190 protein-coding genes, 7 tRNA genes and 1 pseudogene (1 of these 198 running past the window's edge) are annotated in these 195,933 nt (G+C 68.6%); 97 read left to right on the top strand and 101 right to left on the bottom strand.

Going from position 1 to position 195,933, the window contains the following annotated elements; genetic code table 11:
* Window positions 1-115: 115 nt before the first annotated feature.
* Window positions 116-189: transfer RNA gene (locus ACTIEF_RS09610), tRNA-Gly, on the bottom strand.
* Window positions 190-265: 76 nt separating this feature from the next.
* Window positions 266-349: transfer RNA gene (locus ACTIEF_RS09605), tRNA-Tyr, on the bottom strand.
* Between the two features lie 148 nt (window positions 350-497).
* On the opposite strand from ACTIEF_RS09605, the gene rlmB reads away from it, so the two are divergent.
* The 4 genes from rlmB (at window position 498) to ACTIEF_RS09585 (ending at window position 3,936) form a co-directional block, all read left to right on the top strand.
* Window positions 498-1,424 (top strand): 23S rRNA (guanosine(2251)-2'-O)-methyltransferase RlmB, encoded by a 927-nt coding sequence (rlmB, locus tag ACTIEF_RS09600; protein ID WP_439471906.1) that lies wholly within the window; start codon window positions 498-500, stop codon window positions 1,422-1,424.
* A gap of 234 nt (window positions 1,425-1,658) precedes the next feature.
* Window positions 1,659-2,501, top strand: a complete 843-nt coding sequence (locus tag ACTIEF_RS09595) for a TerC family protein (RefSeq protein ID WP_439471905.1) — start codon at window positions 1,659-1,661, stop codon at window positions 2,499-2,501.
* A gap of 2 nt (window positions 2,502-2,503) precedes the next feature.
* Window positions 2,504-2,812, top strand: coding sequence for a hypothetical protein (locus tag ACTIEF_RS09590; protein ID WP_439471904.1), 309 nt, complete (start codon window positions 2,504-2,506; stop codon window positions 2,810-2,812).
* Window positions 2,812-3,936, top strand: coding sequence for a glutathionylspermidine synthase family protein (locus tag ACTIEF_RS09585; protein WP_439471903.1), 1,125 nt, complete (start codon window positions 2,812-2,814; stop codon window positions 3,934-3,936). Before ACTIEF_RS09590 ends, ACTIEF_RS09585 begins: the two co-directional genes overlap by 1 nt.
* Before the next feature lie 6 nt (window positions 3,937-3,942).
* Here the strand turns inward: ACTIEF_RS09585 and ACTIEF_RS09580 are convergent, their stop codons facing one another.
* From ACTIEF_RS09580 to ACTIEF_RS09560, 5 genes are all read right to left on the bottom strand, one after another.
* Entirely contained in the window at window positions 3,943-4,590 is a 648-nt protein-coding gene (locus ACTIEF_RS09580; protein ID WP_439471902.1) for a lysozyme inhibitor LprI family protein, read from the bottom strand.
* Between the two features lie 33 nt (window positions 4,591-4,623).
* The gene (locus ACTIEF_RS09575; protein WP_439471901.1) at window positions 4,624-5,019 is read right to left on the bottom strand and encodes a lysozyme inhibitor LprI family protein; all 396 of its coding nucleotides are present in this window, start codon (window positions 5,017-5,019) and stop codon (window positions 4,624-4,626) included.
* A gap of 39 nt (window positions 5,020-5,058) precedes the next feature.
* Entirely contained in the window at window positions 5,059-6,765 is a 1,707-nt protein-coding gene (gene metG, locus ACTIEF_RS09570; protein ID WP_439471900.1) for a methionine--tRNA ligase, read from the bottom strand.
* Window positions 6,766-6,862: 97 nt separating this feature from the next.
* Window positions 6,863-8,242, bottom strand: a complete 1,380-nt coding sequence (locus tag ACTIEF_RS09565; RefSeq protein ID WP_439471899.1) for an MATE family efflux transporter — start codon at window positions 8,240-8,242, stop codon at window positions 6,863-6,865.
* Window positions 8,243-8,517: 275 nt separating this feature from the next.
* A complete protein-coding gene (locus tag ACTIEF_RS09560; protein WP_439471898.1) occupies window positions 8,518-9,063 on the bottom strand; it encodes an NADPH-dependent FMN reductase in 546 nt (181 codons plus the stop codon).
* 95 nt (window positions 9,064-9,158) lie between these two features.
* Between ACTIEF_RS09560 and ACTIEF_RS09555 the strand changes: the two genes are divergently transcribed.
* From ACTIEF_RS09555 to ACTIEF_RS09525, 7 genes are all read left to right on the top strand, one after another.
* Entirely contained in the window at window positions 9,159-10,751 is a 1,593-nt protein-coding gene (locus tag ACTIEF_RS09555) for a carboxyl transferase domain-containing protein (protein WP_439471897.1), read from the top strand.
* Between the two features lie 25 nt (window positions 10,752-10,776).
* Window positions 10,777-11,283, top strand: coding sequence for a hypothetical protein (locus ACTIEF_RS09550; RefSeq protein ID WP_439471896.1), 507 nt, complete (start codon window positions 10,777-10,779; stop codon window positions 11,281-11,283).
* Complete coding sequence (locus ACTIEF_RS09545; protein ID WP_439471895.1) at window positions 11,283-11,657, top strand: hypothetical protein; 375 nt, start codon at window positions 11,283-11,285, stop codon at window positions 11,655-11,657. The genes ACTIEF_RS09550 and ACTIEF_RS09545 overlap by 1 nt, the downstream gene beginning before the upstream one ends.
* A 140-nt stretch (window positions 11,658-11,797) precedes the next feature.
* Window positions 11,798-12,694, top strand: a complete 897-nt coding sequence (locus ACTIEF_RS09540; protein ID WP_439471894.1) for an enoyl-CoA hydratase-related protein — start codon at window positions 11,798-11,800, stop codon at window positions 12,692-12,694.
* Window positions 12,695-12,699: 5 nt separating this feature from the next.
* Window positions 12,700-13,677, top strand: a complete 978-nt coding sequence (locus ACTIEF_RS09535; protein WP_439471893.1) for a DUF3667 domain-containing protein — start codon at window positions 12,700-12,702, stop codon at window positions 13,675-13,677.
* Between the two features lie 135 nt (window positions 13,678-13,812).
* Window positions 13,813-15,795, top strand: a complete 1,983-nt coding sequence (locus ACTIEF_RS09530; RefSeq protein ID WP_439471892.1) for a biotin carboxylase N-terminal domain-containing protein — start codon at window positions 13,813-13,815, stop codon at window positions 15,793-15,795.
* A gap of 278 nt (window positions 15,796-16,073) precedes the next feature.
* Window positions 16,074-16,427: a hypothetical protein gene (locus ACTIEF_RS09525; RefSeq protein WP_439471891.1), complete on the top strand. Its 354-nt coding sequence runs from the start codon at window positions 16,074-16,076 to the stop codon at window positions 16,425-16,427.
* 5 nt (window positions 16,428-16,432) lie between these two features.
* Here the strand turns inward: ACTIEF_RS09525 and ACTIEF_RS09520 are convergent, their stop codons facing one another.
* Window positions 16,433-16,732 carry a putative quinol monooxygenase gene (locus ACTIEF_RS09520; protein WP_439471890.1) on the bottom strand — a complete coding sequence of 100 codons (300 nt, stop codon included), beginning with the start codon at window positions 16,730-16,732 and terminating at the stop codon, window positions 16,433-16,435.
* Window positions 16,733-17,101: 369 nt separating this feature from the next.
* Here ACTIEF_RS09520 and ACTIEF_RS09515 point away from each other — a divergent pair, with 369 nt between their 5' ends.
* Window positions 17,102-17,500, top strand: a complete 399-nt coding sequence (locus ACTIEF_RS09515; RefSeq protein ID WP_439471889.1) for a DUF1489 family protein — start codon at window positions 17,102-17,104, stop codon at window positions 17,498-17,500.
* Between the two features lie 132 nt (window positions 17,501-17,632).
* Window positions 17,633-19,474, top strand: a complete 1,842-nt coding sequence (locus ACTIEF_RS09510) for a patatin-like phospholipase family protein (protein WP_439471888.1) — start codon at window positions 17,633-17,635, stop codon at window positions 19,472-19,474.
* Between the two features lie 253 nt (window positions 19,475-19,727).
* Here the strand turns inward: ACTIEF_RS09510 and ACTIEF_RS09505 are convergent.
* From ACTIEF_RS09505 to ACTIEF_RS09430, 16 genes and pseudogenes are all read right to left on the bottom strand, one after another.
* Window positions 19,728-20,156: pseudogene (locus tag ACTIEF_RS09505) on the bottom strand (methyltransferase domain-containing protein); the annotation flags it as partial.
* 298 nt (window positions 20,157-20,454) lie between these two features.
* A tRNA-His gene (locus ACTIEF_RS09500) sits at window positions 20,455-20,531 on the bottom strand.
* Window positions 20,532-20,695: 164 nt separating this feature from the next.
* Window positions 20,696-21,436: a M48 family metallopeptidase gene (locus tag ACTIEF_RS09495; RefSeq protein WP_439471887.1), complete on the bottom strand. Its 741-nt coding sequence runs from the start codon at window positions 21,434-21,436 to the stop codon at window positions 20,696-20,698.
* Window positions 21,437-21,865: 429 nt separating this feature from the next.
* Entirely contained in the window at window positions 21,866-22,588 is a 723-nt protein-coding gene (locus ACTIEF_RS09490; protein WP_439471886.1) for a TonB family protein, read from the bottom strand.
* Between the two features lie 13 nt (window positions 22,589-22,601).
* A complete protein-coding gene (locus tag ACTIEF_RS09485) occupies window positions 22,602-23,039 on the bottom strand; it encodes an ExbD/TolR family protein (RefSeq protein WP_439471885.1) in 438 nt (145 codons plus the stop codon).
* 5 nt (window positions 23,040-23,044) lie between these two features.
* Window positions 23,045-23,953 (bottom strand): MotA/TolQ/ExbB proton channel family protein, encoded by a 909-nt coding sequence (locus ACTIEF_RS09480; RefSeq protein WP_439471884.1) that lies wholly within the window; start codon window positions 23,951-23,953, stop codon window positions 23,045-23,047.
* Between the two features lie 688 nt (window positions 23,954-24,641).
* A tRNA-Phe gene (locus ACTIEF_RS09475) sits at window positions 24,642-24,717 on the bottom strand.
* A 64-nt stretch (window positions 24,718-24,781) separates the two neighbouring features.
* Entirely contained in the window at window positions 24,782-24,958 is a 177-nt protein-coding gene (locus ACTIEF_RS09470) for a DNA gyrase inhibitor YacG (RefSeq protein WP_439471913.1), read from the bottom strand.
* A 2-nt stretch (window positions 24,959-24,960) separates the two neighbouring features.
* A complete protein-coding gene (locus ACTIEF_RS09465) occupies window positions 24,961-25,983 on the bottom strand; it encodes a ribonuclease E/G (RefSeq protein ID WP_439471883.1) in 1,023 nt (340 codons plus the stop codon).
* Window positions 25,980-26,555, bottom strand: coding sequence for a Maf family protein (locus ACTIEF_RS09460; RefSeq protein WP_439471882.1), 576 nt, complete (start codon window positions 26,553-26,555; stop codon window positions 25,980-25,982). The genes ACTIEF_RS09465 and ACTIEF_RS09460 overlap by 4 nt, the downstream gene beginning before the upstream one ends.
* Before the next feature lie 12 nt (window positions 26,556-26,567).
* A complete protein-coding gene (gene infA, locus ACTIEF_RS09455; protein ID WP_003164348.1) occupies window positions 26,568-26,786 on the bottom strand; it encodes a translation initiation factor IF-1 in 219 nt (72 codons plus the stop codon).
* A 206-nt stretch (window positions 26,787-26,992) separates the two neighbouring features.
* Window positions 26,993-27,454 carry a UPF0262 family protein gene (locus ACTIEF_RS09450; RefSeq protein ID WP_439471881.1) on the bottom strand — a complete coding sequence of 154 codons (462 nt, stop codon included), beginning with the start codon at window positions 27,452-27,454 and terminating at the stop codon, window positions 26,993-26,995.
* Window positions 27,451-27,951 (bottom strand): DUF2948 family protein, encoded by a 501-nt coding sequence (locus ACTIEF_RS09445; protein ID WP_439471880.1) that lies wholly within the window; start codon window positions 27,949-27,951, stop codon window positions 27,451-27,453. Before ACTIEF_RS09445 ends, ACTIEF_RS09450 begins: the two co-directional genes overlap by 4 nt.
* Entirely contained in the window at window positions 27,941-29,230 is a 1,290-nt protein-coding gene (murA, locus tag ACTIEF_RS09440) for a UDP-N-acetylglucosamine 1-carboxyvinyltransferase (protein WP_439471879.1), read from the bottom strand. Before murA ends, ACTIEF_RS09445 begins: the two co-directional genes overlap by 11 nt.
* Window positions 29,231-29,330: 100 nt before the next feature.
* Complete coding sequence (locus ACTIEF_RS09435) at window positions 29,331-29,561, bottom strand: hypothetical protein (protein ID WP_439471878.1); 231 nt, start codon at window positions 29,559-29,561, stop codon at window positions 29,331-29,333.
* Between the two features lie 214 nt (window positions 29,562-29,775).
* A complete protein-coding gene (locus ACTIEF_RS09430; protein WP_439471877.1) occupies window positions 29,776-30,753 on the bottom strand; it encodes a hypothetical protein in 978 nt (325 codons plus the stop codon).
* 153 nt (window positions 30,754-30,906) lie between these two features.
* Here ACTIEF_RS09430 and ACTIEF_RS09425 point away from each other — a divergent pair.
* The 4 genes from ACTIEF_RS09425 (at window position 30,907) to ACTIEF_RS09410 (ending at window position 36,008) form a co-directional block, all read left to right on the top strand.
* Window positions 30,907-30,981 (top strand) — tRNA-Thr (locus ACTIEF_RS09425).
* A gap of 243 nt (window positions 30,982-31,224) precedes the next feature.
* Complete coding sequence (locus ACTIEF_RS09420) at window positions 31,225-31,590, top strand: hypothetical protein (RefSeq protein ID WP_439471876.1); 366 nt, start codon at window positions 31,225-31,227, stop codon at window positions 31,588-31,590.
* A 108-nt stretch (window positions 31,591-31,698) separates the two neighbouring features.
* Window positions 31,699-32,847 carry an efflux RND transporter periplasmic adaptor subunit gene (locus ACTIEF_RS09415; protein WP_439471875.1) on the top strand — a complete coding sequence of 383 codons (1,149 nt, stop codon included), beginning with the start codon at window positions 31,699-31,701 and terminating at the stop codon, window positions 32,845-32,847.
* Between the two features lie 2 nt (window positions 32,848-32,849).
* The gene (locus ACTIEF_RS09410) at window positions 32,850-36,008 is read left to right on the top strand and encodes an efflux RND transporter permease subunit (protein ID WP_439471874.1); all 3,159 of its coding nucleotides are present in this window, start codon (window positions 32,850-32,852) and stop codon (window positions 36,006-36,008) included.
* Window positions 36,009-36,048: 40 nt separating this feature from the next.
* On the opposite strand, the gene ACTIEF_RS09405 is transcribed toward ACTIEF_RS09410, so the two are convergent.
* From ACTIEF_RS09405 to ACTIEF_RS09390, 4 genes are all read right to left on the bottom strand, one after another.
* Window positions 36,049-36,597: a hypothetical protein gene (locus ACTIEF_RS09405; protein ID WP_439471873.1), complete on the bottom strand. Its 549-nt coding sequence runs from the start codon at window positions 36,595-36,597 to the stop codon at window positions 36,049-36,051.
* A gap of 50 nt (window positions 36,598-36,647) precedes the next feature.
* Window positions 36,648-37,124 (bottom strand): peptide-methionine (R)-S-oxide reductase MsrB, encoded by a 477-nt coding sequence (msrB, locus tag ACTIEF_RS09400; protein WP_439471872.1) that lies wholly within the window; start codon window positions 37,122-37,124, stop codon window positions 36,648-36,650.
* A gap of 88 nt (window positions 37,125-37,212) precedes the next feature.
* Window positions 37,213-38,709: a hypothetical protein gene (locus ACTIEF_RS09395; RefSeq protein ID WP_439471871.1), complete on the bottom strand. Its 1,497-nt coding sequence runs from the start codon at window positions 38,707-38,709 to the stop codon at window positions 37,213-37,215.
* Window positions 38,710-38,913: 204 nt separating this feature from the next.
* The gene (locus ACTIEF_RS09390; protein WP_439471870.1) at window positions 38,914-40,515 is read right to left on the bottom strand and encodes a DNA-packaging protein; all 1,602 of its coding nucleotides are present in this window, start codon (window positions 40,513-40,515) and stop codon (window positions 38,914-38,916) included.
* A 345-nt stretch (window positions 40,516-40,860) separates the two neighbouring features.
* On the opposite strand from ACTIEF_RS09390, the gene ACTIEF_RS09385 reads away from it, so the two are divergent.
* Entirely contained in the window at window positions 40,861-42,522 is a 1,662-nt protein-coding gene (locus ACTIEF_RS09385) for a pectate lyase (RefSeq protein ID WP_439471869.1), read from the top strand.
* A gap of 59 nt (window positions 42,523-42,581) precedes the next feature.
* Complete coding sequence (locus tag ACTIEF_RS09380) at window positions 42,582-43,367, top strand: hypothetical protein (protein WP_439471868.1); 786 nt, start codon at window positions 42,582-42,584, stop codon at window positions 43,365-43,367.
* A 32-nt stretch (window positions 43,368-43,399) separates the two neighbouring features.
* Here ACTIEF_RS09380 and ACTIEF_RS09375 read toward each other — a convergent pair whose 3' ends face one another.
* Window positions 43,400-44,122: a hypothetical protein gene (locus ACTIEF_RS09375; protein ID WP_439471867.1), complete on the bottom strand. Its 723-nt coding sequence runs from the start codon at window positions 44,120-44,122 to the stop codon at window positions 43,400-43,402.
* Window positions 44,119-44,676 carry an RNA polymerase sigma factor gene (locus ACTIEF_RS09370; protein WP_439471866.1) on the bottom strand — a complete coding sequence of 186 codons (558 nt, stop codon included), beginning with the start codon at window positions 44,674-44,676 and terminating at the stop codon, window positions 44,119-44,121. Before ACTIEF_RS09370 ends, ACTIEF_RS09375 begins: the two co-directional genes overlap by 4 nt.
* Window positions 44,677-44,728: 52 nt before the next feature.
* Here ACTIEF_RS09370 and ACTIEF_RS09365 point away from each other — a divergent pair, with 52 nt between their 5' ends.
* From ACTIEF_RS09365 to ACTIEF_RS09350, 4 genes are all read left to right on the top strand, one after another.
* The gene (locus ACTIEF_RS09365; RefSeq protein ID WP_439471865.1) at window positions 44,729-46,024 is read left to right on the top strand and encodes a S8 family serine peptidase; all 1,296 of its coding nucleotides are present in this window, start codon (window positions 44,729-44,731) and stop codon (window positions 46,022-46,024) included.
* 102 nt (window positions 46,025-46,126) lie between these two features.
* A complete protein-coding gene (locus tag ACTIEF_RS09360; RefSeq protein ID WP_439471864.1) occupies window positions 46,127-46,777 on the top strand; it encodes a hypothetical protein in 651 nt (216 codons plus the stop codon).
* Window positions 46,778-46,979: 202 nt separating this feature from the next.
* Window positions 46,980-47,804, top strand: a complete 825-nt coding sequence (locus tag ACTIEF_RS09355) for a DUF3313 family protein (RefSeq protein WP_439471863.1) — start codon at window positions 46,980-46,982, stop codon at window positions 47,802-47,804.
* A gap of 35 nt (window positions 47,805-47,839) precedes the next feature.
* Window positions 47,840-48,769, top strand: coding sequence for a sensor histidine kinase (locus ACTIEF_RS09350; protein ID WP_439471862.1), 930 nt, complete (start codon window positions 47,840-47,842; stop codon window positions 48,767-48,769).
* 4 nt (window positions 48,770-48,773) lie between these two features.
* Here the strand turns inward: ACTIEF_RS09350 and ACTIEF_RS09345 are convergent, their stop codons facing one another.
* Entirely contained in the window at window positions 48,774-49,154 is a 381-nt protein-coding gene (locus ACTIEF_RS09345) for a hypothetical protein (RefSeq protein ID WP_439471861.1), read from the bottom strand.
* A gap of 73 nt (window positions 49,155-49,227) precedes the next feature.
* A complete protein-coding gene (locus ACTIEF_RS09340) occupies window positions 49,228-49,605 on the bottom strand; it encodes a response regulator transcription factor (RefSeq protein WP_439471860.1) in 378 nt (125 codons plus the stop codon).
* A 189-nt stretch (window positions 49,606-49,794) separates the two neighbouring features.
* Between ACTIEF_RS09340 and ACTIEF_RS09335 the strand changes: the two genes are divergently transcribed.
* Window positions 49,795-49,968 (top strand): hypothetical protein, encoded by a 174-nt coding sequence (locus ACTIEF_RS09335; RefSeq protein WP_439471859.1) that lies wholly within the window; start codon window positions 49,795-49,797, stop codon window positions 49,966-49,968.
* A 179-nt stretch (window positions 49,969-50,147) separates the two neighbouring features.
* On the opposite strand, the gene ACTIEF_RS09330 is transcribed toward ACTIEF_RS09335, so the two are convergent.
* Window positions 50,148-53,855, bottom strand: coding sequence for an SIR2 family protein (locus ACTIEF_RS09330; protein ID WP_439471858.1), 3,708 nt, complete (start codon window positions 53,853-53,855; stop codon window positions 50,148-50,150).
* Window positions 53,834-54,199, bottom strand: coding sequence for a hypothetical protein (locus ACTIEF_RS09325; RefSeq protein WP_439471857.1), 366 nt, complete (start codon window positions 54,197-54,199; stop codon window positions 53,834-53,836). Before ACTIEF_RS09325 ends, ACTIEF_RS09330 begins: the two co-directional genes overlap by 22 nt.
* A gap of 48 nt (window positions 54,200-54,247) precedes the next feature.
* On the opposite strand from ACTIEF_RS09325, the gene ACTIEF_RS09320 reads away from it, so the two are divergent.
* The gene (locus ACTIEF_RS09320) at window positions 54,248-55,450 is read left to right on the top strand and encodes a DUF1624 domain-containing protein (RefSeq protein ID WP_439471856.1); all 1,203 of its coding nucleotides are present in this window, start codon (window positions 54,248-54,250) and stop codon (window positions 55,448-55,450) included.
* Between the two features lie 169 nt (window positions 55,451-55,619).
* Here the strand turns inward: ACTIEF_RS09320 and ACTIEF_RS09315 are convergent, their stop codons facing one another.
* From ACTIEF_RS09315 to ACTIEF_RS09270, 10 genes are all read right to left on the bottom strand, one after another.
* On the bottom strand, window positions 55,620-55,913 hold the full coding sequence (locus ACTIEF_RS09315) for a hypothetical protein (RefSeq protein WP_439471855.1): 294 nt from the start codon (window positions 55,911-55,913) through the stop codon (window positions 55,620-55,622).
* A 90-nt stretch (window positions 55,914-56,003) separates the two neighbouring features.
* Entirely contained in the window at window positions 56,004-57,110 is a 1,107-nt protein-coding gene (locus tag ACTIEF_RS09310; protein ID WP_439471854.1) for a PAS domain-containing sensor histidine kinase, read from the bottom strand.
* Window positions 57,103-57,900, bottom strand: a complete 798-nt coding sequence (locus ACTIEF_RS09305; RefSeq protein WP_439471853.1) for an alpha/beta fold hydrolase — start codon at window positions 57,898-57,900, stop codon at window positions 57,103-57,105. The genes ACTIEF_RS09310 and ACTIEF_RS09305 overlap by 8 nt, the downstream gene beginning before the upstream one ends.
* Window positions 57,901-57,955: 55 nt before the next feature.
* Window positions 57,956-58,300, bottom strand: a complete 345-nt coding sequence (locus ACTIEF_RS09300; RefSeq protein ID WP_439471852.1) for a response regulator — start codon at window positions 58,298-58,300, stop codon at window positions 57,956-57,958.
* A gap of 183 nt (window positions 58,301-58,483) precedes the next feature.
* Window positions 58,484-59,257, bottom strand: a complete 774-nt coding sequence (locus ACTIEF_RS09295; RefSeq protein WP_439471851.1) for an NYN domain-containing protein — start codon at window positions 59,255-59,257, stop codon at window positions 58,484-58,486.
* An 11-nt stretch (window positions 59,258-59,268) separates the two neighbouring features.
* Entirely contained in the window at window positions 59,269-59,670 is a 402-nt protein-coding gene (locus ACTIEF_RS09290) for a hypothetical protein (protein WP_439471850.1), read from the bottom strand.
* Window positions 59,671-59,694: 24 nt separating this feature from the next.
* Window positions 59,695-59,919, bottom strand: a complete 225-nt coding sequence (locus tag ACTIEF_RS09285; RefSeq protein WP_439471849.1) for a hypothetical protein — start codon at window positions 59,917-59,919, stop codon at window positions 59,695-59,697.
* A gap of 13 nt (window positions 59,920-59,932) precedes the next feature.
* Window positions 59,933-60,142, bottom strand: a complete 210-nt coding sequence (locus ACTIEF_RS09280; RefSeq protein WP_439471848.1) for a hypothetical protein — start codon at window positions 60,140-60,142, stop codon at window positions 59,933-59,935.
* Between the two features lie 52 nt (window positions 60,143-60,194).
* Entirely contained in the window at window positions 60,195-60,407 is a 213-nt protein-coding gene (locus ACTIEF_RS09275) for a cold-shock protein (RefSeq protein ID WP_439471847.1), read from the bottom strand.
* Between the two features lie 222 nt (window positions 60,408-60,629).
* Entirely contained in the window at window positions 60,630-62,774 is a 2,145-nt protein-coding gene (locus ACTIEF_RS09270) for a catalase (protein ID WP_439471846.1), read from the bottom strand.
* Between the two features lie 283 nt (window positions 62,775-63,057).
* Between ACTIEF_RS09270 and ACTIEF_RS09265 the strand changes: the two genes are divergently transcribed.
* A complete protein-coding gene (locus tag ACTIEF_RS09265; RefSeq protein ID WP_439471845.1) occupies window positions 63,058-63,774 on the top strand; it encodes a transglutaminase-like domain-containing protein in 717 nt (238 codons plus the stop codon).
* 155 nt (window positions 63,775-63,929) lie between these two features.
* Here ACTIEF_RS09265 and lipB read toward each other — a convergent pair whose 3' ends face one another.
* A complete protein-coding gene (gene lipB / locus ACTIEF_RS09260) occupies window positions 63,930-64,664 on the bottom strand; it encodes a lipoyl(octanoyl) transferase LipB (RefSeq protein ID WP_439471844.1) in 735 nt (244 codons plus the stop codon).
* Between the two features lie 30 nt (window positions 64,665-64,694).
* On the opposite strand from lipB, the gene ACTIEF_RS09255 reads away from it, so the two are divergent.
* The 10 genes from ACTIEF_RS09255 (at window position 64,695) to ACTIEF_RS09210 (ending at window position 72,203) form a co-directional block, all read left to right on the top strand.
* On the top strand, window positions 64,695-64,991 hold the full coding sequence (locus ACTIEF_RS09255) for a FliM/FliN family flagellar motor switch protein (RefSeq protein WP_439471843.1): 297 nt from the start codon (window positions 64,695-64,697) through the stop codon (window positions 64,989-64,991).
* Window positions 64,992-65,065: 74 nt separating this feature from the next.
* A tRNA-Leu gene (locus tag ACTIEF_RS09250) sits at window positions 65,066-65,150 on the top strand.
* Window positions 65,151-65,256: 106 nt separating this feature from the next.
* The gene (locus tag ACTIEF_RS09245; RefSeq protein ID WP_439471842.1) at window positions 65,257-65,505 is read left to right on the top strand and encodes a GIY-YIG nuclease family protein; all 249 of its coding nucleotides are present in this window, start codon (window positions 65,257-65,259) and stop codon (window positions 65,503-65,505) included.
* A 117-nt stretch (window positions 65,506-65,622) separates the two neighbouring features.
* Window positions 65,623-67,038, top strand: coding sequence for a magnesium transporter (gene mgtE / locus ACTIEF_RS09240; protein ID WP_439471841.1), 1,416 nt, complete (start codon window positions 65,623-65,625; stop codon window positions 67,036-67,038).
* Window positions 67,039-67,161: 123 nt separating this feature from the next.
* Window positions 67,162-68,682 (top strand): glycoside hydrolase family protein, encoded by a 1,521-nt coding sequence (locus ACTIEF_RS09235; protein ID WP_439471840.1) that lies wholly within the window; start codon window positions 67,162-67,164, stop codon window positions 68,680-68,682.
* A 115-nt stretch (window positions 68,683-68,797) separates the two neighbouring features.
* Window positions 68,798-69,961, top strand: a complete 1,164-nt coding sequence (locus ACTIEF_RS09230; RefSeq protein ID WP_439471839.1) for an isovaleryl-CoA dehydrogenase — start codon at window positions 68,798-68,800, stop codon at window positions 69,959-69,961.
* Window positions 69,962-70,072: 111 nt separating this feature from the next.
* Window positions 70,073-70,429, top strand: coding sequence for a hypothetical protein (locus tag ACTIEF_RS09225; RefSeq protein WP_439471838.1), 357 nt, complete (start codon window positions 70,073-70,075; stop codon window positions 70,427-70,429).
* 77 nt (window positions 70,430-70,506) lie between these two features.
* Window positions 70,507-70,695 (top strand): DUF3008 family protein, encoded by a 189-nt coding sequence (locus ACTIEF_RS09220; protein ID WP_439471837.1) that lies wholly within the window; start codon window positions 70,507-70,509, stop codon window positions 70,693-70,695.
* A 95-nt stretch (window positions 70,696-70,790) separates the two neighbouring features.
* Window positions 70,791-71,426: an exopolysaccharide biosynthesis protein gene (locus ACTIEF_RS09215; protein ID WP_439471836.1), complete on the top strand. Its 636-nt coding sequence runs from the start codon at window positions 70,791-70,793 to the stop codon at window positions 71,424-71,426.
* 96 nt (window positions 71,427-71,522) lie between these two features.
* Window positions 71,523-72,203: an exopolysaccharide biosynthesis protein gene (locus tag ACTIEF_RS09210; protein ID WP_439471835.1), complete on the top strand. Its 681-nt coding sequence runs from the start codon at window positions 71,523-71,525 to the stop codon at window positions 72,201-72,203.
* A 64-nt stretch (window positions 72,204-72,267) separates the two neighbouring features.
* On the opposite strand, the gene ACTIEF_RS09205 is transcribed toward ACTIEF_RS09210, so the two are convergent.
* The 3 genes from ACTIEF_RS09205 to flbT form a co-directional block, all read right to left on the bottom strand.
* Window positions 72,268-73,098 carry a flagellin gene (locus tag ACTIEF_RS09205; protein WP_439471912.1) on the bottom strand — a complete coding sequence of 277 codons (831 nt, stop codon included), beginning with the start codon at window positions 73,096-73,098 and terminating at the stop codon, window positions 72,268-72,270.
* A gap of 371 nt (window positions 73,099-73,469) precedes the next feature.
* The gene (flaF, locus tag ACTIEF_RS09200) at window positions 73,470-73,835 is read right to left on the bottom strand and encodes a flagellar biosynthesis regulator FlaF (protein ID WP_439471834.1); all 366 of its coding nucleotides are present in this window, start codon (window positions 73,833-73,835) and stop codon (window positions 73,470-73,472) included.
* Window positions 73,795-74,217 (bottom strand): flagellar biosynthesis repressor FlbT, encoded by a 423-nt coding sequence (flbT, locus tag ACTIEF_RS09195; RefSeq protein ID WP_439471833.1) that lies wholly within the window; start codon window positions 74,215-74,217, stop codon window positions 73,795-73,797. Before flbT ends, flaF begins: the two co-directional genes overlap by 41 nt.
* A gap of 139 nt (window positions 74,218-74,356) precedes the next feature.
* On the opposite strand from flbT, the gene ACTIEF_RS09190 reads away from it, so the two are divergent.
* Genes ACTIEF_RS09190 through ACTIEF_RS09180 form a run of 3 tightly spaced genes read left to right on the top strand, consistent with a single transcriptional unit; the run spans window position 74,357 to window position 76,872 of the window.
* Window positions 74,357-76,159 (top strand): tetratricopeptide repeat protein, encoded by a 1,803-nt coding sequence (locus ACTIEF_RS09190; RefSeq protein WP_439471832.1) that lies wholly within the window; start codon window positions 74,357-74,359, stop codon window positions 76,157-76,159.
* Window positions 76,160-76,198: 39 nt separating this feature from the next.
* The gene (locus ACTIEF_RS09185) at window positions 76,199-76,645 is read left to right on the top strand and encodes a hypothetical protein (RefSeq protein ID WP_439471831.1); all 447 of its coding nucleotides are present in this window, start codon (window positions 76,199-76,201) and stop codon (window positions 76,643-76,645) included.
* Window positions 76,646-76,659: 14 nt separating this feature from the next.
* Window positions 76,660-76,872, top strand: coding sequence for a hypothetical protein (locus ACTIEF_RS09180; protein ID WP_439471830.1), 213 nt, complete (start codon window positions 76,660-76,662; stop codon window positions 76,870-76,872).
* 198 nt (window positions 76,873-77,070) lie between these two features.
* Here the strand turns inward: ACTIEF_RS09180 and cysS are convergent, their stop codons facing one another.
* Window positions 77,071-78,480 (bottom strand): cysteine--tRNA ligase, encoded by a 1,410-nt coding sequence (gene cysS, locus ACTIEF_RS09175; protein ID WP_439471829.1) that lies wholly within the window; start codon window positions 78,478-78,480, stop codon window positions 77,071-77,073.
* A gap of 161 nt (window positions 78,481-78,641) precedes the next feature.
* On the opposite strand from cysS, the gene folE reads away from it, so the two are divergent.
* The 4 genes from folE to ACTIEF_RS09155 all read left to right on the top strand — a co-directional run bounded on the left by folE (window position 78,642) and on the right by ACTIEF_RS09155 (window position 80,894).
* Window positions 78,642-79,250, top strand: a complete 609-nt coding sequence (folE, locus tag ACTIEF_RS09170; protein ID WP_439471828.1) for a GTP cyclohydrolase I FolE — start codon at window positions 78,642-78,644, stop codon at window positions 79,248-79,250.
* Between the two features lie 162 nt (window positions 79,251-79,412).
* Window positions 79,413-79,847: a biopolymer transporter ExbD gene (locus ACTIEF_RS09165; RefSeq protein WP_439471827.1), complete on the top strand. Its 435-nt coding sequence runs from the start codon at window positions 79,413-79,415 to the stop codon at window positions 79,845-79,847.
* Window positions 79,848-79,957: 110 nt separating this feature from the next.
* Window positions 79,958-80,344, top strand: coding sequence for a GFA family protein (locus ACTIEF_RS09160; protein WP_439471826.1), 387 nt, complete (start codon window positions 79,958-79,960; stop codon window positions 80,342-80,344).
* A 115-nt stretch (window positions 80,345-80,459) separates the two neighbouring features.
* Window positions 80,460-80,894, top strand: coding sequence for a biopolymer transporter ExbD (locus ACTIEF_RS09155; protein WP_439471825.1), 435 nt, complete (start codon window positions 80,460-80,462; stop codon window positions 80,892-80,894).
* Here ACTIEF_RS09155 and ACTIEF_RS09150 read toward each other — a convergent pair.
* Genes ACTIEF_RS09150 through ACTIEF_RS09130 form a run of 5 tightly spaced genes read right to left on the bottom strand, consistent with a single transcriptional unit; the run spans window position 80,891 to window position 84,514 of the window.
* Entirely contained in the window at window positions 80,891-81,259 is a 369-nt protein-coding gene (locus ACTIEF_RS09150; RefSeq protein ID WP_439471824.1) for a hypothetical protein, read from the bottom strand. The genes ACTIEF_RS09155 and ACTIEF_RS09150 overlap by 4 nt on opposite strands.
* Before the next feature lie 52 nt (window positions 81,260-81,311).
* Window positions 81,312-82,217 (bottom strand): MotE family protein, encoded by a 906-nt coding sequence (locus ACTIEF_RS09145; protein WP_439471823.1) that lies wholly within the window; start codon window positions 82,215-82,217, stop codon window positions 81,312-81,314.
* 28 nt (window positions 82,218-82,245) lie between these two features.
* Window positions 82,246-82,797 (bottom strand): DUF6468 domain-containing protein, encoded by a 552-nt coding sequence (locus tag ACTIEF_RS09140; protein ID WP_439471822.1) that lies wholly within the window; start codon window positions 82,795-82,797, stop codon window positions 82,246-82,248.
* Window positions 82,797-83,855: a flagellar motor switch protein FliM gene (fliM, locus tag ACTIEF_RS09135; RefSeq protein WP_439471821.1), complete on the bottom strand. Its 1,059-nt coding sequence runs from the start codon at window positions 83,853-83,855 to the stop codon at window positions 82,797-82,799. The genes ACTIEF_RS09140 and fliM overlap by 1 nt, the downstream gene beginning before the upstream one ends.
* Window positions 83,856-83,860: 5 nt before the next feature.
* Window positions 83,861-84,514 (bottom strand): flagellar basal body-associated FliL family protein, encoded by a 654-nt coding sequence (locus ACTIEF_RS09130; protein ID WP_439471820.1) that lies wholly within the window; start codon window positions 84,512-84,514, stop codon window positions 83,861-83,863.
* Window positions 84,515-84,692: 178 nt separating this feature from the next.
* Here ACTIEF_RS09130 and flgF point away from each other — a divergent pair, with 178 nt between their 5' ends.
* From flgF to ACTIEF_RS09090, 8 genes are all read left to right on the top strand, one after another.
* The gene (gene flgF / locus ACTIEF_RS09125) at window positions 84,693-85,430 is read left to right on the top strand and encodes a flagellar basal-body rod protein FlgF (protein ID WP_439471819.1); all 738 of its coding nucleotides are present in this window, start codon (window positions 84,693-84,695) and stop codon (window positions 85,428-85,430) included.
* A 14-nt stretch (window positions 85,431-85,444) separates the two neighbouring features.
* Complete coding sequence (gene flgG, locus ACTIEF_RS09120; protein WP_439471818.1) at window positions 85,445-86,233, top strand: flagellar basal-body rod protein FlgG; 789 nt, start codon at window positions 85,445-85,447, stop codon at window positions 86,231-86,233.
* Window positions 86,230-86,832, top strand: coding sequence for a flagella basal body P-ring formation protein FlgA (locus tag ACTIEF_RS09115; RefSeq protein ID WP_439471817.1), 603 nt, complete (start codon window positions 86,230-86,232; stop codon window positions 86,830-86,832). The genes flgG and ACTIEF_RS09115 overlap by 4 nt, the downstream gene beginning before the upstream one ends.
* 11 nt (window positions 86,833-86,843) lie before the next feature.
* Window positions 86,844-87,578, top strand: coding sequence for a flagellar basal body L-ring protein FlgH (gene flgH / locus ACTIEF_RS09110; protein WP_439471816.1), 735 nt, complete (start codon window positions 86,844-86,846; stop codon window positions 87,576-87,578).
* A 403-nt stretch (window positions 87,579-87,981) separates the two neighbouring features.
* Window positions 87,982-88,452 (top strand): hypothetical protein, encoded by a 471-nt coding sequence (locus ACTIEF_RS09105; RefSeq protein WP_439471815.1) that lies wholly within the window; start codon window positions 87,982-87,984, stop codon window positions 88,450-88,452.
* 40 nt (window positions 88,453-88,492) lie between these two features.
* Window positions 88,493-88,939: a hypothetical protein gene (locus ACTIEF_RS09100; protein ID WP_439471814.1), complete on the top strand. Its 447-nt coding sequence runs from the start codon at window positions 88,493-88,495 to the stop codon at window positions 88,937-88,939.
* A gap of 14 nt (window positions 88,940-88,953) precedes the next feature.
* Window positions 88,954-89,460: a hypothetical protein gene (locus tag ACTIEF_RS09095; protein WP_439471813.1), complete on the top strand. Its 507-nt coding sequence runs from the start codon at window positions 88,954-88,956 to the stop codon at window positions 89,458-89,460.
* 52 nt (window positions 89,461-89,512) lie between these two features.
* Window positions 89,513-91,312, top strand: a complete 1,800-nt coding sequence (locus tag ACTIEF_RS09090; RefSeq protein WP_439471812.1) for a DUF885 domain-containing protein — start codon at window positions 89,513-89,515, stop codon at window positions 91,310-91,312.
* A 1-nt stretch (window position 91,313) separates the two neighbouring features.
* Here the strand turns inward: ACTIEF_RS09090 and ACTIEF_RS09085 are convergent, their stop codons facing one another.
* The 3 genes from ACTIEF_RS09085 to msrA all read right to left on the bottom strand — a co-directional run bounded on the left by ACTIEF_RS09085 (window position 91,314) and on the right by msrA (window position 92,926).
* Complete coding sequence (locus tag ACTIEF_RS09085; protein ID WP_439471811.1) at window positions 91,314-91,838, bottom strand: cytochrome C; 525 nt, start codon at window positions 91,836-91,838, stop codon at window positions 91,314-91,316.
* Between the two features lie 81 nt (window positions 91,839-91,919).
* Window positions 91,920-92,264 carry an MmcQ/YjbR family DNA-binding protein gene (locus ACTIEF_RS09080; RefSeq protein ID WP_439471810.1) on the bottom strand — a complete coding sequence of 115 codons (345 nt, stop codon included), beginning with the start codon at window positions 92,262-92,264 and terminating at the stop codon, window positions 91,920-91,922.
* 2 nt (window positions 92,265-92,266) lie between these two features.
* Window positions 92,267-92,926, bottom strand: coding sequence for a peptide-methionine (S)-S-oxide reductase MsrA (gene msrA, locus ACTIEF_RS09075; RefSeq protein WP_439471809.1), 660 nt, complete (start codon window positions 92,924-92,926; stop codon window positions 92,267-92,269).
* Between the two features lie 131 nt (window positions 92,927-93,057).
* Here msrA and ACTIEF_RS09070 point away from each other — a divergent pair.
* Window positions 93,058-93,147 (top strand) — tRNA-Ser (locus ACTIEF_RS09070).
* A gap of 150 nt (window positions 93,148-93,297) precedes the next feature.
* On the opposite strand, the gene ACTIEF_RS09065 is transcribed toward ACTIEF_RS09070, so the two are convergent.
* The 5 genes from ACTIEF_RS09065 to ACTIEF_RS09045 form a co-directional block, all read right to left on the bottom strand.
* Entirely contained in the window at window positions 93,298-94,659 is a 1,362-nt protein-coding gene (locus tag ACTIEF_RS09065) for a hypothetical protein (RefSeq protein WP_439471808.1), read from the bottom strand.
* Between the two features lie 34 nt (window positions 94,660-94,693).
* The gene (locus ACTIEF_RS09060) at window positions 94,694-96,412 is read right to left on the bottom strand and encodes a Dyp-type peroxidase (RefSeq protein WP_439471807.1); all 1,719 of its coding nucleotides are present in this window, start codon (window positions 96,410-96,412) and stop codon (window positions 94,694-94,696) included.
* The gene (locus ACTIEF_RS09055; protein WP_439471806.1) at window positions 96,409-97,431 is read right to left on the bottom strand and encodes a hypothetical protein; all 1,023 of its coding nucleotides are present in this window, start codon (window positions 97,429-97,431) and stop codon (window positions 96,409-96,411) included. The genes ACTIEF_RS09060 and ACTIEF_RS09055 overlap by 4 nt, the downstream gene beginning before the upstream one ends.
* The gene (locus tag ACTIEF_RS09050) at window positions 97,424-98,290 is read right to left on the bottom strand and encodes a hypothetical protein (RefSeq protein ID WP_439471805.1); all 867 of its coding nucleotides are present in this window, start codon (window positions 98,288-98,290) and stop codon (window positions 97,424-97,426) included. Before ACTIEF_RS09050 ends, ACTIEF_RS09055 begins: the two co-directional genes overlap by 8 nt.
* 179 nt (window positions 98,291-98,469) lie before the next feature.
* Window positions 98,470-100,263, bottom strand: coding sequence for a phospholipase D-like domain-containing protein (locus tag ACTIEF_RS09045; protein ID WP_439471804.1), 1,794 nt, complete (start codon window positions 100,261-100,263; stop codon window positions 98,470-98,472).
* A gap of 203 nt (window positions 100,264-100,466) precedes the next feature.
* On the opposite strand from ACTIEF_RS09045, the gene ACTIEF_RS09040 reads away from it, so the two are divergent.
* The 4 genes from ACTIEF_RS09040 to ACTIEF_RS09025 all read left to right on the top strand — a co-directional run bounded on the left by ACTIEF_RS09040 (window position 100,467) and on the right by ACTIEF_RS09025 (window position 106,284).
* Window positions 100,467-101,642 carry a VOC family protein gene (locus tag ACTIEF_RS09040; protein ID WP_439471803.1) on the top strand — a complete coding sequence of 392 codons (1,176 nt, stop codon included), beginning with the start codon at window positions 100,467-100,469 and terminating at the stop codon, window positions 101,640-101,642.
* A 3-nt stretch (window positions 101,643-101,645) separates the two neighbouring features.
* Window positions 101,646-104,219 (top strand): pyruvate formate lyase family protein, encoded by a 2,574-nt coding sequence (locus ACTIEF_RS09035; protein WP_439471802.1) that lies wholly within the window; start codon window positions 101,646-101,648, stop codon window positions 104,217-104,219.
* Window positions 104,212-105,408, top strand: a complete 1,197-nt coding sequence (locus tag ACTIEF_RS09030) for a Dyp-type peroxidase (RefSeq protein WP_439471801.1) — start codon at window positions 104,212-104,214, stop codon at window positions 105,406-105,408. Before ACTIEF_RS09035 ends, ACTIEF_RS09030 begins: the two co-directional genes overlap by 8 nt.
* Before the next feature lie 66 nt (window positions 105,409-105,474).
* The gene (locus ACTIEF_RS09025; RefSeq protein ID WP_439471800.1) at window positions 105,475-106,284 is read left to right on the top strand and encodes a polysaccharide deacetylase family protein; all 810 of its coding nucleotides are present in this window, start codon (window positions 105,475-105,477) and stop codon (window positions 106,282-106,284) included.
* A gap of 439 nt (window positions 106,285-106,723) precedes the next feature.
* Here the strand turns inward: ACTIEF_RS09025 and ACTIEF_RS09020 are convergent, their stop codons facing one another.
* A complete protein-coding gene (locus ACTIEF_RS09020) occupies window positions 106,724-107,611 on the bottom strand; it encodes an SDR family NAD(P)-dependent oxidoreductase (protein ID WP_439471799.1) in 888 nt (295 codons plus the stop codon).
* Window positions 107,612-107,800: 189 nt separating this feature from the next.
* Between ACTIEF_RS09020 and ACTIEF_RS09015 the strand changes: the two genes are divergently transcribed.
* The 5 genes from ACTIEF_RS09015 to ACTIEF_RS08995 all read left to right on the top strand — a co-directional run bounded on the left by ACTIEF_RS09015 (window position 107,801) and on the right by ACTIEF_RS08995 (window position 115,423).
* Window positions 107,801-109,972, top strand: a complete 2,172-nt coding sequence (locus tag ACTIEF_RS09015; protein ID WP_439471798.1) for a TonB-dependent receptor — start codon at window positions 107,801-107,803, stop codon at window positions 109,970-109,972.
* 91 nt (window positions 109,973-110,063) lie between these two features.
* Window positions 110,064-111,656: an AMP-binding protein gene (locus tag ACTIEF_RS09010; RefSeq protein WP_439471797.1), complete on the top strand. Its 1,593-nt coding sequence runs from the start codon at window positions 110,064-110,066 to the stop codon at window positions 111,654-111,656.
* Window positions 111,657-111,726: 70 nt separating this feature from the next.
* Complete coding sequence (locus tag ACTIEF_RS09005; RefSeq protein ID WP_439471911.1) at window positions 111,727-112,425, top strand: TetR/AcrR family transcriptional regulator; 699 nt, start codon at window positions 111,727-111,729, stop codon at window positions 112,423-112,425.
* A 65-nt stretch (window positions 112,426-112,490) separates the two neighbouring features.
* Entirely contained in the window at window positions 112,491-113,789 is a 1,299-nt protein-coding gene (locus ACTIEF_RS09000; RefSeq protein WP_439471796.1) for a spinster family MFS transporter, read from the top strand.
* Entirely contained in the window at window positions 113,789-115,423 is a 1,635-nt protein-coding gene (locus ACTIEF_RS08995) for a carboxylesterase/lipase family protein (RefSeq protein WP_439471795.1), read from the top strand. Before ACTIEF_RS09000 ends, ACTIEF_RS08995 begins: the two co-directional genes overlap by 1 nt.
* Here the strand turns inward: ACTIEF_RS08995 and ACTIEF_RS08990 are convergent.
* The 5 genes from ACTIEF_RS08990 to ACTIEF_RS08970 all read right to left on the bottom strand — a co-directional run bounded on the left by ACTIEF_RS08990 (window position 115,420) and on the right by ACTIEF_RS08970 (window position 124,676).
* Window positions 115,420-116,781, bottom strand: a complete 1,362-nt coding sequence (locus ACTIEF_RS08990; protein WP_439471794.1) for a DUF6880 family protein — start codon at window positions 116,779-116,781, stop codon at window positions 115,420-115,422. The genes ACTIEF_RS08995 and ACTIEF_RS08990 overlap by 4 nt on opposite strands.
* A gap of 9 nt (window positions 116,782-116,790) precedes the next feature.
* Window positions 116,791-118,332, bottom strand: a complete 1,542-nt coding sequence (locus ACTIEF_RS08985; RefSeq protein ID WP_439471793.1) for a tryptophan halogenase family protein — start codon at window positions 118,330-118,332, stop codon at window positions 116,791-116,793.
* Entirely contained in the window at window positions 118,332-119,822 is a 1,491-nt protein-coding gene (locus tag ACTIEF_RS08980; protein WP_439471792.1) for a tryptophan 7-halogenase, read from the bottom strand. Before ACTIEF_RS08980 ends, ACTIEF_RS08985 begins: the two co-directional genes overlap by 1 nt.
* On the bottom strand, window positions 119,819-121,348 hold the full coding sequence (locus ACTIEF_RS08975; RefSeq protein WP_439471791.1) for a tryptophan halogenase family protein: 1,530 nt from the start codon (window positions 121,346-121,348) through the stop codon (window positions 119,819-119,821). The genes ACTIEF_RS08980 and ACTIEF_RS08975 overlap by 4 nt, the downstream gene beginning before the upstream one ends.
* Before the next feature lie 76 nt (window positions 121,349-121,424).
* Entirely contained in the window at window positions 121,425-124,676 is a 3,252-nt protein-coding gene (locus ACTIEF_RS08970) for a TonB-dependent receptor (protein ID WP_439471790.1), read from the bottom strand.
* A 496-nt stretch (window positions 124,677-125,172) separates the two neighbouring features.
* Between ACTIEF_RS08970 and ACTIEF_RS08965 the strand changes: the two genes are divergently transcribed.
* Window positions 125,173-126,198 carry a cupin-like domain-containing protein gene (locus ACTIEF_RS08965; RefSeq protein WP_439471789.1) on the top strand — a complete coding sequence of 342 codons (1,026 nt, stop codon included), beginning with the start codon at window positions 125,173-125,175 and terminating at the stop codon, window positions 126,196-126,198.
* Between the two features lie 39 nt (window positions 126,199-126,237).
* Here the strand turns inward: ACTIEF_RS08965 and ACTIEF_RS08960 are convergent, their stop codons facing one another.
* Entirely contained in the window at window positions 126,238-128,271 is a 2,034-nt protein-coding gene (locus tag ACTIEF_RS08960) for a glycoside hydrolase family 97 protein (protein ID WP_439471788.1), read from the bottom strand.
* A 190-nt stretch (window positions 128,272-128,461) separates the two neighbouring features.
* Between ACTIEF_RS08960 and ACTIEF_RS08955 the strand changes: the two genes are divergently transcribed.
* On the top strand, window positions 128,462-129,430 hold the full coding sequence (locus ACTIEF_RS08955; protein WP_439471787.1) for a glycoside hydrolase family 5 protein: 969 nt from the start codon (window positions 128,462-128,464) through the stop codon (window positions 129,428-129,430).
* Window positions 129,431-129,454: 24 nt separating this feature from the next.
* On the opposite strand, the gene ACTIEF_RS08950 is transcribed toward ACTIEF_RS08955, so the two are convergent.
* Window positions 129,455-131,953 (bottom strand): glycoside hydrolase family 3 protein, encoded by a 2,499-nt coding sequence (locus ACTIEF_RS08950; protein ID WP_439471786.1) that lies wholly within the window; start codon window positions 131,951-131,953, stop codon window positions 129,455-129,457.
* 186 nt (window positions 131,954-132,139) lie between these two features.
* Between ACTIEF_RS08950 and ACTIEF_RS08945 the strand changes: the two genes are divergently transcribed.
* Genes ACTIEF_RS08945 through ACTIEF_RS08880 form a run of 14 tightly spaced genes read left to right on the top strand, consistent with a single transcriptional unit; the run spans window position 132,140 to window position 145,046 of the window.
* The gene (locus tag ACTIEF_RS08945) at window positions 132,140-132,424 is read left to right on the top strand and encodes a YerC/YecD family TrpR-related protein (RefSeq protein WP_376862326.1); all 285 of its coding nucleotides are present in this window, start codon (window positions 132,140-132,142) and stop codon (window positions 132,422-132,424) included.
* Window positions 132,425-132,433: 9 nt separating this feature from the next.
* Window positions 132,434-133,315: an ATP phosphoribosyltransferase gene (hisG, locus tag ACTIEF_RS08940; protein ID WP_439471785.1), complete on the top strand. Its 882-nt coding sequence runs from the start codon at window positions 132,434-132,436 to the stop codon at window positions 133,313-133,315.
* Window positions 133,315-134,622 carry a histidinol dehydrogenase gene (gene hisD, locus ACTIEF_RS08935; protein ID WP_439471784.1) on the top strand — a complete coding sequence of 436 codons (1,308 nt, stop codon included), beginning with the start codon at window positions 133,315-133,317 and terminating at the stop codon, window positions 134,620-134,622. Before hisG ends, hisD begins: the two co-directional genes overlap by 1 nt.
* Entirely contained in the window at window positions 134,619-136,049 is a 1,431-nt protein-coding gene (hisB, locus tag ACTIEF_RS08930) for an imidazoleglycerol-phosphate dehydratase HisB (protein ID WP_439471783.1), read from the top strand. The genes hisD and hisB overlap by 4 nt, the downstream gene beginning before the upstream one ends.
* Window positions 136,046-136,648, top strand: coding sequence for an imidazole glycerol phosphate synthase subunit HisH (hisH, locus tag ACTIEF_RS08925; protein ID WP_439471782.1), 603 nt, complete (start codon window positions 136,046-136,048; stop codon window positions 136,646-136,648). The genes hisB and hisH overlap by 4 nt, the downstream gene beginning before the upstream one ends.
* Entirely contained in the window at window positions 136,645-137,379 is a 735-nt protein-coding gene (hisA, locus tag ACTIEF_RS08920) for a 1-(5-phosphoribosyl)-5-[(5-phosphoribosylamino)methylideneamino]imidazole-4-carboxamide isomerase (protein WP_439471781.1), read from the top strand. The genes hisH and hisA overlap by 4 nt, the downstream gene beginning before the upstream one ends.
* Window positions 137,376-138,143, top strand: a complete 768-nt coding sequence (hisF, locus tag ACTIEF_RS08915; RefSeq protein ID WP_439471780.1) for an imidazole glycerol phosphate synthase subunit HisF — start codon at window positions 137,376-137,378, stop codon at window positions 138,141-138,143. The genes hisA and hisF overlap by 4 nt, the downstream gene beginning before the upstream one ends.
* The gene (gene hisIE / locus ACTIEF_RS08910) at window positions 138,140-138,757 is read left to right on the top strand and encodes a bifunctional phosphoribosyl-AMP cyclohydrolase/phosphoribosyl-ATP diphosphatase HisIE (protein WP_439471779.1); all 618 of its coding nucleotides are present in this window, start codon (window positions 138,140-138,142) and stop codon (window positions 138,755-138,757) included. The genes hisF and hisIE overlap by 4 nt, the downstream gene beginning before the upstream one ends.
* Before the next feature lie 44 nt (window positions 138,758-138,801).
* A complete protein-coding gene (locus tag ACTIEF_RS08905) occupies window positions 138,802-139,797 on the top strand; it encodes a 3-oxoacyl-[acyl-carrier-protein] synthase III C-terminal domain-containing protein (protein ID WP_439471778.1) in 996 nt (331 codons plus the stop codon).
* A complete protein-coding gene (locus ACTIEF_RS08900; RefSeq protein WP_439471777.1) occupies window positions 139,794-140,783 on the top strand; it encodes an NAD-dependent epimerase/dehydratase family protein in 990 nt (329 codons plus the stop codon). Before ACTIEF_RS08905 ends, ACTIEF_RS08900 begins: the two co-directional genes overlap by 4 nt.
* Complete coding sequence (locus ACTIEF_RS08895) at window positions 140,780-141,625, top strand: MBL fold metallo-hydrolase (protein WP_439471776.1); 846 nt, start codon at window positions 140,780-140,782, stop codon at window positions 141,623-141,625. The genes ACTIEF_RS08900 and ACTIEF_RS08895 overlap by 4 nt, the downstream gene beginning before the upstream one ends.
* The gene (locus ACTIEF_RS08890; RefSeq protein WP_439471775.1) at window positions 141,612-142,871 is read left to right on the top strand and encodes a cell division protein FtsA; all 1,260 of its coding nucleotides are present in this window, start codon (window positions 141,612-141,614) and stop codon (window positions 142,869-142,871) included. Before ACTIEF_RS08895 ends, ACTIEF_RS08890 begins: the two co-directional genes overlap by 14 nt.
* Window positions 142,864-144,036, top strand: coding sequence for an ATP-grasp domain-containing protein (locus ACTIEF_RS08885; protein WP_439471774.1), 1,173 nt, complete (start codon window positions 142,864-142,866; stop codon window positions 144,034-144,036). Before ACTIEF_RS08890 ends, ACTIEF_RS08885 begins: the two co-directional genes overlap by 8 nt.
* The gene (locus ACTIEF_RS08880; protein ID WP_439471773.1) at window positions 144,033-145,046 is read left to right on the top strand and encodes a Rieske 2Fe-2S domain-containing protein; all 1,014 of its coding nucleotides are present in this window, start codon (window positions 144,033-144,035) and stop codon (window positions 145,044-145,046) included. Before ACTIEF_RS08885 ends, ACTIEF_RS08880 begins: the two co-directional genes overlap by 4 nt.
* 1 nt (window position 145,047) lies before the next feature.
* On the opposite strand, the gene ACTIEF_RS08875 is transcribed toward ACTIEF_RS08880, so the two are convergent.
* From ACTIEF_RS08875 to ACTIEF_RS08865, 3 genes are all read right to left on the bottom strand, one after another.
* Window positions 145,048-145,668, bottom strand: coding sequence for a glutathione S-transferase family protein (locus ACTIEF_RS08875; RefSeq protein ID WP_439471772.1), 621 nt, complete (start codon window positions 145,666-145,668; stop codon window positions 145,048-145,050).
* A 17-nt stretch (window positions 145,669-145,685) separates the two neighbouring features.
* Window positions 145,686-146,951, bottom strand: coding sequence for a NupC/NupG family nucleoside CNT transporter (locus tag ACTIEF_RS08870; RefSeq protein WP_439471771.1), 1,266 nt, complete (start codon window positions 146,949-146,951; stop codon window positions 145,686-145,688).
* Between the two features lie 95 nt (window positions 146,952-147,046).
* Window positions 147,047-147,925 carry a branched-chain amino acid aminotransferase gene (locus ACTIEF_RS08865; RefSeq protein ID WP_439471770.1) on the bottom strand — a complete coding sequence of 293 codons (879 nt, stop codon included), beginning with the start codon at window positions 147,923-147,925 and terminating at the stop codon, window positions 147,047-147,049.
* An 88-nt stretch (window positions 147,926-148,013) separates the two neighbouring features.
* Between ACTIEF_RS08865 and ACTIEF_RS08860 the strand changes: the two genes are divergently transcribed.
* The 3 genes from ACTIEF_RS08860 to ACTIEF_RS08850 all read left to right on the top strand — a co-directional run bounded on the left by ACTIEF_RS08860 (window position 148,014) and on the right by ACTIEF_RS08850 (window position 150,661).
* Window positions 148,014-148,745, top strand: a complete 732-nt coding sequence (locus ACTIEF_RS08860; RefSeq protein WP_439471769.1) for a response regulator — start codon at window positions 148,014-148,016, stop codon at window positions 148,743-148,745.
* A 7-nt stretch (window positions 148,746-148,752) separates the two neighbouring features.
* Window positions 148,753-150,096, top strand: coding sequence for an ATP-binding protein (locus ACTIEF_RS08855; RefSeq protein WP_439471768.1), 1,344 nt, complete (start codon window positions 148,753-148,755; stop codon window positions 150,094-150,096).
* 76 nt (window positions 150,097-150,172) lie between these two features.
* A complete protein-coding gene (locus ACTIEF_RS08850; RefSeq protein ID WP_439471767.1) occupies window positions 150,173-150,661 on the top strand; it encodes a hypothetical protein in 489 nt (162 codons plus the stop codon).
* Here ACTIEF_RS08850 and ACTIEF_RS08845 read toward each other — a convergent pair.
* From ACTIEF_RS08845 to ACTIEF_RS08835, 3 genes are all read right to left on the bottom strand, one after another.
* Window positions 150,658-151,458 carry a pyrroline-5-carboxylate reductase family protein gene (locus ACTIEF_RS08845; RefSeq protein ID WP_439471766.1) on the bottom strand — a complete coding sequence of 267 codons (801 nt, stop codon included), beginning with the start codon at window positions 151,456-151,458 and terminating at the stop codon, window positions 150,658-150,660. The genes ACTIEF_RS08850 and ACTIEF_RS08845 overlap by 4 nt on opposite strands.
* A gap of 4 nt (window positions 151,459-151,462) precedes the next feature.
* Window positions 151,463-151,966 (bottom strand): YbjN domain-containing protein, encoded by a 504-nt coding sequence (locus ACTIEF_RS08840; protein ID WP_439471765.1) that lies wholly within the window; start codon window positions 151,964-151,966, stop codon window positions 151,463-151,465.
* A 64-nt stretch (window positions 151,967-152,030) separates the two neighbouring features.
* On the bottom strand, window positions 152,031-152,306 hold the full coding sequence (locus tag ACTIEF_RS08835; RefSeq protein ID WP_439471764.1) for an accessory factor UbiK family protein: 276 nt from the start codon (window positions 152,304-152,306) through the stop codon (window positions 152,031-152,033).
* A gap of 181 nt (window positions 152,307-152,487) precedes the next feature.
* Here ACTIEF_RS08835 and lgt point away from each other — a divergent pair, with 181 nt between their 5' ends.
* Genes lgt through pgeF form a run of 3 tightly spaced genes read left to right on the top strand, consistent with a single transcriptional unit; the run spans window position 152,488 to window position 155,217 of the window.
* Window positions 152,488-153,366, top strand: coding sequence for a prolipoprotein diacylglyceryl transferase (lgt, locus tag ACTIEF_RS08830; protein WP_439471763.1), 879 nt, complete (start codon window positions 152,488-152,490; stop codon window positions 153,364-153,366).
* 4 nt (window positions 153,367-153,370) lie between these two features.
* Window positions 153,371-154,444 (top strand): class I SAM-dependent methyltransferase, encoded by a 1,074-nt coding sequence (locus ACTIEF_RS08825; RefSeq protein ID WP_439471762.1) that lies wholly within the window; start codon window positions 153,371-153,373, stop codon window positions 154,442-154,444.
* A 2-nt stretch (window positions 154,445-154,446) separates the two neighbouring features.
* Window positions 154,447-155,217, top strand: coding sequence for a peptidoglycan editing factor PgeF (gene pgeF / locus ACTIEF_RS08820; protein WP_439471761.1), 771 nt, complete (start codon window positions 154,447-154,449; stop codon window positions 155,215-155,217).
* 147 nt (window positions 155,218-155,364) lie between these two features.
* On the opposite strand, the gene lpxC is transcribed toward pgeF, so the two are convergent.
* The 15 genes from lpxC to ACTIEF_RS08745 form a co-directional block, all read right to left on the bottom strand.
* The gene (lpxC, locus tag ACTIEF_RS08815) at window positions 155,365-156,264 is read right to left on the bottom strand and encodes a UDP-3-O-acyl-N-acetylglucosamine deacetylase (RefSeq protein ID WP_439471760.1); all 900 of its coding nucleotides are present in this window, start codon (window positions 156,262-156,264) and stop codon (window positions 155,365-155,367) included.
* A 143-nt stretch (window positions 156,265-156,407) separates the two neighbouring features.
* Complete coding sequence (locus tag ACTIEF_RS08810) at window positions 156,408-156,701, bottom strand: hypothetical protein (RefSeq protein WP_439471759.1); 294 nt, start codon at window positions 156,699-156,701, stop codon at window positions 156,408-156,410.
* Window positions 156,702-156,820: 119 nt separating this feature from the next.
* A complete protein-coding gene (gene ftsZ, locus ACTIEF_RS08805; RefSeq protein ID WP_439471758.1) occupies window positions 156,821-158,401 on the bottom strand; it encodes a cell division protein FtsZ in 1,581 nt (526 codons plus the stop codon).
* A gap of 249 nt (window positions 158,402-158,650) precedes the next feature.
* Entirely contained in the window at window positions 158,651-162,121 is a 3,471-nt protein-coding gene (locus ACTIEF_RS08800) for a TonB-dependent receptor domain-containing protein (protein WP_439471757.1), read from the bottom strand.
* Window positions 162,122-162,368: 247 nt separating this feature from the next.
* A complete protein-coding gene (ftsA, locus tag ACTIEF_RS08795; protein WP_439471756.1) occupies window positions 162,369-163,694 on the bottom strand; it encodes a cell division protein FtsA in 1,326 nt (441 codons plus the stop codon).
* 11 nt (window positions 163,695-163,705) lie between these two features.
* Window positions 163,706-164,599, bottom strand: a complete 894-nt coding sequence (locus tag ACTIEF_RS08790) for a cell division protein FtsQ/DivIB (protein ID WP_439471755.1) — start codon at window positions 164,597-164,599, stop codon at window positions 163,706-163,708.
* On the bottom strand, window positions 164,587-165,525 hold the full coding sequence (locus ACTIEF_RS08785; protein WP_439471754.1) for a D-alanine--D-alanine ligase: 939 nt from the start codon (window positions 165,523-165,525) through the stop codon (window positions 164,587-164,589). The genes ACTIEF_RS08790 and ACTIEF_RS08785 overlap by 13 nt, the downstream gene beginning before the upstream one ends.
* Window positions 165,526-165,629: 104 nt before the next feature.
* Window positions 165,630-167,222: an MASE1 domain-containing protein gene (locus tag ACTIEF_RS08780; protein WP_439471753.1), complete on the bottom strand. Its 1,593-nt coding sequence runs from the start codon at window positions 167,220-167,222 to the stop codon at window positions 165,630-165,632.
* A 43-nt stretch (window positions 167,223-167,265) separates the two neighbouring features.
* Window positions 167,266-168,171 carry a UDP-N-acetylmuramate dehydrogenase gene (murB, locus tag ACTIEF_RS08775; RefSeq protein WP_439471752.1) on the bottom strand — a complete coding sequence of 302 codons (906 nt, stop codon included), beginning with the start codon at window positions 168,169-168,171 and terminating at the stop codon, window positions 167,266-167,268.
* Window positions 168,168-169,598 (bottom strand): UDP-N-acetylmuramate--L-alanine ligase, encoded by a 1,431-nt coding sequence (gene murC, locus ACTIEF_RS08770; protein WP_439471751.1) that lies wholly within the window; start codon window positions 169,596-169,598, stop codon window positions 168,168-168,170. The genes murB and murC overlap by 4 nt, the downstream gene beginning before the upstream one ends.
* A 185-nt stretch (window positions 169,599-169,783) precedes the next feature.
* The gene (gene scpB / locus ACTIEF_RS08765; RefSeq protein ID WP_439471750.1) at window positions 169,784-170,446 is read right to left on the bottom strand and encodes an SMC-Scp complex subunit ScpB; all 663 of its coding nucleotides are present in this window, start codon (window positions 170,444-170,446) and stop codon (window positions 169,784-169,786) included.
* A complete protein-coding gene (locus tag ACTIEF_RS08760; RefSeq protein ID WP_439471749.1) occupies window positions 170,443-171,264 on the bottom strand; it encodes a segregation and condensation protein A in 822 nt (273 codons plus the stop codon). The genes scpB and ACTIEF_RS08760 overlap by 4 nt, the downstream gene beginning before the upstream one ends.
* A gap of 4 nt (window positions 171,265-171,268) precedes the next feature.
* Window positions 171,269-172,318, bottom strand: coding sequence for a beta-N-acetylhexosaminidase (gene nagZ / locus ACTIEF_RS08755; RefSeq protein ID WP_439471748.1), 1,050 nt, complete (start codon window positions 172,316-172,318; stop codon window positions 171,269-171,271).
* 6 nt (window positions 172,319-172,324) lie between these two features.
* Window positions 172,325-173,077, bottom strand: a complete 753-nt coding sequence (locus ACTIEF_RS08750) for an SPOR domain-containing protein (protein ID WP_439471747.1) — start codon at window positions 173,075-173,077, stop codon at window positions 172,325-172,327.
* Between the two features lie 80 nt (window positions 173,078-173,157).
* Window positions 173,158-174,333 (bottom strand): deoxyguanosinetriphosphate triphosphohydrolase, encoded by a 1,176-nt coding sequence (locus ACTIEF_RS08745; protein WP_439471746.1) that lies wholly within the window; start codon window positions 174,331-174,333, stop codon window positions 173,158-173,160.
* A 65-nt stretch (window positions 174,334-174,398) separates the two neighbouring features.
* Here ACTIEF_RS08745 and erpA point away from each other — a divergent pair, with 65 nt between their 5' ends.
* Both erpA and ACTIEF_RS08735 read left to right on the top strand, forming a co-directional pair.
* Window positions 174,399-174,776, top strand: coding sequence for an iron-sulfur cluster insertion protein ErpA (erpA, locus tag ACTIEF_RS08740; RefSeq protein WP_439471745.1), 378 nt, complete (start codon window positions 174,399-174,401; stop codon window positions 174,774-174,776).
* Between the two features lie 131 nt (window positions 174,777-174,907).
* The gene (locus ACTIEF_RS08735) at window positions 174,908-176,716 is read left to right on the top strand and encodes a methyl-accepting chemotaxis protein (RefSeq protein WP_439471744.1); all 1,809 of its coding nucleotides are present in this window, start codon (window positions 174,908-174,910) and stop codon (window positions 176,714-176,716) included.
* A 71-nt stretch (window positions 176,717-176,787) separates the two neighbouring features.
* Here the strand turns inward: ACTIEF_RS08735 and ACTIEF_RS08730 are convergent, their stop codons facing one another.
* The 3 genes from ACTIEF_RS08730 to ACTIEF_RS08720 all read right to left on the bottom strand — a co-directional run bounded on the left by ACTIEF_RS08730 (window position 176,788) and on the right by ACTIEF_RS08720 (window position 180,208).
* Window positions 176,788-177,546, bottom strand: a complete 759-nt coding sequence (locus ACTIEF_RS08730) for a 3-oxoacyl-ACP reductase (protein WP_439471743.1) — start codon at window positions 177,544-177,546, stop codon at window positions 176,788-176,790.
* Entirely contained in the window at window positions 177,546-178,871 is a 1,326-nt protein-coding gene (locus tag ACTIEF_RS08725) for a dihydroorotase (protein WP_439471742.1), read from the bottom strand. The genes ACTIEF_RS08730 and ACTIEF_RS08725 overlap by 1 nt, the downstream gene beginning before the upstream one ends.
* Before the next feature lie 386 nt (window positions 178,872-179,257).
* Complete coding sequence (locus ACTIEF_RS08720; protein WP_439471741.1) at window positions 179,258-180,208, bottom strand: glycosyltransferase family 9 protein; 951 nt, start codon at window positions 180,206-180,208, stop codon at window positions 179,258-179,260.
* A gap of 99 nt (window positions 180,209-180,307) precedes the next feature.
* Here ACTIEF_RS08720 and ACTIEF_RS08715 point away from each other — a divergent pair, with 99 nt between their 5' ends.
* The 5 genes from ACTIEF_RS08715 to ACTIEF_RS08695 all read left to right on the top strand — a co-directional run bounded on the left by ACTIEF_RS08715 (window position 180,308) and on the right by ACTIEF_RS08695 (window position 184,872).
* Window positions 180,308-180,751 (top strand): hypothetical protein, encoded by a 444-nt coding sequence (locus ACTIEF_RS08715; protein WP_439471740.1) that lies wholly within the window; start codon window positions 180,308-180,310, stop codon window positions 180,749-180,751.
* Window position 180,752: 1 nt separating this feature from the next.
* Window positions 180,753-181,304, top strand: coding sequence for a hypothetical protein (locus tag ACTIEF_RS08710; RefSeq protein WP_439471739.1), 552 nt, complete (start codon window positions 180,753-180,755; stop codon window positions 181,302-181,304).
* A gap of 341 nt (window positions 181,305-181,645) precedes the next feature.
* The gene (ygfZ, locus tag ACTIEF_RS08705; protein WP_439471738.1) at window positions 181,646-182,452 is read left to right on the top strand and encodes a CAF17-like 4Fe-4S cluster assembly/insertion protein YgfZ; all 807 of its coding nucleotides are present in this window, start codon (window positions 181,646-181,648) and stop codon (window positions 182,450-182,452) included.
* A 62-nt stretch (window positions 182,453-182,514) separates the two neighbouring features.
* Entirely contained in the window at window positions 182,515-183,705 is a 1,191-nt protein-coding gene (locus ACTIEF_RS08700; RefSeq protein WP_439471737.1) for a thiolase family protein, read from the top strand.
* A gap of 204 nt (window positions 183,706-183,909) precedes the next feature.
* On the top strand, window positions 183,910-184,872 hold the full coding sequence (locus tag ACTIEF_RS08695) for an alpha/beta hydrolase (RefSeq protein WP_439471736.1): 963 nt from the start codon (window positions 183,910-183,912) through the stop codon (window positions 184,870-184,872).
* Window positions 184,873-184,918: 46 nt separating this feature from the next.
* On the opposite strand, the gene ACTIEF_RS08690 is transcribed toward ACTIEF_RS08695, so the two are convergent.
* Both ACTIEF_RS08690 and ACTIEF_RS08685 read right to left on the bottom strand, forming a co-directional pair.
* Window positions 184,919-185,155 carry a helix-turn-helix domain-containing protein gene (locus ACTIEF_RS08690; RefSeq protein ID WP_439471735.1) on the bottom strand — a complete coding sequence of 79 codons (237 nt, stop codon included), beginning with the start codon at window positions 185,153-185,155 and terminating at the stop codon, window positions 184,919-184,921.
* Entirely contained in the window at window positions 185,155-185,661 is a 507-nt protein-coding gene (locus ACTIEF_RS08685; RefSeq protein ID WP_439471734.1) for a DUF2975 domain-containing protein, read from the bottom strand. The genes ACTIEF_RS08690 and ACTIEF_RS08685 overlap by 1 nt, the downstream gene beginning before the upstream one ends.
* A 106-nt stretch (window positions 185,662-185,767) precedes the next feature.
* On the opposite strand from ACTIEF_RS08685, the gene ACTIEF_RS08680 reads away from it, so the two are divergent.
* The 4 genes from ACTIEF_RS08680 (at window position 185,768) to ACTIEF_RS08665 (ending at window position 188,416) form a co-directional block, all read left to right on the top strand.
* Window positions 185,768-186,700, top strand: coding sequence for an ABC transporter ATP-binding protein (locus tag ACTIEF_RS08680; RefSeq protein ID WP_439471733.1), 933 nt, complete (start codon window positions 185,768-185,770; stop codon window positions 186,698-186,700).
* Entirely contained in the window at window positions 186,700-187,425 is a 726-nt protein-coding gene (locus ACTIEF_RS08675) for an ABC transporter permease (RefSeq protein ID WP_439471732.1), read from the top strand. The genes ACTIEF_RS08680 and ACTIEF_RS08675 overlap by 1 nt, the downstream gene beginning before the upstream one ends.
* A gap of 236 nt (window positions 187,426-187,661) precedes the next feature.
* The gene (locus ACTIEF_RS08670; RefSeq protein WP_439471731.1) at window positions 187,662-188,003 is read left to right on the top strand and encodes a VOC family protein; all 342 of its coding nucleotides are present in this window, start codon (window positions 187,662-187,664) and stop codon (window positions 188,001-188,003) included.
* Between the two features lie 5 nt (window positions 188,004-188,008).
* Complete coding sequence (locus ACTIEF_RS08665) at window positions 188,009-188,416, top strand: YkgJ family cysteine cluster protein (protein WP_439471730.1); 408 nt, start codon at window positions 188,009-188,011, stop codon at window positions 188,414-188,416.
* Between the two features lie 3 nt (window positions 188,417-188,419).
* Here ACTIEF_RS08665 and ACTIEF_RS08660 read toward each other — a convergent pair whose 3' ends face one another.
* The 4 genes from ACTIEF_RS08660 to ACTIEF_RS08645 form a co-directional block, all read right to left on the bottom strand.
* Complete coding sequence (locus ACTIEF_RS08660; RefSeq protein WP_439471729.1) at window positions 188,420-189,325, bottom strand: hypothetical protein; 906 nt, start codon at window positions 189,323-189,325, stop codon at window positions 188,420-188,422.
* Between the two features lie 42 nt (window positions 189,326-189,367).
* Entirely contained in the window at window positions 189,368-190,984 is a 1,617-nt protein-coding gene (locus ACTIEF_RS08655; protein WP_439471728.1) for an ATP-binding protein, read from the bottom strand.
* Between the two features lie 134 nt (window positions 190,985-191,118).
* Entirely contained in the window at window positions 191,119-191,778 is a 660-nt protein-coding gene (gene thiE / locus ACTIEF_RS08650; protein ID WP_439471727.1) for a thiamine phosphate synthase, read from the bottom strand.
* A gap of 31 nt (window positions 191,779-191,809) precedes the next feature.
* The gene (locus ACTIEF_RS08645) at window positions 191,810-193,768 is read right to left on the bottom strand and encodes a beta-propeller domain-containing protein (RefSeq protein WP_439471726.1); all 1,959 of its coding nucleotides are present in this window, start codon (window positions 193,766-193,768) and stop codon (window positions 191,810-191,812) included.
* A 134-nt stretch (window positions 193,769-193,902) separates the two neighbouring features.
* Between ACTIEF_RS08645 and ACTIEF_RS08640 the strand changes: the two genes are divergently transcribed.
* Together ACTIEF_RS08640 and bfr are read left to right on the top strand one after the other, a co-directional pair.
* Complete coding sequence (locus ACTIEF_RS08640) at window positions 193,903-194,088, top strand: (2Fe-2S)-binding protein (RefSeq protein ID WP_439471725.1); 186 nt, start codon at window positions 193,903-193,905, stop codon at window positions 194,086-194,088.
* A gap of 155 nt (window positions 194,089-194,243) precedes the next feature.
* Window positions 194,244-194,744 carry a bacterioferritin gene (bfr, locus tag ACTIEF_RS08635; protein ID WP_439471724.1) on the top strand — a complete coding sequence of 167 codons (501 nt, stop codon included), beginning with the start codon at window positions 194,244-194,246 and terminating at the stop codon, window positions 194,742-194,744.
* Here bfr and ACTIEF_RS08630 read toward each other — a convergent pair.
* Window positions 194,741-195,631 (bottom strand): lysostaphin resistance A-like protein, encoded by an 891-nt coding sequence (locus tag ACTIEF_RS08630; RefSeq protein ID WP_439471723.1) that lies wholly within the window; start codon window positions 195,629-195,631, stop codon window positions 194,741-194,743. The two genes, bfr and ACTIEF_RS08630, sit on opposite strands and share 4 nt — an antisense overlap.
* 129 nt (window positions 195,632-195,760) lie before the next feature.
* Here ACTIEF_RS08630 and ACTIEF_RS08625 point away from each other — a divergent pair, with 129 nt between their 5' ends.
* Window positions 195,761-195,933, top strand: partial view of a tryptophan-rich sensory protein gene (locus ACTIEF_RS08625; RefSeq protein ID WP_439471722.1) — the beginning only. Its footprint extends 382 nt past the window's final position; 173 of the gene's 555 nt are visible here — the first part of the coding sequence; it begins with the start codon at window positions 195,761-195,763; its stop codon lies beyond the right edge, outside the window.

The following is a 195,933-nucleotide window of genomic DNA, read 5'->3' as shown; positions in this document are numbered from 1 at the left end:
CGATCGTGCCGATGTTGCAGTGCGGCTTGGTGCGTTCGAACTTTTCCTTGGCCATGGCCAAAACTCCTGTGGCCCGGGTCCGTCAGCGGAGGGGCGCGATGCTGATCTAAAAACCTGGAGCGGGTAGACGGAATCGAACCGACATATTCAGCTTGGAAGGCTGCTGTACTACCATTGTACTATACCCGCGCGGAGACTGCGTCGGGCCATGAGGACCTCCGCAGCCGACCCGACGTGGGGTCCGGTCCGTCGTTTTGAAAGCGCGTGGTGGGGGAAGCAGGACTCGAACCTGCGAAGCTTACGCAGGGGATTTACAGTCCCCCCCCTTTGCCGCTCGGGACATTCCCCCAGCGCGCTTTTCAAAACCGTCGGATCCTTGCTTCAACGACCTTTCGGCCCCTGAAGCAACAAAGCCTCTCGTGATCCCGCGACGCCTGCTTTAGGAGGTGCGCCAGACCCGAAAGCCCTCAGGGCTCCAAATCGGAGGGCGTCTTATAGTGTCGAGAATTTCAGAACGCAATGACCGGAAATCGGGCAAGAAAACGGCCCCCTCCGGCAGGCCTGGCGGGCGTTTCGACGGTCCGAAGGCCGGCGGCAAGCCTTCAGGCGAGCGTGGCGGATGGAGCCCGGAACGCGGTTCGGCGCCGCGGAGTGATTCCGCACCCCAATCCGGCGGGCGTCCGGGTCGCGGCGCAAAGCCCGACGCCGACAACTGGCTGTGGGGTCGTCACCCCGTTCTGGCGGCTCTGGCCAACCCGGCCCGCAAGGGCATGGGCCGACTGATCGTCACCGCTGACCGCGCCGAGGAGATCGAGCGCGACCGCCTCGCCCCCAACGGCCACCGCGCCGAGGTCGTGGACGGCCCGACCCTGACCCGCATGCTGCCCGCCGGCGCCGTGCACCAGGGCATGGCCTTCAAGGTCGTCCCGCTGGAAGGCGTGGCGCTGGAAGACATCGCCGAGGACGCATCCGGCGTCATCGTCATGCTGGACCAGCTGACCGACCCCCAGAACGTCGGCGCCATCTTCCGCTCGGCCCTGGCGTTCGGGGCCAGGGGAATCGTCGTGCAGGACCGTCACTCCCCCGCCCTAGCCGGCGCGCTCGCGAAAGCCTCGGCCGGCGCCACCGAACGCCTGCCCTGCGCCCGCGTGACGAATCTCAGCCGCGCGCTGGAGAAGCTGTCCGACATGGGCTGGCGCGCCGTCGGTCTGGACGGTTCGGCCGATCTGACGCTGGAACAGGCGCTGGACGCCCAGCCGACCGTGCTGGTCATGGGCTCCGAAGGCGACGGCGTCCGCCGTCTGGTGGCCGAACACTGCGAGGCCATGGCCAGGATTCCGATGCCCGGCGGCTTCGAAAGCCTGAACGTCTCCAACGCGGCGGCCATCGCCCTTTATGAGGCGGCGCGAAAACAGGCGGGATGACGGCTCCACCTCCCCGTTCGCGTCGCGAAGGGGGAGGTGTCGCGCTTCGAATACGAAGCGTGACGGAGGGGGCGGCTCCGGCTTCGGACGGTCGTTCGCCACTCCCCTAACGCTCGCGCCGCCCCCTCCGTCTCGTCGGCGGATCGCCGCCGAGCCGCCTCCCCATCGCGGACCGCGACGGGGAGGAGATGCGCCCTCTTGGCGACAGACTGTCGCACGGCTAGAGCAGCGCACATGGAATTCCTCTCCTCCCCCGAACTCGGCTCCCAGCTGACCGCCCTCGGTCAGGTGGTGATGATGGACCTCGTGCTGGCCGGCGATAACGCCGTGGCCGTGGGTCTGGCCGCCGCCGCCCTGCCTCAGGAACAGCGCAAGAAGGCCATCCTGATCGGCCTGATCGCCGCCGTGGTCATGCGCATCGGATTCGCCCTGGTCACCGGCTGGCTGATGGGCCTGATAGGCCTGCTACTGGCCGGCGGCTTCCTGCTGCTGTGGGTGTGCTGGAAGATGTGGCGCGAGTTGCGCGAGCAGGCGACCCACGACCAGGCCGAGGCCGAGAAGGAACTCGAGCTGGCCATGAGCATCGAGCACGGCACCGGCCCGTCGCCCGAGGAACTGGGCCTGAAGCGCAAGACCTTCGGCGCCGCCCTGGTCCAGATCATGATCGCCGACATCACCATGTCGCTGGACAATGTGCTGGCCGTCGCCGGCGCCGCCCACGAGCATCCGTGGATCATGGTCTTCGGCCTGGTCCTGTCGATCGGCCTGATGGGCGTGGCGGCGACCTATATCGCCAAGCTGCTGCACCGCTTCCGCTGGATCGGCTACGTCGGCCTGGTCATCGTCCTGTACGTGGCGCTGCACATGATCTGGGACGGCTACCGCGCCACCGTGGTCCGCACCCAGAACCTGGCCCAGCACAACGCCGCCATCCCCGCCTTCCTGCAGATCAAGCCGGACGAGGTGGCCAAATTCTGCAAGGCCGAGGTCGAGGGTCCCAAGCGCAACGCCTGCCTGACCCAGCCGGGGGCCACGCCCGCCGACCTGCCCCCGCCCGTGACGGTCCCCGCGGCCTGACCATGAAAACCTCGCTCAACACCGTCGTCGGCCAGCTGTCCTTCGCGACCTCGGTCGCGGCGGCGTTGTCGATCACCGCCTGCAGCCCCCGGCCCCAGGCCGACAGCCGCGTCTGCACCGACGGCGCGGGTCGTCGCATCGCCGACCAGAACTGCCAGCGCAGCGGCGGTCGGGCCGGTGGAGCCTACTGGTACTACGGCGGTCGCGAGACCACCCGCGCCCGCACCGGCGAGAAGGTCTCGGGCGGCACCTACACCGCTCCGGCCCGCGGCGGCTTCGGCGCCTCGGCGCGCGGCTCCTCGGGCGGCTGATGTTCCGTCAGGCGCTGACGCCCCGTCCCGACTGGCGCGAGCGGGTCGAGGCCCTCGGCCTCGTCTGGCACACCGCCGCCGACCAGCCCTACTGGAACGAGGCCGCCTGCTACCGCTTCGACCGCCGCCAGATCCGCCAGATCGAGCAGGCGACCGAAGAGCTGTACCAGCTGTGCCTGACCGCCGGTCAGCACATCCTCGACCACAACCTGTTCCACCGGTTCGGCATCCCGGACTTCGCCGTCCCCCTGATCCGCAAGGCGTGGGACGACGAGCCCCCGGCCCTGAACCATGGCCGTTTCGACCTGGGCTATGACGGCGTCTCGCCGCCCAGGATGTTCGAGTTCAACTGCGACACCCCAACCTCCCTGCTGGAGGCGGCGGTCATCCAGTGGGACTGGCTGGAAGCGGTCTTCCCGGGCCGAGACCAGTTCAACGGCATCCATGACGCCCTGATCGCCCGCTGGCGCGAGATCGGCCCCGCCCTGCCCCGGCCCGTGCACTTCACCTGGGCCGAGGAAGGCGCGGCGGAAGACGCCGTCACCGTCGCCTATATGCGGGACCTGGCTCGCGAAGGCGGGGTTCAGAGCCTGCCCCTGCCGATCCACGAGATCGAATGGACCGGCCTGCGCTTCGCCGACGCCTCGGGCGCGCCGATCAAGGCCCTGTACCACCTCTATCCGTGGGAATGGCTGGTCAGCGAGCAGTATGGCTCACGCATCGCCCACGCGCCCAATCTGTGGATCGAGCCGATCTGGAAGATGATCTGGTCGAACAAGGCCCTGCTGCCGATCCTGTGGGACCTCTTCCCCAACCACCCGAACCTGCTGGAAGCCGCCTTCGAGCCCCTGCCCGGCGACCACGCCCGCAAGCCGATCCTCGCCCGCGAGGGCGCCAACATCTCGATCGTCAAGGACGGCAAGGTCGCCGAGGCCACCGGCGGCGACTACGGCGACGAAGGCTATGTGTGGCAGCGCCTCTACGACCTGCCCGACTTCGACGGCCATCGCCCCGTCATCGGCAGCTGGATCGTCGACGGCGCCGCCGTCGGCATGGGCATCCGCGAAGCCGGCCTGATCACCGGCAACACGGCGCGCTTCGTGCCGCATGTGATCGAGGGCTGAGGCGCCTCACCGCGTCAGGAAATAGGCCTCGCCCAGATGGCCGTTGGCGCCGCAGTAGGGGCGGACGCCGCCCCGGCCGCCGGGGGCCAGTTCCTCGACCTTCAGATAGCCCTGATGCAGCGACAGGCGGATGCGCCAGCCGTCCCCGCCGTCGAGGGTGATGACGCGATCCCCAACCTGCCCCCGGCCGGACACCTGACACATCCAGCGGGCGTTGACCGGATTGGCGGCGCTGATGTCGACCGAGACCTGCCCCTTCTCGAGGGTGCGGATTTCAATCTCGCCCGCCGCATTACGCCAGACGCCTTGGATATGGGGCGCCGGGCGGGTCCGCAGCCGATCCAGGAAGGCGATCCGGTCGTCCATCCGCGCGGCCAGATCGGGGAAGTCCCGGAAGCCGCCGCGCGTGCTGTTCTCCTGCCACTCGTCGCGCGCGCCGAGGAACCACCGCTGATCCCGCGTCAGGGCCTCGCGCATCGGCGGGGTCATCGCCCCGCGCACGGCGACGTAGCGATCCGCCAGCCCCCGATCCAGCCGCCCGAGCCGGGGATCGGCGCAGATCGCATGCTCTGCCGGGGTCGAGGCGCGGCGGCAGTCGAACGAGGGCTCGCTGACCTGGGGCGCGGCGAGGGACAGCAGGAGAAAGGCGATCAAGGGCGACACCTCCGAAGGGGCTTGAACGATCCGTCAGGCGCCGCCGTAACGCGCCTCGAAGGCGGCGAGCTGCCGGTTGCGCGCCTGATAGTGGGTGATCTCGCAGTCCAACGAGTCCAGGGCGAAGGCGGCGCCTTCCCCGAACAGGGCCTCGCCGGCCCGGCAATCGGCCGCGACGAAGGCGGCCCAGTGCGACTGGGCCTGCTCCAGCGACTGCTTCGCCTGCTGCGGATTGACGCCGCCCTCCGCCGGAAGCTGGTCCAGCCGCGCATTGATCCGCGACAGGATCACCCGCTGATCGGCCTCGACCTGTTCACGCCGTTCGCCGTAGCAGGCGACCGTCTCCAGATGCCCGTTCGGCCTTGCGCAATCCCGCGGCGGCTCCTGACCGGCGACCGCGAGGACAGACAGCAAAACGGCGGACAGCATGACGCGACTCCTTTGGGAAACTCTCTCGCGGCGTGCGCCTCAGCCTTCCGCGCCGCCGAACCGCGCGCTCCATTCCGCCACCTGCTCGTCCTCGATCTTGGCGAACAGGACGCTGGCGGCGGCGACCGACTGGCCGACCGGCAGGGCCGACAGCAGGTCTTCGTCCGCCGACGGCCAGCTCAGGTCGGTCGAGCCGACGCTGGCGGCGATCTTCTCGGCCGAGCCCGGGATCACCGGAGCGGCCAGACGGGCGAACAGGGCGACCAGGTTCAGGCCGAAACGGGTGGCCGTGGCGGCGCGCTCCTGATCGGTCTTGAACGCCGTCCACGGCGCCGCGACCTGCAGATACTCATTGCCCAGCACCCAGACGGCGCGGATCGACTGCGCCGCCTTGCGGAACTCCATCTCTTCCAGATTGGCCGTCGCCTCGGCCAGGCCGCCCTTGATCTGGGTCAGGAAGGACTGCTCGACCTCGGTCAGGGCGCCGCCCTCGGGCACCACGCCGCCGAACTTGCTTTCGGTGAACTTGACGATCCGGTTGACGAAATTGCCCAGCACATCGGCCAGGTCCTTGTTCGTCGTCGACTGGAACTGCTCCCAGGTGAAGGCCGCGTCTGAATGCTCCGGGCCATAGGCCGTCAGGTGCCAGCGCCAGTAGTCGGCGGGCAGCAGCTCAAGCGCCTGATCCATGAAGACACCGCGCTTCTGGCTGGTCGAGAATTTCCCGCCATACCAGTTCAGCCAGTTGAAGGCCTTCAGGGTGTCGACCGTCTTCCACGGCTCGCCCGAGCCCAGGATGGTCGCCGGGAAGCTGACGGTGTGGAAGGCGACGTTGTCCTTGCCCATGAACTGGACATAGCGGACGTCGTCGGCGCCCTCGTCGGTGCGCCACCAGTCGCGCCACGTCCGGCCATTCGCCTCGGCCCACTCTTCGGTCGCGCCGATGTATTCGATGGGGGCGTCGAACCAGACGTAGAAGACCTTGCCCTCCATGCCCGGGCGCGGCCCGCCGTCGGCGCCGACCACCGGCACGCCCCACTTCAGGTCGCGGGTGATGCCCCGGTCGATCAGGCCCTCATCCAGATGCTTGTAGGCGATGGACCGGGCCAGGGTCTGCCAGTCGGTTTTGGTCCCGATCCAGTCGCGGATCGGCTGCTCGACCTTGGTCTGCAGCAGGTACAGGTGGCGGGTGTCGCGCACTTCCAGGTTCTTCGACCCCGACACCGACGAATACGGATCGATCAGGTCGGTCGGGTCCAGCAGGCGACCGCAGTTGTCGCACTGGTCCCCGCGCGCGCCGACATGGCCGCAGTGCGGGCAGGTGCCCTCGACATAGCGGTCCGGCAGGAAGCGGGCGTCGTCGACGGAATAGATCATCCGGTCGACCCGCTCCTCGATCAGCCCGCGCTCCTCCAGCACCTTGGCGAAATGCTGGGTCAGGCGACGGTTCGGCTCGTTCGAGGAGCGACCGAACCAGTCATAGCTCAGGCCGAAGGCCTCGCCGGCGCTCTTCTGGATCTCGTGCTGCTCGTCGCAATAGGTGCGCACGTCCTGACCGGCCTTGGCGGCGGCCAGTTCAGCCGGGGTGCCGTGTTCGTCGGTGGCGCAGATGTAGAGGACGTCATGCCCCTGCGCCCGCTTGAACCGCGCATAGACATCCGCCGGCAGCATGGAGCCCGCCAGATTCCCCAGATGCTTGATGCCGTTGATGTAGGGCAGCGCCGAGGTGATGAGGATGCGGGACATGAGAGTGGCGAGAACCGAGTGGCGAGTGACGAGGAGGAGCGAGTGTTAGTGGCGATGCTTGGCCGCCACGGCAAGTCCTGACGGTTCGAAAGCCCGGCTACTCGCCACCCGCCACTCGCCACTCACCACTCTTCAGTCGCCGCGCCACCCGCACGAACCGCCCGGTCAGCAGCGTCCCCGACACCAGACTGGCGATGATGACGGCCCAGACCAGACCGTCCACGCCGATCCGGTGCGCCAGCACCCAGCCCAGCGGCATCATGATCGCGCCGTACGAGACAAAGTGCATGATGGTCGGCCACCAGACGTCGCCCGCCGCGCGGTTGGCCTGCGCCGCCACGACCTGAATCCCGTCCGCCACGAAGAACAGGGTCGCCAGCACCAGCGCCGGTCCGGCGATGGCGACGAGCGCCGGATCGGTCGTATAGGCGCCGACCAGCAGCCCCGCCGTCGGCCAGATGGCCAGCGCCACCAGCAGAGCCAGCACCGTCACCACCCCGATCCCGGCGAAGCCCGCACGCAGCACGCCCTCGCGGTCCTGCGCCCCATAGGCACGCCCCACCAGCACCGCCGTCGCTGACGACAGCCCCATCGGCAGCATGAAGACGATGGCCGACATATTGATCACGATGGCCCAGCTGGCCGTCTCATTGGTGCCCAGCATCCCCGCGATCACCGTCATGGCCGCGAAGGCGCCGACCTCGATGAAGTTGGACGCGCCCGCGCCCAGCCCGACCTTGACCTGCTCGCGCTCTGTCTCGCGATCCCGAGCCGGCCGCTTCCACAGGCTCCAGCTCTTCGCCTCGGGCAGACGCAGGATGTAGACGACGAGGAAGATCGCCAGCGCCAGCCGCGCCCCGAACGTCGCCCAGGCCGAGGCGATGGCCCCGTTCACGCCGAGACCCAGCAGGTCCGGCACCAGCAGCAGGTTCAGGCCGATATTGACCCCGTTCGCCAACCACATGGCCCACATGCCGGGCTTGGGCTTGGACAGGCCTTCCAGGAAGAACTGCGCCGCCACGGAGATCAGATAGAAGGGCATCGACAGGGCGAAGACCACCAGCGGGCCGGACGCCCCTGCGCCGAGGCCTTCCTCGAAGCTGACGTTGTGCATGACCCACGGGCCGAACACGGCCAGCGCCAGCATCGAGGCGATGCCGATCTGCAGCGCATAGACCATGCCCCGGCGCAGCACCGCGCCGATCTCGCCGTGCCGTCCCTCGCCGCGCAGGCGGGCGGTGACGATCTGCACCCCCATCATCAGGCCCACGGCGGTCGTCAGCACCACCGACGACGGCGCCCAGGCCAGCGAATGATAGGCCAGCTCGCGCGACGCATAGTGACCGACCACGATGGCGTCGGTCAGCCCCATGGTCATGATGCCGATCCGCGCCAGCACCACCGGCCAGGCGAGATTGAGCAGTTCCTTCAGGGTGGCGCGGGTCTTGTCGTTCAGGGCGATCATGGGACGCGGCACAGGCCACGCGCCGGACCGCGGGTCAACCGGGTTTGGGGACGGGAGGTATAAGGAGAGTTGATCCCAATCACCTCTCCATTCGCCCTCAAGCGAATGGAGAGGACAGATCGGCGCGTCAGCGTCGATCAGGCGAGGGCGGCTCCGTCGGGGCAGGAGACGCCTCGAACACCGGTGTCAGCGGCCAATCCCTCGCCCCCTGCGCCGCCCCCTCCTGATCGCTGGCGCGATCTGTCCTCCCCATCGCCTTGAAGGGGCGATGGGGAGGTGAGCTGGGCTCACCCGTGCTTCGCCACCAGCTTCCCGAACGCCGCCATAATGCTCGTCAGGAACGCCTGCGTCCCCTCCACCTTCACCTCGCCAGCCTCATCGAACAGCTCGCCGGCATTGCCGATATAGGCCTCGGGCTGCTGCAGGGTCGGCATGTCGAGGAAGACCAGCGACTGGCGCAGGTGGTGGTTCGCGCCGAACCCGCCGATCGCGCCGGGCGAGACCGAGACCACCGCGGCGGGCTTGCCCGACCAGATGCTGTGGCCATAGGGGCGCGAACCGACGTCAAGGGCGTTCTTCAGCGCGCCGGGAACCGAGCGATTGTATTCCGGCGTCACGAAGACCACCCCGGCGACGCCGCGCATCTCGTCGCGGAACCGGGTCCAGGCGGCGGGCGGGGCCTCTTCCAGATCGGGATTGTACAGTGGCAGGTCGCCGATCTCGACGATCACGCCCCGCATCCCCTCGGGCGCCGACCGGATCAGCGCCTCGGCGGTCAGCCGGTTCAGGGAGCCCTTGCGCAGGCTGCCGACGATAAAGGCGATTTTGCTCATGGGAGGATCCTTCGGGACGACCGTCGCCCTCCCCCTGATCTGGCGCCCCTCGGTCCGGTGGACAAGGGCGCGATGCAACGCCTAAACCTCACCCCATGCCGAAGCTGACCTCCGCCATCGATACTTCGTCCGCCGCCTTCAAGGCGCTGGACGCCCACAACCGCGCCCTGCGCGACGAACTGTATGCGAAGGTCGAAAAGGCCGCGCGTGGCGGCTCCGACGCCAGCCGCGACCGCCACGTGTCCCGCGGCAAGCTGTTGCCCCGCGACCGCGTCGAGCGCCTGCTGGACCCCGGCTCGCCCTTCCTCGAGGTCGGCCAACTGGCCGCCGGGGGCATGTACAATGACGAGGCGCCGGGCGCGGGCATGATCTGCGGCGTCGGTCGCGTCTCGGGCCGCGAGGTCATGATCGTGGCGAACGACCCGACCGTGAAGGGCGGCGCCTACTTCCCGATGACGGTGAAGAAGCACCTGCGGGCGCAGGAGATCGCCGAGCAGAACAACCTGCCCTGCGTCTATCTGGTCGATTCCGGCGGGGCGAACCTGCCCCACCAGGCCGAGGTCTTCCCCGACCGCGACCATTTCGGCCGCATCTTCTTCAACCAGGCCCGCATGTCGGCCAGGTCGATCCCCCAGATCGCCTGCGTCATGGGCTCCTGCACCGCCGGCGGCGCCTATGTTCCGGCCATGTCGGACGAGACCGTCATCGTCCGCAACCAGGGCACCATCTTCCTGGCCGGTCCGCCGCTGGTGAAGGCCGCCACGGGCGAGGTCATCTCCGCCGAGGAACTGGGCGGCGCCGAGACCCACGGCCGCAAGTCCGGCGTGGTCGACCATGTCGCCGAGAATGACGAACACGCGCTGGAGATCGTCCGCTCCATCGTCGCCAACCTGAACACCATCAAGAAGGTGGACATGGACGTGCGCGAGCCGCGCGCCCCGGCCCTGCCCGCCGAACAGCTGTACGGCATCATCCCCGACGACGTCCGCGCCCCCTATGACGTGCGCGAGGTCATCGCCCGCATCGTGGACGGCTCGGACTTCGACGAGTTCAAGGCCCTGTACGGAACCTCGCTGGTCTGCGGCTTCGCCCGCATCTGGGGCTATCCGGTCGCCATCCTCGCCAACAACGGCGTCCTGTTCTCCGAAAGCGCCCAGAAGGGTGCCCACTTCATCGAACTGGCCTGCAAGCGGAAGATCCCGCTGCTGTTCCTGCAGAACATCTCGGGCTTCATGGTCGGCGGCAAATACGAGGCCGAGGGCATCGCCAAGCACGGCGCCAAGCTGGTCACCGCCGTCGCCTCGGCCGAGGTGCCGAAATTCACCGTCCTGATCGGCGGCAGCTTCGGCGCCGGCAACTACGGCATGTGCGGCCGCGCCTACAGCCCGCGCTTCCTCTTCACCTGGCCCAACAGCCGCATCAGCGTCATGGGCGGCGAACAGGCCGCCAGCGTTCTCGCCACCGTCCACCGTGACGCCGACAGCTGGACGCCCGAACAGGCCGAAGCCTTCAAGGCCCCGGTGCGCCAGAAATACGAGGACGAGGGCAACCCCTACTACGCCACCGCCCGCCTGTGGGACGACGGGGTCATCGACCCCGCCCAGACCCGCGACGTCCTCGGCCTGGCCATCAGCGCCAGCCTGAACGCCCCGATCCCGGAGACGACGTTCGGCGTCTTCCGCATGTAAGCTTACCCCACGGAGTACCGAGTTGATGAAGACGACCGCCGCCCTCCTCGCCATCGCCGCCCTCCTCGCCGCCTGCAGCTCCCAGACTGAGCCCCCGGCCGCCCCCGCCGAAGCCGCCCCGGCTGAAGCCCCGGCGGCGCCCGCTGCTCCCGAAGCGGCCGCGCCCGCCGCCCCCGTCTCGGCCGCCGAGGAAGCCGAGGCCCGCGCCGGCGAATCCGGACGGCCCGCCATCTTCCCCGCCGCCTATCGCGGCAACTGGGACTTCAGCGGCCTCGAGGGCTGCAAGCGCGCCGAGAGCGGCACCCGCTTCGTCGTCACCGCCACCCAGATCCGCGGCTATGAGGACACCTCGACCCTGCGCGCCATTGAAGTGCTCGACGAGAACGCCATCCGCGTCGTGCTGGATAATGAATCCTCCGAGGGCGACCACACCCTGACCCAGACCCTGCGCGTCTCCCCGGTCGCGGGCATCAGCCTGCGCATCGAGAGCGACGGTCGCCGGATGACGGCGACCCGGTGCGATCCGGTTTGATGAACCGGGCCCTGCTCTGCGCCGGTCTGCTGCTTCTGGCCGGACCGGCGTGGGCGACGCCACAGAACGAGCCGCCCGTCATCCCCGAGCGCTTCCACGGCGACTGGAGCGGCGACCTGTCGAAATGCGGGGACCGTGAAAGCGGTGAAAACCTCAGCATCGACGTGGGCTTCATCACCTATTTCGAAGCCGCCGACACCGTCCTCGCCGTCCGCCCGACTGAGCTGGACGGGATCAATATCCACGTCCGGCATGAGGACTACGACGGGATTGAGGAAACATACCGCACCCTCATCCTCTCCGACGACCGCCAGACCCTGACCTTCACCTCCGGCGACGAACCGGAGTGGTTGGTTTACCGGTGTCCGGCGTGATCCCGATAAGGAGTGAAAAGTGCTAGTGAGCGAGAAGTGAGCGGATCGCGCTCGCTGCCGGCCGCAGCGATTCACCCCTTGCTCACGAGCACTTTTCACTAAAACGACCCCACCAGCGTTACGTCTTCGAAGGAACTGCCATGACCGACAAACCCACTGAACCCGAAGACGCCTTCGACATCACCGACGCCGAGGCCGCCGAGATCAACAGCATCGCCCATCCGCTGGTCGCCGATCCGGCGCCGGACGCCAACGATGATCTGGTCCAGATCGACGCCACCGCCGACGGCGTGGTCTTCGTCACCATCAATCGCCCCGAGAAGCGCAACGCCTTCGACGCCGCCGTCATCGGCGCCCTGCGCGAGGCGTTCGAGACCCTGCACGGCGCCGACAAGGTGCGCGTGGTCTTCATCCGCGGCGCGGGCGGTACCTTCAGCGCGGGCGCCGACCTGAACTGGATGAAGGACGCCGCGGGCTGGTCCGAGGGTGACAACCGCGACGACGCCATGGGTCTGGCGAAGATGCTCAAGGCCCTGCACGACGTCCCGGCCCTGACCTGCGCCATCGTCGAGGGCTCCGCCATGGGCGGCGGCGCCGGCATCGTGGCCGCCTGCGATATGGCCGTGGCCGTCGAGGGGACCCGCTTCGCCTTCTCCGAGGTCAAGCTGGGCCTGATTCCGGCGACCATCGCCCCCTATGTCATCGAGGCCGTCGGCGCCCGCCGCGCGCGTCAGCTGTTCCTGACCGCCAACATCTTCGACGCCAGTTACGCCGCCCACGCCGGCCTGATTGACCTGATCCTGCCGGAGGGCTCGGTGGACGAGTTCATCTCCATGCTGACCGACAGCCTCTCGGGCAACGCCCCGGGCGCCATGGGCGACGCCAAGCGCCTGGTTCATGAGGTCGCCGGCAAGAAGATCGACGGCGGCCTGATGGAAGACACCGCCCGCCGCATCGCCCGCGCCCGCGTCTCCGACGAGGGCCAGGAAGGCGTCGCCGCCTTCATCGAGAAGCGCAAACCCAAATGGGCTGAGTAAGGGTCATGACGGCGGAGGCGGTCACGGCGACGGAGAAGCCGAAACGGGTGCGCAAGGCCAAGCCCAAGGGCGCGCCCGAGGGGCCGCCCAAGGGACCGCCCTGCGCCAACTGCGAGACCGAGCTGGTCGGCGCCTTCTGCCACGCCTGCGGGCAGAAGGCGCACCTCCACGACAAGCTCAAGCATCTGGTCGAGGAGTTCGCCGAGGGCATCGCCCATTTCGACGGCCGCCTGTGGCGCACCCTGCCCCTGCTCGCCTTCAACCCGGGCAAGCTCAGCCGGGAATGGATGGAGGGTCGCCGCGTCCGCTACGTCGCGCCCCTGCACCTGTTCCTGTTCGCCGTCTTCCTGCTGTTCCTGCTCCCGAACTTCACCGGGCGGCACATGTTCGCCCCGCCGCACGAGACGACGGCCGAGGCCGGGCACGAGAGCTCGGCCCGCCCGGTGACCGAGCCGGTCAACAACGGCTTCTGGATCAACAACGATGACGGCACCCGCACCGAGATCCCCGCCGACGACGCCGAGGCCCTCAAGGAGGAGCTGAACGTCCACGGACCGGTCGCCGCGGTGATCGACCTGCTGGCCAAGCAGCGGAAGAACCCCGAGTACTACGGCTACAAGATCGAGAGCCTCAGCTACAAACTCTCCTTCATGACCGTGCCGATCTCGGTGGTCCTCCTGTGGCTGATGTTCGCCTGGCGCCGGCGGTTCAGCCTCTATCACCACGCGGTGGTCGCCCTTTACGGCCTGGGCTTCCTCGCCCTGCTCAGCTGCGTGGTCGCCATCGCGCCCAGCTTCCTGTCCAGCCTGGCCACCTTCCTGGCCATGATCGCCGCCTTCACCCACGCGGTGGTGCACCTGAAGGGCGCCTACGGCAGCGGCTGGATCCAGTCGGTGCTTCGCGCTCTGACGCTGGGCCTGCTGACCACAGTCACCTTCGGCCTGTTCCTGTTCGGCGTGATGCTGTTGGGGTTGTCGGGGTAGGAATGGCGAGTGGCTAGTGGCGAGTGGCTGGCGAACAGCCGCTCCGGCGCATTGTCATCCCAGACGGGCTGTCCTCACTCGCCACTCGCCACTCCCCCCTCGCCACCTGCCGCGCCGCCCTCTACAACCGCCCCCATGTTCAAATCCGTCCTTGTCGCCAACCGTGGCGAGATCGCCTGCCGCGTCTTCCGCACCGCCCGCGCGATGGGGATCCGCACCATCGCCGTCTATTCCGAGGCGGACGCCGACGCCCTGCATGTGCGCGAGGCCGATGAGGCCGTGCTGATCGGCCCGGCCGCCGCCCGCGAGTCCTATCTGGTCGCCGAAAAGGTGCTGCAGGCCGCCAGGGACACGGGCGCCGAGGCCATCCACCCCGGCTATGGCTTCCTGTCCGAGAACGCCGACTTCGCCGAGGCCGTGGCCGCCGCGGGCATCATCTGGATCGGGCCCAAGCCGGAGTCGATCCGCGCCATGGGCCTGAAGGACGCCGCCAAGAAACTGATGATCGAGGCGGGCGTGCCCGTCACCCCCGGCTATCAGGGGGACGACCAGTCGGACGAGACCCTGACCGCTGAAGCCAACAAGATCGGCTTCCCCGTCCTGATCAAGGCCGTCGCCGGCGGCGGCGGCAAGGGCATGAAGAAGGTCGACCGGGCCGAAGATTTCGCCGACGGCCTGGCCTCGGCCCGCCGCGAGGGCCAGTCCTCCTTCGGCGATCCGCGCGTCCTGATCGAGAGCTACATCACCCGTCCGCGCCACATCGAGGTGCAGGTCTTCGGCGACAGCCACGGCACGGTCGTCCACCTGAATGAGCGCGACTGCTCGCTGCAACGCCGCCACCAGAAGGTCATCGAGGAAGCCCCGGCCCCCGGCATGGACGCCGCGACGCGGCAAGCCGTCACCGCCGCCGCCGTCCGCGCCGCGAAAGCCGTGAACTATCAGGGCGCCGGCACTATCGAGTTCATCGCCGACGCCTCGAACGGTCTGAAGGCCGACCGCATCTGGTTCATGGAGATGAACACCCGGCTGCAGGTCGAACACCCGGTCACCGAGGCCATCACCGGCGTCGATCTCGTCGAATGGCAGTTCCGCATCGCCGCCGGCGAGCCCATCCCGCTGGCGCAGGACGACATCGGCATCAACGGCTGGGCCATGGAGGCTCGCCTCTACGCCGAGGACCCGGCCAACGGCTTCCTGCCGTCCATCGGCAGGCTCGATCACTTCGTCATGCCCGAGGACGCCCGCGTCGACACCGGCGTCATGCAGGGCGGCGAGGTCAGCCAGTTCTACGATCCGATGATCGCCAAGCTGATCGTCCACGCCGACACGCGCGAGGAGGCCGCCGCCGATCTGGCCGACGCCTGCGCCGAGGTTCAGGTCTGGCCGGTGAAAACCAATGCGGGCTTCCTCGTCCGCTGCCTTGAGCATCCGCGCTTCATCGAAGGCGATGTGGACACGGGGTTCATTGGAGCGGAGGAAGCGGAGCTTGTCCCTGCTGTTCCATCATCACGGACGACGGCCGCGGCGCTGGCCACCATCGGCCTGCGCGCCGACGAAGCCCTGCGGAGCAACGAACTTTCGCCGTGGACCGACGGCCTGTTTGCTTTCCGGATGAACGGACAGCAGCGCACCCCGGTGGCTCTGTATCGCGACGGCAAACCCGTCCACGCCCACCTGTGGGGCGTCTCCGCCGAGGGCGCGCCGCGTCATTCGACTTTCGACGTCGAGTTCGAAGGCGAAGCGTTCGAGGCCATCGGAACGCCCGCCTTCGTCTTCATTGATGGCGAGCAGGTCTCGGGTGTCGAGACGGGCGACGGACGCATCGTGGTCTTCGAGGAGGGCGATGCCTTCGAGTTCCAGCCGCGCTTGACCGGCACAGTTGGTGGCCCCGCCTCCGACGGGTCCCTGCGCGCGCCCATGCCCGGCAAGATCGTCGCCGCCCCCGCGAAGGCTGGCGACACGGTCGCCAAGGGCGCGCCCATCGTGGTGCTGGAAGCCATGAAGATGGAGCACGCCCTCACCGCCCCCTTCGACGGCGTGGTCGAAAGCGTCTCGGTCACCGTTGGTGATCAGGTCGCCGACGGCGTGGTGCTGGCGGTGGTCACCCCCGCCGCTTAACCCAGCCTCTCCCCTTCCCCTCGAGGGGGAAGGGGCCGGGGGATGGGGTGTGCGCTCGTTGTCAGAAGGACTGGCGCTGGAGGCTCAGTCCATGACCTCACCAACAACGGCCAACCCCAATCAGCCTGCCTACACCCCTCCCAACCCTCCCCCTCGAGGGGAGGGCTATTTCGAACTGCGCGCAAAGCTGAAGAGCTTCGCCGCTCATTGCGGAACGGCGATTCCCGGTTAGTGATGGGCATCCTCGACGGGCGCTCACGCCCAATCGGAGCCGCCCCATGTCCCTGTTCGCCGCCCTCGCCGCCGTCGCGGCCCTGTCCGCGCCCGCCGACGACCTCTCGGACCTCAAGCCGCAGGACAAGGCCGACATGCAGTGCATGGCGGTCATCGTCGTCGCCCTCGGCATGACCGAGGATCAGGCCCAGCGGGCGGCCATGGCCACCGGCGCCACCTTCTTCTTCGGACGCCTGCAGGGCCGCACGCCGGGCACGAACTGGCTGGCCCGCTTCTCGACCTACATCCGCACCGAACCGGTCGCCGATCTGGACGCCAACCGCCAGCGTTGCGCCGCCGAGATGCAGGCCATGGCCACTTCGTTCAGCCGCGCCGGCGACGCCCTGCGCCCCTCCTGAACGCTTCAGCCATAAAGGCCCAGCCCGCCCACCGGCGTAGTCACGGTCGCATCCTCGAAGGTGGCGATCAGGGGCAGCCCCTGACGCAGCACGACCTTCACCGCCTCGTCCGTCAGGGCGTCGCGATGGGCGTCCTCGCTGATCCAGGTTTCGGTCACCCAGATGCCTTCGGCGTCGGCGGTGTCGTGGGCGACGATGTAGCTGAGGCAGCCGGGCATCCCCAGCGCGACGCGTTCCATCAGGATCGCCGTCAGCGCTTCCCTCTGGCCCGCCCTGGCCGTCATCCGACCGATCAGTCCGTACATGCTGAAGCCTTCCGTTGAGTCAGCTTCTACGTACGCGGGAACCCTCTGTCTTTACGGGGAAACTACTGAGCCTCACGTTAACACCAGTCACCAGAACGGTGGCCGGAGTTCGCGGAAAAGTGGCCGCCGACGCCTTTCCCCTTCCCCTCGAGGGGGAAGGGGTCGGGGGATGGGGTGGTGGTAGACCGCATCAGGATATGGCGCGTGAGGCACGCCTCCTGGCAGCGCCGATAACGGCCAACCGGAAATAGCCTGCCTCCACCCCTCCCCACCCTCCCCCTCGAGGGGAGGGCTTCAACGCAGATCCACGCCCCTTACTCCCCCACTTCCCCGCTGGCGCTCCTCCCCGCCGCGCGCCATATCCCCGCCATGCCTCTTCACATGATCAAGCTCTGCGTCGGCGTCTCCGAGGTCGAATGGCTGGAGCGTCGCGCCGAGAACGGCCAGCCGCTCATCGTCCACACCCGCATGACGCCCAAGCGAGCGCCCGAGATGGAGGACGGCGGCTCCCTCTACTGGGTGATCAAGGGCTCGGTCCTCTGCCGCCAGCCGATCCTCGACATCTCCACCCTGGGCGAGGGCGCCAACCGCCGCTGCGAAATCACGCTCGAGCCCCGCGTCATCCGCACCGCCCCCCTGGCCCGCCGCCCCTTCCAGGGCTGGCGTTATTTCGAGGCCAAGGAAGCCCCCGCTGACCTGACCACCGCCGACGCCACCGACCTGCCGGACGATCTGGCGCGCGAACTGCGGGAGTTGGGGGCGTGGTGAGGTCGAGGGATTAGGGACTAGGGATTACGGATTAGGCGCGGATGCAGACGCAGCTTCGCTTAACCTTCCTCGTTCATCGTGAAGCTGATCTAACGCCTTCCTTAATCCCCAATCCCTAGTTCCTATCCCTCCATGCCCCCCGTCCGCTCCGACCGGCTCTCGCAAGCCCTGCACCGCATCTTCGAGAGCGGACGCAACACCCCGGCCAGCTGGTTCGCGCTGACGGGCGGCGAGACCCTGTTCGCCGAGGGCGACGCCTCCGACACCCTCTACCTGCTGCGCGCGGGCCGTCTGGGCGTCTTCCGGCGCGAGGCCAATGACCAGCCGCCCCAGTTCGTCGGCGTCATCCGCCCCGGCGAGCCCGCGGGCGAGATGGCCATGCTGGCGGGCAGCGAGCACACCGCCGACGTCGTCGCCCTGCGCGATTCCGAGATCCTGGCCCTGCCCCGCGACGCCTTCTTCGAGGCCGCCCGCACCGAGCCGGACCTGATGGTCGAGCTGTCGCGCCTGATGATCCAGCGCGCCCGTGACCGCCGCTCGGGCGGCGGCGAGCCCAGCGTCTTCGGCTTCATCTCCGCCCGCCCCCGGCCCATCCGCGCCTTCGTCGAGCGCGTCGCCGCCGCTATCGAGGCCAACGGCTTCACCTGTCAGGTCATCGACCACTCGGCCCTGTCGTCCGCCGCCGAATGGTTCAGCCGGGTCGAGGATTCGCACGACTTCGTCCTCTATGTCGCCGAGGCCGACGAGCCCGCCTGGGCCGCCCTGTGCGCCCGTCAGGTGGATCGGCTGTTCGTCGTCGGCCAGTGCCTGCTGGCCCCGCCCAACCGCCCCCTGCCCCACGCCGCCGTACCCGACGCCCAGCAGCGCACCGACCTGATCCTGCTGCGCGATCCGCGCATGGCCCGCCCAGCCAATACCTCGGTCTGGATCGACGCCATCCAGCCGGGCCGCTGGTTCCAGGCCATGGAGGGCGATCAGGCCGACGCCGACCGCATCGCCCGCGTCATCACCGGCACGGCCGTCGGCGTGGTCATGTCCGGCGGCGGTGCCCGCGCCTATTCCCACATCGGCGCCCTGCGCGCCCTGCGCGAGGCGGGCGTGCCCGTCGACTTCGTCGGCGGCGCCTCCATGGGCTCGGTCATCGCCGCCGGCCCCGCCATGGGCTGGTCGCTGGACGAGCTGGAGGACCGTATCCAGCGGTCCTTCGTGGACAGCGATCCGCTCAGCGACATCACCTTCCCCCTGCTGGCCATGACCCGCGCCAAGAAGGTCGATGGCCTGCTCAAGGCCGCCTATGGCGAGGTCGATCTGGCCGACCTGCATCTGCCCTTCTTCGCCGTCTCGACCAATCTGACCTCGGGCCGGATCGAGGTGCACCGCCGGGGCCTAATGCGCCGCGCCATGCGCGCCTCGATCGCCATTCCCGGCCTGCTGCCGCCGGTCGTCATCGACGGCCAGGTGCTGGTCGACGGGGCCGTGCTGAACAACCTACCCGCCGAGGTCATGCGCCACATGAACTCCGGCCCGGTCATCGGCATCGACATGTCGCAGGCGCGCGGCGTCGATCCCGCCCTGATCGAGCATCCGCCCTCGATCTGGCGCCTGCTCGCCACCGGCGCCTGGCGGCGCGGCCCGCCCATCGTCTCCATCATGATGCGCTCGGCCACCCTGACCACGGACGCCGAGATCGAGCGCTCGCGCGGCATCGTCGACATCCTGGTCCAGCCCACGCCCGACGGCGTCGATATCCGCGACTGGAAGGCCTATGGCCCCGCCGTCGAGGCCGGTTACCGCGCCATGCGGGTCGAGCTCGAGGCGCTGGACGGCCCGGTCACCGGCCTGCGCCGCCGTCGCTCCGTCGCCGAGCGATCAGGAACAGACGCGGAAACGGCAGCAGCGTCACCCCGTCCGGACGACGCGGGAACGCCTTCGAAAGCGCGTCGGAAAGCGCCGAAAGGTAAGCGTCCCGCATAGCGGGGTCGTCGGCCAGCGCCGTCAGGTGCGGCCGCAGGGCCGTCCCCTTCATCCACTCCAGCACCGCGTCCGGCCCGGTCAGCGCGTGCAGATAGGTGGTGGACCAGACGTCCACGTCCTCGCAGGCCTCGGCCAGCACGCTGTAATAGGCCTCCGGGCTCAGCAGGGCCTGGATGGTCTCCCGGTCGCTGATCCGCCCCGCCCACGGCCCCTCGGCCATCACCGCGCGCATGGTCCGGTAGTGCAGCGTGTCCCAGGCCAGCGGCATCTGCGCCGCGATCACCCCGCCGGGCGCCAGCAGCCCCGTCAGCCGCCGCAGCAGCGCCTCATGGTCCGGCAGCCACTGCAGCGACGCATTGGCGAAGATCAGGTCCAGCGGCTGCTCCGGGGCCCAGGCGGCCAGATCGGCCCGCACCCAGTCCACATCCGCCCCCAGCGCCTTCGCCTGCTCCAGCATGGCGGCGCTGGAATCCAGCCCGGTCACCGACGCCTCCGGATGCCGCCGCTTCAGCAGGGCCGCATGCTGCCCCGCCCCGCAACCCAGATCGACGATCGTCCGCGGCTCCAGGTCTCCCGGCAGCCGCAACAACAGATCCAGCGCCGCCCGATCCCGCTCGGCCTCGAACCGGCTGTACTGTTGGGGATCCCAGAGGGGCTGCGCGGGCACTGGTGCGTTGCTCATGCGGCCAGCATACCCGGGCGCGCCCGGAGGAAAAGCAAGTGGCGAGTGGCTAGCGAAGCGAAATCAGCCCCCCTCACCGTCACCCTCGGGCTTGACCCGAGGGCCGCACGTCGTGCGCCTGTGCGCATCCGGCGGCACCCGGCTGGCTGATCCTCTGATCCTCGGGTCAAGCCCGAGGATGACGGTATTGAAGACGGGGGGTTGCGGTGGCCCACTCGCCCCTCGCCACGAACCGCCACTCGCCAGCGGCGCCGGCGGTTTCATCTGATTGTCAGGGGGAAACCGCGTGGAAGGGCGATGGTACAGCCTCTCAGGTTTGAACTGAGGACCTCCGGCTCCACAAACCGGCGCTCTAACCAACTGAGCTAAGGCTGCACAAATCCGCGCGAGCGGCGTCTTTAGCCGCGTCGCTTTTGGGGATCAAGGGCGAAGAGAGGGATTAGGGACCAGGGATTAGGGATTAGATGCGATTGCGCGGCCGAAACCGCCTGCGAACGGCCCCCGCCGCCCCCTAATCCCCCGAAGCGGCGCCGCCGCCCCTACCAGCCCCGGCTGGCGATATACTGCTCCAGCGCCGTGATCCGGGTCGTGTCCGACGGGTGGGTCGAGGCGAATTCGGGGGTCGAGCCCTGGCGCTGCTGCTGCATCAGCCGCCACAGGGCGATGGATTCGGCCGGGCGGTATCCGGCGCGCTGCATATAGTCGACGCCCAGACGGTCGGCCTCCAGTTCGTCCCGGCGCGAGAAGGGCAGCAGCACGCCCAGCTGGGCGCCCAGGCCGCCGATGGCCCCCGCGGCCTGTCCATAGTCCCCGGCCGCGCCCTGCACCCCGCTCAGCACCAGTCCGGTCGCCGTGCTGGTCGAATAGCGCTCGGCGGCGTGGCGGGCGACGACGTGGCCGACCTCGTGGCCCAGCACGGCGGCCAGCTGGTCGTCATTGCGCACCAGGGCAAGCAGGCTGGTGGTCACCCCGATCTTGCCCGACGGCAGGACGAAGGCGTTCGGCGCGTCGCTGACGAACAGGGCGTATTCCCAGCGCCGGTCGGTCAGGCCCGCCGCGGTGACGATCTTGCCGCCGACATTACGGATCCGGTTCAGGGCGGCGGCGTCGGTCGACTGGCGCTGCGTCCGCAGGGTCTCGGCCCAGGCCGCGTCCGCCTGCTGGGTCAGGGCGCCGTCATCGACGATCAAAAACTGGTTGCGCCCCAGGGTGTCGTTATAGGCGCAGGCCGACAGGGCGGCGCCCGCGGTCAGCAGGCCGGCGAGGATGACGCGTTTCATCGGGGGCTCTCCTTGGAAGCTTGGCCGGAATGAACGTCATCCCCGGCGAAAGGCTCCGGGGCAAGTGAGGAGTGAGTAGCAGGCGGGGGCGAGTGGATCGCAGTTTGGGCGCCTGTCATCCCGGACGGCGCGACATCGGCGGGTCGGAACGCGTCGGACATTTCCATCCCCGCTCCCGGGAGTCGCGTAGCGGCTATCCGGGAGACAGCCTGCCGCGGAACACATCTCCCGGCTCATCGCTCCGTGATGTCCGGGAGGGACGTGAAGCCTGACCTCGCGTCCTGGGTCGTCGCTATCGCGCCGCCCGGGATGACAGGCGCCAGTCCCCGACTAGCCACTCGCCACACGCCACTCCCCTCCCTCGCCGCCCAAACGAAAACGCCCCGCAGTTTCCTGCGGGGCGTTCCGTTTGGTTCACGACGTCCAGCCTTAGTCGGCGGGCGGGACGAAGCGGGTCGAGAAGGTGACCCGGGCGCCTTGCGCCGCGCCATCGACGGTCCGCGGGGACAGTCGGGCCCGACGGGCGGCCGCCAGAGCGGCTTGGCCGAAGCCGGCGCCGGCGGGGTCTTCGGACACGATATTACAGTCCGAAACGCTCCCGTTGGCGTTGGCCAGGCAGTTCAGCGTCACCCGACCCGACTCGATACCACGCGAAGACGCGCGTTCCGGGAAGTCAGGTTGCGGAGCCCGCGACCACGACGGCTGGGTGATCACCGAGGGCCGCGGCGGGGCCGGCACGGGGGCCGGGCGCGGGGGATCCGGGGTGACAACCGGCGGCGCGGTGTTCTCGATGCGATCTTCCGCCTTGGTCGGAATGATCGGCGTCGGCGGAACCGGCACATTGGTCGGCACCGTCGCCGGGACGCGCACCTGCAGCTTGGGCGGCGGGGGCTCGTTGGTCGGCGGCGGGGGCGGCGGCGGCGGGGGCGGCGGCTCGGGCAACGGCTCGATCAGCTCAACCTCGACGCTTTCGTCCGAGTAGCGGACCTCCTTCAATATGAACTGCATATTGATGAGGTAGACGGTCAGCAGGCCGAAGAGGACCAGGACGAACCCGATGCTGGCCAAAAGGACCGGCAGGGGAACCCCCATGAAGCCCTTCTTCTTCGGGGCGTCGTAGCGACTGCGGTGATATTCAAACGTCTCTGTCATGCTTCACCGCTCCCTACTGCAACGACTGGTCTTCACCGACCAGAGCCACGGAATAGAAGCCGTGATCCTGGAGGGAGTTCATGACCTGCATGAAGTCGCCGTAACGGGTCATCTGGTCGCCACGGATGAAGATACGCTCATCCGAAGGCGGCCGGTCACCGATCAGCCCAGCCAGTTCGGCGCCGACCGAGGCGATATCCACCTCATTGTCGCCGACGTAGGCGCGGCCGTTGTCCTGAATGGACACGTAGAACGGCTTGGGCGGGTTCGGCGCGGGTTTCGCGACCGCGGCTGGCAGTTTCACCTCCACCGACACAGTGGCGAGCGGAGCCGCCACCATGAAGATGATGAGCAGAACCAGCATGATATCAACGAAAGGCGTGACGTTGATGTCAGAGTTCTGCTCGATGGCCCACTTGCCACCGCCGCCGCCGGAAAGTTTGGCGGCCATGCGGGTTACGCTCCCTTGTCGAGCTGACGCGAGATCGCGTTGATCAGTTCAGCGTTGAAGCCGTCCGAACGGGTGCCGTAGGCGGCGATGCGGGTGTTGAAGTAGTTGTAGAAGATAACCGCCGGGATAGCGGCGAACAGACCGATGCCGGTGGCCAGCAGGGCTTCAGCGATACCCGGGGCGACGACGGCCAGGTTGGTCGTGTTGGTGTTCGCGATACCGATGAACGAGTTCATGATGCCGTACACGGTGCCGAACAGACCGACGAACGGACCGGTCGAACCGACCGACGCCATGAACTGTTGGCCGCCCGAGAGGCGCTTGGCCAGACCGGCCTGAACCGCCGAGACGGCTTGTTGGGCGCGAAGCAGAGCCGAGTCCGAGTGCTCGCCGGTCACCGACAGGCCCGCTTGGCGCGACAGTTCGATTTCGTCGGTGGCCGCGGCGGCCATGTCGGCCAGCGGGTTGCCTTCGAACTCGTCCGAGGTCGCGACCTTGCGCATGTCAGCGATGGTGCGGGTTTGGCGGAACGCTTCCAGGAAGCGGTCGGTGGCGCGGTTCAGCGAAGCGAACTCGAACAGTTTGATCAGCAGCAGGGTCCACGAGAAGATCGAGGACAGCACCAGGCCGATCATGACGACCTTAACGATCAGACCGGCGTCCATGAACATGGTCGCGATGGTCAGCTTGTGACCGCCTTCAGCGGCCGGCTCTTCGGTGGTGGCGGCGGCGTCAGCGGCCGGGGTGGCTTCAGCAGCCGGAGCCGGAGTGGCGGCGGCGGCGTCGGCGGGGGTGGCCGTCGCGGCGGCGGGAGCGGCCGGAGCGGCTTCCTGCGCGAGGACCGGCGAACCAGCCATCAGGACGGCAGCGCCGGCCATGGCCAGAAGAATGTTGGTCTTTTTCATATCGAGCATAGTTCGCCAGTTCCTGCTTTGGTGTCTGACTCGTGGAACCCAGGGAGCTGACCGTTTTGGCGGAAAGCTCCCGATTGAAAATCTCGCCCGCGACCCAGGGATTCACAGAACCCCGATCCGCGGAACGCCTCCTGAACGCTTCCGGTTGCCATAGGGCTCCCGGGGCGGTGTCGGCAGGCTTTGGGAAACCGTTTTCCCAACCCCTCCCGGCCGCTCGCAAAGGAAAGCGGTCAAGCTCCTTTGGCGAACGCATACCAGAGCGTCAAGTGCGCAACGCCGCTTTTCCCCTCGGGGGAGAGCACGCGCGTTCGTCACAGAAGTTTCAGGTTGAAAGCGTCAATTTCGTGATGGTTGAGAAGAATCTCCAACCCTTTGTGAGGGTGTGCGGAGCATCTTTTTGGAAGATTGCACCCTGAATGGGCATTTCGTTCCAAACCATCCAAAGCAGTCCAAAATCCAGACCCGTTAATCTGTCTTAACGGGGTCGATCCGACCCTTCATACGGGAAATTCCGCATACGCCATGGTTCACGTGGCGGCATCCGCCGTGCGCGCGAAGCCATTCGCGAGAGCAAACAGAAAGGTCTGGATTGAGAGGGGAGCAGCATCTCCGAAGGAGATGGCGCCATTGGTTCGAACTAGGTTCGAACCAAACCTTTTTGAGGGGGCGGGCCTATCTCCGAAGGAGATGGTGCCCGGGGGCGGATTCGAACCACCGACACGCGGATTTTCAATCCGCTGCTCTACCAACTGAGCTACCCGGGCCAACGCTTATGCAGCGAGGAGCGGGGTCTATAGTCGAGCCGCTTTCGGGTGGCAAGCGCCTCTGTCAGTCTTCTTTGAAACCACCGTTCGCGCCGTCGTCCGTCGGCTCGTCGTCGCGCACCGGAATGGCGTAGCCGCCGGTGAACCAGCGCTGCAGATCCACGTCCGCGCAGCGCTTGGAGCAGAAGGGTTTGTACTTCGCCTCCGCCGGAGCGCGATTGCAGATCGGGCAGGTCGCCATGGTCACTCGGTCTCGATTCCAAAATCGCTGGTCGCCAGCGTGTCATCGGTCTTCAGATGGGCTCTCGGCCCCAGCTGCGCCACCAGCGGCCCCGCTCGCGCAGCCAGATCCGGCGCGCAGCGCAGCGTCACCCGCGCCCGCGTCGTGTCTTCCAGCAGCGCGCTTCTCAGCCGCCGCACCGCCGCCTGCGCCGCCTGTTCGGGACGAAGGATGCGCCGTCGGGCGTTGACGTACAGAATTTCCTCCAGCGGCGAACGACCCCAGGGCATCGACAGCATCAGCACGCCGAACCGGTTCACCGGCCCGAACACCGTCGCCGGATCGTCGCCGAACGCGCCTTGCGCCGCCGTCATCACCGCCTTGCCGTCGTGCTGGGCGCCGATCAGGTCGATCGCCACCAGCCCGCCCCAGCGATTCAGCCGGATCAGCCGCGCCGCCGCCTTCAGGGCCAGCCGATTCGTCTCGTCCCGGGGCCGCGACCGGCTCATGTCATGGGCGTTCAGGTCGACATCGACCGTGATCATCGCCCGCGTCCGTTCGACGTGGACCAGCCCGCCCGACAGGGTCGCGGGGCCTTGCGCCTCCTCCACCGCCGCATCGCAGGCGTCGATGGCGGCGCGGCCGGTCACCGGCTCCACGCCCGGCGCCAGCCTTTCCAGCGTCTGGATCAGCGTCGGCGCGGGGGTAAGCAGGCGTGGCTCCCCCTCCCCGGCTCCCAGCCAACGCGCGACAGGCGCCTTGGCCTCGCGCCGCTCCGCCGAGATCTCGACCTCGACCTTGCTCCCCTGCGGCGCGGAGATTCCGCCTTTCAGCGGCATGAAGGCGTCCAGCCCTCCGCCCAGGTCGATGAAGGCGCCTTTCAGTCCGGGCGCCGATTGTCGCACCCGGGCCACCGAGCGCGCGCCGAGCCGAATCTGCGGGGCGTCCTCGGCTCTCTCTATAAATATGTGTTCGGCGCGGCCGTCCCGTTCGACCACCGCCCTCAACTCCCCGGGCGTGTCGTCCAGGAAGACCTCGATCGTCACGGCCGGTATCCCGCACCGGTCAGCAGGTTCACGCTTTCATACAGCGGCAGCCCCATCACGGCCGGATAGCTGCCGACCAGTCGGGTCACGAAGGCCCCGGCCCGGCCCTGGATGCCGTAGCCCCCGGCCTTGCCCTTCCATTCGCCCGAGGCGACGTAGGCGTTGATCTCGGCGTCGGACAGGACCTTGAAGGTCACCCGCGTCTCGACCACCCGATGCGTCAGCTTCCCGCCCGCGACCACGGCCACGCCCGTATAGACGCGGTGACCGCGCCCCGAGAGCAGCTTCAGGAATCGAATGCACTCCGCCTCGTCGGCGGCCTTCTCCAGGAAACGACGGCCCACGGACACCACGGTGTCGGCGGCCAGCACCACGGCGTCGGGCGCGCGCTCGGCCACCACCTGCGCCTTGCCCATGGCCAGACGCGCGGCCAGACGCGGCGGCGTCTCGCCTTTCAGCGGGGTCTCGTCGATATCGGCGGGTTCGATTCGGTCGGGCTTGATCCCGACCAGCGCCAGCAGTTCCACGCGGCGCGGGCTGGCCGAAGCCAGCACAAGCTCAGGACGCGACAACGCGCGCGTCCCTTACTTGAAGCGGTAGGTGATACGGCCCTTGGTCAGGTCGTAGGGGGTCATTTCGACCAGCACCTTGTCGCCGGCCAGCACGCGGATGCGGTTCTTGCGCATCTTGCCCGCGGTGTGGGCGATGATTTCGTGGTCGTTCTCGAGCGTCACGCGGAACGTCGCGTTCGGCAGCAGTTCGCTGACGACGCCGGGAAACTCGAGCAGTTCTTCCTTAGCCATGCGGCCTCTCACGCCCGTTGGATACGAGTAAACGACGCGCGCCGGGCGGCAGCGCACGCCGAAGGAGCGGCCATATGCCTGAAAAAGGCGGGATAGTCGAGCCGCCCGCTTCGCGGGCTGCGGAGGGAGTAGGGCTTAGGAATTAGGAATTGGTCGAGGTGCGCGGCCCCCAATTCCTAATTCCTAAGCCCTACTCCCTCGCCGCTTCACCGCCGATACAACGCCGTCACCAGCGTGAACAGCCGCCGCGCCGTCTCGTGATCGACGGCGATCTTGCCGTCCAGCCGGGCCTTCAGCAGCTCGGCGCCTTCGTTGTGCAGGCCGCGGCGGCCCATATCGATCGCCTCGATCTTCGACACATCAGTCCCGCGCAGCACTTCGTAATAGCTGTCGCAGATGTCGATATAGTCCTTGATCACCTTGGTCAGCGGGGACATCGACAGGCCGTGGGCCTTGGCGAACTGCGGGCCGGTGATGTCGAACACCAGCCGCCCGTCCTGCGTCGACAGCTTCAGCGCATAGGGACCGCCCTCGGCGCCCGCGGGCGCGAAACTGTTCTTCTCGACCAGATCGAACACCGCCACCCGGCGCTCATGCTCGATCTCGGCCGAGGCCGCCGGCAGGGAGGCCGCGTCCAGCGCGATGGAGGACAGTCGATGCTCGCTCACCGCGTCCCAGCCTCGGCCAGAGCCGCTTCCAGCGACCCTTCCAGATGAGTCGGGGCCATCTTCGCGGGCCAGCGTTCCGACAGGTCGGTCAGCACCGCGTCTAGGCATTCGACATCGACCCTCAGGTCGCCGCCGCCCGCGAACATCATGATGATCCGCCCGCCCGGCGCCTCGCCCGGCTCGAAATGCATGGCCAGCAGCTCCAGCGCATTGTCCGGCCCGCGCGGCAGGCGGCGGCTCTTCACCGCGATCACGTCGCCGAACTGCATCGCCGCCATAACCCGCGTCCCGCCGCATTCCCAGCAGAACCGGCTCAACGTCACCGTCAGCAGGCGCGCGCCGCGCTCCCAGACGATGTCCACCGGCCGCATGATCGCGTCCTGCAGAGCCACCGATATAATGCTCAGATCATGATCGTCCTCGGCCAGCAGGCGCAGCGGCTCCATCGGCGACTTGATCGCCTTGTCCTCCACCGCGCCCTCGGCCTCAGTGCTCATGCGTTTCGCCCGTGATCCGTCGGATGTTCGCGCCACAGGCGCCCAGCTTCTCTTCCAAACGCTCGAAACCGCGATCCAGATGATAGACGCGGCCGACCGTCGTTTCACCCTGGGCGACAAGTCCGGCGATGACCAGAGAAACCGAGGCCCGCAGGTCGGTCGCCATCACCGGCGCGCCGTGCAGCACCTCGACTCCCTTCACCACCGCCTCGCCCGCGTGGACGTGGATGTCGGCGCCCAGTCGCGCCAGCTCCGGCGCGTGCATGAAGCGGTTCTCGAAGATGGTCTCGCGGATGGTGCTTTCGCCCTCCGCCGTCGTCATCAGCGTCATGAACTGCGCCTGCAGGTCGGTCGCGAAGCCCGGATAGACCTCGGTCTCCAGATTGACCGCGCGCAGACGCTGCTTCGGATCGCGCTTCACGATCACCCCGTCCTCGGTCGGGGTGATCTCGACGCCCGCGGCGACCATCTTGTCGGTCAGGGCGGTCATCAGCTCGGCGCGCGCCTTGGTCAGGCGCACCTCGCCCCCGGCCATGGCGGCGGCCACGGCGTAGGAGCCCATCTCGATCCGGTCGGGAATCACCGACCACTCGGCCCCGCCCAGCGAGGTCACGCCGGTGATGGTCAGGACGTCGGTGTCGATGCCCTCGATCTTGGCGCCCATGGCGGTCAGGCAGCGGGCCAGGTCGCCGATCTCCGGCTCCCGCGCGGCCTTGCGCAGCACCGTCGTCCCGTCCGCCATCACGGCGGCCAGCAGGGCGTGCTCGGTCGCGCCCACCGAGACGAATGGAAACTCGATCTCGGCGCCCTTCAGGCCCTTGGGCGCGCGGGCGGTGACATAGCCCTCGTCCAGCTCGATCTCGGCGCCCAGCGTCGTCAGCGCCTGCAGGTGCAGATCCACCGGACGCGCGCCGATGGTGCAGCCGCCCGGCAGCGAGACCTTGGCCTCGCCGGTGCGCGCCAGCAGCGGCCCCAGCACATTGAACGACGCCCGCATCTGGCGGACCAGATCATAGGGGGCGAAGGTCGAGCTGATCGTCGCGCCGTGGAACAGGGTCTCCTGCCCGTTGGCGCCGTCGCGCTCGGTCACCTCGACGCCCAGCGCCTGCAGCAGCTTGCCCAGGAACTTCGTATCCGCGAGGCGCGGCATGTTGGTCAGCAGCAGCGGCTGATCCGTCAGGATCGAGGCGGCCATCAGCTTGAGGGCGGAATTCTTGGCGCCGCTCACGGGGATGATCCCGTTCAGCTGGGCGCCGCCGGTGACGACGATGCTGTCCATGTAAACTCTTGAAGGCCCAGGCGGGGGCACGGGCGGTCGACTATCTAGCGCGGTCCGCCGGTCCTGTGAAAGACCGGGCGAAGCGGTGAAGCGATGAACTTCAGTTGCTTTGTCTTGCGGGCTTCGTCGCCACCTTGCGGCGACGCAGGTTGTCGCGCAGCGCCCTGGCCAGACGCAGGGCCTTTTCGGCCTTGGCCCGCTCGGCGTCCGACCCGGCGGCGACAGGTGTAGCCACCTCGGTCGCGGGCGCCGGCTTCACTGTCGCAGCTGCGGTCAGCGGAACCTCCGGCGCGGCGGCGGCTTCGGTCGCGGGGATCACGGGCTTGTCCATGACTCGGATCAGAGCCCGCCCCGCGCCCCGGCGCAAGGCCCAGACACCGTTAACGCGGCGGCTTGTCCACGGTCTAGGCGCAAGCCGGCGAGAGAGGGAGAGAGAGACTTCCGGGATCGCGTTACCGCGACCCTGTGTGGACTCGCTCAGGTTTTGCTGCCGCCATCGCCCATCAGGCACGCCGACATAATTTCAAACCGAACGACCATAGCATTTACTCCTTCTGCGCCTGATGTAGCCCACCCTGACCAGATGGCAAGGTTGTGGCCGGGGCGGGCGGCGTTCTTTTCCACCAGACCAGAACGCCTTGAGATGGCAAAACGTAGTCTTCAATACGCAAATATTTGGTTTCTGGATTAATCGCCGATACGTCAGCTTCGATACCGACCCGGTGAACAGATCGCGCGTAGACAAGACGCCGACCGGCTACTCCGCGGTCATCGATCGTCATTTCCAAGCCGTCACCGGGATACAGCATCTCCAGAAGTTCGCTGTCCTCCGCTTCCTTGGCCATTGCGTACTCCGCCTCCACTGAAATTTCGTGGCCGGGGCCAATTTGTATTTCTGGAAGGACAAAAGGGACTTCAGTCGTGGTGTCATCCTTGAGCGCTTTCTGGAAACCCGCCCGCGCCTGACTGAGATCGAGCGCGATCTCCTTCCCTTCGCGGAATACCTTGAACGACTGCACCTGGTTGAAGGTCTTCAATGCCGGATGGATAGGATTGGGCAGAGTGATCTTCAGCTCCAAAGGCAGGATCTGCTTGGTGATGTTCGTCAGCTTGTAGGAGAGCCGCACGACCATCTCGACACAGTCGCTTTGGGTCTGCGGTGTCGCGGCGAAGGTGGCGTCCTTCAGGCGATACTCGATGCGATATTGTCTGCGGACGAACTGGGCATCAAGAATCACCCGCTGGACCTCATCAATCAGGCCCTTGGGTAAATCCTTCCTCAGCACACCGAGAAAGACGTTCTGTATGATGTTGTCGATGCGTCCTTCCCAGGTTTTCTCCGACTTGTTGGAAAGATGCAGTTCAAACACGAGCCAAAGAACGGCTGACACGATGAAGGCGAAGCCAATCTCGTGAAGCAGCGTATGCGCGGGTTCGGCTTTGACGACGAACTCGGACAGCAACAGCAGCAACAGCGCGACAACCACCAACCCGGTGACCCGAACGATCAGGTTCCAACCCATGTAGCCCCCCTGAGATTGATTCCCGAATTACGAGTGCGCACCGACAACCTAGAATTTGACAACCAGCGTTCTCAATAGAAAAGTGCATTTCGCGACATTCGCCTCTTCCATCCGCCAGAAGGGTTGGCTATAGGGCCGCTTCCTCGGAAAGAGGCCGCCGTAGCTCAGTGGTAGAGCGCATCCTTGGTAAGGCTGAGGTCGTGGGTTCGATTCCCCCCGGCGGCACCATTCTGAAGTCAAAGGCCCGATCCTCCCGGATCGGGCCTTTTGCTTTTCCGGCCGTACTCTCCGCTATCGTCATCCCGACGAAGGCCGGACTCAGCGGCGTTGCGATGGCGGCGAAACCCGCTCTCAAAGACACAGGCAGCGTTGCTCCCGACGGGTTCCCGCGCCCAGGATGACGATAGCCACAGGGCGCCCTGCGACACCTAGACCGCGACTCCTTCGCAAGTCCGTGCTACGCCACCGCCCATGCTCCGGCGCGCGCAACTCCTGATGAACAAGCTGGGCCTTCTGGCCGCGCTGCTGTTCGCCATGGGCGCCGTCTGGCCCGCCGCCGCGGCTGTGGCCTGCGTCGAGCCGGTGGAGGCGTCCGCCCAGGACCTTCAGGCCGAAGCCGCCTCTCCCCTCGCCCCGCCGTGTGAAGACCCGGCCTGTGAGCATTGCGTCGGCGCCTGCGGCCATGGCTGCTGCCACGCCCCGCATGTGGCCTCGCCCCATACCTCGGCTCCGGCCCTGCCGCAGGGTTCCGCGTCCCATGACGCCCTGAGCTGGGCCTCCTCCCCCGGCGCGCCGCTACAGGCCGCCTACGGTCTCGAACGCCCACCACGGGTCTGATCCCGCGCGGCTGACCACCGCGCGCCTCCCCGCATCCTGATCAGATCCCCGGCCCGCGCCGGTCGCGCCCTCTCGTGAGCGCGGCCACGGGCCCATCCCGAGACATCCATGACCACCCGCAACCACTGGCTGATGACCGGCGCCGCCGTCATCGTCGCCCTCGGCCTCGGCTTCGGCGCCGCCCGGCTGCTGGATCCGCCTCCCGCCGCTGACGCCCACGGCGAAGACGGCCACGCCGAAGAGGAAGCCGCGCCCGAGGGCTTCGTCGCCCTGACCGAACAGGAGGCCGCCGCCGCCGGGGTCAGTCTGACCGCCGTCACCCGCGGCGGCGGCGGCGAATACCGCCTGCCCGGCCGCGTCGCCGTCGCACCGGGGGCCGAGGCCCGCGTCGACGCCCCGCTGGCCGGGGTAGTGACCGCCGTCCATGTCGGCCCGGGCTCCATGGTCCGGCGCGGCGCGGCCCTCGCCACCCTGCGCAGTCCCGAAGGCGCCTCCGCCCGCGCCGATGCCGACGCCGCCTCCGCCGAGGCGGAGGCGGCCCGCGCCGCCGCCGAACGCGACCGCGCCCTGTTCCAGCGCGGCTTCATGCCCCGCGCCCGGCTGGACGTCAGCGACGCCGCCGCCCGCAGCGCCGACGCCCGCCTGCGCGCCGCCCGCGCCCGCGTCGCCGCCTGGGGCAATCCCGGCGCCGACGGCGTCGTGGTCATCCGCAGCCCCGCCGACGGCGTGGTCACCCGGCTGATCGCCGCCCCCGGCGTCACCCTGCATGAAGAGGCGCTGCAGGTGGCCGAGGTCGCCGACGCCCGCCGCACCGAACTGGTCTTCGACGCCCCGCCCGCCGCCGCCCGCCTGCTGACCATCGGCACGCGCATCCGGGTCGAGATCGCCGACGACGGTGTCCAAGAGGCCGTGGTCATCGCCGTCGCCCCCGCCGCTGACGGCGGTGTGGCCGTGGTCCGCGCCGCCCCCTCCGGAGCCGCGCCCGCCGCCGGGACCGTCCTGTCCGCACGCCTGCCCTTCGGCGGCGGTGGCGGCCTGACCGTCCCGACCGACGCCATCCAGACGGTCGAGGGCGTCCCCTCGGTCTTCGTACGCGAGGCCGCCGGCTTCCGCGCCCGGGCCGTGACCACCGGGGCCACCGCCGGGGGCCGCACCGAAATCCTTTCGGGCCTGACCGGGTCCGAGCGCATCGCGGGGGTCGGCGCCTTCGTGCTCAAGGCTGAACTGGCCAAGGGCGAGGCGGAGCACGGACACTGACCATGCTGAACCGCATCATCGACGCCGCGGTCCGCTACCGCTGGCTGATCATCGTCCTGGCCGTCCTGTGGGCCGCCGTTGGCGTGCGCGAGCTCGTCCGCCTGCCCATCGACGCCGTCCCGGACATCACCAACCGACAGGTCCAGATCACCACCGTCGCCCCGGCCCTGGGGCCCGAGGAGGTAGAGCGGCAGGTCACCTTCCCGCTCGAGACCGCCCTCAGCGGCCTGCCCGGCCTGGTCGAGACCCGCTCCCTGTCGCGCCACGGCTTCTCCCAGATCACCGCCGTCTTCACCGACGACACCAGCATCTGGTTCGCCCGCAATCTCGTGAACGAGCGGATGCAGGACGCCCGCGCCGACCTGCCCGATGGGCTCACGCCCTCCATGGGGCCGGTCGTCACCGGTCTGGGCGAGGTCTACATCTGGACCGTCGAGATGAAGGGTCCCGCCGCCACCGAAGGCGTCCCCTATCTGACGCCCGAGGGCGAACGCCTGACCACCGACGCCGAGAAGGCCACCTATCTCCGCACCGTTCAGGACTGGATCATCGCGCCCCAGCTGCGCGGCGTGGACGGGGTCGCGGGCATCGATGTGCTCGGCGGCTATGTGAAGGAGTACGCCGTCCATCCCGATCCGGCCAAGCTGGCCGCCTACGGCGTCGGCATGGTCCAGCTGGTTCAGGCGCTGGAGCACGCCAACCGCATCGCGGGGGCGGGCTACGTCAACAAGGCGGGCGAGGCCTGGATCGTCCGCGCCGACGCCCGTGTCCGCACCCTGCAGGAGCTGGCGGCCACCCCGATCCTGAACCGCAACGGTCAGGTCATCCGCGTCTCGGACGTGGCCGTGGTCGAGACCGGCCGCGCGCCTCGCCTCGGCTCCGCCAGCAGCGACGGCCACGAGACCGTCGTCGGCACTGCCCTGATGCTGCAGGGCGAGAACTCGCGCGAAGTGGCTCAACGCGTTGGGGAAAAGCTGGAGGCCATTCAGGCCAGCCTGCCCCCCGGCGTCATGGTCCGCCCGGTTCTGGACCGCACCGCTCTGGTCGAGGCCACCATCAGCACGGTCGAGCACAACCTGGCCCTCGGCGCGGCTCTGGTCATCGCTGTCCTGTTCTTTGCCCTCGGCAATGTCCGGGCGGCGGTGATCACGGCGCTGGTGATTCCGCTGGCCTTCCTGTTCGCGGCCACGGCGATGAACCGCTTCGGCATCAGCGCCAACCTGCTCAGCCTCGGCGCGCTGGACTTCGGCCTGATCGTCGACGGCGCCGTGGTGGTGGTCGAGAACACCCTGCGCCGCCTGTCGCTCAAGCGTCAGGAGACGGCCCAGCCGCTGACGGTCGCCCAGCGCCTGTCGGTGGCCGCCGACGCCGCCCGCGAGATGGCCCGGCCCGCCGCCTTCGGTCAGGCCATCATCCTGCTGGTCTACGCCCCCCTGCTGATGTTCGAGGGCGTGGAGGGCAAGATGTTCGGCCCCATGGCCGCCACCGTCATGCTGGCGCTGCTGGGGGCCTTCATCCTGAGCTTCACCTTCGTCCCGGCCCTGACCGCCCTGTGGGTGCGCGAACCCAAGGCCGGGCATGAGGACGGCGAGACCCGGATCAGCCGCGCGGTCCGCGACCGCTACGCCCCCCTGCTGGACAGGGCGCTGGCCCGGCCCCCGCTGGTCATCGGCGGCGCGGTCGGGGCGCTGGCGGCGGGCGCCCTCGCCTTCGCGACGCTGGGGAGCGAGTTCGTGCCCCAGTTGGATGAGGGCGACATCCTGGTGCAGGCCCTGCGGGTCCCCTCGACCTCGCTGGAGCAGTCGCAGGCCATGCAGTTCCGGGTCGAGAACACCCTGAAGGCCATGCCCGAGGTCGAGCGGGTCTTCACCCGCACCGGCACCGCCGAGGTGGCGTCCGACCCCATGCCGCCGTCCATCTCGGACACCTTCGTCATGCTCAAGGACCGCAAGGACTGGCCCGACCCGTCCCTGCCCAAGGCCCAACTGGTCGAGCGGATGGAGGAGGCCCTCAGCCACCTGCCGGGCAATGCCTATGAGTTCACCCAGCCGATCCAGATGCGGTTCAACGAGTTGATCGCCGGGGTCCGCTCGGACGTGGCGGTCAAGGTCTATGGCGACGACTTCGAGGCCATGACCCGCACCGCCGAACAGGTCGCCGGGGTCCTGCGGGGCATCGACGGGGCGGCGGACGTGCGGGTCGAGCAGGTCTCGGGCCAGCCGACCCTGACCGCCCGCGTGGACCGCACCATAGCGGCGGCGCAGGGCATCCACGCCTCCGACGCCGCCGACGCCCTGGCCATCGCCCTGGCCGGTCAGACGGCGGGCCATGTGCTGGAGGGCGACCGCCGCTTCGACGTCGTGGTCCGCCTCGACGACGCCCTGAGGAACGACCCCGGCATCATGGGCCAGTTGCCGGTCATGCCGGAGGAGTCCGAGCCGGGGGCCCCGACCGTGCCCCTGTCCGCCGTCGCCCGCTTCGACGCGGGGGAAGGCCCCAACCAGATCAGCCGCGAGAACGGCAAGCGCCGCATCGTGGTGCAGGCCAATGTCCGCGGCCGCGATCTGGGCGGTTTCGTCGCCGAGGCCCGGCGCGAGATGGCCTCGGTCCAGCCCCCCGTCGGCGGCTGGCTCGACTGGGGCGGCCAGTTCGAGAACCTCGAACGCGCCTCGACCCGGCTGGCCCTGATCGTGCCTCTGGTCTTCCTGACCATCGGCGGCCTGCTGTTCCTGGCCCTGAGGTCGCTCCGGGACGCGGCCCTGGTCTTCGCCGGCGTGCCCCTGGCCCTCGTCGGCGGGGCGCTGGCCCTGGCGGCCCGGGGCATGCCCCTGTCGATCTCGGCGGCGGTGGGCTTCATCGCCGTGTCGGGGGTCGCGACCCTGAACGGGCTGGTCCTGATGCAGGCCATCCAGCAGCGGCTGGCCGAGGGCGAGCCCCCGCTGGAGGCCGCCCTGAACGGCGCTGTCAGCCGCCTGCGGGCGGTGCTGACCACGGCCCTGGTGGCGGTGCTGGGCTTCATCCCCATGGCCTTCGCCTGGGGGCCGGGAGCCGAGGTCCAGAAGCCGCTGGCCACGGTGGTCATCGGCGGCCTGACCTCGGCCACCCTGCTGACCCTGCTGGTCCTGCCGGTGCTGGCCTCTCTGGGCCGAAAGAGAGCCTAGATAGAGAAAGGGCCCGGTCTTTCGACCGGGCCCTGATCTGTCAGAACAGGCTGTCGGCGGCGCCGGGCGGGAAGCCGCCGGGCCGGGCCGAGCGCCGCTCGTGCTCCAGCGGCGCCTCGGGGTCGTAGCGGCCCGAGAAGGCGTAGCCGCCGTCGTTGAAGTAGGGCGACCGGCCATAGCCGTACGCCGGATAGCCGTAGCCATAACGGCCATTCTCGGTCCGGCGGTAGCTGAGCGCCACCGTGCCGGTCTCGCCCACCGGCATGACCACGGACATGCCGTAGTCGCGGTAGCCGCCGGTGCCGATCCCGGCGGTGAACTCGCCATGGACCTTGCGCTCCTCCGGCTCGGCGGCGGTGGAGGCGAAGGGGCGGGCTTCCGGGTCGCGCTGGGCGATCCAGCGGTCGATCTGCTGGTCGGTGCTCAGGCCATGCGGCTGGGCCGCCTGGTGGGCCGCGCCCTCGGCGGTGGGCGCCACGGGGCGGTTGACGGCGGTGAGGTCGACATTGGTCGCCGGCGCGGTCGTGACGACGCCGTCGGGATCACTCCCGACCAGAGCCGCCGCCATCAGCAATGCCGAAATCATCATGCGCTCACTCCCTGTACTGATCGTAACCCTAACCCTGATTGCGGCCAAGGTCAGGCGTTTCCGTCTCCGCGATGCAAGGGGTCGCGAAGCGGCTGTCCCTCGGGGACGAACTCGAGCGCCACCGAGTTGATGCAGTAGCGCAGGCCGGTGGGCGGCGGGCCGTCGGGGAAGACGTGGCCCTGGTGGCCGCCGCAGCGAGCGCAGACCGTCTCGGTGCGCACCATGCCGTAGCTGGTGTCGGTGATGGCGCGGACATGGGTCTCGTCCACCGGCTGGGTGAAGCTGGGCCAGCCGGTGCCGCTCTCGAACTTGGTGGTGGCCCGGAACAGGGGCAGGCCGCACTCGCGGCAGCAGAAGACCCCCGCCCGCTTCTCGCCCAGCAGGACGCCGCAGAACGGCGCCTCGGTGCCGTGGGACAGCAGGACCCGGGCCTCCTCGGCCGTCAGGTCCGCCTCCAGCCGCTCGCGCTCGGCCTCGTTGGGCGGCGTCAGGTCATATCCGGTGGGGGAGCGATGGGTGTCGGTCATGGCGGAAAGATAGGAAGAGGGGCTCCAAAGAGTAAGGGCCGGACAGTCTCCCGTCCGGCCCTCTGTACGCTTACTCAATCCGTGGCGATCAGCCGCCGAACAGGGTGTTCACCCAGGTCTGAACAGCGGCCTGGTCAGCGGGGTCGCCCGTGTACATCAGGCCGGCGGCCGGGGTGTAGGGCTGGTTGTTCGGGCGCGGACGCGCGGTCCAGGCCTTGTGACCGTAGCTGAGCTCCGAGTAGTTCGACGGCAGACGGATCGCGGTCGGCTCGATGAAGATGGTGTCGGTCGCCGTGGTCGTGCCCGCGATGCGGACGTTTGGCAGCTGGGACACCAGGTCCAGGGTGTCGAGGCAGCCGCCCGAGCAGCCGGCGTCGACCAGGACGATGACCGGGCCCTGCACCGGGTTGGCGGCGCCGGTGTCGGCGGCGGCGGCGCGGCCTTCGAGGGTGAAGGTCGGCTGGCCGGCGGCGATGGCGGCGTCGAAGGCGGCGACGATGGCGGCGGTCTGTTCGATGACGGCCGGAGCTTCATGGACGAAGCGCGGGTCGGCCTGCATCAGGGCCAGGGTCTCGGCGTACCAGGTGCGGTTGCCCTGGGTGGCGCGGTAGGTGATGGCGCCGGCCGAAGGCTGACGGCTGGCGGTGAACTCCGGCGTCCAGATGCGGTTGGCGAGGCCGTAGCCGCGCGCGGTCGAGGTGTAGGCCGAGGCGCCCGAGGCGGCGCGCAGGTCGAGCACGAAGCCTTGCGGACCGCGCAGGGCGGCGGCCTGAGCTTCGACGGCGCTGTTGAAGGCGTCCCAGCCCGCCGAGTCGGCGAACGAGTGGACGTTGACCCACGGACGGCCGTTCACGGTCTCGATGGACAGCGGGGTGGCCGAGGGGCGGTAGACGGTGGCGCGGTAGGCGGCTTCCAGATCACCGGCTTCCAGCGGCACCGGACGCAGCTCGATGGCGCGCTCGCGGCGGGTTCCGGTCTTGAACTCGCAGACCGACGGCACGCCGTTCACGAACGGGTTGTTGCGGTTCCAGGTCAGATAGGGCGCCGAGGTGACGCGACCGGCCTCGGTGTTGAGGTTGCCTTCCCACAGGTCGAGCTTGGCGCGGGCGAACTCGTCGATCGGGGTGGCGTTGCACGACACCACGGTGTCGCCGACGCGCGGCAGCTGACCGCGCAGGCCCGGCTTGACGTAGGTGACGACGTATTTGCCGTCGCGCCAGCCGGTGGCGAAGCCGGCCCACGAGGTGCCGAAATACGGGCCGAAGCCTTCATAGGTCGGGCTGATCGAGATGTTCGAGTCGCGGAAGCCCGCCGCGTAGTAGCGCATCAGATAGGCGTGCGAGTCGCCCGAGTTGACGCGGCTGACGCGGCCCATGGCGTCCTGCAGGCCGGTGTCGAGCCAGGCGCGGAAGTCGGTGCTGGGCTGGCCGGGGATGGCCGGCGCCGGGTGGTTGGCGGCCAGTTCATCGTGCGCCTTCTGCAGGTCCTCGCGGGCGAGGGCCCGGAAATCCTGGGCGACGGCCGAGCCGGCGCCGACAGCGAAAACCAGTGCGGCGGCGGCCGCGGCGGTGAGGAAACGGGACATCAAGTCAGGCTCCAGAGCCGATAGTGAACAGGTCGTGGGCGCCGTTTAACCCCATAGGCGACGGGCTTGCCAACCCTCTACCCCGTTCGAGTGAACGCCCCCGCCCCGATTGTTCACCCCGGATCGTGGCGTGATGGGGGCGCAAACAGTCAGGGCGCGGACAAACCGTCGCACGGTCGGCGGGCGTGGGGTGACTGCGTTCGATCACAGCACGCGTATCCGCGGGCCGCGCTCGCCGGGGCGGTCGAGCAGGAGGTCGGTGACGGCCCAGACCAGGGCGTCGGCGCGGTCGAGCGAGCCCTCGCCGAGCTCGGCGCCGAGCATCATCAACTCCTCCTCCAGAGCCTCGAACAGACCGGCGTGTCTGACCCGGCCCTGTTCATACAGGGCGGCGACTGGCTCGGCGCGGAGCACCTTGCCTTTCGAGGCCCGGACCATGCGCAGCGGCAGGGGCTTGTCGACGGCCTTGAGCACGGAGGCGACCATGTCGCCGCCCTGGTTGACCTCGGCCACCAGCTGGGTCGCCCCGACCTCGTACGCGAGGGCCACGGCGCGGCGCGCCCACTCCTCGGGCGAGAGGCCGTGCGCGGACCGGTCGGCGAGCACCACCGCCTCGCGCACCCCATCGGCGCGCAGGCGCGATCCGGCGGCGATTATGCCGCAGGCGTCGCCGGTGGCGGTGGCCGGCGGATCGATGGCGACGATGAGGCGCTCCCACTTCCCTTCTCCCGCAAGGGGAGAAGGGTCCGGCTCCATTTGTCTGGCCCTCATCATCATCTCCGCGGTGAACAGGGCGCCGTCGATGTCGACGATGCGGCCGTCGAGCTCCTGGGCCTCGCGGCGGGTGCCGCCGTAGAGTTCGCGCAGGCCTTCGACGAAGCCGGGGGCCAAGTGAGCCGCGTTGTCGGCGGTGGCCGCATGGGTCAGGGCGCAGGAGGCCTCGTCGCGGAGGCGGACCAGGGCGCGGACGGGCTTGGGCGTGGTGGTGACCAGCAATCTGGGGTGGCCAACGCTCGCGACGCGGTCGCTCGCTGCTTGAGCCACGGGGGTTGCATCGGCCTTGTCTGGATAAGGCAGCCGCAGCCCCATGCGGAGCAGGGCCAGGGTCTCGGCGGCGCCGCGGGCGCCGGTGGAGGGCCAGGCGCAGAATTCGTCGGCCCAGGCGGCGCTGAACTGGGGGCCGCGCAGGCTGTCGGGGTCCTCAGCCGAGAAAGCGTAGGCGATGCAGCCGTTGGGGAAGATGAGGCGGCGGCGCGAGCTTTCGAACACGGGCCGGGTTTCGGCTGTCCAGCGCGGCAGGGACCGGATGCCCGAGACGCCCTCGATCATCACCTCGCGCACATCGTGGATGGTCGGGCCGACGAGGGCGAGGCGGCCGCCGGCGCCGAGCGCCTCGGCCTGATCGGCGAGCCATTCGGCGCCCGCCCGGGTCTTGCCCGCGCCGCGTCCGCCGATGAACAGCCAGGTGCGCCACGGCTCCCCGTTGGGCAGGCTGGCCGGGGGCGTCTGGGCCGGGCGCAGCTCGACCGGCGGAGCCGGGTCATGCTCCGGTTCGGGCGACGGGGGCGTCGGCATCGGGGTGGCGGGACGGCGCAGTCGCTCCTTGGTCTGCCAGAAGCGGACGGCGGTCATGCCGCAGCGCATCAGTTTAGAGGCGCCGTCGATGTCGCCCGCCTCGGCGGTCTCCTCGACCTTCGCCTCGATGGCCTCGAAGGTCGCCAGCGGGTCCTCGCGATGGAAGATGAAGCCGTACGCGAGCCGCAGGGCCTCGCGCTTGATCTCCTCGTTTTTGTCCATCGCCGACATGGGAACATTATCCCACACCCCGGAGGGGGCGCCGGGAATATGACGCTGACAGGGTGGACGGGCGTTGGAAAGGTTGGGGTTTTCGAGGGGGCATATGATGGGAGTGTGCAGCTCCCCCTTCCGCCGTCATCCCGGGGCGCTCGAAGAGCGAACCCGGTACCCCGGGGGGACCGGGCTCGATCCCCAACCCTGCGTCAGGCAGCAGCAGCGCACTGCTGGGTCCCGGGTTCTGCTTCGCAGCCCCGGGATGACCGATCAAAACAACCTTCGAACACCGAGGAGTTGACACCGGTGTCAGAGCTCTTCCAACTTGCCCCGCCTTCTGACCGCCGCGAGGATGCCGGCATGAGATCGAAACTGTCCCGTCGCGGCCTGCTGGTCGCGGGCGCTGTCGCTCCTCTGCTGACGGCCTGGCCTGGATCGGGGCCCGCCTTCGCGCAGGCGGCCCCTGACCGCGCGGAGATCCTGCGGACGATGAAGCGGGCGACGCGGTTCATGGTGGAGGAGGCGTCGGTGGGCGGGGGCTATGTGTGGTCCGCCCTGCCCGACTTCTCGCGCCGCTGGGGCGAGCTGGAAGCCGCGCCGACAATGATCTGGGTGCAGCCGCCGGGCACCGGAACCATGGGGCATCTGTTCCTCGACGCCTATCACGCCACCGGGGACGAGGACTATTACGCCGCCGCCATCAGCGCGGCCCGGGCGCTGGTGCGGGGGCAGCATCCGGCGGGCGGGTGGAACTATGTGATCGACACGGCGGGGCCGGAGAGCCTGCGCCGCTGGTACGACACCTATGGCAGGAACGCCTGGCGGATGGAGGAATTCCACCACGACTACGGCAACGCCACCTTTGATGACGCGGGGACGTCGGAGGCGTCGCAGTTCCTGCTGCGGCTGTATCTGGAGAAGCGCGAGCGCGAGTGGCGGGCGCCGCTGCTGAAGGCCATCGGCTTCGTGCTGGACAGCCAGTACGCCAACGGCGGGTGGCCCCAGCGCTGGCCGCGCACCGATGGCGCGGGGCTGCACGGGCAGCCGGACTATACGGGCTACATCACATTCAACGACGATGTGGCAGGGGAGAATATAAAGTTCCTGATCTTCTGTCGGCAGACGCTGACGGATCGGGACCTGTCCGGACGGGGCGCCGGGGCGAAGCTGGACGATGCGATCCGGCGGGCGATGGACTGTTTCCTGGCCTGCCAGCAGCCGGCGCCGCAGGCGGGCTGGGGGCTGCAGCACCACGCCGACACGCTGAAGCCAGCGGCGGCCCGGACCTATGAGCCCGAGGCCTATGCGACCCATACGACGGCGGCCAATATCGAGCAGCTGTTCAGCTTCTGGCGGCTGACCGGGGATCGGAAATATCTGGCGCGGATCCCCGAGGCGCTGGACTGGCTGGAGGGGGTGCGGTTGCCGCAGCGGCTGCAGCGGGACGGGCGGACGCATCCGACCTTCATCCAGCCGGGGACGAACCAGCCCCTGTATGTGCACCGACGCGGCTCGAACGTGGTCAACGGCGCCTACTATGTGGACGGCGATCCGAACGACACGGTGATCCACTACAGCTCGTTCCGGGCGGTGAATGTGGCGCGGATGCGGACCGAGTATGCGCGGCTGTCGGCGCTGACGCCGGAGCAGGCGTCCGAAGGCTCGCCCCTGCTGGCGCGGCGGGGGACGGTGGCCCTGCCCCGCTACTTCACCCTGCAGGACATTTCGGTGTCGGACATGACCAGCGACGGACGGCGTCCGCCCGCCGAGCCAGCGGTGATCGCGGGGCTCATCTCCGGGCTGAATGCGCGCGGCTACTGGCCGACGCCGCTGAAGGCGGTGAGCAATCCGTACATCGGCGACGGCTCGCCCGAGGTGGCTCCGGGCGAGTTCCGGATCACCCGCGTGGGGGACGCCTCGGACACCTCGCCCTGGATCACCGACTATCCGGTGATGGGGGTGTCGACCGGGGAGTACATCAAGAACATGGGGGTGCTGATCGAGGGGCTGGGAGAAGGCTAAGCGTTCAGCGTCCGCGCGTCGTCAAGTTCCCGCTAACCGGCGGAGGGCAGGATGCCGCCGTGAGCAACCCGGCATCCATCATCACGCGATCGACCCGCCGGAACGCCCTGCGACTGGGCGCCGGCGCCGCGCTCGTCGGCCCACTCGCCGGTTGCGGTCTGCTAAAGGGCCTGGCCGCCTTCAATTACCGCTTCTCGCTCACGATCGGCCTGAACGGTCGCAAGATCACGGGGTCCGCCGTGCAGCGCTTCCTGTGGAATGGGTGGTCGTACAAGTCGACCGCTTCCCAAAGGATGGTGGCGTACAACAAGGGCGAGAGCGCCGTCGTGGACCTGAGCGATGGGGGCGTGGTGGTCTCGACATCCCACACCCTGCGCGAGCGCGCCGAGCCGCTCATGCCGGGAACTGGCTGGGGCCGCCGGATCGCATCCGGTATCGGCTGGCCAGTCGCGGAACCCCTGGCGGGCGCCCTCCTTCCGCCCAAGTCCGAGGGGCAGGACGACGTCGAGTGGTGGCTGGCGCTCACCGAGATCTCCGAAAGCCGCCCTGTTCCCGTGCCGCTGGAGAATCTGCCCCTGCTGCTCTGGTTTCCAGACCGCGAAACACCGTCGAACGTGATCCCGATTGACGCGCTGGAGCCCATATCAGGCCAACCGGGGGTGCTGGGCGCCGAAGTGGCCATCACGAGCGAGCCCATGACAGACGGGGCGTTGGCCGCGGCCCTGCCCTGGTTCGTGGACTATCATTCGCGACGGCTGGCATTGTCCGGGACTGGCGGCGTGGCGGTCACAGGCGACGATGTCGCGGCGCGGATGCATTCATGGTCCCTGAAGACCGACCGCTGAGCCCCTCCGGTCCGCCTGCGGGCTATTCAAAGCTACTTCCAGCCCTCGTCCCGCGCCCGCGCCTCGGCGACGGGATCGAGCGTGTCGCCCGCCTGAGCGGCGTCGACAGCCGCCAGAACCGCCGCCGGAATGTCGGCGGAGGCGGTGCGGATGGCGTCGGGGCCGGCGCCGCTGAAGGGGGCTAGGGCCTGAACGGACCAACGGTCGTGGGAGCGGCAGGCGAGGCCGGCGACGCCGGCGTCACCAGCGCTGAAGGTGCGGCACCATCGGCCTTCGCCATCCTTGAAGGTCAGGCCGACGGCGCGGCCATCGGCGTCGGCGCCCTGCCCGGCCAGACGCTGGTCGAGGACGCGGGTCAGGCTGGCGTCGGCGATCTGGCCTTGCGGGCCGACGACGAAGCCGGGCGGCTCGCCGGGACCGCCGACCATCAGACCGAGCACGAAGGCGGCGGCGACGCCCGCGCCCCAGACGGGCAGCAGGGACGGCGCGAAGGCGGCCTTGAGACGGGCGGTCCAGGACGGGCCGCCGCGCACGGGAGCGGCCGGCCCCGCGATCAGGGCCGCGAGGGCGTCGTCGCGCGGATCGGGCGCGGCCGGGAAGGCCTCGCGCGTCAGGGTGCGCAGGGACCTCAGGACGGCGATACGGTCGGCGAGGGCCGGATCGGCGGCGGCGGCGGCGTCGATGGCCGCGCCCTGTTCGGGCGTCAGCTCGCCATCGACGCGGCGCATCAGGGTTTCGTCGTCATAAGAGGTCATGCGGTCACTCCCTGTTCGTCCAGGGTCTGGAGAAGGGTCTGGCGGCCACGCACCAGACGGCTGGTGAGGGTGCCCGCCGGGACGCCCAGAACGACGGCGGCCTCGGCGTAGGACAGGCCGTCGATCAGGACCAGTGCCACGGCCAGCCGCTGGTCGTCGGGCAGGTTGCGGACGGCGGCCTGCACCGCCAGCGCATCCGCGCGCAGGGCCTCGCCCGCCTGGGCGGCGTCGGCGACATTGAGGGTGTGATCGTCCTCGGGCGACAGGACCTTGCCCCAGCGCGTTCTGGACCGGGCGTCGTCGATGTGGATCCGTCTCATGATGGTGAAGGCCCAGCTGTCCAGACGCGTGCCGGGGGTCCAGCCCGAGCGCTTGACCAGCGCCCGCTCGACCGTGGCCTGGACCAGGTCCTGCGCATCGGCGTCCGAACGGCAGACGGCGCGCGCGAACCGGCGCAAGCGGGGGAGAAGCTCCACCAGCTCCGTCTGGAATGCGTCCAAGTCGATACTCCGCTCATGCGGGATGAAACGTCCCGGCCCTGACGTTTCATCCATTGTCGGGCCGTCGCCAATGGCCTTTCATTCGTTTCACGCGTTGGAGCCGCCGATGGAGCCTCGTTTTCTGATCCTGCTGGGATGTGTCGCGGCGCTGGCCGCGGGACCGGCCAACGCGCAGATCGGCCTGCCGTCGCTGCCGGGCGTGGGGCTGCCGGAGGCGCGCGACCTGCCGGGGCGGCTGCCGGGCGAGGTGGACCGGCTGACCGGACAGGCGCGGGCGGGGGTCGAGGGCGTGCTGGAGGTCCCGGCGCGGTTCCGCGACCTGATCCGACGCTCGGACGGGGCGCTGGAGAGCGATCCGGACGGCTGGCCGACGGTGCGCGGGGAGATCGTGGCCGTGGCCCTGAGCGAGGCGGCGCGGCGGGCGGCGCTGGCCGAGGGCTTCACCGTGGTGCGTGAGGAGCGGCTGGAAGCGCTGGACCTGACGACGGTGGTGCTGGCCCCGCCCCGGCGGATGCCGCTGGGCCGGGCGATGGCGCGGCTGAGGGCGCTTGCGCCGGAGGGGGCGTTCGCCTTCAACCATGTGCATGTCCCGGCGGGGGAGATGGGAGAAGCGGTCGAGCCCTATGCCGCGCCGCCGGTCCCGCCCCAGGGCGGCGGCGTGCGGGTGGGGCTGATCGATACCGGGGTGGATACGCGGCATCCGGCGCTGGCGGGGGTGACGGTGCAGTCGCGCGGCTTCGTCGGGGCGGCGCGACCGGCGGGGCATGGAACGGCGGTGGCCTCACTGCTGGTCGGACGGGGTCAGGGCTTTCGCAGCGCGGCGCCGGGGGCGAGCCTGTATGCGGCGGACGTCTATGGCGGGGCGACGACGGGCGGATCGGCGACGGCGGTGGCCCAGGCGCTGAGCTGGCTGTCGGGCCAGAATGTGCGGGTGGTGAACATCAGTCTGGTGGGGCCGCGCAACGGGCTGATCGAGACGGCGATCGCGCGGGCGCGGCAGCGGGGGATGACGGTGGTGGCCGCCGTGGGCAATGACGGCCCCGCCGCACCGCCCCTGTTCCCGGCCAGCTATCCGGGCGTGATCGGGGTGACGGCGGTGAACGCGCGCAACCGGGTGCTGCCCGAAGCGGGACGCGGGCCGCAGGTCGACTTCGCCGCGCCGGGGGCCGACATGGCGGCGGCGGGCGGGCGCGGCTGGGTGAATGTCCGGGGCGCGTCATTCGCGGCGCCGCTGGTGGCCGGACTGCTGGCGCGCAACGGCGGGGATGTGGAGGCGCTGGCCCGCACGGCGACCGACGAAGGCGCGGCCGGCCCTGATCCGGTCTACGGCCGGGGCGTGGTCGGGGCGGCGCTGAGGACCGCCCCGGCGGCGGTCGGAGCGCGAGGCCAGCTGGCCCGCTGAACTTTTTTCAGAACTTTTTCGAGGGCCGGGATGAATCCGGACCGACCCATCGTTGGACCCTGGGAGGGCGATATCGCCCAGACCTTTCGCAGGAGAGACACGATGCGCAAGACCCTGATGATCACCGCCGCCGCCCTTGCCCTGACCCTGACCGCCGGGGCCGCCAACGCCCAGATCGCGGGCGGTCTGACCGGCGGAGTGGGCGGACAGGTCGGCGGCGCGCTGGGCAGCATGGGTTCGGGCAGCCTGACCGGCGGTCTGGACGGTGCGTTCGCCCGGGACCGGATCGGCGAGACAACCAGCCGCGCCGAACAGGTCCGCGCCCGCGCCGAGCGCCGCGCGACCGCCGCCGCAGCCCGTGCGGAACGCGCCTCGGCCCGCGCCCAGCGGGAAGCCGCCTCGACCGTGACCCGCGCTGGTTCGACCGTCGAGAGCGCGTCGGCCCGCGCCCAGGGTGAAGCCGCCATGGGCGTGAGCCGCGCGGGCTCCACCGCCGAAGGCGCCTCGGCCGCCGGCCAGACGGCGCTGGCCCACACCGCCAACAGCGGCACGGCGACCGCCAACGGCGCGCTGAACAGCTCGGCTTCGGGCAGCGCCTCGGGCTCGGGCTCGGGCGCCGTGGACACCCCGCGCCGTCAGGCCCGCGCGGGCGGTTCGGGCGATGCGGCGGCCTCGGCCAGCCGCTCGGGCGCCTCGGTGTCGCTGGGCGGCGGCGCCAACGGTTCGGCGGAGCGCACGCGCCCGCAGACCTGATCCGTCTCACGGCCGGGTCATGCCCCCCGATCCCGGCCCTGAGCCTGTCGAGCCCGGCGCGCGAGCGTCGGGCTCGCTGTGCGTTGTGCGCTTACGCGCATCCACACGCCCCTCATGCGCGTACAACCGGGAATGCCGTCCGAAAGCCTGAGGAAAGGCGAGCGGGCGACGCAGGCCGACCCATAGCCCCTGTGAGACGACCATGACCCCGAGAGCCACCGGACTGATCCTCCCGCTCGGCGCCCTGACCTTGGGCGCGCTGGCGCTGGGCGCCTGCCAGACGGCGCCGACGCCGCATTCCGGCCTGCTGAGCCGGTACGACGACCTGACCGAGCCGGGCGACAGCCTGCGCGCCGTGGTCCGCCAGAGGCGCGACGACGCGGCCTCGGACGCGGTGGAGCGGGTGTTCCTGGAGCCCGCGCGACTGGCCCCCGGCGTGGGCGAGAACCTGTCGGAAAACGACCGCGCGGCGGTGCTGAGCGAGGTGGACCGGCAGATCTGCTACGAGGTCAGCGAGCGCTTCACCCTGGCCGAGGCGCGCGATGACCGGACGGCCTTCGTGCGGACCTTCGTGGTGCGGGTGGACCCGACCAATCCGTTCGGATCGGGGGTCAGCGCGGCGGCCAACTTCCTGAACCCGGTGCCGATACTGAACGTGCGGGCGCCGGGGTCGACCGGCGGGCTGGCGGTGGAGAGCGAGCTGATGGCGCCGGACGGGCGGACCCAGATCGCGGCCATTACCTGGGGCCGGAATGCGACGGTGATCGGCAATGACAGCCCGTCCCTGTCGCGCGTCGGCGACGCCCTGCAGTTCGCCGAGCCGATGGGCGACGCGGTGGGCGACGCCTATGCGTCCAAGGCGCGCGAGGTGCGCGACATTCCCGAGCCCGATCCCTGCCTGCGGCACGGCGCGCGCAACAATGTGGGCCGCAGCGTCGGCGGGTTCGCGGCGGGGCTGGTGACCGGCCTGTATGTGCCGGAGATCGAACGGCCCTCGACGCCGAAGGAGACGCCCGCCACCCCGTGAAAGCGGGGTGAAAGACGGGCGGGCGAGACCGGGGCATGGACCGCCCTCTTCCCGCCCGAGCCCCTCGCCCTGTCCCGCCGAAGCCTGCCGGTTTTGGACGGTTCACGGTCCCGATCCTGTGGACCCTGCACGGCTGGCTGGCGATGTTCTTCCTGGCCGCCGGCTGCGCCAAGCTGACCGAGGACCTGGCCCTGCTGACCCTGCTGATGGGCTGGCCCGGACGGGCCGGGCTGGAGATGGTGCGGACGGTGGGCTGGATCGAGGTCGGGCTGGCGATGACCCTGATCGCCGCCCTGACCGCCGAACGCTGGGGCCGGATCGCCGCCGTCGGCGCGGCCGCGCAGCGGGCCTTCTCGGCCAATGCGGCGCATGAACCGCGCACCCCGCTGACCATCCTGCGCGCCCATGTCGAAAGCCTGCTGCCGCCCGAGGAGCGCGGAGTGGCCACCGCCGAGTTCGAGCGGCTGGCGCGGCTGATCGAACAGCTGCTGTTCCTGGCCGAGGCGGACCGCGATCGCCTGAGCCGGACCGAGCGCTTCGATCTGGTGGCGGTGGCGCGCGACGTGGCGGCGGAGATGACGCCGCGCATCCTGACCGGCGGACGCGAGATCGGCTTCGACAGCGCGGTGGAGCGGGTGGCGCGTCAGGGCGATGCGGTGCTGGCGGGCGTGGCAGTGCGCAATCTGATCGAGAACGCGGTGCGCCACACCCCGCCCGGCACGACCATCGCCATCAGCGTGGATGCGACCGGGGCGGTGACGGTGCGCGACGACGGGCCGGGCGTGCCCGAAGCCTTCGAGGCGCGGCTGTACGACCGCTTCGCCCGCGCCGACAGCAAGGGCGACGGCGCCGGTCTGGGCCTGTCGATCACGGCGCGGATCATCGAGCTGCACGGCGGAACGGTGCGCTTCCAACGGCCGGACAAGGGCGCGGGCTTCGTGCCGGCGTTCGCCGACGGGGCCTAGACGCTCAGTCCCGGTCCCACATTGAGGGGGATGTCAATTCCAGCCTCCAGAAGGCGGCCCGGGCCACAAGGGCCGCTCCGCCCATATGAAGCAGCAGGCTGAGCACCCCGCCGTCCGGCGCGAAGAACAGGCCATAGCAGAGGCCGACGAGGGCGCCATAGGCCCAAGCCAGCCCGCGACGCATCGCCATCGACTGTTCGTTCGCGGCCATCATCCCGAACACGACCAGCATGATCAGGCAGAACAGGACGCCCATGCCGCAGAGGATGCGCCAGGGCGCCTCGGACAGGCCGCCCAGCCCGGCGAACAGGACGGCCGCGACGGAGACAGACCGCCGCCGGGATGAGCACGGCGGCGGGTTTGGCCGGTTCAGACATGGACGCACGCCCCTCCCCGGCGACGGGGAAGAATGGCGGTGGCGCTGAAACAGGGCAAGCCGCGTCGGCGCTTGGCCCCGATCAGCCGTCCTTGCCCCGCAGCAGGGCATTGACGCCGGTGCGCAGCTGTTCGGGGCTGAAGGGTTTGAACAGGGTGGCGTCGGCGCCGAAGGTCCTGGCCGTCTTCAGCAGATAGCCGCTGTCCATCATCCCCCCCGCCGACATGGCGAGGATGGGGAAGCCCCGCCCCTCGCGCCGCAGCTCCAGAATGGTGGCCAGGCCGTCGCGGTTGGGCATGAGGATGTCGAGCACCATCAGGTCCGGCGGCGTCTTGCTGATCAGGGTCTGGGCGGACAGGCCGTCGTCGGCGGTGATCACCTCATGCCCGTCCTCGCTCAGGATGACCGAGATGAAATCCCGGACGTCCGGATCGTCGTCCACCACCGCGATACGCGCCATCTCGTCCCCCCGGACCGAAGCCCTGAACTGCTCCCTCAACCCAAGGTTTCGCGTTGACGGGCGGTTGTCAATGCGACGGCGCGGCGGGGGAGTGACGCACCCTCCCCGCGCCGCTAGCGTCGCGCCTCGCGAACAGAGGGGCGCAGATGGAAGCGACAGGCACGATCCGGGCTGGCCTGCGTCACCGACGTGTTCCGCACCCGCAAATACTGGGTCTTCCTGGTCCAGAGCAGCGCCATCGTCCTGCCCCGCCGGTTCTTCGAAACGCCCGAGGCCGAGCGGGCCTTCCTGGGGGCGGCGATGGCGCGGATGCCCGAGACGGCGCGGGCGCGGAGCGGGGACGCGGTGGCGGCGGCGGGATAGTCGGCCGCACGCGTGAAGACGGCGGGTGGCGCGACGGACCGGTCGGTCTCGCCCGTTCGAAGGGTGACGCACTCAAGGCGTGGGCCACTCCCCCTTCGGTCCGCGCTTGCCCGAAGCGTCCGAGCCCCCCGTCGCCCTCGGCGGGGGGCTTTGCTTTGGGAGCCGTGCGGGAACCGGACCTAGAACATGCCCAGTCCGCGCCAGTTTCCCTCCGCGAACTGGGTGCGGTGGGTGATGAGGAGCCGGGGCGTGTCGCCCCCGAGATGAGACAGCTCCGATATCGCCTCATCGAATGACGCCATAGCCTCCTCCTGATCACCGCGTTCTCCAAACGCACGCGCCAGCGCGAGACGGGCCCTCGCGCGATCCATCGTGTCCTCCCGCCCCGCCTTGATCGCGTCCTTGAAAGCCTGGACCGCCTGTTCGAGCAGCACGAGATCCATGGGGTCGCGACGTTCGGTGGCTTCCACCAGTCTGGCCGCCCCCAATCCCCGGAGAAGATTGGAGACCATCGGCGTGCCCTCGGCGTCCGCCACCGCCGCCTTGAACAGCGCTTCGGCCGCCGCGAAATCTCCGGACCGGCTCATGGCCCGCGCGGCGCCGGCGCGGCTGTTCAGGGCATTGACCACCTCGCCCCGCCTGAAGAAGCCGCGTTCGATCCGCCGATAGGCCTCCGCCGCTTCGACGAACCGCTTGTGGTTCAGGTCCCAGTTCGCCCGTTCCCCGCGCACCCTGCCCACCAGATCAGCCGTCAGGCAGCGCGCGCGACGCAGCCGGATGACGACCTCGCGCACCAGGGCGTCCGCCGCATCAGGCTCGGACGTCGCGGCGAGTTCGACCGCGAACGCCGCGAAGGCTTCCCCGACATTGATCACCGGTTCCGGCTTGACCGGAGCCGCCGTCCGACGTCCGAAATAGCGCAGGGTGGCGGAGGCCTCCTGCACCTGTTCCAAGGCCGCCATGTTGGCGTCAACGATCGCGAGAGACAGGAATTCGGCGCGTACGAGCGGCAGGGTCGCGAGATCCGCGATCCAGATCACATCGCGAAGCCTAGCCTGCGCCTGGTCGATCTGGCCATTCTCGCAGCGGAGCAGCCACAGATGGGTTTCCAGCCTGACCACGCCGTTGAAATTGAGGTCCCCCAAAAGGGCGGCGCGAAGATTGTCCGCCATCGCCTCGACCTCGGCCAGGGGATGATGCTCCGACAGGCTCTTGAACCAGATATCGAGCGCCTGAAGCCGCTGGGGATCCGAGGCGCCGGCGGACAGGATCACCTCGGGGATGAAGTCCGGGAGGTCCGTGATCGGATCGGGTGACACCGCAAGGGCGTGCAACCGATGCATCAGGGCTTGATCCTCGGCGTCGAGCGGGGTCGGGATGCCGACGTAGCGACGGACCGGTTCGTCGCCGCCCGACTGACCGACGGGGACCACGCCCCCGAACGGCGCCAGCTTCTCGCGCAGAGCGGCGGCGACGTCCGCCATCGCCTCGCCCCAGGTGTCGAGACGCATCGCTTCGGCATAGAGGCTCCCGATCGCCTCACCCGCCTTGGCGCGATCAAGAGGCCAAAGCCGAACCCAAGCCAGGGCTTTCGCGACATCGCCGGCCTGGACGAAGAACCAGAGCGCCGATGACGCCAGGCCGGCGGACGGAGGGGTTTCGGCGTCGCGGTGGGCCTGTTCGGCTTGGTCGAACAGGCGCGCGGCGTTGACGATCTCGCCACGCTCCGCCGCGACCGCCCCCAGAACCCCCAAGGCGGCGGCCCGAACGATCGGCGCCGGTCGGCCGGCGACGACATTCCTGGCCGCCCAGTGCGCCTGTTCCAGATGGCCGCGCGACAAGGCTCTGAAGGCGAAGTGCAGCCCCAGATCGGCGGCTTTTGAATCCTCGCCATCGAAGGTCAGTTGTCCGAGGCGACAGAGCAGCCCGAGTTGCCCTTCGTCATGCACCGCCGAATCGGACACGGCCAGGTGCGCGCCTCGCCAGGGAAGCTCGCCCTTGCCCCCGGCCTCGTCGCGGTCGCGCTGGAGTCTGGCGACGTGTCCGTCGACGGCGTCTTGAGGCAAATGCAGGAAGAAGGAACCGGGCGACGGCACGCCGAGGATCACGAGATGCCGCCGTGTTTCCTCAATCGGACGGACCATGAACGCCGCCTGCCCCGTTCTCTCAAGACGGGCCGCGATCCGGTTCAGGCCGGCCTCGATCCGCCCTTTGCGCAGTTCGGATTCCGCCATCAGGATGTCGACCATCGACAGCAGTTGTTCGTCGTCGACAACCCGGGCGCGCCGATCGGCGGCGATCAGCCATTCGTCGGCGACCCAGGGTTCATTGCGATCGAATGCGTACATGGCGAGGAGAAGCCGCAGCTCGACGGATGGCCCCAAGGCGCCGATGCGATCCGCGAGGTCCACCGCGACCTCAGCCAGCCGCATCGACACCCGGACGCGGTTCAGTTCGTCCCCGTTGCCGAGCATGTTGGTGATCGCGATCAGGGCGAGAGCCGCATGCCCCCCGGCCAAGGCGCTCCCCAGGGCCTCGCGATAGAGGCTGACCGCCTCCGTCTTGTTCCCGGCGACGAGGGAACAGAACGCCAGATTGTTCCAGCCTCCGGCCAAGTTGGCGAGACGCTCCTTGCGACCGGCTGGACTGGTGTTCTGAAGCGCTTGATCGAAGGTGACCTGGATTCGCTGGGAGGCGTGGAGGAGAGTCGCCGCATCCTCGAACGCCGCTTGCGCCATGGCATGAGTTGCAACGCTTCGAAGCAGGGCGCTCGAAGCGAGGTCCGCAATCTCCAGGGCGGCGCCCGGCTGCAGTCGCTCGGCCTGCGCCATGGCGATCCTGCGCAGGGCCTCGGCAAGCTCGGTATGGCCATGCTGGCGAGCCAGTTCCTGGAACAGGGTAGCGGCGCCCCATCGCCCGACGTGCAGGCTGGCGGCCCACTCGCGCATCGACGCGGCCAGCCGCGCGTGGGCGTCGCGTCCCGTCACGGGCGTTTCAAAGTCCGAAACCCCCAACCCGTCGCTGATCGCGTCGAGCGGGTGAGGGAGGCCGCCTTCGATGAACACCACCTGTTGCGCGACGGGCGCCGGAAGCTCGGGCCTGGAGCCCGGTCTGTGCCCCCAATAGATGGGACATCGCCTGGCGAGTACGTCCTCGAAGAAGGCGCCCGCCGCGCCATCGCCGAGATCGGCGCCCGAATATCCCAAGACGAGCACCACGGCGTCGTCCAGCATGGGTAGCCAGCATTGCTTCAGAACGGGAGAGAAGGCCCTCGCCTTGTGGCTACTGGTCTCGATCAGGCTTCCCGGGATGGCGACCGAACCATGGATCTTGATCAGGGTCAGCCCCTCGGAGCCCGTGGACTCGGGCGGCAGGTAGGGGACGCACACCGATACCCCCACGCCGTAGGTCGCGGCGGCGCGCTCGATCATGGTGTCGAAATTGGTCGTCAGGACGCCGCGCACATGGCCCGCCCCCGCCAGCGCCGAGATCAGACGGTGGTTGGCGTTGGGATCGGCGATGTCCACCGCGGACAGCAGCTCGGTGAAGGTCTCGCCGGCAAATCGGCTGACGATCAGATCAGCGAGTTGCTGGGTCCTGATCGATCCCAGAACCCCATCCAGATCAATGGCGGGAAGCTGGTCTCCGAAGCCCTGCTCCGTCTCGACCAACAGCGCGCGAGCGGCGGCATGGTAAATTTCCCACCAGTTGGGGCTCCTGCTGGGCGCGAGCATCGATACGCCCGCGCCACAGAAAATCACCAGCTTTCCGGCCCGACCGGCTTCCACAAGCGCGGACAGCGCCGCGTTCACGGCGCCTGACTGACTTTCGACCACGGAATGCCCCCATCGCCGCAGCGCGACGCTCAACCCATGGTCGAGGACCATGCCCGGAGCCGGAACATGAGGAAAGGGGGCTCGAAGCGGTTGTTCTGCTGGCTGACGCCGCTGACCAGTTCCAGCGCATCGGACAGGCGGGTGGCGCCGACGGCGTGCAGGAGGTCGGCCTCGATGGAGCGGCTGGACGGCGACATGCGCTCGGTCGTGGCCCCTGCCCCTAGCGTGGCGTCGCGCGGCGCCCGCCGACCCAGCACCACGATCTCGCCCAGCGTCGTCGGTTCTGGCGTCGCGGTATCGGGCGCGACGGTGGCGGCGGGAACGTCCGCCACGACCACGGCCGGGTCGGCGGCGGCCAGCAGGCACAGACCCGCGCAGCTGGTGAGGAGGGACAAGACAGGCTCCATTTGTAATGTTATCACATAACGGCTAGACGCTGCGGCATGACGCTGTCAACCGCCGCCGCGCCCGCCTCCGCCGTCCCTGCCCCGCCAACCCTGACCGCCCGGATCACCTCCATCGACGCCCTGCGCGGTCTGGTGATGCTGCTGATGCTGATCGACCATGCGCGGGAGTTCTTCTTCATCCACGCCCAGGTGTCGGACCCGATGGATGTGGCGACGACCGAGCCGGCGCTGTTCTTCACCCGGCTGGCGGCGCATCTGTGCGCCCCGGTGTTCGTGGCCCTGACGGGGCTGAGCGCCTGGCTTTACGGGATGAAGAAGGGGGGCGACGAGAAAGGAAGGATGGGGGCCGCGTCCGAGTTCCTGTTCAAGCGCGGCCTGTTCCTGGTGGCGCTGGAGCTGACGGCGGTGTCGTTCGCCTGGACCTTCGACCTGACGCCGCCGACGGTCTTCCTGCAGGTGATCTGGGCCATCGGCCTGTCGATGATGGCGCTGGCGGCGCTGGTCTGGCTGCCCCGCCCGGCCCTGATCGCGGTGGGCGCGGTGATCGTGCTGGGTCACAATCTGCTGGATCCGGTCACGGTGGCCGAGGGCCAGCCGGGCCACGCCCTGTGGGCCGTGCTGCATGATCGCGGCTTCATCGACCTGTCCTGGGGCGGGCGGGCGCGGACCTCCTATCCCCTGCTGCCGTGGATCGGCGTTGCGGCTCTGGGCTACGCCATCGGACCGTGGTTCGCGGCCGGTCAGGACGGCGCCGCGCGCCGCCGTCGGCTGGTGGCTCTGGGGCTTTCGATGCTGGCCCTGTTCGCGGTGCTGCGCGGGATCAATGTCTATGGCGAGCCGCTGCGCTGGAGCGTCTATCCGGACGCCCTGCACACGGTGATGAGCGTGCTGAACCTGACCAAATACCCGCCGTCAGCGGACTTCCTGCTGCTGACCCTGGGGGTCGGGACGCTGTTGCTGGCGGGGTTGGAGCGGCTGCCCGCGCGGACGACCGACCTGCTGACCGCGTTCGGCGGCGCGCCGTTGTTCTTCTACCTGATCCACCTGTACGCCCTGCACCTGGCCGCCCTCGCCTGCCTGTGGGCGTTCGGCGCCAATCAGGGCGAGGTGTTCGGCGTCCCGAACGCGGGCTGGGTCTGGGGGATCGCGGTGGTCGCGGCGGTCCCGGGGTGGTTCGCCTGCCGCTGGTTCGCCGGGGTGAAGCGGCGGAGCGGGCAGTGGTGGATGCGGTATTTGTGAGGGGGGGGCGATGCGCCAGAAACGGTCATGCAAGCAACGTCGGAAAGACCACACTCGGCATGATGAGTGGAGGTCTCGGGTTGGAGAATGATCCTGCCGGGCAATCGATCAAGCGCAGATTTACCCGCACCCTGACGTTCGAAGTCCCTGCCGGATTTCCGCAGCGCGCTCAGCCAGTTTCGCTTCGGTCGATTTTTGACTGCTCGAGCCCGACAGCCGTGAGATTCTTTCGCTTTTGGCCTTTGTAGCCAGCGAATCCCACACAGAACCCGGCTGCCGTTATCAGGCAGGCTGGAAGGACGTTGTCCCGGACTTCCCACCCATAGAAACCAGACACGACCATCACGCCCAAGAAGGCGACCACTGCCACGCAGACGCCGGCCATGATCGACCCGCCCGACGGCCTAGGCGCGTAAAGCTCCGCGCGATCGCGCGCGCGCGTGTCGGAAGGGTCGGTGCTCATGGTCTCCATAGATCGCAATCATGTGGTCTCTTGATGTTCCTGCAGCACCAATGAGCGCTTTCCAGCCGGGATCACCCTGCCAATCCGCCACTAGCCCGCGGCGAAAGCTGGCATCTCCAAGACAAAGCGGGTCTCCGCTTCCGTTGAGGTGGCGGTAAGGCGACCACCGTGTGCTCGGGCTATTTCGGCGGCGATGTGGAGACCAAGACCCAGACCCTGCTGATTGGGACGAACCGCGCCCCTGACGAAGGGCTGGAACAGGCGCCCCATCGCCGCTTCCGGGATCGGCGCTCCGGCGTTCGCTACCGCCAGGATCAGACGATCGTTCTGAATGTCAGCCTCAAGATGCACCGGAGCTTTGGGGTCGCCATGGGTGAGGGCGTTGCCGATGAGATTGGACACCAATTGGGCCAGCCGTCCTTGATCGAAGCGGACGAGCACGGGGAGATTGTAGCGCGCCTCGATCGAACGCTCCGGCTGACCCGCTTCGAACTCGTCGACAACCTGCCGAAGCACCGGTTCCAGAGGCGCCAGTCTCAGCTCAAGGCCGATACCGCCGCCCAGCCTGCCCCGTGCGAAGTCCATCACGTCGTCGATGAGACCCGCCATGCGATCGACGCTGCCCTCCATCATATCCAGAACGCGTGTGGCCTTTTCGCCGGTGACGTCTCTCCGCAGCAGGCGGGCAGCGCCGACGATCGATGCAAGGGGGTTGCGCAGGTCATGCCCGAGCACCGCGATGAACTGTTCGCGCAGCTCGGCGATTTCCTGGGCATCGACCAAGCCCTTGGCCGAAACCGCCTGCTTCTCGCGCAGGTCGCGTTCATAACGCCGACGGCCCTGTGCGCGCATCAAGGCGATCTGGGTGGTGGCGACTCCTCCTTCCAAGCGAGTCACAGCGCTCACCATTGCGGGCAAGGGCTCGCCATCGCCGAGAGCAAAATCGAGGGCCAATTCTTCGATCGTCCCTTCCAAATGAAGGGCCGGAGACAGGTTCGTCTCGTAGAAAATCCGCCCGGGCGTGGTGAGGAGATCCCGGAACTGTCGGCCCACGAGCGTCTCGGATGACACGCCAAGCCAGTCACAGGCAGTCTTGTTGGCGCTCGTGATCGCGCCCAGCGCGTTCAAGGTCAGTAGTCCACACGGCGCTGTATCGTAAAGCCGAGAGGCGATGTCCTGTATGACGAAATCAGACAAAGGCGCGGATCGCCGAGACGACCTCTTCTGGCGCGCTCAGGTTCGGGCAATGCCCTGTGGCCGCGAGCACGATCAGCTCGCTATTTTTCATTTGGGCGTGGACAAAATCACCCACAGCCAACGGCGCGATGATGTCGTCGGTGCATTGAAGGATAAGTGTGCGGATCGTGGAACGGTCCAGATCCGCGCGATTGTCGGAAGTGAAGGTTACGCGCGCGAACTCTTCGGCGATCTTCGGATCGGTGCGGCAAAAACTGGCCGTCAACTCGTCACCGAGTTCCGGGCGGTCCGCATTGCCCATGATCTGCGGGGCCATCGCTTGCGACCAGGCCATGGGGTTATCGCCCAGAAAACCGAGGAGTTCCTCAATCTGGCCCGCGGAGAATCCACCGACATAGTCATGGTCGTCGATGTAGCGGGGCGACGGTCCAACGAGGACAAGGCAGCCGAATAACTCCGGCGCCTCCAGGGAGGCAAGCAAACCGATCATGCTGCTGACGGAATGTCCGACGAAGACGACTTTGCGCGCGTCGTGCTCGCGCAGGATTTCCACCAGATCGTCTGCATAGCCCTGCAAGCTCGAATACTTGCCGGAATCATAAGCGGACAGGTCCGACTGTCCGGCCCCGACGTTGTCGAATACCAGAGTGCGGAAGTCGTCCTCGAACCTTCGCGCCACGTGGCGCCACATGTTCTGGTCGCAGCCGAAGCCATGGGCGAAAACAATGACGCGTTCGCCCGTCCCTTTGACGACGACGTTGTTGCGAAGGGCCGTCGGCAAGGGATTCATAGCCTCTGTCATATCATCCCGCGACCGAAAGCACGACAACCGCTGGTCGTCTGGCTCAATCCTTGCCTCGGCCAAAGCTCCAGACGTTCCGCGCGATCACATCCATGTCGTAGGGTTTCGCGAAGAACCGGCTGTCCGGTGGCAGGAGGGATGCGCATGGACGCTCTCTGCCCGAGGTCATGATCACGCTGATATCGGGCCTACGACGGTGGACCTCGCCCGCCAGGGCGACGCCGTCGCGTTGACCTGGCATGTTGATGTCGGTGAACAGAATCGAAATTTCCGGGTGAAGCGCCAGGACCTCAAGGGCCTCTTCCGCTTGGCTCGCCTGGAATGTTCGACAGCCGGCGTGCCGTAGCGCGTCCGTCGCATCCAGACGCAGCAGGGCTTCGTCGTCCACGACGAGGACGACGGGCGCCGGCGATAAGAAGAGAACCATGCGACTTGAAGCGTTCCGCGACGCCGTCGTTCCGCGGCCATGCGGATTTCTCGAAACCCGTCGGCCGAAAAGCCAAATGCGCGGGATAGTCGGGCTGGATAACAAGCTAAGGGGGCCAATACAAAGCCGTACCCTGTCGCCAGATCAGGCCTTGTCGCGAATTCGCATCGATCCGCCCGAGCCCGTTTGAACCTCGAACCGGCCGGTAGCGCGGATCAGGTCAGACAGCTTGGCGTGGCCGTAGGTGCGCTGGTCGAAGTCGGGATAGGCGTTGCGCAGTCGATCTCCAAGGCCGCCGACCGACACCCAGCCGTCGTCATCCTCGTCCATGTCCGCAATGACGGTGGCGATGAGGCGGGCGGCTTCAGGGGCGGGGCGTTTGCCTGGTGTGAGCGGTGCTTCGGACCTCGGCGCTTCGTTGGCCCTTCTGCTGCGCCCTTTTTCGGCAGGTGCAACCGCGTCACGGCCGATCGGGCCTGTCAGGTTCTCGGTGTAGATGAAGCGGGTGCAGGCCTGGCGAAAGCTCTCGGGTGTCTTCTGCTCGCCGAAGCCATACACATCGACGCCCTCCTCGCGGATGCGTGAGGCCAGACGTGTAAAGTCGGCATCCGACGAGACAAGACAGAAGCCGTCGAACCGCCCGGAGTGCAGCAGGTCCATGGCGTCGATCACTAGGGCGATATCGCCTGAGTTCTTGCCCTTGGTGTTCGCGAAATTCTGCTGCGGCTGGATCGCAAAGCGGGCCAGCACCTTGGTCCAGCCGGCGATCTGGTTGGACGCGAAGTCGCCGTAGATGCGCCGCGCCGAAGCCTCGCCCAAGGTGGCGATCTCGGTGAACAGGGCCTCGGCGATCCGCGCCGACGCATTCTCGGCGTCGATCAGCACGGCGAGACGCGGGGCCTTGGCGTCGGCGGGCATGGAGAAATCCTTCAGGAAGCGGCCTCGACGTGAAGCGTCGGACGGGCGGCCCGGCGGGTCAATCCGGTCGTGGCCGACATCGGCGGGCTTGCAGTTCCCGCGGAAACCTCGGCGGGGCGCGACAGGCGGTCGGCGACCCGGTTAAGGAACCGCCGACGGCGCAGGGCGGCCGCCTCTGGATCTGTTCCCTTGAGCATCACCCGACCGTTGAACTGGACCGCCTCCTCGCGAAGGCGCGAGATCAGCGAGGCGAGGTGGTCGGAGCCCTTGCGCGCGTCCATCAGCACGGCGTGGGACCGGGCGTCGGCCATGCGCTTGTCGACCCCGGCGTCGACTTCCTGACCGAGCTCAGCGCGTCCGGCGAACTGCACGAAGTCATGGGCGTAGAGCCGGATGAAGGATTCTTCGATCATAAGGCGTTCCTCTGGTTGGCGGCCTCAAGAGGCCTTGGGCAAAGCCGTCTGGTGACCGATCGCCGGCGCGACCTTTTTGGGCGCGGGCCTGCGCTGGGGCTTGGGCGGCTTGGGCAAGGCCGCCCGGCGCGCCAGTTCCGTATCGATCAGGGGCAAGGCTTCGCTCGCCGCCGTCATCTGACTGGCCGAGCCATGCTCGGAAAGGTGAACGGCGTTGGAGCGGAGCGAAGCGAGGTCGACATCACTCATGGTCGGGATTCGTTCAGAAATGGGCGTCACTCGCACATCCTTCCTGGATGGCTCGAAGGGACGGCGCGAAGCGCCATCCTTCCATTTCATCCGAGCCGAGCTCGACCCGTACGACATCGCCGATCAGGAGCGTTCCCAAACGTGGCTTGCCGGCTGCGAGCACCGTCAGCACATGGCCGTTGTCCAACCGAACCTGACGACTGCCGCGCGGCAGCAGCCGCACGACCTCGCCTTCGAAAGAGATGATGTTGTCGTTGGCGAAAGCGGCCGCGTCCTCAGGCCGCCACCGTCAGGCGCGTTGCCGAAGTCTTGCCGCTACGGGCATCGGCTTCGGTCTCGTAACTGATCGTTTGACCTTCGTTGAGCGATCCGAACTCGGATTGCTCAACGGCGGTGGCGTGGACGAACACGTCCTTGCCACCGTCGTCAGGCTGGATGAAGCCGAAGCCTTTGGTGGGGTTGTACCATTTAACGGTGCCGGTAGCCATTTTCAGACCTCCCTTGAGCGGGCCGCCGGAGAATTCCTGGGCGGCCTGTCGGGTTCTGAATGAAATGGGCTCCTGACCTCGGTGCGGAGCGCAAAGGACAGCGGCTCACGCAAAGAGATCGACGTCTTCTAGATGGGAACCGCCCACGGATTTACAAGCTTGCCTGGATCCGATTTCGCGGTGGGGAGGCGCGACCCGTCAAATTCTGCGGTTCCGCATCGCTCAAGCCAGAATTCGCACACTGGGCTCGCGAGCCCATTGCCGGCCCGCCGCCGCGGCCGTGAACGCCTTGCCGTCCTTGGCGAGAGCGACGACGCGATCGTCGGCGACGACGCCGGCCTTGTCGAGCAGCGGCTGGGCTTCAGCTGTATGACCGATAGCCTTCAGGTGCCCGAAGGCGTCTTTGACAAAGTCGACCGCCGCGCCCTCGCCCAGCAGCAATTCGCACCCCGCGTCTGAGAGCACGAGCGCCACCGCGTCGAACAGCACTGAAGGTGATCCGGCAAGTTGGCGGTCCACCTTCAGCTCGGTTCCGTCAATGAGCACGACGCCCCCGACCTTGGGCGCGATCAGCTGGACTTGCGCGCCCTGCGCTTCGGCCGACTTGCGGACACCCGCGACGAGCGCGCCGTCGGCGCCATCGGTGACAAGGACGCCGACAAGACGCCCCTTTAGCGTATCCGGATATTTGCCGACGATGCGCAGCGCCGGGCTCTGGTCCATATCGAACGGCTCCGCCGCCGGGGCCGAGGCCTTGGGCAGATCCATGCCCAGCCCGTCAGCCACCCGCGCGGCCAGCGCTTCATCGACGTTCATGAGGTTGGACATCACGCGCAGCCGGACATGCTCCAGCGTCACCTTGGACAACTCGAACACAAGGGCGCTGGCGAGGTGGGCCTGTTCAATCTCCGTCTGGGAGCGGAAGAAGAGGCGCGCCTGGCTGAAGTGGTCGGCGAAGGTCTCCGCGCGGATCCGCACCTTGGTCCCCTCGATCGGCGTCTGGAAGCTGCGGAAGCCGCCCTTCGGGTCCTCACGCGGCCCGCCGTCCTCGCCCGCCTCGGCGAGGCTGTTGGGCTCATAGTTGGCGCGCCCCTTGGGGACCTGCATCTGCATGTGCCCGTCGCGCTGCATGTTCTGAAACGGGCAACCCTTGGCCTGATTGATCGGGATCTGGTGGAAGTTGACCGTGCCGAGACGCGACAGCTGGGTGTCCTGATAGGAGAACAGGCGCCCCTGCAGCAGCGGGTCTTCCGAAAAGTCGATCCCGGGCGGGATGTTGGTGGGAAGGAAGGCGACTTGTTCAGTCTCGGCGAAGAAGTTGTCGGGGTTGCGGTTCAGCACCATCCGGCCGACGACGCGGATCGGATACAGCTCCTCGGGGATGAGTTTGGTCGCATCGAGCACGTCGAACGGCAGGGCGTCGGCCTGCTCCTGCGTCAGCAGTTGGACGCCGAACTCCCATTCGGGGAAGTCGCCCTTGTCGATAGCCTCGAAGAGGTCGCGGCGATGATAGTCCGGATCGGCGCCGGCGATCTTGACCGCCTCGTCCCAGCAGGTCGACTGGGTCCCGAGCTTGGGCCGCCAGTGGAACTTGACCAGCGTCGCCTCCCCCGCCTCATTGACCAGCCGGAAGGTGTGGACGCCGAAGCCCTCGATCATCCGCAAGCTGCGCGGGATAGCCCGGTCAGACATGGCCCACATGATCATGTGGGTGCTCTCCGGCATCAGGCCGATGAAGTCCCAGAAGGTGTCGTGGGCGGACGCCGCCTGCGGATAGCCGCGGTCGGCCTCCATCTTCACCGAATGGATCAGGTCGGGAAACTTGATCGCGTCCTGGATGAAGAAGACCGGGATGTTGTTGCCGACGAGGTCCCAGTTGCCTTCGACCGTGTACATCTTGACTGCGAAGCCGCGCACGTCGCGCGGCGTATCGACCGAACCGGCGCCGCCGGCGACGGTCGAGAAGCGGGTGAAGACGTCGGTCTGTTTGCCGACCTCGGTCAGGATCTTCGCGGTCGTATAGTCGGCGAGGCTCTCGGTCAGTTCGAAGAAGCCGTGCGCCGCCGAGCCGCGGGCGTGGACGATCCGCTCCGGAATACGCTCGTGGTCGAAATGCTGGATCTTCTCGTGAAGAACGAAGTCTTCGAGCAGATGCGGCCCGCGCGGCCCGGCGGAGAGCGTGTTCTGGTTGTCGCTGATCGGCACGCCATGGTTGGTCGTGAGCCGTGCGTCCGGCGTGGTTGCTGACTGGTGCGTATCGCCGCCCGGGCGGACCACTGGGGTCGCCTGAGGCCTGGCTTTATTTGCGCCGGATTTATTGGCCGCCTCGGCGCGGCTATGGCGGTGGGCGGCGGGCGTCTTGGCCATGGTGATGTTCCGGAAATGATCGAGCGCGGACCAGACGGGTCGACTGCTGTTTCCGGCAGGGTCTGCGTGTCTAACCGGTCCGGAAGACGGCGGTTCCTGTGTCGGGACGCGGACTGACAGCGGACGAGCCCCTTGCAGGATGCATCAGCGCCTCGTGACCCGTGAATGGCAGGCAAACGATTCTGGGATTGAAGATCCATCGCGGACCTCGGCATGGCGGCGGCCGTCTGATGCTGAGACCCCGTGGTGGACGCGAGATGGAGGTGCTGAGCCACAAGGTCCGGTGCAGCCCACCCGCGACTGGTCGCAGGATGTCTTCGGCAACCTCGTCGCAGTCGCTGAATTCGGTGCACACGCGAGCGAACTCACGGTGACGAGCGAGCTGGCAATCGAGACCTCGGCCGAGGCCTGGCCCGTATTTCCCATTGCGCCAAGGGCGCAGAGCTACCCGTTCGAGTATGCTGCGGAGGAGGCTACGGACCTCGGAGCGCTGCGCTCACCCGCCGGGGGCTCCCCGGATGTCGCGCCGTGGGCGAAGCGGTTTGTGCTCAGCCGCCCCACAGATACGCTCGCGGTCTTGAAGGACTTGAGCTCGGGAATTCTTGCCAACACGACCTACAGGCGGCGGGAAGAGGAAGGCGTCCAAACGGCTGCAGAGACCCTCGCCATTGGGAGTGGCTCTTGCAGAGACCTGGCCGGCCTGTTCATCGAAGCGGCGCGGACACTCGGCTTCGGTGCGCGCGCGGTGTCGGGCTATCTTGTCGACCCGCAATCTCTTGGCGCGTCGGAGAATACGACGCATGCGTGGGCGGAAGCCTACCTGCCAGGAGCCGGATGGATTGCCTTCGACCCGACCAACGCGACGGTTGGGAATGGGAGTCTAATCCCGGTCTCAGTCGGGCGCTGCAATGCTCAGACGTCCCCAGTCTCTGGCAGCTACGTCGGCGCTCCGAACGATATGATCGCCCTAGAGGTCGATGTGCAAATCCTTGCCATTTAGAGCTTCGGGGGGCGACTGTGACGCGCGAGGCCTTGCGGAAGATATCTGTGCGAAGGCCGTGTCGTTCATGACGGATCGTTTCTGAGCCCGACATGCGCGTTGGCGGTTAATCGACGCCCCGCCCTAGAGCGGACAAGCTGAACCGCCGATATGAGTCAGGAGCGGACATTGAGCCCCCTCCCCACTTCCCCGAATACCCGCCTGAAGCTCACCTTCAGCGCTTCATCCGCTTCATCCATGGTCGCGGGGACGCCGAGGTCGACCAGGCTGGTCACCCCGTGTTCCTGGATGCCGCAGGGGACGATGCCGCCGAAGTGGTCGAGCTCGGGTTCAACGTTCAGGCTGATGCCGTGGAAGCTGACCCATTTGCGGACCTTGACGCCGATGGCGGCGATCTTGTCCTCGCGGGACCAGGTCCCCCCTCCGTCATTTGGCCCCTTGCGCTCGACCCAGACGCCGACGCGGCCCTCGCGCACGTCGGCGGGGACGTTGAACTCGGCCAGGGCGCCGATGATCCATTGCTCGAGGCCGCGGACGAAGGCGCGGACATCCTTGCCGCGCTGGTTGAGGTCCAGCATCACATAGGCCACGCGCTGGCCCGGGCCGTGGTAGGTGAACTGGCCGCCACGCCCCGAGCGGTGGACGGGGAAGCGTCCGGCGTCGAGCAGGTCGTCGTCCCTGGACGAGACGCCCGCCGTGTAGAGGGGCGGATGCTCCAGAAGCCAGATCAGTTCAGGGGCTTCGCCCGCCGCGATCGCGGCTGCGCGGACCTCCATGAAGGCGACGGCCTCGGGGTAATCGACGTAACCGTCGGCGACGAGCCATTCGACGGGCCGGCCGTCGGGACGCCGAAGTTTTGCGGACAGGTCGCTTAAGGACTGGGAAAGCATGATGGCTCCAATGTGGGGATCAGGAGCGCCATGCAAGACCACTCCGCCCTGTCACACCCGGTAACCGAGTCCTCAGTGAGCCAGATCGAATCCGTCAACGTCGAGATCTCGGTCGTCCTGGGGCGCTCCGTGCTGCCCATGAGCCAACTGCTGAAGATGGGCCGTGGGGCGGTGATTCCGCTGGATGCGTCCGAGCACGATGAAGTGTGGATCCTCGCCAACAACCACCCGGTGGCCAGAGGCGAGATCGAAATTCGCGAGGATCGCATCGCGATCACCGTGACGCGCCCGGCGGACGTCTACGACTTCATGGCCGGAGCGGCGTAGCGCTTTAGCGCCCGCCATAGCCTTCCCCCTTTTCTTTCCCCGCGACCTCCGCTATCAGCCGCCCTCCGATGCGAGCGGTCGTGGCGGAATTGGTAGACGCGCAGCGTTGAGGTCGCTGTGGGGCAACCCGTGGAAGTTCGAGTCTTCTCGACCGCACCATCCTGCTTCGCCCTTCGGGCTTCGCAGGACTGGACATTGGAATGAGGCGAAGCAGGATGCCCTGCGAAGCCTTGGCGTAGCAGGGCTGCCCTTTACCGAGGTCGCCATGCACTACGTCTATTTGCTCGAAAGTCACGCCGATCCGGCTAAACGCTACGTCGGCGTGACTTCCGATCTCAAGGCTCGCCTGCTGGAGCACAACAGCGGGAAATCCACGCACACCGCGAAGCACGCCCCTTGGCGGGTCGTCACCTACATCGCGTTTTCGAGCCGTCGTCAGGCCGAGGCTTTCGAACACTACCTGAAGTCCGGTTCAGGCCACGCTTTCGCCCGTAAACGGCTTTGGTCATCTTGACCGTGGCCTGCCCTTGGTGGACAGACAGCTATCGACCGGGTGCTTACGCGAGCACCTGATTTATCAAGGCGAATCATCGGCTAGATGCTGATCTGACAGACTGAGGGAGGCCGCAGCGTGAGCACCACCGCAACCGCCCCTCACTCGCCCCAAGACGACGACATCGAACACATCGCCCTGGACGAGGATTACGTCCTGACGCCCGCCTTCGTGGAGAAGGTGGTCGACGCCGCCGATGACGGCGACGGGATGAAGCTGCGGTCGCTGCTGGAAGACCTGCACCCCGCCGACGTGGCCGATCTGATGGGCTTCCTGACCGCAGAGCACCGGGCGGTGGTGACCCTGTGGCTGCCGGCCGACCTGCTGGCCGAGACCCTGCCCGAGCTGGACGACAGCATCCGCGAGGAGGTGCTGGAGCGCGTCCCGCACCTGACGCTGGCCGAGGCGCTGCAGGAACTGGATTCGGACGACGCCGCGGCGGTCGTGGAGGATCTGGAGGACGACCAGCGCGAGAAGGTGCTGGCCGCCATGCCCGAGGTCGATCGCGCGGCGATCGAAAGCTCGCTGGGCTATGCGGAGGACTCCGCCGGTCGCCTGATGCAGCGCGAGGTGATGGCCGCGCCGCAGTTCTGGAACGTGGGCGACACCATCGACCACATCCGCAAGCAGGGCGAGGAACTGCCCGAGCTGTTCTTCGACATCTATGTGGTGGACCCGCACAACCGTCCGGTAGGCGGGGTGGCGGTGAGCCAGCTGCTGCGCAGCCCGCGCGCGACGACCCTGCTGGATATCATGGAGCCGGTGAACGAGATCACCGTCGGCCAGGACCAGGAAGAGGTCGCCTACATCTTCGAGAAATATCACCTGATCTCGGCGCCGGTCATCGACGCGGCGGGCCGGCTGGTCGGGCAGATCACCGTCGATGATATCGTCAACATCATCCAGGAGGAGAACCGCGAGGACATCCTGCGTCTGGCCGGTGTGGCCGACGAGGACCGCGGCTCGTCCGTGCCGGAGATCGTGCGCAGCCGGGTGCCCTGGCTGGCGATCAACCTGGCCACCGCGACCCTGGGCGCCAGCGTCATCGGCTGGTTCGAGGGGACCATCCAGCACATCGTGGCGCTGGCGGTGCTGATGCCCATCGTGTCGGCCATCGGCGGCAATGCGGGGACCCAGGCCCTGACCGTGACCGTGCGCGCGCTGGCGACGCGTGAGCTGAACAGCTCGAACGCGCCGCGCACCTTCTGGCGCGAGCTGATCGTGGGTCTGGCGAACGGACTGGTGCTGGCGCCGCTGATCGGTCTGGCGACGGCCCTGTGGTTCCGCGACGAGGACTGGCGGATCGGGCTGGTGATCGGGGCGGCCATGGTGCTGAACCTGCTGGTGGCGGCCTCGGTCGGGGTGCTGACGCCCCTGACCCTGTCGAAGTTCAAATTCGACCCGGCGGTGTCATCCGCCGTGTTCGTCACGGCGACGACGGATTTCTTTGGTTTCCTGATCTTCCTGGGCCTCGCGACCATCGTCCTGCTTTGACGAGGCTGTGAGCGGCGCGGGTCTTGCGGGTTCTCCTCGCAAGCGTAAGCGTCCGTCCCGATCTGGAACATTCCTGTGCCCGACACGAACAGGCCCCGTCTGAAAGTCTCCCGCGCGGGGATGGTGCTCATCAAGAGCTTCGAGAGCTTCCGGCCGCGCGCCGTGCAGCGCGACGATGGCCGCTGGGTGATCGGCTATGGCCACACCGCCTCGGCCCGCGAGGGGCTGACGGTGGGCGAGCAGGACGCCGAACTGCTGCTGCAATACGACCTGATGCCGGTGGCCAAGGCCCTGAACGAACAGGTCGAGACCGAACTGAACCAGCACCAGTTCGACGCCCTGGCGAGCTTCGCCGTGTCGGTGGGCGTGGACCGGTTCATGGGCTCGGACGTGCTGAAGCGGCTGAACGCCGGGCATGCGGGCGAGGCGGCGGATGCGCTGGTCGGCTGGCCCGAGAGCCTGTCGCCGGACGCGGCCCTGCGCCGTCGCGCCGCCGAGCGGGCGCTGTTCGTGGCCGATCCGTCATCGCCGGTGCTGCTGAGCGACCTGCTGGCCGCGCCCCTGCCGCCGCCGCCGGTCGTTGAGACGGCGCCTGATGTCGCGCCTGAGCCGGTGACCGATCCGAACGCCAGCCGGGCCGCCGCGGTGGCTTCGCTGCTGGGCGAGACGCCGGAGGCTCTGGAAGCGCCCGAGGCGGAGAGCCTGCCCGAACCTGAGCGCGAGCCCATCGCGCCGGAGCCGGTGACCGGAGCCGAGCCCGAAGCCGAGGTCGAGACCGTCGCCGAGTCGGAGCCGGAAATCGAGACCCCGGCCGAGCCCCAGGCCGAGCCGCCGCGTCGCCTTCCGCTGCCGGACGTGTGGCAGCCGCAGGGTCACGAATGGAACACGCCGGTCACCGCGACCAGCGCCGCCCATTTCCAGCGCTATTCCGCCTATTCGGCCGCCATCGTCGGCCCCCTGCCCGGCTTCCCCCCCGCGCGTCCGATCGCGCCGGAGCCTGAGCCCGAGGTTCAGCCGGAGCCCGTGGTCGAGCCGGAAGCCGTCGTGGAGACCGCGCCCGAGCCGGTGATCGAGGTCCAGCCGGAACCTGCGCCCGAGCCCGACCCCGAACCCGCGCCCATCGTCTGGCCCGAGGCCCCGGTGGTGGAAGAGCCGGTCGCCGCGCCCGAGGAGACCTTCACCCGCTTCGAGTCGCCGGTGCAGACGCCGGTCTTCCCGTCCACGCCGGTCTTCGCCCCGGCCAGCACCCCGTCGCCCTTTCCCCCGCTGGAGCTGACCCCGGCGGTCGAGGCCGACTTCGCCGAACCGGCCCGCGAGGCCTGGGCGCCCGAGCAGCGCGCCCAGCCGGACGCCGAGGAGACGGTGCTGTTCGAGGAGGAGCCGCCGCTGGCGGTGCTGCGTCACGAGGTGGAGCCCACCCCGGCACGCCGCTTCGGCCTGATCGAGACCGGACCCTATCTGATCATGGGCGGTCTGGGCCTGTTCTCCTGCGCCGCCTCGGCCGCCGCCTTCCGCAAGGCGGTGAGCGATCCGCTGCCGACGAATGAGTTCACGGTGATCGCCTGGGTCCTGGCCCTGATCGGCGCGATCTGCGTCGGGGTGGCGACATGGAACCTGTATGTGAAGGCCGGGAAGCCGGAGTAGGCTTCAGCGTTCGTGAAGCGGCCACCGCCCCTCCACCATCCGTCGCCTGCGGCGTCGGACGATCCCCCTCCCCCTGCGCTTTCGCTTGGGGGAGGAATGAGCTACCTCGCCTTGCATGAGCATTCCCTTCGCGCCCCAATCCATGGAATTCGGCCTCGGCGAAAACGCTGACGCCATCCGCGACACCACCGCCCGCTGGGCCGCCGACAAGCTGGCGCCGCGCGCCGCCGAGATCGACGAGAAGAACGAATTCGCCCGCGACCTGTGGCCCGAGATGGGCGAACTGGGCCTGCACGGGATCACCGTCGAGGAAGAGTACGGCGGCCTGGGCATGGGCTACCTGGAGCACGTGGTGGCGATGGAGGAAGTCTCCCGCGCCTCGGCCTCGATCGGCCTGAGCTACGGCGCCCACTCGAACCTGTGCGTCAACCAGATCCGCCGCTGGGGCACGCCGGAGCAGAAGGCGAAATACCTGCCCAAGCTGATCTCGGGCGAACATCTGGGATCGCTGGCCATGTCGGAGGCCGGATCGGGCTCGGACGTCATGTCGATGCGCACCCGCGCCGAGAAGAAGGGCGACCGCTACGTCCTGAACGGCACGAAATTCTGGATCACCAACTCACCGACGGCGGACACCCTGGTGGTCTACGCCCGCACCGGCGAAGGCTCGGGCGGGGTGACCACCTTCCTGATCGAGAAGGGGATGAAGGGCTTCAGCGTCTCCAAGAAGCTGGACAAGATGGGCATGCGCGGCTCGGACACCGCCGAGTTGGTGTTCGAGGACTGCGAAGTCCCGGAAGAGAACGTCATGGGGCCGCTGGGCGGCGGCGCGGGCGTGCTGATGAGCGGTCTGGACTATGAGCGCACCGTGCTGTCGGGCGGCCCGCTGGGCATCATGCAGGCGGCGCTGGACGTGGTCCTGCCCTACGTCCGCGACCGCAAGCAGTTCGGCAAGGCCATCGGCAGCTTCCAGCTGATGCAGGCCAAGGTGGCCGACATGTACGTGGCCCTGAACAGCGCCCGGGCCTATGTCTACGCCGTGGCCCGCGCCTGCGATGCGGGCAAGACCACACGCTATGACGCGGCGGGCGCGATCTTGCTGGCGTCGGAGAATGCGGTGAAGGTGTCGCTGGAGGCCGTGCAGGCCCTGGGCGGCGCCGGCTACACCAAGGAATGGCCAGTCGAACGGCTGGTCCGCGACGCCAAGCTGTACGACATCGGCGCGGGCACCAATGAAATCCGCCGCTTCCTGATCGGGCGTGAGCTGCTGGGGTCATAACTCTGGCGAGAGTGCCGATCCGTGCTGCGTTTGAGGCATGGCTTTTCTGGATCGCACCGACTCGTCCAAGCCCAAGGGGGTAGAAACCTACCGCACGGCCGGCGTCGCGTGATGGTCGAACCCCCGCGCGGCTCCGCGTTGAAGAAGGCCTCGCGCATCTCCGCGCCGGTCATGCTGTCCTCTTCCGTGCCGCCCATGCCGTCGACCTCGGACTGGAAGGTCGGGACGTCGCTGGACGGCTTGAGCGCGCGCAGGCGGATCTGGCGCCCGGACTGGACCGCGTCGCGCACCTGCGGGTCGGCGAATTCGGCGACCATCTGCTGGGCGGCGGGGGGGCGCGTCCACCAGCGCGATGGAGGGTTCGCGCGCGACCCACAGCACGCCCGCCGTCGCGGCCATCGCGTCGGCTCCGGCGAGAATGAGCAGGTCGAGCTTTTCCATGCGCCATGGTTGCGGGCGCGCCCGTAAAGGTTGGGTTTGGGGATGTGGCTAACGGAACCGGCGGGAGGGCGGGCGGTTGTCGGGGGACCAGAAGGAGCCACGCCATGCCCGCCGTATCCGCCGCCCAGCAGAAGGCCGCCGGAGCCGCCCTGTCCGCCAAGCGCGGGGAGACGCCGAAGTCGAAGCTGAAGGGCGCCTCGAAATCGATGGTCGAGTCGATGAGCGAGAAACAGCTGGAAGAGTTCGCGCACACGAAGCGCAAGGGGAAGCCGGAGCATGTGGGGTCGAAATAGCTCCAGATAGCGCCGTCACCCTCGGGCTTGACCCGAGGGCCGGATGGTCCGCTGTCTGTGCGGGGCAAGCCCGCGGATGACGGCCTGAGACACGCATGACCCTGACCGAGACCTCTACCGGGCGGCCGCGCGCGTTTTCGGACGTGGTCGAGGCCCTGGGCGCGCGGAAGGGGGCGAAGCTCTGTCTGGGCGAGATCGTCGAGGCGTTCGGGGAGCGGGCCTTCGGGCCGGTGATCTTCTTCTTCGCCCTGATCAACATGCTGCCCTGGCCGCCGGGCGGGACGACTCTGACCGGCGCGCCCCTGCTGCTGCTGTCGATGGAGCTGGCGCTGGGGCGGGACAGCCTGTGGCTGCCGGGCTGGCTGGAGCGGGTGTCGGTGGACCGGGCGACCTTCCGCAAGCTGAGCGGCCGGTTCCGCAAGCCGCTGCACCTGACCGAGAAACTGGCCCGGCCGCGGCTGTTCTTCATGACCGGCGGACTGGGCCAGGGGCTGATCGGACTGGCCTGCGTCTTCCTGTCGGTGGTGCTGGTGCTGCCGGTGTGGGGCGGCAACCTGCTGCCGGCGGTGGCGATCGGCTTCTTCGCCCTGGGGGTGATGCAGCGCGACGGTCTGGCGGCCCTGATCGGTTGGCTCCTGACCGGGGCGACGGTGGCCGTGCTGTTCATCGCCTGGACCCTGATCGTGGCCAGCATCGAGCACGGGCTGCGCTGGATCGGCCACATATTCTGAAGCCCTTGTGTCGCATGGACGTTTGTTAAGTGGCGAAACGGCTTGGCCGTGCCTAGATCACACCTTCCCCCGCCTCCGGATTCTCCGTCAGCCGATATGCCCGATTACGACTATCAGGCCGACACACGCCGGTTCTCGCAGGTAATCGAGGATATCGGCGCCAAGGACGACCCGAAGCTCTACCTGGGCGAGCTGGTCAACGCCTTCGGCGAGCGGGGCTTCGGGGCCCTGATGCTGTTCCTGGGACTGGTCAGCGCCGTCATCGGCGCGGTGCCGGGCACGACCACCGTGCTGGGCATGCCGATCCTGCTGATCGCCTTCCAGCTGGTCATCCGCCGCGACCAGCTGTGGATGCCACGCTGGGCGCTGAAGAGCAGCATCGACCGCGAGGGCTATCGCGTGGCCATCGCTAAGGTGATGACCCCCCTGCAAAAGGTCGAGCGGTGGTCGCGGCCCCGGCTGTCGATCATGACCAGCGAACTGTCGGAAATCCTGATCGGCGTCGCCTGCATCATCCTGTGCACCATCCTGGTGCTGCCGATCCCAGGCGGGAACCTGATCCCGTCGCTGATCATCGTGGCGTTCGGATTCGGACTGGTGCAGCGGGACGGCGTGGCCATCCTGGCCGCCTGGTGCGCCATCGCCCTGCTGGGCGTTGGCGGGGTGGTGATCTGGCTGACCTGGGCCTGGGTCGCGCCCTATCTGCTGCCGGTCTGGGAGTGGCTGACCACCCTGGTGCCCGAAGGCTGGCACTGGTTCGCGAGCCTGTTCGCCTAGGGCCGGAAACGCGAGACGCCGGAGAGGTTTCCCCCTCCGGCGCCTGCGAGAGCCTGAATAGAAATCAGCCGCGGAACAGCGACATGATCAGCTGCGGAGTCTGGTTGGCGATGGACAGGGCCTGAACCCCCAGCTGCTGCTTCGTCTGCAGAGCCTGGAGCTTGGCGCTTTCCTTCGCCAGATCGGCGTCGACCAGATTGCCCACACCCGCTTCCAGCGCGTCCGACAGCTTGCCGACGAACGACAGGTGGGTGGTGAGCGCCTTCGACTTGGTGCCCAGACGCGCCAGGGCGCCCGAGACGTTGTCGATGGAGGCGGAGACGGCCGCCAGAGAAGCCGTCGCCTTGGTCAGCGTTTCGATCGACTGGGTCACCGCAACCGTGACTGTCGTGCTGCCCAGAGCCATGACTTCAGCCGGCACCGTGAGGGAGGCCGTGCCTTCCGCATTGGCCAGGGCCGTGAAACCGTCGGCGGCGGTCTTCAGCAGGTTGACCCCGTTGAATTCAGCGTTCTTGGTGACAGAGGCGATCTGGTCGCGAAGGGCTTTGAAGTCTTCGTTCAGGGCGGCGCGGGCCGCGGTCTTGAGCGACTTGTCAGTCGCCGCGAGGGCTTTCTCCTTCATCTGCAGCAAGAGGTCAGAGACCGTCTCGCCCGCCGCCATCGCCACGTCGGTCGCGGCGACGCCGCGATCGAGTGACTGTTTCACCGCGTTCAACGCCCCGATGTCGGCACGTTGCCCCTGAGCGATCGCCCAGATGGCTCCGTTGTCCTTAGCCGACGAAATCTTCAGGCCGGTGTTGATCCGGGCCTGAGTCGTCGACAGCTGGGCGTTGGTCGCGTTCAGGTTCTGGAGCGCCACTTGAGCGCTCACGTTCGTGTTGACCGACATAACCATCGGGTAGTTCCTTCCATTCTGGTCGGTTGTGAAAGGCCTTCTGGCCTTAGAACCGGTTCTGGTTCGCGCACGCCCACGCAAGGAACGGGCCGGGGCAAGTGCTTGATTTGTATGGAAGGGTATGGGGCGCGGGCTGCCGGTCGGCAGAATTGGCCGGGCATCACCTCCCCGTTCGCGAAGGCGAATGGGGAGGACAGACCGACGCGTCAGCGGCGGTCAGGAGGGGGCGGCTCCGTCAGGGCAGGAGACGCCTCGAACACCGGTGTTGGAGGGCCAACGGCAAACGCCTGCGCCGCCCCCTCCTGATCGGCGAAGACGCCGATCTGTCCTCCCCATCGCCTTGAAGGGGCGATGGGGAGGTGAACTGTAGGTCAGGCCGCTTGGGCCGGGGCGCCGGCGAGGCCCTGCATGATCATGCGGTTGATGTCGATCAGGTCATCAAAGCTCTCCTCGCCGCGCATGACGGCGGACGAGTGGCGGCCGATGAACAGGCTGAGCGAAATGATCTGGGCGCGCAGGGGCATGGCCATGGCGTTGTCGGGGTTCGAGCAGTCGGTGGCGAGCGCCGACCACAGGCGGCGGTTCCAGTCGAGCGCGTCGATGCGCGTCGCCGTATCCGAAGGATCGACGGAGGCGGCATGCATCAGCGCCCGGGTCACCTGCCCGAACAGTCGGTATTCAGCCTCGCGCGGGGACTCAGCCCGCGTCGCCGCGGTCTTGTATGCCTGAAGCGACATTCGCCAGACCTTCCTCGTAATCCACCAGTTTGCGGGCCGACATCAGGGCCTTGTAGTACTCGCGCGCCATGACGTGCCGCGAGGCGGCGACGCAGTCGGCGAGGATTTCGGGGTTGCGCGTGGCGCCCATGAACTCGGTCAGGCGCAGCGCGAATTCGTCATAGACCTTGGGGGCCGCCGCCTCGTCCAGGTACATCATCATGACCGGGAAATAGATGCGTTTGGCGGGCGTGGTCGCCTCGGCCATCTGCATGATGTCCTTCTCGCGCAGGACGCTGGCCTTGTTCTGCAGGATCAGCACGCCGCGGCGGTCGCCGTTCTGGACGACGGCGCCATTCAGGACGAATTTCTCGCCCGGCTTGAGCGACAGCTTCAAAGGCATATGGGCGACTTTCCCTCGGGGCCCGGCCTGTGTTTCTAGGAAGCCGGTGACCAACGCACGTTAAACAGACGTGGTTAACCATCTCTTGTAAGGCGACGGGGTTCTATCCCCTATCGATCCGGGTTCCTGAGTCTCCCCCATGTCCGCCGCCGCCACCTTCGACGAAAACTCGGCCCACGCCCCCGCCCCGACGGCGCAGGGGATCGCGGGAGACGCCGCCTCCCCTGACGCCATCCGCAAGCTGTCCCGGTCACTGGCCGGCGCGAAGTCGGTGAAGGCGCAGAAGAAGGCGCTTGAGCTGCTGAAGCTGTCGCTGGCGGCGATCCGGGTGGCGGATTTCGACAAGGCGACCCAGAGGGCGCTGGATGCGCTGAAGGCCGACGAGACCATGGGGGTGGCCTGGCACGTGCTGGCCATCTGTCAGGAGAAGCAGAACCAGTTCGGGGCGGCGATCCACGCCTATGAGGCGGCGCTGCAGCTGCTGCCGGACCACACCGACATCGCCCACGACCTGGGCCGTCTGGCGCAGCGGCTGGGCTATCTGGACATCTCCGAGAAGCTGCTGCTGAAATTCCTGGCGGGCAACCCGGGACATATCGAGGCGACCAACAACCTGGCCTGCGTGCTGCGCGACCAGAACCGCTATGACGACGCGGTCGAGCTGCTGCGGCCGCTGCTGCAGATCGAGAGCGACAGCTCGGTGCTGTGGAACACCTTGGGCACGGTGCTGAACGACCAGGGCCGGCTGAACGAGGCGCTGACCTTCTTCGAGGAGGCGCTGCGGCTGGACCCGACCTTCGCCAAGGCCCGCTACAACCGCTCGAACGTGCGCCGTCCGCTGGGCGACGTGAAGGGCGCGCTGGAGGATCTGGAGGCCGCCATGACGGGGGCCGAGGGCGGGTACGAAGTGGCCATGATGAACATGGCCCGCGCCCTGATGCTGATGGGCGAGGCGCGCATCCCCGAAGGCTTCGAGGCCTATGAGGTGCGTCTGGACCGCAACTTCCCCGACGCCCTGCACGTGGCCGTGGACGCGCCGCGCTGGGACCCGAAGACGCAGGAGATCGCGGGCAAGCGCATCCTGATCGTCGGCGAACAGGGGATCGCGGACGAACTGGTCTTCTCGAACTGCGTGCAGGACCTGATCGACGCGGTCGGGCCGGACGGTCAAGTCTATCTGGCGGTCGAGCAGCGGATGGTCGGCCTGTTCCAGCGCGCCTTCCCGCAGGCCGTGGTGGGCGGACACAAGGCGGTGCGACTGGAAGGCCGTCTGACCCGCTATGTCCCCTTCGCCGAGGAGATCGCGGAGACGGAAGGCAAGCTGGACTACTGGACGCCCATCGCCAGCCTGATGGCGGTCTACCGGCACACGCTGGAGAGCTTCCCCGGACCGCGCCAGTACATCGTGCCGACGCAGGAGAAGATCGACCACTGGAAGGCCGAACTGGCCAAACTGCCCGAGGGGCTGAAGGTCGGGCTGCACTGGAAGAGTCTGGTGATGACCGGGGCGCGGGCGGCCTTCTTCGCCGCCGGCTTCCAGCGCTGGGAGCCGATCCTGCGGGCGCCGGGCTGCGTGATGATCAACCTGCAGTGCGGCGATGTGTCCGAGGACCTGGCGGCGGCCGAGGCAGCCGGGGTGTTCATCTGGACCCCGCCGATCAATCTGAAGGACGATCTGGAGGATGTGGCGGCCCTGTCGGTGGCCTGCGACGTCGTGCTGGGGCCGGGCATCGCCGGGACCAACATCGCCGCCGCAGCGGGCGCGCGGACCTGGATGGTGGCGGCGCCGGACGACTGGCACCTGATGACCACGGACCACTACGTCTTCTATCCCGAAACCAAGATCTTCGTGCGCGAGGCGGTCGACGGCTGGCCCGAGGTGATCGACCGGATGCGGGCGGCGCTGGATCGGGTGGTGGCGGACGGCTGGAACGCCGCCTGAAACGTGGCGTTGTCTTCCTGAGACATCAGGGAGGCGAAAATGCCCGAACTCGACGACTACAGGGACGACCAGGAACAGTCTGAAGTCTTTGACGAAACCCACCTCGACGACGAGGGGGACGGCGACTTCCTGCTGGACGAGGCGGACCCGGTGCTGGACGTGACCCAAGCCGACGGCGACGCCGATGACGAAGACTTCGACGAGGACGATCTGGATAGCGTCGAGGACGGTCTGGGCGCCTCCGGGATCGAGGCCGAGGCTGACGCCCTGCTGGGCGTGGACGGCGAACGACTGACCGAGATCGATGGCGAGAGCAGCGGCCAGCGCGGCGCCGACGAGGTGGAGCTGGTCTATTCCGGCCTGATGGAGAACTCGCGCGGGGCCCAGGCCAGCGCGGCCCATTGGGAGGCCAAGACCCTGTCCGACGACGACATCGCTGACCTGGGCTACGGCCCGGACGGCGACGAAGATCACCCCACGACCTGAGAAGGAGAGAGACGATGACGGCTCAATCCGAGCACCTGAACCAGACGCAGGAAGACTGCGACCCCGACACCCCGCACGCCAAGCGCGCCCGCCCCGTCAAGGGCAAGCCCGACCAGATGGCGGACAAGCAGCACGACGCCGAGGACCGGCAAGAGGCGCTGGTCGATGAAGGCGTCGAGGAGACGTTCCCGGCGAGCGATCCGGTGAGCGTGAAGCGGATTACGTGATCCTTTTCCTTCTCCCGATGGGAGAAGGTGGCCGGGCGGAGCCCGGTCGGATGAGGGTCGACTGCTGAAGTCGGTGTAAGCCGCTGCTCAGGCCAGAGACGCGGCTTACGCCGAATGCGGTCCGTAGCCCCTCACCCTTTCGCGCCACCGATCGCTACGCTCTCGGGCGCTCAAGCCCTCTCCCGCCGGGAGAGGGTTTCAACTTTTAACCCGCCACGTCGCGCCGGTCGGCCCATCCATCACCACCACATTCAGCGCGTTCAGCCGGTCGCGGATGCGGTCGGCCTCGGGCCAGTCCTTGGCGGCGCGGGCGGCGGTGCGTTGCTCCAGCAGGGCCTCGACCTCGGTGCGGAGGTCGTCGGAGACATCGCCTTCCAGCCAGGCCGCCGGATCGTTCTGGAGCACGCCCAGCACGGCGGCGCAGGCCAGAAGCTGGCCCTTGGCGACGGCGACGGCGGCGTGGTCGCCCGCGGTCATGCCGCGCTCGATCTCGCTGGACAGGGCGAACAGGGCCGCGGCGGCACCGGGGGTGTTCAGATCATCCTCGACGGCCTTGAGGAAGTCGGCGGGCAGATCGTCCGGCCCGGCCTCGACCGCCGCCGCGCGATGCAGGGCGCCGTAGAGGCGGTCCAGCGACTTGCGGCTCTGCTCCAGCAGGGCCTCGTTCCAGTCCAGCGGCTGGCGGTAGTGGGCCGAGAGCAGCGACCAGCGGATGACCTCGCCCGGCAGGCGCTCCAGCAGAGCGTGGGGCAGCAGGATGTTGCCCAGCGACTTGGACATCTTCTCACCGTCCAGCGTCAGAAAGCCGTTGTGCATCCAGTAGCGGCTGTATTCGGCGTGCGAGTCCGCGCCATGGGCGTGGCCGTGGGCGCAGACGCCCTGGGCGATCTCGTTCTCATGGTGCGGGAAGACCAGGTCGATGCCGCCGCCGTGGATGTCGATGGGCAGACCAAGGTTGGCCTCGATCATGGCCGAGCATTCGATGTGCCAGCCCGGACGACCGTCGCCCCACGGGGACGTCCACGAGGGCTCGTTCTCCTTGGACGGCTTCCAGAGGACGAAGTCGTGCGGGTTCTTCTTGTAGGGGGCGACCTCGACACGGGCGCCGGCGATCATGTCGTCCAGATTGCGGCCCGACAGCTTGCCGTAGGTCTCATATGAGGAGACGTCGAACAGGACGTGACCCTCGGCGGCATAGGCGCAGCCGTGGTCGATGATCGCCTGGATCTGGGCGACGATGGCGTCCATGTGCTCAGTGACGTGCGGCGCGATGTCCGGCGGCGAGACGTTGAGACGCCCCATGTCTTCCAGATAGGCGGCCTCGTAGCGGGCGGTGATCTCGCTGATCGGCACGCCTTCCTTGAAGGCCTTCTGATTGATCTTGTCGTCCACGTCGGTGACGTTGCGGGCGTAGATCACCTTGTCGGCGCCATAGGTGCGGCGCAGCAGGCGGACCAGGACGTCGAAGACGACCGGCGGGCGCGCATTGCCGATGTGGGCGAAGTCATAGACCGTCGGGCCACAGACGTAGAGCGTCACCCGGTTCTCGTCTTTCGGCGTGAACACGCGCTTTTCGCGGTGCAGGGTGTCGTGGATCGTCAGGGGCATTGTGAGCCGATGGCCTTGAGTTTTCTTGCAGGACGGACCGTCCGCCCCATATAGCCGTGCTGCCGCGCGTGCGAACAGCACCCGAGGTCTATAAAGGGAGAGCGGCGCGCGTCCATCCGGGACCTTCGTTCCGGCGCTACTTCGCCGCTTGAGTTGAGAGAATGAGCGTCACCCCCGTCCTGACCAGCGACAACGACCAGGTCCAGCGCCCGTCCCGCGAAGAGGCCCTGAAGGCCGTGCGCACCCTGCTGGCCTGGGCCGGTGACAATCCGGACCGTCCGGGGCTGATCGATACGCCCAAGCGCGTCGTGGACGCCTATGGCGAATGGTTCGACGGCTATGACGCCGATCCGGCCAAGGAGCTGGGCCGCATCTTCGAGGACGTGCAGGGCTATGAGGACATGGTCCTGCTGCGCGACATCGAGGTGGAAAGCCACTGCGAGCACCACATGGCTCCGTTCCTGGGCAAGGCCTATGTCGCCTACATCCCGAACGAGAAGGTGGTGGGCATCTCGAAGCTGGCCCGCGTGGTCGAGATCTATTCGCGCCGCCTGCAGACGCAGGAGGTGCTGACCAACCAGATCGCCGACGCCATCGAATCAAGCCTCGCGCCGCAGGGCGTGGCGATTCTGATCGACGCGGAACATCAGTGCATGACGACCCGCGGCGTGCACCATCGCCACGTTTCGACCATCACCACCCGCTTCACTGGCGCCTTCAAGACCGACGCGGCGCTGAAGGACCGGTTCCTCAAGCTCGCGAAGGGCTGATCCGGTTCGCCTGACGGGCGTATTCGGGGCGTCATGCGACGCTTCGGAACCTCGATGACGCCGAAGCCGCTTTACAAGCCGGTTCCGGGACGCCAAGAGACGAACCGAAGCTTTCAGTAACGCTCGCTGCGGAACGCGCCGGGCCTGATGGAGACACCCGCTATGGGCGCCAAACTTTCCGGTCCCGGCAGCAAGGCCGGCACGATCGACCAGAACGCCGACATCAACGTCACCCCGTTCGTGGACATCATGCTGGTGCTGCTGATCATCTTCATGGTCGCGGCCCCGATGGCCACCGTTTCGATCCGCCTCGACCTGCCGCCGGCGGTTCCGCCGCCCCCGGGCACGGAACAGAAGGATCCGGTCTACATCTCGATCCAGGAAGGCGGCGACCTGTACATCGCCGAGCGCCAGACCACGATCGCCAACCTGCCGGCCGATGTCTGCGCCGCCCTGGAAGCCGCCAACTGCCGCGAAGAGCGCGTGTTTGTCCGCGCCCAGGCCGAAGTGACCTACAACCAGTTCATGGAAGTCATGAACACCCTGCAGGCCAACGGCTTCTTCAAGGTCGGCCTGCTGAACGAAGACATCGAATAGGCTTTTCGCCGGTTTGTACGGATCAGGGCCGCTTCCCGATGGGAGGCGGCCCTTTTTCATGGGCGCTTGTCCGCCCGGCATGGGGATCATCCAGTGGCGCACCTCGGCTCGTGCCACTGCCGCGGCGTGACGCTTGGCTGACCGCCGAACGGGTGGAGCGGACCACCTGCGACTGTTCGCTGTGCGTGAAGAAGAATGCGGTGATGACCAAGGTCCCCGAGGATGCGCTGGAGGTGCTCCAGGGCGAGGACCTGCTGGCGCTGTACGAATGGAACACGCACCGGGCGAAGCACTATTTCTGCAGGCGTTGCGGCATCTATGTCTTCCATCGCAAGCGCGCCGCGCTGGATCATTTCAGGGTCAATGTCTTCTGCCTGGACGACTTCGATCCGGAGACCTTGCCGCTGCGGGAGACCGAGGGGGCGAACATGACGGTGGTCGATCCCAAGCCACGGGCCGAATGGCCAGGGCCCAGAACGCCGGGCGTGTCCGGCTGACATCGCGCGCGACACCTCTTTTTCACGCCCCCTTCCCGCCCTGAAACCGCCCGAAGGCCAGCGCGAGCTTGGCCGTCCGCCGCATGACGTGGCGGTCTGACAGGGAGGATTGACCATGGGTGCGAGAATTTCAGGCCCCGCCGGACAGGACGGAGCCACGGTCGAGCAGAATGCGGACATCAACGTCACCCCGTTCGTCGACATCATGCTGGTGCTGCTGATCATCTTCATGGTCGCGGCGCCGATCGCGACCGTGTCGCTGAAGCTGGACCTGCCGCCGCCGGTGATGAACGAGCAGCCGCCGCGCGATCCGGTCTATGTGAGCGTGCAGGAGGACGGGACGCTGTTCCTGGCGGAGAAGCAAACATCCATGGAAAGGCTGGCCGCCGACGTCTGCGCCGCGACCGGAAGGGGCGACGCCTGCCGCGAGGAGCGCATCTTCATCCGCGCCCAGCCGGAGGTCCGCTACGACCAGTTCATGGCGGTGATGAACGGACTGAAGAGCAGCGGCTTCGACCAGGTCGGCCTGCTGAACGAGGACATCGACTAAACCAGGCCGGGGCCGTCCTCACGCGGGACGGCCCTTCGCCCGGCAATCAGGGTGAAGACCAGCCACAAACTGGCCGCCGGACCGGCCAGCAGCGCCAGGCTGACGAACCCGTTTGTCAGGACGGCCGGAAGAGACAGGTTCAGGGCGAGCTGAAGCAAGGCCGCCAGAATCACCGTCAGGAGAGCCAGCGCGGGCGCGAACTGCATGAGGATGGTGACGATCGCTGCGCGACGAGCCCGGGCGACGCGCTGCATCAGCACAGCCGCGCCCATAACAATCCCGCCGAGATAGGCCCACCAGCCGAGGAAACCGCCCAGGACGAGCAGTTGCAGGGCTGCGGCGACAGGATCCGACGAGCTGTTCACGCTCGACTGTCCCCTCACATCCCGAGTGGGCAAGACAGGGCGCTGATGCCCCCTACTGAACCGACTGGCGGGGCTGGTTGGCGGTGCCGCCCGGGGCCGCGTCGGCTGCCTGATAGGGGCGTTCACCCGCAGGTTCGGCGGCGGCGGGAGCCGGGGCGCGCGCGGGGGTGCGGGCCGGAGCCGGGCGACGCGCGGGCGGACGCTGGGCGGCCGGTCGCGGGGTCGGGGCGGCAGCGGCGGGCCCGGCGACGGCGGGCTGGGGCGCAGGCGCGGCGGCGGGCGGCGCGGCGGCGTCCTGAGCCGTCGGAGCCGGAGTTTCAGCGGCGGCGCGCGCGGCGCGGGCGGCCAGTTCCTGCTGGGCGGCGAAGCGGCGGGCCAGCTTCTCGGTCAGCGAGCGGGCGGCGGCGGGGTCCATCTGGGCCATGACGGCGGCCAGGGTGCGCGGACGCATGGCGGCCGCGACCGGCAGGCGGACGTCGTCATCGAGGGTGGCGAAGACGCGGGCGGCTTCGCGCGGGCGCATGGCGGAATAGACGGCGACCAGACGGTCGGTCTCCGCTTTCTGCTTCTCGTCGACCTGACCCAGCATGGCGGCGACCTCGGCCTTGACGGCCTCGAGGGCCTGGACGCGGGCGTCCAGCTTCTGCTCGGCGGCGGTCAGCAGGGGCAGCATGGAGGCCATGTCGGTGTCGCGGGCGTCCAGCTCGGCGCGACGGGCCGAGAGCGACTGGATGATGCGCAGCTCGGCCGGGGAGATGCCCGCCTGCTGGGCCAGCTGTTCGGGCGTCAGGGCGCAGACCGCGGCGGCGGGCTTCGGCGCGTCCGAGGCCGGGACAGCCTCCTCGGCCCAGGCCTTGGCGCCTTCGAACAGGCCCGGCGCCACGCCGACGGCGCGGATGAGCACCACGCCGCCGATGGCGACGGCGATCAGGGGCAGGAGACGCGGAATCTTGGCCATGAAAGGAACTCGAACCCTTGGAGGGAGGTCAGGCGGCGAACAGGTCGTCGTCCAGACTACGACGCGCCTGATTGAGGCTTTGCTTCGCAGACTGGTTAGCGGTCAGGGCGCCAAGAATGGCGTGGACATTGCTCGCGGCGGCCGGACGGGCCGGAGCGGCCATGCCCTGGATGCGCTCGGCCAGCGCCTGCATGCGGGCGGCGCGAGCCTCTTCCTCGGAGACCGGCGGGGCGACGGGAGCCGGCCGGGGCGCGGGGGCCGGGGCGACGGCGCGGGGCGCCTCGGGCGCACGGGCCGGAACATATTCGCCGCCACGGGCGATCAGGGTTTCCAGCTGGGCCTTGACCTCGCGGGCCTTGATGATGCGGTCGTGCAGGAGGTCGGTCTCCTGCCCCGAGGCGCGCAGCGAGGCCAGGGCGGCTTCGGCGCGCCCCGCGGCGGTGTTCAGGTCGGTGACGGCGGAGGCGAAGGCCAGCTGACCGGCGCGCAGGGCCGCCAGCTTGCGCTCCAGCCGAACGCCGTAGCCCAGGGCCGCGACCAGCAGCAGCATCAGGATGCCGTCCAAAATCATGCCGGTCATCAGCGTTTTCCCTTCACCAGACTGGAGGCGGCCTCGACGTTCACCGGGGCCTCGACCCGCACGGCGATGTGCTGGCCCTTGCGGCCCATGCGGCCGATGGTCAGCGGAATGCTGCCCGCGCGCACCGAGACGGGCGAATCCGGGGTGGCGTTGAGCATGAGGGTGTCGCCGACCTTGAAGTCGAGCACCTGCGACAGCGGCAGCTGCTGCTCATCCAGAACGCAACGGACCTCGGTCTCGGTGGTCCAGAGCTCTGTGGCCAAGTGGCCTTCCCAGATGTTGTCGCGACCGAATTTCTCACCCATGAACTGCTGCAGCAGCATCTTGCGGATGGGCTCCAGCGTCGAATAGGGCAGCAGCAGCTCGACCCGGCCGCCGCGATCTTCCATGTCGATGCGCAGCTTGACCAGAATGGCCGCGTTGGCTGGACGGGCGATGGCGGCGAAGCGCGGATTGGTCTCGAGCCGGTCCAGGGTGAAATGCACCGGGGTCAGGGGTTCGAAGGCGGCGCGGGCGTCGGCCAGCACGACCTCGACCATGCGCTGGACCAGAACCCGCTCGATGGTGGTGTAGGGGCGGCCCTCGATGCGCAGGGCCGCGGTGCCGCGACGGCCGCCCAGCAACACGTCCACGATCGAATAGATCAGGTTCGAGTCGACCGTCAGCAGGCCGTAGTTGTCCAGCTCCTCGGCCCGGAAGACCGCGAGGATGGCAGGCAGCGGGATGGAGTTCAGATAGTCGCCGAAACGGATCGAGGAGATGTTGTCCAGCGACACCTCGACGTTGTCGGAGGTGAAGTTGCGCAGGGACGTCGTCATCAACCGCACGAGACGGTCGAAGACGATCTCGAGCATCGGCAGGCGCTCGTACGAGACCAGGGCCGAGTTGATGATGGCCCGGATGCCGGAGCGTTCGGAGCCGTCGTCATCGCCGAGGTCGAAGCCCAGAAGGCTGTCGATCTCATCCTGATTGAGGACGCGTTCAGTCGCGATGGGGCGATCGTCGGCCAGAGGCTCGGCGAACGGATCGTTGTCATCGGCGAAGGCGGCGTCACTCATCCGGGTTACTGCACCAGCATTTCTTCGATCAGGACGGCGTCGACCTTGCCGGGGGCGGCGATCAGGTTGACGCGACGCAGGATCTCGGCGCGCAGCTGGAAGCTGCCGGCCGAACCGGCCAGGTCCTCGGGGCGCAGCTCGCGCAGGAAGCTTTGGAACATGTCCTTCATGCGCGGCATCTCGCCCTGCAGATGCGACGCCACTTCAGCGTCCTGCATCTCGAGCGTGAGCTTGAGCTTGAGGTAGGTCGGGCGGCCTTCCGCCGACTGAATGTTCATCACCATGTCGGGCATGGTGTAGAAGGTGACGCCGTCGGGCCCCTCGGCGATGGTGCCGAGCGAGGGGTCAGCCGCGCCTTCCGCGCCGCCGCCGTGACCGCCGCCGCCCTTCTTCTCCGCGCCGTGACCGCCCTTCTTGTCGGCCTTCTTCTCCTCGCCATGACCGCCGCCGTGGCCTTCCTCGGCGGGGGCGGACTTGGGCTGCATCATCACGAAGGCCGCCGCGCCGCCACCGCCCAGCACGACCAGCGCCGCCGGGATGATGATGAACAGCAGGGGCAGCTTCTTCTTGGCGGGCGCGCCTTCGCCCTCTCCGCCCTCGCCGTCAGTGACGGCCGGCAGATTGGCGTCCGCGTCCTTCTTCTTCCCCAATTTCAGCATTCGCCCCGAGCCCTGAGAATCTCAGGGTCTAATTCAGCCGGGTTTGGTTAACGAGCCGTTTACGATCGGCAAATCCTGCCGGGCGCCCTGCGCAGCTTGGCGGCCGAAATGCCCGCCAGCACTGGATTAGCCCTGTTGGCACGACCGTTGCGACGGCGAAGGGCGAAAGGAGCCGCCCGTGGAAAACGCCGCCTACGTTGGACTGTCACGCCAGATGACGCTTCGCCGCGAACTGGACGTGGTCGCCAACAACATCGCCAACGCCGACACGAACGGCTTCAAGGTCGAGCAGTTGATGGTCGGCGTCGAGGTCGGCGAGCGGGCTCGCAACGCCTTCGTTCGCCCCGGCGTCAGCTTCGTGCTGGACAATGGCGTGGGTCGGGACTTTTCGGCGGGCTCGCTGTCGCAGACGGGCCGGACGCTGGACTTCGCCATCGAGGGCGACGGCGCCTTCTTCAAGGTGCAGGACGGCAATGGCGAGGCCTACACCCGCGACGGCGCCTTCACCCTGGACCCGACCGGCCAGCTGACGACCAAGCAGGGCCAGGCCGTGCTGGGCGACGGCGGTCCCATCATTCTGGACACCACCCTGGGCGAAGCTTCGGTCGGCGCCGATGGCACGATCACCCAGGACGGCGAGATCGTCGGCCGCCTGTCGGTGGTCCGTTTCGACAGCCTGGGCGTGCTCGAGAAGGGCGGTGACGGCCTGTACCGCAACGCCTCGAACGCCGCGCCGGTGGAGGCCCCGGAGGCCCAGATCCGTCAGGGGATGCTGGAAGGCTCAAACGTCAATCCGATCCTCGAGATCACCAATCTGATCGAGATCCAGCGCGCCTACGAGAGCGTGACGCGGATGATCGAAAACACCAACGACCTGTCCCGTCGCTCCGTCGAGCGGCTGGGTCGCGTCGGTTAAGGGAGAGCTGAGACATGCGTGCGCTCAGAACCGCAGCCTCGGGCATGGCCGCCCAACAGCTGAACGTCGAGGTCATCTCGAACAACATCGCGAACATGAACACCGTTGGCTACAAGCGCCAACGGGCCGAGTTCCAGGACCTGCTGTACCAGAACGTCGAGCGGATGGGCGCGCAGTCGTCCACGCAGGGAACCGTGGTCCCGACGGGCATCCAGATCGGCGCCGGCGTGAAGGCCGGGGCGGTCTATCGCATCACCGAACAGGGCACCCCGACCAACACCGGCGGCCGCTACGACATGGCCATCCAGGGCCGCGGCTACTTCCAGATCCTGATGCCCTCGGGCGAGACGGCCTATACCCGCGCCGGCAATTTCTCGGTCAACGGTGAAGGCCAGATGGTCACCGAGGACGGCTATGCCGTGCAGCCGAACATCACCATCCCCCAGGACACGGTGGACGTTCAGATCTCGAAGTCCGGCCAGGTGCAGGTCTTCACCCAGGGCAATGCGACGCCGCAGACGGTCGGTCAGCTGGAGCTGGCGACCTTCTTCAACGAGGCCGGTCTGGAAGCCATCGGCGACAACCTGCTGCTGGAGACGGCGGCCTCGGGCGCGGCCAACGTCGGCACCCCCGGCGAGGTCGGCTTCGGCGAGATCCAGCACAAATACATCGAGGCCTCGAACGTCGACGCCGTGTCGGAAATCTCGGCCCTGATCATCGCCCAGCGGGCCTATGAGATGAACTCGAAGGTCATCACCACCGCCGACCAGATGCTGTCGGTCAGCGCGCAGGTGAAGTCGTGAAGTCCCTGATCCTCGGCGCCGTCGCCGCCCTGATGCTGGCCGGTCCGGCCTTCGCGGGACCGGTGACGCTGAAGGCCAATCCGGTGGACGACGACGGTCAGGTCACGCTGGGCGACATCTTCGACGGCGCGGGCGCGGCGGCCAACGTGGTCGTCGGCAATCGCGCCGGCCCCTCCATCGTGTTCGAGGCCGCCCAGCTGCAGGGCATGGCGCGTCAGGCGGGACTGGACTGGGCAAATCCGACCGGGTTGCGCCGCGTGGTCGTGCGCCACGCCGCTGCGGCCCCGGGCGCATCGGCGTCCGCCGGCGTCGAAATGGCCGCCGCCGCCCCTGCCCGCCCTGTCACCACCCGCGCGCCAGGCCCGGCGGAACGGGTCATCGCCCGCAACGACATGGTCGAGGTCCTGTATGAGGCGGGCGGCGTGCGTCTGACCATCACGGGCCGGGCCGAAGGCAATGCGGCCCAAGGCCAGCGCCTGGCCATCCGCAACCTGCAATCCAACCGCATCATCGACGCCGTGGCCACCGGCCCGGGCCAGGCCATCGCCGGTCCCGCCGCCCGAGGCTCCGCCCCGTCCCAACAGTTCGCCGCCCGCTAAGGGGAAGCTTCATGCGTACCGTCCTGATCCTCGCCGCCGCCGCTGTTTCGCTGGGCGCCTGCTCCACCGCCGTGGAGGCCGTGCGCGGCCCCGACCTGTCGGCCATCGCCTATCCGGCGGCCATGGTCCCGGCCAGCCAGGTCTATCTGCCCTCGGCGGAGCAGCAGCGCGCCGAGCGCGCCGCCAGCGCCAACAGCCTGTGGCGGGTGGGCGCCCGCACATTCTTCGGCGACCAGCGCGCCCGGCAGGTCGGCGACATCCTGACGGTCAACATCGACATCGATGACCGGGCCCAGACAAACAACTCGACCAACCGCAGCCGCACCAACTCGGCCTCGGGCGGGGTGACCAACTTCTTCGGCCTGGAGAACAGCCTGGGCCGCGCCTTCCCCGGCGGTTTCGACCCGGCCAACATGATCGGCACCGAGGGCGAATCGAACGCGACCGGCTCGGGCTCCGTGAACCGCGCCGAGAAGGTCAGCCTGACCATCGCCGCCGTGGTCGCCGACGTGCTGCCGAACGGCAATCTGGTGATCCAGGGTCGGCAGGAAGTGCGCACCAACCGCGAGGTCCGCGAACTGACCGTGGCCGGGATCGTGCGTCCGGAGGACATCTCCTCGGCCAACACCATCAACCACACCCAGATCGCCGAAGCCCGCATCAGCTACGGCGGCCGCGGCGACATCAGCCGCATGCAGGCGACCCCGGCGGCGCAGTCGCTGGTGGAGCGGTTCAGCCCATTTTAAGTGGGTCGCGGACCGTCGGCCCTTCGGGACCTCCCGCCCCGACGCGGCTTTCCTGTGGGCCGCGGTCAGAAGGCTGCGCCTTCTCGACCCGACGTGGCTTGGCGCTTCACGCAGGCTAGCCATCTTCGCACTGCTCCCTTCCCCCTCGACGGGGGAAGGGTCGGGGATGGGGGTGGGGGCTCGGCGTTGAGGTGAAAGGCGTGTTGGGAGAGGTCGACGGAGCCTCACGAGGTTGTTCCGGGACAGCCGGCACTCACCCCCACCCAACCCTCCCCCATCGAGGGGGAGGGCTTTTGAATATGGCATTTCCATCACACGGTGAATTCCGTCAGCCGCCGTTCAGCTGAGCCGTGAACTCTTAACGGACATCAACGTTTGCCGATCAGAGGTGAGTGTTAGTCCCATGTTGAGGTTCGCCATTCCTGCTGTCGCCGCTTTGGGCCTGATCGCGTTCGCCGCGCAGTCCAGCGCCTCCAATTCGGACGTGCAGGCCGCATCCGGCGCAATGGGCTGGCATCTGAGCCATGAAGGCCGGATGGCCAAGCTGGCCTATGGGGTCGAGAACTCGGACCAGCTGGCGCTGATGATGACCTGCGAGCCGGGCCGGTCGCAGGCCGTGGTCTATGGCGACGTGCAGCCCGCGACGACGCGCCTGGTCCACGCCTCCATGACTGATATGGCCATCGATCCGCTGAGCGGTGAGCTGGCCGACGAGAGCCGTGTCTCGCTGAACGATCCGGTGCTGCGCGACCTGTCGCGCCGGGGCCGGCTGGTCGTCGAGGGAGAAGCCGGACGGTTCGAGCTGACCACCACGGCGAGCGAGCGGGCCATGGTCGATAAGTTCTTCGCCTATTGCGGAACGGATCACGTCTGACCAACTGTGTGGGACACCGGCATCAGCGGGGGCTGAGCACATGATCACCATTCTGGCCGCCGCGGCGGCGCTGGGCCTGTTCGGCCAGAACGCGGTCGCCGTTCCGGCTGAGGCCGCATGGACCTGGACCCTGTACGCCGACGACGCGCCCGTGGTGCTGGCCAATGAGGTGCCCGACACCGCCAATCTGCGCACGACGCTGGAATGCTCGCCCGGCAGCAGCGTGGCCCGGCTGACCCTGTACGGCGGCGAGCCCGCGACGGGCATGGCGCGGATCACGGCGGGCGAGGCCGCCGCCGTGGCCCAGTCCGAAGCCGCGCGGGGCGGCGCCCTGCGGCTGGCGCTGCGCACCGATCACCCGGTGTTCGCGGCCTTCGGCGTGAGCGGGCGGCTCGGCGTGGCGGTGGGCGAGCAGCGACGAACTGTGGAGGTTCCCGCCGCGCACCTTGCCAAGCTGCGCCGGTTCGCGGAACTGTGCTCCGGCTGAGCCGGAGTTCCCCCATGCGTCTGCCCGTCCTGATCGTCGCCGCCGGACTGACGCTGGCCTTGGCGGCGTGCAACACCACCTCGCAGCCGAGCATGGGGCTGAGCCCTGCCTCGTCAGGTTCGCCCGCGCCGGTCGCGGGCTATGACTGGTTCCTGCATCAGGACGGCGACAATGCGCTGCTGACCTATGGCGTGGAGGAAAGCGACGATCTGCGGATCGGCATGGAATGCCGCAAGCAGTCGGGCCGCCTCGCGCTGAACGCCATCGCGGCCGAAGGCGCCGCGCCCGAGATCCATATTGAATCGGGGGGCGACACGGAACGCTACCCCGCTGAGGCGGAGCCGTCAGAGGTCAATGACGGCCTGTTCCTGACCGCCGAGGCCAAGGCGGGCGATCCGGTGTTCCAGCGCTTCCGCCGTCTGGGCTGGCTGGCGGTCTGGGAAGGCAACGAGCGGCACGCCTATGCGCCCCATCCGGGCTCACGCGACCGGGTCGAGCGGTTCTTCGCCTTCTGTGGTTGACGCGGCGGCGGCGCTCCGGTGCAGTCCCGCCCGATCCGGGAGGGAGCCCCCAATGAAGAGAATCGTCCTGGCTGCGTCGGCCGCGGTCCTGCTGGCCGTCTGCGCCGCGCCCGTCTTCGCCCAGACCGCTGAACCGGCGGGCGCCGCGCGCAACGCCCGCAGCGCGGCGCTGGCGGCGGTGTTAGACGACTATGAGACCTGGCTGCGCGCGGTCGATCCGATCACGGCGGGGATGGAGGGCGACAAGGCCGCCCAGCGCCGCCTGCCCGACGCCTCGCGCGCCTTCGAGGTGGCGCAGGAGCCGGTGCTGAAGGGCTTCGCCGACCGGCTGGCGGCCATCGACCCGGCGACGCTGGACGCCGACGACCGGCTGAACCACGCCTTCCTGACCTATGTGCTGCGCCGGGCGCTGGACCGCATCCCGCTGGATACGGGCCGGATCGACGCCTTCAACTCCGAGGGCGGACCGGGCCAGACGGCGGGCTATCTGGCCAGCGTGACCCGGATCACCAGCGTCGATGACGCCGAGGCCTATATCGCCCGGCTGGAGGCCCTGCCCCGCTTCTATCGCGACCAGCTGGACGGGGCGAAGCGCGGGCTGGAGACCGGACTGGTCCAGCCGCGCTCCATCGTCGAGAACGCCCTGAGCCTGATGGAGCCGGAGGCGGCGCTGACGCCGGAGGCCGATCCGCTGCTGAAGCCCTTCGCCGCCCTGCCCACGACCATTCCGGCAGTGCAGCGGGAGGCCCTGACGGCGCGCGCCCGCGCCGTGGTCGCCGACCGCATCATGCCCGAGCGGCGCGAGTGGGCGCGGTTCCTGCGACAGGACTACCTGCCCCGCGCGCCCGAGACTCTCGGCCTGGCCCACCGACCCGGCGGGCGCGAGCTCTACGCCTATCTGGTGCGCGGCTACACCACGACCGACATGACCCCGGACGAGGTGCACCAGCTGGGCCTGCAGGAGGTGGCGCGCATTAGGGCGCGGATGGAGACCGAGATGCGGGCGTCGGGCTGGACCGGCGATTTCGCGGGCTTCCTGAACTTCCTGCGCACCGATCCGCAGTTCTACGCCACCAGCCGCGAGCAGTTGCTGGAGAAGGCGTCGGAGATGGCCAAGCGCTCCGACGACCACCTGCCCGCCCTGTTCGGGACCCTGCCGCGCACCCCGTATGGCGTGCGTCCGGTGCCCGCCGAGATCGAGGCCAACTACACCACCGGGCGCTACTCCCCCGGCTCGATGGAGAATGGGGTGGCGGGCGGCTATCTGGTCAACACCAGCCGGCTGGACCAGCGTCCGCTGTACGAGCTGCCCGCCCTGACCCTGCATGAGGCGGTGCCGGGCCACCACCTGCAGATCGCCCTGCAGCAGGAGGCCGACGACGGCCCTTATTTCCGGCGCGGGGTGGATGTGACCGCCTTCACGGAGGGCTGGGGCCTGTACGCCGAGTTCCTGGGCGAGGAGATGGGCTTCTACCGCTCTCCATATGAACGGTTCGGGCGGCTGAGCTACGAGATGTGGCGGGCCTGCCGCCTGGTGGCCGACACCGGCATTCACTGGCTGGGCTGGGACATCGAACAGGCCCGCGCCTGCTTCCGCGACAACTCGGCCCTGGCCCCGCACAACATCGAAACCGAGCTGCAGCGCTATATCGGCTGGCCCGGTCAGGCGACGGCCTACAAGATCGGCGAGATCCGCCTGCGCGCCATCCGCACCCGGGCCGAGGCCGAACTGGGCGACCGGTTCGACGCGCGCCGGTTCCACGACGCCCTGCTGATCGACGGCCCCCTGCCGATGGCCCTGCTGGACCAGCGGATGGATCGCTGGATCGCGGAGGAGAAGACGCGGCCCTGACTCAGCCCTGCGGGGCGGGTCCGTGCGGCATCATGTTCTCATAGGACGTGGTCGGGACCTGGCCGGGCGGCAGGGCCGTGGGGGCCGGGTCGCCATCCAGCGGCAGGGACTTGATGTAGCGATAGACCGCCCGCTTGTCGGCGTCGTTCATGGCCCGGACGCTGGGCCAGGGCATGGGCGGCAGGCCTTCGCGGGTGTTCAGCATCTCGACCCAGGCGTCCTCGGTCATGCCGGCGACGGTGCGGCGCAGATTGTGCGGATAGCTGGTACCCCATGGGCCGTAGAAGCCCGTGCCCGAGCCCTTGAGCCATTCGCTCTCGGGCACGCGCCCGCCGCTCTGCGGATATCCCGGCGTATGGCAGTCGTTGCAGCCGCCGGTCAGGACCAGGTAGCGGCCCGCCTCGATCTCGGTGGCGGCGACGACGCGCGGCGGCCCATCGCCGACATCGACCTTGACGTTGGCCCGATCACACGCCGCGAGCCCGACGGCGCAGGCGCCGAGCAGGATAAGATGTCTGCCGATCATGATGTGTCTCCCCTGACGGTTGAGGAGAACATCGGTTCGCGAATTCAGCCAGAGCTAAAAACCGGCGTTTTCGATCCGGTCTCAGCCCAGCCCCAGTTCGGCCCTCTGCTTCTTCGTCAGCTTGGCCGCGATCAGGCCGTGGGCGATGGCGAAGTGGTCGGCCAGTTCGTCGTCGGGCCAGGCGGCGGGGTCGGGGAGGTTCACCCACTTCGCGCGGGCCAGATAGGGCGCCGGGCGGGCGCGGCCCTCCTCGGTCAGGACCTCGAAGGCGATGTCCGAGACCTTGAACGACACCCCGCCCTCGCCGCCGACCATGACGAACATCTTGCCGCCGACCTTGTAGGCGTCGTGGTCGTCGCCGAACGGATGGTCCACCGTGACGCCCGGCAGGGCCAGGCAGGTCTTGCCGATCCCGACCCGGTCCATGATCAGGCTTCCCCGGACGCCGGCACGCCGATGCCGATGGGGCAGACCACGCCGGTGCCGCCGATGCCGCAGTAGCCTTCGGGGTTCTTGGCCAGATAGGCCTGATGATAGTCCTCGGCGAAATAGTAGACGCCCGCCGGGGTGACCTCGGTGGTGATCTCGCCCTGCCCCGCCGCGGTCAGGGCCGCCTGATAGGCGTCGCGCGAGGCCTCGGCCTCGGCCTTCTGGTCCTCGGTCAGATAATAGATCGCCGAGCGGTAGGTGGTGCCGATGTCGCCGCCCTGACGCATGCCCTGGGTCGGGTCGTGGTTCTCCCAGAAGACTTTGAGCAGGTCGCCGTAGGAGATCTCCGCCGGATTGAAGACCACCTGCACCACCTCGGCGTGGCCGGTCAGGCCGGTGCAGGTCTCCTCATAGGTCGGATTGGGCGTGAAGCCGCCGGTATAGCCCGCCGAGGTCACCCAGACGCCGGGCAGCGACCAGAACACCCGCTCCACGCCCCAGAAGCAGCCCATGCCGAAAATGGCGGTCTGGAAGCCCTCCGGATGCGGTCCTTTCAGCGGGCGGCCGCTGACGAAATGCACCTCGTCGGTGGTCACGGGCGTGGTCCGGCCCGGCAGGGCGGCGTCGGCGGTGGGCAGGGTGGTCTTCTGGGAAAGCATGGCGCGGGTCCGGACTGGATGTACGTCGTCCATATGGCGTGTCAGACGGCGCTTGCCGAGGGGGTCCGACTGTTCTAATCAGCGCCCCTCGCCGGATCGACCATCCGGCGCTTCACGCGCGTCGTGGAAACGGACAGGTGGCGGAGTGGTCGATCGCGCACGCTTGGAAAGCGTGTGTACGTGAAAGCGTACCGAGGGTTCGAATCCCTCTCTGTCCGCCACGACGGCGTCGCCCTTCCCGGATCCCAGACATCCGCCTCAACCGGCTCGCCCGCGCCTGATGAAGAGGCGCGGCGGTCATTGCTGTCATGGGGTTGGCGGATAGCCGGAGCGCCGGTCGATCCATCAGGCTTTGAGCCGCCGGCGCCGTCTCAGGTGTCGAAGACGAGGTGCAGATGCTGGGGAAAGGGCGTGCCCGCCTTGTCGATCCGGCCCCGGGCGCCCGCCGCGCGACGCAGGTTGGGCTGGGCCAGCAGTGGCTTGAGCACGGCCGGCAGCACCGCGCGATTGATATGGGCGCCGAAGCAGGCGTGCATGCCGTAGCCCCACAGCATGTAGGTCTCCCACGGCCGGTCGATACGGAAGCTGGCGGCGTCGGGTATCGCCAGCGGATCGAACATGGCCGACAGGTTCGAGGCCATGACGATACTGTCCTTCTTGATCTTCCGCCGACGCAGCTTGCCGCAGGCGATCGTGGTGTCGAGCATCGCACGGCGATAGACGACCGGGTTCAGCGGGCGGAACCGCAAGGCCTCGAAGACATAGGCCGCCAAGGTCTCGTCATCCCCGGCCCGGGCCGCGGCGCAGGCGGCGGCGAACTCCTTCGGCCGATCCAGCAGGTCATCGAGCGCCAGGTTGGCGGCGGCGGACAGGGTGGGCAGTTCGCCGATCAGCAGGCCGATCAGGTTGTTGCGGATGTCGCGGTCGCTCATGCCCGGCATGTCGGCGCCGCCCATGGCGAGGCAGCGACCCAGAACGTCGTCCCGGTGCGGCGCCTTGCGACGCTCGGCGATGTGGGCGTCCATCCAGGCGCGGAAGCTCGCCGCCGCCGCCTTGGCGCGGGCGTCGAGATCGGGGTCGGCCTGCAGGTCGATGAACAGGTACCAGAACAGCAGGGTGGTCCATTCCGCGATCGCCGCCTCGGACGGTCCTGGCGTGCCGAAATAGTGGTCCAGCAGCCCGGCGGCGACCGGCTGGGTCAGGGCCTGCGGCACATCGATGGCGCCGGGAACCATGGCGACGATCTCGGCGGCGGCGGTCGAGACGTAAGGGGTGACGATGTTCGGCACATCGTCGCGCCGCACGACCAGCCGCATGTTGGAGGTGTCGCGCGTGTAGCGGGGCGTGTCCTGCATCCCGAGGAAGAAGTTCTCACCGGCGGTGATGACCTCCATGCGCGGGGCGTAGACCACGCCGAAATCGGCCTCGCGGCTGAGGATGTCGATGACATCGACGCGGCGGCTGGCGATCGCGGTGACGCCGTTGTTGGGATAGGAGGCGATCGCCCGGAATTTGAGCACCAGATTGGGCTGGAACAGCCGCAGCAGCGCGAAAACACGACGTTGCCCCGCCGCGCCGCCGATGGCCGCGCCGAGACGGCTTCCCAGCGTCCCGTCCTTGCCGAACAGGGCGCCGACGCCGGCGCCGATCAGCCAGAGCAGGGCTCCGAGCCCCTGAAGGATCAGCATCAGCCGTCGCCAGATCACGGTCGGCAGGTTGAGCAGCCAGTGCATAGCGGGCGCGCCTTTTTCGGAGGGTCCTGTGGGGTCAGGTCGGGTCGATGATGCCCATCCCGATCATCCGCAGCGCGGTCATGCTGGGCAGGAAGAAGTAGTCCCCGCCGCGTGGCTCCACGAGTTGCGGAACGCGGTCGCAGATGAAGGGCAGCTTGCCGACCTCGGGATCGACCGCGATGACCATCTTGGGCTCGTCCGCCTTAGGATGGTTGCCAATCACCGGGCAGGTGTCGCTGCCCGCATTGAAGTCCAGCCCGTACTGCATCCACTGCTGCTGCACGAACTCGAACTGGCGGAACAGGTTGGTGCAGATCGCCATGAAGATGATGCCGTGGTCGCCGTCGTCGGCGGGGGCGTTGGCGTCATACTGGCCGTACGGCAGGCCACGCCGCAGGATGCGGCGGCGGTTGATGATCGCCGAGCCGTCGCCCGACATGCCGTTGGCGGTGAAGGTCGGCCCCAGCCCATCGCGCGGATTGGCGCGGCGCAGGTGCGAGGTGACCGGGCATTTCGATCCCGCCGGATCGGAGGCGTAGGCGAAGTTGGTGAACTTCAGCGCGATCTCAGCCAGCTTGGCCTTGTTCTTTTCGGCCCGCGCCTTGTCGAGCTCGGCGCGGAAGCGCTGCCAGGCGGCATAGGTCGGCGCGACCATCAACGGCACGCCATCCTCCCAGCGGCCGACCATCTTGGCCTTGATCGTGTCCACCGCTTCCTGCTGGGGGACGTGGAACATCCTGGCGTAGCGTTTGGCCTGCTCGTCGATGTAGCTGTTGAATGTCCCGACCGCCTCATGCAGCTTGCGATAAGCCATGAAGGTGCCGTTGCGGCTGAACGCGATCGGCATGGCGGAGCCGGGTATTTCCTGCGCCTCGTCGGGATAGCCGAGCAGGAACTCTCCGGTCGCCAGCGGCTCCCAGTGATAGGTCTTGGCCCTGGAATCGTAGACCAGCTTGCCGCCGCCCGCGACGCGGACCCGCTCGGCCTCGCCCGAGAACTGGCCCGAGAAGACTGGGTCGCCGAAGCCGTCGGACAGGCCGAAATGCTCCTTGTTTGTCGGCCACCAGTTTTCGCCGTCCTGGCGCATCACGGCGGACAGGTCCTGCCATTTGGCGTTCTTCGGCCCGACCCCGTCGAGGAGCACCACGCCGTTCCGGGACTTCTTGCAGAGCGCGATGATGGCGTCGGTCTCGGCGTCCAGTTCGGGACAGGCGGTCCCGTCCGGGTTCTGCTGGGCGTAGAGCGTCAGCAGGATGTGGACGCGCTTGTCGCCCCTGGAGTCCCGCCACACCGCGTCGCGCTGGGCGAGGAAGGGGTCGTCGCCCAGCAGGGCCGCGCGCGCCTCCATCCCGTCGATGAAATCGTCGGGCATGCCCCGCAGCGTGCGGGTCGGAACGCCCAGCGCCAGCAGCCCCATGAAGGTGAAGCCGATATTCAGCGTCACCTTGGGCTTCATCAACTGGACGCGGCCCGGATAGTCCGGCTCGCCTTCGGCGCGGACGATATCCTTGACCCGCGGATTGCGGGTGCGCAGCAGCGGCTCGTCGCGGTTCGGATCCTTCCAGCGCGCGGCGGTGGTGATCTTGGGCAGCAGGGCCTCGACGAAGGCGCGGCCCTTTCGCGCATCACGGACGGTCAGATAGAAGTTGCGCCCCTTGGGGAAGCCGTCGCCATAGGTGCGCAGGATGCCGCCCTGGATGTCGGCGAGGTCGAGCAGGGTCGCGGCGGGGGCCGTGTTGGTCGCGTTGGTCATGCCACGTCTCCCAGCTTGCTGCGGATCACGCCCGCGGGCTGGGTCGGCCCGTTGAGATCACCGGGTTTGGCGGCGGTCAGGAATTTGCGAAACTCGGCGCCCCATTTGGCCGGATCGCGACGCTGCTGGGCCATGGCGAAGCGGGTGAAGGCCTGCTGCAGATACAACCCCTTCAGCACATTGCGCAGGTCCGCGCCAGGCGAGGCGGGATAGGGCGTCCGCCCCTTCGCCATCACCCAGTAGTAGTCGATGACGAGGCCGAGGATCAGCACGATCAGCCCGACCCAGGGCGCCCAGCTCCAGCCGCTCCAGTCGGCGAAGCCCGCCGCCCATTGCCAGCCGGTCCAGCGCAGAACCGCGGCGAGCAGCGCGCCCGCCAGCAACAGCGCGCCGGTCCCCGGGATCAGCGCCAGGCCGAAGAGGGAGATCGAGGTCAGTTTGGGCGGAATGTACCAGTAGTCGTGGAACGGCATCGTCGTCTCGATCTGGCACCGCATGATGTAGGTCGCGAAACCGGCCGCATCCCTCACCTGATCGAAGCCGTAGCAGTACTGGAAGATCGAGCGCAGTTCGGGCTCCATCTGGCCCCATAGCTCCTCGAAATAATGGCGCGGCTCGCCGGCGCCGCTCGGATCGAGCAGGTCGAAGTCGATGGTCCAGAAGATGTAGGGGCAGGAGATCTGATCGACCGGCCGCGGGGCGAGCAGATCCGTCCCCCGGATCACATTCAGCAGGGCGTTGCTGTGGTCCCGACCATTGAAGTTGGGCTGGTCGAGGATGACGAAGCGGGTGAAGTGGGTGCGCAGATTGCGCGAGAAGGGGCTGTTGAGCCCGATCTCCTCTGTCGCATGCGACTGCAGCGCCGTGGGCAGCGTCTCGAGGATCTCGCGCACGATGTGGATGGGCGAGCTCTTGATGACGCCCTTGGCGCCCGTCAGGCTGCGATGCTCGACAATGCCCTCGTTGCATACCGGCACGGCCGCCGTGAAGAAGTAGGTGCTGACGTCGATGTTAGCCATCGGCCTTCTCCTCCTTCTCGACCGGAGCCACCGGCGGCGGCTCCGCCACCTTGGGCGGTTCGTCCGTATTCGGCCGAGAGCCCAGGGCGGCGGCGACCGCGGCGCGGACAGCCGCCCGCGCGCTCTCGTCCTCGTTGGCGCTGGAGGCGATGATGACCTCCTCCGTGATCGGCGCGAGGGTGCGCTCGGCCTCGATCGGCCCGGTCCCGTCCTCGCCCCACAGGCCCAGCTCGGCGTCGGCGCGGTTGCGGTCGGCGTTGGCGGTGTCGCAGCTGGCGATGGGGGCGTAGCCGGGCGAGCCCATGCCGCCCTGATTGGCGATCAGCAGTCGCTCGAACGCCGACGCCAGCTCGGCGTCACTCATCCCCTCCGCCTTGGCGGCGATGGCGGCCAGATCGTGCGACAGCTTCAGCGCGAGCTTGATGTCGCGCTGCCCGCTGCCCGGAGTCGCGTTATAATAATAGTTTGTATCGACCTGATTGGCGCGAATGTAGTTCTTGAACGGCGTGATGGGGATCGAGTTTGGGTATTTGGTGCTCGAATACCAGAACAGGTCCAGACCGCCCGGAATACCGTCAGCGAAGGCGTCGATATACTGGTCCCAAGTGCCGTTGAAGTTGCTGCAGAACAGCATGTAGTCGTTTGACAGCTTGGCGGGCGGCTGGCCCAGCTGGGGCCACTGATCGCGGCGGATCATCACCCAGCGCGCGAAATGGATGAAACCGAGGCCCAGCAGGCCGCTCAGCGTGCTTGGCAACGCGCGCGAGAGCATGAACAGGAAGGTGTTGATCCACGTCAGGCCGGGTCGCATCGGCGTGACGACGTTCATGCCATAGGCCTTGCCGGCCAGATTACTCATTGATCCACCCCCCGAGGAACAACGCGCGATACCGTCCAGATCACCGGTACGTATCACCCGCTTCGATAGCGCGACATTTCAACTTTTGCTAGTGGACGCACTCCGATAGCAACCCGCAGCGGTAGTGGAGCATCAAGCATGGTCCCGGACGGGATCTCGTCCCACGACCGTGAGCCCGCTCAAAGCACCTGCGCCCCGTGCATCCCGGCGAACATGGCCACCCGCTTGGCGCGGAAGCCGCCGGGTTTGTATTTCTGGAGCCAGCTGTCGTCGGGACAGAGGAAGAGGTCGCCCGAGCCGGAGGTTGTTCCCACCCTGTCGCGACCGTTCAGGCGTTCGACGATTGAGCGGAAATAATAGTGGAAGAACAGCCGGTTGAACTCGGTGAAGTAGATGTCCGCCGTGCGTCGATCACCGCGCACGATGATCATGTTCTCGTCGTTGTTGGTGGTCGAGGCGGCGGAGAAATTGGCCGAGCCGGTGACCACGATGGGATCGGCGCCGAGCGGGTCGTGCAGCATGAATTTGGAGTGGATGTAGCTCACGTGCTGGTTCAGCTGCAGCTTCTTGGCGTTGGTCTCGCGCGCCCACTGGTAGACCGGAGTCGAGAGGAAGCTGCCCCAGGCGGCGTAGACATTCTGGCGCGCGCCCAGGGGTTTGAAGGGCTTGGTGGACCTGGGGTTCGGCCTGTCTTCCTTCTCGAGCAGCATGAACTGCAGCGGCCCGGCGGGAGTGTTGTCGAGCAGGCGTGACTTGAAGACATCGCTGATGCCGAAGGCCAGGGTGACGCAGCCCTGCCCCTTCGCCGAGTCCAGCAGGGTCGCGTACATATCGAGCACCGCCGAGCCCGCACGCGGGCTGAACACCGGGGTGATGCCGGTCTGGATCCTGGTCCAGTCGGTGGGCGCGTCGGCGATGGCCTCGACCGCGTCGCGCAGTTCCTTCATGCGAGCCGCCTCTTCCGGACGGGTTCCGGAGCCGGTCTTGCCGAGGTCGCGGGCCAGCACCTCCCAATAGACCTTGAAGGCCGCGGCGGTGGGGCGGTCGCGGACCCAGTGGCCGACGTTGGTCTGGCCGTGGATGCCGCCCATGGAGAGGTTGGTCGAGCCGGTCCAGACGGCCTCGGGCTGACCGGCCTTGAGCCAGACCATGAATTTGTTGTGGGCGATGGCGTCGGCGTTCTTCTCGCGCCAGATGACCGTGCCGGCGGGGAAGCCGACCTCGGCCACGACCTTGCGGTTCTCGTCCCTCGGGAAGGGGGCGCGGGCGGGGACGCCGGGCTTGGCGGGGGCGCCGTTGTCCTTGCCGTCGAGGACCAGCCGGACCGTGACGCCGCGATCCACGGCGGCCTTCAGCCGCTCGGCGACAGGCGGATAGCGGAACTCGTAGAAGGCGCACAGCACGCTATCGCCGGAGGCGGCCTGATCGATGAACTCCAGCAGCTTCTCGTCCAGCCGGCGGCTGAGCCACTGGAGGGCCTCGGTCCGCAGCGCCGGATCGGTCATGTCGTCGGGCTTCTGATTGCCGAACTTGCGGACATAGGCCTGACTGCTGGCCACGCCGCGGTTGAAGTAGACATCGTGGATCTCGCCCTCCATCGGCTCGGTCTCGAGGGTGATGGAGACCGGCGGGGTGGAGCGGTCCAGCGCCTTGGGCGCGCCCTTCAGCGGGTGGAAGGTGTAGGTGTAGCGGCGGCCCGGCTTGGCGGTGAAGTCGTCCCAGACCAGCCCCTGCATCGGCTGGTCGAAGGTCAGGACCCGGGTGTCCGGCCCGGGGTTGGGGTGGACCTCCTGGAAGACCTTGAAGCCGTACATGAAGTAGCGCTGGTTTTCCTGATGGTCCTCGCGCTCGATGGCGAAGCCGAGCAGCCCTTTGCCGCTGGCCGGATCGACCGTGATGCCGAAGGAGACGGTGTCGATGCCGCTGACGGCGAAGACCTGATAGCCGCCGACAGGATTGGACTTGAAGCGCATGGGACGGTCTCCGGCTTTCGGGAGACGCCGCATCGACTGTCGATCAGAGGCCCCCGCCGCCCGAAACCATAACGGCGTTCTTTCCGTCCACAACCATTAAGGCCCAAGCGTTGGAAATTTAACCAGAGATAGTTGTGCACATCGCGGAAGTGATGTCAGTTCCCCGAACGCTCGCCTTCAAGATGTGCCCGGGGGGACACCGCATGAGTGACGCAAGCCGCAGCTTTTACTTCTTCGATGTCGACGACAATCTGCTGTTCCTGCCGACGTCGATCTATCTCTGGAACGCCGAGACGCAGGCCGAGAAGGTCGTCAGCTCGGGCGAATTCGCCGCCATCCAGAACAAGCTCGGGCGCGAGGCGCCGTGGCAGAGCTGGAGCATCGGGGATCGCACCTTCCGCGACTTCCGCGACGATCCGACCGTCCCGGCGGCGCAGCAGACCTTCATCACCGACCTGCGCCGTGCGCTGGCGGCGGGGGGCGACGATTGGCGCGGTCCGGCCTTCCCCCTGCTGGTCCACGCCTGCGACAAGGGCCGCCCCATCGCCGTGGTGACGGCGCGCGGGCATGAGCCGGAGACCATTGAGGCCGGGTTCCGGGTGCTGGTCGAGGTCGGGCTGCTGCCCCAGGTTCCAGTGGTGATCGGCATCTACACCGTCTCGAACGAGGGGGTGCGGACGATGCTGGGGGCCGAGGACCGCAGCTTCACTACCGCCGCGATCAAGAAGCGGGCGATCAAGCATGCAGTGGCCAAGGCCCTAGACACCTATGGCGCCGACCTGCCGCACCGGTTCGGCATGTCCGACGACGACCCGAACAATGTGGTGCTGGCCATTTCGGCCATGCGCGACTGCAAGGCCGACCATCCGGACAAGCGGTTCTTCGTGATCAACACCAACCACGAGGAATATGTGAAGCTGGAGATCTTCCCAATGGATCATCCGGTGACGGCGCAGCCGGGGACGTCGCTGCTGGGCGACGCGGCGGGCGGGCCCAAGGCGATTGACGCGGGGCTGAGCGGCGGCAACGCCTCGGTCTATGTGACCGATATCGACCGGGCGGTGGCCTTCTGGACCGAGGTGGTCGGCCTGCCGCTAAAGACGCGGGTCGGGACCGAATGGGCCGAGATCGACGCCGGACGCGGGCTGGTCGTCGGCCTGCACCGCGCCCGACCGCCGGAGACGGCGAGCGCCGGTCAGCGCGGGGCCATCAATATCGAGATCGCCGCCAGCCGCCCGCTGGATCAGGTGGTGGCCGAGATGACGGCGCGGGGCGCCCGGTTCAGGGGCGAGATCGTGAAGTACGAGGCGGTCTGGCTGGCCTCGCTTCTGGACCCGGACGAGAACGAGATCCTGCTGGCCCAGGTTCTGGAGGTCTGAGCCATGCACCACAGCGATGTCGACTACTGGCGCGACCTGCAGGCCAAGCAGCTTCTGGATCCCCACCATCCGGACGTCCCTTCCCCGCGCATCTGTCGCCTGCTGCTACGGACCTTCGAGCGGTGGAAAGGCCGGTCGGCCTGGCTGACGGAGGGACAGGTCGGGCACCTGTTCCGGGGGCGCAGCGACCTGACGGAGGCCCAGCGCGCCGATCTGGCCGCCCAGCCCATCGCCATTCGCAAGGGACTGGCGGTGGCGCGCATGCTGGAACTGATCCAGCAGCCGGAGATCGCCTCGACGGCGGACAGTTTCCGGGTGTCGCCCGATGAGCTGCTGGTCGGGGTGCTGCCGCCGTTCGCGGTCGGACAGGGCAAGGAGTTCGTTCGCTACCTGACCGAGGAAGAGGAACTGGCCGGGGCGCTGCGCTGCCTGAACGAGCTGTCGCCGATGGGCCATATCGTGCCTGACCATGGCGTGGTGCTGAACCGGGGTCTGGAGGCGATGAAGGCCGAGGCCGACGCCGGGACGGCGAGCAGCCCGCCGGGCTCGGACCCGCACGACTTCTACCGCTCGGTCTCGATCTGCCTGCAGGCGGTGATGGACTATGCGGACAGCTATGCCGCCAAGGCGCGGGCGATGGCGGCGACGCTGCCCTCCGGCGATCCGGGGCGCGCCAATCTGGAGGCCGTGGCCGCCGCGCTGGAAGTCGCGCCGCGCAAGCCGGCCGAGACCTTCCATCAGGCGCTGCAGGCCATACTGATCGTGCACTGCGCCCTGCACTGGACGGTGGAGATCGTGCCGATCGGGCGGCTGGACCAGCTTCTGGCCCCGCTGCACGCGGCGGACATCGAGGCCGGGCGGCTGACGCCGGAAGGGGCGCAGGAGCTGATCGACTGCTTCTGGATCAAGCTGGACGAGCGGGTGATCCTGGACAACCGCCACGCCGAGAACCGCTTCACCGCCTTCGACGGCGTGCTGACCGGGTTCGAGGGGACGTCCAACTATGACCAGGGCGCGCTGCTGAACCAGTGGATGCAGCAGGTGACCATCGGCGGCATGCTGCCGGACGATGCGGGGACGCCGACCGATGCCTGCAATGCGGTGACCCGCCTGTGTCTGGAGGCGGCGCGGCGGCTGCCGCTGAACAGCCCGACGCTGGACCTGCGGGTGCACAGCCAGACGCCGGAGGATGTGCTGGATCTGGCGGCGCGCGCCCTGCTGAGCGGCGGGGCCCATCCGGTGCTGCTGAACGACGACGTCATCGTGCCCGCGCTGGCGAGCGCGAGCGGGCCGGAGATCCCGCTGGCGGACGCGCGCGACTACGCCTGCGACGGCTGTTACGAGACCATGGTGGCGGGGCAGAGCGAGTTCAGCTTCGGATTCGTCTTCGCGCTCAACCTCATTGAAAAGGCGATGAATCGCGGGGCCATGCTGGGCGGGGCGGGGCCGATCAATCTGCGCGGCACCAAGGACTCCTGGCGTAGTCCGGCGGCGGCGGACATTCCCGATATGGAGGCGTTCCGCGCCATCCTGGTCGAGCACATGCGGCTGGACTGCCACCGCTATCTGAACAACCTGATCCGGCTGTACGGCAACAAACACGACATCGCGCCGTCGCCCCTGCTGTCGGCCCTGATCCGGGGCTGTCTGGAGACCGGTCGCGACATCACCCAGGGCGGGGCGCGGTATCACATCTTCTCACCCCTGCTGGTCGGGGTCAGCAACGCCGCCAACTCGCTGCACGTCATCGAGACGCTGGTGTTCGAACAGAAGGCCTTCAGCCTGCAGGAGCTGACCACCTGTCTGGCCACCAACTGGGGCGAGCGGCTGCTGGATCGTGGCGGGCGGCAGGTCCCGGCCTTCGGTCCCAGCGTAGCGCCGGAGCGGATCAAGGCTATCCACGCCCTGTGCGTCGATCAGGCCAAGTTCGGCACCGGCCAGGCGGCGGTGGACCATCAGGCCTGGTGGCTGCTGGAGACCTTCACCGCCTGCGTGCGCGAGGTGGCCGGGACGCCGGTGAACGAGGAGCGCATCCGGCGGCTGTCGGCGGCCTATGACCATCCGGCCCAGCCGTTCCGGCTGAACCTGGCGCCGGGCACGGGGACGTTCGAGCAATATGTCGGCCTTGGCGGGGCCAGCGGGGCCTCGGCGGACGGGCGTCCGGCCAACAGCCCGATCGCCTCGGACTGCTCGCCCGCGCCGGACTATCGCATCGTCCTGCCCGAGCCGGGCGAGCCTTTCGCCAGCCAGGTCAATGCCGGCAAGCTGGAGGACAGTCTGGCCAGCTATCGCCACGCGGTGATGGCCCAGCTGGGGGACGGGGCGCCGGTCGACTACAACATCCCCGAGGACTTCGACCCCGACCGGCTGCGGGCCATGCTGCGCCGGTTCGCCAATGGCGAGGGCGGGTCGATCTGCACCTTCACGGTCTGCGATCCCGAGACCTTCTCCAAGGCGCGCAAGGACCCCGAGCGATACAATCTGGTGCGGGTGCGGATGGGCGGCTGGACCGAGTTCTTCGTCGCCCTGTTCCCGGACCATCAGGCCCAACACATGCGGAGGCCGCTGTATGTCTGACGTCGTCCTTCCCCGCCCCGAGCCGATTCCCGGCCAGCGCCATCAGCCGGGCATCGTCGATCCCGCCTGGCCCCCGGCGCCGCCGACCACGCCCGAGGTCGATCCGGACAAATACGCCAAGAGCTACGCCGGCCAGATCGAGCGTCAGCGGCACCTGCATGTCGTCACCGCCGATGTGACCTGCGTGACCCGCGATGAGCTGAAGGCCACGCTGAAGACCCTGAACGGCTTTGCTCTGCACCAGATGGCCAAGCGCCCGCCGACCAAGGATGTCCGCCCCTATGACGGGCCGGTGGTCAGCAAGCGGGTGACGGTGACGGTCGGTTTCGGCGCCACGCTGTTCACCACCGTCGATGGCGACGACCGGTTCGATCTGTCGGGACGGCGGCCCGCCTCGCTGAAGGTGATGCCGCGGATCGAGGGCGACGTGCCGGAGTTCCGCCCGGTCGATACGGCCACCGATCTGGTCGTGCTGATCGCCAGCGACGACTACTACGTCAACGAGTACATCCTGGGGCGGCTGCTCTACGGGGCGGTCCCGCACCTGAAGGTCCGGGGCGTCGAGCGGGGCTATGCCCGGCCCGACAGCCGCGAGCCGTCCGGCTTTGAGGACGGGCTGACCAATCCGAAAGGCGGGACGCCCGGCTCGCCGATGGAGGCGGCGGTCTTCATCGGCCCGAACGATCCGGAGCCGGACTGGTGCGTCGGCGGGGCGTATCTGGCCTATCGCAAGATCCGGCGACGGCTGGCGGGCTTCTTCGCCCTGTCGGGGACGGAGCAGCAGCAGGTGTTCGGGGTCGACAAGGAGGGGGTGCGGATCACCACGCCCGCGCCGGAGTCCCACGCCCAGAAGATGAACCCCATGCGCGGCGCCCACCGCGACCTGCTGGGGTTGGAGGACGAGAGCCGGCGCTTCCTGCGGCGGCCCTATTTCTTCGACGACGGTGTCTGCGCCGATGGGCAGGAGGTCCGGGGCGTCCACCACCTGAGCTTCACCCGCGATCTGGTCAGCCACTACGAGTGGCCGGTGCTGATGTGGCAGACCAATCCCGACTTCCCGACCAAGGGCGCGGGGCAGGACCGGCTCTATAAGGACGGCGGGGCGGCCAATATCGGCGGCGGCTACTATTTCGTGCCGCCTGCGGCCGAGAAGGGCGGGATGATCGGCGAGGGCCTGTTCGAGGCATAGCCGCGCGGATAGAGGAGATGAGGCCCCGCGCGGACAGTCGCGGCCGGGCCGGAACGGAGTCTCTGGATGACGCGGTCCCTGATCAGCCTGACGGCGCTGGCCGTCGCCTGCCTCGCCACGCCGGCGATGGCGCAGGACTGGCCCGGCGGCGCGCGCGGGGCGGTGGTCCTGACCTATGACGACGCCATGCCGTCGCAGCTGGCCACGGCCATTCCGGCGCTGGATGCGCGGGGGCTGAAGGCCACCTTCTTCCTGTCCAACCTGAAGCCCGCCGATGTGCCGCGCTGGCGGGCGGTGGCGGACGACGGGCATGAGCTGGCCAACCACACCCTGTTCCATGCCTGCGCCGCCGCCACCTTCCCCGCCGATTCCCGCTACACCACCGAGGCCTATACGGTCGGAGAGATGCTGCGCGAGATCGAGCAGGCCAATGTGTTGCTGACCGCCATGGACGGGCGCGACCGGCACGGCATGGCCACGCCCTGCGGCCAGAGCACGGCGGGCGGGGTCGACTATCTGGAGGCGCTGAGAGCCGCCGGGCTGGTCACCTATGTGCGCGGAGTGTCGGCCGAGCCCGCCGATCTGGCCGCCGACGTCTCGGCCATGGACCCGATGCATGTGCCGGCCAAGGCCTTCGACGCCGACGTGACCGGGGCCGAGATGATCGCCTGGGTCCGGCAGACGATCGACGGCGGCGGGATGGCGGTGCTGCTGTTCCACGGCGTGGGCGGCGAGCATCTGCCGGTCTCGGCCGAGGCCCACGCCGAACTGCTGGATTGGCTGGTCGCCCACCGCGCCGAGATCTGGACCACCACCCTCCAGGACGCGATGGACCGGGCGCGGCGGCAGGCCGCCTCCCCTGCCACGCTGAAATGAAAAAGGGCCGGGATGAGGGACCGCCGAAGCGGCTCCCGGCCTGGCTTACCAGCCGATCTTCATGCGGATTTCGCCGCCGTGGCTGGAGCCCGCGTCATCGAAGGCGCTGCGGTAGCCCACCCCCAGCTCCATCCGGTCGTTGATCGACCAGTCGGCGCCGAAGTCGAGGCGCAGGCTGTCGCGCGACCAGGCGTCCAGCGGCTCCTGTCTTCGCGGTCACCCCATGAGCATGGGCCAGCACACGGCCGATGGCCGACTTCAGCATACGCGACGTTCTTTAGCTCCGCCGACCCGCCAAACACGGCGGATCAAACTCGCGCGGCGCCTACTCGCATCCGCACCGGCGCAAGCTCTACAGTAAGAATGTCGTGACGCTGATAGACCAAGAATCTCAAAATGATATCGAGTTGCGTTAACCTTCTCGCTGCGAAGACGAGACTCAGGCGGGGGTCAGCGCCCTGTCCGGATGGGCGACCTCGTGGGTGTACTGGGCCGCGCCGGAGGCCGGAACGGTTTCGCCCGTGCGGTCGGCGATGCGCGGCCACTGGGCCTGAATCCGCTGGGCGGCGTCGGGGGCGTCGCCCAGATAGATGCCCTGGGTCATGGTGATGTGGGCCTGTTCGAAGGCCCCTGCCCCGGCCAGCAGGATGGTCCGCGTCGGCGCGCTGTCGGCGGCGAGCGCGACTACGCCCGGACTGACCAGATCGGTGGACAGCCCCTTCAGGTCGTCGTCGGAATAGAGGCCCTCGGTCATCTGCGTGGCGGCGCTGGGGGCGAGGCAGTTGACGTGGATGCCGGACTTCTGGCCCTCGAGCGCCAGGGTCTGCATGAGACCGACCAGCGCCATCTTGGCCGCGCCGTAGTTTGCCTGGCCGAAATTTCCGTACAGGCCCGAGGACGAGGTGGTGAAGATCACCCGGCCATAGCCCTTGTCGCGCATATGGGCCCAGGCGGCCTTGGTCAGGTTGACCGAGCCCATCAGGTGCACGTCCAGCACCAGCTCGAAGTCGTCCAGATCCATCTTGGCGAAGGTGCGGTCGCGCAGGATGCCCGCGTTGTTGACCAGGATATCGAGGCCGCCGAGCTGGGCGATGACGTCTTCGACCATGGCGAAGACGCCCGGACGATCCGTCACGCTGCAAGTCCAGGGCACGGCCTGACCACCCGCGGCGATGATCTCGGCGGTCACCGCTTCACAGGCCGCGGGCTGAAGATCATTGACCACCACCGTCGCGCCATGACGCGCCAGAGCCAGGGCATGACTGCGGCCCAGACCGCCGCCGGCGCCCGTCACGATGGCCACGCGGCCGGTCAGATCGATGGTCATTCTGATTCCTCATCCCTGTCGCGGACATCGCCGCCCTGCCCGTTCCGGACGGGCGCACTCTGCTGATGTTAGGCGAAAGGTCAATGTTCACTAGCCGACGAGTGAGGATTGACGACTTCCGGAATCGATGAGACGGTGATCGCCATGACGCCGTCAGAGCGTTCGAGGAAACACCGAGGGAGGAAGACCATGGGGCGCAAGCTCTGGCTGACCACATCCGCCGCCGTCCTGCTGTGGGCCGGAGCCGCCCAGGCTCAGGACGCGACGGCGCAACAGACCGACACGCAGGAAGAGGCCACGTCGCTGGGCGAGGTCGTCGTGACCGCCGAGCGGCGCACGACCAACCTGCAGGAGACCGCCGTCGCCGCCACCGTGCTGGCGGGCGAGAGCCTGGATGACCGCGGCGTCTTCTCGCTGGAGCAGCTGCAGTTCGTCGCCCCATCCACGACGGTTCAGAACTTCGGCCAGGGCAACTTCTTCAACGTGCGCGGCATCGGCAAGTCCGAGCCGACCACCGCCATCGGCGTGGGCGTGACGACCTACCGCGACGGCGTGCCGGTCTTCCCCGGCTACTTCCAGGCCGAGCCCTATTACGACATCGGCAGCATCGAACTGCTGCGCGGCCCGCAGGGCACCTTCGCGGGCACCAACGCTACCGGCGGCGCGGTCTTCATCACCTCGCGCAACCCCGACTTCTCGGGCGTGAACGGCTACCTGATGGGGCAGTTCGGGAACTACGATAACAAGAAGTTCCAGGGCGCGGTGAACGTGCCGCTGAGCGACACCCTGGCCGCGCGCTTCGCCTTCAACGCCGAAGAGCGGTCGAGCTTCCACAACATCACCGGCAACTATCGCGGCAACCCCGGCGACATCGAGACCGGCAGCCTGCGCGCCAGCGTCCTGTGGACCCCCACCCCGGCCCTGCGGGTGTTGCTGAAGGGCGACTACAACAAGCTGGACTTCGGCGGCTATCCGGCCGACCCGGCGCGTGCGACCAACGATCCGTTCGAGATCACCGCCAACGGCCCGCACTCGGGCGTGGACGAGACGGCGCGGGTTTCGCTGAACGTCAGCTACGTCTTCGACAACGGCATCACCCTGCGCTCGATCACCGGCTATCAGGACGGGATCAGCGAGTTCTCGACCGATCTGGACGGCACCAGCGCGCTGAACAACACCTTCTATGACCGGGTCGAGGAAGACGTCTGGTCGCAGGAGATCAACCTGGTCTCGCCGGACAACCAGCGCCTGACCTGGCTGCTGGGCGCCTTCTGGCAGCAGGACAACGTCACCTTCCCGGTCACGACCTTCCCGCGCGGCGCCTATCACGTCGGCTTCCCGGAAGGCGGGTTCGACTATTACATCTTCGGCGAGACGCCGAAGGACACCAAGGCGGTGTTCGGCCAGATCAGCTACGACATCTCGGATCGTCTGCAGATCCAGCTGGGCGCGCGCTGGTCGGAGAGCACCTCGCGCAACGAGAACGTCTACACGACCTATCCGGCCCTGGGCCTGCAACTGGTCCAGAGCGACGAGGTCACCGCCGAGAAGACCACCGGCAAGATCAGCCTCAACTACAAGATCGACGACAACAATTTCGTCTACGGCTTCGTCGCGACCGGCTTCAAGATGGGCGGGCTGAACGCCCCGAACTTCTATGTCCCGGCCAGCTCGTTCGGTCCGGAAGACGTGGTCGACTACGAGCTGGGCTGGAAGTCGACCATGTTCGGCGGTCGCCTGCGCACCCAGCTCGGCGCCTATTACATGACCTATGAAGGCTTCCAGGTCGTGGTCGGCGATCCGGCGGTGCCGCTGTTCAGCTCCATCGTCAATGTGCAGGACGAGACCGTGCTGATGGGCCTCGAGGCCTCGGCCCAGATGAAGATGAACGACTGGACCGTGGATGTCGGCGCCGCCGTCTCGCACTCGGAGCTGGGGCAATTCTACGCCGCCGATCCGCGCCTGACCCGCACCGGGACCTGCAACGCCAACACCGGCCCGGCCACGGCCAACTGCATCAATCTGGACGGCCACACCCAGGGCTACGCCCCGGAGCTGACGTTCAACATCGGCGTCCAGTACGACTTCCACCTGCCGAACGGCGCGATCCTGTCGCCGCGGGCGGACTACGCCCACATCGGCGAGGCCTGGACCAGCATCTTCAACAACGAGGCGCTGGGCGACCGGCTGGAAGCCCGCAACCTCGTGAACCTGCTGCTCAGCTACAAGACCGACAACTGGACGGTCTCGGGTTACGCCCTGAACGCGACGGACCAGACCTACATCGCCGCGGTCAACTCGGGCCTGCGCTACGCGGGCGCCCCCCGCCAGTTCGGCGTCAACGTGACCCGGAGCTTCTGAGCCTGCCCCGGGACGGCGACCTCCGCGTCGCCGTCCCGGACGTCTTCGCCGGTCCGCCGGCTTCTGTAACCGTCTGGACTTTCGCCCAAGGATGATCGGCTCCCTTCCCGGCCTCATGCAGGACTACGCGCTGACCGTTGATCGCTTTCTGGATCACGGCGCGAAATGGCACGGCGAGGCCCGGGTGATCACCGCGGGCGTCGCGGGCCAGGACGACGACGCCGTCGGCTATGCGCCCCTGCGCGGACGCGCCAACCGGCTGTCCGGCGCCCTGTTGGATCTGGGACTGAGCCCCGGCGACCGCATCGCGACCCTCGCTTGGAACACCCGCCATCACGTCGAGGTCTGGTACGGCGCCATGGGCGTCGGGCTGGTCTGCCACACCCTGAACCCCCGCCTGACGGTGGCGCATCTCAGCGCCATGATCACCCAGGCGGGAGACCGCGTTCTGGCCGTCGGCGCCGGACTGCGCGACATGGCCGAGACCCTGCTGGCCGAATGCCCCTGCCTTGAACATCTGATCCTGCTGGACGGCGAGACGCCGGAGGCGGGACGCGCCGACGTCAGTCATCTGGAAGGCCTGCTGACGGCGCGCGGACACCAGGTTGAATGGGGCCGTTTCGATGAGCGGGCCGAGGCGGGCCTGTGCTTCACCTCGGGCACGACGGGCGCGCCCAAGGGCGTAACCTACACCCACCGCTCCAACTATCTGCACACCATCCGAGCGCTGCAGGCGGACGCCATGGCCCTGACGGCCAAGGACGCCGTGCTGGTGGCCGTGCCCATGTTCCACGCCAACGCCTGGGGCCTGCCGTTCGCGGCGCCGGCGGTAGGCGCCGATCTGATCCTGCCGGGCCGGATCACCGACGGGGCCAGTCTGGCCCGACTGATCGACCGGCATCAGGTGACCGTGGGCGTCGGCGTGCCGACCGTCTGGCTGGGCCTGCTGGATCACCTGGATGCGACGGGGACCGAGACCCACAGTCTGGAGCGGATCATCATCGGCGGCTCCAGCTGCCCGGACAGTCTGCTGCAACGGATGGAGCGCCGCTTCGGCGCGACGGTGCAGACCAGCTGGGGCATGACCGAGCTGTCGCCGCTGGGCGCCATCTCGCCGCGCACCGACCAGCCGGGGGCTGCGCGCGGCTCGGGTCGTCCGCCGATGGGGCTGGACCTGCTGCTGACCGACGCGAACGGCGCCCCCCTGCCCGACCAGCGCAACACGGTCGGCCATCTGAAGGTGAAGGGCCAGAGCGTGGTTCGGCGCTATTTCGGCGCCCCGGAAGACGCGACCGACGCCGGAGGCTGGTTCGACACCGGCGATCTGGCGGTGCTGGACGAGGCGGGCAATCTGCTGCTGGCGGGCCGATCCAAGGACCTGATCAAGTCGGGCGGCGAATGGATCAATCCGGTCGAGATCGAGGAGATCGTCGGCGCCCTGCCCGCGGTCGGACTGGTGGCGGTGATCGGTCGGGCCGATCCGAAATGGGGCGAGCGTCCCCTGATGGTGATCGAGCCCGCGCGTGGGCAGCAGATCGAGGACGCCGTCCTGAAGGCTACGCTAAAGGGCCAGGTGGCGGACTGGTGGATCCCCGAGCGGATCGTGCGGGTCGAGGCCATGCCCCTGGCGGCGACCGGCAAGATCAACAAGGCCGAGCTTCGCGCCACCTATGGAGGCGCATAGGATGACCGCCGTCTCCATCGAGTCGGCGTCCCTGCACCGTGGCGCGCCGGACCGCCCTGAGGTTCAGGCCATGACCACCCCGCCCCGCAAGCCGCGTCGCAAGGCCGAACAGCGCGCCGAAAGTCTGGAGCAACTGCTCGACGCCGCCGAGGAGCTGTTCTCCCAGCACGGCTTCTACGGGGTCACGATCAAGGACATCGCCGACAAGGTCGGGGTCCACAAGTCGCTGGTCCACTACTACTTCACCGACAAGCAGGAGGTGTTCGACAAGGTCATGGCGCGGCGCGCGCCGGTGACCAGCGGACGCCGGATGGAGGCTCTGGACGCTTATGAGAAGGCGACCGGCGGCAAGCCCACGGTCGAGGGCGCCCTGCGCGCCTTCCTCGACACCGATCTGGACACCTATTCGACCGGCGGCGACGGCTGGCGACATTTCGGCGCCCTGAGCGCCCAGATCAACAACACCCCCGCCTGGGGCGCCGAGGTGATGGACCGGCTGTATGACCCGGTCGTGCTGCGCCTGATCGACCTGCTGAAGCGGGCCATGCCCGAGGCCGCCGAGGAAGACATCTTCTGGGGCTATCACTTCGTCACCGGCGCCCTGACCCTGAGCCTGGCCCGCACGGGACGGATCGATCACCTGTCGGGCGGGAAGTGCCGCTCCGACGACTTCGAAGCGATCAAGGAACGAATGGCCGCCTTCATGGCCCACGGCTTCATCGGCGTGTGCCGGGACCGGGCCGAGGCGCGCCGCAAGCGAAACGAATGACCTCCGCCTGACCGGCGGCCACCCAAGAACAGACGGGCGCAAGACCCGCATCGAGGAAACGAACCATGAGCGCCACACCGATTGAATCCGGAGGTCCGCCCGCCGCCCGCCCCTCGGTCGGCCGCAACGCCTGGGTGGCGCTGGGCATGCTGTGGTTCATCTATGTGCTGAACTTCCTCGACCGGCAGTTGCTGTCGATCCTGGCCAAGCCGATCCAGGACGCGCTGGGCGTGACCGATGGTCAGTTGGGCCTGCTGGGCGGGCTGTATTTCGCATTCTTCTACTGCTTCATCGCCATCCCCGTGGGCTGGCTGGCGGACCGGACGAACCGGGTCTGGGTCGTCTCCATCGCCTGCGGCATCTGGAGCGCGGCGACCATCGCCTGCGGCCTGGCCAAGACCTTCCCGCAACTGGCCGTCGCCCGGATGACCGTCGGCTTTGGCGAGGCCGGGGGCGTGCCGCCGTCCTACGCCATCATCACCGACTATTTCCCGCCGCGCCGACGCGGGCTGGCGCTGGGCCTGTACAACCTCGGACCGCCGCTGGGCATGGCGCTGGGCGTCCTGTTCGGCGCCCGGATCGCCGCGGAGTTCGGCTGGCGCGAAGCCTTCATCGCCATCGGCGTCATCGGCGTGCTGGTCGCCATCGCCACGCCCCTTCTGGTCAAGGAGCCGAAGCGCGGCGGGCTGGATCCGGCGACGGCTGTCGCCCCGGTCGCCAAGGCGCCGTTCTGGGCCACCGTGGGCGAGTTCCTGCGCAACCCGACCCTGATGCTGGCGGCGCTCGGCAGCGGCGTAACCCAGATCATCACCTACGGCTTCGGCAACTTCACGCCGCTGTATCTGCAGCGGGAACTGGGGATGACGCCGCAGGAGCTGTCGATCTGGTTCGCCCTGATCGTCCTGTTCGGCATGGGCGGCGGCATTCTGGCGTCCGGCTTCCTGATCGACCGGTTCACCCGCCGGTCAAAGACCGCCTACGCCCTGCTGCCCGCCATCTCGCTGATGGTCGCCCTGCCCTTCTATCTGCTCTTCCTGTGGGCGCCGAGCTGGCCGCTGGCGCTGGTCATCCTGCTCGGGCCGACGCTGATGAACTACTTCTACCTGTCGTCCTCGGTGGCGCTGGTGCAGGCCGAGGTCGCCCCCAACAAGCGGGTCCTGTCCGGCGCCCTGCTGCTGCTGGTGATGAACTTCATCGGCATGGCGGTCGGGCCGACCTACGTCGGCTTCGCCAGCGACCACTTCGGCTCGCTGCGGACGGCGCTCTACACCCTGGCCCCCGTCTATCTGGTGGCGATCGTGCTGTTCCTTGTGCTGGCGCGCCGGCTGGGCCGTGACACGTCGCGCGCGGAAGGGGCCGCCTGATGAAACGCCTGCTCTCCATCGCGGCCAGCGCCCTTGCGCTGACGGCCTGCGCCACGGCCCACGCCCAGACCCCGCCCGTGGTCAGCGCGCCCGCAGGCTCCGTGCGGGGCGTCGCCGACGGCGACATCCTCAGCTTCAAGGGCATTCCCTATGCGGCCCCGCCGGTGGGCGAGATGCGCTGGCGTCCGCCCGCCCCGGCGGCGGGCTGGCAGGGGGTGCGCGACGCCACCGAATACGGCGCCGCCTGCATCCAGCCGACGCCCTATGTGCAGTCGATCTATTCGGCCGATCTGGGTCGGACCAGCGAGGACTGCCTGACCCTGAACGTCTGGACGCCGTCCACGACGGGCCGCGCGCCGGTGCTGGTCTGGATCCACGGCGGGGCGCTGGTCACCGGCTCCAGCAAGGAGAGCCTGTACGACGGCGCCCGGCTGGCGCGCGAAGGCGTGGTGGTCGTCTCGATCAACTACCGCCTCGGCGTGCTGGGCTGGCTGGCCCATCCGGACCTGAGCGCGGAAAGCCCGGCGGGCATCTCGGGGAACTATGGCCTGATGGACCAGGTGGCGGCGCTGGAGTGGGTCAAGCGCAACGCCGCGGCCTTCGGCGGCGATCCGGACAACGTCACCATCGCGGGCGAGTCCGCGGGCGGGCTGAGCGTCCTCTATCTGATGTCCACGCCGCTGGCGCGAGGCCTGTTCGACCGGGCCATCGCCCAGAGCGCCTATATGATCTCCACGCCCGAGCTGAAAGCGGCCCGGCTGGGCGCGCCGTCGGCGGAGGACGCGGGCGCGGCCCTGTCGCGGACGTTGCAGGCGCCCAGCCTGCGGGTGCTGCGCGGGATGGACCCGCAACAGCTGACCGACCGGGCCGCCATCAGCGGCTTCGCCACCTTCGGCGCGGTCGACGGCAAGGTCCTGCCCGGCCAGATCGTCGATGTGTTCGATCAGGGGCGGCAGGCGCGGGTCCCGGTGCTGGCCGGGTTCAACAGCGGCGAGATTCGCTCGCTGCGCATGCTTGCACCGCCGGTTCCGGGCAGCGCCGCCGACTACGAGCGGGTGATCCGCGAACGGTACGGCGACATGGCCGAGGCCTTCCTGCGCCTCTATCCGTCGTCGGACATGGGCGAGAGCATCCTCGCGACCAGCCGCGACGCGCTTTACGGCTGGACCTCGGAACGGCTGGCCAGATCGCAGACGGCGGCGGGTCAGGCGTCCTATCTGTATCTGTTCGACCACGGCTATCCGGCGACGGATGAGGCCGGGCTGCACGGCTTCCACGCCAGCGAACTGCCCTACATGTTCGGGCGGCTGGACCGCACCCCGCCGCGCTGGCCCAAGGTCCCGGACACTGCGGCGGAGCGTCGCCTGTCGGACGCCATGGTCGGCTACTGGACCAGTTTCGCCAAGGACGGTCAGCCGCGCGCGACGAATGCGCCGGACTGGGCCGCCTATGGCGAAGGCCGGAATTGGCTGGTGTTCCGCGACGCGCCCCAGCCCGCGACCGCCCTGTTCCCCGGCATGTTCGAACTGCATGAGCAGACCATGTGCCGTCGCCGGGCGACCGGGACCATCGGCTGGAACTGGAACACCGGACTGGCCTCGCCGCCGATGCCGCCAGCCGCGACCGGCTGCTAGCGGCGCAGCAGCTTGCCCGTGCCGACATCGGCGCGCAGACCGGCGACGAAGGCGGCATGGCCGTCGTCGCCGGCGTCGGCCGCCAGGCTCTCGGCCTCGTGGATGAGGCCCTCGACCTCATCGCTCATGCCCGAGCCCAGTCGGACCAGCGTCCGCGCCCGGACGCGCAACAGGATCAGGGCCGCCGCCGGATAGCGTGCGGACAGGCGCGCGGCCCACAGGGCGGTGTCCTCATGCCCGCCGCGCAGTTCGCCGCCGCGGGCCTCGATCATCTCCGCCGCCTCGCGCAGGGCGGGCCAGTTCATCAGGAAGGCCAACCCCTTCACCGGGTCGAAGTAGCCGGCGGCATGGGCGAAGGCGCGATCCAGCGCGGGCACGTCCTCGAAGTCCGGCAGGCGGGCGACGATGGCGCGCAGGGCGTCGGCCGACAGGGTGCGTTCGAACAGGGCCCAGCGGGCGTCGTCCGCCTCGGCCGCATAGCCCTCGGCGTCCAGCACGGCGATCTCGGCCTCCAGCCAGCGCTCGGGCGGCGGCGGGGCGGGCTCGGCCTTGCGGCCCCAGCGCGACGGCGGCGGAGCGGTCGGGCGGGACGCCTCCAGCGCCGCCCTCGCCTCCTCCGCCCGACCCGCGGCGGCGAGACGCACGGCCATGACCGCGCCGACCTCGGGCCGGGTGCGGTCGTCGTCTGGGATGGCGCTGATCCAGGCGTCCAGATCGCCGCTGCGCTCGGCCAGCTTGCGCACCACCAGCGCCAGCCGCCCGGTCGGACGCGGCTTGCCCTTCGTCAGATCGGTCAGCAGGGCCGAGGCCACGGCGGGGCTGAGGTCATCGACGCCGCGTCCGATCCATGAGGCCCATTCGGACAGGCGGGTGGCCAGGGCGTCGGAGAGGATGGGCACGGCGCCCTCCGGCCCCAGCGCCGAGGCCAGGGCCGCCAGTTCGCCGGTCGCGCTGTCGAACAGCAGACCCAGTTCGCCCTTGGGGTCCTTCACCCGCGCCGACAGGCCCGGATAGAGGTCGAACCACGTCACCATCCGGTCGAAGGCCAGGCGGGCGTCCAGTTCGGACAGGCGGTCGACGATCATCCGGCGCAGGCTCTGCAGGTCGCGCACCAGTTCGGGCCGCTTGCGCCACGACACCCGCACGCGGCTGTCGCCGAGCGCGGTCAGCCGCTTGTCAAGTTCGAGCGCCAGATCGGGCGCCCCGACCTCGCCCGCCAGCTCCATGCGCAGCCGCCGCTTCCACAGGGCGTCGCCGCCCGCGACCTCCATCAAGAGGCCGGCCAGACGGTCGGCGCCGAGGACGGACAGGTTGGCGGCGGAGAGGGTCTTCTTGGGAGTCGCGGGGCGTTTCGCCATGGCCCCTATCTAGGGCCTCGCGCCCAGCGTTCCAAACCGGTTGGTCGCCGCCGCCACGCACTGGCGCAGATAGGCGTCGTGCGACGGCAGGCCGTCCACCCGCGCCTTGATGGCCGCGCGGATCTGCGACAGCCGCAGCCGCAGGTCATCGTCGGACAGGACATCGGCCAGCGGGTGATAACCCTCGGGCATCAGGCCCTGACCGTAGAGGATGGGGAACCAGTTGGTCTCGCGAAACAGCTCGTGGTTCTCGACCATGACCTCGCCCCGGGCGCGGAACAGCTCCAGCTTGGCGGCCAGCGAGTCCGGCACCGGCATGTCGCGACAGTGCCGCCAGAACGGCGTGTCGTCGCGGGTGCTGACCTTGTAGTGGGCGATGATGAAGTCGCGGACGCCCTCGTACTGCTGATCCATCTCGCGATTGAACTGGTCGGCCATGGCGTCGTCCCGGCGCGCGTGCGGGAACAGGGCCAGCAGCTTGGAGATGGCGGTCTGGATCAGGTGGATGCTGGTCGACTCCAGCGGCTCGAGGAAGCCGCTCGACAAGCCGATGGCGGCGACGTTGCCGATCCAACCCTTGCGCCGACGGCCGGTGACGAAGCGCAGTACGCGCGGCTCGGCCTGGGGCGCGCCGTCGAGGCGGCTCAACAGGTCGGCGGTCGCCTGATCCTCGCTGATGAAGGCGTCGCTGAAGACATAGCCATTACCGGTGCGGTGCTGCAGCGGGATGCGCCACTGCCAGCCGCTCTCGTGGGCGGTCGAGCGGGTGTAGGGGACGGGGTTCTCGACCCGCTCGCAGGGCACGGCCACCGCGCGGTTGGCGGGCAGCCACTGCGTCCAGTCATCATAACCCGCCTGCATCTCCTGCTCGATCAGCAGGCCGCGGAAGCCGGAGCAGTCGATGAAGAAGTCGCCCGCGACCTCGCGCCCGTCCGACAGGGTGACCGAGCGGATCAGGCCAGTTTCGCCATCGCGATTGGCGGAAATGATCTTGCCCTCGCGCCGGACCACGCCGCGCTTCTCGGCGTATTTTCGCAGCCAGGCGGCGTAGAGGCTGGCGTCGAACTGGAAGGCGTAGTTGATGCGCGGCATGCCGTCCGCGCCGCCAGGCGGAGTGCGGGCGAAGCGGTTCAGCCGCATGGCCTCGGCCTCGGCGACGAAGTGGTGATTGTCCGGGTCGCCGCCCTCGGCCACCGACCGCAGCCAGTAGTGGCTGAAATTGACCCCGTTCATATCGGCGCCGAACAGGCCGAAGGGGTGCATGTAGGTGTGGCCCAGCCTGCCCCAGTCGACGAACTGGATGCCCAGTTTGAAGGTCGCCTGGGTCTCGCGGATGAACTCGTTCTCGTCGATGCCCAGCAGTTTGTTGAACAGCAGGATGGGCGGGATGGTCGCCTCGCCCACGCCGACGATGCCGATCTCGTCGGACTCGATCAGGGTGATGTTCAGGCTCTGGGTCCCGGCCACCTTGGAGAAGGCGGCGGCGGTCATCCAGCCGGCGGTCCCGCCGCCGACGATGACGATGTCGCGGACGCGATCCGGACGCTCCATCAGCCGGCCCCGAACTCGGTGTCGAGGACGGGCATGAGCTGCACCTCCTCGGCGATGCGGGACAGCAGACCGCGCACCTTGCCCATCTGTTCCTCGACCGGAACCGTATCGACCATGGGGTCGTAGCTGGCCGGGATCAGGCCGTGGCCGATCAGGATCTGGGCCCAGTTCTGCTGCTGGAAGGACTCGTCGTCATACAGGGGCACGCGGCCCCGAGCGGCGAAGACGCGCAAGCGGGCCTGCAGCTTCTCGGGCAGCATCATGTCCCGCGCGCGATCCCAGACCGGCTCATCGAAGCGCTTGTTCAGGGCGTAGTGGGTGATCAGGAAGTCGCGAATGTTGGCCAGATGCGAGGCCATGGCGCGGTTGTAGGCCTCGGCCTCGGGCAGGGCCTCCGCCTCGGCGGGGAACAGGGCGATCAGGTTTGACAGGCCGGTGTGGATCAGGTGCAGCTGGATGGCGTCGAGCGGCTCCAGCGACACCGCCGCCGGGCCGATGGCGATGCAGTTGCCGGTCCAAGGCGGACGGGCGCCGGGATGGAAGTCCTCGACCGCCGCCTCTCCGGTCAGGGGCAGGCCGGTCAGCACCGGCAGGGCGTCCAGCACCGCCTGATCCGACATCGTCCGCGAGTCATAGACGGCGACCAGGGCGGTGCGGTCCTTCAGCGGATAGAGGCCGACCCAGCCCGCCGGGAAGGCCGCGATCTGGCTGAAGGCGGGCAGAGGCTTCAGGCGCGGCGCCTCGGCCACGAGGATGCGGTCGGCGCTGAACCACTGCCGCCAGCTTTCGAACGGGGCGTCCGGCGCGCCCGAGGCGAGGACGGCGGCGGGACCGGAGGCGTCGATGAACAGGTCGGCCTGCACCGTCATCCCGTCGGTCAGCGTCACCGAGACGATGCGATCACCGTCGCGCTGGACCGAGCCCACATCGGCGCCCCGGCCCTCGATCCCGGCCTGAAGCGCGGTCCGGCGCAGCAGGTCGACATAAGCGCGGGCGTCCAGATGGTAGCCCGATGACAGCGGCAGCTCGGCCCGGTCACCGTCGCGGGAAACGGCCGACTTCCCCTGCTTCGCGGCGGCGACGGCCAGCGAGAAATCGTCCAGCTCGACCTTCATCCCCTCGCCCCGGGCCTTCACCCAGAACTGCAGGAAGTCGATGTCGTTCAGGGTGATCCGGTGGGTGTCATAGCCGTGGACGAAGGGCGCCTTGGACTTCGACCAGTTGGCGAAGCGCTGGCCCAGCACCGGCAGGCCGCGCGTGGCCTCCAGCACCGCCGCCTCCTCCAGCCCCAGCAGGCTATGCAGCGCGCCCAGAGAGGGCACGGCGGAATAGACGTCGGCGGGGGTCAGCAGGGACGGCATCTCGACCACCCGCACCTTCACCCCGGTGCGGGCCAGCGCCTTGTGCAGGGCCAGGGCCGACAGCCAGACGGCGGCGTCGCGACCAACGACCAGAACCTGTTCGACGCGAGGTCTCATGGGGGGGCTCATGCGCCCGCTCCCATGGCCTTCAGCGGCGCCTCGCCCGCGCAGTAGTCGCGCACGAAGTCGGCGTGGCTGGGCATGGCGTCGACCCGGTCAGAGATGCGGGTCCGGAGGGCCTCCATCTCTTCCAGCACGGCGGGCAGCGGCAGGCTGTCGGCCATGGGGTGATAGCCGGTCGGCAACACCCCCTGCCCCACGAAGACGCTCAGCCAGCTGGGCGGCGAGAACAGGCCGTCCTTGTACTGGGCGATGTGCCCGCGATGGCCGAACAGGGCCATTTTCTCGCGCAGGGTGTCGGGGACCTCCATCTCGCGACAGTGCCGCCACAGCTCGGAATCCGTGCGGTTGTTCGCCTTGTAGTGGAGGATCAGGAAGTCGCGGACCCGGTCGTACTCATTGTCGACCACCCGGTTGAACTCCTCGGCCAGCACCGGATCGATCGGGCGGCGCGGCAGCAGGTCCAGCAGGGTCAGGACGGCGACCTGGGTGAGGTAGATGCTGGTCGACTCCAGCGGCTCCAGGAAGCCGGACGCCAGCCCCACGGCGATGCAGTTCCTGGTCCAGGAGGCGGTGCGACGACCCGATTTGAAGCGGATCGGCTTGGGATCCATCAGCGGCGCGCCGTCCAGATTGCCCATCAGGCGGGTGATGGCCTCGTCGTCGCTGATGAAGCTGCTGGAATAGACGTAACCGTTGCCGGTGCGGTGTTGCAGCGGGATGCGCCACTGCCAACCCGCCTCCAAGGCGGTGGAGCGGGTGTAAGGGGTGAAGTCCTCCGACCGCTCGGTCGGCACGGCCAGGGCCCGGTCGCAGGGCAGCCAGCGGGTCCAGTCCTCGAACGGCCCGTTCAGCGCCCCGCCGATGATCAGGCCGCGGAAGCCCGAGCAGTCGATGAACAGGTCGCCGGTGATGACCTCGCCGGACTCCAGCACGATGGCGGCGACGTCGCCCGAGGTCGGGTCCAGACGGACCTCCATGACCTTGCCCTCGGTCCGCGTCAGCCCCCGCGCCTCGCACCAGCCACGCAGGTAGCGGGCATAGAGACCGGCGTCGAAATGGTACGCATAGTCGTAGGTCGAGTTGACCGCCGTCTTGTCCGTCGCCGGGAAGTCGAAGCGGTTCCGCCGGCTGGCGGTGATGGCGTAGGAATAGTCGCCGATGTCCGCCGCCCGCCCGGCCAGGCGCGCGCGGGTCCACTGGTGATGGAAGCCGACCCCGCCCAGCGGACGCCCATGGGCGCCAAAGGGGTGGACGTAGGACGAGCCCTTGAAGCCCCAGTCCCGGAACTCGATGCCCAGTTTGAAGGTGGCGTTCGTCTTCCGCATCATGTCGGACTCGACGATGCCGATGCGGTCGTTGAACTCGCGCATCTGCGGCAGGGTGGCCTCGCCGACCCCGACCGTGCCGATGTCGTCGGACTCGACCAGCCGCACCTTCACCTGATCAGGCTTCAACACGCCCACCAGGCCGGCGGCGCTCATCCAGCCGGCGGTGCCGCCGCCCACGATAACGATCTCAAGCGGTTTGTTCACGCGCGGATTCCCCGTCCAGAAACGCGAAACGCGCCGCCCCCGGAGGGACGACGCGTTGCTTGTACCGTGCTTCCGATCAGAACCGGTAGCGCAGGCCCATGACGACCCGACGGTCGGACTTGAGCCAGGCGTTGGGGGTCAGCGTCCCGCCTTGCGACGAGTCGTTGATCTGCTGGAACAGGCGGGTCTCGGTGGACAGCAGGTTGCTGGCCTGCAGGCTGAGCTCGAGGTTGTCGGTCACGACGTAGCGGACCGAGCCATCGAGGAAGCCCGCCGACTCCTGCCAGATCGGCAGGTAGACGCAGCAGTCCACGGCGGTCACGAGGTATTCCGAACGCCAGTTATAGGCCAGACGCAGAGCCCACGGCCCCCGCTCGTACATGCCGACGATGTTGTACTGGTGGTCCGACAGGCCCTCCAGACGATCCACCTGCAGCACGGTGCCCGAGCTGCCCGGCTGGGCCGTCTCGCTGCCCGCGCCGCCCGAAGCGACCTTCAGGTTGGTGTTCTTGACGCCCTGGTTCTCGATGAAGGTGTAGTTGGCCTGCATCCCGAACCCGGCCCACGGTCCGGGCAGGAAGTCGAAGAACTGCTGGTAGGCGAACTCCAGACCACGCACTTCGGCGCCGTCGCCGTTCATCGGACCACGGACCTGGACCGTGCGGGTCACCCCGTTGTTGGTCACATCCAGATTGTACGAGCCGTACTGAATGTAGTTCTGGAAGGTCTTGTAGAAGGCGGTGACGGTGAACGAGCCGGCGTTGCCGAAGTAGTGCTCAATGGCCAGGTCGAACTGGTCGGCCGTGACCGGCTCCAGATACGGGTTGTAGGCGTTGGCCGTATAAGTCGGGTTGACCCCGGTGATCGCCCCACCCGAGTAGACATAGCGCGGGTCGGTCGGGTCGGTGCCCGGCAGGCTGGCCGAGACCTCGACGTAGTTCTTCAGCAGGCCGATATCCGGGCGGGACATGGCGCGCGACGCGGCGAAGCGCATCACCCAGTCTTCGCGGATGTCGAACTTGATGTTGAAGCTCGGCAGCCAGTGGCTGCTGGAGGACTCCGCCGTGCTGCGGACCCCGCCGCCCGAGTTGAAGGCGATTTCATCAGCGGACAGGTAGCAGCCGACGCTGCCCGGGGTCGACGGAACGCCCGGGATCGGCACGACCGGCGTGCAGGCGATGGTGCTGGGCGACAGGGCGATCGGGTAGGACAGCGAGCCCGTGCTGGTGACGTTGGTCTCGACGTAGCGGACGCCGATGTTGCCCGAGAAGGGCGTACCGCCGATGGTGGCGTCATTGCCGCCGAAGCGCAGCATGGCGTAGGCCGCCTTGGTCTCTTCCTGAACATCGTTGAGCTCGTTCGGGCGATAGCAGCCCTCGACCTCGCCGGTGCGCTCGCAGATGGGACGCCACTGGTCCTGACCGACGCCGATCCGGTCGTAGCTCAGCAGATCCGCGGCGTGATCGGCCAGGCGCTCCATGTTGAAGAACACGTAGTCGCCACTGTTCCCGAAGAAGTCGCTGCCGAAGTTGCGCGTCTCGTACAGGCCCGTCGGATAGCCAGCGAAGCCGCCGTTGGCGGTGTGGCGATCGATGTTCCAGAACGTCGACTGACCGCCGCCCAGGTTCCAGTTGTTCGCGACGTTGCCCCAGTTGTAGGCGCTGTAGCGGACGTGCTGGTTGCGATCCGCGTAACGGACGCCGACCCGCAGCGAGTCCAGCCATCCCGAACCGATGTCGTATTCGACGTCGGCGCGCAGGGCCAGTTCGTCACCCTCGCTGTCCTCGCGATGGTCCATCAGGTGGTTGTAGCGGTAATTGTTGGCGTTGGTCAGACCGCCCGCCGACTGGTTGATGTTGGTCGGAGCGCCGAAGCTCATGACCGGACGATCACCCGTGTAGTCCAGCGTCAGGTTGGCGAAGGTGTACTGGCCGACCTCGACGTCGTAGTTCTGGACTTCCGAGTTGATGTACTGGGCGTCGAACTGGGCGCGCAGGCGATCCGAGATGTCCCAGCGGACGTTGATCGCGAAGTCCTCGGTCAGGTTCGAGGTTTCGTTGTAGCGGGTCAGGGCGTTCAGATCGCCGCCACGAACCGGATTGGCGCAGGTCCCCTGCCACGAATAGCAGGGCTCCAGCATGTTGACGCCCTGGTCGTTGACCGCGATGCCCGCGGCTTCGGCGTCGCTGGCCCCCCACCAGAAGGTGTCGGTCTGCTGGATCAGCAGTGTGCCGCTACGGAAGTTGCCTTCGGAGTCAAAGACGTAAGGCGTGCCACCGACGCCCGGCGACGGGTTCCACTGCGAACGGTTGCCGGGGGTGTAGACGAAGTTCACCGGCAGGGAGAACATGTCGGCGTTGTAGCTGACGATGGCGCGTTCCCGCCATTCGTTGGTGAAGTCCGACCGGTTGTACTGGGCGGTGACCATCAGGTCCCGGTCCGGGCTGCGCCACTGACCGGCGAAGGCCAGGCCGTTACGCTTGCGCTCGTAGTCCGTCTGACGATTGCCCACGCTGGACGGGATGTAGCGGTCGCCGGCGCCGTACTCCGGCACGTTCCGGAACACGCCCATGCGACCGTACTGGATGGTCTCGGACTGGGTGTTGACGTCCGAGTAGGCGACGTTGGCGAGGAAGCCGAACTCGCCCATGTCGGTGTCCCAGCGGTCGCTGAAGATCGCCGAAACCTCGGGCGTGTAGTTCTTGGACAGGTCGCCGTAGTTGACCGTCGCCGACATCTGCATCAGCCGGCCCGACGAGTCGAAGGGCACGCGGGTGCGCAGATTGATCGTGCCGGCGATGCCGCCTTCGATCATTTCGGCGGTCTGGTTCTTGTAGGTGTCGACGCCCTGCATCAGCTCGGGCGAGATATCACCCCAGCTCAGGCCGCGGCCCGAGTTGGCGCTGAAGGTGTCGCGGCCGTTGTACTCGGAGCGGACCTGCTGCAGGCCGCGCACCAGAACGCCCGACGGCTCGGCGCCGAAGTGCGAGGTGTCGTCGCTGGCGGCGAAGCGGTTGACGGTGACGCCCGGGACGCGCTGCAGCGCCTCGGCCACCGACTTGTCCGGAAAGGCCCCGATGTCGGTCGCGGTGATCGAGTCGACCACGGTGTCCGCGTTACGGCGGATCTGCTGCGAGGTTTGAAGCGCGCGGCGCTGGCCGGTGACGATGACTTCGCCGAGTTCGGTCGAGTCCTCATCCTGGGCCTGCGGCTGCGCCGCGTCCTGGGCCATGGCGGCCGAGGGCGCCACGGCGGCGACAATGGCGCTCAGCACCAGCGCGGACGCGCCGTACTTCAGGGCGCGCAGCCGTGCGGTGTTGTTGCTCATGTTCATTCCGTCGCCTCCCATGACGGTTCCAGCCGCCAATGGGCGGCTGATCGTGATTGTCCTTGACCGCAGGGCCCAACCCCGGCGGAGAAGTTTCACGGATATTCCGTGATCGTGCCGGCTTTCTCATGCAGCAGAACTGCGCGGACCAGCTGGATCAAGTTGTCTGAATACTTGCGAAAACAGGAGCACTGTTCGCGCTACGTCACAGTGAAACCGTGAAACCGGACCCAACTCCGATCTAGCGCCAAACACCGCGGATGATCCGCGGCTCTGTTCTGGCCCACTGTGCGTGGACCGGTCCTTCCCCCTTCGTTCGCAGTTTCTCGAACTTGCCCCTTTGTAAGGTTCACGGACAAAATAATTCCAATCGCTTTGTGTAACAAGCGAAAGATACTGATTCTACGGGAATTTTTCAGAGAGTAGGCATTTGCAAGCCCCTGATTGATAGTGGCGGCAAGTGGAATCGGTACAAATATTGACGTTAGGGAACCCGTTGACTGAGGAACTGCCGCCCCTGCCCGCCCCCGTCCCCGAGTTCCCCGACGTCGATGCGACCCGGTTCCAGAATGAGGTGCTGGCGGCGGGCCGGCCGGTGGTGTTCCGGGGGCTGGTGAAGGACTGGCCCGTGGTGCGCGCGGGCGCCGATCCCGCCGAACTGGCCGCCTATCTGAAGCGGTTCGACCGGGGTGCGCCACTGGGCGCCCTGTTCGGCCCGCCGGGGATCAACGGCCTGTTCCACTACAACGCCGATCTGAGCGGTTTCAACTTCCGGCAGGGGCAGGTGAAGCTGTCGGGCGCGCTGGACCTGCTGCAAGATTATGCCCGCGAGGCCCAGCCCTCGGCGCTGGCGGTCCAGTCGGTTCCGACGCGGGCGAACCTGCCGGGGTTCGAGGCCGAGAACCCGATGCCGGTGCTGCACAACGCGGTCGAGCCCCGCGTCTGGGTCGGCAACGCCGTCACCGTGGCCGCCCACCACGACCCGTCCGAGAACATCGCCTGCGTGGTGGCGGGCAAGCGTCGCTTCACCCTGTTCCCGCCCGAGCAGGTGGCCAATCTGTACATGGGACCATTCGAGCTGACGCCTGCGGGCGCCGCGATCAGCCTGGTCGATCTCGACCAACCGGACCTCACCCGCTTCCCCCGGTTCGCCGAGGCGATGAAGCATGCGCTGGCGGTGGAGCTGGAGCCGGGGGACGCCCTCTACATCCCGTACATGTGGTGGCACCACGTCCGCTCGACCGAGCGGCTGAACATGCTGGTCAACTACTGGTGGACCCCATCCGACCCCGCGCGTGGACGGCCGCTGGACGCGCTGATGCATGCGATGGTCGCGGTGCGCGACCTGCCCCCGGCCCATCGCGAGGCGTGGCGGACGATGTTCGACCACTATGTCTTCGAGAAGAACGGCCCTGTCGCCGACCACATGCCGCCGCCCGCGCGCGGCATCCAGGGCCTGCTGGACGGCCCGACGGTGCGCGCCATCCGGGCCGCCATCGGACGGACGCTGGGACGCGGGTGAAGGCCGCGGGGAGGTTCGCCCCGCGGCCCTCGCCGTCTCCTAGTCCAGCGCCCTGAAGCGGATCGCCTGACCGCCGCCCGCGCCCATGCGGAGCGTCAGGCTTTCGCCCGCCGTCACCGTCTGCTTCGCGGTCTCGAAGGCATAGGGATTGGTCAGGTAGCTGGCCCCCTCGCCGTCGCGGTAGATCTGGGCCTCATAGCGTTTCCCGGGCGTCAGGAAATCGAGGCTGACCGTCACCTCGCGCGCCTGCTCGTCGGTGACCGCGCCCAGGAACCAGTCCTGTCCGCCGCGCGGCTGGCGCGCCACGACGGTGTAGTCGCCGATCACCGAGTTCAGGGTCCGCGACTGCTCCCAGTCCGTCGGGACGTCGAGGATGAACTGGAAGGCGTCGGGGTGACGCGCATAGTTCTCGGGCAGGTCCGCGGCCATCTGCACCGGGCTGTACAGCACGACATAGAGCGCCAACTGGGTCGCCAGCGTCGACTGCACTCGCTCGTTCACATCGGTCTTGCCGAAGGTCAGGTCGAAGATGCCGGGGGTGTAGTCCATCGGCCCGGCCAGCATCCGCGTGAACGGCAGGATGGTGACATGCTCCGGCGGATTGGTCGGACGGCCCCAGGCGTTGAACTCCTGCCCGCGCGCGCCCTCGCGGCTGATCATGTTCGGATAGGTGCGACGCAGGCCCGTGTCCTTGACCGGTTCGTGGGCGTTCAGGGCGATGTCGTGCTCGGCCGCGGCCAGGGCGGCGCGGACCTCGTGATCCACACGGTACTGACCCGCGAACCACTCGTGCTGCGGCGTGCCGTCCGGGTTGGTCCCGCGCACGATATTGCCGCTGGGCTTCACATAGCCGGTCTTGATCACATGAACGCCGACGCTCTCGTACAGGGCGTAGCCGGCCTCCATCTGGGCCTCGTAGTTCTCGACGGCGCCGCCGGTCTCGTGGTGGCCGATGATGTTGGTGCCGCGCGACTGGGCATAGGCGGCCAAGGCCGGAAGGTCGAAGTCGGGATAGCTTTGGGTGAAGTTGAACTTGTCGCCGTTGGCGACCCAGTCGCCGTCCCAGCCGAGGTTCCAGCCCTCGACCAGCACGCCGTTGAAGCCATGCTCGGCGGCGAAGTCGATGTACTTGCGGACGTTCGCATTGTTGGCGCCGTGGGTCGCCCCGCTGCCCCAGGTCGAGCGGTTCAGGTGCATCTCCCACCAGACGCCGACGTATTTGCCCGGCTCGAACCAGCTGACGTCACCCAGCTTGTTGGGCTCGTTGAGGTTCAGCTCGATGCGCGAGTCCGCCAGTTGCGCCGGAGTCTCGCCGACCAGAACCGTGCGCCAGGGCGTCTGGAACGGGCCGGTGCGACGCACCAGCACCCCGTCCGACCACGGCATCAGATCGGCCTTGAAGCTGTTCTCGCCGACGTGGCGCAGGTTCATGCTGGCGTAGCCGGTCAGCGCCGCCTCGTGCACCGACAGCACCAGACCGTCGCCCTCCAGCGTGAAGGGCGTCTCGGCCAGGGTCACGTCGTTCAGCGGGGCGCGGTGATACAGGTATTCATCGCGCTCGACGCCGCGGGCCGGATACCACCAGGCGTCCCAGCGACCGGCGAAGTTGAACTGGGTCCGCTCGTCGGTGATCGCCACCGGCTCATCGGCCGCCAGCCCCTTCACGTCGTAACGGAAGCCGAAGCCGTCATCGAAGACGCGCACGACCAGATCGTAGGGGACGGCGCCGCCCTCCCCGGCCAGCGACAGACGCAGTTCATTGTGGTGGTCGCGGATCAGCCGCTGCTCGCCCCACGGCTGCTCCCAGGTCGCGTCATGGCTGTCGCGGGCGACAGCGGCGACGCGGGTCGCCGGCGCGTCCGACTTGCCCTGCATCACCAGCCCCAGCTGCGAGGCGGTGATCACCGGACGTCCGGCGCGGGTCACGTCATAGGTGGCGCCCGTCGGGCCGACGTTGACGCAGAAGGTCAGGGCTTCGGACGGCGAAGACACGCATTCGCGCCCCTCGGCCAGGGCGGGCGCGGCGGCGCCCAGGGCAACGAGCATCGCCGTGGTGGTGAGCCAGTGCTTCATCTTGATTGTCTCCCGGTGAAGCGGTCTTGACCGGAATCCGGCGCCGCCTTTGTCGCCCCTATCCGACCGGACGCCCCCCGACTGTCAAGGCGAGAGCGGCGTTCCGTAACGCTTGGTGTTCGAGGCGGGCGCATTGTCACCTTCCCGCCCGACCGCCGCAGCCCTATCCCTGAGAACGGGAGGAACCACCATGATCAAAACCCTGCTGACGGCCGTCGCGGCCCTATCTGTCTTCACAGCGAGCGCTGCCGCGGCCGAGACGCCGGTCGAACGGCACGGCCAGTTGAGGGTCGAGAACGGGCGGGTGGTCGACCAGCACGGGCAGCCGGTGACCCTGCGCGGCATGTCCCTGTTCTGGAGCCAGTGGAAGCCGCAGTTCTACAACGCCGAGGCCATCGACTGGCTGGTGGACGACTGGAAGGTGACCGTGGTGCGCGCGGCCATCGCCGTGCCCGAGGGCGGCTATCTGGAGCATCCGGAGCGGGAGACGGCCAGGGCCGAGGCGGTGATCGAGGCCGCCATCGCCCAGGGCATCTATGTCATCGTCGACTGGCACGCTCACGACCCCGAGCCGGAAGCGGCCCGCCGCTTCTTCGCCCACATCGCCGAGAAGTACGGCGACCGGCCGAACGTGATCTACGAGACCTACAATGAGCCCCTGCCCCGGCATGACTGGGCCGGGGTGGTGAAGCCCTATCATCTGGCGGTCATTCCCAGCATCCGCGCGCACGACCCGGACAATCTGATCGTCGCGGGCACCCCCAGTTGGTCGCAGGATGTCGAGGTCGCCGCCGCCGATCCGCTGCCGTTCAGCAACGTCGCCTACACCCTGCATTTCTACGCGGGCACGCACCGGCAGGAGCTGCGCGACAAGGCCCTGCTGGCGATGCAGCGGGGCGCGGCCCTGTTCGTCACGGAATGGGGAACCACCGAGGCCAGCGGCGACGGGCCGGTCGATGAGGCCGAGACCCGCCTGTGGTGGGCCTTCATGGAAGAGCACGGCATCAGCCACGCCAACTGGTCGCTGAACGACAAGGACGAAACCTCGGCCGCCCTGCGTCCGGGCGCCCCGGCGCATGGCCACTGGACCCGGGATCAACTGACCGAATCCGGACGGCTGGTCCGGGATCGTCTCAGGGAGATGAACGACGCCCGGTGATCCGGGCGCCGCTCTCTCAGGCCCTTATTGGGCCGGGCAGACCGTATCGTTCTCGTTGGAGGCCAGGCGGATCTCCGACACCGAGACGGTAAAGGTCCCCGAGGTGCCCAGCTGGAACGGCGTCTCGACGCCGGCCAGATTGGCGCCCGCCTCGCCGAAGCAGGACAGGCGGATCTTCACCGACTGCCACTCGCCGACCGGGGCGGTGTTGAACAGCGAGGTCAGGTTCACGTCGCCGCCCTGCAGGTTCAGCGAGACCGTCGAGGACGGACGCGCATCGACGCGGTAGCGGAAGCTCAGCGCCATCTCGCCATTGGACTGACGGGTCAGGTCCACCGCGCTGCCCCAGATCTGGGCGTCGCCATGGCCCGAGCCGTTCCAGCGGAACTGACGGGCGCTTTCCTGGGCGCGGTCGTCGACCACGGCGGCCTCGATGGCGCCGCGAGGGCTGACGCCGCCCAGACCCAGGGTCGGCTTGGCCTGACCGCCGGCGTCGTTCAGCAGCAGGGCCCAGGGCGAAACGAACTGGCCGCCGACGAAGTAGCGATCGACCACCGAGGTCTCGCCGCTGACGCCCGAGTTCTCCGACAGGGTCGGGACCGAGGCGTTGCGGGCGTAGGTCAGGCCGTAGCCGTAGGCGAACAGCGGATCATAGCCCGCCTGGCCACGGTTCAACGGCGCGCCCGTGGCGTCCTTGGGCCACGAGAAGGACAGGGCGCCGCGGAAGTCGTGGCGCGGCTTGCCGTCACGCTGGCCGATCAGGACGTCGGCGATGCCCGCGCCCTCGGTGCCCGGCAGCCAGGCGGCGACGAAGGCGTCCGACTGGTTCAATTCCGGGTTCACCCACATCGGACGGCCCGACAGGAAGACGGCCACGGTCGGAATGCCCGCCGCCTTCAGGCGACGCAGGGTCTCCAGCGGCTCAGTCGGCACGAAGTCGAGGGTGTCCACATCGCCCTGGAACTCGGCGTAGGGCGTCTCGCCGAAGACGACGATGACCACGTCCGGCTTCTGGCTGAAGGAGCCGTCGGCGCTCAGGGTCGCCGTGCCGCCGCCTTCGCTGACGGCTTCGTTGATGCCGCTCCAGATCGACTGGCCGTTCGGGAAGTCGGCATTGGTGTTACCGGTGCCCTGCCAGGTCAGGGTCCAGCCGCCCGAGGCCTGACCGATGTCGTCGGCGGCGGTTCCGGCCACCAGCACGCGGGCGCCCGAACGGATCGGCAGCACCGAGCCTTCGTTCTTCAGCAGCACCAGCGACTCGCGCACGGCCTCGCGGGCCAGGGCGCGGTGGGCGGGCGAACCGAGGTGTTCGAAGCGGCCCTCGACCTCATAGGGCGAGGCGAACAGACCGGCCTTGACCTTGGCGCGCAGGATGCGGGTCACGGCCTCGTCCAGACGGGCCATGCTGATCTCGCCCGAGCGGACCTGGGCCAGGGTGTTCTCGTATAGCGGCTTCCAGCTGTCCGGAGCCATGAACATATCGATGCCGGCGTTGAAAGCCGAGGCGCAGCTTTCGTTCGAGCAGCCCGGCAGCTGGCCGTGGGCGTTCCAGTCGGAGACCACGAAGCCGTCGAAGCCCAGCGGGCCGTGCAGGACGTCGCGCAGGATGGTCGGGTTGCCCGAGTGCTTGAAGCCGTTCCAGCTGGAGAAGCTGGCCATCACCGACAGGACGCCCGCGTCGATCGCCTGGACGTAGCCGCCCAGATGGATGTCCACCAGCTCCTGCTCGGTGCCGATGAAGTCGCCCTGGTCCTTGCCGTTGTTGGTGCCGCCGTCAGCGAGGAAGTGCTTGGCCGAACCGGCGATGTGGCCCGGAAGCAGCGGATGGTCGGGCGACAGCTCGCCCTGCAGGCCCAGGGTCATCGGACCGGCATAGCTGCGCTGGACTTCCGGGTCCTCGGCGTAGCCTTCGTAGGCGCGGCCCCAGCGGTCGTCGCGCGGCACGGCCAGGGTCGGGCCGAAGGTCCAGTCGGCGCCGGTCACGGCGACTTCCAGGGCGGTCGCCTCGCCGATGCGGCGGATCAGGTCGGGGTTGCGCGCGGCGCCCAGGCCGATGTTGTGCGGGAAGATGGTGGCGCCGACGACGTTGTTGTGACCGTGCACGGCGTCAATGCCGTAGATCAGCGGCACGCGGGCGCCCGGACGGGCGGCGGCGGCGGCGCGGAAGGCGCGGGCCAGATCCACCCACGCCTGCGGCGAGGCCCGCTCATCCCCGCCCGGCGAGGAGTTGCCGCCCGCCAGGATCGAGCCCAGCGGATAGGTCAGCAGGTCTTCCGGCTTGATCGAGGCGATGTCGGCCTGGATCGTCTGGCCCACCTTTTCCTCGACCGTCAGGCGCGACAGCAGCTCGGCGACGAAGGCCTCGGTGCGGGCGTCGCTCATCGCGTCGGGCGACGAGGCGTGCGGCCAGTTCGCTGGATTGGCGCGAGCGGCCTCGGGCACCGGCGGCAGATTGTCCTGGGCGAAGGCGGGCTGGGCCGCCATGGCGAGCGTCAGCGCGAGAACGGAAACGGTAAGGCGCATTGGTATCCCCCGGGGAGTTTCTTTTGGACGAGACCGCGGGCGGCCACGCTGTCCGCGCCGGGATTCGGGCGGACGTTACCGCTATCTATCAAGGACGGCGGGCTGTCTTGGCAAATCACGGTGTCTTTCCGCCCTGCGACAGAATGAACTTGCACGTTCCACCGTTACAGCATAATGGAACGCGCCATGACGATCCCCCCCGCCCGCAACGCGCTGTATGACGCCCTGCTGACCCTCAAGTCGCGGGACGAGGTCGACGCCTTTCTGGCCGACCTGTGCACGCCCGCCGAACTACGCGCCTTCGCCGAGCGCTGGGAGGTGGCCCGCCTGCTGGACGCCGGGGGGAAGTCGTATCGCGAGATCGCCGCCGAGGCGCAGGCCAGCCCGACCACCGTCGTGCGGGTCGCCCGGTTCCTTAAAGAAATGCCGCATCAGGGCTACCGCCTGGTGCTGGACAGACTGAAAGCCTGAGTTGAGATCATGAGTACCGTTGAGGGCCGGCTTCGCATCGCCGTCCAGAAATCCGGCCGCCTGTCCGAACGCAGCCTCGACCTGGTGCGGGACGCGGGCCTGCGCGTGGTGAAGGGCAACAACGACCTGCTCTATCGGGTCGAGAACTATCCCATCGACCTGCTGCGGGTGCGCGACGACGACATTCCGACCTTCGTCGCCGACGGGGTCTGCGATCTGGGCATCGTGGGCGAGAACGTGCTGGAGGAAGGCCGCAACGGCGGGCCGGTGGCCCAGGTGGTCATGCCGCTGGGCTTCGGGCGCTGCACGCTGAAGATCGCCGTGCCGCCGACGCTGGACTATGCCGGACCGGCCTCGCTGGACGGCAAGCGGATCGCCACCTCCTATCCGCGCGTGCTGCGCCGCTGGCTCGAGACGCAGGGCGTCAGCGCTGACATCGTCACCATGCGCGGCGCCGTAGAGGTCGCCCCCCGGCTGAAGCTGGCTCATGCCATCTGCGATCTGGTCTCCACCGGCGCGACCATCGAGGCCAACGGCCTGTCGGCGCGCGACACGGTGTTGGAGTCGCAGGCGGTGCTGATCCGCTCGCCCGTCGCGCCGGAGCCCCAGCTGGCCGAACTGCTGGACAGCATCATTGAGCGGATGAGCGGCGTCGTAGCCTCGCAGGGCGCCAAATACGTCATGCTGAACGCGCCCCGGGCGGCGCTGGACCAGATCACCGCCATCCTGCCGGGCGCGGGCGCGCCGACGGTCATGCCCCTGTCGGGCCGTGACGACGCCGTGGCCGTCCACGCCGTCTGTCAGGAAGCCGTCTTCTGGGAGACGCTGGAGAAGCTGAAGGGCGTCGGCGCCTCGGCCATTCTGGTCCTCCCCATCGAGAAGATGATGTGATGCGCCTCATCGACTGGTCTTCCCTTGACGCCGCCGGACGCCGCGAGGCCCTGGCCCGCCCGGCCCGCCGCCATGACGCGCAGGTCACCGACGGCGTGCGCGGCATCTTCGACGACGTGCGCGAACGGGGCGGCGCCGCCGTCACCGACTGGAGCCTGAAGCTGGACGGCGCCGCGCCGCGCCGCATCGCCGTCACCGATCAGGTCGTGGCCGACGCCCGCGCCGCCCTGCCGCCCGCCGCCACCCGCGCCCTGAAGATCGCCGCCGAAAACGTCCGCATCTTCCATCAGGCGACCCGCCCGGAGACCGGCGACTGGGTCGAGACGCGCCCGGGCGTGCGCTCGCGGATCGCGTGGCGGCCGCTGGGCTCGGCGGGCCTCTATGTGCCGGGCGGGACCGCGCCCCTGTTCTCGTCCCTGCTGATGCTGGCCATTCCGGCGGGCGTGGCAGGGGTCGAACGGCGCGTGGCCGTCACCCCGCCGTCGAAGGACGGCCAGCCCCACCCGGCCATGATCGTCGCCGCCGCTGAAGCCGGTCTGGACGACCTGTGGCTGATTGGCGGGGCGCAGGCCATCGCCGCCCTGACGTTCGGCGCGACCTTTGATGACGGCGAGATCGCGCCGGTCGACAAGCTGTTCGGCCCCGGCAACGCCTGGGTCGCCGAGGCCAAGAAGCAAGCCTCCGCCCTGCCCGGCGGCCCCGCCGTGGACATGCCGGCCGGACCGTCGGAGCTTCTGGTCATCGCCGACCGGGACGCCGACGCCGTGGCCGCCGCCGCCGACCTGCTGAGCCAGGCCGAACACGACGCCGACGCCCAGGTGCTGCTGGTGTCAGAGAGCAAGGGCCTGATCGACGCCGTGCTGGAGGAGGTCGAGAAGCAGCTGGAGACCCTGCCGCGCGCCGACATCGCCCGCGCCGCCCTGGCCAACGGACGCGTCATCCGGGTGAAGACTCTGGCCGAGGCCTGTGAGGTCTCCAACCTGTACGGCCCCGAGCACCTGGCCATTCAGACGCTGGACGCCGATGCCTGGGTGGACCGGATCACCGCCGCGGGCGCCGTCTTCGTCGGTCCCTACGCCGCAGAGACCCTCGGCGACTACGCCGCCGGGCCCAGCCACGTCCTGCCCACCGACGGCGCCGCGCGCACCATGGGCGGCATCACCACCGCCAGCTTCATGACTTCGATGTCCATCCAGTGCGTGACCGCCGCCGGCGCCGCCGGACTGGCCCCGGTGGCGGCCCAACTGGCCCGGATGGAGGGGCTGGAGGCCCACGCCCGCGCAGCGGATTTGAGGTCGGGCCAATGAAGAACCTGCCCGCGCCCTTCGCGCCGCTGGTCGCCGGCGGCGAAGGACTGGATCGCTACCCCGCCCGCCCCTCCGCCCTCGCCGCCCGCATGGGCGAGGTCTATGGCCTGCCCGCCGATCAGGTGCTGCCGGTGCGCGGCCTGACCCATGGGCTGGAGCTGGTCTTCCGCCTCGCCGCACGGGACGGCCTGACCGTCGAGGCGCCGGACGCCGAGCCTTATCGCGCCCTGGCCGCCCTCTATCGTCCCGGAACCGGCGCCACCGGCGCCGTCATCCTGCGCGCCCTCGGCTCGCCCGAGGCCGTGGCCGAGATGGCCGCGCGGGTCGCCCCGGCCCTGCTGGTCGTGGACGAGGGCATGGCCGAATACGCCGACGCCGCCTTCGCCGCCGAAGCCATTTCGGACCAGCCCAATCTGATCGTCCTGCGCAGCCTGTCGATGGCCTATGGCCTCGCCGGCGCCCGCGTCGGCGCGGCGCTGGGACAGCCGGAGGCCCTGGCGCGGCTGGCCTCGGTGCTGGAGCCCTACGCGTTGCCGGAAGTGTCGGTGCGGCTGGCGCTGCAGGCGCTGGATCCGTCCCGTCTGATCGAGACGAAGGAACGCCTCGCCGCCGTGCGCCGCGAGCGGGAACGGCTGACCAAGGCCCTGTCGCGCGAGATGACCATAGAGCCCGGCTTTGGTCCGGTGCTGATGGCCCGCCCCGCCCATCCGGACGCGGTGCTGACCGCCCTGACCCGCTATGGCGTGGTCGCGGAGAAGGCGGGCGACCGCCTGCGCCTGCCGGTCTCGGCCAGGGCGGAGATCAACGACCGCCTGCTGATCGCGCTGAACCTCGCTCCGGCCAAGGCCCGCGCCAATCGCACCGGTCAGGCCGTGCGCGACACCAAGGAGACCCGCATCGTCTGCGCGGTCGATCTGGACGCGACCGGCCCTGTCATCATCTCCACCGGCGTCGGCTTCTTCGATCACATGCTGGAGCAGATCGCGGCGCACGGGGGCTTCTCCCTGACCCTATCGTGCGAGGGCGACCTGCAGACCGATCCGCACCACACCATCGAGGACAGCGCCATCGCCCTGGGTCAGGCGCTGAAACAGGCGCTGGGCGAGCGGCGCGGCATCGCCCGCTACGGCTTCGTCCTGGCCATGGACGAGGCCGAGGCCCACGTCGCCATCGACCTGTCGGGTCGGCCCTATCCGCTGTTCGAGGGCGCGTTCGCCACGCCTTTCATCGGCGAGTATCGCACCGACCTGACGGCCCACGTCTTCCGCTCGCTGGCCGAGGCGATGGGCGCCGCCGTCCACATCAAGGTCACTGGCGACGACGACCACCACAAGACCGAGGCCGCCTACAAGGGCTTCGGCCGCGCCCTGCGTCAGGCCATCCGCATTGAGGGCGAGGCCGTTCCCAGCACCAAGGGCGTGCTGTGAAGTCCGTCACCGTCCTCACCTATGGCGCGGGCAATGTCGCCTCGGTGCAGTTCGCGCTGGAGCGGTTGGGCGCCGCCGTGCGCCTGACCAGCGATCCGGACGACGTCAGCGAGGCCGAGCGGCTGATCCTGCCCGGCGTCGGCCAGGCGGGCTATGCCATGCGCCGTCTGGACGCCTTGGGCCTGACCGAGGCCATCCGCGCCTTCCCCCGCCCCCTGCTGGGCGTCTGTCTGGGCCAACAGTTGCTGTTCAACGACAGCGACGAAGGCGGCGGCACGCCCCTGCTGGGCCTGATCCCCGGACGGGTGGCCAGGCTGGAGCCCGGTCCAACCCTGCCAGTGCCGCACATGGGTTGGTCGCGGCTGGAGGTGGCGCAGGCCGATCCGCTACTCGACGGCGTCGGCGACGACGCCTGGGCCTATTTCGTGCACGGCTTCGTCTGCCCGGACGGCCCGGCGACACTGGCCCGCGCCGACTACGGCGGCGTGGTCCCCGCGGTCGTGCGGCAGGCCAACCGCTGGGGCTGCCAATTCCACCCGGAACGCTCGGCCAAGGCGGGCGCCCGCATCCTGAAGAACTTCCTGGAGCTGGACGCATGATCGTCTATCCGGCCATCGATCTGCGCGGCGGCGTCTGCGTGCGCCTGATGCACGGCAAGTTCGATCAGGCGACCCACTATGACGACGCCCCGGCCAAGCGGCTGGCGGCCTTCCGCGCATCCGGCGCGACCTGGGCGCACATCGTCGATCTGGACGGTGCCGAGGCCGGGCAGGCGGTGCAGCACGATCTGATCGGCGAACTGGCCGCCGCCATCGACATTCGCATCCAGTCCGGCGGCGGGGTGCGCAGCGCCGACGACGTCGTCCGCCTGCTGGACGCGGGAGTCAGCCGGGTCGTGGTCGGCTCGCTGGCCGTGACCCAGCCGGACGAGGTGCTGGGCTGGCTTGAGCGGTTCGGCGTCGATCACATCACCCTGGCCATCGACGTGAAGGCGGACGGCGACCGCTATATCCCGGCCCTGAAGGGCTGGACCCAGGCGGCGGAGGTCGATCTGTGGGCCGCGCTGGACCGTTATCCGGTCGGGACGGCGAAGCACCTGCTGGTCACCGACGTGGGCCGCGACGGCGCCCTGACCGGGCCGAACCTCGACCTGCTGGCCGAAATCCACCAGCGCCGTCCCGACCTGTGGCTGCAGGCTTCAGGCGGGGTGGCCGAGGTCGGCGACCTGACCGCCGCCCGCTCGGTCGGAGCCTCCGGCGCCATCATCGGGCGCGCCCTGTACGAAGGCCGGTTCACGCTGGAGCAGGCGCTGGAGACCGCCCGCGCATGACCGCCCGCCGTATTATCCCCTGTCTCGACGTGAAGGACGGGCGGGTCGTGAAGGGCGTTCGCTTCGAGGGCCACCGCGACATGGGCGACGCCGCCGAACTGGCCGCCCGCTATCGCGATCAGGGCGCCGACGAACTGGTCTTCTACGACATCACCGCCAGCCCGCAGGGCCGGACGCTGGACTATGGCTGGGTGCGCGACATCGCCCGGCTGCTGGACATCCCCTTCTGCGTCGCGGGCGGCATCCGCTCGGTCGAACAGGCCGCGCTCTGCCTCGATCACGGGGCGGACAAGGTGTCGATCAACTCCCCCGCCCTCGAGCGGCCCGAACTGATCGCCGAGATGGCCGACCGGCTGGGCTCGCAGTGCGTGGTGGTGGGCGTGGACTCCAAACGCGCCGGCGACGACTGGGTTGTGCACCAGTACACCGGTGACGCCGCCGCCAGCCGGGGCTCGGGCCGTCGCACCATGGACTGGATCGTTGAGGCGCAAAGGCTCGGCGCCGGTGAGATCGTGCTGAACTGCATGGACGAGGACGGGGTCCGCAAGGGCTATGACATCGCCCAGCTGGCCGAGGCCCGGTCCCGCCTGACCATCCCGTTGGTCGCCTCGGGCGGCGCCGGCTCGTCCGAGCATTTCCGCGACGTGTTCGAACAGGCTGACGTCTCGGGCGCCCTGGCCGCCAGCGTCTTCCACACCGGGGTTCTCCCCATCCCCGAGCTCAAGAGCTTCCTGATCCAATCCGGCATCGAGGTGCGACCATGATCGACGTGAACACCCTCGACTTCGCCAAGGGCGACGGCCTGATCCCGGTTGTGGTGCAGGACGCCGCGACCCTCCAGGTGCTGACCCTCGCCTATATGGACCGCGCCGCCTTCGACGAGACGGTGGACAGTGGCGAGGCGACCTTCTTCTCGCGCTCGCGCGGCGCGCGTTGGCGCAAGGGCGAGACCTCGGGCGACCGGCTGCACGTCGTCTCCATCACCCCAGACTGCGACAGCGACGCCCTCGTACTGAAGGTCCGCCCCGTCGGCAACGCCTGCCACCTGAACCGTGTCAGTTGCTTCGGCGACGAGGACGCGCCGGGCGTCGGCCGTCTGGCCCGGCTGGAACAGACCATCGCCGTCCGCGCTGCGGCCGACCCGACCGAGAGCTGGACCGCCCGTCTGCTGGCCGAGGGGCCCAAGCGGGTGGCGCAGAAGGTCGGCGAGGAAGGCGTCGAAACGGCCCTGGCCGGAGCCGCCGGACCGGACGAGGAACTGGCGTCGGAAGCCGCCGACCTGATCTATCACCTGCTTGTCCTGCTGCACGCGCGCGGCCTGGGGTTGCAGGACGTTCTGGACGTGCTGGCGGCGCGGGCGGCGAAGACCAGTCACTGAACCGTGATGGACGAGGGTGGGCGGGCAAGGCTAAGCCTGCGTCCATGACGCCGATGACCTTGACCGGTTTCGGGGCTTTCGCGCCGCGCGACCAACGCCCCTCGACCGCGCTGGACCCGCTTTTCAGCCAGTCCGAGGGCTGGACGGAAGCCCAGTTCGGTATCGCCTCGCGCGGCGTCGCCGGGCCGGACGAAACCACCTCCGCCATGGGCGCCGAGGCCGCGCGCCGGGCGCTGGCCATGGCCGGCTGGGCGCCGGAAGACCTCGACATCATCATCGGCGCTTGCGGGGTAATGGAGCAGCCCATCCCCGGGACTTCGGTGCTGATCCAGCAGGCGCTGGGCCTCGGCAAGTCCGGTGTCTGGGCCTTCGACGTCAACCAGACCTGCCTGTCCTTCGTCACCGCGCTGGACGTCGTCGCCATGGGCTTCGAGACCGGTCGCTTCCGCCGGGCGCTGGTGGTGTCGAGCGACATCGCCTCGGCCGGGCTGGACTGGAACGCCCCCCATGCGGCGGCGATCTTCGGCGACGGGGCGGCGGCGGTCTGTATCGAGGCGGGGACCGATCGCGACGGCCCCGGCCTGCTGGCGCGGGGGTTCGAGACCTATGGCGACGGCAAGGATCTGGCCACCCTGCGCTCGGGCGGCACGCGTATCCGCATTGAGGATGGGCTGGAGGCGCTGGCCGAAGGCGCGCGCTTCCACATGGACGCCTTCGGCATCTTCAAGGCCGCCGCCCGCTGCCTGCCCGATTTGATCGACCGGGTGCTGGGCGAGGCCGGACTGACCCGCGAGACGGTGGACGTCATCATCCCGCATCAGGCCAGCAAGCCCGGGCTGGAGCATGTCCGCCGCCTGATGGGCGGAGACCCGGCGCGGGTGGTCGACATCTTCGCCACGCGCGGCAACCAGATCGCCGCCTCCCTGCCCACCGCCCTCGCTCAGGCGCAGGCCGACGGCCGACTGGCGCCCGGCAAGACCGTCCTGCTGCTGGGCACCGCCGCGGGCGTCAGCGCCGCCGCCATGGTGATCCGAACATGAGCCGCCGCGCGCTCGTCACCGGCGCCACCGGCGGCCTGGGACTGGCCGTGGTCGAGGCCCTGCTGGCCGCCGGCTACGCCGTCCGCGCCTCGGGCCGCAAGCCGGAGGCGCTGGAACGGCTGAAGGCCATGGGCGCCGAACCGTTCGGCGGCGACCTGCTGGACCAGACCGACGCCGCCTGCCGCGACATCGATGTGGTCTTCCACGCCGCCGCCCTGTCCAGCCCCTGGGGACCCGACGCCGCTTTCGAGCGCGCCAATGTCGAACTGACCCACCGCCTGCTGGACGCCGCCCGGCGCGAGGGCGTGGACGGCTTCATCTTCGTCTCCTCGCCCTCGGTCTTCGCCCGCTGGGGCGATCAGACCAATCTGACCGAGGACAGCCCGCCCAATCCGCGCCCGTTGAACGCCTATTCCCGCACCAAGGGCGAGGCGGAGCGGATGGTCCGCGCCGCCGACGCGCCCGGCTTCCGCACCGTCTCCCTGCGCCCCCGCGCCATCGTCGGGCCGGACGATCAGGTGCTGCTGCCGCGCATCCTGCGGCTGGTGAAGAAGGGCCGCTTCCCCCTGTTCCGGGGCGGCAGGGCCATGGTCGAACTGACCGACAGCCGTGACGCCGCCCGCGCCCTGCTGCTGGCCGACCAGCATCGCGAACGGGCGGGCGGACAGGTGGTCAACATCACCTCGGGCCGCCCGACGGCCCTGGCCGATCTGGTCGGCAAGCTGGGGCAGGCGCTGGGCGTGGAGGTGAAGATCATTCCCGTGCCTCTGGTCATCGGACAGGCCCTTTCCGTGGCGTCCCAGACCGTCAGCCGCCTGCTGCCCGGCCAGCCCGAGCCCATGTTGACGCCCTACACCCTGTCGACCCTGGCCTGGTCCCAGACCTTCGACCTGTCCGGGGCCAAGCGACTGATCGACTACGAGCCCCGACACGACGCCATCGCGACCGCCATGGCCATGGCCCCGGAATTGGCGAAGCGCGCGTGACCCGCTGCCGCGTCCATATCCTGCGCGCGGGCGCCTGTTCGCATCCGGAAGTGATGACCCGCCGCGACGGATCGCTGAAGCCCGCAGCCTTCCCGGCGCTGGCCGCCCTGATCGTGCATCCGGTCGAGGGCGCCATCCTGTTCGACACCGGCTATGACCCGGCCTTCTTCGAAGCCACGCGGACGTTCCCGGAAATCCTCTACCGCTGGATGACCCCGGTCGATCTGGCGCCCGGCGAGACGGTGGCGGAACAGTTGCCCGCCTTCGGCGTCCAGCCTGAGGATGTGACGGCGGTGATCGTCTCCCACTTCCACGGCGACCACATCGCGGGGCTGAAACGCTTCCCCAACGCCCGCATTTTCTGCGCACGGGCGGGCCTGGCCCAGGTGCGCAGGCCCGCCCGGTTCGCGCGGGTCCGGCAGGGCGTGCTGGCCGATCTGGCGCCCGCCGACATCGACGCCCGCGCCGTCTTCTTCGAGGACCGTCCGCGGCTGCCCCTCGGTCCGGACCTGTCGCCGTTCGAGGATGGCGCCGACCTGCTGGGCGACGGCTCTCTGATGGCGGTCCAGCTTCCCGGTCACTGTCCCGGCCATTGGGGGCTGGTGGTGCGGCAGGAGGACGGACGCAGCCGCTTCCTGATCGCCGACGCCGCCTGGTCCAGCGGGGCCGTGCGCGACAACGTCCCGCCGCCGCGCCTGACCACCGCCCTGCTGGGCGAGACCGGGCCGTGGCGCGACACCCTGAGCGCCCTGCACCGGCTGTGGGACAGAAATCCCGAACTGCTGGTCACCCCGTCCCACTGTGGCGAGGTCGAGGTGGAGACGCGCCGTGTCGGCGGTTGATCGCCCCGCCGTCCTGCGCGCCTGGCTGGACGCACGCTGGAGCGGTTCGCGCCAGACCACGCGTGCAGCCATCGAGGCGCGGCAGGCCCGACTATGGCGCGCCCTGACGCCCGCCCTCGCCCGCACGCCCGCCGTGGCGCATCTGGCGGGGCAGCCGCTGGACGCGTTCCCGATCACCTCGCCGCAGCAGGTCCGGGCCGACTTCGACCGCTGGAACACCTTGGGCCTCACCCGCGCCGAGACCGAAGCGGCCGCCCGCGCAGCCGAGACCGGCGGAACCGGCGAGGTGCGCCCCGGCGTGGTGGCGGGCTTCTCCTCCGGCTCCTCGGGCGCCCCCGGCCTGTTTGTCAGCAGCAAGGCCGAGCGCGCCGCCTATCTGGGCCATATGATCGCGCGGCTGATGCCCAAGTCGGCCCTGTTCCGGAAGAAGCGGATCGCGCTGAGCCTGCGCGCGACCTCGAAACTGTACAGCGACGTCTCGGGCGCCGGGCCGTTCCGCTTCCTGTTCCTGGGCCTGGATCTGCCGACCCCGCTCAAGGCCGAACGGCTGGAGACCTTCGCGCCGCATGTGCTGATCGCCCCGGCCCATGTGCTGGCCGACCTGACCCATGCGGTGGAGGACGGCGCGACCTGGCGGCCCGCCCGCCTGTTCTGGGGCGCCGAGCCCATGGGCGAGAGCGAGCGCGACTGGATCGAAGCCACGCTGGAGAGCCGTCCCGCCCCGATCTATCAGGCCACCGAGGGCTTCCTCGGCGCGCCCTGCGTGCACGGAACCCTGCACCTGAATGAGGATGTGCTGATCGTCGAGCGCGAGCCCGTGCCGGGGACCAACCGGTTCCTGCCGATCATCACCGACCTGCGCCGCGTCACCCAGCCGATGATCCGGCTGCGCCTGCCCGACCTGCTGGAGCCCCTGCCCGCTCCCTGCCCCTGCGGCACGGCGCGGCTGGCCATCCGTCCCGTCGAGGGACGACTGGAGGACCTGTGGCGCTGGGGCGAGACGGTCATCCCGCCGCGCGCGGTAGAGGAGACCACCAGCGCCGCCCTCGGCCCCGGCGAGGACTGGCGGGCGACGGCGAGCCCGGACCGCGTGACGGTCGAGGCCGCGCCGGATCAGGTCGCCGCCGCCGTCGAGGCCGTGCGCACCCTGCTGGCCGAGCATGGCGTCTCCGTTCCGGTCGAGGCCGGGGGCGCACCGCAGCCGGTCGGGATCAAGCGTCGCCGGATCCGCTGGTCGAATGGCTGAGCGGGTCCTGATCACCGGCGCGCGGGCCGTGGCGGCGCCGGACATGGCCCGCAGCCTGCGCACCGCAGGGTATGAGCCGCATCTGGCCGACTGCGTCCCCGCCCGACTGGCCCGCTGGTCGAACAGCGCCGGACCGGTGCATCGCTACGCCTCGCCCGTCGAACGCCCCGCCGTCTTCGCCGCCGACCTGCGCGCCCTGATCGCCCGGCTGGACCCCATCAAGGTAATTCCGGCCTGCGAGGAGGTCTTCCACCTGTCCGCCCTCGCCGTCGCCGAGGGTTGGTCCGACCGACTGCTGGCGCCCGGCCCAAAGGTGCTGGCGACGCTGCACGCCAAGGACCGCTTCGCCGCCCTGTGCGCCCGCCTGTCCCTGCCCATCCCCGAGACGCGGACGGTGACCGACGCCCCCGCCCTGCTCACCGCTGTCGAGGCCATGGGCGATGTGGTGGTCAAGCCGGTCTGGTCCCGCTTCGGCGCCGCCCATGTCTCGCCCTCGCCCTCCCTCCTCGCCGCAATCCGCCCCGGCGCGGCCTCGCCCTGGGTCGTGCAGAAGCGGATCGTGGGCGAAGAGATCTGCTTCCACGCCGTCACCCACGACGGGCGGATCAGGGCCTTCGCCGCCTACGGCTCGGAGTGGCGGCTGCCCGGCGGCGCGGCTTACGCCTTCCAGCCGGTGACGGAGGCACTCACCGAGGCCTTGCGCCCCATCGCCGATCGGCTGGCCATGGAGGTCTGGACGGGCCAGTTCGCCTGCGACGTCCTGATCGATGACGCCGGACAGCCGTGGCTGATCGAGTGCAATCCGCGGGCGACCAGCGGCGTCCACCGGTTTGGCGGAAGCGCCGCCTTCGGGCGCGCCCTCATGGGAAAGGGAGAGGCGGCGCCGGACAGCCAGTCCCGCCACATCGCCCCCGCCCTGTGGCGCTACGGACGGCCCTCGACCCGCGCCTCGGGACGGATGGAGGCGTGGCGGGCGCAGCGGCGCAAGGGGCTGGACGTCCTCACCCGCCCCGGCGATCGCATGCCGCTCCCCGGCGCCCTGCTCGACACCCTCGGCTTCGGCCTGCGCGCCCTGCGTCGCGGCCAGTCCCTGACCGCCGCCATGACCGCCGACATCGAATGGAATGGCGAGCCGCTCGACCCCGCCCGCTGGAGCCGCCCGTGACGCCCCTGCCCGACAGCCTGTCCCGCAGTTGGCAGATGGCCGCCCTGTCGCGCGAGGTCGGGCGCAAGCCGCTGGCCCGCACGGTGGCGGATACGCCTCTGGTCCTGTTCCGGGGCGCGGACGGCGTCGTCGCCGCCCTGATCGACCGCTGCCCCCACCGCAACTATCCACTGTCCGAGGGCAAGCTGGTCGAGGGCGCGGTCCAGTGCCCCTATCACGGCTGGCGCTTCGCCCCCGGCGGCGCCTGCGTCGAGGTTCCGGGGTGCGCCCTGACCGTCCGCGAGGGCGCCCGCCTGTCCGCCGCCCCGGTCGAGGTGCGCGAGATGAACGGCGCCGTTATCGTCCGCCTGTCGCCCGGCGGCCCCGACCTGCCCGACCTCGGCCCATGGGGCGCGGCGGGCCATGATCATTTCTGGTGGTCGCAGGGCGTCTGGCGCGGGCGGGCGCTGGACGCGCTGGAGAATGTGCTCGACCCGTTCCACACCAACTTCATCCACGACGGCATCATCCGCCGCAGCACTCGCCGCATCCCGGTGCGTCTGTCGGTGCGGGCGGGGACGGACTGGATCGAGTCGATCATCGAACAGCCTCACCCCGACCTCGGCTGGATGTCCCGCCTGCTGGAGCCGCCGCGCGACCGCAGCATCACCCGCCTGCACGCCCCGACCCTGGTTCAGGCGCGATGGGAAGGGCCCCGCGGCCTGACCCTGTGCGTGACGGTCTTCTTCACCCCGGTGACCCCGACCAGCCTGACGCCCTTCGCCTGCTTCACCACGCCCAAGGGGCGCGGGCCGGGCTGGCTGAAGGAGCGGGCCATCCGCTTGTTCCTCGATCCCGTGGTCAGGCAGGATCGTCAGGCGCTGGCGACGCAACTGGACAATATCGAACGCTTCGGCGCCCCACGCTTCCTGCAGGGGCCGGGCGATCTGCTGGGCGCGCGGGTGGCGCAACTCTATCAGGGGCAGACGCTGGAACCGGCCGATGAAGGCCCGTTCGACCACCAGCTCTAGATCAGACCCCCGCCTTCGCCGCCGGACGGGCGCGGCTCGCCTCCAGCCAGCGGGCCAGATGGGCGAACTCCTCGGGCGGGCGGTATTTGATCAGCCGCGCGAAATCCAGCCCGACCACCGCCACCACATCGGCGATGGTGAAGCGGTCCGAGGCGATGAACTCATGATCGGCCAGGCGGCGATCCAGCGTCCGCATGAACTTCTCGGCGGAGAGTTTGTTGTACTCGGCCACCTGCGGAAGCTGGGTCGCCTCCAGCGCAGCCAGCGCCGGATGCGAGTGCCGCACGTTCAGCATGATCGGATTAGCCAGATAGAACTCGCAGCGGCGGGTCCACATCTCGATCACCGCCTGCTCCGCGGCGTCCCGCCCGAACAGGTTCGGCTCGGGATATACCGACTCCAGATAGCGGCAGATGGCGATGGATTCCGAAATGGTCGTGCCGTCGTCCAGCTCCAGCGCAGGCACATGCGGCACCCCGACCTTGGCCCGGTACTCGGGCGTCCGGTGCTCGCCGACCATGATGTCCAGTTCGACCAGTTCGACGTCCGCGACGCCCTTCTCGGCCAGAACCCAGCGGACCCGGCGCGGGTTGGGAGCGCGGTACGAGGTAAACAGCTTCATGCGGTCGGCCTTTCGGTTCAGCCGAATATGGAGGCCGGCATGACGCCGACAATGGCCGCGCTCATCAATGTCGCCAGGAAGCCCGCGAACAGCGCCTTCCAGACCAAGCCCAGAACCTCTTCGCGACGCTCGGGCATCAGCACCGACAGGCCTGTCACGGTGATGCCCACCGAGCCGATGTTGGCAAAGCCGCACAGGGCGTAGGTCAGCAGCATCCGGGTGCGCTCGGTCATCTCGCCCGCCGGGACCGCGCCCAGATCCATGAAAGCCTTGAACTCGGTCTGGGTCAGCTTGACGCCCAGCAGCAGGCCCGCCTGACGGGCGTCAGCCCATTCAACACCGGTCAGCCAGGCGACCGGGGCGAAGATCCAGCTCAGCAGCCATTCGACACTGATCCCCGGGAAGATGGTGCCGACGATGATGTTCACCAGCGCCACCAGCGCGACGAAAACGATCAGCACCGCCGAGATGTTCAGCACCACCATCAGGCCGTCGGAGGTGCCCTTCACGATGGCGTCGATGGCGCTGTCGTACTTCAGGGGCGAGTCATACTCCGCGAAGGCCCCGCCCTCGCCGGGCTTCTCCGGGATGATGATGCGGGCCAGCAGAATGCCCGCCGGGGCCGAGATGATCGAGGCGACCAGCACGTGCCCGGCGGCGTTGGTCAGGGTCGGCGCCAGCATCAGGGCGTAGGCCACCATTGTCGAACCGGCGACGGTGGCCAGACCGACCACCATCATCAGGAACAGTTCCGACCGGGTCAGCTTGTCCAGATAGGCGCGGATGACGATCGGGCTCTCGATCATGCCCAGGAAGATGTTGGCCGCGACGGCCAGGGCCGAGGCGCCGCCCAGCCCCATCGTCTTCTGGAACAGGAAGCCGAAGCCGTAGGTGATCCACTTCAGCACCTTCCAGTGCCACAGCAGGGCCGACAGGGCCGAGATCACCAGAATGAGGGGCAGCACCTGGAAGGCGAAGGTGAACAGGGCGCCCGGCTCCTGCACCGAATAGGGCTGCTGAAAGCCGCCGCCGGCCAGATAGCCGAAGACGAAATTGGTGCCGACGCTGGTCGCCTGGGCCAGACCGTCAACCGCGCCGTTGATGCCTTGCAGCACCCCGTGCGACGCCGGGTTGAACAGCACCAGGACCAGCACGGCCTGCACGATGATCGCGCCAATGGCCAGTTTCCACGGGAAGGCCCGCTTGTTCTCGGACAGGCCCCAGCAGGCGCCCACGATGACAATGAGCCCCAGCAGGCTCTGCAGATTCAGCAGGCTGAACATCAACACTTCCCCGACCGGCGAACCGCGCCGATCCCTTCAGCCCTTGAACGACAGCTTGTCGCATCTGGCAAGCGCCGCCAGATGCGACCGACCGATCAGAGCTGGCCGCGAACCAGCTTGCCGTAGTCTTCCATCAGCCCGAGGCTCAGCGCGCCCGGCGTGAAGCGGAACTCGCCGATCTCGCTGACCGGGGTCACCTCGGCGGCCGTGCCGGTCAGGAAGCATTCGCTGAACGTGGCCAGTTCCTCCGGGCGGATGTGGCGCACGACCACCTCGATGCCCTTGGCCTTGGCCATCTCGATCACCGTCTGACGGGTGATGCCGTCCAGAATGGCGTCGATCGGCGGGGTGTGCAGCACGCCGTCCTGCACGAAGAAGACGTTGGCGCCCGTCGCCTCGGCCACATAGCCGCGCCAGTCCAGCATCATCGCGTCCGAATAGCCGCGCTTCTCGGCGGCGGTCTTGGACATGGTGCAGATCATGTACAGGCCCGCGGCTTTCGCCGCCGACGGGGCGGTGGCCGGGTCCGGACGGCGCCACTTGGCCCAGTCCAGGCGAATCCCCTTCGCCTTGGTCTCCGGATCGAAGTAGCTGGGCCAGTCCCAGACGGCGATGGCGACGTGCGGCTTGGAGTTCTTGGCCGTCACGCTGACCTGTTCCGCCCCCAGATAGGCGACCGGACGCACATAACAGTCCGAAAGCCCCATCTTTTCACAGGTTTCCTTGCAGGCGGCGTCAATCTCGGCCACGCTGTACGGAAGATCGAAATCCAGAAGGTTGGCGGAGCGCTTCAGACGCTCCGAATGCGGCGTCAGCTTGAAGATTTCGCCGCCATACATACGCTCACCCTCGAACACCGACGAGCCGTAGTGAAGGGCATGGGTCAAAACGTGCGTTTTCGCGTCCCGCCAGGGCACGAAATGCCCGTCCATCCAGATCCAGCCGTCACGATCGTCGAAAGGAACGAAGGCCATTGAAGAACGTCTCCCGCGAAACTTACCGGGTTAGACCCGCCGGAATCGCTCAGGTCAACGCCTGTTGCGCGTGTGAGGTCGCATCCGCATGACGGACGTTCGCTCCTATGGCCGTTCAGGGCCTATCGCGGGACCGGGCGCGGGTCGCCATCTGCTGGTCGTTGACGACGATGACCGCATCCGCGAACTGCTCAAGGAATTCCTGACCCGCGAGGGTTACCGGGTCACCGGCGCCGCCCACGCGGCCGCCGCGAAGCGCCTTGTCGAACTGATCGAGTTCGACCTGATCGTGCTGGACGTGATGATGCCGGGCGAAAGCGGCTTCGACCTGACGACCTGGATCCGCTCCAAGGCCGAGACCTCGAAGACCCCCGTCCTGCTGCTGACCGCCAAGGGCGATCCGGACGACCGGATCGAGGGCCTGTCGCGCGGCGCCGACGACTACATGTCCAAGCCGTTCGACCCGCGCGAACTGGCCCTGCGGATCGACGCCATCCTGCGCCGCACCGGCGGCAAGCCGCTGACCCCGCGCGAGATCAAGCTGGGACCGGCGGTCTTCGATATGGAACGGCTGGAACTGCTCAAGGACGGCAAGCCCCAGCGCCTGACCGAGGCCGAGGCCCAGCTTCTGAAGACGCTGGCCATCCACGCCCACGCCCCGGTCGAGCGCATGAGCCTGTCGCCCGACACCGCTGACATCACCGGTCGCGCCGTGGACGTGCAGGTCACCCGCCTGCGCCGCAAGCTGGAGGCCGATCCCAAGAACCCGCGCTACCTCCAGACGGTGCGCGGCATCGGCTACATGCTGGCTCCGGACTGATCCCCTCATGCGGCTGCTGCCCGCAACCCTCTGGCCGCGTTTTCTGAAGCGACGCCTTCCGACCTCGCTGTGGGGTCGGTCGTTGCTGATCATCGTCCTGCCGGTGCTGGTCATGCAGGTGGCCGTCACATGGGCCTTCTTCGACATGCACTGGCAGACGGTGACCGCCCGCCTGTCTGACGGTCTGGCGGGCGACATCGCCTGGGCGTCCGAAAGCTACGCCGACGATCCGACGCCGCAGAACCTCGAGGTGATCGCCGAGCGGGCCGAACGGTCAATGTCCCTGTCCATCGCCCTGCAGGAGGGCGAGACGCTGCCCCGCGACCGGCGGCGCGGCGCCATCGGCGTGGTCGACCGGACGCTCGAGCGCGCCCTTCAGGCCCGCATCGACCAGCCGGTCTGGTTCGACACCACCCGTTACCCCGCCTACGTCGACATCCGGGTGCAGCAGCCGCAGGGCGTGCTGCGCATCATCGCCCCGCGTGAACGCGCCGTGGCGACCCAGGCCCACATCTTCGTCCTGTGGCTGCTGATCGCCACCGTCCTGCTGATGGGCGTGGCCATCCTGTTCATCCGCAATCAGGTCCGCGCCATCGAGCGGCTGGCCGAGGCGGCGGAAGCCTTCGGCCGGGGCGAGCCGCGCGAACGCTTCAAGCCGTCTGGCGCGCGCGAGGTCCGGGCGGCGGCCCAGGCCTTCATGAATATGCGCGACCGCATCCAGCGTCACATCGACCAGCGCACCGCCCTGCTGGCCTCGGTCAGCCACGACCTGCGCACGCCCCTGACCCGGCTGCGGCTGGAACTGGCCCTCGCCCCGCCGTTCAAGCGCGCCGACGCCATGCGCGGCGACATGGACGAGATGGAGCACATGATCGACGAGTATCTGGCCTTCGCGCGGGGCGAGGCCGGAGAGGCGGCGCAGGATGTCTCCATCGCCGCCCTGCTGGCCTCCGCCGGCGAGGACGCCCGGCGGGCGGGCGCGGAGGTCGAGATCTCGGCCCCGGAAGACCTGACCGCCTCGCTGCGGCCGCTGGCGTTCAAGCGGGCCGTCAGCAACCTGGCGGGCAACGCCGCGGCCCATGGCGAGCATGTCCGTCTCAGCGCCCGCGCCCTGCCCTCCGGCGGGCTGGAGATCGCCATCGAGGACGACGGGCCCGGCATCCCCGACGACATGCACGAGGAGGCCTTCCGCCCCTTCTCGCGGCTGGACGAGTCCCGCAACCAGAACCGCAAGGGCGTCGGCCTCGGCCTGGCCATCGCCCGAGACGTGGCGCGCGGTCACGGCGGCGACATCACCCTGGAACGCAGCGACATGGGGGGCCTGCGCGCCCTGATCCGCCTGCCCGGCTGACCCGATCCGCCGCCCATTGCGAAGCGGCGCGGCAGGGACCATCTTCGTCCAGATCAGGAGTGATCAGGAGGAACCTATGCGTAAGCTCGCCTTCCTTGCCTCGTTCGCCTTGGCTGCGGTCCTCGCCGGTTCCGCCTCCGCGGACCCCGCCGCGATCAACGTCAGCTTCGGTCCGCGCCTGCAGGCGCAACTGTCCCAACTCGGCCCGACCGAGGTCCAGGAGCAGTCAGACAGGCTGGTTGAGGTCCTGTCCCGCGAATTGGCGGACAACGCCGCCCTGGACGGCGCGCGGATCGACCTGGTGTTGACCGACCTGAAGCCGAACCGTCCGACCCGTCACCAGAGCCGCGACCGCCCCGGACTGGATCCGATCAACAGCGTCTCGATCGGCGGCGCGGCCTTTGAGGGCCAGGTCACCCTCGCCGACGGGACGGTTCAGCCGGTGCGCTATGAGTCGTTCTCGAATAATCTCGGGGAGGTTTTCGGCTTCAGCACCTGGCAGGACGCCGACCGGGCCTATCGCCGCCTGGCCTCGAACCTCGCCGCCGGTCGCTACACCCGCTAGAAGCTCTTCGCCCGCTCGACGGCGGCCTTGACCGCGGCCTCGGCCGCGCGGTTCAGGTCGCCGCCTTCGGCCATGGCGTCCAGCCCCGCCCGCGTCGTGCCGCCCGGTGAGGCGATGCGGGCGATCAGGGCGTCCAGCCCGTCCCCCGTCTCCAGTCCAGCGCCCGCCGACCGCAGCGCGCCGCGGGCCAGCCGCGCGGCGGCGTCCGGGGCCAGTCCCTGCGCCACGCCCGCGTCCGCCAGCGCCTGCACGAAGGCGTAGATGAAGGCGGGCGCCGATCCGGCCACGGCGGTGGCGGCGTCCATCAGCCCCTCGTCGTCCAGCGGCGCGACATCGGCCACCGGCGCGAACAGGGCCTGCGCCATCGACAGGGCGCGTGCATCCATTGACCAGATCGCCGCCACGCCCCGCGCCTGCGCCACCGCCGTCGTCGGCATGACCCGCGCCACGGGCCGACCCGCGACACGCGCGATATCTTCGGACGAGACACCCGCCATGACCGAGACCAACACGACTTCGGGATTCAGGTGCGGAACCAGAGGCTCCAGCGCCGTGCGCCACATGGCCGGTTTCACCGCCAGCACGAGCGTTCGCGTCTCGCGCAGGGCCTCCAGCGGCGGATTGATCCGCGCACCCTTGGCCCGCGCCGCCTCGGCGGCGGGCTTCCCGGACGGGCTGAGGATGATCAGGTCGCCGGCGGCGACCGCGCCGGTCGCCAGCCAGCCTTCCAGCATGGCCGAGCCCAGACGGCCGCAGCCCACAAGGACCACGCCGTCACGGGAGACATCAGAGCTCATGGGATCAGGCGGTGCCGACCGTCTCGAACAGGCAGGCGTCGATCGCCTCCTGCGGCTTCTTCGAACCCCGGATCATGAAGTCGAAGGCCGGATAGTAGCGGTCGGCGGCTTCCACGGCGGCGTCGATCATCGACGCGGCCTGGGCCAGGGTCGGACGCTCGCCCAGCGGCAGGGCCAGCGAGTGGCGGAAGACGATTTCGCCATCCTCGGCCCAGACCTCGAAATGGCCCATCCAGGTGCGCTGATTGATCAGGCCGACCAGTTCATAGGCGGCGCCGCGGCGGGCCTTGGAGGCCTGCAGGTCCAGAGCGCAGCAGAGTTGCAGGCAGTCCCCTTCCGGACGCCAGGCGAACCACAGCTCGTAGTCCTTCCAGTCTCCGGCCAGCGAGAAGGCCAGATCGCCCTCATCCGTGCGGTCGAACGGAAGGTTTTCCGCCACCAGCACATGCTCGACCACGTCCAGAGGATCGTAGGGCGTGTCGATTTCTTCGGGCCGAACGGCGTCCATCAAGTCTTCCTTGGGCGCGACTCACGCCCTGTTAAGGAACCGTAGGCGGGTTCGCAGATTCGGCTCAACCGGCTGCGTCCTGAGGGGGAACAGACGCTGTGGACGTTCCCTTGCGAGGCGTCTTCGCGGCCTTCAGGGCGGCGATTTCCTCACGCAAAGCCGTGACTTCCGCCTTCAGCGCATCGAACTCGTCTCGCCGAACGAGGTCCATTTCGGCGACGAAGCGGTCGGCCTGGGCGCGCATGGCGGTCCTGGCCTCTTCCCCCGCCGCCTGGGCCAGACCCATGGCGCCGGTGGTCAGTTTGGAGAACTCATCGAGGAAGGGATTACGGCTTTGCATGGCTCTCTGGCGCTCCGACTCAAACTGGCGAGCATGGTTAAGGAAGGTTCACTCGATATGGTGAACGAAACCTTGTCACAGGTGCGGCGAAAGCGCTGTGACAGCGTTACGGAAAAATCGGGGACGGGATCGGTGGCGCTTGCTAAACCACTTCTCCGAGGAAACGCCGTCAGGAGCGCCCGTGCAATTTCCCGAGTTCGACCCGGTGCTGTTCAGCATCGGCCCGCTGGATATCCGTTGGTACGCCCTCGCCTATGTAGCGGGCATCGTTCTGGGCTGGTGGTACGCCGCCAAGCTGATCAAGACCGAGCGGCTGTGGGCGCCGGGCAAGGCCCCGATCACCACCCAACAACTGGATGACCTGGTCCTTTGGGTGACGCTGGGAATCATCCTGGGCGGCCGTCTCGGCTACGCCCTCTTCTACCAGCCGCATCTGTACGGCCAGTTGTTCATGGGGCCGGACAATTTCGCCCTGTTCCGACTGTGGGACGGCGGCATGTCCTTCCACGGCGGCCTGCTGGGCTGCACCCTCGCGGTGGTGGTCTTCGCCCTGCGCTCCAAGGTGCGCATCCTCAGCATCGGCGACATCGCCCTGGCCGCCGCGCCCTTCGGCCTGATGTTCGGCCGCCTGGCCAACTTCATCAACGGCGAGCTCTGGGGCCGGGCCACGACCGTCCCCTGGGGCGTCAACTTCTGCAATCAGCGCGCCCGCGAGATGTACGGCGCGACCTGTGAGTATCTGGGGCAGGGCCCCGGCGACATCGTCCGCCACCCCAGCCAGCTGTATGAAGCTGGCCTGGAGGGCATCTTCCTGCTGGGCCTGCTGGCCTTCGCCATCTGGAAGGCGGGCCTGCTGCGCAAGCCGGGCTACGTCACCGGCCTGTTCCTGCTGGGCTACGGCCTGATCCGCGCCTCGCTGGAGACGGTGCGTCAGCCGGACGTCGGTCTGGACCACCTGCCCTTCGGCCTGACCATGGGCATGATCCTGTCGACGCCTATGATGCTGGTCGGCGCCTGGCTGATCTGGCGCGCCTGGAGCCGCCCGCCGGTCTCGGCCTGACGTTATGAGCCTGAAGGACCGGCTGGCGCGCGAGATCGCCCTGACGGGGCCGATGACGGTCGCCGATTACATGACCCGCTGCCTGCATGATCCGCAGGGCGGCTACTACGCCACGCGTCCGGCCATCGGCGCCACGGGGGACTTCATCACCGCCCCGATGATCAGCCAGATGTTCGGCGAGCTCCTGGGCCTGTGGGCCATCGAGCTGTGGAACCGGCTGGGCGCGCCCGAACGGGTGCGGCTGGTCGAGGTCGGCCCCGGCGACGGCACCCTGATGGCCGACGCCCTGCGCGCCGCACGTCTGGCCCCCGACTTCCTGCAGGCGGTCGATCTGATCCTGATCGAGCCCAGCGCCCCCCTGCGCGAGGCCCAGGCCCGGATGCTGGCCGACAGCGACGTCCACCCGCGCTGGGTCTCGGCGCTGGACCAGATCGAGACCGACGCCCCGGTGATCCTGATCGCCAATGAGGTGCTGGACTGCCTGCCTGCCCGCCAGTTCGTGAAGACGGAGGACGGCTGGGCCGAGCGCTGCGTCGGGGTCACCGACGACGGCGGCCTGCAGTTCGGCCTGGTGCGCATCACCGGCGGGTTCAAACGCCCCGAGTTCGAGGTCGAGCCGGGCCAGACGGTCGAGATTTCGGACCAACAGGCCATCTTCGGGCGCGAACTGGCCGCCCTGGTCAAGGCCGCCTCGGGCGCCGCCCTGCTGATCGACTACGGCCGCGCGCGCGCCGAGGCGGGCGACACCCTGCAGGCCCTGAAGCGTCACCAGAAGGTTGATCCCCTGGCCGAGCCCGGTGAAGCCGACCTGACCCAGTGGGCCGACTTCCCCACCGTGCAGGAAGCCGCCGTGCGCGCCGGCGCCGACGTCACCGGCTGCCTGGGTCAGGGCGAGTTCCTGCACCTGCTGGGCATCGAGGCTCGCGCCGACCGGCTGAAGGCGGGCCGTCCCGACGCCGCCCCGGTCATCGACCGCCAGCTGGCCCGCCTGACCGACGACGACCAGATGGGGACCCTGTTCAAGACCTGCGCGATCTTCTCTCCGCACACCCTGGTCGTGCCGGGGTTCGAGGAATAGCCATGTCGCCGGCCCCCATCATCCATCCCCTGCTGGAGCGCGCGGGCGTTCGCCACGGGTTCTTCACCCGTCAGGGCGGCGTCTCGACCGGCATCTATGACAGTCTGAACGCCGGGTTGGGCTCGACCGACGACCCCGCCGCCGTGGCCGAGAACCGCCGCCGCATCGCCGCCCACATGGGCGGGACGCCCGACGACATCGCCGCCTGCTACCAGATCCACTCCGCCGTCTGCCGCGTGGCCGAGGCGGGCTGGAAGGGCGAACGGCCCGAGGGCGACGCCGTCGCCACCGCCGCGTCCGGCGTGATCTGCGGCGTCCTGACCGCCGACTGCGCCCCGGTCCTGCTGGCGGACGCCCACGCCGGCGTCGTCGGCGCCGCCCATGCGGGCTGGAAGGGCGCGCTGGGCGGCGTCATCCATTCCACCGTCGCCGCCATGCAGGCCCTGGGCGCGGAGCCCTCGCGCATCGTCGCCGTGGTCGGCCCCTGTATCGCCCAAGCGTCCTATGAGGTCGGCGCCGATTTCGAAGAGCGCTTCACCCACCACTACCCGGGCAGCGAGCGCTTCTTCATTCCCGGCTCGGCTCCGGACAAGCGCCTGTTCGACCTGCCCGCCTTCGTCCTGTGGCGTCTGGGACAGGCGGGCGTGGGTCAGGCGGCGTGGACCGGCCATGACACGCGCGCGGATGAGGCGCGGTTCTTCTCGAACCGCCGGGCCTATCTGAGCGGCGAGCCCGACTTCGGGCGGCTGATGAGTGCGATCAGTCTGGGCTGAGGAAATCTCCCTCCCCTTCTGGGGAGGGTGGCCGAGCGAAGCGAGGACGGGTGGGGAGCGACCGCACGAACGAGCGGCTTCAGCATCCCCCACCCTGTCGTCGCTGACGCGCCGACATCCCTCCCCACTTCGCGGGAGGGAGAAGGTTCAGCCCGCCATCGCCATCTGCGGCACGCGGGTGACCACGCGCCAGGCCTGCGGGTTGGCCAGCAGTTCGCGGACCAGCAGGTTGTTGATGGCGTGACCGGCCTTCACGCCCTCATAGCGGCCCAGCAGGGGCGCGCCCAGCACGTAGAGGTCGCCGATGGCGTCCAGCGCCTTGTGCTTCACGAACTCGCGCTCCATGCGCAGCCCACCCGGGTTCAGGATCTGGTCGCCGTCGATGACCACGGCGTTCTCCAGCGAGCCGCCACGGGCCAGACCGGCCTTGCGCAGGGCCTCGACCTCATGGGCGAAGCCAAAGGTGCGGGCGGCCATGATCTCGTCGCGGAAGGTCTGTTCGTCGACCACGAAGTCCACGACCTGATTGCCGATCACCGGCGTGGCGAAGTCGATCTCGAACCGCATCTCATAGCGGTCGCAGGGCAGCAGGACGGCCGACTTGTCGCCCTCCTGAACCCGGATCGGCTCAAGGATTTCGATGTACTCGACCGGAGCTTCCTGCTTGCGGAAGCCGGCGCGGTCCAGCAGTTGAACGAACTGCAGCGCCGAGCCGTCCAGGATCGGCAGCTCGGGGCCGTCCACCTCGACCACGGCGTTCGACACGCCCAGGGCGGCGAAGGCGGCCATCAGGTGCTCGATCGTCGACAGGCGCACGCCCGCCGCGTTCTCGATCATGGTGTTCAGGCGGGCGTCGACCACGGCCTCGCCCGAGACGGGGATGCGGTTGTCGCGGTCGGTGATGTCGGTGCGGACGAAGACGATGCCCGTGCCGACCGGCGCCGGGCGCACGGCCAGACGCACGCGGTCGCCCGTGTGCACGCCCACGCCGGCGATGATCGCGGGCGCGACGGTCGTCTTCTGGAGATGGTCGTTACGGACCGACAAAACTCAAACTCTCTGCTTTTGCGCTCCGCCACCGTGTGCGGAGTTCGCCCCACGTCGTGGTTAGCGGTCCCTTCGCAAGCGCGAAAGGAAAGTCGAGTTTCGAATTGTTTCGGTTTTCACCGACCGGCCGACCTCGACCATTGTCAGTCGATTATCGGACATTCTTCCGGATTGGGCGCGCCCTTTTCGCACGGGTCGCCGTTCGGGTCCGGAACGCCATAGTAGGCCCTGCAGTTGGCGTTGAACGTCTCGATGCACTGCGCCCACGCGTCGCCGTTGTCGGGGTCGAAGCCGTACAGGTTGAAACACTCGCTCTGCCCGGCCCGCAGACACCGCTGATAGCCGGCTTGATCGTAGACCGCGCCGGCGCTGCCCGCCGTCAAGCTGAGGCCAGAGGCCAAAACGACGGCCAGACCCATTTTCAGCATGTGTTTCATCTCGCCCCTCCAAGGTCCCTGACAGTTCAACCCAGGATCGCGATTGCGCTCAACTCACACACGCGTGAACGCCGCCCCGGCTACCGGAGCGGCGTTCGATCATCGACAGGAAACTGTGGTTAGTTGGCCAAGCGGCGCAGGAACGACGGGATTTCCAGATCGTCTTCAGCCTGACCCAGCTCCGGCTCGATGGTCGGCTGGGTCTGGCTGGTGTGACGCATTTCCGTCTGGCGGTTGCCCGAAGACGGATAGGACGGCTGCGACTGACGCTTCTTGCCGAACAGGCTCCAGCCGCTCTTGCGGTGATCCCGGTCGTCGTAGCCGTCGTCATAGGCCGGTTCCGGACGCGGGGCCGGCTCGGCGGCGGCGGCGGCGGCGCGGTCCATATACAGGTCGCCCTGGGCTTGCGGCGCGACCTCAGCGGCGGCCGGACGCGGACGGGCTTCGAACTCCTCGACCCACGGATCGACGATCGGCTCCAGCGTGCGCTCTTCAGCGACGTGGATGATCGGCTCGGGGGCGGGTTCAGGCGTACGCGTTACAGACCCCAGCGACGGCTGGGCGGGCTGAAAGCTGGGAACGATGGGGGCTTCCTCGGCGCGGGCGCGGACCGGCTCGGCGGCGCGCACGGGCTCCGAACGCACCGGCTCCGAGGCGCGCGGGGCGAAGGCCGGGGCGGCCGGGCGGCGGTCGAAGGCCGAGGTGCTGGCCGGCGGAGCCTTGGCGGCCGCGCCGCTGTCTTCCATGCCGGTGGCCACGACCGAGACGCGGATCTTGCCATCCAGGGCCGGGTCGAAGGCGGCGCCGAAGATGATGTTGGCGTCGGCGTCCACTTCACCGGCGATGGCGTTGGCGGCCTCATCGACTTCCAGCAGGGTCATGTCCATGCCGCCGGTGATGTTCACCAGCACGGCCTTGGCGCCCTTCAGCGAGGTCTCGTCCAGCAGCGGGTTCGCGATGGCGTTCTGGGCGGCCAGCAGGGCGCGGTCGTCGCCGGTGGCTTCGCCGGTGCCCATCATCGCCTTGCCCATCTCGCTCATCACGGCGCGGACGTCGGCGAAGTCGAGGTTGATCAGGCCCGGCAGGATCATCAGGTCGGTGATCGAGCGCACACCCGAGTGCAGGACCTGGTCGGCCATCCCGAAGGCGTCGGCGAAGGTCGTACGCTCGTTGGCGACGCGGAACAGGTTCTGGTTCGGAATGACGATCAGGGTGTCGACGTAGCGCTGCAGCTCGGCGATGCCGGCCTCGGCCAGGCGCATGCGGTGACGGCCTTCGAAGGTGAAGGGCTTGGTCACGACGCCGACGGTCAGGATCCCGCGATCACGGGCGCATTTGGCGATGACGGGGGCCGCGCCGGTGCCGGTGCCGCCACCCATGCCGCAGGTGATGAAGACCATGTGGGCGCCGTCCAGGTGCCCGAAGATTTCCTCGGCCGACTCTTCAGCCGCGTTCATGCCGACCTCAGGGTGGGCGCCCGCGCCCAGGCCCTGGGTGATGGTTTCGCCCAGTTGAATGCGGCGGTCGGTCTTGGCGAACGACAGATGCTGCGCATCCGTGTTGGCGACCACGAACTCAACGCCCTCCAGACCGGCGTCGATCATGTTGTTGACGGCGTTGCCGCCGGCGCCGCCGACACCGAACACGACGATGCGGGGCTTCAGTTCCGTAGCTTGCGGACGCACCAGCGAGAGAGACATTTTTTCCGACCCTAATTCCGACCCTGCCCTACCAGTCCCAATGCGAGATCCCCGCCGAATCGCATTGGTTATGAGCGCGTTAAGGAAGCGCCCGAACTGCTTAAGGGAGTGTTACCGGATAGGCTGAGTCGGAGCGCCAGCCACGGGTTTCATTAACCTTGGCGGCAGAAAACCGCCTGTTTTGACCCCTTTCCAAACAAAAAGGGCGGCTCTTGCGAGCCGCCCTTTCCGTTTCGGATCAGACCGAACTTACCAGGGACGGTAGTTCAGGCCGATGTTGAAGCGACGGCCGTACGGGTCGAACGAGCTGACCAGGGCGCCGGCGTTGAGCCAGGCCGGTTGTTCAGCGTCGAAGACGTTGGTCACGCCGGCCGACAGGGTCAGGTCATCGCGGACCGCATAGCGGACGCCGATGTCGTGACGGGCGAAGTTGCCGGTCGTCAGGTACTCGTAAGCCGAGGAGTCCGGGTTGCGGACGAAGTCACGCAGGAAGGTGATGTCCTGCGACGACTGCCAGTCCACAGCCCAGGTCACGGTCAGGGCGTCGGTCGGAGCCCAGGCCAGTTGCGAGGTCATACGAACGCGCGGGTAGAACACCGTGCTCGCCGATTCCGTGAAGTCGTTCGGGTTGCTGATGTTGTTGAAGTTCTTCTGCTCGATGAGCCACGAACCGCGCAGCGAGTAGTTGAACGTACCGAAGTTCACGCCGAACAGCTGCTCCGAGTCGAAGCTGTAGCTGGCGTTGAAGTCCAGACCGCGGGTGGTGCGCTTGGCGTAGTTGAACGACTGCTGGACGAACGAGGTGACCAGGAAGCTCGAGCCGCTGCGCGTGACGCTGTCGCAGAACTGTTGGTTCAGCGAGTTGGCGCCGGTTTCCGGACCGTAGACGCAGAGGTTCGAGGCCGTTTGGGCCGAAACCGAAGCGATGACGTCGTCGATGGTGATCTCGTAGTAGTCGAGCACCAGGGCGAAGTTCGGAATGAAGCGCGGCTGCAGGCCCACCGTGAAGGTGAAGCTGTCCGAGGTTTCCGGCTTCAGGTTGGCGTTACCAGCGTTGAAGCCCGCGATCGAACCGCTGCCGTACTGGGCCAGATCGGCCGGACGGTAGCGCTGGACCGGGCCATTCGGAACGGTCTGATCGTCGTAGGCGTAGTCGAAGGTCAGGCCGCTGATGACCTGGCCTTGCGCGTTGACCTGGGTCGTCCCGCGCTGAACCGACAGGGCGGTACAGTTTTCCAGACGACGGGCACGACGGGCCGTATCCGTGTCTTGCGAAATGGCGCGCGAGTCGCACGGATCGGCGTAACCGTTGGCGAAGGTCTGCGCGGTGCCGCGGAAGCCTTCGAACAGGGTCGGGGCGCGGAACGAGGTGTTGTAGCTGGTCTTGAAGGTGATGTCCGGGATCGGACGGTAGACCAGGTTCACGCCGTAGACGTCCGCGTTGCCGTACAGATCGTAGTCGGCATAGCGGTACGAGGCCGACAGTTCGGCGTACTCACCCAGCCAGCTGTCGCGGAACAGCGGCAGCGAGACTTCGGCGAAGAACTCCTTGGACTCGTACGACACGGGGGCCATGTCAGCACCGGTGTTCAGGAACAGCCAGCGACCGCGGGTGTCGGCGTCACGGCCGATGCCTTCGGCTTCTTCCTTGCGCCATTCACCACCGACGGCGACGCCCATTTCACCAGCGCCCAGGACGTCCCACAGACGGCCGGCCAGCGAGAAGACGGCGTTCTGCTGGATGTTCTGCTCACGAACGGTGATGTCGGCGTAGACGTAGTCGAGGGCGGCCTGCGACTGGTTGCCCGGGCCGAAGACGTTCAGCGGCGTACAGTTGTCGATCGAGGTCGGATCGGTCGTGCGCAGGTCGCGGTCGTAGCCGAGGGTGGTCAGGTTCTGAGCCGACGGACGGTAGTCCGTGACGGCCAGGCCCTGAGCCTTCAGCAGCTTGGCGCGGCAGACGATGGCGCCGACAGCGCCGGCGGCGCCGGTGGTGTCAACCACCGCGTCCTGGGCCAGACCGAAGCGGAGGATGTCGATACCCTCTTCGCGGTTTTCGTTCTCCATCTTGCCGTAGGTGTAGGACATGTCCCACGCCAGGTCGCGGATGAAGGCGAAATCGCCCAGGTCGCCGTTACCGCCGACGACGAAGCGTTGCAGTTCGCGGGTGTTGAACTGCTTGCGGTCGTTCGAGAAGAAGCGGTGACGGGCGAACGGAGCCGCGACGGCCGCACCCGGAGCGCCCGGAGCCGTGGCGGTCGGGTTGCCGTAGGGGATGTAGGTGTTGTTCTGGATGGCCGTACGCAGGGCGGCCGGCAGGAAGGCGTTGTCCAGACGGGTGATGAAGGTCTGGTTGTTGAAGATCGGTTGAGCTTCGTTGGCGCCGACGGTGCGGAAGATCTGCGGCGCGCCCGGACCGGTGCGGGTCACGATTTCCGTGCCGTCGCGGATGATCACGTCGCCGAAGACCGGCTGGGTGATCAGTTCGCTGTCTTCCGTGACGTACTTGGCTTCAGCGAACAGGTTGATGCTGTCCGTCAGGCGGAAGTTCAGGCCAGTCTGGAAGCGGCTCGAGACCGACTTCGGCGTGGCGGTGTCACCGGTGAACTCGGTGTTCGGGTTGATGCCGTCGCCGCCGATGTTCAGCGTGCGGTTCAGACCCGTCAGGCTGACGCGCTCGCCGAAGTTGGCCAGACGCGGGGTCGTGCCGTCGTAGAGGTAGGTCTTGCCCGGCTCGAGGTTGAAGCAGTTGCCGCTCGGAGCGACGAAGTTGACGTTGCCGAAGCCGTCGCCGTAGCCAGCGCGCGCGGCGCAGGCGCCGGTCGGGATATCCGGGTCGCTGGTCGGGCTCGGACGCTGCGCGTTCGCCAGGACGGTGACGCCCCAGGGCATGCGCGAGAGCGTGCGCAGGTTGCTGTACAGGAGCGAGTCCAGCACGCCGTCCGACGTGGCCGAGGTCGGGTCAGCGTCATTGCCGACCAGCAGCGAGGCTTCACGCAGCCAGTCAATGTCGCGCGGACGGATCCGGTCGATGTCTTCGTGTTCGGCGAAGGCGTAGACGTTCAGACGGTCGTCCAGGAAGTTCTGACCCCACAGGACAGCGACGTTCATGTTCGCCTGGCCGTCCTGGTTGATCTCGCGGTAGCGAGCGTCGATTTCCAAGCCTTCGAAGTCCTTGCGCAGGACGAAGTTCAGCACGCCGGCGACGGCGTCAGCGCCGTAGACCGACGAGGCGCCGCCGGTGACGATTTCGATGTTCTCGATCAGCAGGCGCGGGATGGTGTCGACATCGACAGCCAGAGTGCCCGACTGCGACGACACGTGACGGCGACCGTCGACCAGCGTCAGGGTGCGACCCGAACCCAGGGTGCGGAGGTTGGCCAGCGACAGACCGGCGATGTTCAGCGAACCGGTGGTGTCCGACGGAACCTGCGAGTTCGACAGGGCCGGGATGGTGGCCAGGTAGTCGATGACGGTCGCTTGACCGGTTTCCAGCAGTTGCTCGCGCTCGACCTGGATCAGCGGGGTCGGCGAGTTGGTCGGGTCACGGCGGATACGCGTGCCGGTGACGACGACTTCTTCGATCTCAGTGGCGTCCTGGGCCGACTGACCTTGGACGGTCACGCCCGGGAGCTGGCTTTGGGCGAAGGCCGGAGCCGCCACAGCCATGACCCCTGCCAGGATCGTAGTGCCAAAGAGATACTTGCGCTTGATTAGCATGTGTTGGGCCCCAACCGGTGATGATGCAGGACGCAGCGACCGTATGAGAACGGCACACTGCTTCTGACGCCACGCTAGCAGCAAAGACCGGGGCCACAAGAGATTGTGGCGGCACGGCGACCACTCAAGACCCCAGTTGTTACAATCCGGACACACTCCCGCCATCTGAGCGAGAAATTCGGACACATGCAGGCGGGATCGAGGCGAAATGCCCGCCATCACGGCATTCGCCCGTCTTTCGGGCGCCTTAAAGGTTCTCCCGGAGCCAGCCCGCAGCCCGGGCGACGAGGCCCCCAGCATGCGCGCGCGGCGCATCTGCTGCGGTGATCTGCCGCGACATCAGCTTGCGGGCCGAGACGGCTTCACGGGGGCCGTAGGCGGCGCGCAGCAGCACGCCGGCGGCCGAGCAGAAGGCCGGGCCGGAGGCGGCGTCGGCCAGGTGAGGCGCGCGTTGTGGCTTGCCGAGCCGGACCGGGCGGTCGAACACCCGCACCGCCAGCTCGCGGACGCCGTTCAGCTGGCTGGCGCCGCCGGTCAACACCAGGCCGGCGCCCGGCTCCAGCCCCACGCCCGCATTGCGCAGACGGTCGCGCAGCAGCTCCAGCGTCTCCTCGACGCGCGGCGCGATGACGGTCTTCAGCATGGCGCGCGGCACGATGACCGGCCCGGCGGAGGCGTCCTCGCCGCGCGGCGGGGCTTCCAGCATCTCGCGGTCCTCATTGGCCGAGGCCATGGCCGAGCCGTGCAGGGTCTTGAGTCGCTCGGCGCCCGCGCGCGAGGTCGACAGGCCGCGCGCGATGTCGGCGGTGACATGGTCGCCGCCGACGTTCAGCGATTCGATGTGCAGCAGGCTGCGCCCGCCCCAGACCGCCGCCGAGGTCGCGCCGCCGCCCATGTCGATGCAGACGCAGCCGAGATCCATCTCGTCGTCTTCCAGAGCCGCCAGGGACGAGGCCACCGGCGCGGCGACCACGCCCTGCAGGTCCAGATGGGCCAGTTCGAGGCAGTGGCTCAGGGCCGTGAAGGCGCTTTCGGCCATGGAGACGACCAGCAGGTCGAGACCCAGCGAGTGGCCGCGCATGGCGCGCGGATCGTGCACGCCGCGCGCGCCGTCCACCGACCAGGCGATGGGCAGGACGTGGATCGGGCGTCGGTTGGGCAGGCGGATCTGGGCCAGGGCCATGGCGATGGCGCGCGCCAGCTCGGCGTCGCCGACCGGGTTCTGGCCCAGCGAGACGCGCGACTGCACCCGGTGGCTGGCCATCTGGCCGATGGCCGTGGTGACCACGACGCCGGACACCGGCGAGCCCGCGGCGCGCTCGGCGCGCTCGACGGCGTGGCCGATGGCCTGGGCCGCCTCATCCATGCTGATGATGCCGCCGCCCTTGATGCCGCGCGACTGGACATGGCCCGCGCCGGCGACCCGGATCGTCCGGTCCGCGTGGCGCACGCCCTCGGGCTTCATGATGAAGCAGCCGACCTTGGATTGCCCCAGATCGAGCGCGGCCACGACCGGGGCGCGTCCCGATGCGCCGCGACCATCCACCGATTTGTCCACAGACCGTCCGGCCATCCCCTGCCCTCTCAAGCTCTACCGTCGCCGGACGAGGGTCGGACGGCGACCTCCTCGGGCGTTCTCAAATCAATGCGCGCGAAGCCCAGCTCCAGCAGACGGCGGCGCTGGTCCATCTCGTCGAGCTGGATCAGGGCGGCGTCCTGATTGGTCGCCGGCAGCTGGATCAGGCTGCCGTCCTTCAGACGCAGGTCCCATCGGCGCTCGTCCACCCGCACCAGGGCTTCCAGACGGCTCATCAGGCGCGGGCGCTGGGCGACCAGCGGCAGGATTTCGGCGGCGGCCTGTTCGGCGCCCTTTCCCACCACCAGCGGCAGGTTGGGGTAACGGCCCGCGTCGGCGCCGGGGATGACCTTGCCGTGGCCGTCGATGACCTGGTTGCGGCCCGCCATCTGCCAGACGGCCAGACGGTCGTGCTCGACGACGTTGACGACCAGGGTGTTGGGCAGCAGGCGCGTGACCTGGGCCGACTTGACCCAGCCGACGCTCTCGACCCGCTGACGCACGGCGTCCAGATCGATGGAGGTCATGGCCTGACCGGCCTGAAGGTTCACGGCGCGCTGGATGGCGGCGCTCGCCTCGGGGCTTTCACCCTCGATGTAGACCCGGTCCAGCTTCAGCCCCATGCCGATCACCATGCCGTCCAGGCCGCGGCTGATCGAGGCGCCGATGCGCTCGGCGCGGGCGCCCGTGGCCAGCACGCCGCCCAGCAGGACCACGCCCGCCGCGATCGAGATCACCACCGCGCGGGGCGAAAGATCCAGACGGCCGATGGCCGCCACCTTTCCCGGGATCGCGGGCGCATTGCGGGGCGCGCGACCGCGCCCTCCGTTCCGGGGCGCCGCGCCGCGTTTTGCGGTCGGGCCTGAACTCTGTCGCCGACCGCCGCGAACTACCGCGGGCATGAGGCGTCCTCCACCATCCACCGGACAAGGTCTTTGTATTCCATCCCGCAATAGGCGGCCTGCTCGGGAACGAGGGAGGTCGGCGTCATGCCGGGCTGGGTGTTGACCTCCAAGAGGACCAGATCGTCCTTAACATCGTCATAACGGAAGTCGGATCGGCTAACGCCTCGGCAACCAAGCGCCTTGTGGGCCAGCTCGGCCTCGCGCAGCGCCCGCTCGAACACGGCGGGCGGCAGGTCCGCGGGCAGCTTGTGGACCGAGCCGCCGGGCGCGTATTTGGCCTCGTAGTCATAGAAGCCCTTCACCGGGGTGATGTCGGTCACGGTCAGGGCGCGCGGCCCCGCGGCCTCGCCCAACACGGTGACGCACAGCTCCTTGCCCCGGATGTAGGGCTCGACCATCACCTCTTCGCCGTAGGTCCAGTCGGGCGCGCCGACCTCGGTCTGCGGACCGTTGGCGCCTTCCGGCACCAGATAGACCCCGACGGACGACCCCTCGGCGTTCGGCTTGATCACATAGGGGGGCGGGATGACGTGGCGGCTGGCCACCTCATGCCGGTCGAACAGGCCGCCGCCCGGCACCACCACGCCCGCGGCGCGCAGGACAGACTTGGTCTTGTCCTTGTCCATGGTCAGAGCCGAGGCCAGCAGGCCCGAGTGGGTGTAGGGGATCTGCAGGGTCTCCAGAATGCCCTGGACGCAGCCGTCCTCGCCCCACTCGCCGTGCAGGCAGTTCAGAACCACGTCCGGTTTCAGCTCGGTCAGCACCTGGGCCAGATCACGGCCCGCATCGACGCGGCTGACCCTGGCCACCTGACCTTCAAGGGCGTCGGCGCAACCTTTGCCGGAACTGAGCGACACCTCCCGCTCGGACGACAGCCCGCCCAGAAGGACAGCGACGTGGAGGTCGAAAAAGGGGCGGGACATGGGGGACTCCGGGATGCCCAACGGCATGACCCGGACGTCCTTAACAGACCCTCAACCAAACCTGCCGGAGGTCCGAAATCCCGTCGATGAACAGGCCGTGAGGTTCAGGCCGCGGCGCGATGGTCGCCGTCGGGCGCGCGGGGCAGCAGCAGGGCCACCTGGCCGCCGCCAAGCGGCCCGGGGCCGAAATTGATGTCGCCGCCGATCCGGCGCAGCTCGACCCGATCGAAGGCGACGCCGTTCTCCGCCGGCCCGAGACGGATGGCCTCGACGAACTGCAACTGCCGCGCCTGATAGTCGGAGACGCCCGCGTCCTCGACCACCAGCCGCAGACGACCCTGATCATCCAGCCCCGCGACCAGCCGGACCACGCCGCCCTCGGTGGAGGCGTCCAGCGCACTGGTCAGGGCGTCGATCACCAGCCGCTTCATCCGCTCGGGATCAATGGCGGCGCGCCATGTCGGGTCGCCCGCCAGCACCTCCAGCCCGACCCTGGCCCGGCGGGCGCGGAACCGGACAGCCTGGGTCGCCGCCTTGATCGTCTCCGACACGCCAGCGGTCCGCGCGGCCAAATCGAGCGCCCCGTCGCCCAGGGCCACCATCTCGCGGCTCATCTGTTCGATCTCGGCCCCGCTCTCGGCGATCCGGGCCAACAGGTCGCGCTGGCGGGCATTCAGGTCGCCCAGACGACCACTGCGCAGCATCTCGGCGACGGTCACCACGCCGGTCAGGGGCGAGCGCAGCTCCTCCCCCACCCGGCCGATCAGCTCGGACTTGGCGGCGCTGACATCCTCTGCGGCGACGCGGCGGCGATCCAGCTCATCGGCCAGCCGGTCCAGCTGACGCATCAGGGCCGCGACCGGATGGACCGTCAGCACCAGCGCCCCGAAATAGATCGGCATGGCCATCACCGGATCGACCCCGGTGCTGTGCATCCGGGCGATGGGACCCTGATCAATCAGGCCCGCGCCGATGATCGCCACCGCCACCGCGCCGATGCTCAGGGCGCCGCCCCGGTCCCGGTCGTAAAGCACCGCCAGCACCGTCAGCGGGAAGGCCAGGATGACCACCGGCAACTGCGTCTGCCAGCTGAGGGCGAAGCACAACAGGCCGATGGCGGTCGGGGCCAGCAGGGCGCGCAGCCAGCCACCGCGCCGTACTGACCCCAGCGACAGGGCGAAAGGCGCCACGATGGCCATGCCCATCATGTCGGCGGTCAGCCACATGCCGCCCTGCTTCACCAGCTCCGGCCCGCCGAGATTGTAGGCCACGGCCAAGACGAAGGCGGCGATCAGGGTGCAGGCCAGCGGCCCCGCGACCACCGCGCCCAGCAGGAACTGACCGAGGTCCTTCAGGCCCGTCAGCGGCAGGGGCGTCCGGCGCATGAACCAGGCCGCGACCATGATCTCGATGGTGTTGGCGACGGGGAAGACCACGGCCATCAGCGGCGAGCGCCCGATGGCGAAATTGACCGCCGCCATGGCCACCATGCCGACGACCAGCGCCGTGCGGGCCTGCTGCGGCGTCGAACAGGCGCGCAGCACGAAGACCAGGATCAGGGCGTTGACCGGCCAGAAGGACGTCAGCCCCGCTTCACCCAGCAGATAGCGGTCCGACACCAACGTCGAGACCCAGACGACGGCGAACAGGCCGGCGAGCGACAGCAGGCGGGAGAACGACGGTCGATTCGGCAACATGCCCAAGCTCTGCCTCGGGATCATGTAGCCCCTGTTAACGGCGTCAGCCCTTGCGGCCGATCCGTTTGATTTCCCAGTCCAGTTGCACGCCGGTCTTGGCCTTCACGTCGGCGCGGACGGCCTCGCCCAGCCCCTCGATGTCGGCGGCGGTCGCCTCGCCGGGGTTGATCATGAAGTTGGAGTGCAGTTCGCTGAACATGGCCCCGCCGCCGTTGACGACGTGCAGCTTGCCGCGCCAGCCCGCCTCATCGACCAGCTTCCACGAGGAATGGCCTTCGGGGTTCTTGAAGGTCGAGCCGCCGGTCTTCTCGCGGATCGGTTGGGTGGTCTCGCGACGGCTGGTGATCTCGTTGATCTTCGCCGTGACCGTTTCCGGATCGGCGGGCGTCCCGCGATAGACGGCCTCGACCCAGATGATATCGTTCTCCGGTACGACCGAGTGGCGATAGGTGTAGCCGAAGTCGGCCAGCACATAGTCCACCCGCTCGCCCGACCGGGTCAGGCCCCAGGCCGAGACCAGCACGTCCTTCGTCTCCGCGCCGTAGCAGCCCGCGTTCATGGTCAGGGCGCCGCCAATGGTGCCCGGAATGCCCGCATAGAACTCCAGCCCGCCGATGCCCGCCTTGGCGCTGGCCTTGGCGACCATCGAGTCCAGCGCGCCCGCGCCGGCCGTGATGGTGTCGCCCTCGGTCGTGATCTGGGCCCAGGGACGCCCGGCCAGCCGGATCACCACGCCCTCAACCCCGCCGTCGCGCACGATGACGTTCGAGCCGACGCCGAGCACGGTCACGGGAACCGCCGGGTCCAGCGCCTTGAGGAAGTCGGCCAGATCGTCGGCGTCCGCCGGGATGAACAGCGCATCCACCGCCCCGCCCACCCGGAACCAGGTGTACGGCCCCAGCGGCTCGTTCAGCAGCAGCTTGCCGCGGACTTCGGGATACGAACTCAAGACAGCGCCTCCAGCTGCGCCGGCAGGGCGTAGGCCCAGCTGGTGATGTCGCCGGCGCCCAGCAGGACGACCAGATCGCCCGGCTTGGCCTCTTCCTTGATCGCGCGCGGCAGGACGGCGGCGTTCTCCAGCGGCTGGACATGCCGGTGGCCGAAGCGGCGGATGCCGTCGACCAGCGCATGCTTGTCCACGCCCTCCAGAGGGGCCTCGCCCGCCGGATAGACGTCGGCCACAATCACGGCGTCAGCGTCCGAGAAACAGGTGGAGAACTCCTCCATCAGGTCGCGCAGGCGGGTGTAGCGGTGCGGCTGAACCACGGCGATGACGCGACCCTCGGCCACCTGGCGGGCGGCCTTCAGCACGGCGGCGATCTCGACCGGGTGGTGGCCGTAGTCGTCGATCACCCGCACGCCGCCGGCGACGCCCGTGGTCGTGAAGCGGCGCTTCACCCCGCCGAAGCCCGCCAGACCGGCCTTGATGGCCTCATCCGACACGTCCAGCTCGCGCGCCACGGCGATGGCGGCCAAGGCGTTGGAGACATTGTGCCAACCGGCCATCGGCAGATGCAGGCCTTCGATGCGGATCGGCTCGTCCAGCGCGGCCAGCCCCTGCTGCTGGATCACCACATCGAAGCGGCAGCCATCGGGGCCCATTTCGCAGTTGTCGGCGCGGACCATGGCCTGCGGATTGACGCCATAGGTGACCAGACGGCGGTTATCGATGGAGGCGACGAGACGCTGCACTTCGGGGTGATCCAGACAGACCGCCGCGAAGCCGTAGAAGGGGATGTTCTCGACGAAGTCCACGAACGCCTTCCGGACGCCGTCAAAGTCGCCGTAGTGGTCCAGATGCTCGGGATCGATGTTGGTGACGATGGCCACCGTGGACTTCAGGCGCAGGAAGCTGCCGTCGCTCTCGTCGGCCTCGACCACGATCCAGTCGCCGTCGCCGACCTTGGCGTTGGTGCCGTAGGCGTTGATGATCCCGCCGTTGACCACCGTCGGGTCCAGCCCGGCGGCGTCCAGCAGGGCCGCGACCATCGAGGTCGTCGTCGTCTTGCCGTGGGTGCCCCCGACCGCGATGGAGAACTGCAGCCGCATTAGCTCGGCCAGCATCTCGGCGCGGCGGACCAGCGGGATGCGCCGCTCGCGGGCGGCCATCATCTCGGGGTTCGTCGCCTTTACCGCGGTCGAATAGACCACCGCCGACACGCCCTCGCCCACATGGGCGGCGTCATGGCCGATGAAGATCTTGGCGCCCAGCTTCTCCAGCCGCTCGGTATTGGCCGAGGCCTTGGCGTCCGAGCCCTGCACCGAATAGCCGATCTTGAGCATGATCTCGGCGATGCCGCTCATGCCGATGCCGCCGATGCCGACGAAGTGGACGGGACCGAGGTCGAACGGAACGGGGCGAAGGCGAGCGATCATCGAAGCGGGTTAGCAGGGGTTTTGGCGGAATGCATCAAAGTTCCTCCCCCTGCGGGGGAGGGGGACCGCGAAGCGGTGGAGGGGCGCCGGAGACAGGCTCACCCTCCAGAATGACAGAGCCTGAGGACACACCCCTCCACCATGCTGCGCATGGTCCCCCTCCCCCGCTGGGGGAGGACCTCGCTCTAATCCTCCGACACGAAGTCCTGTGCGAACTCCGGCCCGTCCTCCTCGCCCGCCAGCAGGGGGACGTCGTCCTCGTCGGAGGCGCGGGTGGGGTCCGGGACCTCGAAGCCGACGGGGATGGACAGGTCCAGCAGGCCCGCGGCCTTCATCTCCTGAACGCCCGGCAGGTCGTAGAGGCTGGCCAGGCTGAAGTGTTCCAGGAACTTGTCGGCGGTGGCGTAGGTCACCGGGCGGCCCGGCGTGCGACGACGCCCCTTCAGCTTCACGAACCCCATCTCCAGCAGCAGGTCCAGCGTTCCCTTGGACAGGGAGACGCCGCGCACGCTCTCGATCTCGGCCCGGGTGCAGGGCTGGTGGTAGGCGATGATGGCCAGGGTCTCGAGCGCGGCCTTGGACAGGCGACGCGGCTCCTCCCGCTCTTCGGTCATCATGAAAGACAGGTCGGCGGCAGTGCGGAAACGCCAGCGGTCGGCCACGCACTCCAGCTCCACGCCCCTGTTCTGATACCGCTCGCGCAGGGCCGAGATGGCCCCGCCGACGTCCGCGCCCTCGGGCAGGCGGCGCGCGATCTCGGCCGCCGACAGCGGACCGGCGGCGGCGAACAGCAGCGCCTCGACGCGGCGCTCGATCTCCATGTGATCGGGGGCGAACTGGATGCTCATGGGGTCAGTTCCAGCGGCAAGCCCTTGCCGCGGCGCTTGAGGAAGATGTCGGCGAAGGCCTCGGCCTGTTTCACGTCCATGGCCCCCTCCTTCACCAGCTCCAGACTGGCCGACAGGGTCGAGGCTGTATAGCTGGCCTGCGAGGGCCCCTCGTCCTCGTATTTCTCGGGCGCGATCTTGTCGAGCGGCGTCCACTGCTCCAGCCGGGGCAGGACCTCGCGCAGCCAGTCGCGGGCGGCCTCCAGCTGGAAGGCCTCGACCCGCTGGCCGGGATTGTAGCGCCGCATCTCCTCGCGCCGCCGCTGAGTCACATAGGCGGCCATCAGCTCGTACAGGCTGGCGTCGATGCGGTCGGACGGGATGATCACCGTCGCCTCCGGGTCGCCACGGGTGAAGACGTCGCGCTTCAGCTGGGGCCGGGACTGGATCGCCTCGACCGCCCGCCGCATGGCCTCCAGCTTCTGCAGGCGGAAGGCCAAGGCCGCCGCCATCTCCTCGGCGGGCACCTCGTCGCCCTTGCCCTTCTCATTGCGGGGGAGCAGGAGGCGGGACTTCAGATAGGCCAGCCAGGACGCCATCACGAGATAGTCGGCCGCCAGGGCGAAGTTGCGCCGCCGCGCCTCATGCACGAAGGCCAGATACTGTTCGGCCAGCCGGGTGATGGACAGCTTCAGCAGGTCCACCTTCTGCGTCCGCGCCAGCGCCAGCAGCACGTGCAGCGGGCCTTCATAGCCTTCCAGATCGACCACGAAGGCGTCGCGTTCGTCCGCCTGGTCGGCGGCGGCGAAGTCCAGGTTGGGCTGGAAGGCGTCGGTCATGGAACTAGGCCTGCGCCTCCCCGACGTCCGGCCCCTTCGCCGCCTCGAACCGTCCGGCCAGCAGGGCGGCGAAGCGGTCGTGGGCCTCGCGATAGTCCAGCGGCTCGGGCGTATGGACGATGCGCGCCAGGGCGGCCTCGGCGCGGCGGGCCGCCTTGCCCTTCAGCTTGCCGACGCCCTCGGCGACCGAGGCCATTTCGGCCAGATCGCCGTTGCAGTGCAGGACCACGTCGCAGCCCGCCTTCAGCGAGGCCTCGGCCCGTTCGCGGAACGAGCCGGACAGGGCGTGCATCGACAGGTCGTCGGTCAGGATCAGGCCGCCGAAGCCCAGATGCTCGCGCATCAGCTTCACCGCCTCCTTCGAGGTGGTCGCCGGGCGCTTAGGATCGACGGCGGTGAAGACGACGTGGGCCGTCATGGCCATGGGCATGTCGGACAGAGCCTTGAACGGGGCGAAGTCCCAGCCGTCCAGTGTCTCGAAATCCGCATGCACCACCGGCAGGGCCTTGTGGCTGTCGGCGAAGGCGCGGCCGTGGCCGGGCATGTGCTTGATCACCGGCAGGACCCCGCCCGCCAGCAGCCCCTCGGCGGCGGCGCGGCCCAGCCGGGCCACATCGGCGGGATCATGGGCATAGGCGCGGTCGCCGATGATGTCGTGGGCGCCGGGCACCGGCACGTCGAGCACCGGCAGGCAGTCAACGGTGATCCCGACCGCCTTCAGATCATGGGCCAGCAGACGACCGCCCAGCCGGGCCAGCTCGCGCGCCGCCAGCGGATCATTGGTCGCCTTCAGATAGGCCTCGCCCGGCGGATATTTGGGCCAGTGCGGCGGCCCCATCCGCTGGACTCGTCCGCCCTCCTGATCGATCAGGATGGGGGCGGCCTCGTCGCCAAGGCAGTCGCGCAGTTCAGCGGTCAGGGCGCGCAGTTGGTCCGGACTTTCGACATTGCGGCGGAACAGGATGAAGCCCCACGGCCGGACGTCGGAGAAGAAGGCCTTCTCCTCCGCCGTCAGCCGATGGCCGCTACAGCCGTAGATCGCCGCCGTCGTCACCGGGCGTCAGCGAACGATGCAGTCGCCGCCGTTCGACTTGATGGCGCTGCACAGGGCGGTCGCCTGTTCGCGGCTCAGGCCGGTGACGGTGGTGCGGTACAGGGTCGAACCGCTGGACGAGGTGACTTCCTGCACCCGGCGGGTCGAGCCGCGGGTCAGGGACGGATAGCGGCCGACGACCTGGCCGTACTCGCGCTCGGCGATGGCCGGGGTCGAGAAGGCGCCGATCTGGACGCCCGAGGTTCCGCCGGTCGTGGCCGGGGCCGCGGGCTCGGCCTTGGCGGGCGGAGGCGTGGTGGCGGCGGGCGGAGTCGGACGGGTCGCGGCCGGCGCGACGGGCTCGGGCTGCGGCGCCGGGCGCGGCTGCACAGCCTCCGGCGGCGGGGTGAAGGTCGGGGTCTCGCTGGTGGGCGCGCCGCCGGAATAGACATCGATGCCCGCTTCCGGATCGACCGGCTGGGCTTCGACCGGGGCGGCGGTCTTCAGGTCGCCAACCGGAGCCCCCACGGCGGGCGGGGCGTCGCCCGAGGCGCGCGGACCCGCCTGATAGTAGACGACCACGGCGATGATCAGCAGCAGCAGGACCACGCCGGAGATGATCAGGGTCAGGGGCGGCGCCTTGCCGCCGCCACCGGCGGGACCGCCGCCGCGACGCGGATCATAGCCGCCGCGATCAAACGGCAGGTCGTCGTCGGTCGGGGGCGTATAGGCGCCGCGGTCGCGACCGGGGTTCGGACGGTAGGGATCTTCGTGGGACATGGCCGCGCCTCAGGAACGTCGCCGACCGCGAATCGCCCGCGTCGGCCCAATAGCTTACCCGTCCCAGCCCGGCTTACGAATCACAGATCCAGCGCGAGGTCGAGGCTGAACAGCTTCTTGTGCTCTTCGATCGCATAGCGGTCGGTCATGCCGGCGATGTAGTCGCAGACGGCGCGGGCGCGCTTGGCCTCGTCGCCGTCGCGGGCGGGCCTCGACCATTCCGGCGGCATGGTCTCGGGCTCGGCCATGAACAGCTGGAACATCTCGGCCAGGATGCGCCGGGCCTGACTGCGGGTCCGGTTGACGCGGTAGTGGCGGTACATCCGCTCGAACAGGAACTTACGAAGCACGCCCAGGTCGGCCAGCATGGCCGGCGAGAAGGCGACCAGGGTGCGCGAGGCGGTGCGCACGTCCTCGGTGGAGCGGATGTTGTCCGCCTCCAGCCGCCGTCCGGTCTCGGCCAGCACGTCCTCGACCATGACCCCGATCATCCGGCGCACGGCCTCGATGCGGACCATCCGCTCGTTGATATTGGGCCAGTCGGCGCGGACGCCGTGCAGCACCGGCCCGATCAGGGGCACGTCCATCAGGTCGTCCAAGGTGAACAGGCCCGCCTGAACCCCGTCATCGACGTCGTGATTGTTGTAGGCGATGTCGTCGGCGATGGCGGCGGCCTGGGCCTCCAGCGAGGCGAAGCTGTCCAGCCTCAGGTCCCAGCCCGGCGCATAGTCGGCGATGGCCTTCCACGACGGCTCGTCCAGCCGGTGGCTGACCGGGCCGTTGTGCTTGATCACGCCCTCGACGGTCTCCCAGCTGAGGTTCAACCCGTCGAACTGGGGATAGCGCTCCTCCAGCTTGGTCACGACGCGGAAGGTCTGGACGTTGTGATCGAAGCCGCCGTAGGCCGCCATGCAGGCCTGCAGTTCGTCCTCGCCCGCGTGGCCGAAGGGCGGGTGGCCCAGATCGTGGGCCAGGGCGATGGTCTCGGCCAGATCGGTGTCCAGCCGCAGGGCATGGGCCAGCGAGCGGGCGATCTGCGCCACCTCGAGGCTGTGCGTCAGCCGGGTGCGGTAGTGATCGCCCTCGTGCGCGACGAAGACCTGGGTCTTCTCCTTCAGGCGACGGAAGGCGGTGGCGTGGATGATCCGGTCGCGGTCGCGGGCGAAGGCGTTGCGGGTGCGGCTGATCGGCTCGGGCGACAGCCGTCCGCGGCTGTGCTCGGGGTATTCGGCGTAGGGCGCGCGGTCAGGGATCAAGTTCGGCTGCTCATTCGCGAGGACGGGCCTTTGCGAACGCCCGTGCGCGCCTCATATAGGCCCTTGTGAGCACCGTCCAATCCGCCCCCGCCTTCGCCATCTCCGCCCCCACAGGCGGTCATGGCCTGACCCTGTCCGAAAGCGCCGCCAAGCGTCTGGCCAAACTGGGCGAGATCGAGGGGCGTCCGGTCCTGCTGCGCGTGGCCGTGGACGGCGGCGGCTGCTCGGGCTTCCAGTATCGGTTCGAGCTGATCGAGGCGGGCGACGCCGACGATATCCGCATTGAGACCGACGGTCAGGCGGCGGTGGTGGACACCGTCTCCCTGCCCTTCCTCAAGGGCTCGGAGATCGCCTTCGTCGATGATCTGGCCGGCGCCCAGTTCGTGGTCAGGAACCCGAACGCCGCCTCAAGCTGCGGTTGTGGCGTCAGCTTCTCCATCTGATTCAACGCCCTGCGTCGAGCAACCGCGGTTACGTGATTTACCGTAAACGCCCGTGAACCCCATAGTCAGGCCTGCCGTGGTTGACCAGACGTAAGCGCCGCTCCCCCGGCGCGGGTTTTACGGTGCGTCCCATGAAGATCAGCTCGCTCTCCCTCTCGGCCAAGATGGCCCTGATGGTCATCGCCGCGCTCGGCGTCCTGACACTGACCCTGATGGCGGTCGCCGCCGTGCTTCTGACCCGCGATGCGGAGGCCCGGGCGGCCGAGCGTCAGGAAACCAATATGCGCGTCGCCTGGGACGTGCTGGCCGACTATGGCGCCAACTTCAGCTCAGACGGCCAGACCCTGCGGGTCGGCGGCACGACGCTGAACGACTTCGTCGAGCCGGTGGACCGGATCAAGACCCTCGTCGGCGGCACCGCCACCGTCTTCATGGGCGACACCCGGGTGACGACCAATGTGGTCAAGGAAGATGGCTCGCGGGCCGTCGGCACCAAGCTGAAGGCTGGACCGGTGCATGACGCTGTGCTGCGCGAGGGCCAGTCCTATCGCGGATCGGCCGACATTCTTGGAAAGCCCTATTTCGTCGCCTACGACCCGATCAAGAACGCCCAGGGCCAGACCATCGGCGTCCTGTACGTCGGCGTGCCCAAGGCCGACTTCATGGCCTCGGTGAATCACGTGATGATCGCCCTGTTCGCGGGCGGCACGGTGATGGCCCTGCTGGTGCTGGGCGTTTGTCTGGTGCTGTCGCGCCGGATGTTCTCGCCGCTGCAGGCGCTGTGCGACCGGATGGAGTCCCTGCGTCAGGGCGACACCAGCTTCGAGGCCCCGTGGGCCGCCCGTGGCGACGACATCGGACACATCGCCCGCGCCGTCCTGGCCTTCCGTGACGCCGCCATCCGCCAGCGCGAGGTCGAGGGCGAGGCCGAGGGCATGCGCGAGACCGCCCGTCAGGCCCGCATCGCCTCCGAAGCCGAGACCGCCCGTCTGGCCGAAGAGGACGCCGTGGTCGTCGAAGCGCTGGGCAAGGGCCTGTCGGCGCTGGCGCAGGGCGACCTGACCCACCGCATCAATTTGACCTTCGCCGCCCGCAGCCGCCAGCTGAAGGACGACTACAACGCCGCCATGGACGCCCTGGCCGAGACCATGGGCGAGATCATCGTCCTGACCGGCGCCATGCGTTCGGGCGCCACCGAGGTCAGCACCGCCACCGACGACCTGTCGCGCCGCACCGAGCGTCAGGCCGCCGCGCTGGAGGAGACCGCCGCCGCCCTGGACGAGATCACCGTCACGGTGAAGAAGACCGCCGAGGGCGCCCGCGCCGCCGCCGACATCACCGACGAGGCCCAGAAGGGCGCCGCCGAGCGCGAGCGGATCATCGCCGACACCACCGCCGCCATGACCCAGATCGAGAGCACCTCGGGCCGGATCGGCGAGATCATCGGCGTTATCGACGAGATCGCCTTCCAGACCAATCTGCTGGCCCTGAACGCCGGGGTCGAGGCGGCCCGCGCGGGCGAGGCCGGTCGCGGCTTCGCGGTTGTGGCCTCGGAAGTGCGGGCCCTGGCCCAGCGCTCGGCCGACGCCGCCAAGGAGATCAAGGCGCTGATCGCCGCCTCCAGCGCCAGCGTCGGCGAAGGCGCCCGCCTTGTCTCCCAGACCGGCGGCGCCCTGACCGCCCTGATCGGTCAGGTGGCGAAGATCAACGAACTGGCCGGCGAGATCGCCGCCTCGGCCAACGAGCAGGCCGTCGGACTGGTCGAGGTCAACACCGCCGTCAACCAGATGGACCAGACCACCCAGCAGAACGCCGCCATGGTCGAACAGACCACCGCCGCCAATCAGGCCCTGAGCCATGAGGCGGAACAGCTGGCCCACCTGATCCAGCGCTTTCGGATCGCGGGGGGCGGCTCGCAGGTGATGGCGCGGGCGGCGTAAGTCGCGCTGAAATCGGACCAAGGCGACGCGTGGCCCGGATGACTGCTCGCGCAGTCTCCGGGCCGCTTTCGTCAGTCCCTGACCAGCCCGCCGTCGACGACGAGGTTCTGGCCGGTGACCGCCCGGCTCCACGGCGAGGCGAAGAAGAGGACGGCGTCGGCGAACTCTTCCGGGGTGGTGACCGAGCGGAGCGGGGTCATGCCGGCGATCAGGTCGAAGACGGCTTCCGGGGTCGCCTTGCTGGCGTCGGTGGTGCGCAGCAGGCCGCCGGAGACCATGTTGACCGTGATGCCCTGCGGACCGAGGTCGGCCGAGGCCGTGCGGGTCAGGCTGAGCAGGGCGGCCTTGGCGGCGGTGTAGTCGTGGTAGGGCACGACCGGATTCTGGAACAGGTTGGTGCCGATGTTGACCACCCGGCCGAAGCCGTTGGCGGCCATGCCCGGCGCCGTGGCCTGGATGACGTTCAGGGCGCCGCGCACGACGGTGGCGAACTGGTCCTCCAGCTCGGACCAGTCGATGTCGTTCAGCTTGGACCGGGCCTCGCCGTTGAAGCTGTAGTCCAGCGCATTGTTGACCACGGTCGTCACCGGCGAGCCGAAGACGTCTTCGGCCAGGGCGACCATCTCGTGCACCGCCTCGCGGTCGGTGACGTCGGCGCGGAAGGCGACGGCCTGTTCCGGGAACTCGTCGACCAGTTCGCGGGCGGCGTCCTCGCTGGCGCGGAAATTGATGACGACGCGGGCGCCTTCACGGGCGAAGGCGCGGATGACGGCGGCGCCGACGCCGCGCGCCCCGCCGGTGACGAGGACGATCTGCTCTTCGAGTTTCATCAGGCGAGGGTCTCCTGGAAGCGGACGGGACGACCGTGGGCGGTGCCCTGCAGCTCGCCGTCGCGCATCACGACGCGGCCGCGAACGATGGTGGCCATGGCCTTGCCGGTGGCCTCGAAGCCGTCGAACGGGGTCCAGCCCGAACGGGTGGCCATGTCCTCGTGCTTCAGCACGTGCTTCTTCTTGAGATCGACGATGGTCAGGTCGGCGTCATAGCCCTCGGCCATCCGGCCCTTGCCGGCGATGCCGAAGACGCGGTTGGCGCCGTGGCTGGTCAGGTCGATGAAGCGGTCCAGCGTCAGGCGGCCGTTGGCGACATGGGTCAGCATGACCGGCACCAGGGTCTGGACGCCCGGCATGCCCGAGGGCGAGGCCGGATACGGACGGGCCTTCTCCTCCAGCGTATGCGGAGCGTGGTCCGAGCCCAGCACGTCGGCGACGCCCTGCTCGACCCCGCGCCACAGGCCGGCGATGTGGTAGTTGTTGCGGATCGGCGGGTTCATCTGGGCCAGCCCCTTGAGGCGGTCATAGGCCTCGTCCCCGTCCAGCGTCAGGTGCTGGGGGGTGACCTCGACGGTGGCGACGTCCTTGTGCCCGGCCAGGAACTCGATCTCTTCCGCCGTGGTGACGTGCAACACGTGGATGCGGGCGCCGGTCTCCCTGGCCAGCCCGACCAGACGGCGGGTGGACATGATGGCGCTCTCGGGGTCGCGGACCTCCGGATGGCTGGTCCAGTCGCCGGTGCGGGCCAGCGGACGGCGCTCGACCAGACGGTATTCGTCCTCGGAGTGGAAGGTGGCGCGGCGCTTCACATGGCGCAGGACCTCGCGCACCCCGTCGTCGTCAGCGACCAGAAGGGTGCCGGTCGAGGCGCCCATGAAGACCTTGACGCCGCAGCAGCCCGGCAGACGCTCCAGATCACCGAGGAAGCGGGCATTCTCGTGGGTGCCGCCGATGTAGAAGGCGTGGTCGGTCCACATGCGGTCGCGGGCGCGGGCCAGCTTGTCTTCCAGGGTGACCGGATCGGTGGTGTTGGGCTCGGTGTTCGGCATCTCGAACACGGCGGTGACCCCGCCCAGAGCGGCGGCGCGCGAGCCGGTCTCCAGATCTTCCTTCCACTCCAGCCCCGGTTCGCGGAAGTGGACCTGGGTGTCGATGACGCCCGGCAGAACCGTGAGGCCCGTGGCGTCGAACACCTCGCCCGCCGAGGCCTGAGACAGGTCGCCGATGAAGGCGATCTTGCCGTCGATGATGCCGACGTCGGCGAGGCCGCGTCCGGCGTGATTGGCGACTTCGCCGCCGCGAACGATCAGGTCGTAGGTCATGGCCGGTCTGAATAGTCGGAAACGGGACGGATGGCAGGGGGCGGGCGGAAAAAAGAGGGTGTGAACAGTGTAATTGGTGTGAGGCGGGCGGGACGGTGAGACGGTGCGAATAGACCGTCTATGCCGTCTATGTCGTCTATCGGTGGAGGTGGGGCGGTAGACAGTAGGCGGTAGGCAGTAGGGTAGCAGTCCGATGCGTCAGGATTGGTCGTGTCGCTTCCCCGCCCCCCCTTTCTTGCTATCGTCATCCCGACGGACCCGGGAGCCAGCGGCGCGCGTGAGCGCGACTCTATCGGGAGCGCCGGTGCTTTTAGATCTTCAGTGTTTCGCCGCCTTCGCGGCGCCGCTGGGTCCCGACTTTCGTCGGGATGACGATAGCAGAGAAGCTACCCCCGCTCGGCCAGCAGCTTCTTCGCCGCCTTGAGCACGCGGTCCGCCGGGACCTCGTTCATGTGCAGGATGGCCTGGTTGAGGCCGGGGTCGATCTTGCGGAACTCCTCCACCGAGCGGGGGCCGCGGACGACGACGCCGCCCCAGGGGCCGCGCACCGTGTCGTCCGAGGGGCCGTAGGCGGCCACGACGGGCGCGCCCGCGGCGACGGCCAACTGGGTCCACAGGGAGTCGCCGCCCAGATAGAGCTTCGCCCGCTCCAGCACCGCCAGCGCCTGCACCGGCGTCAGCTTGCCCGGCAGTTCGGTGGTGCGGTGACGCGGCATGGCCAGACGGATGGTGTGGCCCGCGTCCTTGTCGGCCTCGGTCCCGATGACCACCACCCTGCCCCCGGCCAGTGGGCCGTCGTTGGTCAGGGTCGAGGCGAGGGTCGCATAGCGTTCGGACGGCCACTCGCGGCCCATCCATTCGGCGCCGGGGGCGATCACCAGCAGGGGCGCCTCTTCATGCGGCAGCAGGGCGTCGACGGAGGCGCGGGTGGCGTCGGAGACGTAGAGGCGCGGCGGCTGGACCTCGTCCAGTTGCAGCACGCGGGCGGCCAGCTCGACCTTGTGAAAGCCCGCCTCGTCCTTGCCGCGCACGGCGCGTTTTTGACGACTGAGCTTGCCCGAGAAGGTGGTGCCGCGCATGTCGACGACCAGGCCCCATTTGATCGCCCGGACCTGGTTCCACAGGCCCAGCCAGTCGAGCCGCTTCTCGCGCTCCAGCACGATCAGCCTGTCGAGGCGCGGGGTGTCGGCGAACAGGGGCGCGCTCTGCGGCGAGCCGACAATGGTGAAGCTGGCCTGCGGCATGGCCTCGACCAGATAGGCGAGGACGCCGGACGACATTACGGCGTCTTCGGCGCCGGCTTCAGCGATGTAGAGAATGGGGAAACGGCCCGCCATGCGACGGTTGTATACGGATTCTCGTCACGTCATCGGGACATGATGGTTTTCACGTTGCGAATGCGTAGGTTCGTGTGGACGAAACTGGAGAACGCCGCCATGCGCCGCCGCCTGAGCCTGATCCCCCTGTCCATCGTCGCCCTGACCGGCCTGGCCGCCTTCGGGAACGCGCCGGTCCAGACCGCGCGCGAGGCGCCGCCGGGCGAAGGGGTGGTCTGCGCCTGGGCGCTGTACAGTTTCGCGTCGGATGTCGTTGAACGGTGTCCGTCGAATGTCAGCCCGGAAATGAAGGCCGAGCTGAAGCGGTCGGTCGAGCGACTGGACGCTTATGTCCGGGCGAACTCGGAGATCACGCAGGAAGATTTCGATCAGTTCAAACGAGAGCAGGCGAACGTCGGGCGCCCCGAGGCGGAAATCTGTCAGGCGGACGCGGACGAGGGGCTGGTCGATGCCATGACCCAGATGCCGGTCACCCAGCTACGGATCTATATCGACGACCTCACGGCTCGCCCCGGCGCCCCGACCTGGGGTACGTGCCTGTAGGATGAGCCTTCCCCTCCTGCCCGGTCGCGAGTGCGGCGGCTGCGTCGAGTGCTGCCGGGTGATCCCGCTGGACCTGCCTGAACTGGCCAAGCCGACGGGCGAGCTGTGCGGCTATTGCGTCAACGGCGCGGGGTGCAGCGTGCATGCGATCCGGCCGCAGACCTGCCGGGTGTGGTTCTGCCTGTGGCGGGTCATTGAGCTGGATGATGGGTGGCGGCCGGACCGGAGCGGGGTGATCGTGCGGCCGGACGGGATCGACGAGGGGGTGATCACCCTGTTCGTCATCCGCCGGACGGAGTTTCTGGCGTCGGAGGACTTCTTCGCCGTGGTCGCCGGCTGGCTGGCCGAGGGGATCGAGGTGGCGCTGAGCGTGCCGGGACCGGTGGGGACCTATCCGGCGCGGGCCGTGGTGACCGAGTGGCTGAGACCGGCGGTCGAGGCAGGGGATTTCGAAGGCTTCGTCGGGCGGGTGGTGCGGTCGCTGGACAGGCTGGACGAGCACGACTGGCAACGGGACGGGATCACGGCGCGGTATGCGGTGGGGGAAGCTTAGCCTCTCCGCGTCCGCTCCCCTGCCTTGTCATCCCGGACGCCGCGCAGCGGTGATCCGGGACGCCGGCGTCTCTTTCGTTCCGAGCTCCCGGACGGTGCGCCAGCAGCGAGCCGGGAGACAGCTTGCGGCCGACCGTCTCCCGGATAATCGCGCTGCGATTTCCGGGAGGATTGAGAGGGATTACCTTCCCGTCCCGGATCTCGCTGCGCTCGTCCGGGATGACAAGCCGCCCACACCGAATAGTCAGGGACCGCCGACCTCCCACCCCACACCCTCCCACCGACTGCGTCGGCGGGCCCCTCCCTCTCCCCATGGGAGAGGGAACGCCCTATCTACCCGCCATGACCACGCGCATCGCCCGCCTGACCTCCCGCGCCCTGATCCGGGTGAGCGGCCCGGACGCCCGGCCGTTTCTGCACAATCTGCTGACGCAGGATGTGGAGACGCTGGCGCAGGGCGAACTGCGGTTCGGGGCGCTGCTGTCGCCGCCAGGGCGGCTGCTCTTCGACCTGTTCATCCATGGCGAGGCGGACGACCTGCTGCTGGACGTGGCGGCGGAGCGGCGGGAGGCGCTGATCCAGCGGCTGTCGATGTACAAGCTCAGGGCCAATGTGGCTGTGGAGGCCGATGAACGCGCCGTGTTCGTCGGCTGGGGCGGCGCCGTCGAGGGCTTCGCCATTGATCCGCGCGAGCCGGCGCTGGGCGGGCGGCGGTATGGCGGCGAGATCGAGACCAATGCCTCGGAGGACGACTGGCAGGCGCACCGGCTGGCCGTCGGGGCGCCCGATCCGACGAACGATGCGCCCGCCGACAAGACCTATCCGATCGAGGCCAATTTCGACCTGCTGAACGGCATCGACTTCCAGAAGGGCTGTTTCATCGGTCAGGAGACGACCTCGCGCATGAAGCGGCGCGGGACGATCAAGAACCGGATGATGCCGCTGGAATTCGACGGTCCGGCCCCGGCCTTCGGGGCGGAAGTGCTGAACGGCGAGTTGCGCGCGGGCGAGGTGCTGAGCGGGCGCGACGGGATCGCGATGGCGCTGGTGCGGATGGATCGGCTGAACGGAGAGTTGACCGTGGACGGGCGTCCTGTACGGGTGCGCCGCCCCGACTGGCTGCCTGAACTGGCGCCGTCCGGGGACTAGATGGTTGGGCTTGCGTCCGAGGACGAAAGGGACGATCTAGCCGCCGTAGGTTTTCAAAAAGGATGCTCTCTATGTCCGATCCGGTCGTCATCTGTTCCTTCGCCCGCACCCCGATGGGCGGCTTCCAGGGCGCCCTGTCGGGCGTGAAGGCCACCGAGCTGGGCGCTATCGCGGTCAAGGCCGCCGTCGAGCGCGCGGGCGTGGCGCCGGAGAAGGTCGAGCAGATCTATATGGGTTGCGTCCTGCCCGCCGGTCTGGGTCAGGCCCCGGCCCGTCAGGCGGCTCTGGGGGCCGGCCTCGGCCAGCACGTCGAGGCGACGACCGTGAACAAGATGTGCGGCTCGGGCCTGCAGGCCGTGATGATGGCCGCCGACGCGATCAAGGCCGGCTCGGCCGACATCATCGTGGCGGGCGGCATGGAGTCGATGACCGGCGCCCCCTATCTGATGAACAAGCACCGCGGCGGCGCCCGCATCGGCCACGACGTCATCGTCGACTCGATGATGATGGACGGGCTGGAGGACGCCTATCAGGCCGGCAAGCCGATGGGCTCCTTCGCCCAGGACACGGCCAATGAGTACCAGTTCACCCGCGAGGACCAGGACGCCTACGCCATCGAGAGCCTGAGCCGCGCCAATGCGGCGGTGACCGGCGGCGCCTTCGGCGGCGAGGTGGTTCCGGTGGAGGTGCAGACCCGCAAGGGCCCGGTGACGGTCAGCGAGGACGAACAGCCCGCCAAGGCCGATCCGTCCAAGATCCCGAACCTGAAGCCCGCTTTCGCCAAGGACGGCACCATCACCGCCGCCTCCTCGGCCTCGATCTCGGACGGCGCCGCCGCCCTGGTCGTGACCCGCGAGAGCGTGGCCAAGGCTCTGGGCCTGCCGGTGCTGGCCCGCATCGTCGGCCAGGCCGCCCACGCCCATGAGCCGGCCAAGTTCACCACCGCCCCGGTGCCCGCCATGCAGAAGGCCCTCGCGAAAGCGGGCTGGTCGGTCGAGGACGTCGATCTGTGGGAGGTCAACGAGGCCTTCGCCGTGGTGCCGATGATCGCCATGCGCGAGCTGGGCATCTCGCACGACAAGCTGAATGTGAACGGCGGCGCGACCGCGCTGGGCCATCCGATCGGCGCGTCCGGCGCCCGGGTGCTGGCCACCCTGCTGGCGGCGCTGAAGACACGCGGCGGGACCAAGGGCGTGGCCAGCCTGTGCATCGGCGGCGGCGAAGCCGTGGCGATGGCGGTGGAGCTGGCATAAATTTCCTTCTCCTCTCCAGAGAAGGTTGGATCGCAAAGCGAGAGGGATGAGGGGGATGCCGGCGAGGGCCTCCCCCTTTCCAATTGCGCGACGAACAAAGCCCCCTCATCCGGCCCTCCGGGCCACCTTCTCCCTCGAGGGGAGAAGGATGCCGCGCTTGCTGAAACCGCCTGGTTCGCCCTAGCCTCCTTCCCGGAGGCCTTCATGATCACCACCCGCAGAGGCGCGCTGGGCCTAGCCGCAGCCGCCGCGACGCCGGTTTCGGCGCTCGCGATGACACCGGTGTCGCAGCTCGCACCGCCGGACCCGACCGAGACGATCCGCCTGTGGCCCCACGGCGCGCCGGGCGGGGAGCGGGTGACGGTGACGCCGGTGGTGACCGAGCGCTCGACCGATCCGGCCTTCCATGACCGGTTCGCCCGCTACACCACCGATCCGATCCTGACGGTGCTGAGGCCCGAGCGGCCGAACGGGGCCAGCCTGCTGCTGATCCCGGGCGGGGGCTACAAATGGGCGGTGGTGGACAAGGAGGGGCTGGACTGCGCGCGGGTGTTCGCGGCGGCGGGGGTCACATGTTTCGTGCTGCGCTATCGTCTGCCCGGCGACGGGTGGGCGGCGGGACCGGATGCGCCTTTGCAGGACGCGCAGCGGGCCTTGCGGATCGTGAGGGCCCAGGCGCCGGACCCGGCGCGCGTTGCGGTGCTGGGCGCCTCGGCGGGCGGGCATCTGGCCGGAATGCTGACCACGCGGACGGACCAGACCTATGCCCCGGTCGATGACGTCGACGCCGTGTCGATGCGGCCCGACCTGTCGATCCTGCTCTATCCGGTGGCGACGATGAGCGACCCCTTCGTCCATGCGGGCTCACGCAAGGAGATGCTGGGCGAGACGCCGTCGGCCGAAGCGATGGAGCGCTATTCGCTGGAGCGGATGGACTGGGCGGGCCGTCCGCCGGTCTTTCTGCTGCACGCCATGGATGACGAGGCCGTGCCGGTGGAGAACAGCCTTCAACTGCTGACGGCGCTGAAGGCGGCGGGCGTGCCGAGCGAGGCGCACCTGTTCCAGGAGGGCGGACACGGGTTCGGCGTGCGGCTGATCGCGGGCAAGCCGGCGGCGGTGTGGCCGGAGCTGGTGATGCGGTGGGCGGAGAGGTTGGGGTGGGTTTGAGCGAACCTTCTCCCTACCCCCTCGTGGGGAGGGAGAACGGTCAGACCTACTCCTCCTCATCCCCAAGCAGGTCCGCCGCGTCGAAGTCGTAGTCGAGCAGGTCGCTCGGCTTGCACTCCAGCGCCGCGCAGAGCTTGGCCAGGGTGCGGAAGCGGATGCCCTTCACCTTGCCGGAGCGGAACAGGGACAACTGGGTCTCGCTGAGGCCGACCTGCTGCGCCAGGTCGCGGGCCTTGAGGCCCTTGCTGACGATCAGCTGGTCGAGGGTCACACGGATCGGCATCAGATCATTTCGTCAAGTTCGGCCTGAACCCGGTCCGCCTGTTCCATGACTCGGCCCAGCAGGAACAGGGCGCCGCCGATCATGCCCAGCGTCATGCCCGAGACGTCGAAATAGAGCCAGCCGCCGTGGCCGCCATTCACCAGCCGGATGATGTTGGTGACGCCGAAGACGCTGAGCAGACCGCCGAAGCCGAGGGCCAGACCGACGCGGCGCACGGCGGCGGCCATGACCGGCTGGATCAGACGCCCCTTGGCCAGTTGCCCCATGGCCCGACCGATCGACCAGACGGCGAACAGGTAGAAGAGCTGCGGCAGGTCCTTGATCGCCTGCGCCAGCCAGAGGTCCACGAGCTCGGGCGGACGGGCCTGCCCCCGCAGCATGTAGGCGATGGGCGAGGCCACATACATCAGCACCAGCAGCAGGCCCACGCAGCAGACCATGAAGATCGCCAGCCAGTTGAACTGGCGGCACATCAGCCGGAAGCGGTCGGTCTCGGTCTTGCTCAAGGGGGCCTCTCCAGCGGGTCGGAACCTGTCTTGTCTTTAATCTTGACTTAAAGACGAGCCCTTTGCAACTTTATCTAAGAGTTAAACAAAAAGGAGCGCCGCCGCCATGGCCGCCGCCATCGAGACCCATCATCTGAGCCGCCGGTTCAAGGACCATCTGGCCGTCGACGCCGTGTCGATGACCGTGCCGGACAAGGCCGTCTACGGCTTCCTGGGCCGCAACGGCGCGGGGAAGACGACGACGCTGAAGATGCTGCTGGGCCTGATCGCCCCCACCTCGGGCGCGGCCCGCGTGGCCGGGGTCGATGTGGCGCGCGACCGGCTGGCCGCCGCGCGGCGCACCGGGGCCCTGCTGGAGGCGCACGGCTTCTACGGCAATCTGTCGGGACGGGAGAACCTGGACCTGACCCGCACCCTGCTGGGCCTGCCGAAGACCGAGATCGACCGGGTGCTGGAGGTGGTCGAGATGGCTGACAACGCGGGCAAGCGGGTCAGCGACTATTCGCTGGGCATGCGCCAGCGGCTGGGTCTGGCCCGGGCCATGCTGGGCGCGCCGCCCGTGCTGGTCCTCGATGAGCCGACCAACGGGCTGGACCCGGACGGCATCGCCGACATGCGCCGGTTCCTGCGCGCCCTGCCCGAGCGGACCGGAGCGACGGTGCTGCTGTCCAGCCACCTGCTGGGCGAGATTGAGCAGACGGCGACCCACATCGGGATCCTGAGCCACGGCCAGCTGGTGCTGGAGGGCGAACTGGACCGGCTGAAGGCCGATCTGGCGCCGGAGGTGGTGTTCCAGACCGACGACCAGACCCGCGCCGCCGCGTTGGCGAGCGCGCGCGGCTTCACCCTGGAGGTGACGGAGGACGAGACGGTGGCCCGGCTGAAGCCCGGCGAGGACGCCCGCGCCGCCGCCGCCGCCCTGAACCGCGCCCTGATCGAGACCGGGTTGAATGTCTTCGCCATCGGGCCGCGCGCCCGCTCGCTGGAAGGCATCTACCGCGAGGTCTCGCAACCCCAACCCCGGCTGGAGGCCGCCTGATGCTGTCCATTCTTTCCGTTGAAGCCCGCAAGCTGAACCGCTCGCTGGCCGCCCTGCTGGCCCTCGCCGCGCCGTCGCTGATCGCCGTCTTCGCCTTCTTCATGCTGCTGCGCGGGGACAAGCCCCAGCCGTGGGAGATGTGGCTGGGCAGCGCGGCGGGCATCTGGGCTTTCTTCATGCTGCCGATGAGCGTGACGGCCCTGACCGCGCTGGTGGCGCATATGGAGCATGGACCGAAGAGCTGGGACCACCTGCGCGCCCTGCCCCTGCCCCGCTGGAAGCTGTACGCCGCCAAGGTGGTCTGCGTCCTGGCCGTGGTGGCGATCATGAGCGCCGCGACCTTGGGCCTGACCATTGTGGCGGTGAAGCTGGCGGTGATGATCAAGCCGGTGATCGAGCCGACCGGGCCGATGGAGCTGGCCCGCTGGATCAAGGTCCTGGCCATGATGTTCGGCGCGGCCCTGCTGATGGCAGCCATCCAGCTGTGGACCGCCCTGCGCTATTTCAGCTTCGTACCGGGGCTGGTGGTCGGGATCGGCGGGACCTTCTTCGCCGTCGTGGCGACCTCGGCCAAGCAGGGCGTCTTCCTGCCCTGGCAGATGCCGGTGAACATGCTGGCCTCAGAACCGTGGCGCGTGACCACCGCGCTGGGGCTGGGCTGCGGTGTCGGTCTGCTGGCGCTGGTCGCCATGACCATTCATCTGGCGCGGCGCGAGGTGCGCTGACCGCGAGGCCGCGTCCGCCTGCATGAGGCGGGTCAGGGACGCCTGTCCTGTGGTCAGAATGATCATTGGATCAGTCCTGCGATTGAGAACGATTTGCAGGTTCGCGCGGATTCCCCCGGCTGGCAAGCAGGACAGTGGAAAAAGCCGGAGGGCGACCCCGCGCCCTCTGGCCGCACCGCTCCCGGCCCGGCAGAGTGAACGCCGGTTGGATGGCGATCCTGAACCGGAGTGAGACCGTGCGTGAAGACGGAAAGCTGGATTACCTCGAACTGCCCGGCGGCGACCTGCCGACGGTGAAGACCTTCTACGGGGCGGCCTTCGGCTGGACCTTCGTGGACTATGGCCCGACGTATGCCGCCTTTGACGAAGGACTGGACGGCGGCTTCGACGCCGACGCCACAGAGGCGACGACGACGCCCCTGCCGGTCCTGTTCGCCCATGACCTCGACGCCATGCTGGCCAAGGTCGAGGCGGCGGGCGGCGTGATCGTGAAACCGATCTTCGACTTCCCCGGCGGACGGCGGTTCCATTTCCGCGATCCGGCCGGGAATGAGCTGGCGGTCTGGTCCGAGACCTGACCGGCTTGGACAAGTCGTGTGGCGAGTGCGGCCTGTGCTGCAAGCTGATGGGGGTGACGGCGCTGAACAAGCCCGCAGGCAAGTGGTGCCGTCACTTCAGCAAGGCGCGCGGCTGCGCCATCTATGAAGACCGGCCCGACGACTGCCGGGCGTTCAACTGCCTGTGGCTGCTGACCGAGGCGCTGGACGCCGACTGGAAGCCGTCGGTGGCGGGCTTCGTCCTGCACAGCGAACAGGGCGGTGCGCGACTGATCGTCGAATGCGACGCGGCCCGCCCGCATGACTGGCGGCGCAAGCCCTATCAGGCGACCCTGCGCCGCTGGGCCGCCGATCCGGGGTTGGAGGTGCTGGTCTTCGCCGGAACGCGCGGGGTCAGGCTGGGCCGGACCGACACGCCGGTGCGCCGGGCGTAACGCCTAGCGGACGTCGATCGACTGGGCGATCTGCTCGGCCAAGGCGCGGTCGGCGCCCTCCAGCGTCATGGTCCAGATGTGGACTTCGCGCGGCGCGGTTCCGCGCTGGAACAGATGCTCCATGGCGTGGCGCTGGCCGTCCTCGGTGGCGACGACGCTGACGCGGCCGCCCGCCTCGACCTGCTCGCCCGAGTAGATGGGGAACTGCGAGGCCGGACCGGCATAGACCATGACGAACGACCGCTCGCCGCGACGGATCGTATAGATCTTGAAGTCCGGACCGGGACGGCCCGTGACGATCTGGAAGCCCGCCGGAAGCTCGACCGCGAACGGCAGGGCCGCGCGGGCGGCGGCGTCCAGCACGGTGACCGTCGAGACGCTGGGCGCGGGCGGCGGCGGGGTCGGCGCAGGCGTCGGAGCCGGAGCGGCCGTAGCAGGCGCGGGCGTGGGGGCCGGAGCGGCCGGCCGCGGCGCGGGCGTGACGGCGGCGGGCGGCGGGGTCGTCGCGGGCGCGGCGGGACGCGGGGCCGGTGTCGCAGCGGGGGCAGCGGGACGCGGGGTCGGGGCTACCGTCGGAGCGGCTGTTGCAGGCGCGCGGGTCGCCGGGGCCGCCGGACGCGGCGCGGCGGTCGCCGGAGCCGGCGTCGGAGCGGCGGTGGCCGGTCGGGGAGCGGGAGCCACGGTCGGCGCGGGCGTCACGGCGGCAGGCGGCGCGACCACCGGGGCGGGCGCGGGGGCCAGATACTCGGCCGGGCGCGGCGGGCCTCCGTTCAGGTCACGGGTGAAGTCCGAGCCGGGGGCCGCGGCGGGCGCGGGCGGCGGCGTCTGGCTCGCGGGTTGGGCCGTCTGGGCCTGGGCGGCTCCGGCGAGCAGGAGAAGGGCGGCGACGGACACGGCGGTGGTTTTCATGGTCGGGACCTTCGCCCCTCAACGTGGCGACGGCAAGACCGATCAGGCCGACGGCAGCTCGACCCAGAAGACAGCGCCTTCGCCCGGGGTGGAGACCACGCCGATGGAGCCGCCCTGCAGCTCGACCAGACGCTTGGCCAGGGCCAGGCCGATGCCGTGGCCCTCGACGGTCGAGCGCTCGAGTCCCAACCGGTTGAAGGGCTCGAACAGCTGGGTCTGCTTCTCGGGGGACAGGCCGGGGCCACGGTCGATGACCTCGACGCGGACGCCGTCATGGATGCGCGAGGCGCGCAGGACGACCAGACCGCCCGAGCCGCCGTATTTCACGGCGTTGGAGGTCAGGTTGCCGATCACCTGGGCCAGACGCTGGGAATCGGCCAGGGCCACCAGGCCGTCGCCTTCGCTGATCACATCGATGCGGATGCCCTGGGCCTCGGGGCGCAAGACGGTGGCGCGGCGGACGTCATCCAGCAGGCCGGGAACGTCGGTGGGACGCAGTTCGACCTTCACCGCCCCGGACTCGGCGCGGGCCACGTCCAGCAGGTCGTGAGCCAGGGCCTCGACCTGACGGGCGGTCTTGACCAGCATCTCGGCCATCTCGGTCTGGGTCTGGCTGGTCGGGCCCAGCTGGCCGGCGCGCCACAGCTCGCCGATGCCGATGATGCCGCCGACCGGGCTCTTGATCTCATGGGCCACGTTGGCCAGCAGGCGGGACTTGGCCTCGGACGCCCGCTCGGCGCGGACCTGACCGGCCTTGGCGCGGTCGGACAGGCGGTCGCGCTCCTCCAGCAGGGCGGCGACCAGCAGGATGGGCAGATAGCCGAACAGGACCAGAAGCTGGGCCATCATGGCGCGATCCGCCCCCTGGAAGGAGGTGGCGTAAGGGCCGTGGCCCAGCATGCTGCCGCCGATGGCCAGGACGCTGATGATCAGCAGGGCCGCGGTCACCCCCAGCAGGCGCAGGCGCACCGCGATGAGCAGCAGCAGCGGCAGGGTGACGAAGCTGATCGGCAGCGACTGCAGGCCGAAGATCAGCACATTGGCGAGCGTCAGCAGGCCCAGCAGGATGACCGCCTCGGTCGCCCGGGCCGGGGAGCGCAGGCGGACCAGCTCGCGCCGGGTCAGGGCCAGGCCGAAGCTGGCGACCACGGCGATGCTGAGCGCATGGCCGAACCACCAGGTCTGGGCCGTGTCCATGAAGTCGGCGCCGTTGCGGAACCACAGCATGCCGCCGATGAAGACCGCCGCCGGGATGGGGGCGATGACGGCGGCGCTGATCAGGAAGCGGCTGGCGCCTTCCACCGACGCCAGGTTCAGGGTCGGGGCGAACCGACGGGCCATCAGGACGGCGCAGTAGATGTCCATCATGTTGGCGATCGTGAAGATCAGGGTCGTGGTGGTGGAATTGCCCGCCAGCAGGTTGCCCGCCGCCAGACCGCAGGCCACCAGCCCGCCGAAGCAGAGATCGTACAGGGGGCCGCGCGAGGTGCGCAGCCAGACCGCGACCGCCAGACCGCCCGCGGCCCAGAGGGCGGCGACCATGTCGGCGGTGCGGGCGAAGGTCAGGGCCAGGATCGTCAGGACCATCACCGCCATGGCGGTGAAGATCGGCGCCAGCGGCTGGCCGATGCCGCGCGTCGCCGACACGTCGACGCTCACGGGGCGCGCGCCGACCGTTTTCTCCGCGACGGGAACGGGCTGAGGGTCGAGCACGCGGCTCATCGTCATGATCTGGTCCGGCAGACGAAACTGGTCCGCTACCTAACCGGGCGCTTCCTAATATCCCCTGAAGGTCAGAAGGCCGCGCTAAGCACCTGATCCAGCTCGCGAACCGCCTCAGCCGCCCCCTTTGGATGGTTCCAAACGGCGCCGCTGACGGCCACGAAGTCGGCCCCCGCGCGGGCCAGATCGGCGGCGTTGGCGGCGGTGATCCCGCCGATGGCGACGCAGGGCGTCTCGACCGTCTCCTGCCAGATGGTCAGGATCTCGGGCTCGGGACGGTGGTCCGTTTCCTTGGTCGTGGTCGGGAAGAAGGCTCCGAAGGCGACGTAGTCGGCGCCCGCCTCCGCGGCGTCCATGGCCAGTTCGCGGCTGTCGTGGCAGGTGACGCCGATCATGGCGTCCGGCCCCATCGTCCGGCGGGCCTCGGCGTAGGAGGCGTCCGACTGGCCTACATGCACCCCGTCGCAGCCCGAGCGCTTGGCGAGGTCCGGCCGGTCGTTCAGCAGCACCGCCACGCCGCGCGCCTGCGCCACCGGCTTCAGCGCGGCGACGGCGGCCAGGACGGCGTCGTCATCGATGTCCTTGAGCCGGATCTGCAGCGCCGCCACGGGACCGGCGTCCAGCGCCTCGGCCAGCGTCGCGGCGAAGGCGGACAGGTCCGGGATCGCCGGCGGGGTGATCAGATACAGGGCGCACGGCGGGCGCGGCGGGACGACGGGTTCTCTGGCCATGACCGGGGAGTGCGACGAACCGCGCCGAAGGTCAATCGAGGTCGAGGTAATAGGGACGCGGTCCCGCCGGCCGGGGCGGCGTCATGTCCACGCGCTGAAGTTCGCGGATGCGCCCGCCCCGCTCGCGCCCCTCGACCACCTCATAGCCGAGCAGGGCCAGGATGCGGTCGCCGAGGAAGATCGGGCGGGCGTCGCCGTACCAGCCGTAGCAGGAGGCCACGCAGCCGTCGTCGGCCCGCCGCTTCAGGCCCGCGTCCAGCGATCCGATCTCGCCCAGCCGCCCCAGGCTGTTGCGGCGGATGTAGGTGAGGGTCTCCAGCGTATCGCCCCCGCTGTCGGGATCCGCGCCGGGACGCGGACGCGAGACCGGCAGGCCCAGCACTCCGGTCGAGCCGTCGGCGCTGGACGGATCGGGGCGGTAGAAGAAGGCGTGGCTGCGGCTCTCGGTCTCCTCTGAGCCGACCAAGACGAACTGGTCGCCGATGACCGGTCGAGGCGTCTGCAGTTCCAAGGTGGTGAAGAAGGTGTCGGCCTCGCCCGAGACCACCAGCGCGTCCGGGCCCATGGCTTCGATGCGCCCCACCATGCCCGGCACGCCCCAGCCCTGGGTTGGTCCCGGGCTCAGGGGAACCGCGAATACGCGGCTTTCGTAGCGGGGCAGTTTCGGCTCCTGCCAGTACAGGCGGTTCCATGTCGTGCTGGAGTAGATGAGGAAGTCCCCGACGAACCGGTTCTGCGCCCGTCCCTGCCCCAGCGCCGGCAGGATGCGGTAGTCGGCGAAGTCGGCCCCCGCCTCCCCGTCCCCGAAGCGCGAGAAGGGCAACTGCAGCAGGGCCGCGCCGCCCTCGGTGCGCTCAGGGCTCCACATGCCGTCGCCGCCCTCGTCGGCGGTGACCAGCACATTGATCCTGTTCAACTCGGGCTGTTCGAGGAAGGAGAACTGGTCGATGGGGGCGCCCACCGTCGCCGCCGCCTGCGGCCGGCCGCCGTCCAGCGGCACGCGATACAGCCAGCTGCGCGGCGTCTCGCCCTTGGGCCGCCCCCACTCATCCTCGCTCATCCAGACATAGACCGCCGTCGAGGCGACGTAGAAGCTGCGCGACTCCGGCCCGAGGATCGCCGTCGCCCGGCAGGTCAGCACGGCGTCGGACAGCGGGCAGCGGACCACGGTGTGGAAGATCAGGTTGCGGCTGTCGTCATCGACGCCCGGCGCGCGATAGACGTCGTTGGCGGTGACCAGGGCCAGCCCCGGGATCTTCTCGTAGTCGTCGTCCTTGTCCGCCTGTCCCTCGGCGTCGGGGGTCCAGCGCGTCAGGCGCGGTAGGTCCTGCATGGGATCGCCGGTCGAGGGATCGACGGGCGAGTAGACGACCAGTTGATCCCCCACCAGCCGCGAGGCGTAGTTGCGCGACGAATAATAGTCGTCCGACGACAGGTGGTGACTGTCCTCGAAGCTGAGCCGACCCGCGGCGTCCAGCCGGAATCGATTGATCTCGGTTCCACCCCGCGCGTAGCTGTAGCCGATGACGATGACCCGGTTCCCCGAGACCAGCATCTCGTCATACCAGTCGCCCGACGCGTCGGCGCCCGGCGGATAGGCGTCGATCCGGTCGACCAGACGCAGTCGTCCGCCCGCGGTGTCGACGGTGAACAAGCGGCCCCGGCGCAGGATGACCAGGGTGTCGCCCCGCATCTTGACGATGTCGCCCTCATCGACCCCGGCCTCCTGATTGTTGGTGATCGACGGCGCGGCCGCGACGCGCGAGCCGGTGACGACGACCTCGTCGATCCCGCCCTCCAGACAGTCAGGCTGCTGGGGTGGGCACTCCTGTTGACCGGGGTCCTGCGGCGTATGGGCGTCGAGGAAGGCGGTCAGCTCGGTCATGGAGGTGAAGGCCGGCAACCCGGGTCGCTCGGACGCCATCGTCGGCGTCCCGACCAGCAGGGTCGCGACCGCCCCCAGACCCGCCCACATCGTTCTGATGCCCATGACGTCCCTCCACAGTCCCTGAGCGGAGGTGATCAGAGAATGGAGGATGCGACAACCTCGCCCCATGCGAACGACTTGCAATCGCCTTAATCTGGTTGCTATAGCGAACCATTCGCATCGAGTGAGTCCCCTCCTTGTACGTCTGCAACTGTAACGGCCTTCGCAAGCGTGACGTCGCCTCGGCTATCGAGGCGGGCGCGACGCGTCCGCGCGACGTCTTCGCCCAGCACCAGTGCCAGGCCCAGTGCGCCAAATGCGTCTGTGAGATGCGTCAGATGATCCAGGACACCCGACAGGCCTTCGCCCTGGCGGCTGAGTAGCATTCGCATCGCCTGTTGAAGGCGATTTTTACTCGCAATTTCAATGTGGTGATAAGTGTTCGCAAGTGAACACACGGCGTTCTGACGTGTTATGAACGGCGGGACTGAGGGCGCGACCGTTTCCGGATGCGCCGTGACTTGCCAAGGACACTGCCATGAAGGGCGACCCCGCGATCATCCGGACGCTGAACGCGATCCTGACCAACGAACTGACGGCGGTGAACCAGTATTTCCTGCATGCGCGCATGTTCGAAAGCTGGGGCCTGAAGCACCTCGGCCAGATCATCTATGACGAGTCGATCGGGGAGATGCGTCACGCCGACATGCTGATCAAGCGCGTGCTGTTCCTGGACGGCCTGCCGAACCTGCAGGACCTGCACAAGCTGAAGATCGGCGAGAACGTGTTCGAATGCCTGGGCGCCGACCTGCAGCTGGAGCTGGGCTCGCGCGACACCGTCATCGCCGCCGTCGCCCAGTTCGAAGCCGCCAAGGACTACGTCAGCCGCGACCTGGTCATGCGCATCCTGGCCGACACCGAGGAGCACATCGACTTCCTTGAGGCCCAGCACAAGCTGATCGAACAACTGGGCGAGCAGAACTATCTGCAGTCCGCCATGACCGAAATCGCCCCGGACAGGAGCGCGACCGGGAACTAGCCGTAGGCCAGAAGGCCAGTCGCCAGCGCGTTGCCAAGATTGAGCAGCGCGTGGAGCAGCGCAATGAGGGTGATCGAACCGGTCTGCAGCCAGATCACGCCCAGAAACAGGCCGAGCGCCGTCTGCAGCAGGAAGCCGGGCGCGTAATCGAAGGCAACCTGCCAGAGGACGGACCAGTCGCCGTGCATCACTGTGTTCAGAAGGGTGCCGGGAATATGCATCAGACCGAAGGCGATACTCGACAGGAAGACCGCGTTGACACGTGAGCCGGTGCGGCCAACCAAGGCGGTCAGGAGGAAAACCCTGAAGAGGACTTCTTCAAGCGTTCCGCCGATGATCAGTGCGCCCAGGGTGGAGATCAGGTCCTGACCTTCGGGAAGGGCTGAGCGTTCGGGACTGGCGAGATAGGCGAAATGGCTCCAGGCCAACGCGACACAGATGGCCGGAGCCCCGATGAGGAGAAGCCGGGGCCAACTCGCATACCGTAACCGTTCGGGCCATTGGATCAGCTTGCAGTGCACGAACAACGCCGGAACGAGGGTACCCGCCAGAAGATAGGTGATTTCGGACGACGCCGGGTTCGATTGGCCCAGAAGGTGAAGCAGGGCGCCGACAGCGCACATGACCCCGAGGACTGTAAGGATCATCCACCAGATCGGGCGAACCTGATCGTCGTATCCCGTCGTCCAAAAGTTCGCAGAACCGATCGTCGCAACGCGCAGGGTCATGAAGGCGACGCCGAACGCGACGGCGGTGACCAGTAGGAATACGGCGTAGATCATGCCGACGAACTCGTCGCCGATGACCCCCGGCCGGGACACGACGGTCCAGTACGTGAGCACGAACAAGGCAAGGGCGAACAGCTGCGCCAATCTGCGCGATGTCATCGGCGACTCCGGAAATACCTCTGAAGATAGAAGCTTCACCTTTGTGTCTGCAACCATAGAGCGGCGAGGGTCGACAGGGGGAACCTGGGTCGGCGCGACCCATTGTTGAGATGAACAGAAAGGCTGGCCATGACCGATATTGACGACTTCGTGGACGACGCGCGGGACGCGGCGCTGGATTTCGTCAATGGCGAGGACCGGAGCATGGGCCATGTCCTGCTGGGCGTGGCGGTGACGGCGGGGTTCGCTTTGGCCGCGACCTTCCTGGCCCAGAAGGCCCTGAGCCCCCGAACGTCCGCCGA

The organism is Brevundimonas sp., assembly GCF_051858995.1.
GTDB lineage: Bacteria > Pseudomonadota > Alphaproteobacteria > Caulobacterales > Caulobacteraceae > Brevundimonas.
Note: the sequence above shows the minus strand (reverse complement) of the source record. Positions and strands in the feature narration are given on the sequence as shown.

What these genes read in the sequence shown, in the direction of transcription:
- ACTIEF_RS09130 (WP_439471820.1), bottom strand. Translation starts at nt 84,514, where the DNA reads ATGCTGAAATTGGGGAAGAAGAAGGACGCGGACGCCAATCTGCCGGCC.
- ACTIEF_RS08990 (WP_439471794.1), bottom strand. Translation starts at nt 116,781, where the DNA reads ATGGCGAAACGCCCCGCGACTCCCAAGAAGACCCTCTCCGCCGCCAAC.
- ACTIEF_RS09105 (WP_439471815.1), top strand. Translation starts at nt 87,982, where the DNA reads ATGTTGAGGTTCGCCATTCCTGCTGTCGCCGCTTTGGGCCTGATCGCG.
- ACTIEF_RS09035 (WP_439471802.1), top strand. Translation starts at nt 101,646, where the DNA reads ATGCACCACAGCGATGTCGACTACTGGCGCGACCTGCAGGCCAAGCAG.
- hisB (WP_439471783.1), top strand. Translation starts at nt 134,619, where the DNA reads ATGAAGAACCTGCCCGCGCCCTTCGCGCCGCTGGTCGCCGGCGGCGAA.
- ACTIEF_RS09525 (WP_439471891.1), top strand. Translation starts at nt 16,074, where the DNA reads ATGTCCCTGTTCGCCGCCCTCGCCGCCGTCGCGGCCCTGTCCGCGCCC.
- ACTIEF_RS08900 (WP_439471777.1), top strand. Translation starts at nt 139,794, where the DNA reads ATGAGCCGCCGCGCGCTCGTCACCGGCGCCACCGGCGGCCTGGGACTG.
- ACTIEF_RS09405 (WP_439471873.1), bottom strand. Translation starts at nt 36,597, where the DNA reads ATGATGATTTCGGCATTGCTGATGGCGGCGGCTCTGGTCGGGAGTGAT.
- ACTIEF_RS09365 (WP_439471865.1), top strand. Translation starts at nt 44,729, where the DNA reads ATGGAGCCTCGTTTTCTGATCCTGCTGGGATGTGTCGCGGCGCTGGCC.
- ACTIEF_RS08790 (WP_439471755.1), bottom strand. Translation starts at nt 164,599, where the DNA reads ATGCCCGCGGTAGTTCGCGGCGGTCGGCGACAGAGTTCAGGCCCGACC.
- ACTIEF_RS08660 (WP_439471729.1), bottom strand. Translation starts at nt 189,325, where the DNA reads ATGAAAACCACCGCCGTGTCCGTCGCCGCCCTTCTCCTGCTCGCCGGA.
- hisD (WP_439471784.1), top strand. Translation starts at nt 133,315, where the DNA reads ATGCGCCTCATCGACTGGTCTTCCCTTGACGCCGCCGGACGCCGCGAG.
- ACTIEF_RS08845 (WP_439471766.1), bottom strand. Translation starts at nt 151,458, where the DNA reads ATGAGCTCTGATGTCTCCCGTGACGGCGTGGTCCTTGTGGGCTGCGGC.
- ACTIEF_RS09000 (WP_439471796.1), top strand. Translation starts at nt 112,491, where the DNA reads ATGAGCGCCACACCGATTGAATCCGGAGGTCCGCCCGCCGCCCGCCCC.
- ACTIEF_RS09480 (WP_439471884.1), bottom strand. Translation starts at nt 23,953, where the DNA reads ATGCTCGATATGAAAAAGACCAACATTCTTCTGGCCATGGCCGGCGCT.
- ACTIEF_RS09540 (WP_439471894.1), top strand. Translation starts at nt 11,798, where the DNA reads ATGACCGACAAACCCACTGAACCCGAAGACGCCTTCGACATCACCGAC.
- ACTIEF_RS08905 (WP_439471778.1), top strand. Translation starts at nt 138,802, where the DNA reads ATGACGCCGATGACCTTGACCGGTTTCGGGGCTTTCGCGCCGCGCGAC.
- ACTIEF_RS09360 (WP_439471864.1), top strand. Translation starts at nt 46,127, where the DNA reads ATGCGCAAGACCCTGATGATCACCGCCGCCGCCCTTGCCCTGACCCTG.
- ACTIEF_RS09545 (WP_439471895.1), top strand. Translation starts at nt 11,283, where the DNA reads ATGAACCGGGCCCTGCTCTGCGCCGGTCTGCTGCTTCTGGCCGGACCG.
- ACTIEF_RS09320 (WP_439471856.1), top strand. Translation starts at nt 54,248, where the DNA reads ATGACGCTGTCAACCGCCGCCGCGCCCGCCTCCGCCGTCCCTGCCCCG.
- ACTIEF_RS09025 (WP_439471800.1), top strand. Translation starts at nt 105,475, where the DNA reads ATGACGCGGTCCCTGATCAGCCTGACGGCGCTGGCCGTCGCCTGCCTC.
- cysS (WP_439471829.1), bottom strand. Translation starts at nt 78,480, where the DNA reads ATGCCCCTGACGATCCACGACACCCTGCACCGCGAAAAGCGCGTGTTC.
- ACTIEF_RS09560 (WP_439471898.1), bottom strand. Translation starts at nt 9,063, where the DNA reads ATGAGCAAAATCGCCTTTATCGTCGGCAGCCTGCGCAAGGGCTCCCTG.
- msrB (WP_439471872.1), bottom strand. Translation starts at nt 37,124, where the DNA reads ATGACCGACACCCATCGCTCCCCCACCGGATATGACCTGACGCCGCCC.
- ACTIEF_RS09575 (WP_439471901.1), bottom strand. Translation starts at nt 5,019, where the DNA reads ATGCTGTCCGCCGTTTTGCTGTCTGTCCTCGCGGTCGCCGGTCAGGAG.
- ACTIEF_RS08715 (WP_439471740.1), top strand. Translation starts at nt 180,308, where the DNA reads ATGCGCCGCCGCCTGAGCCTGATCCCCCTGTCCATCGTCGCCCTGACC.
- ACTIEF_RS09145 (WP_439471823.1), bottom strand. Translation starts at nt 82,217, where the DNA reads ATGGCCAAGATTCCGCGTCTCCTGCCCCTGATCGCCGTCGCCATCGGC.
- ACTIEF_RS08950 (WP_439471786.1), bottom strand. Translation starts at nt 131,953, where the DNA reads ATGCGCCTTACCGTTTCCGTTCTCGCGCTGACGCTCGCCATGGCGGCC.
- ACTIEF_RS09290 (WP_439471850.1), bottom strand. Translation starts at nt 59,670, where the DNA reads ATGATCGAAGAATCCTTCATCCGGCTCTACGCCCATGACTTCGTGCAG.
- ACTIEF_RS09305 (WP_439471853.1), bottom strand. Translation starts at nt 57,900, where the DNA reads ATGAATCCCTTGCCGACGGCCCTTCGCAACAACGTCGTCGTCAAAGGG.
- ygfZ (WP_439471738.1), top strand. Translation starts at nt 181,646, where the DNA reads ATGACCACGCGCATCGCCCGCCTGACCTCCCGCGCCCTGATCCGGGTG.
- ACTIEF_RS09595 (WP_439471905.1), top strand. Translation starts at nt 1,659, where the DNA reads ATGGAATTCCTCTCCTCCCCCGAACTCGGCTCCCAGCTGACCGCCCTC.
- ACTIEF_RS08855 (WP_439471768.1), top strand. Translation starts at nt 148,753, where the DNA reads ATGCGGCTGCTGCCCGCAACCCTCTGGCCGCGTTTTCTGAAGCGACGC.
- ACTIEF_RS08675 (WP_439471732.1), top strand. Translation starts at nt 186,700, where the DNA reads ATGCTGTCCATTCTTTCCGTTGAAGCCCGCAAGCTGAACCGCTCGCTG.
- ACTIEF_RS08680 (WP_439471733.1), top strand. Translation starts at nt 185,768, where the DNA reads ATGGCCGCCGCCATCGAGACCCATCATCTGAGCCGCCGGTTCAAGGAC.
- ACTIEF_RS08810 (WP_439471759.1), bottom strand. Translation starts at nt 156,701, where the DNA reads ATGAAACACATGCTGAAAATGGGTCTGGCCGTCGTTTTGGCCTCTGGC.
- ACTIEF_RS09015 (WP_439471798.1), top strand. Translation starts at nt 107,801, where the DNA reads ATGGGGCGCAAGCTCTGGCTGACCACATCCGCCGCCGTCCTGCTGTGG.
- ACTIEF_RS09375 (WP_439471867.1), bottom strand. Translation starts at nt 44,122, where the DNA reads ATGACCTCTTATGACGACGAAACCCTGATGCGCCGCGTCGATGGCGAG.
- ACTIEF_RS08955 (WP_439471787.1), top strand. Translation starts at nt 128,462, where the DNA reads ATGATCAAAACCCTGCTGACGGCCGTCGCGGCCCTATCTGTCTTCACA.
- scpB (WP_439471750.1), bottom strand. Translation starts at nt 170,446, where the DNA reads ATGAGCATCCAGTTCGCCCCCGATCACATGGAGATCGAGCGCCGCGTC.
- ACTIEF_RS09370 (WP_439471866.1), bottom strand. Translation starts at nt 44,676, where the DNA reads ATGGATGAAACGTCAGGGCCGGGACGTTTCATCCCGCATGAGCGGAGT.
- ACTIEF_RS08985 (WP_439471793.1), bottom strand. Translation starts at nt 118,332, where the DNA reads ATGGAGCGTCCGGATCGCGTCCGCGACATCGTCATCGTCGGCGGCGGG.
- ACTIEF_RS09190 (WP_439471832.1), top strand. Translation starts at nt 74,357, where the DNA reads ATGTCCGCCGCCGCCACCTTCGACGAAAACTCGGCCCACGCCCCCGCC.
- ACTIEF_RS09165 (WP_439471827.1), top strand. Translation starts at nt 79,413, where the DNA reads ATGGGCGCCAAACTTTCCGGTCCCGGCAGCAAGGCCGGCACGATCGAC.
- ACTIEF_RS09295 (WP_439471851.1), bottom strand. Translation starts at nt 59,257, where the DNA reads ATGCCCGCCGACGCCAAGGCCCCGCGTCTCGCCGTGCTGATCGACGCC.
- ACTIEF_RS09340 (WP_439471860.1), bottom strand. Translation starts at nt 49,605, where the DNA reads ATGGCGCGTATCGCGGTGGTGGACGACGATCCGGACGTCCGGGATTTC.
- ACTIEF_RS09390 (WP_439471870.1), bottom strand. Translation starts at nt 40,515, where the DNA reads ATGTCGGCGATGGACAAAAACGAGGAGATCAAGCGCGAGGCCCTGCGG.
- ACTIEF_RS08865 (WP_439471770.1), bottom strand. Translation starts at nt 147,925, where the DNA reads ATGGCCTTCGTTCCTTTCGACGATCGTGACGGCTGGATCTGGATGGAC.
- ACTIEF_RS09535 (WP_439471893.1), top strand. Translation starts at nt 12,700, where the DNA reads ATGACGGCGGAGGCGGTCACGGCGACGGAGAAGCCGAAACGGGTGCGC.
- ACTIEF_RS08835 (WP_439471764.1), bottom strand. Translation starts at nt 152,306, where the DNA reads ATGCAAAGCCGTAATCCCTTCCTCGATGAGTTCTCCAAACTGACCACC.
- ACTIEF_RS09490 (WP_439471886.1), bottom strand. Translation starts at nt 22,588, where the DNA reads ATGACAGAGACGTTTGAATATCACCGCAGTCGCTACGACGCCCCGAAG.
- ACTIEF_RS09210 (WP_439471835.1), top strand. Translation starts at nt 71,523, where the DNA reads ATGCCCGATTACGACTATCAGGCCGACACACGCCGGTTCTCGCAGGTA.
- ACTIEF_RS09470 (WP_439471913.1), bottom strand. Translation starts at nt 24,958, where the DNA reads ATGGCGACCTGCCCGATCTGCAATCGCGCTCCGGCGGAGGCGAAGTAC.
- ACTIEF_RS09445 (WP_439471880.1), bottom strand. Translation starts at nt 27,951, where the DNA reads ATGAGCACTGAGGCCGAGGGCGCGGTGGAGGACAAGGCGATCAAGTCG.
- ACTIEF_RS09225 (WP_439471838.1), top strand. Translation starts at nt 70,073, where the DNA reads ATGGTCGAACCCCCGCGCGGCTCCGCGTTGAAGAAGGCCTCGCGCATC.
- ACTIEF_RS09255 (WP_439471843.1), top strand. Translation starts at nt 64,695, where the DNA reads ATGCAAGACCACTCCGCCCTGTCACACCCGGTAACCGAGTCCTCAGTG.
- ACTIEF_RS08695 (WP_439471736.1), top strand. Translation starts at nt 183,910, where the DNA reads ATGATCACCACCCGCAGAGGCGCGCTGGGCCTAGCCGCAGCCGCCGCG.
- ACTIEF_RS09040 (WP_439471803.1), top strand. Translation starts at nt 100,467, where the DNA reads ATGAGTGACGCAAGCCGCAGCTTTTACTTCTTCGATGTCGACGACAAT.
- ACTIEF_RS08785 (WP_439471754.1), bottom strand. Translation starts at nt 165,525, where the DNA reads ATGTCCCGCCCCTTTTTCGACCTCCACGTCGCTGTCCTTCTGGGCGGG.
- ACTIEF_RS08945 (WP_376862326.1), top strand. Translation starts at nt 132,140, where the DNA reads ATGACGATCCCCCCCGCCCGCAACGCGCTGTATGACGCCCTGCTGACC.
- ACTIEF_RS09140 (WP_439471822.1), bottom strand. Translation starts at nt 82,797, where the DNA reads ATGACCGGCATGATTTTGGACGGCATCCTGATGCTGCTGCTGGTCGCG.
- murA (WP_439471879.1), bottom strand. Translation starts at nt 29,230, where the DNA reads ATGGACAGCATCGTCGTCACCGGCGGCGCCCAGCTGAACGGGATCATC.
- hisG (WP_439471785.1), top strand. Translation starts at nt 132,434, where the DNA reads ATGAGTACCGTTGAGGGCCGGCTTCGCATCGCCGTCCAGAAATCCGGC.
- ACTIEF_RS08690 (WP_439471735.1), bottom strand. Translation starts at nt 185,155, where the DNA reads ATGCCGATCCGTGTGACCCTCGACCAGCTGATCGTCAGCAAGGGCCTC.
- ACTIEF_RS08760 (WP_439471749.1), bottom strand. Translation starts at nt 171,264, where the DNA reads ATGACCGACGCCTTCCAGCCCAACCTGGACTTCGCCGCCGCCGACCAG.
- ACTIEF_RS08630 (WP_439471723.1), bottom strand. Translation starts at nt 195,631, where the DNA reads ATGACATCGCGCAGATTGGCGCAGCTGTTCGCCCTTGCCTTGTTCGTG.
- ACTIEF_RS08800 (WP_439471757.1), bottom strand. Translation starts at nt 162,121, where the DNA reads ATGCTAATCAAGCGCAAGTATCTCTTTGGCACTACGATCCTGGCAGGG.
- ACTIEF_RS08750 (WP_439471747.1), bottom strand. Translation starts at nt 173,077, where the DNA reads ATGTCCCACGAAGATCCCTACCGTCCGAACCCCGGTCGCGACCGCGGC.
- ACTIEF_RS08725 (WP_439471742.1), bottom strand. Translation starts at nt 178,871, where the DNA reads ATGACCTACGACCTGATCGTTCGCGGCGGCGAAGTCGCCAATCACGCC.
- ACTIEF_RS09055 (WP_439471806.1), bottom strand. Translation starts at nt 97,431, where the DNA reads ATGGCTAACATCGACGTCAGCACCTACTTCTTCACGGCGGCCGTGCCG.
- ACTIEF_RS09060 (WP_439471807.1), bottom strand. Translation starts at nt 96,412, where the DNA reads ATGACCAACGCGACCAACACGGCCCCCGCCGCGACCCTGCTCGACCTC.
- ACTIEF_RS09155 (WP_439471825.1), top strand. Translation starts at nt 80,460, where the DNA reads ATGGGTGCGAGAATTTCAGGCCCCGCCGGACAGGACGGAGCCACGGTC.
- ACTIEF_RS08730 (WP_439471743.1), bottom strand. Translation starts at nt 177,546, where the DNA reads ATGAAACTCGAAGAGCAGATCGTCCTCGTCACCGGCGGGGCGCGCGGC.
- ACTIEF_RS09020 (WP_439471799.1), bottom strand. Translation starts at nt 107,611, where the DNA reads ATGACCATCGATCTGACCGGCCGCGTGGCCATCGTGACGGGCGCCGGC.
- ACTIEF_RS09270 (WP_439471846.1), bottom strand. Translation starts at nt 62,774, where the DNA reads ATGGCCAAGACGCCCGCCGCCCACCGCCATAGCCGCGCCGAGGCGGCC.
- ACTIEF_RS09005 (WP_439471911.1), top strand. Translation starts at nt 111,727, where the DNA reads ATGACCACCCCGCCCCGCAAGCCGCGTCGCAAGGCCGAACAGCGCGCC.
- ACTIEF_RS09585 (WP_439471903.1), top strand. Translation starts at nt 2,812, where the DNA reads ATGTTCCGTCAGGCGCTGACGCCCCGTCCCGACTGGCGCGAGCGGGTC.
- ACTIEF_RS09555 (WP_439471897.1), top strand. Translation starts at nt 9,159, where the DNA reads ATGCCGAAGCTGACCTCCGCCATCGATACTTCGTCCGCCGCCTTCAAG.
- ACTIEF_RS09100 (WP_439471814.1), top strand. Translation starts at nt 88,493, where the DNA reads ATGATCACCATTCTGGCCGCCGCGGCGGCGCTGGGCCTGTTCGGCCAG.
- flgG (WP_439471818.1), top strand. Translation starts at nt 85,445, where the DNA reads ATGCGTGCGCTCAGAACCGCAGCCTCGGGCATGGCCGCCCAACAGCTG.
- hisIE (WP_439471779.1), top strand. Translation starts at nt 138,140, where the DNA reads ATGATCGACGTGAACACCCTCGACTTCGCCAAGGGCGACGGCCTGATC.
- ACTIEF_RS09590 (WP_439471904.1), top strand. Translation starts at nt 2,504, where the DNA reads ATGAAAACCTCGCTCAACACCGTCGTCGGCCAGCTGTCCTTCGCGACC.
- flaF (WP_439471834.1), bottom strand. Translation starts at nt 73,835, where the DNA reads ATGTCGCTTCAGGCATACAAGACCGCGGCGACGCGGGCTGAGTCCCCG.
- ACTIEF_RS09030 (WP_439471801.1), top strand. Translation starts at nt 104,212, where the DNA reads ATGTCTGACGTCGTCCTTCCCCGCCCCGAGCCGATTCCCGGCCAGCGC.
- murC (WP_439471751.1), bottom strand. Translation starts at nt 169,598, where the DNA reads ATGATCGCTCGCCTTCGCCCCGTTCCGTTCGACCTCGGTCCCGTCCAC.
- ACTIEF_RS09205 (WP_439471912.1), bottom strand. Translation starts at nt 73,098, where the DNA reads ATGGTTATGTCGGTCAACACGAACGTGAGCGCTCAAGTGGCGCTCCAG.
- ACTIEF_RS09485 (WP_439471885.1), bottom strand. Translation starts at nt 23,039, where the DNA reads ATGGCCGCCAAACTTTCCGGCGGCGGCGGTGGCAAGTGGGCCATCGAG.
- ACTIEF_RS09355 (WP_439471863.1), top strand. Translation starts at nt 46,980, where the DNA reads ATGACCCCGAGAGCCACCGGACTGATCCTCCCGCTCGGCGCCCTGACC.
- ACTIEF_RS08645 (WP_439471726.1), bottom strand. Translation starts at nt 193,768, where the DNA reads ATGGGCATCAGAACGATGTGGGCGGGTCTGGGGGCGGTCGCGACCCTG.
- ACTIEF_RS09085 (WP_439471811.1), bottom strand. Translation starts at nt 91,838, where the DNA reads ATGATCGGCAGACATCTTATCCTGCTCGGCGCCTGCGCCGTCGGGCTC.
- ACTIEF_RS08970 (WP_439471790.1), bottom strand. Translation starts at nt 124,676, where the DNA reads ATGAGCAACAACACCGCACGGCTGCGCGCCCTGAAGTACGGCGCGTCC.
- metG (WP_439471900.1), bottom strand. Translation starts at nt 6,765, where the DNA reads ATGTCCCGCATCCTCATCACCTCGGCGCTGCCCTACATCAACGGCATC.
- ACTIEF_RS09230 (WP_439471839.1), top strand. Translation starts at nt 68,798, where the DNA reads ATGAGCATTCCCTTCGCGCCCCAATCCATGGAATTCGGCCTCGGCGAA.
- hisA (WP_439471781.1), top strand. Translation starts at nt 136,645, where the DNA reads ATGATCGTCTATCCGGCCATCGATCTGCGCGGCGGCGTCTGCGTGCGC.
- ACTIEF_RS08720 (WP_439471741.1), bottom strand. Translation starts at nt 180,208, where the DNA reads ATGGCGGGCCGTTTCCCCATTCTCTACATCGCTGAAGCCGGCGCCGAA.
- ACTIEF_RS08875 (WP_439471772.1), bottom strand. Translation starts at nt 145,668, where the DNA reads ATGAAGCTGTTTACCTCGTACCGCGCTCCCAACCCGCGCCGGGTCCGC.
- ftsA (WP_439471756.1), bottom strand. Translation starts at nt 163,694, where the DNA reads ATGGCCGGACGGTCTGTGGACAAATCGGTGGATGGTCGCGGCGCATCG.
- ACTIEF_RS09530 (WP_439471892.1), top strand. Translation starts at nt 13,813, where the DNA reads ATGTTCAAATCCGTCCTTGTCGCCAACCGTGGCGAGATCGCCTGCCGC.
- ACTIEF_RS09435 (WP_439471878.1), bottom strand. Translation starts at nt 29,561, where the DNA reads ATGGACAAGCCCGTGATCCCCGCGACCGAAGCCGCCGCCGCGCCGGAG.
- ACTIEF_RS08960 (WP_439471788.1), bottom strand. Translation starts at nt 128,271, where the DNA reads ATGAAGCACTGGCTCACCACCACGGCGATGCTCGTTGCCCTGGGCGCC.
- ACTIEF_RS09415 (WP_439471875.1), top strand. Translation starts at nt 31,699, where the DNA reads ATGACCACCCGCAACCACTGGCTGATGACCGGCGCCGCCGTCATCGTC.
- ACTIEF_RS09420 (WP_439471876.1), top strand. Translation starts at nt 31,225, where the DNA reads ATGCTCCGGCGCGCGCAACTCCTGATGAACAAGCTGGGCCTTCTGGCC.
- ACTIEF_RS08885 (WP_439471774.1), top strand. Translation starts at nt 142,864, where the DNA reads ATGGCTGAGCGGGTCCTGATCACCGGCGCGCGGGCCGTGGCGGCGCCG.
- ACTIEF_RS08995 (WP_439471795.1), top strand. Translation starts at nt 113,789, where the DNA reads ATGAAACGCCTGCTCTCCATCGCGGCCAGCGCCCTTGCGCTGACGGCC.
- ACTIEF_RS09010 (WP_439471797.1), top strand. Translation starts at nt 110,064, where the DNA reads ATGATCGGCTCCCTTCCCGGCCTCATGCAGGACTACGCGCTGACCGTT.
- fliM (WP_439471821.1), bottom strand. Translation starts at nt 83,855, where the DNA reads ATGAGTGACGCCGCCTTCGCCGATGACAACGATCCGTTCGCCGAGCCT.
- lipB (WP_439471844.1), bottom strand. Translation starts at nt 64,664, where the DNA reads ATGCTTTCCCAGTCCTTAAGCGACCTGTCCGCAAAACTTCGGCGTCCC.
- ACTIEF_RS09215 (WP_439471836.1), top strand. Translation starts at nt 70,791, where the DNA reads ATGACCCTGACCGAGACCTCTACCGGGCGGCCGCGCGCGTTTTCGGAC.
- ACTIEF_RS09065 (WP_439471808.1), bottom strand. Translation starts at nt 94,659, where the DNA reads ATGCACTGGCTGCTCAACCTGCCGACCGTGATCTGGCGACGGCTGATG.
- ACTIEF_RS08825 (WP_439471762.1), top strand. Translation starts at nt 153,371, where the DNA reads ATGAGCCTGAAGGACCGGCTGGCGCGCGAGATCGCCCTGACGGGGCCG.
- ACTIEF_RS09315 (WP_439471855.1), bottom strand. Translation starts at nt 55,913, where the DNA reads ATGAGCACCGACCCTTCCGACACGCGCGCGCGCGATCGCGCGGAGCTT.
- ACTIEF_RS09095 (WP_439471813.1), top strand. Translation starts at nt 88,954, where the DNA reads ATGCGTCTGCCCGTCCTGATCGTCGCCGCCGGACTGACGCTGGCCTTG.
- ACTIEF_RS09520 (WP_439471890.1), bottom strand. Translation starts at nt 16,732, where the DNA reads ATGTACGGACTGATCGGTCGGATGACGGCCAGGGCGGGCCAGAGGGAA.
- ACTIEF_RS08850 (WP_439471767.1), top strand. Translation starts at nt 150,173, where the DNA reads ATGCGTAAGCTCGCCTTCCTTGCCTCGTTCGCCTTGGCTGCGGTCCTC.
- ftsZ (WP_439471758.1), bottom strand. Translation starts at nt 158,401, where the DNA reads ATGTCTCTCTCGCTGGTGCGTCCGCAAGCTACGGAACTGAAGCCCCGC.
- hisF (WP_439471780.1), top strand. Translation starts at nt 137,376, where the DNA reads ATGACCGCCCGCCGTATTATCCCCTGTCTCGACGTGAAGGACGGGCGG.
- bfr (WP_439471724.1), top strand. Translation starts at nt 194,244, where the DNA reads ATGAAGGGCGACCCCGCGATCATCCGGACGCTGAACGCGATCCTGACC.
- ACTIEF_RS09180 (WP_439471830.1), top strand. Translation starts at nt 76,660, where the DNA reads ATGACGGCTCAATCCGAGCACCTGAACCAGACGCAGGAAGACTGCGAC.
- ACTIEF_RS08840 (WP_439471765.1), bottom strand. Translation starts at nt 151,966, where the DNA reads ATGGACGCCGTTCGGCCCGAAGAAATCGACACGCCCTACGATCCTCTG.
- ACTIEF_RS08780 (WP_439471753.1), bottom strand. Translation starts at nt 167,222, where the DNA reads ATGTTGCCGAATCGACCGTCGTTCTCCCGCCTGCTGTCGCTCGCCGGC.
- ACTIEF_RS09080 (WP_439471810.1), bottom strand. Translation starts at nt 92,264, where the DNA reads ATGGACCGGGTCGGGATCGGCAAGACCTGCCTGGCCCTGCCGGGCGTC.
- ACTIEF_RS08860 (WP_439471769.1), top strand. Translation starts at nt 148,014, where the DNA reads ATGACGGACGTTCGCTCCTATGGCCGTTCAGGGCCTATCGCGGGACCG.
- ACTIEF_RS09275 (WP_439471847.1), bottom strand. Translation starts at nt 60,407, where the DNA reads ATGGCTACCGGCACCGTTAAATGGTACAACCCCACCAAAGGCTTCGGC.
- ACTIEF_RS09410 (WP_439471874.1), top strand. Translation starts at nt 32,850, where the DNA reads ATGCTGAACCGCATCATCGACGCCGCGGTCCGCTACCGCTGGCTGATC.
- ACTIEF_RS09285 (WP_439471849.1), bottom strand. Translation starts at nt 59,919, where the DNA reads ATGAGTGATGTCGACCTCGCTTCGCTCCGCTCCAACGCCGTTCACCTT.
- ACTIEF_RS09495 (WP_439471887.1), bottom strand. Translation starts at nt 21,436, where the DNA reads ATGAAACGCGTCATCCTCGCCGGCCTGCTGACCGCGGGCGCCGCCCTG.
- ACTIEF_RS08700 (WP_439471737.1), top strand. Translation starts at nt 182,515, where the DNA reads ATGCTCTCTATGTCCGATCCGGTCGTCATCTGTTCCTTCGCCCGCACC.
- thiE (WP_439471727.1), bottom strand. Translation starts at nt 191,778, where the DNA reads ATGGCCAGAGAACCCGTCGTCCCGCCGCGCCCGCCGTGCGCCCTGTAT.
- ACTIEF_RS08710 (WP_439471739.1), top strand. Translation starts at nt 180,753, where the DNA reads ATGAGCCTTCCCCTCCTGCCCGGTCGCGAGTGCGGCGGCTGCGTCGAG.
- pgeF (WP_439471761.1), top strand. Translation starts at nt 154,447, where the DNA reads ATGTCGCCGGCCCCCATCATCCATCCCCTGCTGGAGCGCGCGGGCGTT.
- ACTIEF_RS09550 (WP_439471896.1), top strand. Translation starts at nt 10,777, where the DNA reads ATGAAGACGACCGCCGCCCTCCTCGCCATCGCCGCCCTCCTCGCCGCC.
- ACTIEF_RS08735 (WP_439471744.1), top strand. Translation starts at nt 174,908, where the DNA reads ATGAAGATCAGCTCGCTCTCCCTCTCGGCCAAGATGGCCCTGATGGTC.
- ACTIEF_RS09430 (WP_439471877.1), bottom strand. Translation starts at nt 30,753, where the DNA reads ATGGGTTGGAACCTGATCGTTCGGGTCACCGGGTTGGTGGTTGTCGCG.
- ACTIEF_RS09350 (WP_439471862.1), top strand. Translation starts at nt 47,840, where the DNA reads ATGGACCGCCCTCTTCCCGCCCGAGCCCCTCGCCCTGTCCCGCCGAAG.
- ACTIEF_RS09330 (WP_439471858.1), bottom strand. Translation starts at nt 53,855, where the DNA reads ATGGTCCTCGACCATGGGTTGAGCGTCGCGCTGCGGCGATGGGGGCAT.
- ACTIEF_RS09220 (WP_439471837.1), top strand. Translation starts at nt 70,507, where the DNA reads ATGCCCGCCGTATCCGCCGCCCAGCAGAAGGCCGCCGGAGCCGCCCTG.
- ACTIEF_RS09245 (WP_439471842.1), top strand. Translation starts at nt 65,257, where the DNA reads ATGCACTACGTCTATTTGCTCGAAAGTCACGCCGATCCGGCTAAACGC.
- ACTIEF_RS09395 (WP_439471871.1), bottom strand. Translation starts at nt 38,709, where the DNA reads ATGTCCCGTTTCCTCACCGCCGCGGCCGCCGCCGCACTGGTTTTCGCT.
- ACTIEF_RS09185 (WP_439471831.1), top strand. Translation starts at nt 76,199, where the DNA reads ATGCCCGAACTCGACGACTACAGGGACGACCAGGAACAGTCTGAAGTC.
- folE (WP_439471828.1), top strand. Translation starts at nt 78,642, where the DNA reads ATGAGCGTCACCCCCGTCCTGACCAGCGACAACGACCAGGTCCAGCGC.
- ACTIEF_RS08980 (WP_439471792.1), bottom strand. Translation starts at nt 119,822, where the DNA reads ATGAGCCCCCCCATGAGACCTCGCGTCGAACAGGTTCTGGTCGTTGGT.
- flbT (WP_439471833.1), bottom strand. Translation starts at nt 74,217, where the DNA reads ATGCCTTTGAAGCTGTCGCTCAAGCCGGGCGAGAAATTCGTCCTGAAT.
- msrA (WP_439471809.1), bottom strand. Translation starts at nt 92,926, where the DNA reads ATGCTTTCCCAGAAGACCACCCTGCCCACCGCCGACGCCGCCCTGCCG.
- flgH (WP_439471816.1), top strand. Translation starts at nt 86,844, where the DNA reads ATGCGTACCGTCCTGATCCTCGCCGCCGCCGCTGTTTCGCTGGGCGCC.
- ACTIEF_RS09515 (WP_439471889.1), top strand. Translation starts at nt 17,102, where the DNA reads ATGCCTCTTCACATGATCAAGCTCTGCGTCGGCGTCTCCGAGGTCGAA.
- ACTIEF_RS09050 (WP_439471805.1), bottom strand. Translation starts at nt 98,290, where the DNA reads ATGAGTAATCTGGCCGGCAAGGCCTATGGCATGAACGTCGTCACGCCG.
- infA (WP_003164348.1), bottom strand. Translation starts at nt 26,786, where the DNA reads ATGGCTAAGGAAGAACTGCTCGAGTTTCCCGGCGTCGTCAGCGAACTG.
- ACTIEF_RS08870 (WP_439471771.1), bottom strand. Translation starts at nt 146,951, where the DNA reads ATGTTCAGCCTGCTGAATCTGCAGAGCCTGCTGGGGCTCATTGTCATC.
- ACTIEF_RS09045 (WP_439471804.1), bottom strand. Translation starts at nt 100,263, where the DNA reads ATGCGCTTCAAGTCCAATCCTGTCGGCGGCTATCAGGTCTTCGCCGTC.
- ACTIEF_RS09510 (WP_439471888.1), top strand. Translation starts at nt 17,633, where the DNA reads ATGCCCCCCGTCCGCTCCGACCGGCTCTCGCAAGCCCTGCACCGCATC.
- ACTIEF_RS09090 (WP_439471812.1), top strand. Translation starts at nt 89,513, where the DNA reads ATGAAGAGAATCGTCCTGGCTGCGTCGGCCGCGGTCCTGCTGGCCGTC.
- ACTIEF_RS09385 (WP_439471869.1), top strand. Translation starts at nt 40,861, where the DNA reads ATGAGATCGAAACTGTCCCGTCGCGGCCTGCTGGTCGCGGGCGCTGTC.